Origin of the sequence: Thermomonas sp. (assembly GCF_041919455.1) — a bacterium.
Classification (GTDB): Bacteria; Pseudomonadota; Gammaproteobacteria; order Xanthomonadales; family Xanthomonadaceae; genus Thermomonas.
Genome location: NZ_JAYRTQ010000005.1, coordinates 1 through 203,899 on the forward strand (window position 1 = coordinate 1; position 203,899 = coordinate 203,899).

At 66.3% G+C, this 203,899-nt stretch carries 218 protein-coding genes, 3 tRNA genes and 3 pseudogenes; 122 read left to right on the plus strand and 102 right to left on the minus strand.

Going from position 1 to position 203,899, the window contains the following annotated elements; all coding sequences use genetic code 11:
* Positions 1–237: 237 nt before the first annotated feature.
* From ACE3T8_RS04190 to ACE3T8_RS04200, 3 genes are all read left to right on the plus strand, one after another.
* Positions 238–471: a hypothetical protein gene (locus ACE3T8_RS04190; RefSeq protein WP_374607071.1), complete on the plus strand. Its 234-nt coding sequence runs from the start codon at positions 238–240 to the stop codon at positions 469–471.
* Between the two features lie 146 nt (positions 472–617).
* Positions 618–1,439: a hypothetical protein gene (locus tag ACE3T8_RS04195; protein ID WP_374607072.1), complete on the plus strand. Its 822-nt coding sequence runs from the start codon at positions 618–620 to the stop codon at positions 1,437–1,439.
* Between the two features lie 151 nt (positions 1,440–1,590).
* Positions 1,591–2,511, plus strand: coding sequence for a hypothetical protein (locus ACE3T8_RS04200; protein ID WP_374607074.1), 921 nt, complete (start codon positions 1,591–1,593; stop codon positions 2,509–2,511).
* A 300-nt stretch (positions 2,512–2,811) separates the two neighbouring features.
* Here the strand turns inward: ACE3T8_RS04200 and ACE3T8_RS04205 are convergent, their stop codons facing one another.
* Entirely contained in the window at positions 2,812–3,378 is a 567-nt protein-coding gene (locus tag ACE3T8_RS04205) for a DnrO protein (protein WP_374607075.1), read from the minus strand.
* Between the two features lie 83 nt (positions 3,379–3,461).
* Here ACE3T8_RS04205 and ACE3T8_RS04210 point away from each other — a divergent pair, with 83 nt between their 5' ends.
* Positions 3,462–3,965 (plus strand): VOC family protein, encoded by a 504-nt coding sequence (locus ACE3T8_RS04210; protein WP_374607077.1) that lies wholly within the window; start codon positions 3,462–3,464, stop codon positions 3,963–3,965.
* Positions 3,966–4,083: 118 nt separating this feature from the next.
* On the opposite strand, the gene ACE3T8_RS04215 is transcribed toward ACE3T8_RS04210, so the two are convergent.
* Both ACE3T8_RS04215 and ACE3T8_RS04220 read right to left on the minus strand, forming a co-directional pair.
* The gene (locus ACE3T8_RS04215; protein ID WP_374607079.1) at positions 4,084–4,965 is read right to left on the minus strand and encodes a PhzF family phenazine biosynthesis protein; all 882 of its coding nucleotides are present in this window, start codon (positions 4,963–4,965) and stop codon (positions 4,084–4,086) included.
* Between the two features lie 30 nt (positions 4,966–4,995).
* Entirely contained in the window at positions 4,996–5,856 is an 861-nt protein-coding gene (locus ACE3T8_RS04220; protein ID WP_374607081.1) for a PhzF family phenazine biosynthesis protein, read from the minus strand.
* A gap of 186 nt (positions 5,857–6,042) precedes the next feature.
* Here ACE3T8_RS04220 and ACE3T8_RS04225 point away from each other — a divergent pair, with 186 nt between their 5' ends.
* A complete protein-coding gene (locus ACE3T8_RS04225; RefSeq protein ID WP_374607083.1) occupies positions 6,043–6,273 on the plus strand; it encodes a hypothetical protein in 231 nt (76 codons plus the stop codon).
* A 5-nt stretch (positions 6,274–6,278) separates the two neighbouring features.
* Here the strand turns inward: ACE3T8_RS04225 and ACE3T8_RS04230 are convergent, their stop codons facing one another.
* From ACE3T8_RS04230 to ACE3T8_RS04415, 38 genes are all read right to left on the minus strand, one after another.
* The gene (locus ACE3T8_RS04230) at positions 6,279–6,512 is read right to left on the minus strand and encodes a hypothetical protein (protein ID WP_374607085.1); all 234 of its coding nucleotides are present in this window, start codon (positions 6,510–6,512) and stop codon (positions 6,279–6,281) included.
* A 26-nt stretch (positions 6,513–6,538) separates the two neighbouring features.
* Complete coding sequence (locus ACE3T8_RS04235) at positions 6,539–7,144, minus strand: formyltransferase family protein (RefSeq protein WP_374607087.1); 606 nt, start codon at positions 7,142–7,144, stop codon at positions 6,539–6,541.
* Positions 7,135–8,280: a hypothetical protein gene (locus tag ACE3T8_RS04240; protein ID WP_374607088.1), complete on the minus strand. Its 1,146-nt coding sequence runs from the start codon at positions 8,278–8,280 to the stop codon at positions 7,135–7,137. Before ACE3T8_RS04240 ends, ACE3T8_RS04235 begins: the two co-directional genes overlap by 10 nt.
* On the minus strand, positions 8,277–8,462 hold the full coding sequence (locus ACE3T8_RS04245; protein ID WP_374607090.1) for a hypothetical protein: 186 nt from the start codon (positions 8,460–8,462) through the stop codon (positions 8,277–8,279). Before ACE3T8_RS04245 ends, ACE3T8_RS04240 begins: the two co-directional genes overlap by 4 nt.
* Positions 8,463–8,601: 139 nt before the next feature.
* Positions 8,602–9,360, minus strand: a complete 759-nt coding sequence (locus tag ACE3T8_RS04250; protein WP_374607092.1) for a LamG domain-containing protein — start codon at positions 9,358–9,360, stop codon at positions 8,602–8,604.
* Positions 9,312–10,232 (minus strand): hypothetical protein, encoded by a 921-nt coding sequence (locus ACE3T8_RS04255; RefSeq protein WP_374607094.1) that lies wholly within the window; start codon positions 10,230–10,232, stop codon positions 9,312–9,314. The genes ACE3T8_RS04250 and ACE3T8_RS04255 overlap by 49 nt, the downstream gene beginning before the upstream one ends.
* A 5-nt stretch (positions 10,233–10,237) precedes the next feature.
* The gene (locus tag ACE3T8_RS04260; protein WP_374607096.1) at positions 10,238–10,618 is read right to left on the minus strand and encodes a hypothetical protein; all 381 of its coding nucleotides are present in this window, start codon (positions 10,616–10,618) and stop codon (positions 10,238–10,240) included.
* A gap of 1 nt (position 10,619) precedes the next feature.
* Entirely contained in the window at positions 10,620–15,011 is a 4,392-nt protein-coding gene (locus ACE3T8_RS04265) for a hypothetical protein (RefSeq protein WP_374607098.1), read from the minus strand.
* Complete coding sequence (locus ACE3T8_RS04270) at positions 15,001–15,225, minus strand: hypothetical protein (protein WP_374607100.1); 225 nt, start codon at positions 15,223–15,225, stop codon at positions 15,001–15,003. Before ACE3T8_RS04270 ends, ACE3T8_RS04265 begins: the two co-directional genes overlap by 11 nt.
* A complete protein-coding gene (locus ACE3T8_RS04275) occupies positions 15,222–15,656 on the minus strand; it encodes a hypothetical protein (protein WP_374607101.1) in 435 nt (144 codons plus the stop codon). The genes ACE3T8_RS04270 and ACE3T8_RS04275 overlap by 4 nt, the downstream gene beginning before the upstream one ends.
* Positions 15,647–16,540 carry a hypothetical protein gene (locus ACE3T8_RS04280; protein ID WP_374607102.1) on the minus strand — a complete coding sequence of 298 codons (894 nt, stop codon included), beginning with the start codon at positions 16,538–16,540 and terminating at the stop codon, positions 15,647–15,649. The genes ACE3T8_RS04275 and ACE3T8_RS04280 overlap by 10 nt, the downstream gene beginning before the upstream one ends.
* A complete protein-coding gene (locus ACE3T8_RS04285; RefSeq protein WP_374607104.1) occupies positions 16,533–17,732 on the minus strand; it encodes a hypothetical protein in 1,200 nt (399 codons plus the stop codon). Before ACE3T8_RS04285 ends, ACE3T8_RS04280 begins: the two co-directional genes overlap by 8 nt.
* On the minus strand, positions 17,732–20,521 hold the full coding sequence (locus ACE3T8_RS04290) for a phage tail length tape measure family protein (protein WP_374607105.1): 2,790 nt from the start codon (positions 20,519–20,521) through the stop codon (positions 17,732–17,734). The genes ACE3T8_RS04285 and ACE3T8_RS04290 overlap by 1 nt, the downstream gene beginning before the upstream one ends.
* Before the next feature lie 2 nt (positions 20,522–20,523).
* The gene (locus ACE3T8_RS04295; protein WP_374607106.1) at positions 20,524–20,724 is read right to left on the minus strand and encodes a hypothetical protein; all 201 of its coding nucleotides are present in this window, start codon (positions 20,722–20,724) and stop codon (positions 20,524–20,526) included.
* Complete coding sequence (locus ACE3T8_RS04300; protein ID WP_374607107.1) at positions 20,709–21,248, minus strand: DUF6631 family protein; 540 nt, start codon at positions 21,246–21,248, stop codon at positions 20,709–20,711. The genes ACE3T8_RS04295 and ACE3T8_RS04300 overlap by 16 nt, the downstream gene beginning before the upstream one ends.
* A 4-nt stretch (positions 21,249–21,252) precedes the next feature.
* Positions 21,253–22,002: a hypothetical protein gene (locus tag ACE3T8_RS04305; RefSeq protein WP_374607109.1), complete on the minus strand. Its 750-nt coding sequence runs from the start codon at positions 22,000–22,002 to the stop codon at positions 21,253–21,255.
* Positions 22,003–22,004: 2 nt separating this feature from the next.
* A complete protein-coding gene (locus ACE3T8_RS04310; RefSeq protein ID WP_374607111.1) occupies positions 22,005–22,214 on the minus strand; it encodes a hypothetical protein in 210 nt (69 codons plus the stop codon).
* Positions 22,211–22,687 carry a hypothetical protein gene (locus tag ACE3T8_RS04315; RefSeq protein ID WP_374607113.1) on the minus strand — a complete coding sequence of 159 codons (477 nt, stop codon included), beginning with the start codon at positions 22,685–22,687 and terminating at the stop codon, positions 22,211–22,213. Before ACE3T8_RS04315 ends, ACE3T8_RS04310 begins: the two co-directional genes overlap by 4 nt.
* Entirely contained in the window at positions 22,684–23,211 is a 528-nt protein-coding gene (locus tag ACE3T8_RS04320) for a gp436 family protein (RefSeq protein WP_374607114.1), read from the minus strand. Before ACE3T8_RS04320 ends, ACE3T8_RS04315 begins: the two co-directional genes overlap by 4 nt.
* 21 nt (positions 23,212–23,232) lie before the next feature.
* Positions 23,233–23,619 (minus strand): hypothetical protein, encoded by a 387-nt coding sequence (locus ACE3T8_RS04325; RefSeq protein WP_374607116.1) that lies wholly within the window; start codon positions 23,617–23,619, stop codon positions 23,233–23,235.
* 122 nt (positions 23,620–23,741) lie between these two features.
* Positions 23,742–24,698 (minus strand): hypothetical protein, encoded by a 957-nt coding sequence (locus ACE3T8_RS04330; RefSeq protein WP_374607118.1) that lies wholly within the window; start codon positions 24,696–24,698, stop codon positions 23,742–23,744.
* Positions 24,699–24,775: 77 nt separating this feature from the next.
* Positions 24,776–25,126 (minus strand): capsid cement protein, encoded by a 351-nt coding sequence (locus tag ACE3T8_RS04335; protein WP_374607119.1) that lies wholly within the window; start codon positions 25,124–25,126, stop codon positions 24,776–24,778.
* Positions 25,127–25,245: 119 nt separating this feature from the next.
* Positions 25,246–26,391 carry a hypothetical protein gene (locus ACE3T8_RS04340; RefSeq protein WP_374607121.1) on the minus strand — a complete coding sequence of 382 codons (1,146 nt, stop codon included), beginning with the start codon at positions 26,389–26,391 and terminating at the stop codon, positions 25,246–25,248.
* A gap of 214 nt (positions 26,392–26,605) precedes the next feature.
* A complete protein-coding gene (locus ACE3T8_RS04345; RefSeq protein ID WP_374607122.1) occupies positions 26,606–27,190 on the minus strand; it encodes a phage virion morphogenesis protein in 585 nt (194 codons plus the stop codon).
* A 3-nt stretch (positions 27,191–27,193) separates the two neighbouring features.
* Entirely contained in the window at positions 27,194–28,456 is a 1,263-nt protein-coding gene (locus ACE3T8_RS04350; RefSeq protein WP_374607123.1) for a phage minor head protein, read from the minus strand.
* Between the two features lie 3 nt (positions 28,457–28,459).
* A complete protein-coding gene (locus tag ACE3T8_RS04355; protein ID WP_374607124.1) occupies positions 28,460–29,989 on the minus strand; it encodes a DUF935 domain-containing protein in 1,530 nt (509 codons plus the stop codon).
* Positions 29,986–31,428, minus strand: coding sequence for a terminase large subunit domain-containing protein (locus ACE3T8_RS04360; protein ID WP_374607125.1), 1,443 nt, complete (start codon positions 31,426–31,428; stop codon positions 29,986–29,988). The genes ACE3T8_RS04355 and ACE3T8_RS04360 overlap by 4 nt, the downstream gene beginning before the upstream one ends.
* 1 nt (position 31,429) lies before the next feature.
* The gene (locus tag ACE3T8_RS04365) at positions 31,430–31,969 is read right to left on the minus strand and encodes a DUF3486 family protein (protein ID WP_374607127.1); all 540 of its coding nucleotides are present in this window, start codon (positions 31,967–31,969) and stop codon (positions 31,430–31,432) included.
* 5 nt (positions 31,970–31,974) lie between these two features.
* Positions 31,975–32,271 carry a hypothetical protein gene (locus ACE3T8_RS04370; RefSeq protein WP_374607401.1) on the minus strand — a complete coding sequence of 99 codons (297 nt, stop codon included), beginning with the start codon at positions 32,269–32,271 and terminating at the stop codon, positions 31,975–31,977.
* A 1-nt stretch (position 32,272) separates the two neighbouring features.
* Positions 32,273–32,584 carry a hypothetical protein gene (locus ACE3T8_RS04375; protein ID WP_374607128.1) on the minus strand — a complete coding sequence of 104 codons (312 nt, stop codon included), beginning with the start codon at positions 32,582–32,584 and terminating at the stop codon, positions 32,273–32,275.
* Positions 32,581–33,354, minus strand: a complete 774-nt coding sequence (locus ACE3T8_RS04380) for a hypothetical protein (RefSeq protein ID WP_374607130.1) — start codon at positions 33,352–33,354, stop codon at positions 32,581–32,583. Before ACE3T8_RS04380 ends, ACE3T8_RS04375 begins: the two co-directional genes overlap by 4 nt.
* Positions 33,351–33,563, minus strand: a complete 213-nt coding sequence (locus ACE3T8_RS04385) for a hypothetical protein (RefSeq protein ID WP_374607131.1) — start codon at positions 33,561–33,563, stop codon at positions 33,351–33,353. The genes ACE3T8_RS04380 and ACE3T8_RS04385 overlap by 4 nt, the downstream gene beginning before the upstream one ends.
* A complete protein-coding gene (locus ACE3T8_RS04390) occupies positions 33,563–34,228 on the minus strand; it encodes a transglycosylase SLT domain-containing protein (RefSeq protein WP_374607133.1) in 666 nt (221 codons plus the stop codon). Before ACE3T8_RS04390 ends, ACE3T8_RS04385 begins: the two co-directional genes overlap by 1 nt.
* On the minus strand, positions 34,225–34,374 hold the full coding sequence (locus ACE3T8_RS04395) for a hypothetical protein (RefSeq protein ID WP_374607134.1): 150 nt from the start codon (positions 34,372–34,374) through the stop codon (positions 34,225–34,227). Before ACE3T8_RS04395 ends, ACE3T8_RS04390 begins: the two co-directional genes overlap by 4 nt.
* The gene (locus ACE3T8_RS04400) at positions 34,371–34,706 is read right to left on the minus strand and encodes a hypothetical protein (RefSeq protein ID WP_374607135.1); all 336 of its coding nucleotides are present in this window, start codon (positions 34,704–34,706) and stop codon (positions 34,371–34,373) included. The genes ACE3T8_RS04395 and ACE3T8_RS04400 overlap by 4 nt, the downstream gene beginning before the upstream one ends.
* A gap of 354 nt (positions 34,707–35,060) precedes the next feature.
* Entirely contained in the window at positions 35,061–35,435 is a 375-nt protein-coding gene (locus tag ACE3T8_RS04405) for a hypothetical protein (protein ID WP_374607137.1), read from the minus strand.
* 178 nt (positions 35,436–35,613) lie between these two features.
* Entirely contained in the window at positions 35,614–36,048 is a 435-nt protein-coding gene (locus tag ACE3T8_RS04410; RefSeq protein WP_374607138.1) for a hypothetical protein, read from the minus strand.
* Complete coding sequence (locus ACE3T8_RS04415; protein ID WP_374607139.1) at positions 36,045–36,545, minus strand: helix-turn-helix transcriptional regulator; 501 nt, start codon at positions 36,543–36,545, stop codon at positions 36,045–36,047. The genes ACE3T8_RS04410 and ACE3T8_RS04415 overlap by 4 nt, the downstream gene beginning before the upstream one ends.
* Before the next feature lie 62 nt (positions 36,546–36,607).
* Between ACE3T8_RS04415 and ACE3T8_RS04420 the strand changes: the two genes are divergently transcribed.
* From ACE3T8_RS04420 to ACE3T8_RS04575, 32 genes are all read left to right on the plus strand, one after another.
* A complete protein-coding gene (locus ACE3T8_RS04420; protein ID WP_374607141.1) occupies positions 36,608–36,859 on the plus strand; it encodes a helix-turn-helix domain-containing protein in 252 nt (83 codons plus the stop codon).
* Complete coding sequence (locus tag ACE3T8_RS04425) at positions 36,856–37,044, plus strand: hypothetical protein (RefSeq protein ID WP_374607143.1); 189 nt, start codon at positions 36,856–36,858, stop codon at positions 37,042–37,044. The genes ACE3T8_RS04420 and ACE3T8_RS04425 overlap by 4 nt, the downstream gene beginning before the upstream one ends.
* Positions 37,041–37,334 carry a helix-turn-helix domain-containing protein gene (locus ACE3T8_RS04430; RefSeq protein ID WP_374607145.1) on the plus strand — a complete coding sequence of 98 codons (294 nt, stop codon included), beginning with the start codon at positions 37,041–37,043 and terminating at the stop codon, positions 37,332–37,334. Before ACE3T8_RS04425 ends, ACE3T8_RS04430 begins: the two co-directional genes overlap by 4 nt.
* 14 nt (positions 37,335–37,348) lie before the next feature.
* Positions 37,349–38,290, plus strand: coding sequence for a hypothetical protein (locus tag ACE3T8_RS04435; RefSeq protein ID WP_374607146.1), 942 nt, complete (start codon positions 37,349–37,351; stop codon positions 38,288–38,290).
* A gap of 1 nt (position 38,291) precedes the next feature.
* Positions 38,292–38,594, plus strand: coding sequence for a hypothetical protein (locus ACE3T8_RS04440; protein ID WP_374607148.1), 303 nt, complete (start codon positions 38,292–38,294; stop codon positions 38,592–38,594).
* 1 nt (position 38,595) lies between these two features.
* Positions 38,596–40,407 (plus strand): hypothetical protein, encoded by a 1,812-nt coding sequence (locus ACE3T8_RS04445; RefSeq protein ID WP_374607149.1) that lies wholly within the window; start codon positions 38,596–38,598, stop codon positions 40,405–40,407.
* A complete protein-coding gene (locus tag ACE3T8_RS04450; RefSeq protein ID WP_374607150.1) occupies positions 40,404–40,583 on the plus strand; it encodes a hypothetical protein in 180 nt (59 codons plus the stop codon). The genes ACE3T8_RS04445 and ACE3T8_RS04450 overlap by 4 nt, the downstream gene beginning before the upstream one ends.
* Positions 40,580–41,710, plus strand: coding sequence for an ExeA family protein (locus tag ACE3T8_RS04455; RefSeq protein WP_374607152.1), 1,131 nt, complete (start codon positions 40,580–40,582; stop codon positions 41,708–41,710). Before ACE3T8_RS04450 ends, ACE3T8_RS04455 begins: the two co-directional genes overlap by 4 nt.
* Before the next feature lies 1 nt (position 41,711).
* On the plus strand, positions 41,712–41,915 hold the full coding sequence (locus ACE3T8_RS04460; protein WP_374607153.1) for a hypothetical protein: 204 nt from the start codon (positions 41,712–41,714) through the stop codon (positions 41,913–41,915).
* Complete coding sequence (locus ACE3T8_RS04465) at positions 41,912–42,169, plus strand: hypothetical protein (RefSeq protein WP_374607155.1); 258 nt, start codon at positions 41,912–41,914, stop codon at positions 42,167–42,169. The genes ACE3T8_RS04460 and ACE3T8_RS04465 overlap by 4 nt, the downstream gene beginning before the upstream one ends.
* Entirely contained in the window at positions 42,169–42,402 is a 234-nt protein-coding gene (locus tag ACE3T8_RS04470; protein ID WP_374607157.1) for a hypothetical protein, read from the plus strand. Before ACE3T8_RS04465 ends, ACE3T8_RS04470 begins: the two co-directional genes overlap by 1 nt.
* Positions 42,402–42,803, plus strand: a complete 402-nt coding sequence (locus ACE3T8_RS04475) for a hypothetical protein (protein ID WP_374607158.1) — start codon at positions 42,402–42,404, stop codon at positions 42,801–42,803. Before ACE3T8_RS04470 ends, ACE3T8_RS04475 begins: the two co-directional genes overlap by 1 nt.
* Positions 42,787–43,170 carry a hypothetical protein gene (locus tag ACE3T8_RS04480; protein ID WP_374607160.1) on the plus strand — a complete coding sequence of 128 codons (384 nt, stop codon included), beginning with the start codon at positions 42,787–42,789 and terminating at the stop codon, positions 43,168–43,170. Before ACE3T8_RS04475 ends, ACE3T8_RS04480 begins: the two co-directional genes overlap by 17 nt.
* A gap of 13 nt (positions 43,171–43,183) precedes the next feature.
* Positions 43,184–43,681 carry a hypothetical protein gene (locus ACE3T8_RS04485; RefSeq protein ID WP_374607162.1) on the plus strand — a complete coding sequence of 166 codons (498 nt, stop codon included), beginning with the start codon at positions 43,184–43,186 and terminating at the stop codon, positions 43,679–43,681.
* A 45-nt stretch (positions 43,682–43,726) separates the two neighbouring features.
* Entirely contained in the window at positions 43,727–43,960 is a 234-nt protein-coding gene (locus tag ACE3T8_RS04490; protein WP_374607164.1) for a hypothetical protein, read from the plus strand.
* A 3-nt stretch (positions 43,961–43,963) separates the two neighbouring features.
* Positions 43,964–44,587, plus strand: a complete 624-nt coding sequence (locus ACE3T8_RS04495) for a DUF3164 family protein (RefSeq protein ID WP_374607166.1) — start codon at positions 43,964–43,966, stop codon at positions 44,585–44,587.
* A complete protein-coding gene (locus tag ACE3T8_RS04500) occupies positions 44,587–44,868 on the plus strand; it encodes a hypothetical protein (RefSeq protein WP_374607168.1) in 282 nt (93 codons plus the stop codon). The genes ACE3T8_RS04495 and ACE3T8_RS04500 overlap by 1 nt, the downstream gene beginning before the upstream one ends.
* Positions 44,856–45,287, plus strand: a complete 432-nt coding sequence (locus ACE3T8_RS04505) for a hypothetical protein (RefSeq protein ID WP_374607169.1) — start codon at positions 44,856–44,858, stop codon at positions 45,285–45,287. The genes ACE3T8_RS04500 and ACE3T8_RS04505 overlap by 13 nt, the downstream gene beginning before the upstream one ends.
* Positions 45,284–45,541 carry a hypothetical protein gene (locus ACE3T8_RS04510; protein WP_374607171.1) on the plus strand — a complete coding sequence of 86 codons (258 nt, stop codon included), beginning with the start codon at positions 45,284–45,286 and terminating at the stop codon, positions 45,539–45,541. Before ACE3T8_RS04505 ends, ACE3T8_RS04510 begins: the two co-directional genes overlap by 4 nt.
* A gap of 11 nt (positions 45,542–45,552) precedes the next feature.
* Positions 45,553–45,780, plus strand: coding sequence for a hypothetical protein (locus ACE3T8_RS04515; protein ID WP_374607173.1), 228 nt, complete (start codon positions 45,553–45,555; stop codon positions 45,778–45,780).
* Positions 45,777–46,025 carry a hypothetical protein gene (locus ACE3T8_RS04520; protein ID WP_374607174.1) on the plus strand — a complete coding sequence of 83 codons (249 nt, stop codon included), beginning with the start codon at positions 45,777–45,779 and terminating at the stop codon, positions 46,023–46,025. The genes ACE3T8_RS04515 and ACE3T8_RS04520 overlap by 4 nt, the downstream gene beginning before the upstream one ends.
* A gap of 1 nt (position 46,026) precedes the next feature.
* Positions 46,027–46,932: a recombination-associated protein RdgC gene (locus tag ACE3T8_RS04525; protein ID WP_374607175.1), complete on the plus strand. Its 906-nt coding sequence runs from the start codon at positions 46,027–46,029 to the stop codon at positions 46,930–46,932.
* Positions 46,929–47,234, plus strand: coding sequence for a hypothetical protein (locus ACE3T8_RS04530; protein ID WP_374607177.1), 306 nt, complete (start codon positions 46,929–46,931; stop codon positions 47,232–47,234). Before ACE3T8_RS04525 ends, ACE3T8_RS04530 begins: the two co-directional genes overlap by 4 nt.
* 14 nt (positions 47,235–47,248) lie before the next feature.
* On the plus strand, positions 47,249–47,587 hold the full coding sequence (locus tag ACE3T8_RS04535; protein WP_374607179.1) for a hypothetical protein: 339 nt from the start codon (positions 47,249–47,251) through the stop codon (positions 47,585–47,587).
* Positions 47,584–47,997, plus strand: a complete 414-nt coding sequence (locus ACE3T8_RS04540) for an ASCH domain-containing protein (protein WP_374607181.1) — start codon at positions 47,584–47,586, stop codon at positions 47,995–47,997. The genes ACE3T8_RS04535 and ACE3T8_RS04540 overlap by 4 nt, the downstream gene beginning before the upstream one ends.
* A complete protein-coding gene (locus ACE3T8_RS04545; RefSeq protein ID WP_374607182.1) occupies positions 47,994–48,461 on the plus strand; it encodes a phage protein GemA/Gp16 family protein in 468 nt (155 codons plus the stop codon). The genes ACE3T8_RS04540 and ACE3T8_RS04545 overlap by 4 nt, the downstream gene beginning before the upstream one ends.
* Complete coding sequence (locus ACE3T8_RS04550) at positions 48,458–48,805, plus strand: Mor transcription activator family protein (RefSeq protein ID WP_374607183.1); 348 nt, start codon at positions 48,458–48,460, stop codon at positions 48,803–48,805. Before ACE3T8_RS04545 ends, ACE3T8_RS04550 begins: the two co-directional genes overlap by 4 nt.
* Before the next feature lie 10 nt (positions 48,806–48,815).
* Positions 48,816–49,040 carry a hypothetical protein gene (locus ACE3T8_RS04555; RefSeq protein WP_374607184.1) on the plus strand — a complete coding sequence of 75 codons (225 nt, stop codon included), beginning with the start codon at positions 48,816–48,818 and terminating at the stop codon, positions 49,038–49,040.
* Between the two features lie 171 nt (positions 49,041–49,211).
* Positions 49,212–51,833 carry a bifunctional aspartate kinase/diaminopimelate decarboxylase gene (locus ACE3T8_RS04560; RefSeq protein WP_374607185.1) on the plus strand — a complete coding sequence of 874 codons (2,622 nt, stop codon included), beginning with the start codon at positions 49,212–49,214 and terminating at the stop codon, positions 51,831–51,833.
* Positions 51,830–53,272 (plus strand): UDP-N-acetyl-alpha-D-muramoyl-L-alanyl-L-glutamate epimerase, encoded by a 1,443-nt coding sequence (gene murL / locus ACE3T8_RS04565; RefSeq protein WP_374607187.1) that lies wholly within the window; start codon positions 51,830–51,832, stop codon positions 53,270–53,272. The genes ACE3T8_RS04560 and murL overlap by 4 nt, the downstream gene beginning before the upstream one ends.
* Positions 53,273–53,278: 6 nt before the next feature.
* The gene (gene murD / locus ACE3T8_RS04570; RefSeq protein ID WP_374607189.1) at positions 53,279–54,676 is read left to right on the plus strand and encodes a UDP-N-acetylmuramoyl-L-alanine--D-glutamate ligase; all 1,398 of its coding nucleotides are present in this window, start codon (positions 53,279–53,281) and stop codon (positions 54,674–54,676) included.
* A gap of 100 nt (positions 54,677–54,776) precedes the next feature.
* Positions 54,777–55,577 carry a dienelactone hydrolase family protein gene (locus ACE3T8_RS04575; RefSeq protein ID WP_374607191.1) on the plus strand — a complete coding sequence of 267 codons (801 nt, stop codon included), beginning with the start codon at positions 54,777–54,779 and terminating at the stop codon, positions 55,575–55,577.
* Positions 55,578–55,789: 212 nt separating this feature from the next.
* On the opposite strand, the gene ACE3T8_RS04580 is transcribed toward ACE3T8_RS04575, so the two are convergent.
* The 8 genes from ACE3T8_RS04580 to ACE3T8_RS04615 all read right to left on the minus strand — a co-directional run bounded on the left by ACE3T8_RS04580 (position 55,790) and on the right by ACE3T8_RS04615 (position 68,068).
* Positions 55,790–56,791 (minus strand): polyprenyl synthetase family protein, encoded by a 1,002-nt coding sequence (locus tag ACE3T8_RS04580; protein WP_374607192.1) that lies wholly within the window; start codon positions 56,789–56,791, stop codon positions 55,790–55,792.
* A 74-nt stretch (positions 56,792–56,865) separates the two neighbouring features.
* Entirely contained in the window at positions 56,866–57,978 is a 1,113-nt protein-coding gene (locus ACE3T8_RS04585) for a toxic anion resistance protein (protein ID WP_374607193.1), read from the minus strand.
* Positions 57,975–58,664, minus strand: coding sequence for a hypothetical protein (locus ACE3T8_RS04590; RefSeq protein WP_374607195.1), 690 nt, complete (start codon positions 58,662–58,664; stop codon positions 57,975–57,977). Before ACE3T8_RS04590 ends, ACE3T8_RS04585 begins: the two co-directional genes overlap by 4 nt.
* Positions 58,661–64,000, minus strand: coding sequence for a DNA repair ATPase (locus tag ACE3T8_RS04595; protein WP_374607197.1), 5,340 nt, complete (start codon positions 63,998–64,000; stop codon positions 58,661–58,663). Before ACE3T8_RS04595 ends, ACE3T8_RS04590 begins: the two co-directional genes overlap by 4 nt.
* Before the next feature lie 76 nt (positions 64,001–64,076).
* Positions 64,077–66,080 (minus strand): hypothetical protein, encoded by a 2,004-nt coding sequence (locus ACE3T8_RS04600; protein WP_374607199.1) that lies wholly within the window; start codon positions 66,078–66,080, stop codon positions 64,077–64,079.
* Between the two features lie 30 nt (positions 66,081–66,110).
* A complete protein-coding gene (locus tag ACE3T8_RS04605; RefSeq protein ID WP_374607200.1) occupies positions 66,111–66,752 on the minus strand; it encodes a hypothetical protein in 642 nt (213 codons plus the stop codon).
* Between the two features lie 12 nt (positions 66,753–66,764).
* Positions 66,765–67,442 carry a PspA/IM30 family protein gene (locus ACE3T8_RS04610; protein ID WP_374607202.1) on the minus strand — a complete coding sequence of 226 codons (678 nt, stop codon included), beginning with the start codon at positions 67,440–67,442 and terminating at the stop codon, positions 66,765–66,767.
* On the minus strand, positions 67,442–68,068 hold the full coding sequence (locus ACE3T8_RS04615; protein ID WP_374607203.1) for a DUF2170 family protein: 627 nt from the start codon (positions 68,066–68,068) through the stop codon (positions 67,442–67,444). The genes ACE3T8_RS04610 and ACE3T8_RS04615 overlap by 1 nt, the downstream gene beginning before the upstream one ends.
* Positions 68,069–68,264: 196 nt before the next feature.
* Between ACE3T8_RS04615 and ssb the strand changes: the two genes are divergently transcribed.
* The 5 genes from ssb to rfbD all read left to right on the plus strand — a co-directional run bounded on the left by ssb (position 68,265) and on the right by rfbD (position 72,365).
* The gene (gene ssb, locus ACE3T8_RS04620) at positions 68,265–68,792 is read left to right on the plus strand and encodes a single-stranded DNA-binding protein (protein WP_374607205.1); all 528 of its coding nucleotides are present in this window, start codon (positions 68,265–68,267) and stop codon (positions 68,790–68,792) included.
* 58 nt (positions 68,793–68,850) lie between these two features.
* Complete coding sequence (rfbB, locus tag ACE3T8_RS04625; RefSeq protein ID WP_374607206.1) at positions 68,851–69,909, plus strand: dTDP-glucose 4,6-dehydratase; 1,059 nt, start codon at positions 68,851–68,853, stop codon at positions 69,907–69,909.
* A 124-nt stretch (positions 69,910–70,033) separates the two neighbouring features.
* On the plus strand, positions 70,034–70,918 hold the full coding sequence (gene rfbA / locus ACE3T8_RS04630) for a glucose-1-phosphate thymidylyltransferase RfbA (protein WP_374607207.1): 885 nt from the start codon (positions 70,034–70,036) through the stop codon (positions 70,916–70,918).
* Positions 70,915–71,478 carry a dTDP-4-dehydrorhamnose 3,5-epimerase gene (gene rfbC, locus ACE3T8_RS04635; protein WP_374607208.1) on the plus strand — a complete coding sequence of 188 codons (564 nt, stop codon included), beginning with the start codon at positions 70,915–70,917 and terminating at the stop codon, positions 71,476–71,478. The genes rfbA and rfbC overlap by 4 nt, the downstream gene beginning before the upstream one ends.
* Positions 71,475–72,365, plus strand: coding sequence for a dTDP-4-dehydrorhamnose reductase (gene rfbD / locus ACE3T8_RS04640; protein ID WP_374607210.1), 891 nt, complete (start codon positions 71,475–71,477; stop codon positions 72,363–72,365). The genes rfbC and rfbD overlap by 4 nt, the downstream gene beginning before the upstream one ends.
* A gap of 119 nt (positions 72,366–72,484) precedes the next feature.
* On the opposite strand, the gene ACE3T8_RS04645 is transcribed toward rfbD, so the two are convergent.
* The 8 genes from ACE3T8_RS04645 to ACE3T8_RS04680 form a co-directional block, all read right to left on the minus strand.
* Positions 72,485–73,507: an acyltransferase family protein gene (locus ACE3T8_RS04645; RefSeq protein WP_374607212.1), complete on the minus strand. Its 1,023-nt coding sequence runs from the start codon at positions 73,505–73,507 to the stop codon at positions 72,485–72,487.
* Entirely contained in the window at positions 73,504–74,322 is an 819-nt protein-coding gene (locus ACE3T8_RS04650) for a M15 family metallopeptidase (RefSeq protein ID WP_374607214.1), read from the minus strand. Before ACE3T8_RS04650 ends, ACE3T8_RS04645 begins: the two co-directional genes overlap by 4 nt.
* 31 nt (positions 74,323–74,353) lie before the next feature.
* Positions 74,354–74,902, minus strand: a complete 549-nt coding sequence (locus ACE3T8_RS04655) for a PH domain-containing protein (protein WP_374607215.1) — start codon at positions 74,900–74,902, stop codon at positions 74,354–74,356.
* A 3-nt stretch (positions 74,903–74,905) separates the two neighbouring features.
* Positions 74,906–76,300, minus strand: a complete 1,395-nt coding sequence (locus ACE3T8_RS04660; protein WP_374607217.1) for an alpha/beta fold hydrolase — start codon at positions 76,298–76,300, stop codon at positions 74,906–74,908.
* Between the two features lie 35 nt (positions 76,301–76,335).
* Entirely contained in the window at positions 76,336–76,506 is a 171-nt protein-coding gene (locus ACE3T8_RS04665) for a DUF4177 domain-containing protein (protein ID WP_374607219.1), read from the minus strand.
* On the minus strand, positions 76,503–76,682 hold the full coding sequence (locus ACE3T8_RS04670; RefSeq protein WP_374607220.1) for an Arc family DNA binding domain-containing protein: 180 nt from the start codon (positions 76,680–76,682) through the stop codon (positions 76,503–76,505). Before ACE3T8_RS04670 ends, ACE3T8_RS04665 begins: the two co-directional genes overlap by 4 nt.
* A gap of 13 nt (positions 76,683–76,695) precedes the next feature.
* Positions 76,696–77,571, minus strand: a complete 876-nt coding sequence (locus ACE3T8_RS04675; RefSeq protein WP_374607222.1) for an SPFH domain-containing protein — start codon at positions 77,569–77,571, stop codon at positions 76,696–76,698.
* A 157-nt stretch (positions 77,572–77,728) separates the two neighbouring features.
* Entirely contained in the window at positions 77,729–78,637 is a 909-nt protein-coding gene (locus ACE3T8_RS04680; protein WP_374607223.1) for a hypothetical protein, read from the minus strand.
* Positions 78,638–78,727: 90 nt separating this feature from the next.
* Between ACE3T8_RS04680 and purT the strand changes: the two genes are divergently transcribed.
* Together purT and ACE3T8_RS04690 are read left to right on the plus strand one after the other, a co-directional pair.
* Positions 78,728–79,933, plus strand: a complete 1,206-nt coding sequence (gene purT, locus ACE3T8_RS04685; protein WP_374607225.1) for a formate-dependent phosphoribosylglycinamide formyltransferase — start codon at positions 78,728–78,730, stop codon at positions 79,931–79,933.
* Positions 79,934–79,945: 12 nt separating this feature from the next.
* A complete protein-coding gene (locus ACE3T8_RS04690; protein WP_374607227.1) occupies positions 79,946–80,317 on the plus strand; it encodes a hypothetical protein in 372 nt (123 codons plus the stop codon).
* Between the two features lie 24 nt (positions 80,318–80,341).
* On the opposite strand, the gene ACE3T8_RS04695 is transcribed toward ACE3T8_RS04690, so the two are convergent.
* Together ACE3T8_RS04695 and ACE3T8_RS04700 are read right to left on the minus strand one after the other, a co-directional pair.
* On the minus strand, positions 80,342–81,568 hold the full coding sequence (locus tag ACE3T8_RS04695) for an endonuclease/exonuclease/phosphatase family protein (RefSeq protein ID WP_374607228.1): 1,227 nt from the start codon (positions 81,566–81,568) through the stop codon (positions 80,342–80,344).
* The gene (locus ACE3T8_RS04700) at positions 81,565–82,284 is read right to left on the minus strand and encodes an arginyltransferase (RefSeq protein ID WP_374607229.1); all 720 of its coding nucleotides are present in this window, start codon (positions 82,282–82,284) and stop codon (positions 81,565–81,567) included. Before ACE3T8_RS04700 ends, ACE3T8_RS04695 begins: the two co-directional genes overlap by 4 nt.
* 109 nt (positions 82,285–82,393) lie before the next feature.
* Here ACE3T8_RS04700 and ACE3T8_RS04705 point away from each other — a divergent pair, with 109 nt between their 5' ends.
* Complete coding sequence (locus tag ACE3T8_RS04705; protein ID WP_374607231.1) at positions 82,394–83,122, plus strand: EF-hand domain-containing protein; 729 nt, start codon at positions 82,394–82,396, stop codon at positions 83,120–83,122.
* 56 nt (positions 83,123–83,178) lie between these two features.
* Here the strand turns inward: ACE3T8_RS04705 and ACE3T8_RS04710 are convergent, their stop codons facing one another.
* From ACE3T8_RS04710 to ACE3T8_RS04720, 3 genes are all read right to left on the minus strand, one after another.
* The gene (locus tag ACE3T8_RS04710) at positions 83,179–83,985 is read right to left on the minus strand and encodes a hypothetical protein (RefSeq protein ID WP_374607233.1); all 807 of its coding nucleotides are present in this window, start codon (positions 83,983–83,985) and stop codon (positions 83,179–83,181) included.
* A gap of 1 nt (position 83,986) precedes the next feature.
* On the minus strand, positions 83,987–84,871 hold the full coding sequence (tesB, locus tag ACE3T8_RS04715) for an acyl-CoA thioesterase II (RefSeq protein ID WP_374607235.1): 885 nt from the start codon (positions 84,869–84,871) through the stop codon (positions 83,987–83,989).
* Positions 84,872–85,028: 157 nt separating this feature from the next.
* On the minus strand, positions 85,029–85,640 hold the full coding sequence (locus ACE3T8_RS04720) for an N-acetylmuramoyl-L-alanine amidase (protein WP_374607236.1): 612 nt from the start codon (positions 85,638–85,640) through the stop codon (positions 85,029–85,031).
* Between the two features lie 22 nt (positions 85,641–85,662).
* On the opposite strand from ACE3T8_RS04720, the gene ACE3T8_RS04725 reads away from it, so the two are divergent.
* From ACE3T8_RS04725 to rlmKL, 3 genes are read left to right on the plus strand one after another with little or no spacing between them, the layout of a single operon-like run.
* A complete protein-coding gene (locus ACE3T8_RS04725) occupies positions 85,663–86,157 on the plus strand; it encodes an MOSC domain-containing protein (protein WP_374607238.1) in 495 nt (164 codons plus the stop codon).
* Positions 86,154–86,678: an alpha/beta family hydrolase gene (locus tag ACE3T8_RS04730; RefSeq protein ID WP_374607239.1), complete on the plus strand. Its 525-nt coding sequence runs from the start codon at positions 86,154–86,156 to the stop codon at positions 86,676–86,678. Before ACE3T8_RS04725 ends, ACE3T8_RS04730 begins: the two co-directional genes overlap by 4 nt.
* A gap of 50 nt (positions 86,679–86,728) precedes the next feature.
* The gene (gene rlmKL, locus ACE3T8_RS04735) at positions 86,729–88,858 is read left to right on the plus strand and encodes a bifunctional 23S rRNA (guanine(2069)-N(7))-methyltransferase RlmK/23S rRNA (guanine(2445)-N(2))-methyltransferase RlmL (RefSeq protein WP_374607240.1); all 2,130 of its coding nucleotides are present in this window, start codon (positions 86,729–86,731) and stop codon (positions 88,856–88,858) included.
* Positions 88,859–88,915: 57 nt separating this feature from the next.
* Here rlmKL and aqpZ read toward each other — a convergent pair.
* The 6 genes and pseudogenes from aqpZ to ACE3T8_RS04765 form a co-directional block, all read right to left on the minus strand.
* Positions 88,916–89,628: pseudogene (aqpZ, locus tag ACE3T8_RS04740) on the minus strand (aquaporin Z).
* 93 nt (positions 89,629–89,721) lie between these two features.
* Positions 89,722–90,810: a hypothetical protein gene (locus ACE3T8_RS04745; protein ID WP_374607242.1), complete on the minus strand. Its 1,089-nt coding sequence runs from the start codon at positions 90,808–90,810 to the stop codon at positions 89,722–89,724.
* A gap of 129 nt (positions 90,811–90,939) precedes the next feature.
* Positions 90,940–91,452, minus strand: a complete 513-nt coding sequence (locus ACE3T8_RS04750) for an HNH endonuclease (protein WP_374607402.1) — start codon at positions 91,450–91,452, stop codon at positions 90,940–90,942.
* A 275-nt stretch (positions 91,453–91,727) separates the two neighbouring features.
* Positions 91,728–93,521 carry an acyl-CoA dehydrogenase C-terminal domain-containing protein gene (locus ACE3T8_RS04755; protein ID WP_374607244.1) on the minus strand — a complete coding sequence of 598 codons (1,794 nt, stop codon included), beginning with the start codon at positions 93,519–93,521 and terminating at the stop codon, positions 91,728–91,730.
* Positions 93,522–93,625: 104 nt separating this feature from the next.
* Positions 93,626–94,096 carry a hypothetical protein gene (locus tag ACE3T8_RS04760; protein ID WP_374607246.1) on the minus strand — a complete coding sequence of 157 codons (471 nt, stop codon included), beginning with the start codon at positions 94,094–94,096 and terminating at the stop codon, positions 93,626–93,628.
* Positions 94,097–94,152: 56 nt separating this feature from the next.
* Positions 94,153–94,341, minus strand: a complete 189-nt coding sequence (locus ACE3T8_RS04765; protein WP_374607247.1) for a hypothetical protein — start codon at positions 94,339–94,341, stop codon at positions 94,153–94,155.
* Between the two features lie 301 nt (positions 94,342–94,642).
* Between ACE3T8_RS04765 and ACE3T8_RS04770 the strand changes: the two genes are divergently transcribed.
* The 16 genes from ACE3T8_RS04770 (at position 94,643) to ACE3T8_RS04845 (ending at position 110,191) form a co-directional block, all read left to right on the plus strand.
* Positions 94,643–95,812, plus strand: a complete 1,170-nt coding sequence (locus ACE3T8_RS04770; protein ID WP_374607249.1) for a tyrosine-type recombinase/integrase — start codon at positions 94,643–94,645, stop codon at positions 95,810–95,812.
* Between the two features lie 488 nt (positions 95,813–96,300).
* Positions 96,301–96,741, plus strand: coding sequence for a hypothetical protein (locus ACE3T8_RS04775; protein WP_374607250.1), 441 nt, complete (start codon positions 96,301–96,303; stop codon positions 96,739–96,741).
* Positions 96,738–97,055: a hypothetical protein gene (locus tag ACE3T8_RS04780; protein ID WP_374607251.1), complete on the plus strand. Its 318-nt coding sequence runs from the start codon at positions 96,738–96,740 to the stop codon at positions 97,053–97,055. The genes ACE3T8_RS04775 and ACE3T8_RS04780 overlap by 4 nt, the downstream gene beginning before the upstream one ends.
* On the plus strand, positions 97,052–97,255 hold the full coding sequence (locus ACE3T8_RS04785) for a hypothetical protein (RefSeq protein WP_374607252.1): 204 nt from the start codon (positions 97,052–97,054) through the stop codon (positions 97,253–97,255). The genes ACE3T8_RS04780 and ACE3T8_RS04785 overlap by 4 nt, the downstream gene beginning before the upstream one ends.
* 1 nt (position 97,256) lies before the next feature.
* Positions 97,257–97,685: a hypothetical protein gene (locus tag ACE3T8_RS04790; protein WP_374607253.1), complete on the plus strand. Its 429-nt coding sequence runs from the start codon at positions 97,257–97,259 to the stop codon at positions 97,683–97,685.
* Entirely contained in the window at positions 97,678–98,067 is a 390-nt protein-coding gene (locus ACE3T8_RS04795; RefSeq protein ID WP_374607255.1) for a hypothetical protein, read from the plus strand. The genes ACE3T8_RS04790 and ACE3T8_RS04795 overlap by 8 nt, the downstream gene beginning before the upstream one ends.
* Before the next feature lie 84 nt (positions 98,068–98,151).
* Positions 98,152–98,823 carry a hypothetical protein gene (locus ACE3T8_RS04800; protein ID WP_374607257.1) on the plus strand — a complete coding sequence of 224 codons (672 nt, stop codon included), beginning with the start codon at positions 98,152–98,154 and terminating at the stop codon, positions 98,821–98,823.
* 102 nt (positions 98,824–98,925) lie between these two features.
* A complete protein-coding gene (locus ACE3T8_RS04805; RefSeq protein ID WP_374607259.1) occupies positions 98,926–99,129 on the plus strand; it encodes a hypothetical protein in 204 nt (67 codons plus the stop codon).
* On the plus strand, positions 99,126–99,407 hold the full coding sequence (locus ACE3T8_RS04810) for a hypothetical protein (protein WP_374607261.1): 282 nt from the start codon (positions 99,126–99,128) through the stop codon (positions 99,405–99,407). Before ACE3T8_RS04805 ends, ACE3T8_RS04810 begins: the two co-directional genes overlap by 4 nt.
* Entirely contained in the window at positions 99,404–100,021 is a 618-nt protein-coding gene (locus tag ACE3T8_RS04815; RefSeq protein ID WP_374607263.1) for an HNH endonuclease signature motif containing protein, read from the plus strand. Before ACE3T8_RS04810 ends, ACE3T8_RS04815 begins: the two co-directional genes overlap by 4 nt.
* A gap of 20 nt (positions 100,022–100,041) precedes the next feature.
* Positions 100,042–100,506, plus strand: a complete 465-nt coding sequence (locus ACE3T8_RS04820) for a hypothetical protein (protein ID WP_374607264.1) — start codon at positions 100,042–100,044, stop codon at positions 100,504–100,506.
* A 196-nt stretch (positions 100,507–100,702) separates the two neighbouring features.
* Positions 100,703–101,470: a hypothetical protein gene (locus ACE3T8_RS04825; protein ID WP_374607266.1), complete on the plus strand. Its 768-nt coding sequence runs from the start codon at positions 100,703–100,705 to the stop codon at positions 101,468–101,470.
* A gap of 1,015 nt (positions 101,471–102,485) precedes the next feature.
* Entirely contained in the window at positions 102,486–102,701 is a 216-nt protein-coding gene (locus ACE3T8_RS04830) for an HGGxSTG domain-containing protein (protein WP_374607268.1), read from the plus strand.
* Entirely contained in the window at positions 102,691–103,614 is a 924-nt protein-coding gene (locus ACE3T8_RS04835) for a hypothetical protein (protein WP_374607270.1), read from the plus strand. Before ACE3T8_RS04830 ends, ACE3T8_RS04835 begins: the two co-directional genes overlap by 11 nt.
* Positions 103,614–109,805 (plus strand): LPD38 domain-containing protein, encoded by a 6,192-nt coding sequence (locus ACE3T8_RS04840; protein ID WP_374607271.1) that lies wholly within the window; start codon positions 103,614–103,616, stop codon positions 109,803–109,805. Before ACE3T8_RS04835 ends, ACE3T8_RS04840 begins: the two co-directional genes overlap by 1 nt.
* Before the next feature lie 209 nt (positions 109,806–110,014).
* The gene (locus tag ACE3T8_RS04845) at positions 110,015–110,191 is read left to right on the plus strand and encodes a hypothetical protein (RefSeq protein WP_374607273.1); all 177 of its coding nucleotides are present in this window, start codon (positions 110,015–110,017) and stop codon (positions 110,189–110,191) included.
* A 28-nt stretch (positions 110,192–110,219) separates the two neighbouring features.
* On the opposite strand, the gene ACE3T8_RS04850 is transcribed toward ACE3T8_RS04845, so the two are convergent.
* The 3 genes from ACE3T8_RS04850 to ACE3T8_RS04860 form a co-directional block, all read right to left on the minus strand.
* The gene (locus tag ACE3T8_RS04850) at positions 110,220–110,792 is read right to left on the minus strand and encodes a hypothetical protein (protein ID WP_374607275.1); all 573 of its coding nucleotides are present in this window, start codon (positions 110,790–110,792) and stop codon (positions 110,220–110,222) included.
* Positions 110,793–110,805: 13 nt separating this feature from the next.
* Positions 110,806–111,705, minus strand: a complete 900-nt coding sequence (locus ACE3T8_RS04855; protein WP_374607277.1) for a hypothetical protein — start codon at positions 111,703–111,705, stop codon at positions 110,806–110,808.
* Between the two features lie 75 nt (positions 111,706–111,780).
* Positions 111,781–112,260, minus strand: a complete 480-nt coding sequence (locus tag ACE3T8_RS04860) for a hypothetical protein (protein WP_374607278.1) — start codon at positions 112,258–112,260, stop codon at positions 111,781–111,783.
* Between the two features lie 1,933 nt (positions 112,261–114,193).
* Here ACE3T8_RS04860 and ACE3T8_RS04865 point away from each other — a divergent pair.
* Positions 114,194–115,291, plus strand: a complete 1,098-nt coding sequence (locus ACE3T8_RS04865; RefSeq protein WP_374607280.1) for an inovirus-type Gp2 protein — start codon at positions 114,194–114,196, stop codon at positions 115,289–115,291.
* Between the two features lie 128 nt (positions 115,292–115,419).
* The gene (locus ACE3T8_RS04870) at positions 115,420–116,088 is read left to right on the plus strand and encodes a hypothetical protein (protein ID WP_374607281.1); all 669 of its coding nucleotides are present in this window, start codon (positions 115,420–115,422) and stop codon (positions 116,086–116,088) included.
* Between the two features lie 165 nt (positions 116,089–116,253).
* Here ACE3T8_RS04870 and ACE3T8_RS04875 read toward each other — a convergent pair.
* A tRNA-Phe gene (locus tag ACE3T8_RS04875) sits at positions 116,254–116,329 on the minus strand.
* A gap of 144 nt (positions 116,330–116,473) precedes the next feature.
* Here ACE3T8_RS04875 and ACE3T8_RS04880 point away from each other — a divergent pair.
* Positions 116,474–116,893 carry a DUF6491 family protein gene (locus ACE3T8_RS04880; protein ID WP_374607283.1) on the plus strand — a complete coding sequence of 140 codons (420 nt, stop codon included), beginning with the start codon at positions 116,474–116,476 and terminating at the stop codon, positions 116,891–116,893.
* On the opposite strand, the gene ACE3T8_RS04885 is transcribed toward ACE3T8_RS04880, so the two are convergent.
* The 4 genes from ACE3T8_RS04885 to ftsY are packed head-to-tail and all read right to left on the minus strand — an operon-like array spanning position 116,872 to position 120,645.
* Positions 116,872–117,144 (minus strand): oxidative damage protection protein, encoded by a 273-nt coding sequence (locus tag ACE3T8_RS04885; protein WP_374607285.1) that lies wholly within the window; start codon positions 117,142–117,144, stop codon positions 116,872–116,874. The two genes, ACE3T8_RS04880 and ACE3T8_RS04885, sit on opposite strands and share 22 nt — an antisense overlap.
* A 2-nt stretch (positions 117,145–117,146) precedes the next feature.
* Positions 117,147–118,208 (minus strand): A/G-specific adenine glycosylase, encoded by a 1,062-nt coding sequence (gene mutY / locus ACE3T8_RS04890; protein ID WP_374607287.1) that lies wholly within the window; start codon positions 118,206–118,208, stop codon positions 117,147–117,149.
* A complete protein-coding gene (locus ACE3T8_RS04895) occupies positions 118,208–119,497 on the minus strand; it encodes a hypothetical protein (protein ID WP_374607289.1) in 1,290 nt (429 codons plus the stop codon). The genes mutY and ACE3T8_RS04895 overlap by 1 nt, the downstream gene beginning before the upstream one ends.
* The gene (gene ftsY / locus ACE3T8_RS04900) at positions 119,494–120,645 is read right to left on the minus strand and encodes a signal recognition particle-docking protein FtsY (protein ID WP_374607291.1); all 1,152 of its coding nucleotides are present in this window, start codon (positions 120,643–120,645) and stop codon (positions 119,494–119,496) included. The genes ACE3T8_RS04895 and ftsY overlap by 4 nt, the downstream gene beginning before the upstream one ends.
* Before the next feature lie 94 nt (positions 120,646–120,739).
* Between ftsY and rsmD the strand changes: the two genes are divergently transcribed.
* The 5 genes from rsmD to ggt are packed head-to-tail and all read left to right on the plus strand — an operon-like array spanning position 120,740 to position 124,444.
* Positions 120,740–121,363: a 16S rRNA (guanine(966)-N(2))-methyltransferase RsmD gene (gene rsmD, locus ACE3T8_RS04905; RefSeq protein WP_374607293.1), complete on the plus strand. Its 624-nt coding sequence runs from the start codon at positions 120,740–120,742 to the stop codon at positions 121,361–121,363.
* Entirely contained in the window at positions 121,360–121,860 is a 501-nt protein-coding gene (coaD, locus tag ACE3T8_RS04910) for a pantetheine-phosphate adenylyltransferase (protein ID WP_374607295.1), read from the plus strand. The genes rsmD and coaD overlap by 4 nt, the downstream gene beginning before the upstream one ends.
* 55 nt (positions 121,861–121,915) lie before the next feature.
* The gene (locus ACE3T8_RS04915) at positions 121,916–122,404 is read left to right on the plus strand and encodes a hypothetical protein (protein WP_374607297.1); all 489 of its coding nucleotides are present in this window, start codon (positions 121,916–121,918) and stop codon (positions 122,402–122,404) included.
* Between the two features lie 52 nt (positions 122,405–122,456).
* A complete protein-coding gene (locus tag ACE3T8_RS04920; RefSeq protein ID WP_374607299.1) occupies positions 122,457–122,720 on the plus strand; it encodes a YfhL family 4Fe-4S dicluster ferredoxin in 264 nt (87 codons plus the stop codon).
* Positions 122,717–124,444 carry a gamma-glutamyltransferase gene (gene ggt / locus ACE3T8_RS04925; RefSeq protein WP_374607301.1) on the plus strand — a complete coding sequence of 576 codons (1,728 nt, stop codon included), beginning with the start codon at positions 122,717–122,719 and terminating at the stop codon, positions 124,442–124,444. The genes ACE3T8_RS04920 and ggt overlap by 4 nt, the downstream gene beginning before the upstream one ends.
* A gap of 27 nt (positions 124,445–124,471) precedes the next feature.
* Here ggt and ACE3T8_RS04930 read toward each other — a convergent pair whose 3' ends face one another.
* Entirely contained in the window at positions 124,472–125,152 is a 681-nt protein-coding gene (locus ACE3T8_RS04930; RefSeq protein WP_374607303.1) for a hypothetical protein, read from the minus strand.
* Positions 125,153–125,271: 119 nt separating this feature from the next.
* Between ACE3T8_RS04930 and ACE3T8_RS04935 the strand changes: the two genes are divergently transcribed.
* Both ACE3T8_RS04935 and ACE3T8_RS04940 read left to right on the plus strand, forming a co-directional pair.
* A complete protein-coding gene (locus ACE3T8_RS04935; RefSeq protein ID WP_374607304.1) occupies positions 125,272–126,162 on the plus strand; it encodes an MBL fold metallo-hydrolase in 891 nt (296 codons plus the stop codon).
* Between the two features lie 63 nt (positions 126,163–126,225).
* A complete protein-coding gene (locus ACE3T8_RS04940; protein ID WP_374607306.1) occupies positions 126,226–126,612 on the plus strand; it encodes an MAPEG family protein in 387 nt (128 codons plus the stop codon).
* A 10-nt stretch (positions 126,613–126,622) separates the two neighbouring features.
* Here ACE3T8_RS04940 and upp read toward each other — a convergent pair whose 3' ends face one another.
* Together upp and ACE3T8_RS04950 are read right to left on the minus strand one after the other, a co-directional pair.
* A complete protein-coding gene (upp, locus tag ACE3T8_RS04945) occupies positions 126,623–127,255 on the minus strand; it encodes a uracil phosphoribosyltransferase (RefSeq protein WP_374607308.1) in 633 nt (210 codons plus the stop codon).
* 103 nt (positions 127,256–127,358) lie between these two features.
* Positions 127,359–129,572, minus strand: coding sequence for a TonB-dependent receptor plug domain-containing protein (locus ACE3T8_RS04950; protein WP_374607309.1), 2,214 nt, complete (start codon positions 129,570–129,572; stop codon positions 127,359–127,361).
* Between the two features lie 297 nt (positions 129,573–129,869).
* Between ACE3T8_RS04950 and ACE3T8_RS04955 the strand changes: the two genes are divergently transcribed.
* The 3 genes from ACE3T8_RS04955 to ACE3T8_RS04965 are packed head-to-tail and all read left to right on the plus strand — an operon-like array spanning position 129,870 to position 132,984.
* Positions 129,870–131,006 (plus strand): phytase, encoded by a 1,137-nt coding sequence (locus ACE3T8_RS04955; RefSeq protein ID WP_374607310.1) that lies wholly within the window; start codon positions 129,870–129,872, stop codon positions 131,004–131,006.
* Positions 130,994–132,376, plus strand: a complete 1,383-nt coding sequence (locus ACE3T8_RS04960) for a metallophosphoesterase (protein WP_374607312.1) — start codon at positions 130,994–130,996, stop codon at positions 132,374–132,376. Before ACE3T8_RS04955 ends, ACE3T8_RS04960 begins: the two co-directional genes overlap by 13 nt.
* Complete coding sequence (locus ACE3T8_RS04965) at positions 132,373–132,984, plus strand: inorganic diphosphatase (RefSeq protein ID WP_374607404.1); 612 nt, start codon at positions 132,373–132,375, stop codon at positions 132,982–132,984. Before ACE3T8_RS04960 ends, ACE3T8_RS04965 begins: the two co-directional genes overlap by 4 nt.
* Positions 132,985–133,041: 57 nt before the next feature.
* Here the strand turns inward: ACE3T8_RS04965 and ACE3T8_RS04970 are convergent, their stop codons facing one another.
* Complete coding sequence (locus tag ACE3T8_RS04970) at positions 133,042–134,544, minus strand: aminotransferase class III-fold pyridoxal phosphate-dependent enzyme (protein ID WP_374607314.1); 1,503 nt, start codon at positions 134,542–134,544, stop codon at positions 133,042–133,044.
* A gap of 139 nt (positions 134,545–134,683) precedes the next feature.
* Between ACE3T8_RS04970 and ACE3T8_RS04975 the strand changes: the two genes are divergently transcribed.
* The 6 genes from ACE3T8_RS04975 to secF all read left to right on the plus strand — a co-directional run bounded on the left by ACE3T8_RS04975 (position 134,684) and on the right by secF (position 140,719).
* Positions 134,684–135,115 (plus strand): Lrp/AsnC family transcriptional regulator, encoded by a 432-nt coding sequence (locus ACE3T8_RS04975; RefSeq protein ID WP_374607315.1) that lies wholly within the window; start codon positions 134,684–134,686, stop codon positions 135,113–135,115.
* A 44-nt stretch (positions 135,116–135,159) separates the two neighbouring features.
* Complete coding sequence (queA, locus tag ACE3T8_RS04980) at positions 135,160–136,194, plus strand: tRNA preQ1(34) S-adenosylmethionine ribosyltransferase-isomerase QueA (RefSeq protein WP_374607316.1); 1,035 nt, start codon at positions 135,160–135,162, stop codon at positions 136,192–136,194.
* 74 nt (positions 136,195–136,268) lie between these two features.
* Positions 136,269–137,393, plus strand: coding sequence for a tRNA guanosine(34) transglycosylase Tgt (gene tgt, locus ACE3T8_RS04985; RefSeq protein WP_374607318.1), 1,125 nt, complete (start codon positions 136,269–136,271; stop codon positions 137,391–137,393).
* A gap of 80 nt (positions 137,394–137,473) precedes the next feature.
* On the plus strand, positions 137,474–137,821 hold the full coding sequence (gene yajC / locus ACE3T8_RS04990; protein WP_374607319.1) for a preprotein translocase subunit YajC: 348 nt from the start codon (positions 137,474–137,476) through the stop codon (positions 137,819–137,821).
* A gap of 54 nt (positions 137,822–137,875) precedes the next feature.
* Entirely contained in the window at positions 137,876–139,744 is a 1,869-nt protein-coding gene (gene secD, locus ACE3T8_RS04995; RefSeq protein WP_374607321.1) for a protein translocase subunit SecD, read from the plus strand.
* A 12-nt stretch (positions 139,745–139,756) separates the two neighbouring features.
* Positions 139,757–140,719, plus strand: a complete 963-nt coding sequence (gene secF, locus ACE3T8_RS05000) for a protein translocase subunit SecF (RefSeq protein WP_374607322.1) — start codon at positions 139,757–139,759, stop codon at positions 140,717–140,719.
* Between the two features lie 130 nt (positions 140,720–140,849).
* On the opposite strand, the gene ACE3T8_RS05005 is transcribed toward secF, so the two are convergent.
* Positions 140,850–141,668, minus strand: a complete 819-nt coding sequence (locus tag ACE3T8_RS05005) for an inositol monophosphatase family protein (RefSeq protein WP_374607323.1) — start codon at positions 141,666–141,668, stop codon at positions 140,850–140,852.
* Between the two features lie 107 nt (positions 141,669–141,775).
* Here ACE3T8_RS05005 and ACE3T8_RS05010 point away from each other — a divergent pair, with 107 nt between their 5' ends.
* The 4 genes and pseudogenes from ACE3T8_RS05010 to ACE3T8_RS05025 all read left to right on the plus strand — a co-directional run.
* A complete protein-coding gene (locus ACE3T8_RS05010) occupies positions 141,776–142,603 on the plus strand; it encodes an RNA methyltransferase (RefSeq protein WP_374607325.1) in 828 nt (275 codons plus the stop codon).
* A 42-nt stretch (positions 142,604–142,645) separates the two neighbouring features.
* Positions 142,646–143,602: a phosphate/phosphite/phosphonate ABC transporter substrate-binding protein gene (locus ACE3T8_RS05015; RefSeq protein ID WP_374607326.1), complete on the plus strand. Its 957-nt coding sequence runs from the start codon at positions 142,646–142,648 to the stop codon at positions 143,600–143,602.
* 533 nt (positions 143,603–144,135) lie between these two features.
* Positions 144,136–144,924, plus strand: a pseudogene (locus tag ACE3T8_RS05020) (diguanylate cyclase domain-containing protein); the annotation flags it as partial.
* 69 nt (positions 144,925–144,993) lie between these two features.
* Positions 144,994–145,737, plus strand: a pseudogene (locus tag ACE3T8_RS05025) (putative bifunctional diguanylate cyclase/phosphodiesterase); the annotation flags it as partial.
* A gap of 25 nt (positions 145,738–145,762) precedes the next feature.
* Here ACE3T8_RS05025 and ACE3T8_RS05030 read toward each other — a convergent pair.
* Positions 145,763–146,389, minus strand: coding sequence for an exopolysaccharide biosynthesis protein (locus tag ACE3T8_RS05030; RefSeq protein WP_374607328.1), 627 nt, complete (start codon positions 146,387–146,389; stop codon positions 145,763–145,765).
* Positions 146,382–147,692 carry a hemolysin family protein gene (locus tag ACE3T8_RS05035; RefSeq protein WP_374607329.1) on the minus strand — a complete coding sequence of 437 codons (1,311 nt, stop codon included), beginning with the start codon at positions 147,690–147,692 and terminating at the stop codon, positions 146,382–146,384. The genes ACE3T8_RS05030 and ACE3T8_RS05035 overlap by 8 nt, the downstream gene beginning before the upstream one ends.
* Positions 147,693–147,892: 200 nt before the next feature.
* Between ACE3T8_RS05035 and ACE3T8_RS05040 the strand changes: the two genes are divergently transcribed.
* Together ACE3T8_RS05040 and ACE3T8_RS05045 are read left to right on the plus strand one after the other, a co-directional pair.
* Positions 147,893–148,519, plus strand: coding sequence for a DUF47 domain-containing protein (locus ACE3T8_RS05040; protein WP_374607330.1), 627 nt, complete (start codon positions 147,893–147,895; stop codon positions 148,517–148,519).
* A gap of 12 nt (positions 148,520–148,531) precedes the next feature.
* Entirely contained in the window at positions 148,532–149,653 is a 1,122-nt protein-coding gene (locus tag ACE3T8_RS05045; protein ID WP_374607332.1) for an anion permease, read from the plus strand.
* A gap of 76 nt (positions 149,654–149,729) precedes the next feature.
* On the opposite strand, the gene ACE3T8_RS05050 is transcribed toward ACE3T8_RS05045, so the two are convergent.
* Positions 149,730–150,140 carry a hypothetical protein gene (locus ACE3T8_RS05050; RefSeq protein ID WP_374607334.1) on the minus strand — a complete coding sequence of 137 codons (411 nt, stop codon included), beginning with the start codon at positions 150,138–150,140 and terminating at the stop codon, positions 149,730–149,732.
* Positions 150,141–150,180: 40 nt separating this feature from the next.
* Here ACE3T8_RS05050 and ACE3T8_RS05055 point away from each other — a divergent pair, with 40 nt between their 5' ends.
* The gene (locus ACE3T8_RS05055) at positions 150,181–150,543 is read left to right on the plus strand and encodes an MGMT family protein (RefSeq protein WP_374607336.1); all 363 of its coding nucleotides are present in this window, start codon (positions 150,181–150,183) and stop codon (positions 150,541–150,543) included.
* Positions 150,544–150,588: 45 nt separating this feature from the next.
* A complete protein-coding gene (locus tag ACE3T8_RS05060) occupies positions 150,589–151,266 on the plus strand; it encodes a rhomboid family intramembrane serine protease (protein WP_374607338.1) in 678 nt (225 codons plus the stop codon).
* Positions 151,267–151,347: 81 nt separating this feature from the next.
* On the opposite strand, the gene ACE3T8_RS05065 is transcribed toward ACE3T8_RS05060, so the two are convergent.
* Positions 151,348–153,360 carry a M13 family metallopeptidase gene (locus ACE3T8_RS05065; RefSeq protein WP_374607339.1) on the minus strand — a complete coding sequence of 671 codons (2,013 nt, stop codon included), beginning with the start codon at positions 153,358–153,360 and terminating at the stop codon, positions 151,348–151,350.
* Between the two features lie 87 nt (positions 153,361–153,447).
* Positions 153,448–155,229, minus strand: coding sequence for a peptide MFS transporter (locus ACE3T8_RS05070; RefSeq protein ID WP_374607341.1), 1,782 nt, complete (start codon positions 155,227–155,229; stop codon positions 153,448–153,450).
* A gap of 110 nt (positions 155,230–155,339) precedes the next feature.
* Here ACE3T8_RS05070 and ACE3T8_RS05075 point away from each other — a divergent pair, with 110 nt between their 5' ends.
* The 3 genes from ACE3T8_RS05075 to ACE3T8_RS05085 all read left to right on the plus strand — a co-directional run bounded on the left by ACE3T8_RS05075 (position 155,340) and on the right by ACE3T8_RS05085 (position 160,751).
* Entirely contained in the window at positions 155,340–157,280 is a 1,941-nt protein-coding gene (locus tag ACE3T8_RS05075; protein ID WP_374607343.1) for an OPT family oligopeptide transporter, read from the plus strand.
* A gap of 74 nt (positions 157,281–157,354) precedes the next feature.
* A complete protein-coding gene (locus tag ACE3T8_RS05080) occupies positions 157,355–159,418 on the plus strand; it encodes a prolyl oligopeptidase family serine peptidase (RefSeq protein WP_374607344.1) in 2,064 nt (687 codons plus the stop codon).
* 76 nt (positions 159,419–159,494) lie between these two features.
* The gene (locus ACE3T8_RS05085) at positions 159,495–160,751 is read left to right on the plus strand and encodes a DUF819 domain-containing protein (RefSeq protein WP_374607346.1); all 1,257 of its coding nucleotides are present in this window, start codon (positions 159,495–159,497) and stop codon (positions 160,749–160,751) included.
* Position 160,752: 1 nt separating this feature from the next.
* Here the strand turns inward: ACE3T8_RS05085 and corA are convergent, their stop codons facing one another.
* The 3 genes from corA to ACE3T8_RS05100 all read right to left on the minus strand — a co-directional run bounded on the left by corA (position 160,753) and on the right by ACE3T8_RS05100 (position 164,115).
* Positions 160,753–161,769: a magnesium/cobalt transporter CorA gene (corA, locus tag ACE3T8_RS05090; protein ID WP_374607406.1), complete on the minus strand. Its 1,017-nt coding sequence runs from the start codon at positions 161,767–161,769 to the stop codon at positions 160,753–160,755.
* A 90-nt stretch (positions 161,770–161,859) separates the two neighbouring features.
* Entirely contained in the window at positions 161,860–163,074 is a 1,215-nt protein-coding gene (locus tag ACE3T8_RS05095) for a DUF4105 domain-containing protein (protein WP_374607348.1), read from the minus strand.
* 162 nt (positions 163,075–163,236) lie between these two features.
* The gene (locus ACE3T8_RS05100; protein WP_374607349.1) at positions 163,237–164,115 is read right to left on the minus strand and encodes an HlyC/CorC family transporter; all 879 of its coding nucleotides are present in this window, start codon (positions 164,113–164,115) and stop codon (positions 163,237–163,239) included.
* Between the two features lie 178 nt (positions 164,116–164,293).
* Here ACE3T8_RS05100 and ACE3T8_RS05105 point away from each other — a divergent pair, with 178 nt between their 5' ends.
* Complete coding sequence (locus ACE3T8_RS05105; protein ID WP_374607351.1) at positions 164,294–165,976, plus strand: tetratricopeptide repeat protein; 1,683 nt, start codon at positions 164,294–164,296, stop codon at positions 165,974–165,976.
* An 18-nt stretch (positions 165,977–165,994) separates the two neighbouring features.
* Here the strand turns inward: ACE3T8_RS05105 and ybeY are convergent, their stop codons facing one another.
* Genes ybeY through ACE3T8_RS05120 form a run of 3 tightly spaced genes read right to left on the minus strand, consistent with a single transcriptional unit; the run spans position 165,995 to position 168,394 of the window.
* Entirely contained in the window at positions 165,995–166,477 is a 483-nt protein-coding gene (gene ybeY / locus ACE3T8_RS05110; protein ID WP_374607352.1) for an rRNA maturation RNase YbeY, read from the minus strand.
* Complete coding sequence (locus ACE3T8_RS05115) at positions 166,474–167,367, minus strand: hypothetical protein (RefSeq protein WP_374607354.1); 894 nt, start codon at positions 167,365–167,367, stop codon at positions 166,474–166,476. The genes ybeY and ACE3T8_RS05115 overlap by 4 nt, the downstream gene beginning before the upstream one ends.
* A gap of 31 nt (positions 167,368–167,398) precedes the next feature.
* On the minus strand, positions 167,399–168,394 hold the full coding sequence (locus ACE3T8_RS05120) for a PhoH family protein (RefSeq protein ID WP_374607356.1): 996 nt from the start codon (positions 168,392–168,394) through the stop codon (positions 167,399–167,401).
* A 108-nt stretch (positions 168,395–168,502) separates the two neighbouring features.
* On the opposite strand from ACE3T8_RS05120, the gene ACE3T8_RS05125 reads away from it, so the two are divergent.
* Positions 168,503–170,194 (plus strand): amidohydrolase, encoded by a 1,692-nt coding sequence (locus ACE3T8_RS05125; protein WP_374607358.1) that lies wholly within the window; start codon positions 168,503–168,505, stop codon positions 170,192–170,194.
* Here ACE3T8_RS05125 and ACE3T8_RS05130 read toward each other — a convergent pair.
* Positions 170,177–170,374 carry a hypothetical protein gene (locus tag ACE3T8_RS05130; protein WP_374607359.1) on the minus strand — a complete coding sequence of 66 codons (198 nt, stop codon included), beginning with the start codon at positions 170,372–170,374 and terminating at the stop codon, positions 170,177–170,179. The two genes, ACE3T8_RS05125 and ACE3T8_RS05130, sit on opposite strands and share 18 nt — an antisense overlap.
* 16 nt (positions 170,375–170,390) lie before the next feature.
* The gene (gene miaB, locus ACE3T8_RS05135) at positions 170,391–171,764 is read right to left on the minus strand and encodes a tRNA (N6-isopentenyl adenosine(37)-C2)-methylthiotransferase MiaB (RefSeq protein WP_374607361.1); all 1,374 of its coding nucleotides are present in this window, start codon (positions 171,762–171,764) and stop codon (positions 170,391–170,393) included.
* Between the two features lie 155 nt (positions 171,765–171,919).
* Between miaB and ACE3T8_RS05140 the strand changes: the two genes are divergently transcribed.
* The 6 genes from ACE3T8_RS05140 to ACE3T8_RS05165 all read left to right on the plus strand — a co-directional run bounded on the left by ACE3T8_RS05140 (position 171,920) and on the right by ACE3T8_RS05165 (position 176,870).
* A complete protein-coding gene (locus tag ACE3T8_RS05140; RefSeq protein WP_374607363.1) occupies positions 171,920–172,894 on the plus strand; it encodes a lytic transglycosylase domain-containing protein in 975 nt (324 codons plus the stop codon).
* A 99-nt stretch (positions 172,895–172,993) separates the two neighbouring features.
* Complete coding sequence (gene petA / locus ACE3T8_RS05145) at positions 172,994–173,593, plus strand: ubiquinol-cytochrome c reductase iron-sulfur subunit (RefSeq protein ID WP_374607364.1); 600 nt, start codon at positions 172,994–172,996, stop codon at positions 173,591–173,593.
* A 3-nt stretch (positions 173,594–173,596) separates the two neighbouring features.
* On the plus strand, positions 173,597–174,880 hold the full coding sequence (locus tag ACE3T8_RS05150) for a cytochrome bc complex cytochrome b subunit (protein ID WP_374607366.1): 1,284 nt from the start codon (positions 173,597–173,599) through the stop codon (positions 174,878–174,880).
* The gene (locus ACE3T8_RS05155) at positions 174,873–175,634 is read left to right on the plus strand and encodes a cytochrome c1 (RefSeq protein ID WP_374607367.1); all 762 of its coding nucleotides are present in this window, start codon (positions 174,873–174,875) and stop codon (positions 175,632–175,634) included. Before ACE3T8_RS05150 ends, ACE3T8_RS05155 begins: the two co-directional genes overlap by 8 nt.
* Before the next feature lie 114 nt (positions 175,635–175,748).
* On the plus strand, positions 175,749–176,384 hold the full coding sequence (locus tag ACE3T8_RS05160) for a glutathione S-transferase N-terminal domain-containing protein (RefSeq protein ID WP_187553977.1): 636 nt from the start codon (positions 175,749–175,751) through the stop codon (positions 176,382–176,384).
* A 12-nt stretch (positions 176,385–176,396) separates the two neighbouring features.
* A complete protein-coding gene (locus tag ACE3T8_RS05165; protein WP_374607369.1) occupies positions 176,397–176,870 on the plus strand; it encodes a ClpXP protease specificity-enhancing factor in 474 nt (157 codons plus the stop codon).
* A 199-nt stretch (positions 176,871–177,069) separates the two neighbouring features.
* On the opposite strand, the gene ACE3T8_RS05170 is transcribed toward ACE3T8_RS05165, so the two are convergent.
* Entirely contained in the window at positions 177,070–177,408 is a 339-nt protein-coding gene (locus ACE3T8_RS05170) for a DUF3301 domain-containing protein (RefSeq protein ID WP_374607371.1), read from the minus strand.
* Between the two features lie 60 nt (positions 177,409–177,468).
* Here ACE3T8_RS05170 and ACE3T8_RS05175 point away from each other — a divergent pair, with 60 nt between their 5' ends.
* A complete protein-coding gene (locus ACE3T8_RS05175) occupies positions 177,469–178,233 on the plus strand; it encodes an FHA domain-containing protein (RefSeq protein ID WP_374607372.1) in 765 nt (254 codons plus the stop codon).
* Positions 178,234–178,237: 4 nt separating this feature from the next.
* Here ACE3T8_RS05175 and nadC read toward each other — a convergent pair whose 3' ends face one another.
* Positions 178,238–179,116, minus strand: coding sequence for a carboxylating nicotinate-nucleotide diphosphorylase (gene nadC / locus ACE3T8_RS05180; RefSeq protein ID WP_374607374.1), 879 nt, complete (start codon positions 179,114–179,116; stop codon positions 178,238–178,240).
* Positions 179,113–179,382, minus strand: coding sequence for a Trm112 family protein (locus tag ACE3T8_RS05185; protein ID WP_374607376.1), 270 nt, complete (start codon positions 179,380–179,382; stop codon positions 179,113–179,115). Before ACE3T8_RS05185 ends, nadC begins: the two co-directional genes overlap by 4 nt.
* 83 nt (positions 179,383–179,465) lie before the next feature.
* Here ACE3T8_RS05185 and purE point away from each other — a divergent pair, with 83 nt between their 5' ends.
* Positions 179,466–179,984, plus strand: a complete 519-nt coding sequence (gene purE, locus ACE3T8_RS05190) for a 5-(carboxyamino)imidazole ribonucleotide mutase (protein ID WP_374607378.1) — start codon at positions 179,466–179,468, stop codon at positions 179,982–179,984.
* A 13-nt stretch (positions 179,985–179,997) separates the two neighbouring features.
* A complete protein-coding gene (locus ACE3T8_RS05195; protein ID WP_374607379.1) occupies positions 179,998–181,140 on the plus strand; it encodes a 5-(carboxyamino)imidazole ribonucleotide synthase in 1,143 nt (380 codons plus the stop codon).
* Positions 181,141–181,209: 69 nt separating this feature from the next.
* Here the strand turns inward: ACE3T8_RS05195 and ACE3T8_RS05200 are convergent, their stop codons facing one another.
* Both ACE3T8_RS05200 and sodB read right to left on the minus strand, forming a co-directional pair.
* On the minus strand, positions 181,210–181,638 hold the full coding sequence (locus ACE3T8_RS05200) for a hypothetical protein (protein WP_374607381.1): 429 nt from the start codon (positions 181,636–181,638) through the stop codon (positions 181,210–181,212).
* Between the two features lie 172 nt (positions 181,639–181,810).
* A complete protein-coding gene (gene sodB, locus ACE3T8_RS05205; RefSeq protein ID WP_374607382.1) occupies positions 181,811–182,389 on the minus strand; it encodes a superoxide dismutase [Fe] in 579 nt (192 codons plus the stop codon).
* A gap of 146 nt (positions 182,390–182,535) precedes the next feature.
* Here sodB and grxD point away from each other — a divergent pair, with 146 nt between their 5' ends.
* From grxD to ppnN, 5 genes are all read left to right on the plus strand, one after another.
* A complete protein-coding gene (grxD, locus tag ACE3T8_RS05210; RefSeq protein ID WP_374607384.1) occupies positions 182,536–182,856 on the plus strand; it encodes a Grx4 family monothiol glutaredoxin in 321 nt (106 codons plus the stop codon).
* Complete coding sequence (locus tag ACE3T8_RS05215) at positions 182,853–183,575, plus strand: SDR family NAD(P)-dependent oxidoreductase (protein ID WP_374607386.1); 723 nt, start codon at positions 182,853–182,855, stop codon at positions 183,573–183,575. Before grxD ends, ACE3T8_RS05215 begins: the two co-directional genes overlap by 4 nt.
* A gap of 10 nt (positions 183,576–183,585) precedes the next feature.
* Positions 183,586–184,179, plus strand: a complete 594-nt coding sequence (locus tag ACE3T8_RS05220) for a MarC family protein (RefSeq protein ID WP_374607387.1) — start codon at positions 183,586–183,588, stop codon at positions 184,177–184,179.
* A 217-nt stretch (positions 184,180–184,396) separates the two neighbouring features.
* The gene (locus ACE3T8_RS05225) at positions 184,397–187,831 is read left to right on the plus strand and encodes a carboxypeptidase regulatory-like domain-containing protein (protein ID WP_374607388.1); all 3,435 of its coding nucleotides are present in this window, start codon (positions 184,397–184,399) and stop codon (positions 187,829–187,831) included.
* Between the two features lie 122 nt (positions 187,832–187,953).
* Positions 187,954–189,348 (plus strand): nucleotide 5'-monophosphate nucleosidase PpnN, encoded by a 1,395-nt coding sequence (ppnN, locus tag ACE3T8_RS05230; RefSeq protein ID WP_374607408.1) that lies wholly within the window; start codon positions 187,954–187,956, stop codon positions 189,346–189,348.
* Between the two features lie 6 nt (positions 189,349–189,354).
* Here ppnN and ACE3T8_RS05235 read toward each other — a convergent pair whose 3' ends face one another.
* The gene (locus ACE3T8_RS05235) at positions 189,355–190,347 is read right to left on the minus strand and encodes a sensor histidine kinase (RefSeq protein WP_374607389.1); all 993 of its coding nucleotides are present in this window, start codon (positions 190,345–190,347) and stop codon (positions 189,355–189,357) included.
* A gap of 184 nt (positions 190,348–190,531) precedes the next feature.
* On the opposite strand from ACE3T8_RS05235, the gene ACE3T8_RS05240 reads away from it, so the two are divergent.
* The 6 genes from ACE3T8_RS05240 to ACE3T8_RS05265 are packed head-to-tail and all read left to right on the plus strand — an operon-like array spanning position 190,532 to position 197,018.
* The gene (locus ACE3T8_RS05240) at positions 190,532–191,077 is read left to right on the plus strand and encodes a GspH/FimT family pseudopilin (RefSeq protein WP_374607410.1); all 546 of its coding nucleotides are present in this window, start codon (positions 190,532–190,534) and stop codon (positions 191,075–191,077) included.
* Complete coding sequence (locus ACE3T8_RS05245; protein ID WP_374607391.1) at positions 191,074–191,559, plus strand: type IV pilus modification protein PilV; 486 nt, start codon at positions 191,074–191,076, stop codon at positions 191,557–191,559. Before ACE3T8_RS05240 ends, ACE3T8_RS05245 begins: the two co-directional genes overlap by 4 nt.
* Entirely contained in the window at positions 191,556–192,419 is an 864-nt protein-coding gene (locus tag ACE3T8_RS05250) for a hypothetical protein (RefSeq protein ID WP_374607392.1), read from the plus strand. The genes ACE3T8_RS05245 and ACE3T8_RS05250 overlap by 4 nt, the downstream gene beginning before the upstream one ends.
* Positions 192,416–192,943 carry a PilX N-terminal domain-containing pilus assembly protein gene (locus tag ACE3T8_RS05255; protein ID WP_374607393.1) on the plus strand — a complete coding sequence of 176 codons (528 nt, stop codon included), beginning with the start codon at positions 192,416–192,418 and terminating at the stop codon, positions 192,941–192,943. The genes ACE3T8_RS05250 and ACE3T8_RS05255 overlap by 4 nt, the downstream gene beginning before the upstream one ends.
* A gap of 3 nt (positions 192,944–192,946) precedes the next feature.
* Entirely contained in the window at positions 192,947–196,585 is a 3,639-nt protein-coding gene (locus tag ACE3T8_RS05260; RefSeq protein WP_374607394.1) for a PilC/PilY family type IV pilus protein, read from the plus strand.
* 4 nt (positions 196,586–196,589) lie between these two features.
* Complete coding sequence (locus ACE3T8_RS05265; protein WP_374607395.1) at positions 196,590–197,018, plus strand: type IV pilin protein; 429 nt, start codon at positions 196,590–196,592, stop codon at positions 197,016–197,018.
* A gap of 55 nt (positions 197,019–197,073) precedes the next feature.
* Here the strand turns inward: ACE3T8_RS05265 and ACE3T8_RS05270 are convergent.
* Together ACE3T8_RS05270 and ACE3T8_RS05275 are read right to left on the minus strand one after the other, a co-directional pair.
* Positions 197,074–197,150 (minus strand) — tRNA-Asn (locus ACE3T8_RS05270).
* Positions 197,151–197,259: 109 nt separating this feature from the next.
* Entirely contained in the window at positions 197,260–197,787 is a 528-nt protein-coding gene (locus ACE3T8_RS05275; protein ID WP_374607397.1) for a GspH/FimT family pseudopilin, read from the minus strand.
* 157 nt (positions 197,788–197,944) lie between these two features.
* Between ACE3T8_RS05275 and uvrB the strand changes: the two genes are divergently transcribed.
* The 6 genes from uvrB to ACE3T8_RS05305 form a co-directional block, all read left to right on the plus strand.
* Complete coding sequence (gene uvrB / locus ACE3T8_RS05280; RefSeq protein WP_374607398.1) at positions 197,945–199,987, plus strand: excinuclease ABC subunit UvrB; 2,043 nt, start codon at positions 197,945–197,947, stop codon at positions 199,985–199,987.
* An 87-nt stretch (positions 199,988–200,074) separates the two neighbouring features.
* Positions 200,075–200,608, plus strand: a complete 534-nt coding sequence (locus ACE3T8_RS05285) for a LysM and BON domain-containing protein (RefSeq protein ID WP_374607399.1) — start codon at positions 200,075–200,077, stop codon at positions 200,606–200,608.
* Positions 200,609–200,714: 106 nt separating this feature from the next.
* Positions 200,715–200,789: transfer RNA gene (locus tag ACE3T8_RS05290), tRNA-Val, on the plus strand.
* Between the two features lie 251 nt (positions 200,790–201,040).
* Positions 201,041–202,945: a threonine--tRNA ligase gene (thrS, locus tag ACE3T8_RS05295; protein ID WP_374607400.1), complete on the plus strand. Its 1,905-nt coding sequence runs from the start codon at positions 201,041–201,043 to the stop codon at positions 202,943–202,945.
* Between the two features lie 72 nt (positions 202,946–203,017).
* Positions 203,018–203,557 (plus strand): translation initiation factor IF-3, encoded by a 540-nt coding sequence (gene infC, locus ACE3T8_RS05300; protein ID WP_374607412.1) that lies wholly within the window; start codon positions 203,018–203,020, stop codon positions 203,555–203,557.
* Between the two features lie 255 nt (positions 203,558–203,812).
* Positions 203,813–203,899: 50S ribosomal protein L35 (locus ACE3T8_RS05305; protein WP_374607413.1), on the plus strand; the 87-nt coding region annotated here is incomplete at its 3' end.

Genomic DNA, 203,899 nt, shown 5'->3' on the forward strand with positions numbered 1-203,899 from the left:
TCGCCGATCGGTGCCGTCGCCCTGAACCCCGAGCGCGACTCGGTCGTGACCACGCACGAAAGCGTCAACGATAGTCAGACCATGGCTGCATGACTGAGGCGACAACTACCTTGACGCGCGCCGGAAGCCCGCGGCCACATCCGCTGGCGGCGCCCCGACTTCCAGAACCCGCAAGCCCACGCCGCCCCCGAACAAACCACCCTCGACACCGCCAGTGACTCCGACGAAACCCCCGCGTTGCCGATGGTCGCCACGAAACCCATCGCATGGCCAAAGGACACCGTCGAACAAGTCCGCGCCGTCGCCGACTTGCTCGCCACCAGCCCCGTGCCGCTCTCGCTGGATGAGATCGGTGCGCGGTTCACCGCACGCGGCGCGTGGAAGAAGCGCCTGCCGCAGTTGCTGGAGATGCTGGTCGCGCTGGGGCGGGCGGAGGTGCGGGAGGGCGGGTTGTTCGGGATGGGGCGGTGACGTTGCGGGATACATCACGAAATTTCTTTCGGGATATCAACGGAGTCGTAATCCAGGCGGCGTTGGACCTTCTTGAACCTTCTCGGTGGACGCAACCCGATAGCGTCACACCTTCTTGCAGCCGTGCACCAAAAATGGACTTGATAATGAAAATAGCCGCTATAGCCGTCTTGTCATGTTTAGTCGCATGCGGGCAACAAGATTCAATCTTGGGGCAAAACGTGGACGGGCAATCAGCAACGCCGGAGCCAAAAACCTCCCAGCGAAAAGCAAGCCCAGCGCGACAAGAGGCCGCTCACGAAGAAGCCACTCAGGAAGAAGCCATCCGAAGGATTCTGGAGAGAAACCTTCCTGACGTACCCGAGCGCGAAAGAGAAAAGGTTTACCGGAAGGAAGCCTTCACTGACCGCCCAACGCAACGGGGCGTTCAAATCATGAAAGAGATCGCACTTTTTGCGGCGCGTAACAAGGCTCCGAGTGGCTATGGATCCGAATACGACCGCCTCGACAAAGAAGCGAGTGTGAACTACACAAACAAGGCAATAGAAGCTTCAGAAACTCCTGTAGATATTCAAAACCACAAAGTCTTTGAAAATGAAGCAGAGCGCGAGGCCTATATTGAAAACCTCGTTCGTCGGCGTGAGATCACATATCAACAAAGGGAAGGCCGAACACTGACAAATCATGAAAAACAAGTCGTGCGCAGCTTTACCGAATCCCAGGTTAGCCGCAGGGAAGAAGACTTGAAGAAGTACCAGGAGGAAGCTGCGCAAAACGCGGCTCCTCGCGTTCTTCCCTATACGGATGCTGCAGGGCGGGCGGCATATGTAAAGAAAAAACAAGAGGAACGTCTGGAGAGATTTCAGGCGCTGTCGAGTGGTACACCTGTCAGTGCGGAACAAAAGCAATACCTCTTCAAGATAGCAGAGGCTGACGTACTAGTCGAAGAGGCGCAGGCCAGAAAATAACCCGATGCAAACCCGACAACATGCGTCTCGGAGTGATGACTTCAGACGGCACCCTTGGGCATGAAGTGCGTTAGCGGCACCCAATCACCCGGACGACCTGCATTGAAATCGCACGAATGTTCCTGGCACCTCTCAAACAAGATAAAAAATAATGTCGAAGCCATCCATTCTCATAAGAGCAATTCTCGTCATTGCGCCATTCTTTGTCGTATATCAACTGCCAAACATGATTTCAATTTACAACACTATTGAAATAGCGAAGACGATCGAAAACAACACGTATGTGCGCGCAACCGAGGCAAGCAGGACGCGCACGATAGCGGCGGAGCAGCAAGCATCCGATGCACCCTCGAGCCCTCCCCCCACGCACTCATCAAAAATACATTTCACGCCCCCTTCGCTATTGGTCGGGTTGCTCCTTTTTCCTTCGCTACTTGCCCTGGCCTTTCATTACATTGTCAGCGTCACCCAATGGCGCGGCTTCAACAATGTGGGAAAGTCAGCAATGCTGCTGCACCTCGTGGGGTTGGGAATCAACGTCTGGCCGTTCGTTGTCAATCAAGGCGACTGGAGGGATGCAATTATCCCATCGCTGATAGCATTGATCCTTTGCCCGATTTTGGCATTATGTGCGGCGATAATCATCGAGTCCAAAGGCCGGCCAAATCGAGCACGCCATCCATATTCACCAGGGATCGCGCCAGATTCAAATCAGTCGTCAGCCGCCCTGCCAGCCACGAGATCAGAAGACGCGTCCCCGACAACGACTGCGAGAAGTTCACCGCAAACAAGCTATAAACAAGGCAGCAGATTATGGCTAAATTACGCAATAGGTAGCGCATGGCTATTCTGGCTGTCCTATCGAGCTTTCACCCTGGAAAATAATCGCCAGTGCGAGATCTTCGGCTGGGATTCTCCTCGCAGCAGTCGATTTATCCTGGACTATATTGGCTCCATGCTTACGGGAATCTGCGAAGGCGGACATTCAAGTGCTTTAGGCGCATTCACGTTATTGCTTGCAGTGATCTTTCTAAGGGCCTCGATCAAAAAACGAAACAAGATATACGCCTGACAAGCATCACCCGGCTGCGAAGGACAAGGCTGCGGGCGGTGAATTCCGCATGCAGCCGAAACGTGGTCCGTCCTTCCTCTGGTCGACGACATGAAGAGTTGACTGCGACGCGACCCAGCCCCCACATGACACCGCCAATCTAATTCGAGCGCGCTATCGAGTAGCTGCTGTTCCTTGCTGGTCATGTCACGTTCGCGACAAGCGACTTCCCTGAAGCGCTCGCCCCCCCCCAAACCACCAGACACTCGCCTCCGCCGACTCGAGTCGTGCGCGCGGCGTGGGTCATCGGCACCGTGCTTGCTACCTCTCCGTTGCGGTATCGGCCTGCCAGGTCGCGTCTTCGAACATGCGCGGATACAACGCAACGGCATCACGCATCGATGCGACTGGCGAAGTGTCGTCCGGCTTGTCCCTGAGCGCGGCCGCACCGGTCAGCAAGGTCGCCAACAGGCCGTGCAGCGCGGCGTCCGGCGCGGCCGGCAGCTTGCAGTTGGCGATCATGTCATTGGCGGCAACCAGCACCTGTTGTGCAGCGGCCGTGGTCTGCGCGGCATCCAGATGCCGGTGCTCGGCATGTTCGAGCGCGCTTATCGCCTGGTGCATGCGGCGCATGCCGTCGCGCAGCGGCGCGTCGCTGGCCCATGGGGTGGCGGGCAGTGCGGCGGCGGCTGCATGCGCGGCGTGTGCGTGCGGCGTCGGTGCCGTGCGAGCGTCGACAGGGGCGACGCTGGCTTGGGCTGTGACGGGTGCCGCGGCTGCGGAGTGATTGGCAGGCGCGTGGCGCTCGCTGCATCCGGCGGCAGCCAGGGCGATACACAGCGCGAGCAGGGTCATCGGACGCGGGAAATGTCGGGTGGATATGGCCATGCGGGTCTCCGGCAGGCGCCCGGCATCGGGCGACGGTCCATGCTAATGGCGCATGAGGACGGCAGACCTGACACAGGTCAACGATGCGCGCGTGCGGCGTCATTGCCGGACAACCGATCTCCGCTCTGCCCAGCTTGCGCATGCCGCAGAATGCGCCGACATGTTCCAGGCAGGAGACGACGATGGCGAAGGTGACGGGGATCGGCGGGGTGTGCTTCAAGAGCACGGGGAAGGGCGCGGCGTTGGGCGCGTGGTATCGCGATCACCTGGGGTTGGAGTTGTCGGATTTCGGCGGGGCGGTACTGAAATGGCCGGACGACAAAGCGGATGACGGCGGGCTGACCGTCTGGTGCGTGGCCGACGCCGACAGCACCTGGTTCAGCCCCAGCCAGGCCTCGATGATGGTGAATTACCGCGTCGACGATCTGGATGAGTTGCTGGCGCAATTGCGCGCGGCCGATGTGGCGATCGTCAAGGGTCCCGAGTCGCACGAAAACGGCAATTTCGCCTGGATCATGGATCCCGAAGGCAACAAGGTGGAGCTGTGGCAGCCGATGGCATGGGCACCGAACAACAAGGGCGATTGAGCGGTATCACGCTTTTGTGGGAGGGGCTTCAGCCCCGATGCTCTTCGGTGAGTACTTCAGGCCCGACAGATCCAGGCATCGGGCTGAAGCCCCTGCCACAAAGCTGGCGCGCGAGTGGCTACTCCGGCCAGTCCAGCGACCCGGTCACCACCGCCACCGCGCGGCCCCCCGACCAGACATCGCCATCGGCATCGATGCTGAGTTCGATGATGGCGTCATGGCCGACCTCGCGGCCCTGGCTGACGCGATAGAACCCGCCTGGAAGATCCGGCAGTGCACCGCGCTCGGCCAGCCATGCGGCCAGTGTCGCGTTGGCCGCGCCGGAGGCGGCGTCCTCGAATTGCGTGGGCGCGCCGACGAAGGCGCGCACGGCGTAGTGATAAACCGGGTCGTCGCTGCGCGCGTAGACGAACAGGCCCATGCTCTCGGTGGCGCTGGCCAGTGCGATGATCGCCTCCCAGTTGGGGGTGGCGCTGCGCAATGCGGTTTCGCTGGCCAGTTCGGCCAGCCACCAGCGGCGGCCGCCGTCCATCAGCACCGGTGGCAGGCGGCCGAGTTCCAGCCCGGAGAGTGCATCGCGCAGGCGCGGATCGTCGGGCGTGGCGATCTCCTGCACGCGGGCACGCGGAGTGCGCACGGCGACGGTGCGCTCCGCGCCCTCACCGGTGACTTTCAGCGGCAACTTGCCGGCGATCCCGTCCTGCACGACGAACCCATCATGTGGTGCGATCAGTCCGGCATCGAGCAGCGCATGTGCGGTGCCCACGCTGGGATGGCCGGCGAACGGCACTTCGCGGCGCGGGCTGAAGATGCGGATGCGGTGGGTGGCGTCGTCGGACACGGCGGAAAACACGAAGGTGGTTTCCGGCAGCCGTGTCCATTTGGCGATCGCCTGCATCGCGGCATCGTCCAGGCCCTCGGCATCCAGCACCACGGCCAGCGGATTGCCGGCGCCGGGGCGCGAGGCGAACACATCGAGTTGCACGTAGCGACGGGGCATGGCGGCGTAGTCAAGCGGGGGCCGCGCAGCTTACCAATCCAGCGTGCCGGCGATGACCTGCTGCACCTGGCCGCCGATCCAGACCTCGCCGCCTTCGTCCACGCGTACATGCACGCGCCCGTCGCGGCCGAGTTCGCGCCCCTGGCTGGCGATGTAGCGGCCATCAATGCCGGGCAGACGGCCTTGCGCATGCAGCAGCGCGCCGACCAGCGCATTGGCGCTGCCGGTGACCGGGTCTTCCGGCACATTGACCGCATCGCCGGGGCAGAACGCGCGCACGGCCACGTGGTGATCGGTGTCCGCTTCCAGCGCGAAGAGTGCGACGCCGGTAGAGTGCGTCGCGTTGGTCCATGCGGCGATCGCGCCGAAGTCTGGCTTGAAGCCATGGAGCACGTCGGCCGATGCCGCTTCGATCATCCACCACGAGGGGCCGTTGTTCCAGAGTGCTGCGGCTTGTCCGGGTATCGCAATCGCTTCCATGCCGGCCAGTGGCGCGTGATCCTGCAGCAAGCGCGCACGCGGGCTGCGCACGGCGACGCGCGGGTGGGTGTGGTCGCCAGTGATCTCGACCGGCAGCAGGCCTGCCTCGCACTGCTGGACCAGCCTTCCGTCGCGCGGGGTGGCCAGGCCGTGCACCACCGCTGTCCACGCCGCGCCCACGCTGGGATGGCCGGCAAAAGGCAGTTCGCTGCCAGGGGTGAAGATGCGGATCCGGTAGTCGGCGCCGGCATCGGGCGGCAGGAAGAAGATCGTCTCCGACAGGTTCAGCCACGCTGCGAGCGACTGCATCGCCGCGGTGTCCATGTCGCCGGCATCGAACACCACGCCCAGCGGGTTGCCGGTGCCGACGCGCGCCGCGAAAACATCGAGTTGCAGATAACGACGTGGCATGGCGGACGCGGCTCACGGACAGGGGAGGCCGGCTAGAATGCACCACCTGTAGCGGCGCGCGATAAATCGCCCCTCGTGGTGAGATAAATCGGCACGTAGGCATTTTGCGCAGCACGCAATGAAATTGCGGGAGCCGCAATGGTACCGCGCTCAGTCCGTGCGACGCCGGCGTCGCATGATCCGGCCATGACCACCAACGCGACCTCCCGATCGCCGGCCTCAAAGCCGGCAACCCTGACCGCCAAGGCCTCGGCGATTCGCCGCCAGATCGATGCTGCGGACAAGACGGACACCGGCGGCAACTGGCGCCGCCGGGTGGCCAAGGCCCGGCTGCTGTACCGCCTGCGTGACCAAGAGGCCTCGATTCGTCGCCGGCGCCCACAGCCGCTCGACCTCGACTTCGATCTGCCGTTCTAGCCCGGCTACCGCACTCTCCGCGGCGCCTTGGGCAGCCCACGCTGCACCGAGACCCACCGCTCGATCCAGCGCTTGCCCTGCGCCCTGCTGCCAGCGGTGGCGGTGTGCGTCTTGTCCCGCCACATGATCAGCGTGGTCCAGCGCCCCTCGCACTCGCGCACCACGCCGATGCACCCGTAGTTCCAGTACAGGTGCGAGGCGTCGACGCCGTCCATCCATCTGCAGGACCGTTGGAGCATCCGGCATTGTCGCCACCGGCCTCTCCTCAGGTGAGACCGGCCTTGGCCAGCGAGGGACGCTCGAACGCCGGCTCCCAAGTGGCCAGCGCCTCGTCCTGAGGCACCCTGACGATCCGGCCTGCGGCCACGTCTGCCACCACGCTGGCCAGCAAGCGGATGCCCATTGGCCCGAGGTCACGCCGCCACAACTCGCCGGCATCGTCGCCGGCGCGGACATGGCACCACTCCTGCGCCGCGATCGGCCCGCCATCGGCGCGGTCGGTCATCCAGTAGACCGTGCCGCCCGCCACCTGGTCGCGCATGTGGATCGTCCAGCGCACCGCATCGCGACCGCGATGCCTGGGCAACAGGCTGGGGTGGTAGCCGATTGCGCCGTGGCGGGCGCGCTGACGAGCGCCGGCCGTGATGAAGCTGTGTGAATGGGCCGCCACAATCAATTCTGTGCCGGGTGGCACCCATGAGGCCGCCAGAACGCGCCCAGGATCGCCCACCGGAACACCGGCGGCCACCGCCGCGCGGTACAGCCGGTCGCCCGCCGGCGACGCAACAGAGGCCACGTCGTGGCCGTTGGCCAGCAACATCGCCAGCACCTCGGCACCCAGCCATTGCTGGCCGACCAGCATCACGCGCATGCCGCGCCCTCCCCGAGGTAGCGGAAGCCCTGCACGGCGCGGAAGTGTCCGCCGTAGCCGGCGCCGGTGAAGGCCATGCAGCCCTTTGCCGCCGACTTGGCCAGCGTCGCCTTGCTCTTCGCCCGGTTGTCGCCCACCAGGTTGCCGCTGACCTGCGTCCACCTCGGGTCGCGCCTGAGCGCCGCACACAGGCCGGGGTGGCTCGTGTGGAAGAGCGTCGGACCCTTAAGGCCATACCGGTTGCCACCCGTGCGCCAGCGCTCGCAGACAGCCTGCAGGAAGCGCAGGCCGATGCCCGCGCCCTGCCACTCGGGCATGACCACCAAGCGGCACGCACGCGCCTCCACGAAGCCTGGGCGCGTACCGACGGCTAGGTGCGCCACGCGCTGGCCAGCGACCGTTGCCACGTAGTACGTCGCGGCGATCATCGACGGCAACTTCAGATAGTGATGCGGCTCAAACGCCGGCCATTCATGCCGGTCGGTTTCCCAGAGGTCGAACGCGATCGGCGGGCGCCGCCGAAGACGCCTCCCGGCTTGCGCCCGCTCGAAGGTGCCGGTAGCCGTGTCGAAGATCCAGTCGGGTTCGATCCAGTCCAGCACGTCGTAGTGGCAACTGAGCAGCACCGCTTGGCCAGTACCCCGTCGCCATGCCTTGGCGAAGGCCATCGCGCCGATCTGGGCGATCTGTCGATCGACGACGCTGCTGAACTCGTCGACCACGGCGCGCTGCGGTCGTTCCGCGATCAGCCTGGCCAGGTCGGCGCGGAAGCGCTCGCCATTCGACAGCACGCCGTACGGACGCAACCAGGTGGGCACCGATCCAAGGCCCACCGCAGACAGTGCGGCCGGCACCACGTCGAAGGATTCGCCAGGTGCGATCGCGTCGACCACCGGCGCGTCCTTTGGCCAGCGCGGCTGCCACATGGCACGCGGCCCAAACACCTGGCGTCCGATGCTGGTCTTGCCGGATCCGGAAGGCCCGACGACGACGCCCACGCGCCAGTCGGGATCGTCGATGGCCAGCTCGGCCGAGAGGCGGAAGTTGGCGCCGCTTTCGCAGTTGAACAGCGACTTCACGCGGGCGGCGCGGTAGCTGTTGAAATCGCTGCAGGTGTGGTCGACCTCGATCTTCATACGGTCACCACACGCAGTTGCTTGAAGCCGGCTCGCTGCAGGCGGGCATAGGCACGTGCCTGCGCTTGCTCGTTGTCACAGATCACCACGATGCCGTACTGCTGGCGGTATTTGTAGCCGTTCCGCTCCGGCGCCTTCTTGGCCGCGCCTCGTTGCGCTGCCGCTGTTGCTTTGTTTGCCACGTTCTCAGCTCCTGCGATGGGTATCGCCGAGGATCGCTGCGCTCTCGGGAGCGGCAGGGCCTCGGCTAATTCCACGCGGAGTAGCGCGTGCGTTGCGGCGCCGTCACAGCACTTGCCGGTGCTGCGGCGGCGCCCTGTTTTAGCTGTCCGGGAATGGCTCGACCGGCGTGTAGTTGCCGACGTACCGGGCCACGCCAACGGTCAGGCGGAACTCATCGATCTTTCCATTCAACGGGTAGGCTGCGCCCGAACTCGGCGTACCACCCAGCCTGAGAACGGCGTTTCCGTTGTAGAAGGTCCCTGCGACCGCTTGTGTGCTGCCCTGCTGTACCCCGTCAACATAGAAGCGCAGGTTCGCGCCGTTGCGCTCGACAGTGAGCTTGTATTTTGTCGCGGTCGATGGCGTCCAGTTAACGAACACATTGGTCGACGCGCTTCCATTGGTGGAATAGGTGAAATAAAGCCGGTACGTTCCTGCACTGTTGAACAGGTAGAAAAAATACGACAGGTCTGAAGGCGTGAGGTACTTCGACACCAACGCCATCGCCCCGGACGCAGCGGGCAGAGAAGCAAACCGCACGTCGATCTCGATCGTGAAGTCGCCGGACCCAAGCTCGAAGTCAGCGTGATCCGGCGTAGAGAAGTGATCGGCGGTCCCATCCAGTAGGCCGGAGCCGGACCCGGTCAGTGGCGAGCTTGTACTGACCACGGCATCGGCGCCTGCCGTCCAGGTCTTGCCCTTAACGTCAACGGGAAAGATCGTGCCGTTGGCGTCGTCAAAGTGGATCAGCGAGCGCACGCTAGAGAAGTAAGGGTCGGTGGCGCCGCCGCTGTCATCGAGAAACAGGATCACGAGAGCGTCCTGGTGTACTTGATGGTGACCGTCATCTTCGAGCATGACGAATTGCTGGACACGGTCAGCACGATGTCATCGCCGGCCGAGAACACATTGGCGCTGGAGTGCGCTTGAGACTGCTCCGAAGAAGACACGCTGTTTGCCGTGCCCCCTAGCGCAGTGGTGTTGATCTTCGCTGTGAGCGTGCACGTGCCGCTTGCGCTCACCGTGGTGACTTCGGTGATAGTGCCTCCATGCGGCGCTTTCACCACGATGCGGTAGTCGCCGTTAGCCGGCGCCACGAACAGGCCTGAGATGCACTCGGTCGTCTGCGTGGTCGACGCGCCGACACCTATTGCGCCTTGCTCGATCGTGACGAGCATCGGGTCGTTGTCGGCGAAGCTTCCGCCGTTGACCAGAATCGTCGCGGTGAGCTTGGCGTAACCGCTGGCGTCGTTAACGCCGGTGATCAGCCAGATCTGCCAGATGTCCACGTCCTGCGGGTGCTGCAGATAGAGGAAGCCCCCGGCGGTGAGCGCAGGCCACAAGCCGGTGAGCGCCGCGCCATCGGTGGATTCGTCGTCCAGGAACAGCACGGTGGCGCTGCCCTGCGTCGCATGGTTCCAGCGCAGATTGCCAACGCCGGGGTCGGCATCGGTGGTGGCTGCTATGTCGGCAATGAACCTGACCCCGATCGAGAATCCGGGCGGCGCCAACCCCGCGATCGCGTCAGCGACAAACGCTTTCACCGCCTTCTGCGATGGCGCCACGTCGTCACTGTCGGCGGCGAGGGTATCGTCGGGGTCTAGCAGCATGCCGCCCAGCAGCGAGAGCGCCGCCTGCTTGCTGACGCCGCCCTGCTCAATCTCGATCAGGTCGGTGGGCCCCAGCGCCGTAGCGGTGACCGGAATTGCGCTAATGATGAGGTCGGCCATGATGCTTATCCTGTCGTTTTGCGGACATCGCCGCTGGTGGTGACGCGACGATCTGCAGTGGTGGTGATGCGTGTTTCCGGGGAGACCACTGCGCCACCAACCACCTGCCATTCCAGGAGGTAGTGCTCCCAGCTCTCCAGGCTGTCGCGCCAGCTGTAGACCTTGGCCTGCACCCAGCCGTCGGCCGGTGGGTTGAAGGTGCTGGTGGGCGGCACGGTGACGGTGTGCACGGTGGCCGCGCTCCACGCGTCACCCGGGTCGGCACGCCAGCGCCATTCGATCTTGGTCTCCTGGCCATCCTCGAGGCCCGTGTTCGCGGCGAAGTGATCGACCGGCACGTCGGCTTGCACAATCCGGTTGCGATTGGCCCAGGTCAGCGTGGGCATGTCAGTAGCTCCAATCCGCAAAGGCGACCGGCACCGGCGGCGACGCGTACAGGTCGAAGATGGCCTCGAACGGTGTGTACCCGGCCGGAAAATAAGTGCCAGCGGGCAAGCCCGGGACGGTGATCCACTCGTGCCAGTCGCTCCAGATGCCGTTGCGATTCTCGCGAATGAACACGATCACGGCGCTCGCAGGGACGTCGATGCCGAAGGACGCCTGGGCCAGCGGCGAGTTGCCCATGCCCGCCTCGCGGGTACCGAAGCCGACCGGCAGTGAGGCTTCACCGCCGCCGCCCCAGCTCCAGAACAGCTTGTGCTCGCGCGCGCCACCAAAGGCAGCGGTGACGTTGCGCCATCCGATCGAGTCGCCACCCTGGCCAAGCGGGCCGGTGTGGCCGGCCTTTGCAAGCCCCATGAGGTGCTGGCCGCTGCGGTCTTCGCTCGTGAACTGCACCCGCCACTGTCCGGACGCTTTGCCCGCGTCGGCCAGGATCACGCCGGCCTCGGTGCTGAAGGAAGAACCTGCCCGCGTCAGGGCATTGAGCCGCAACGCATCGGAGGTGATGTACGACGTGTTCGAGTTGATGTCCCACGCGACCGGCCGCGGTGATGGCAGCACGTTGGGAATGCCGTCGAAGCCCGACGTGGTCGGCACCAGCCAGCTCTCGTTGCCCAAGTTGCCGTGGATCACCGCGCCCTTGTTGGACGAGTACCAGCCCAGCCGATATTTGCAGCCAGGCGGCAACGCAAGGGCGCCGTACGTCACCACGGCGCCGCTCTCGTCCAGCACCTCGTAGGTTCCCGCATCGGCATCGAACTCCAGCGAACGGGTCAGGTCTCCGGCGTCGATCTGGATCTCGCGGTACGCCACCACGTCGCCCGGGCCGTAGATCGTGTGGTCCGTCATGCAGAAAACGCGGAACCAGGTGTGCCCCGCGGGACCGCTGCCGCTGACGGTGATTTCCTGCTTGCGTTGGCCAGTGTCGAACCCGGCGCGCGATAGCAGCCCGCCGTAGGCCCACACCTTCGCGCGGCTCCACGGCCGGCCAATGCTGTAGTCGTGCCCAAGACCATAGGCGAGGTCGCGCCACAGCCAGTCGTAGCCCGAAAACGTTGGCGCTGGGGCGATGGTCACGCTGCCGGTGAAGTGCCCGCCGTGCGGCTCCGCATCCGACAGCGTGGTCAAGACCCAAATGTCGGCATCGGCAGTGCCGGCCGTGGTCGGAACGCCGAACGCCATCAGCGCGGATGATCCGTTGACCTGGTTGTATGCGCCCACGCCAGGGCACACGGTGCCGATCACCTTGCCGAGCGACCCACCCTTGAACACACCGGTGTCGCGGCCGTCGCCGATGTGGAAATACGGCTCACCGACGAACCCACCAGGCAGGTCGCCCTGTTCCTGCCAGGTGTCGTAGTAGTCCGGGTCCGTCTTCGGGTCGCCGGTGTTCGGCGTGCTGCCGCCGGGCGGTGGCGGCGGGGTTCCTCCGCCGCCGCTGCCGCCGCCCGTGCCACCACCGCCGCCACCGCCGCCGCCACCGCCGCCGACTGTCGCGGTGCCGACTGCGAACACGGAGACGCCGTCGATCTTGAGATCGCCAGGCGCATATGGGCGATCGATTCGCTGGTTGCAGGTCACGTCCATCGAAGTCGCGCTGGCGATTGCCTGCTGCTGGCTGTAGCTGTTGCTGAGCAGCTTCACGTCGAGCGCTTCGCCGGCGATGTGCTGGGTGCGATCGAACGCGGCGGTGGACTGGTAGAAGAAGATCCGGCTGCCTGGCGCGTGCTCCGGCCTGGGAATCGTGTCGCCGCAGCCGCGGCCGAGGTCCAGCGTGTTGGCATCGAGGTCGATCGCGTCGACGCGCACCAGCTCGCCATCCCACCAGCCAACATCGCCGACCTGGACGCTGGCCATGCGGCTGGGATTGGTGAAGCCGATGCCCTCCTGCAGCCCAGGCAGTACCAGGCCCGCGGACGTGCAGCTCGGGCAGAACTGACCATCGCCCACGTCATCAAAGGCGCCGCCGTCCGGCGCCACCATCATGGTGAAGTCGCGCATGCGCCCAGGATCCACCGCCGCGCCCAGCACGTAACCCGCGTCCGCCGGCAGCGCGGCGAAGTCGGCCGCCGGCATGCTGGCCACCACGTCGATGTACGGCGCCTCGAAGGCGATCTGGTCCTCGATCGTCACCGGTGTGGTTGGCGGGCTGGTGTCCTCGCCCAGCTCGACCACGTACTCGGTGGTGGGCAGGCTGTAGATGTCCTGCGTGAGCTTGAGCTGGAAGGCGCCGGACTTCAGCGACCCGCTGGTGGGAATGTCGCCCACGATGCAGACCATGCTCGCAATGTCGCGCCTAGGCAGCTGCAGATCCACGTACTGGTTCTTGCGCAGGCGATATACGCCCGGATTGCAGTCGAGCTCGAACGTGCGCGTGGGCGTGATGCGTGCGAGCAGCTCGCGCGTCGCGATCTCGAGCGCGATGCGCCCGATCGGCACCTCCGGGTAGTCAAAGGTCTGGTGGATCTCGCCGAACTGGGCGATCAGCCCCATCGCCCGCACCGGCGGCGTGATGATGGTCTCCTTGCGCTCCGGGTCGAAGTATTTCACCGAAACACTGTTGACCACGTTGTCCAACGTGCTGCTGGTTTCTTTGAACTTGAGCACATGGTCATCGTTGATGACCTGCAGGGTTTCCGGGTCATAGACACCGTTGGCGATGTCCAGGTACCACTTGCCGTCGTCCAGGCTTTTGGTGAAGCTGCAGCCGGCCACCTTCTCGATGCGCTTGATGTACTCGCGCGGACTTTCGTCTTTGGAGTTGCGCGTGGTGCACAACCCGAAGCCGCGGCTGTAGAACCAGTCGGCCGCAATCGTCAGGTGGTCCAGATTCACGCTGCTGCGCGGCTGCCGGCCCGAGTGCTGTTGCGTATGCCGCTCCAGGATCATGTGGGCGGGGTTCTTGGCAAGCCGCCCATAGACCGCGGGTGTTCCGGGTTCGTAGGGCGCAATGCAAAAGATCGAGGCTGGATCGAATGCCGCTACATGATCGACCACGAACCAGGCGACGCGGTCGTCGGTGTAGAGAAGCTTCGTGCCTTCAGCGTCGGTGACCGCACAAACAAGCCGGCCATCCCGTGCGTCATAGCCGCAGCTACCCTGGTAATTCTGGCCGGTCTGAATCGGATAGCCCAGGTCGACCTTGACGAAGGATTCGCAGTTGTCCGTCGATCGCAGAATCGCACCGGTCAGACCCACGGTCCCACGCACGAAGGCCACCCATTCCTCGCCCACCAGATGCTTCAGCTCGGCCACGTAGCCCGGCTCGAGCGAGAGCGGCATCAATGCATCGGATTTGGTTTGGAAGCCGTCGTCGGAATAGTGGATGACCGGCAAGCCATCTTCCTCTCCGCAGATCGCAACACGGGACAGCTGCCCGCCGCCTCCATACATGTTTCCCGTTCCAGGAAGCGTCATCCCTTCCGAGAACGCCTCTCCGCCATCGGTGGAATAGAAGAACTGCCGCGAGCTGTTGCTGCTGAAACGGACTACATAATCTTCGTTGCCGAAGATCATGATCGTGGTGCCACTCTTTTCGGTGTAGCCAACCGTGACGTTGTCGCTGTAGCTATAACCCGCGATCCCGCGCGCAACAAACGCGCGGCCGTTGATCACGCAAACGACGGGGTTGAGGATGCCTGAGACTGCCCCCGCTGCCGGGCCAGTCACCCACGAGCCGGGTGTGGTCCAGGGCGCGTGCCGTGTGCTGCCGCCTGCGTTGATGGAGACCAGGCGCGTGCCGACCAGCACCGTCACGTCCGCGGTGTAAAACCCCGCCGCGAATGTCGTAGGGTCCGTCCAGTCGGCGCCGTCAGGCGACACGGCAAGCAGCGGCGCACCGCCCATCTTGAATGCCCAGCGATAAGTTCCCGCGCCGGGCGTGCCGGGTGAGAATTCGCCCTCGATCGGTACCGGGCATGTCTCCGGATACCAGGGATCGTCGTTGTCCCAGCCTTTGTTGTAGCGCTCGCCTCGGTAGCTGCACTTCTGCGCCCACGGGTTGTTGGCGCCCCAGATACCGCCTTCCCAGGCCGCGGTCATGAAGCCGCGATACGCGGCCGTGCGCGGGCCGAAGGTGGTCGTGCAGTACGCGTTGGGTAGCTGGCCAGCTTCGCCGAACATCAGCCGCAGGGTGCCTTGCACGCCGCCCTGGTCCTTGTCGCCGCCCCAGAGCTTCGGCGCGGACAGCGCCAGGGCGGTGTTGCCGGTGATGCGGCCCTTCCAGATGACCTTGTCCGCGCCGCGGAACTCGAGGAACGTGTCCCACGGACCCATGCCCAGCATGTGCAGCCAAGCCAGGCGATAGTTCCAGCCGGTGGTTTGCGAACTACCGCCCATTGCCTGCCGCCTCCGTGCGCGCGATGTCGAGCAGCTCCAGCGCGAAGTAGTCGCCGATGCGGAGCGCGTCTTCTCCGGCGTAGCCTTCCCGCGCGAATCGCATCAGGTCGATGTTGTGCAACGCTGCCCACCCGCGAAGACCAGGCGTGCACGTCTGCTTGCCACGGCCACGCAAGGCCCGCGCGTGGCGCATATGGATGCGGGGCTCGGTCACTTCTTGCCCCCGCTCTTGATCGGTTCCTTGCCCACGACCTTGTGCTGCAGCACGAACTCGCCTTCGCCTTCGATCCACACGTCGCCGTCGATCTCCAGCACGTGCGCGCCGTCCTCGACGTTGGGCGTTTCCTGCTGCTTGGCTTGCGGGGTCTCGGGCTTCGGCGTGAGCGCGTAGACCGCGATGGCGGCGACGATGGCGATGATCAGCTGCACCACCCACACGTAGGCCTTGACCGGCTCAGCGGGGTCTTGCGGTGCAAGCGCGCCGATGGTGCCGCGGATCATCTGGTCCAGCGCGAAAATCGACAGCAGCACTTGCACGCCAATACGCGCCCAGGTGCCTTCGTCGGAGTCCATCCACCAGTAACGCGCACGCCAGTACCAGACGTAGGCGCGGTGCCGCGCACGCGCGCGCAGGTTCAGCCCCATGACATCGACTCCCCGCCGTCGTAGGGGCTCTTGACCGGCTTGTAGACGCAGCCGCCGAAGTGGTTCTGCGGGTCATCACGACGCGCGGCGCAGGCGTCCCAGGTGCCGGGACATGTGGGCAGCGTGGCGACTTCCACTGCCGCGGCCAGGCCAAGGCCGCCGTAGAGCAGCGTGACGGCCGCGCCGTCGACCTTGGTGATGGTGCGGCGCTCGATGATCTCGATGTCGCCGTTGTGCGCGGTGATGGTGCGCGGCCAACGGAACTCGCCCTGCAGCAGCGGGAACTCCGGCGCGGCGAATTCCGGCACGGTCACGGTCAGGCCGTCGATTGCTGTGATGGTGCCCGGCACCTCGAAGTCCGCCGCAACCAGGTTGCAGCCGCGCAGGCCGGTGCTATACGGCACTTTCCAGCAGGCGCGCTGGTTGCGCGGGCCTTGCGCCTTCGCTTCGCCGATCGCGGTGCTGGGGATACAGGTCAGCTCCAGTTGCACGTCGGTGAACTCGGGCTGCGCCACGTACCCGCTCCAGCGCAGCTTCGGCGGGTCGCTGTCGCCGTACATCCACTCCAGGCACATCACCTGCACCGCATCGCTGGGAATGTAGGGGTGCCACAGGTCGCCGAAGTCTTGCGTGCTGGGAATGTCGGCCGGGCTGGCGTTCGGGTCGCGCAGGTAAGCGACACGGATCTTCAGCTTGTCCTTGGCCGGCTCATTGGTCTGGCGGATGTCGTCGCACTCGATCGCAGCCGCGCGGTAGGTCGCGCCGCCGGGCGGGTCCAGGTCGCGGTCCGCCTGGGCGAACCACCACACCGCGCCCTGCAGCTGGAAGCGGAACAGCCGCACCGGTCGGCCGCCGAAGCGGGACTTCTGCAGGGGGTCAAACATCCGGCACCACCGCCTGCCAGCCCAGCGTCGATCGAGCCGTGCCGTCCTGGTCCGTGATGTGCTCGATCTCCACGCTGTCGCTGGCCAGCGTGGCCAGGGCGAGGAAGCCGATCGAGCGGATCCGCTCCGGTGCGATCGCGCCATCGTCGAGCGAGGCGCTCAGGGTGAGGGTTTCGGTGTCGCCGGCTTCCACCGCGTTGGTGATGCGGCGATACAGCACCGCGCCGTCGTCCAGTCCGATGCGCAGATCCTTGCGGTTGTGCCGGTCCTTGCCGAACAAGGTATAGCCGGCCCACTCGATCGACATCGAGGTCGAGCCGCCGGTGATCGACGCCACCGGCTTGAGGTCGGCCGTGAAGCTGGGCAGCCACATCGGCACGCGGCGGCCGTCCAGGGTGTAGAGCAGCGAGCGGAACCAGGTGTGCTGGGCGCGATTGAACAGCTTCCAGTGCGTTGTCTGCATGCGCAGCGCCTGGTCGGCCAGGTCGTATTCGAACTTCCGCGTGCCGGTGTAGGCCACCGACTGCAGGAGCCGCTGGTAGTTGCTGGCGGGGTCTTCGGATTCGTCCGGCCACACGTCCAGCACCGGGTGCGTCAGGTACAGGGTCGGGTCGACCAGCGCCGGCCAGTCACATGGCTCGTCGATGTCGAACACCAGGCGGCGGCGGCTGGTGTCCAGCGACTTCATGCGTTCCTCGGCGCCCGGCTGCAGGCGCGCGCGACGCAGCGGGTACAGGCGGTCGCCGGGGCCGAAAGCCACCGTGGTGGCGCTGGCCAGCACCAGGTGATCGGCAGCGATGGTCTCAACTTCGAGCAGTTGCCAGCGGTTGACGCTGCTGTAGAGCAGCACGTTGCCGCCCTGGACGAAATCGAAGCCGGCGGTTGCGCAGGGCACCTCGTCCGCGCCGATCTCGATCGCGGCGGTGAGCCACTGCACGTCGCCCCAGATCGGCAACTGCCAGGAGCCGCGGTGGCCGGCCAGCAGCATGTCCAGCACGCGGCGTTCCTTGCCGGTGCTCAGCACCTCGAACGAGAGTTCCCGCGCCGGGCCGATGCGCACGCTGCGATGCTGGCTCACGGCGGTGGCGCTGGCGCGCATGACGTCGGTTTCCCACGCCAGGCTTTCCTGCACGGCCGACTGCCAACACGGCGTGACCGGCCAGATGCGCGGCCCGTTTTCCTCGAAGGCCATCAGCCAAGTCCCCACGCCATGCGGATGGCTTGGCCGTTCTCGATGACTTCCGCGACCATCTGCTTGCGCGCGGCCGGGCTCTTGGCCATCGCCGCGCCGAGCTGCTCGGCGTCCTGGTACAGGTACAGCGCCATGTCGTTGTTGAGGTTGACCGGCGAGGCGCTTGGCGTGCCAAAGCGCGCGCGCGGCTCGACCGCTTCGGTGATTGCGCCGCCATCGGCGTATGCGCCTACCTGCGCCCAGTCGTACAGCGCCGGCATGCCGCGCTCGTTGAAGTCATCCAGGAAGGCGCGCGCGCCGGGCTGGGTGGCCGAGGCCGCGCGGATCATGTGCTCGTCGACGGACGCCATGATCGGGATCGAGTCGCTGGTGCGGGTGCCCGGGCCGACGATGCGGCCGCCGGTGGCGTAGCCGGCGGGGCTGTAGTTCGCGCCGGCAAGGATCGATGCGATCTGCGCGCCCTGCGCGATGGCGGCGGCGATCAGCGGCAAGTTCTGCGGGAAGCCGGCCTCGCTGGCCTTGGCGATGTTGGTGGCCATCGACACAGCGGCCTGCGCGATCGCAAAGCCTTTGCTGATGGCGAACATGACGCGGTAGGCCTTTGACTGCTCGCCGGCGGCGCTGCGTGCGATCGAGGCCATCGAATCGAAGATCGATTGCGTGGCGTTGACCTGCATTTGGCGCTGGGCGGCCTGCATCGCGGCCAGTTCCTCGAAGTGCGCCGCTGTTGCTTGCTTCTCGAAGGTGTCCCAGTAAGCGGTCTGCGACGCGTTGGCTTCCCGCCCGGCCTTCGCGATCGCCAACTGCTGGTCATACCAGTCCTGCAGACGCTGGTTGTAGGCGTCGAACTGCGACTGATCGCCAAGCAAGCCGGTCAGATCGTCTTGCCCTTCGTATGGCGAGCGGAACTCGGGCGGCTTGGTGGCGGCTTGCTCGAAGATGCGCTTCAGCGCTGCGTCGTAACCGCCGGCGATCGGCAATCCCGCGGCCAGCGTCTCGTTCAGCACCTTGATCTTTGCGGTGATGTCTTCGACCGTGGCGTCGACCGGTGTTTGCAGCTCCTGTCGCAGCTGCTCGTATTGGCGCTTGGTCTTTTCCAGCTCCTGTTGGCGCTCGCGCTCGGCCTCTTTCTCCGCCTGCAGTGCGTCGAGGATCTTCGCCTTCTCGATCAGTTGTTGCTTGCTGGCAGCACTGGACTTCTGGAACGCACCATTCTCGATCTCGTAGCGGGTCTGCGCCTCGCGGCTGACCTGGCGTTCTCCATCTTCCAACTCGCCCAGCAGCGCAATCTGCTTCTCCAGATTTGCCAGCTCGCGATCCGCGGCCTCCTGATCCTGCTCAGCCTCGGTCTTGCCAGGCTTCCGGGTTCGGCCCTTCGGCGCTGCGCGGTCGGCGTACTTTGCGGCGATCGCCGCCTCGAGCTTTTCGCGCGATCCATCGGTGAGGCGGGAATCAGTGGGGTTTGCGGTCGCGATGGCCGTGTATTCGCGGGCCAGCTTGTTCAACTCGCGCTGCTTGGCCGCGCGCTTGTCCACGGTTTCCAGCTGGCGCTCGATCGACTCGCGCGCCTTGACGGCTTCGCCCTGCTGGCGCTGGTTGTCGGCGGCGGCCCTTGCGCTTTTCTTTTCGGCCTCTGCCTGCCGCTCCAGCAGCTTGATCTCGGCTTCATAGCGCGCCGGGTTGAACGGGAACCCACGGGCCGCAGCACGCGCCTGCGCATCCCCAAGCGCCTGCCGTGCGGCCTGCAGCTTGTATTCCGTATCGGTTCGGCCCAGGTCTTTCAGGCCATTCCAGATGCCGGCGATGGTGGTGCCCAGGGACTTCCACGTGCGCTCCAGGAAGCCAGCGCGCTCCTCGGCTTCGCGGACGCGCTGCTCGTGCACGCTGGCGAACGCCTCGACTGCCGCGCGCGCAGCGTCCTCGGCCCGGCCCTGTTCTTCCAGGGCACGCACGTGGTCGTAGACCTCCAGGGTGAGGAATCGGTATTGCTCGTTAAGTTTCAGCAGCGATGCGCTGGGCGCTTCGGCCAGCGAAATCACCTTCTCGGTGGTCGCCTCGATGCTCTCGCCGGTCAGCTTGGCCAAATTGACGGCGGCCTCTGCGGCGAGTTCCAGCGAATCGCCTGTGAGCTTGCCGGACTGCGCCAGTTGCAGCATCGCCGTATTGGCATCGCCGAACTCGCCCGTGGCTTCGCCCACGTCGTTGGCCAGGTCGCCCACTTGCCCGGCTGTCAGGCCGGCGCTGTTGCCGGTCGAGATCAGGCCGCGCTCGAACGCGCGCGACTCCTGGTAGCCCTGGAACATCGCCACGCCGATCGCGCCGAAGACCGCGGCGGCACCACCCACGGCAAGCACCGTCGGCGATAGCGCGCCCAGCAAGGCGCGCGATGCCGCCCCCACGCCGCCGAAGCTGTCCTTGAGCTGGCCGCCTTGCTGGATGGCGACCAGGTACGCGGGTTGCCCGCTGATCAGGCTGGTGACGATGTCCGTGATCTGCGCCGGCAACTGGCGCTGCGCTGCACGCAGTTCGCCTGCGGTGAGCGCGGCGCGCTTCTGGACATCGGCGGTCTTTTGCGTCGCCGTGGCAAGCGCGCCTTGCGCGGTTGCAGCGGCCTTGGCAGCGGTGCTGTTCTTGCCCGCAGCAGTGGATGCGGCATTCAGACCTTGCGCCGCGTTCTGTCCCGCGCCCTTGACGCCGTCGAGCGAAGTGTCCAGCGCATTGAGGTCCTTGACCGCACCATCGAGATCAGCCGCGATGCGGAGCGCGACGTCCAGGGTGCGGGTGGCCAAGGTCAATCCTCCAGTGCTTTGGCCTGCTTCTTGGCGGCCGAACCGCCCACAAAGGCGGCGTTGTTGTCGTGCAAGCGTCCTCGGCGCTTGCGTCGCTCACGGGCTTCTTCTTCGCGGTAGAACAGGTGCAGCTGGCGCTGGGTGTAGCGGCCGATGTCGTCCGGCGTTTTGCCGTAGCCGGCGGCGATCAGCGTGGCGTACACCCGAGCCCAGTTGACGGCCACTCGCTTGCCGGCGGCGGACCCAGCTCCGCCAGCCGCATTTCCTGGAACCGGCGGATAAAAAAAGGGCCGTTGACCGACCACCACGCGGCCATCAATGCCGCGCCTTCCACATCGTTGAGCGCGCCGACCCACTGCGCGTTCTTGACCTGGGCCTCGACGAACTGGTGCGCGTTGTCGGCATCGGCGGCGGGCGTGATCGCCCAGGCAATCAGCCATTGCAGGGTCAGGCCGTGCTCGATGAAGGTGGCCTGCACCACATGCGCCGGCGGCGGGCCGCCGTTGCCCTGGCCGAACACCGCGTACATCGCTTGCAAGAATTCCTTGCAAGCGCTTTGCACGCGCATACCCTCGACCCAGCCGTACTCCCGAACGGTGACCGTGCGGTCCTTGATCGTGATGACGCCGTTCGGGTGCAGCACCGCCAGCTCGCTGGCAGCCGCCGCCTGCCGCGGTTTCGCGGCAGGCGACTTCGGGTTGTTGCGCTTGCGGGGCTGCTGCGGCATCGGATCAGCCTTCCTGGATCAGGATCAACCGACCGAACGGCCCGAACTTCGGGTCGATCTGGCGCACCGGGTCCATCTTGGCGATGAAGCTGAGCGCCAGGTCGCCGAAGCTCGCCTGGATGTAGCCGAAGTTCTCGGCCGGATTCATCGTCAGGTTGTAGAGCTCGCCGCGGCACTTGGTGCTGGTGCCGTCCACGGTGTTCAGGCCCGCAAACAGGATGTAGTAGTCCTGGTTGTCGCTGGTGAACGCGGTCACCAGGCTCTGCGCGGCGTAGTCGTAGTCGGCAGTGACACCGGTCTTGGTGGTCAGGAAGGTGACCACACCGAGCGTTTCGTCCACCGTGTAGTCGGTGTCCTCGATCAAGGCCACGGCGGCGCCGGTCTCCATCGCGAGGTCGCTGACCGCGGCATACGCCAGCGGCCACACATCGCCGGCGGCCACATCGCCGATCGGTTCGCCGGTGACGCTGCCGGACACCACCTCCACGCGCTCGCCGTCCAGCGCCAGGGCGGCGTTGTCGGTGCAGAGCTGGCCCAGCGTCAGGTTGCCGGTCATGCCCTTCTTGGTGTTCATGGTGGCGGCGACCGTGCGCTGGCCGCTCCAGCTTTCCTGCTTCTCCTCGCGTTCAACCTTCTGCGCGGTTTCCAGCAGGCTGGAGTCGAACACCCAGCGCGCCAGGCCACGGCTGCCGTTGGGATTGCGCGGGCCGATGAAGACGCGGCCCTGCATTGAGAAATATTCGGCGCGATCCATGATCAGGCGTCCTTCTTGGTCTTGGCCGTGGTGGCCGCGGTGGCGTCAGCGGCGATGAATTCCCGCTTCTGCAGGAACTCCCGCTGCCTGGCGGTGACCTCGATCTCGTCGCCCTGCTTGCGCTCGCGACCGTCGTGGGTGTGGCCGTCCTTGAGCAGCGTCACCTTGGTGCGCTGCGCGGTGGTCGGCTCGGCGTTCTGTTCCTTGCTCACGGGGTGATCTCCGGTGTGATGAAGTGGTGGGTGAGATAGCGGTCGGCCCACACGGCGACGCCCGCGCTGTAGTCCTCCAGGTCGCCGCCTTCGAGCTGCAGCTGCGCGCCTGCGCCGGGCGGTGTCCAGCCCAGCAGGTGGTTGCGAACGGCACCGACCTGGTCGCGCAGCTCGTCGCGCAGCTCGTCGCTTTCCAGCCCGCGGTGGTTGCGGAACGCCAGCACCACGCCGATGCCGACGAACATCTGCTGCGACAACTTGTGCTGCTGGCCCGGCATGCTCACGCCGGTCTTGGTCTGCATCCCGCGCTCGGTGGCCAACATCACGTAGGCGCAGGGCACGGGGAAATCGTTGATGCTCTTGAGCTGCGCATATGCGCCGCGGCCTTCCACCTGGCGCAGCCCGCCGGTCTTGATCGCGCGCTCGCGCAGCCTGGTAATCACCGGGCCAACGTCGAAGGGCTTGGCGCTCACAGCCCGAAGTCCTTGAGCGTGTCGGTGGTGAACACGCGCGCGGGGCCACAGTGCTGCGGCATGCCGCTGCTCGGCGCGGGCAGCGGGTCATCCGCGCCCAGGCTGAACTCGCCATCGCGCAGCATCGCCAGGAAGCGCAGCGCCTCCTTGTAGTCGCGCACCACCGGGTCGGTGGCTTCCTGCGTGTTGACGCGGTCCTTGTGCAGCAGGTAGCGCGCGATCCAGCGGCACCAGGTCACCACGATGCCGGGCACCGGGCTGAGCGGCACGGTGTACGGCGTGGGCTTGCGCATGACCAGGTAACCGTCGATCAGTTCGCTGGCCGCCTGCAGGGCGTTGTTGACCACCACCAGCGCCGCTTCGGCCGCTTCGATCTCGTCCGCGTCCATGCCCACCGTGCTGGTGCCGCGCAGGACCGCATCCATCGCCTCATCCGAGGGGATGGGCATGCGTTCCGGCGTGGCCGCCTGCGCCAGCTCACGGGTGAGCTTGGCGTCGGCGAGAAGGGTGGGCGTGCAGTACATGGTCGCGTGGTGGCCTACGGCTTACTGCGCGATCGACGGGTTGCTGCCGGCGGCGGCACCATTGCCGCCGCCGGTCTGGTCCGCAACTTCATCGTCGTCGGCATGGGTGTCGGGAACCTCGGCGGGCTCGTCGCCCAGCACGCCGGCTTCCTGGTATTCGCGCGCCTCGGCGGCGCTCATCTCGATCCACACAGGCGCGCCATCGGGGCCGGTCGGCTTGACGGTGGCACCGTTCAACCAGAACGGCTGCAACACCTGGTAGAGCGAGGTTTCCGGCGCGGACTGGATCTGCGCCTGCACGGCGCTGGCGCTGCGCACGACGGTGCGCGCTGCCTTCTTCGCCGCATGCTTCGCGGCGGGCTTGGCGGCAGACTTGCTCGCTTTGGAGTTCGCGGTGGCCTTGGCCATGTTCGGTTCCTCGGTGGGTATGCGGAAAAGCGGGGCCGTCTCTCCGGCTGTCACGTCTGGATTCACCGACGTCCGCTAGACCAGGCCATCGCCTTTGGTCACTCGCCCCACGAGGAGTTCGATCAGGCCGGGGCCGCGCCGGCGTCCTGGATCAGGTAGCCGGCGACCATGCCGGTGAGCTGCGGCGTGCGGTTGTTGTTGACCGGGTGGATCCACGACTGGCGGTTCTCGTCGCGATACGCCTGGCGCACGTTGGGCTGGCCACGCAGGCTGTACGTGTAGCCGTAGCTCGGGCGCGCGGCGCTGCGGCGGTTGCTGCCGCTCGGCGGTGCCACGTAGGCCAGGATCACGTCGTGGCCCCAGATATCGCCCAGGTCATCGTCCGCGCCTTCGGCCACCACTGCCTCGCCGATGACGATGTTCGGGATCTCCCACAACGCCTTGAGCATCTCGACGGTGAGGGTGTCCTTCTGCAGGTTCTGCACGTGCGCCTGCATCTTGGTGTTGGCCTTGAGCGCGGCGAACGCGGACGCGGAGATCGCGGCGGTGTTCGGGCGCACGCCGATGGTCGCGCGGATGGCTTCCTTGCCCACCTCGATCACGGCGGTCGGGTCGCCGTTGGCACCGCGCCAGCGAGCCGCACCGACCAGGGCCACCTTGTGGTCGCTGTCGTAGTTGCTCGCGTTGCGGGCGATATCGGCGCACTCGCATTCGTGCTCGATCTCGAACACGTCCAGCACCAGGTCGACGGAATCCATCGACATGTCGATGCCAGGACCGGCAGCCGCTTCCTGGCCAACCTCGTCCGGCACCACCGCTTCCAGCGCGGCATCGACGATGGCGTAGTTGCCGGCCTCGTAGCCGAACTGGACACGCTTGGTGGATTCGCCCGGCGCGCGCTTGGTGTTGTAGCGGCGGAAGCCTTCCTTGCCGAAGGCCATCACCTTGCCGGCGCGGGTGGGCACTTCGACGCGCGGGAACAGCGCGCTGCCGATGTTGCCAGGGCGGACGTACCCGATGGCGTGGGTAGTCAGGACCGGATCGACGATGCGCGCCTGACCGGGAGTCATCTGAGTCATGTGATTTCTCGCTGTGAAGTTGAGTTGGTGCGGCGACTGCCGCGGTCAGAACGCGGTGAAGCTCAGGGGTGGAGCGCTTACGCGCCGGCCGGTGCGTTCGGGATCAGCAGCACCTCGACGCGGTCGCCGTCGGCGGTGGCGGCCTGCAGGGCCTGCGCAACGGCGATGCCCGTGCTGTGCACGACCAGCTTTCCGTTGGCGCCGACTTCCAGGTAATCGCCGTCGTCGAAGGCGCCGCCTGCGGTGGCGATGGTGGTGCCGAGCACATCGACCGGGACGCGGTCGCCGATCTCGCCGGAGGTGTTGGTCACGCCGAACGAATTGCCATCGGCAGTGGCGTAGTTGCCGTCGCGGCCGACAACGCGTTCCGCGGCAAGCGCGACGGCCGCAAAGACCGCGAGGGTGAGGATGGAAGTCTTCTGGGTCATGGTCGTTCGCTCCTGGCGCGGGTGTGTAATGGGACTGGTGGTGCGTTGAATCAGTTGGCCGGTCACCGCGCCTTTGGCGCCTTACCCGGCATATCGACCTACGGGTGCAACCGAACCTGTCAGCCGCCGACGGCTTTCACCGCGGCCATGTACTCGGTGCCCGGGTGCTGGCGCTGGTACGCGATGGCCTTGCTGTGCAGCTCCATGCGGCCGGCGTCGGCTGCGGTGCCTTCCGGCAGCGCGAAGTCCGCCGTCTGCACGGTGCCGTCGATGTGGCCGCCAGACTTCTCGGCGAAGTCGACGCGCTTGGGCAGATCGTTGAGGAAAGTGCGCAGCAGTTGCGGTGCGTCGTGGTCGGCGGCTGCCTGGCCTTCGCCCTCGGAGAAGTTGAGCGTGGTGCCGACCGGGAACGCCAGCAGCAGCTCGGCAACGCCGGCCTTCTGGCGTGGCAGCACCTTGCCGGCCTGCACCAGGCCTTCGGCGAACTCGGTGGCATCGGCACGGCGCGCGGCATCCTCGCGATCCTTGAGCGCCTTCTCGCGCTGCTCGATCTCGGTGGCGCGGGTGTCGAGCTGGCGCTGCTGCTCGGCGAATTCGGCGGTGTTCTTCGGGTCCATCGGGATCTCCAGGGAGTTGTCGGCCGCCGCGAACGCGGCAGCCAGTGAGTCGTCGTCGGCCGCGGCCTCGGCGATGCCGTCGATGCACCATTGCGGGATCAGCTGCTCGGCCTTCTCCGCGCCATCGGTCTCGATGGTCTTGTCGCGCAGGCCTTGGAACAGCCGCTTCATGTAGTAACCCAGGCTGTTCACGCGGCGGCCGATCGGCATCGAAAATTCGATCGCGCCGTCGCCCTCCGCAAATTCCGGTCGCTGCAGGCCTTTCACGCCCGGCGCTTGTGCGCCAAGGAAGCCGACGTGGCGCAGGTAGTGATGGCCAGGCTTCGGATTGCCCGGCGTGTCCGGCAGGTAGATCGATGCGCTGATGGTCGAGAAGCGCTGGGCGTTGACCATCTCCGCGAACTGCGGCTCCACCGCAGTGGGCTCGGCGTAGAGGTTGCCGGCGTCGAAACGCAGCGCGCCGGTCCAGCCGTAGGCGGGATCGTCGGTCTTGGGGTGGCCGACAACGAGCGGCGCACGCGAGAGCTGCGGGTCGTAGCTGGCGGCAAGGTCGGCCACGTCGGCTTCGCTGAAGCTGTACGAATTGCCGTCAGCGGCGACGTGCTTACCAGCGCGGAAGATGTGCAGAGCGGCGGCGGGCTTGTTCATGGCCCGCACTTTGGTCACGTGCCCATCACCTGTCTCGGAACCGGCGTTCCGACTGCCACGCGCCCGCGCGCGAGAGAATCACCGCGACCGTCGCCGAACCTCGGGCCGATTCCGGGGCATGGACCGCGTCAGACGCGTGTCAGACACGATCCGGCCCCGCTGGAGGTGTCGTCGCCGCGGGTGAGGCCCACAGGGGCCTTAGATCGCCGCACGTTCAATTGCCCTCGAATGCATCGCCGAGGTGGTCGGCCGCGATGTCGAGCAGCGCCTTCTCGTCGTCCTGCGACACACCCAGCCACGGGCGCGCCGGCAGGGTCACGGTGTACTGCTTCACCGTGGCCCACTTCTCGTGGTCGACGCTCGCGCTGCCGGCCCTGGCGAACACCTTCATGCCGTTGGGGCGGTTCTTGCCGAACGCCAGCTTGCGTGAGTGCGCCGCGTGCGTGCTGGTGCCACCGAACTGGTGGCGCGCGCCGTAGGGCGCATTGGTACCCAGCAGCAGACCATCGGGATCGACCTGGTAACTCAGCTGGTCGCCCAGCATGTGGAAGTCGAACTTCAGGATCGGCACACCCGGGCGCTTCTTGTCCTTCCAGCGCTTGTATCCCGGCGAGAGCGGCCGCCACTTGTTGCCGTCCGGATCGATCTGCCTGGCACCGCGGTCGCGCGTGCTGCGCATCAGCGTCTCGCCGATCTGCCCCAGCATCAACGCACGCCCGTCGCCCTGCAGTTTCAGGATCGCGCGCTTGAGCGCCGGACTGGCGGTGTCCTTGGTGATCTCGACGCGTGCACCGGCCATCGTTTACTCCAGGCTGCCGCGAAGTAAAGGGAACCGCTCCAGCGTTGCCACGTTGTCGATCACCGACGCACCGCGCACCTCGGGCAGCGCGCCGGTCACGCCCACACGCGTCACCACCAGCAGCGCGCCGTCGGTGCCCAGGTAGAGCAGCTCGCCGCGCTGCGCGTCCCATAGCACCGCAAGCGGCGCACGCAGGTACGAGGGCAGCTGGGCGAGCAACGCCGGCGTCGGCCCGCTGGCCAGCATCTGCAGGACCTCGGCCTCACGCACCGCGATCGCGGCGGTGGCAGGGGTGATGCCGCGGCCGCCCATCGCGCGCAGCAGCACGTCGTCGAACATGCCGACCATGTACTGCGACGCCTGGGCGGTGCCCGCGATCGCATTCGCCTGGAACTCCGCGTAGCCGGCCTGCAGCGCGTCCTGCGCGCGCTTCAGCGCGAACACTTCCCGCAGCATGGACTCGGCCGGCGCGGCCGGCAGACGCGTGCTCTTGCGCAATGCATCCTGCGCGGACTGCTCCAGCGTGCGCTGCATCGCCGGCGGTGTGCGCGGTGCCTTGCCGCGCGCCGGTGGCCACGAGTCCAGGCTGCTGCCCGGCGCATAGGCGAAGCCGGGGTCGATGCCCTCGACCGTGCGCACCAGGCGCGGGCCGCTGGCGCTGCGCTGCCCCACCATCACGTCAACCCACTTCAGGTCGGGCGACGGATCCGCGCCGGTCTTGCCCAGTCGCTTCATGTCGCGATCGCTGAGGAGCTGGGTGTAGCACTGGCAGCCCCAGCCGTTCATGGGGTGGATGACCTTCCATGCCGGATCGTCGATATGCAGGACCATGCCGTCCCAGCTCTGATGCACTGGGCGTGGGTGCATCACCGCGTCGCTGTGCTTGTACTGCTTCCACGGCATGACCTTCTTGAGCGCCTGCTCCTGGTGCCACCGCCCGGCGTTGTAGGACTGCCGCAGGTTGGTCTCGTAGATCACGCGGCTGCGCCAGTTGCGCCCGCCCGTGTAGTCCCAGCCATGCTTGGCCACGATGGTGTCGAAGCGCTTGCGGAACGCCTCCAGCGTCTCGCCGTCTTCCACCGCGCCGCGCACCGCATCGCGGAAGTCGGCGACCAGCTCGATGCGGTTGGCGCCGGCGACCATGAAGGCGTTGTCGTGCTGCGACCCCCACACGTCGACCCAGCTTTCGGTCAGGACGTTGCGCTTGTTGCGCAGGAACGCGATCTGCTGCTGGAACGGCAACGAGCCGGGCGCGACCTTGGCCACGGCTCAGTCCCGGATCAGGTCGTAGCGGCCGGTCAGGTGCGCCACGGTCATCGCCTGGGCGAACGTGGTGGCGTAGTCGTCCAGGCCCATGTCCGGCGCGAGCGCCAGCAACCGCTGTTCCAGCTCGGCGAAGTCGGCCGCGCCATCGACCGCGGCGCGCACCTTGGTCACCCAGGCATCGCCGGCGGGCTTGAGCTTGGCATCGAGCTGGGCCGCGATCTTGCCGGTGGCATCGGCGCGGCCTTGCGCGAACTGCACGCCATGACGCGCCAGCAACTGCACCGCAGCGCGGCCGACCTCGGCGAACTCCGCGCCGGCGATCGCGCTCGGCGTGCCGGCCTGCAGCGGGCCCAGCGCAGGCGGTGCCTGCTTTTCTTCCCACTGGCCGCCGTACTTTTCTTCGATGTAGGCCAGCTTCGGCTTGAAGCCCATCTCACTGATGGTCTTGTCGCGTTCCGCGCTGGCGGTCAGGTCTTCTTCTTCCTCGACCACGCGCCACACGCGCGGCAGCGCGGCATCGGGGAAGTTCCACGCCATCAGCTGCGGCACCACCTGGCGATTGAAGCTCTCGTTCACCAGGTCGGAATCCGCCTTGATGATGTCGTCCTTGACCTCGCCCTGTTCGTCTTCGTTGCCCAGCTTGCCGGGCGTGCCCTGCGTGGTCGCGGTCTGGCCCAGCGTCGCCTTCTGGATGGCGGCGTTCATCACGTCGTGCAGGGTCTTGTAGTCCGCCGTGCCGCTGCGCGCGGCCTCGATCAGGTCGAGCTCCATGCCGGTCGGGATGATGACGCCGCTGTCCTGGTGCAATGCGCGGGTCGCGGCCAGCAGGGCTTGCTTCTCCGCGGCGGTGGCGTCCGCACCGTATTTGCCCACGCCGGTGGGCATCCCGAATTTTTCCAGGAACACCAGCCAGAACTTGATGCCGGTGCGCTTGAACAGCACCGGCCAATACAGCCAGTGCGCCAAGCCAAGGCCATAGGGTTCGTCGTCGTGGTCGGCGCCGCAGCAGAAGTCCCAGAAGTACGGCCGCTCGCAAGGCACGCCCTCGAACATGCTGGACATGGTGAGCATGCGCAGATCGCCGTCCTTGCCGTAGCGGAAGCGGCGGCGGTTGCGGACCTTGATCGCCTTGATGCCGATCTTGCCCTCGTCGACCTGGTAGACCAGCTCGGCCACGGCATAGCCGTAGAACACACCGAACAGCATCTTCTGGGTCACGTTGTCCCAATTGAGCTTCTGCAGCTGCTTCTGCAGCCACTCGGCCGCCTCGATGTCGCGCGGGGTATCGCCGCCGGCGTCGACGCGCCATTCGCACTTCACCACCGCCGACTGGCGCTGGTTGAAGGTCGCCTTGACCTCGCTGTCGGACATCACCTGCTCGTAGATGATCAGGTCGCCGCCGCGGTTGCGCAGCACGCTGTCGAACGGCTGCATCAGCGGGCCGGTGAAGCCGCGGGTGATGTCGACGCCGTCGCGCGTGGTGGCGATCTCCCGGTTGAGTTCGGGCGCCTTGGTGGTCAGTTCATTGCTCACGGAATGTAGCCCTCGAAATCATTGCCACCACCGACTCCACCGAAGCCGTCGTTGTTGAAGTCGCCCAGCGCGCCGCTGGCCATTGCCCGGCGACCGGTGGACTGGAACTCGATCGGCGCGGCCGGCGTACTGGCGGCTTCCACCGCCAGCGCCAGCGCCCAGAAATGGTCGGCGTGGCCGTCCGGCGTGCGCTCCGCAGTGAATCGGATGTTGCCGGCGGCAGTGGTCTGCTTGGTCACGCTGCGCAGATCCGCGCGGATCGCCGGCTGGTACGGGATACGCAAGGTGCGGTCCTGCATCTTGCTGCGCACCGGATAGGCCATCGCCTCCTTGACCTTGGGCGTGAACGTGACCAGCTCGATGCGGCTTTCGCCGAAGCGGCGCACGGCGTCATCGCCCCAGCCGATGCCCAGGCCGGTGTAGTCCTGCGCGGTGCGCCGGCAGCGCTGGATCCACGGCCAGATGATCCGCTCCTGCTCGTGCTTGGGCATGTTGTGCAGCGCTTCCACGTGGCGCGTGTACAGCACGTCGCCCAGGCGCTCCAGCACCCACAGCACGGTGCGGTCGTGCTTGCGGCCGATGTCCACGCCCATGTACAGGTCGCGGCCTTCCAACGCCTGCCAGTCCACGCCGCCGCCGTACTCGCAGCTGGCGATCAGGTCGTATTCCAGGAAGGCCACGTCGTCGTCGGCGGGGCGGCACATGTATTCCTGCTGGAACGATTCCTCATCCGCGCAGCCGGAGCGCACGAAGTCGAAGTACGCGGCCTCGTCCATGTCCTGGCGCTCGTCGTCGGCCGGCAGCTTCTGCTGGAGCTTGTAGAGCAGCCCTTGGTCCAGCGCGTCCTGCAGCGTGACGGTGTGCAGACTGATCCTCTTCGGGTTGCCGTTTTCCTTGATCTCCCGCACCAGCTGGTTGAAGAAGTTGTGGCTGCCGCGGTGGGTGCTGATCAGCTCCAGCGCGCCGCCCCAGGTGATGCCGGGATAGGCGATGGACCACAGCTTGCGCGGATCCGGGTGCAGCGCGAATTCGTCCAGCACGCGGCCGCCGCGCTTGCCCGCCTGCGCATCGGGGTTGCTGGACATGCTGTGGATGCGTCGGCCGTTGGCGAACTGCAGGACGTAGGCCGTCTGGCGCTGTTCCTTGTCGATGACCTGTTCGCCCAGGTCCTCGGCGGCCATGTGCACCACGTCGGCAAAGAGCTTGCAGTCCTCGACGAACAAGCGCGCCTGCAGATCATCTCGGCTGCTGACCCACTGGTCGTTCTTCGCGCCCTGCAGGCTGGTGCGGCGCACGCAGGCATAGGCACTGGTCCACGACCAGCCGATCTGGCGCGACTTCTCGCCCAGCTTCAGCCGGCTGTTGTCGTTGATCCAGCGCGACTGGAACGGCAGGAAGACCGCATTCGGGTCTGCAGGGATGCAGCGGGCGTTGCCCATCTCACACCACGCCCTGCAGCCGGCGATCGATGGCCGCCATCGTTTCTTCGGAGACGCCGGCGCCGGTGGCGAGCTTGCGCACTTCCTCGCGGGCCGATTCCAGCTTGCCGCGCACTTCCTGCGCCCACTTGTTCCGCGTCACGCTGGCGCGGGTGAGCGTTGCGATGTTCTTGGCGGCCTTGCCCAGCAAATCGATCTTGGCCGCGGGGTCGGTTTCTTCCTCCGCCTCCTGCAGGGCGAGCAAGCTCTCGAAGATCTCCGTCTGCACCAGGCTGATGATCGCGTTGCTGCGATCGTCGGCGTCGTCAGGCGCGGCGGCGGTGATCAGGCGGGCGGCTTCGGTGCTGGTCTTGATGGCGGCCAGGCGGCGTTCCAGGCTCTTGCCATACACACCAACGGCCGACTTGCCGATGGTGTAGCCCTTGCCCGCCAGCCAGGCGGCCAGCGACACGTAGCCGCCGAAACCGTTGGCGACGATCTTGGCTTCCAGCTCGCGGCGGGTCTCCTCGTCCAGCGTGTCGATCTTGCTCGGCGGCGGCATGGCGCTTACCAGTACTTCGGCGGCCGGGCGATGCCCGGCAGGCAATCGATGTTGTACTCGACCATGTCCACGCCGTAGCGCTCCAGCTCGGCACGCCAGGGGCCGGACGGCGACCGCTCGATCTCGATCAGCTTGCGGTCCTCCAGGTAGCTCAGTTCGCGGCGAACCTCCAGGGCGGTCACATCCGGGTAGACGCCCTGCGCCGTGCCACACAGCACGACCTCCACCGCCCCGTAGGGCCGCGCATGGTTGAGCGCCAACAGCAGGATCCACCGCAACTGCTCGCGGCGCTGCTTCTCCATATCAATCACGTGATGCCCCCTGGATCTGAACCACTTTGACTTCGCTGGCAATGGCGTCCAGCTTCGCCTCGATGACGGTCTGGCCACGCACCCAGTCTTCGCGCCTGACGTAATGCACCGGCAGGTCCGCCAGGTGCCGCAGGAAGTCGCGCTCGAGGTCGCGCCAGCGCTGGCTGTCACCGCGGATTTGCTCCAGTGCGCCGTCGACGTGACGGGCGTGTTGCCAGAGCAACAGCTTGCCCAGCGCGGTGAAGGCCGCGGCCAGGGTGAGCGCCAGGGTGATGAGCTGCCAAAGCTCGAACTCGATCTTCATGCTCCACCGCCCACGTCGCTGGGACTGAGACGCGCCACAGCCGCCGCTTTCAGGGCACCTGTTGCGGGCACTTCTCCGCTTTGAGCCCCATGTCCTTGACCGCGCTGCAATACCAGCCCCAGGCCGTGGCCTGCCACTCGTCCATCGCCGCGGTGAGTGAAGCCTTGCCGGTCCGGCAATCGCGATACAGCGCGGTCACCTGGTCGTGGTTGGCCAGCAGCGCCAGCGGGGCGCTGCTGGTTGCCGGTGGCAGCGCGGGGCACGGTGCGCGCAGGCTTGGCTGGACGTTCGGCGGGGGCGGCGGCGGGGGCGCGTTGACCTTCGGCGTCTCGCCCCTGGTTGCTCCGGTTCCAGTGCTGCAGGAAGTCGTCGCCAAGACGCACATCACGCAGATCAGGGCGAGCAGCAACCAGCGCTTCCAGTGACTGTCGCTGCAGGGTGTCGAACTGGCGGTTGGCTTCACGGTCTTGCTCCAGCTGTGCGGCAATGGCGTCCATGCGCTCATTTGCCTGTTGGTAGGCCAGCGCCTGGTCCACGCCGTGCTGGCGTAGCTTCTGCGCGGTGTCCTTGAGTTCCGCGATGAACTTGCGGTCGGCCTCGCGATCGATCTTGAGTTGCTTGGCCTCGGCGATGGCGGCCGTGCCCTTGTTCCAGCGGTGCACGACGTAGCCCGAAAGCCCCGCGCTCAGCGCGATGGCGATCAGCACCGCGATGCCGATGGCAGGCAACAGCCCGGCTGCGGACGCGGCGGCGTAGCGGGCGCGGATCATGCGACCCACCGCACGAACACCACCACCAGCCAGATGACCGCAACGACGATACCGATGGCACCGGCCGGCAACAGCCAGCAAAGCAGCGTCCAGTCCAGGTGGAATTTGGTGGAGGGTGCCGGCTGCATCACGCCCGCCAGCAGAACCACCCAACCGATCACGCCAGCGACGATGCTGGCCAGCAACAACATCAACGGCCAGAACCACATCAGCACACCGCCTTGCCGGACCAGCCGGCTTTCAGGTAGGCGGGCTCAAGCGTGAGCATGATGACCCGCGGGTAGTGGGTGTTTTCCTTGTGCGCCCAGGTGGCGCGAAGGCGCACACGGGCCACCTCGTGCCAGTCGTTGGCATCACCGCCAGCGCGCTGCGTGGCCAGGCGTTCCTTGGTGAGCCAGCCCTCGCCGCCGTTGTAGCCGCGCAGCGCGAAGGCCCGGCGCGAGCACTCCGACATGGCGCGGGCGTGGCGGTAGGGCTTCACCCGCTCATGCAGCCAGGCCATGTAACAGGCCTGCGCGCGGAGCGCCCATTGCGGATCCCACACATCCGGCGCACCCACCGCCGGGCACACCGAGGGCAACCACTTGGCGGTGGCGGGCGTGAACTGCGTCAGGCCCTGCGCATACGGACTTTGCGCGGTCGCGCGCCAGGCGCTTTCCTGGTGCACCTGCGCCGCCAGCATGGCGACGTATTCGCTGCCGTGGATGCCGTAGTTGCGCGTGGCCTCCCGCTCGATCGCCAGGCGATAGGTCACTGCCACCTGCGGAATGCGCGTTTGCGCTCGTGCCGTCTGAGGGAACAGGCAGCCGACGAACAACGCCAGCAGCACCAGCCCCAGCAGAAAGCTGCTGGCATTGATCAGCCAGCGCTTCACGAGGCCACCACCGATGCGGCCGCAGGCGCCGGCGCGCGATCGCGCGTGCAGCTGTAGAGCATCGCGCCGATGATGGCGAGCGCGATCACGGTTTCGCAGACCTGCTTCACGATCTTCGCGCGGTCGCTTGGCTTCGGCTCGCTCACGGCACGAACGCCAGGGCGACGATGCAGGCGCAGATGATCCAGCCGCAGACCTTCCAGTCCGTGCCGATGGTGATGCCCGAAGGCTCCGGCGGCATGGGGTGGATCTGGCGCATGCCCCAGTGCACGACGATGCCCAGCAGGCCGCCCATCAGCACCTTGCCCATGCCGAACACGGCGGGCAGCGCCTTGATCGGCGCTTCGAACATCACGACCACGAAGCACACCAACCACAGCGACCACAGCGGCCAGAGCTTCACCAGCCAGCCGTCCTTGGAGATCGCCGCGGCAAACACGCCGCGGAAGTACTGCTTGAGGAATTGGACGTCGAACATGGCGCGCTCCGATTGAGAGATCGGACGACGGCGACCCGAGGAGACCGCCGCCGTCCGAGGACCAACCGGGTCTAGCACCGGTTGACGGGGCGACTTTCCTCGCGTGACCGGGGCGCGTCTCGGAACGCGCGTTCCGAGCGTTACGCGCGCGCGCGTGAAACCGTGCGCGCCTGTCCAGCAGGAACGCCGCTATGGGAATTCGTCGGAGTGTGTTGGCCCACGCGATTGCGGTGGGCTTGGCGTTCGAGGCCGATCAGCGTCAGAACGAGGCTTTCGACTGGAAGGCGCAGGACGCGGCATTCAGCGCCGCTAACGCCCTGAATGTGGAGCAGCTGGACCGCGCGCGCGAAGCGCTTAGTTCGGCCTTGTCTGCAGGGGATGCGCCCGACGAAGCTGCTGCGCGACTATCTCAAGCGCTTGGCGGGACGGTGCCGCCGCTTCATTGACCTGCCACGTTGATCGGCTGAAGGTGGAGCCAGGCATTCGCAGCTTGCCCATGAAGTCCACCAACAATGCAGAGGCGGTGTCTTGTGCCGCCTCACTCGCAGCGCCCCAGCCCGCTACTTTCCCCGCGGAAAGGTCCAACAGGAATGCGACCGCTTCTGGCTCCGCATGCGCATCCATCCTGACGGGGCGCCCGGTGCTAACCAGCCAGGGCATCGCGCGGAAAAGTTCGAAGAACAGGCCAAAGGCGGTCTCGGCATCAACTGAGCGGCGGGTGTCGGTCATCGGTTAGCCCGGTGTCACCGCCAGCCGCGTCGCCGATCCAAGACCAACCCGGCAACCAGTGACGCCGAGGCGCACAGTACGAAACCACCCGCCTCTGGCATCGCGCCGAGGATTGCGTAAACCATGCCGACCACGAAAGCTGCCGTGGCAAGCGCGTATAGGAACCAAACCATTGGGGCTATGGGCTGGTCGGGCGCGCGTCCAATTCCGCGCCCAGGTCCGCAATAGCGGCCTCGAACGCCTCACCCGCACGCCTGTGCTCGTCCTGAGCAAAGGGGTTGCCCAGCGCCTGCAGGTAGTTGAGCCACTTCGCATACATCGCAGTTAGCTGCGGCCTTGAATCTGGCGCTTGCTCAAGAGTGGACCGATACAGGGGCTTAACCTTTTCCCGCATTTCAGCCTCGCATTTCAGGCCCACTTCGCCGGCTTGTTGAATTCGCTTCGCGCTGGCATTCGCGGGCACTTCGAGAGCCGCGAGCTGGCCATCAATTGAGCACTTGGCAGCATCCGCGCGCAGCTCTGTGATCAAGCGGGCCTCCGGCGAATCGGAGGCGGAATCCCCAGCGTGGGTGAGCCCCGGCATCAAGAGAATCACGAACAGCAGCTTATTCATTTCGTCCCCTTATTCGGCGCGAGCCGCGCGGCGAGGCCACGTATCTGGCTTTGATCTTCCGGCGCGCAGCTCAGGTAGTCATCGAGCAGCTGTTGCGTCTCTTCATCCGCATCATAGGCAGACACGAGGGTCTCGAAGAAGGCTGTCTGTAGCCTGCCGAACTCCGCTTTGTCACCCGTCACCAATGCCGCCATCTCGGTCGCGGCCTTGATCGCATTTAGACGGCCACGAAGCTTCTTTGTAGTGCCTGTGACGATGTAATCGACATCTAGTCCGAGCCCCGCCCATGCCGCGAGTGCGGCGGCGTCAGGCGTTCTTTCTCCTGCTTCGTATCGGATGAGCGTTGTGCGCCCGATACCCAGCCTCTTCGCGAAGTCGACCTGACTCATATCCGCGCGCACTTGGCGGATTCGCTCACCCATCTGACGGTGGTGCTCTGGAATTGCCACTGAAAATGTCCCCGAACGGGTATTGACAGCGTTCCCATTCGGGAACATGATTAGCCCAAGTCGTCACGCGACGGCTCAGCTAACAAATCAGACCGGAGAGGGTAACAGGCATGCACCCCGAAGAAATCAAGGCTGCGATGCGGATCGCGGGGACTACCCCGGCGATGCTGGCTGACGCGCTGGATGTGTCGAAGGCGACCGTTAGCACGGTCATCCACGGCCGCGCCGAATCAGCCCGCGTCAAAGCCAGCATCTCCAAACTCATCGGCAAGCCGGTCTCGGTCATCTGGCCGGGTGCGGCGCGCAAGTCCCTTCAGCGCCCCAAGGGCAGCGTGAAGCCGCGCGCAAGGGCGCACGCGTGAGCACCTTCAAGCCCACTCGCGCTGAACTGCGCCGCATCCAATACCTGGCGCACGAGTGCGAGACCGACGCGCGAGCCACGCAGCAGCAGCCTGGCCGCCGGTGGTACGGCATGCATCGTCCTGCCCAGCGTTCTGCAGAGGCCTTCGCGCTGTCGGCCCGCGTTGCCGCGAGGGCCGGCGCATGAGCAAGCAATCCATCACCGCCCGCCTGCTGTTCGGCCTGGCCGGCCACAGCTACCGCGGCCTGCGCCTGCAGCAGATCGCCGACGGCATCGGCGAGTCCCCCAGCACCGCGCTCCGCAACCTCGAACGCATGGCCGAAGACGGCCTGGCCGAGAAATCCCCGCATGACGACAAGGCATGGCGCCTGTCCCCGCGCCTGGTGCAGGTCGCCACGGCGCATGCCCAGGAGGTGCTGCGCGAGCAGCGCGAACTGGACGAATTCAACCAGCGGTTCACCCGCAACCCCAACTAACCCGAGGAATCACGATGGCGAAGAAAGAAACACGCGGTGCCAAGCCGCTGGCACCGGTCACCCTGCAGGGCGACGTGATGGACGGCGAGGCGCTGGCGGAGCGCAGCCAGCAGCTGGCGACCGCCGCAGAAGTCAAAGCGGCCTACGGCGCCGACCGTGACCTGATCAATCAACTGCTTGGGCAGGCTCAGATGGCCCAAGCGTTCGGGAAATTTGCTGACGTGTCAGCAGTCTCGAAGATCGCAAGCGTCAAGGAATCGGGGATTTACAAGGGTTTGGCCGGCATGTTGGGTGCTGACGGTCAGCAATTGGCGGGAACCTGGGCGGAGTTTTGCGGCCTCCTCGGTCGATCCCACCAGCAAGTGGATGAGGACATCCGGAACTTGCGGGCGCTTGGCTCCGAAGCGCTGGAAGCGATGGGCCGCATGGGCATCGGCTATCGCGAGCTGCGCCAGTACCGTCAGCTCTCCGCCGACGACCAGACCGCGCTGGCCGAAGTGGCCAAAACCGGCGACAAGGAAGCCGTCCTGGACCTGGCCGAGGAACTGATCTCCCGGCAGCGCAACGAGAACGAAAAGCTCGCCGGGCAGCTGGAGAAGAAGGTCGCCGAGTACGACTCGCTGTCCGAACGCCAGGCCAAGCTTACCGAAGACCTGGACAAGGCCAAGGCCAAGGCCGCGCTGCTGCCGCGCATGAAGGCAGACAAGAAGGCCGACCACATGCTGGCCGAACTGGAAACCGCGTTTGCCGAGGCCCGCACCGCGCTGCGCAATGTGGCGCAGGGCGCAGCCCGGTTCCTGGAATACGCAGCTGATAACGGCCTGGACTTCGACGAGGACGTGTCCGCTCGCACTGTCGAGCTGGACAACATGCTGCTGGCCCTGGTGATGGATCTGCGCCTGCGCGGCATCAACCAGCCGCACGAGAACGCGCTGGTGGTGTTGGGGGGCGCCTGACATGTCCGATGCCGCCGACCTTGAGGAGATGGAGAAGGCATTCATTGCCCTGGGTATGCGGGCGATGCATGGCGCGTTCTTCCTGACCGTTGAATCGCAACCGGAGAGTCCAGACGCGCGCTTGCTGATCAGCAACTGCGACGAGGAAGTGCTTCTGGCGCGAAAGAACACTGCGGGGCGTTTCGAAGCACTGATGCGCCAGGGTTACACCTTGGCGGAGACCTTTGGCCACATGTTTGCCGAGGGCTGGCTCAACGACATCACCGATCGCCCCGCCCGTGGTTTCCGTAAGGACGAGCACTGACATGTCGGCCGATCCGCGCATCGTTGAAGCAGCGGGCGAGTGGTACCGCGCTGAGCACAACACCAAGACGGAGATTGTGCTGCGGCTCGCCAGCGAACTTGGCGTGAGCTACAGCACCGCATACCGGCGGATCGGCGAGGTCGCGCCCAAGCGTCCGCGCAAGCGGCGCAGCGATGCCGGCAGCTGTGCGATGACGGAGCGCGAGGCCGAACTTATCTGGGCAATGGTGCGCGAGACCACTCGCCAGACCGGCACGGGTGCCATGACCGTGATGGACGCGGTGAATACGCTGCGCGCCAACGGCCACATCGAAGCCGCGCGGATCGACAAGGCCACGGGCGAGTGGAAGCCCTACAGCGAGTCCGTGATCCGCAAGGCGCTCCGCGGATTCGGCTACAGCCTGGACGTGATGACAGCGCCGAGCCCGACCACGCGGTTGTCCAGTCCGCACCCCAACTGGTGCTGGCAGATCGACGCCTCCGTGAGCCGCCAGTTCTACCTGGCCGACAGCAGCGCGGAGGTGATGGACAAGGCCGTGTACTACCGCGGCAAGCCGGGCAATTTCACCAAGATCGCCGAGCGTCGGATCTGGCGCTACTGCGTGACCGACCACTGCAGCGGCTGCATCGAGGTGTTCTACGTGCAGGGCGCGGAAAGCGGTGCGAATGTCATTGCCAGCCTGATCCATGCCATGACACGCCGCACCGGCGGCACCATGCACGGCGTACCGCGCTTCCTGATGACCGACCCTGGCAGCGGCATGATCGCAGCGCCGGTGAAGAACTTCCTGGCTGCCTTGGGCGTTGAGCACCTGCCGCATGCGCAGGGCGCGGCCAACGTGACCGGTCAGGTCGAGAACGCGCACTACCTGGTGGAGCGGCACTTCGAGGCGTTGCTGAAGCTGCAGACGCCCGTGACCAGCATCGCCGAAATCAATGCACTGGCTCAGCAGTGGGCGCGCGCGTTCAACGCGACCCAACCGCACTCGCGCCACGGCATGACCCGCCGCGACGGCTGGCTGCGCATCACGCCTGAGCAGCTCGTGCTGGCACCGGAAATCGAGGTGCTGAAGCAGCTCCCAAACAGCACCCCGCAGAAATGCAAGGTGCGGAACTGGATGGTGCGCTACGGCGGCGCGACCTACGACCTCCGCGGATTCCCTGGCGGGTTGGGCAATGGCCAGGAAGTGCTGGTTGTGCGCAACGCGCTGGATGCCGACAAGGCGAGCGTGCGCGTGCTGCTGAAAGACGCGGACGGGAACGTCTCGCACTTCATCGCACCGCGCGAGAGCTACAAGGACGAGACGTGGGGCTTCCCCACCTATGCGGCCGAAATCGGCACCGAGTTCAAGAGCGCGCCCGAAAGCCCCGCCGACGCCCGCAACAAGGCACTGGAACGCTTGGCGATGGACGTAGCCACCGACCAGGACGCCAAGGCGGCACGCAAAGCCAAGCGCGTGTCGTTCGGCGGTGCCATCGACCCGATGAAGCACATCCGCGACGTGAATGCCGCCATCCCGGAAGCGCTGCCGCGCGCAGGCACGCAGTCGCAGGTGGAAGCGCCCGCGATTGCCGAGCGGCAGATTGCACCGGAGCCCATCCGCGCCGAGCTGCCCGCGCTCAACCACGTCGAAGCCGCGATGCGCCTCAAGCCGCTGGTGGAACGCGCAGGCGCGCAGTGGGACGGGAGCATGTACGCGCGCACCGAGCAGCGCTGGCCCGACGGCCTGCCGATCGATGAGGTCGAAGCCTGGGCCGAAGTGCTGGCCACGCCTGAGCGCGGCGGCCTGCGGATCGTGGGAGGTGCGGCATGAAACCGCCCGTTGACCTGCTGGAGCTGTACGGCAACGACCTGGCGGAATTGATCAGGGGCGCGGACATGCTGCTCGCTTCTGCGCCGCCCCACATGACGCCTCGGAACGCGAAAGAGCGCGAGGCCTACAAGCGCATTCGCGCGGCTCTCGCCCGCCTCAAAGGCGGTGCGGCATGACCCTGCAGCTCAAACCCATCATGGCCTCGGCGCGCATCAAGCAGGAAGCGCTAGCCGACGCCGCCGGCATCAGCCGGCCCGCGCTGAGCGGCCTGATCAACCACGGCGCGTTGCCGCGCCGCTACGACCGCGCCTCTGTCGAGGCCTGCATCACCAAGCACCTGCGCTTGCACGGCGTTGCCAACGCCGACGACTGGAAGCGCCCGATCGCCGTACCGCCCCAGGACAAACCCGAGGAGACCCTGGCCATGTTGTTGCGCAAAGTGAACCTGACGCCGCAAGCGAAGCGGCATTTCAACCTGGCCGGCAATCCGTTTGCCGATCCCACCACCGCGGAGGACGTGTTCCTCAGCCAGGACATCCGCTACGTGCGCGAGACCATGTACCAGGTGGCCCGCAACGGCGGCTTCATGGCCGTGATCGGCGAGAGCGGCGCGGGCAAGTCCACGCTGCGCGAGGAGCTGCAGGACCGCATCCGGCGCGAGGAACAGTCGGTGCTGGTGATCGAACCCTACGTGCTGGGCATGGAGGGTTCCGACACCATCGGCAAGACCCTGCGCGCGCAGCATATCGCCGAGGCGATCATGGCCACGGTCGACCCGCAGGCCAAGACCAAGAGCAGCCCGGAAGCGCGCTTCCGCCAGGTGCACGAGACGCTGCGCAACAGCAGCCGCGCCGGCCAGAGCCACGTGCTGGTGATCGAGGAAGCGCACAGCCTGCCGCTTGCCACGCTCAAGCACCTGAAGCGCTTCCGCGAACTCAAGGACGGGCTGCGCCCGCTGCTGTCGATCATCCTGATCGGCCAGCCGGAACTCGCCATCAAATTGAGCGAGCACAACCCGGAAGTGCGCGAGGTCGTGCAGCGCATCGAGATCGTCACGTTGCCGCCGCTGGGCCCGCACCTGGGCGACTACCTGGCGCACCGCTTCAAGCGCATCGGCATGCCGGTGGACAAGGTGCTGGCCAGCGGGGCGCTGGAAGCACTGCGCACGCGCCTGGCAGGCCCGCGCGGTGATGTCTCCCTGCTGTACCCGCTGGCCGTGCACAACGCGCTTGCGGCCGCCATGAACCGCGCCGCCGACCTGGGCGTGCCGCTGGTGAATGCCGACCTGGTCAAGGGAGGCTGACATGCGCGCACAAACCATCCTGTGGTCGACCTTCCTGCTGCTGGTCGCGGTGGTGTCTGGCGTGCTGGTGGGCCGGCAGCTGTACGCCGGCGCGCTGCCCAGCATGCTGGTCTGGCTGTTGAACTGGTGCATCTGCGTGGCGCTGCTGATCGGCATCAACCAGCGCGTGCAGCGCGAAGGTGCCTGGTGCGAGGCCCGCCGATGAGCGCCTCCACCTTCGCGGAGCGCTGCACGCAGCCGCAGCGCGATTTCATCCGCACGCTGCTTGAACGCGCGGAGCTGTCAATCGACCGCTTCAGCTATTCGCACCGCCCGGTGTTCAAGGCCGCGCGCCTGCCGGAGCCAGCGTTCGGTGAATCCGTCGACCTGTCCCTGCGCAACATGGACAAGGCCGAAGCCTCCCGCCTGATCGATGCGCTCAAGCAGCACGTGGGCGTCGACGACGAGGACGACGACTGATGGCCGCGCAGCCGCGCCTTGCGGTGGGGCAAACCCACTGGCCATCGGAGCGTGTATTCGTGCTGCTCACGCCCACAGGCGCGATTGCGCGCGAGGGGGGGGTGCCAATGTTTTTCACGGATCAGAACGCCGCGCTGGACGCACTCAAGCCCGGCTACTTCATCGCCGCCATCGACGTGTTTCGCGTCGTGGTGATCGCGGCGATGGCACCCACCACCGGGAGTCCTGACTGATGCAACTGGCCCTGCTCCCGCGCGAGATCACACCTGAAACCGTCACCGAGGCGCTGGAAAAGCGCGTCGGTGCAGTGAACGGCGCGAGCGTGCGCGAGCTGGCCAGCGAAGTGCTGGGCCGCCCTGCAACGGCCAACGACGAGCGCCGCCTGCGCCTGGTGGTGGTGCAACTGCGCCGCGCCGGCTACCCGCTCTGCGCAACGCCGGACGAGGGCTACCACAAGGCCGCCAACGCGGCCGATCTGCAACGCACCTGCGTGCACCTGGTGCACCGGCTTGAAACCACCTCTGAGTGTGTTGCCGCGATGTTGCGCATCGCCGCGCCCGAGCTCTACGGCCAATTCGGCCTGCCGATTCCCGCCGCCAAACCCGAGGACACCACCGATGAACACGGCGACTGATACCCACAACGTCCTGCGCACGCGCGCGATCGCGGACGCGCTGGCCACCGCCCGCGAGACGATCCGCAACCTGGAACAGCAGGGCATCACCGTGTTCGCGGTGAGCGCTACCGGCCGCCAGCCGACGCTGTTCGTCGACCGCATGCCGGAAGGCGTTGCGAGCGTGATCAAGCGCCACAGCCCAACCGCCGCTGGTCGCGAAGTGATCCGCGCTGCACCGTTCCAGGGCTGCCAGCTGGAAACGATGCGCGAGGAAATGGATAACCGCGTGAATCACGCATTCGCGCTTGCGCGTGGGGCGGTGATCGCGGATCGGGTTGTCAGCGAAATCTTCGCGCCGCGCCTGCAGGCGGTGCCCCGTGACTGAGCCGCGCAACCGCATGCTGTCGCACCCCGGCGAGGCCAAGTTACGCAAGGCCTACGGGATGCTGTCCAGCTGGACCACCAAGGGCCTGCAGAACCGATTGCTGGAAGAGGACATCGGCGTGTCGTCGGTGAACGCGGCCAACAACCTGATCGATGCCGGCATGAACGCTGGCCTGCTGGAACGCACGGGCACGCACGGCAATTACATCTTCCGCCTCAACACCGACTGGCAGCGGCCCGAGTGGTCGCGCCCGGCCAATGGCTACGAACCGCGCACCCCGTTCGCACCGCGCACGCGTGAGCCCGTGCAGGCGCAGGAACGGCCGCTTCTGCCGCCATCCGGCACCTATGCCGGCCCAGCGTTCGGCAACGGCCCGCTTGCGCCACACATCGGCCTGCGTTGCGCCGTGCGCGGCCTGGACAACGACGGCGAACTGCTGCCGTGCATTGGCGGCGCGATCGTCGATGGCCTGAATTCGCAGTTCCACCAAATGTTCGGGCGATTGGAGTAGTCCATGCGCCGGAACGGACGGCCACGTCAGGACCGCTTGCGCGCCATGCGCTTCGCGCTGTGGGCGCAGAACGTCGCGCCGCACCTGCTGACCGTCAAGCAAGTCAGCGGCCTGCTGGACCTGAGCGAATGCTCCGCGCGCCTCTGGCTGCGCGACTACCAGCTGGCCGCCTCGCCGATGTTCGTGCACGGCATTCCGCCGTTTCTCACACCGCATTCCGAGACCCCTTTCACCGCACCGGCGGCAATCGGTACGGCGCACACGACCAGCAGGAGTTAGACCATGCAGCACACCACCCATGAAATCCCCGCCGGCTACCGCCAGGACGCCCGCGGCCACCTGATCCCTGAAGAGCAGATCAAGCCCATCGACCTGGCACGCGACCAGCTGGTGCTGGACATCGTCGGACGCGCCAGCACGCTCGCCACCCAGCTGCAGACGTTCAAGCGCAGCGCCTTCGACGACATCGAAGCCCTGGTCTCGCTCAGCGCCGAGCAGTACGGCGTGAACATGGGCGGCAAGAAGGGCAACGTGCAGCTGGTCAGTTTCGACGGCCGCTACAAGGTGCTGCGCGCCATCGCCGACCGCATCACCTTCGACGAGCGTCTGCAGGCCGCCAAGGTGCTGATCGACGAGTGCCTCAACGACTGGACCGACAAGGGGCCGGGCGAGCTGCGCGTGATCGTGCAGGACGCCTTCGACGTGGACAAGGCCGGCAACATCAACGTCGGCAAGATCCTGAGCCTGCGCCGCCACAAGATCGACGATCCGCGCTGGAAGCGCGCGATGGATGCCATCAGCGACGCGGTCCAGGTCATCGGCACCACGCCTTACCTGCGCGTGTACGAGCGCGTGGGCAACAGCGACAAGTACCAGCTGCTCAACCTCGACGTGGCGGGTGCGTGATGGCCGCCGTCAAACCCCGCGCGTACCCGGCGAAGGGCGCCGCCGGCAACCGCAAGCAAGAGGCGTTGCCGGGCACGCTGGAAGTGTTGGTGACCAATGATGCCGACGGCTTCCACGCCTCTGCGCGCAAGAAGGTCGCCAGCGGGCATTCGTCGTCCTGGGCGGTGCGCCGGCTGGCCGGGCTGCTGGGCTACAGCAAGCACGCCGACGTGGTCTACATCGGCCCGCGCGATGGGCAGATGGTGTTCCGGATCGTGGAGGTGATGCCGTGCACGCAATAACCCCGAGCGCGGGCCATCCGCGTGAGCCGGACTGCGATGCCGGCACCATCGCCGACTGCGAAGCGCGCTTCACCGGCCCCAACTTCGGCATGCATCCGGTCAACGCGGCCAACCGCGAGCGCAGCATGCGCACGCTCAATCTGGCGACGGTGATCGCCTGCGATGTGGTCTCCGACGTGATCGCCAACAACGCGGTGTCGATCAAGGTCGACGGCTACTACTGGTTCGACATCAACCGGCCGGCACTGGCGGAACCGGACATGGGTGGCTTCTGGACCACAGAGGAAATCGCGGAGTGCAAGCAGCGCATCGATCGCGCAGTGCAGTACATCGAGCTGCGCGAACCGGATGCCTTCCCGTCGCGCTTCATCCGCCACCCCGACCAACCGCACCTGGTGCGCTTCGAGGCCAAGCCATGACCCTGTCCGAGCTGTACGGCAAGCCGCCCGGCGTGAGCGACGATCAAGCCCGCCGCACCATCGAGTTCTGCTGCCCGGTCGCCGTCGAGGACGGCACCGAGTGGTACGACATGGAAGCCGTCGCCAACCTCAACCTGGACGACGTGATCGCGGCCTTCCGCTGGCTGGAAGAGCGCGGCGAAGCCACGATCGGCTTTCGCGTGGTGCGCGATCTCAACCGCCCGAATCTGATTCGGTTCGAGGTGCGGCCGTGAAAGAGAAAGACGTGCAACGACTGATCGCGCTCGCGGTCTACACCGTCATTTTCCTGATCCTTGTTGCGATCTCCGTGATCACCAGCAGCGCCGGCTGCTGGGCGCGGTGGGAAGACAGCGGCATGCGCAGCAAGTGGGGGCCAATCGCCGGGTGCCGCGTGCAGCGCGCTGACGGCAAGTGGATTCCCAGCGAGAACCTCCGCGATATGGACCTGCAATCGCGCGAGGTGCGGCCGTGAATGCCGGTGAAGTGCTCGCGTTCGTCCTGCTCAGCATCCTGCTTGGCATGGCGGGCGGGATTCTCAAGATGGCAGTCGATGGCTCGAACGCACCACGCCTGGTCGCATTCGGCGCGCTCGGTGGCCTGATTGCCTCTTCGATGATGGGGCTCCAGTTCATCGGGTTGATCGACATCGTGCTTCTCGTGCTGTGCGGCTTCCTGGCGGCCGATGTGTTCGAGGCGATGACAGTGGAGCGCCGCTGACATGTTCTTCCGCGCCCTGACCATGTTCCGCTTCCCGTCAACGATGGACCTCACCGACCTGGACGCATGCCTGAGCGAATGCGCGCTCAAATCCGTCGGGCCGCTGGAGCTGCACAGCGTCGGCTTCGTGCCGCCGTTCGGCCACCACGGCGATGCGATGTCGCACTGGTGCGGGCAAGCCATCTGGCTGACCGTGGGCATGGAGGAACGACTGTTGCCGGCAGCCGTGGTCAACAAGGCGCTGGATGACCGTCTGCAGGCCATCAAGGAGCGCGAGGGCCGCATGCCTGGCGGCCGCGCGCGCAGGCGCTTGAAGGATGACCTGATCAGTGAGTTGCTGCCGCGTTCGCACGTGCGCGCCACCCGCGTGGATGCGCTACTGGACACGCACCACAACGTGATCGCCGTGGACACCAGCAGCCGACGCACCGCGGAGATGGTGGTGAGCGAGATCCGCCGCGCCTTGGGCAGCTTCCCCGCACTGGCGCTCAATGCCGAGGTCGCGCCGCGCGCCATCCTGACCGGCTGGGTTGCCGGCGAAGCGCGCCCGCAAGGCCTGGAACTGGCCGAGGACTGCACGCTCCAAGACCCCACCGACACCGGCGCGAAGGTGAAGGTCTACCGCGTCGACCTGGGCAGCGACGAGATCGAGAAACACCTGGAAACCGGCCGCCAGATCACCTGCCTGTCGCTGGTGCTGCACGACAGCGTGGCCTTCGACATCGACGAGCGCCTGATCGTGCGCAAGTTCAAGCTGCTGGACGGCGCGATCGACCGGCTGGAAAGCACCGAGCGCAGCGACATCGCCGCCGAGCTGGACGCCCGCTTCGCGCTGATGGCCGGCGAATTCGGCCGGCTGTTCGACGTGCTGGAAGCGGCGTTCAAGATCAGCAGGGCGGACGCGTGATGGTCGATAAAGCGCACAGCGACAGCCTCGCCAGCATGCTCGAAGGCGAGTGGAAGCCGATTCGTCACCTGACCTTTGCCCAAGGCGTCGCGGCCGCTTCCATCCTGCGTGCGTACCTCGTCGACGAACCGCTGCGGGCATTGGAGGCCGCGACGCGCCTGGTGCAATCCCACCCATCGGCGGACGTCGCAGATTGCTTCTGCGATGGCATCGCAATGGCGCTGAGCCTGAGGCCCGAAGAGCGGCCAGGGGCACTCGTGCGGATGCACTCGAATTGCCAGTTTGCAGCCGGGGCATCGTGATGGATCGGACAGCCATGAAAGCGCCTAGCGTCACCGAGCAGATGAAGGCCGAGGAAGGCACCGAGCGCGTGCAGCGCGCGATGGCCGCGCAGGACTACGATCCTGCCGCGCCGCGGTGCGCCACCTGCGTCTATTTCAAGCACGAGCCGCTGGTCCGGCTGGTCGAGCGCACGCTGGACAGCCGCCACGGCAAGAAGACCCGCAAGGTCATGGTCCGGCTGCGTCCGCACCCCACCCGCAACCCGATGGTCGACCGCTGCACCTTCGGCAACTTCCTGGTGAAGCCGGCCGGCGTCTGCAACGAATGGCACAGCCGCAGCGGCGAGCGCATCGCGCTGGAGACCGCGCCATGAAGGCGCTCAGCATCCTGCAGCCTTGGGCGTGGCTGATCGCAAACGGCCACAAGGACATCGAGAACCGCTGCTGGCGGACGCATTTTCGCGGCCAGTTCCTGGTGCATGCCGGAAAGCGCTGGGGTACTGAACAACGCGAGGATCTGGCGCGCGTCCGAGCTGCCTTCCCGCACATCCCATTGCCGGAGTCGTTCGACCTTGGCGGCCTTGTTGGGCAAGCCCGCATCGTTGATTGCGTGGATGACCACACGAGCCCGTGGTTCGTGGGTGAGTTCGGTTTCGTCATCGCCGATGCGTCTCCGCTGCCGTTCACCCCATGCCGCGGGATGCTGAATTTCTTCACGCCGGCACTGGCCAGGCACCAGATGCCTTGCCTGATGGGGCCATACCTTTCGAGGCACGGACCATGACCCGCGCCGCCACCAACGCCGCCAAGACCCGCAAGCGCGTCCTGGGCGCCATCCACATCGCGGCCAAGCAGCTCGGCTTGGACGAGGAGACTTATCGCAGCCTGATCGCGCGCGTGAGCGCCGAGCACGGCGCCGAGCAGACCTCGTGCGCCACCTGCACGCCGGCCCAACTGAACGCCGTTGCCAACGAGCTGCGGCGGATCAGCGGGAAGCCAGCTCACGCCGCGCAGAATGCGCAAAAGTGGGCCGGCAAGCCGAAGGGCGACCTGTCGCCGCAGCTGGCCAAGATCGAGGCGCTGCTGGCCGATGCGGGCCGGGAATGGGCCTACGCCCACGGCCTGACGAAAAAGCTTTGCAAAGGCGTCGCCCGCGTCGAGTGGTGCAACCAGGACCAGCTCGCCAAGGTGATCGCCGCGCTCCAGATCGACGCCGACCGACGCGCCCGGAGGGCCGCCACCGAGTGAGCCGCTACGCCAACCGCCACGAGTTCTTCGCCTCGGTCGACGAGGTAGTCCAGCGCCTGCTGGAAGAGAACGGCATCGACGCCGCGCTGTGCGAACAGTGCGGCGCCGCCGTGGCGGATGGCATTGCGGCCGAGTGGGCGTCGCAGGAGATCTACGTGCCGCAGGACGCCAGCTACAAGCTGAGCAAGCGCGAGGCCGAGGCGCTCCGCCAGATCCGGGAGGGCACACCGAAGGACCAGGTGCGCCGCAACTTCAACATGTCCCGGCAGGGCTTTGCGCGCCTGCTGAAGCGCGCCCACGCCCGCGATCGCCACCTCGATCAGGGTAAGCTGTTCGAGGCCTGAGGAGGGCGCTATGGAACTGGTCAGCTCGAACGAGGCATGGCAGGCCGCCATCAACCAGATGAAGGCCCAGCACGGATATCCGCCGCGTAAGGCGAGGGTCGGGATCGACTACGCAAAAGAGTTGTTCCGGCTGGTCTCCCCACAGACCAAGGCCACCGAGGCCGAGTTCCTGGCCGCGATCGAAAAGGGTGGCGTGAGGTTCAACGAGGTCGAGCTGCAGGCAGGCTGGGTTTGATTGCACCAGCCGCAACTTCATTGCACTGAGAGCCGCCGACTTCCGACTTCTTCCGGGTTCTTCCGGCAAGATATCTCAGTGAAAGCCCCTGAATATCTCAATCACAGACAACCACCCACGTGGCGCGGGTCTTCCCTCCTTCATCCCCTCTCTCACATCCCCCCAAGGCCCATGTCCATTCCTCCCGCGTCCAACGATCACTGGCTGGTGCTGAAGTTCGGTGGCACGTCGGTGTCGAAACGCGAGCGCTGGGACACCATCGGGCGGTTGGCGGCGGAGCGCGCGGCTAACGAACACGCCCGCGTGCTGGTGGTGGTGTCGGCGCTGTCTGGCGTCACCAACGAGCTGACCGCGATCGCCAACGGCGACGATGTGTCGGGCCGTGTCGCGGCGCTGATCGAACGCCATCGCGCGTTCTGCGCGGACGAACTCGGGATCGATGCCGATGCCGCGCTCGGCGAACGCCTGCGTGCGCTGGAAGCCCTTCGCGATGATCCGCGTTCGGCCACCCGCACGCTGGACTGGCAGGCCGAGGTGCTGGGGCAGGGCGAGTTGCTCTCGTCCACGCTCGGTGCGGCCTACCTGCGCGAACAGGGCCTGGACTTCGGCTGGTGCGATGCGCGCGACTGGCTGGACGCGCTGCCGCCGCAGCCCAACCAGACCGACTGGTCGCAGCGGCTGTCGGTGAACTGCCAATGGCAGGCCGACGCCGCATGGCGCGAACGCTTCACCGCCCAGCCCGCGCGGCTGTTGCTGACCCAGGGTTTCATCTCGCGCCACCAGGACGGCGGCACCGCGATCCTCGGGCGTGGTGGCTCGGATACGTCGGCGTCGTATTTCGGTGCCTTGCTCGGCGCGCGGCGCGTCGAGATCTGGACCGACGTGCCCGGCATGTTCAGCGCCAATCCGCGCGAGGTGCCCGACGCGCGGCTGCTGACCCGCCTCGATTATTACGAGGCGCAGGAAATCGCCACCACCGGCGCCAAGGTGCTGCATCCGCGTTCGATCAAGCCCTGCCGCGACGGCGGCGTGCCGCTGTGCATCCTCGATACCGGCCGCCCGCACCTGCCGGGCACGCGCATCGACGGCAGCGCGGCGGCGGTGGCCGGGGTCAAGGCGATCAGCCGGCGCAACGGCATCGTGCTGGTATCGATGGAAGGCATCGGCATGTGGCAGCAGGTCGGCTTCCTGGCCGACGTGTTCGGCCTGTTCAAGAAGCACGGCCTGTCGGTCGACCTGATCGGTTCCGCGGAGACCAACGTCACGGTGTCGCTGGATCCGTCCGAGAACCTGGTCAGCACCGACGTGCTCTCGGCGTTGTCGGCCGACCTGTCGAAGGTGTGCAAGGTCAAGGTCATCGTGCCCTGCGCGGCGATCACCCTGGTCGGCCGCGGCATGCGCTCGCTGCTGCACAAGCTGTCCGAGGTCTGGGCGATGTTCGGACGAGAACGCGTGCACCTGATCTCGCAATCGTCGAACGACTTGAACCTGACCTTCGTGGTCGATGAAGCCGCTGCCGACGGCATGCTGCCCAAGCTGCATGCTGCGCTGATCGACAGTGGCGCGATGCCGGTCTACGAGGCCGACGTCTTCGGCCCGCGCTGGCGCGAAATCAACGGTGCCGTTCGCCCGCGCCCCACGCCTTGGTGGCATTCGCCGCGCGAGCGCCAGCGCTTGCTCGAACTGGCCGAAGCCGGCACCCCGCGCTACGTCTACCACCTGCCGACGGTGCGCGAACGGGCGCGCCAGTTGAAGGCGATCGCCGCGGTCGACCAGCGCTACTACGCGATCAAGGCGAACTCGCATCCCGGGATCCTGCGCACGCTGGCGGAGGAAGGTTTCGGCCTGGAGTGCGTGTCGCTGGGCGAGTTGCAACGGGTGTTCGCGGCGGTGCCCGGGTTCGATCCTGCACGCGTGTTGTTCACTCCGAATTTTGCGCCGATCAGCGAGTACGAGGCGGCGTTTTCGCTGGGCGTCAATGTCACCGTCGACAACGTGGAACTGCTGCGCCAGTGGCCGGAGATCTTCCGCGGCCGCACGCTGTGGTTGCGCATCGACCTGGGCCACGGCGATGGCCACCATGCCAAGGTCAACACCGGCGGCAAGGAGGCGAAGTTCGGCGTGTCGACCCAGCGCGTCGAGGAATTCATCGATGTCGCGCGCTCGCTTGGCGTGCGCATCACCGGCCTGCATGCGCACCTGGGCAGCGGCATCGAAACCACCGCGCACTGGAAACTGGTGGTCGATGAGTTGGCCGGCTTCGCCCGGCGCATCGGCAGCATCGAGGTGCTGGACATCGGCGGTGGCCTGCCGATCGCCTACAGCGCCGACGACGAACCGTTCGACCTCGATGCCTGGGCCGAGGGACTCGCGCAGATCAAGGCGGTGCATCCGGCGTTCCGGTTGGCGATCGAGCCGGGTCGTTTCCTGGTCGCGGAATCCGGCGTGGTGCTGACGCGCGCCACCCAGGTGGTCGAGAAGGACGGCGTGCGTCGCGTTGGCCTGGATGCCGGCATGAACGTACTGATTCGCCCGGCGCTTTACGACGCCTGGCACGACATCGTGAACCTGGCGCGGCTGGACCAGGACTTCGATACCGACTTCGACGTGGTCGGCCCGATCTGCGAATCCAGCGATATCTTCGGCAACCGGGTGAAGCTGCCGGCCGCAACCGCGCCGGGCGATGCGATGGTGATCGCCGATGCCGGCGCCTACGGTTTCAGCATGGCCAATACCTACAACCTGCGCGCGCTGCCCGCAGAGGACCTGCTCGATGAAGGTGTGTCTGAATGACTGACTGGGTGTTCGATCGCGACGCGATCCGCGCGTTCCGCTTCGTGCGATGCGGCTTCGATGCCGCCACCGGCGTGGCGCGGCTGGTCTACGCCTTCGACGACGGCCCGGAGCTGGTCGAGACGGTGACGTTGCCGGGTGCGCCGTTCGCACTGGACGATGCACAGGCGGCCGCGGCGACACGCGCATTGCAATTGCTGCACTTGATCGCGGGCGTGAGCTACTACAAAGCGGCGATCCCGCAAGAAATCCGCATCGACGGTTACGACATCGATGCCGCGACCGCGGCGTTGCTGGAAACGGTGTACCTCAACGGGCTGGGCGAGTTTGCGTATCGCAATGGGTTGAGCCTGCAGGGGCGGATCAAGTTCCCTGTAGCCCGGGTAAGCGAAGCGCACCCGGGGAATCAGGTTGCCGGAACCCCGGATGCGGCCGTTGGCCTTATCCGGGCTACAGAAGCGGCGGCAAAGCCGCTTGGCCTGCGCGTACACGCGCTGGTCGCGATCGGTGGCGGCAAGGATTCGCTGGTCAGCATCGAGGCGCTGCGTGCCGAAGGGGTGGCGCAGACCGTCACCTGGATCGGCGGTTCGCAGTTGATCGCGGCCTGCGCGGCGCACACCGGGTTGCCGACGCTCAACATCGGCCGCCAGTTGGCCACGCAGTTGTTCGACTTCAATCGCCAGGGCGCGTGGAACGGGCATATCCCGGTGACCGCGGTGAACTCCGCGATCATGGCCTTCGCCGCCATCGTGATCGGCGTGGACCAGGTGGTGTTCTCCAACGAACGCTCGGCCAGCTACGGCTCGCTGATCGTGTCCGAGGACGGCACCGCCACCAGTGAAGTCAACCACCAGTGGTCGAAGGGCTGGGCGTTCGAATCCGCATTCGGCGACCACCTGCAATCGCATGTGGCAGCAGACCTGCAGTACTACTCGCTGCTGCGCCCGCTCAGCGAGCTCGCGGTGGCCCGTCAGTTCGCGAAGACCGACCGTTACGACGCGCATTTCTCCAGCTGCAATCGCAACTTCCACATCCTCGGCGAACGGCCCACCAGCCGCTGGTGCGGGGTCTGCCCGAAGTGCCATTTCGTGTTCCTCGCGCTGGCGCCGTTCGTGCCGAAGTTGCGCCTGGTCGGCATCGTCGGCCGCAACCTGCTGGATGATCCGGCGCAGACCGGCGGCTTCGATGCGCTGCTGGAATACCAGGACCACAAGCCATTCGAATGCGTCGGCGAAGGCCGCGAGTCGCGCGCGGCGATGGCTGCGCTCGCGCAGCGCCCCGAGTGGCGGGAAGACGCATTGGTTGCCCGTTTCGCCAACGAAATCGCGCCGCAGCTGCAGGCCGAAGACCTGCGCATCGAGCCGCTGCTGGTGCTGGACGAGGAACAGCGGATTCCCGCGGCGTTGTGGGAGCGGTTGCGTGCGCGCTTCGCCGCCTGAGCGCGCATGAAGATCGCCGACCTCGCCGGCAAGCGGGTCGCCCTGTGGGGCTGGGGGCGCGAGGGTCGCGCGGCTTACACCGCGTTGCGCGCCCGGCTGCCTGGTCAATCGCTGGCCCTGTTCTGCAGCGAAGCCGAAGCCGCCGATGCAGTGGCATCGAACGATCCATTGCTCGTCATCGAACACGCAGCGACCGGCGAACGCCTCGGTACGTTCCACATGGTGGTGAAGTCGCCCGGCATCAGCCCGAACACGCCGGACGCGCTGGAGGCCGCGTCGCACGGCACGCGCTTCATCGGCGGCACCGCGTTGTGGTTCGGCGAGCGCGCCGATGCCCACGGCGATATCGCCAACGCCATTTGCGTCACAGGCACCAAGGGCAAGAGCACCACGTCATCGCTGCTGGCGCACCTGCTGCGCGCCGGCGGCCTGCGCACGGCGCTGGCCGGCAACATCGGCCTGCCGTTGCTGGAACTGCTGGATGACCGGGCCGACGCTTGGGCCATCGAGTTGTCCAGCTACCAGACCCGGGACGTGGCTGCGTCCGGTGCGCGCCCGCGCATCGCCATCGTCACCAACCTGCATCCCGAGCACCTGGACTGGCACGGCAGCGAGGCGCGCTACATCGCCGACAAGCTGGCGCTGGTGACCGAAGCGCGCCCGCACATCGCCGTGCTCAATGCCGCCGATCGTCGCCTGGCCGCACTGTCGTTGCCTGATTCGGAAATCCACTGGTACGGCGATGCGCGCGGCTGGCATTTGCGCGATGACGCGCTGTATCGCGCCGATGCCTTGGTGATGGACACCACATCGCTGCCGCTGCCGGGCTGGCACAACCGCAGCAACCTGTGCGCGGTGCTCACCGCGCTGGAAGCATTCGGCCTGGATGCGGCTGCGCTGGCAGCGCATGCGGCGACGTTCCAGCCTTTGCCCAATCGCCTGCAGCCGATCGGCACGCGCGACGGCATCCTCTACGTCAACGATTCGATCAGCACCACGCCGATGGCCACGCTGGCCGCGCTGGCGTTGTACCGCGATCGCCCGGTCGCGTTGCTGGTGGGTGGGCACGACCGTGGGCTGCCATGGGACGACTTCGCGGAGGCGATGCGCACGCAGGCACCGCGCACGATCGTGACGATGGGGCAGAACGGCCCGCGCATTCGCGCGTTGCTGGAGCCGGTTGCGAAGCAGGCGGATTTTGCGCTGTCGTCGGCCAGCGATCTTTCCGATGCGATGGTGCAGGCGCGTGGTGCGCTGGCCGACGACGGGGTGCTGCTGTTGTCGCCGGGCGCGCCGAGTTTCGGCATGTACCGCGACTACGTGGCGCGCGGTCGCCACTTCGCCGAACTCGCCGGCTTCGATCCGGAGATGATTTCCGGGATCTCGGGGATGGGGATCGCCTGAGCGCGACCGGGTTCGAAGATTCGCGGATCGGCCCCAGGAAGTTCACGCATGTTGAATCCGGTCGGGTTAGCGTATGCGGACTTCCCCCGGAGTTGCCGCCATGCGCCGTTCCCTGCTGGTCCTCGGATTGTTGCTCGCCACTGCCCCCGCGCTAGCCGCCATGCAGGCGAAACCGATCGAATGGAAGGTCGGCAAGGAGCGTTTCAGCGGTTACGTGGTCTACGACGATGCCTCGAAGGACAAGCGCCCCGGCCTGGTGATGGTGCCGAACTGGATGGGCGTGACCAAGGACTCGGTCGAACGCGCGAAGGCCATTGCCGGAGACGATTACGTGATCCTGATCGCCGACGTATACGGCAAGGGCAACCGGCCGAAGAATGCGAAGCAGGCCGGCGCACTCGCGGGAAGCTTGCGCGGCGACGACCGTACGCGCCTGCGCGCACGCATGCAGGGCGCGCTGGCCACGCTCAAGGCCCAGGCGGCGAAGGTGCCGCTGGATGCGGACAGGATCGGGGCATTCGGTTTCTGCTTCGGCGGTTCCGCGGTGCTGGAGCTCGCGCGCGCCGGAGGCGAGCTGGCCGGCGTGGTCAGCCTGCATGGTGGGCTGGCACCGGGCGTCAAGTCCGCGACCGCCGCAGAAGTGAAAGCACCGGTACTCGTGCTCAATGGTGCCGACGACAAGGCGGTGAGCGACGCCGACATCCTCGCGTTCGAACAGGAAATGGACGGGGCCGGCGCGGACTGGCAGTTCGTCGACTTCAGCGGCGCGGTGCATTGCTTCGCCGAGCCGAGTGCCGGCAACGATCCGTCCACCAATTGCGCTTACGACGAACGCGCGGCCAAGCGCGCCTATCGGATGATGGACGACTTCTTCGAAGAGCGTTTCGACACTGCGGATTGATCGCCGGCCAGTAGCGTGTCGTCGGAAATAGTGCGTTGATGGTTCCCGGGTGCGCTGAGCTTACCCGGGCTACGAAATGCTTGCTGTTGTAGCCCGGATAAGGCCGAAGGCCGCATCCGGGGAATTGCTTACCCGGGCTACGAAAGGCGGCATGACCCGCGGCTTTTGTAGCCCGGATAAGGCCGAAGGCCGCATCCGGGGAATTGCGCGACTCAGTGGTCGCGGCTGACCGAGTAGTGCGCCAGCCCGCGCAGGGCGGCGACATGGTCGTTGTCACTCAAACCGGACAGTGCGGCTTCCGCGTCGCGTGCATACCGCAGCGCGCAGTCGCGGCTGTAGTCCAGGCTGCCGCAGGCGTGGATCGCGGCCATGACCTGCGGCAGCGCGCCGGTATCGCCCTGCTGGATCGCCGCGCGCAACACGGCTTGCGTTGCGGCGTCGCTGTGCTGCATCGCGTGGATGAGCGGCACGGTGGCCTTGCCTTCAGCCAGGTCGTCGCCCAGGTTCTTGCCCAGCGTTTCCGCGTCGGAGGCGTAGTCGAGCACGTCGTCGGCGATCTGGAAGGCGTAGCCCAGCGCCATGCCGTAGCGATGCATGGCATCGCACGTCGCGGCATCGGCACCGGCCAACAACGCGCCCAGTCGCGTCGCAGCGGCGAACAGCACCGCGGTCTTGCGTTCGATCACCCGCAGGTAGGCGGCCTCATTGGTGTCGGGGTTGCGCACGTGCAGCAGTTGCAGCACCTCGCCCTCGGCGATGGTGTTGGTGGTGTTGGCCAGGAGTTGCTGCACGTCCATGCGTTCCAGTTCCACCATCAGCTGGAAGCTGCGCGAATACAGGAAGTCGCCGACCAGCACGCTGGCCGCATTGCCCCACACCGCATTCGCGGTCTTGCGGCCGCGGCGCAGGTCGGACTCGTCGACCACGTCGTCGTGCAGCAGGGTGGAGGTGTGGATGAACTCCACCACCGCCGCCAGCTGGTGGACGTCGGTACTGCGATGACCGAGCGCGCCGGCCGTGAGCAGCAGCAGCATCGGCCGCAGCCGCTTGCCGCCGGCGCCGATGATGTACTCGGCCACCTGGTTGATCAGCACCACGTCCGAAGCCAGCCGCTGGCGGATCAACGCATCCATCGCCGCCATCTCCGGGGCGGCCAGGGCCTGGATCGCGGGCAGGGCGAGTCGACGTGGGGTTTGCGCGGCGGTGTCGTGCATGGGCGGTCGCTTCAGCGGATGCCGAATTATAAGCCGCAGCCGCCGTGGCCGGCCCCGGTCGCCGCGTGGCGGGCTTATCCCGGCAGCAGGGCGGCTTCCGAGGCGGTCTGCGACATGCGCTTCTGCACCTCGTCGCGCATCTGCGCCAGTTCGCCGCCGATCTGCTGGCGCTTGGCCATGCCCTCGCGATGGATCTCGCGCACTTCCTCGACGGTCTGGATCAGCTTGTCGTGGACGTGGCGCAGGGTCTCGATGTCGATCACCGAGCGCTGGTTGGCCTTGGCCGTGCCCACCGACGTGGCATGCACCAGGTCGGCGTTCTTGCGCATCAGTTCGTTGCTGGCATCGTCGATCGCGTTGGCCAGGTCGACCGCGTTGCGCTGGTCGGCCAGCGACAGCTGGATCGCGAACTGGTTTCGCCACATCGGGATGGTGATGTCGCGAACCGCGCTGAATTTCTCGATGAGCTGGATCGCGTTGGCCTGGATCAGCCGGATCATCGGCAGGGTCTGGTCGGCGGCGTGCTGCAGCACCTGCAGGTCTGAGACGCGCTTGTCGAGCAGGCGCAGCGCGGTGTCCAGTTCGGCGCGCTGGATCCGGCTCTGCGGATCGTCCTGTCCGGCGAGTGCGGACAGGTCCTGCTGCAGTTCGGCGATGCGCACCCGGCCGGCGGCCACGTGGATACCCAGTGCGTGGCGTTCCTCAAGCACGATGCCGTGCATCTGGTCGTATTCGCGCACGCGCTGCTGCTGGGTGGCCTGGGTCTGGCCGACGTCGCGCATCAGCTGGTCGATCTGGCTGTTGGTCGAGCTGTACTTCTGCACCAGGTCGTCGCGCGTGGCCTTCAGCTTGTCGATCAGCGGGCCCAGGATCGGCAGCTTGGAGCGCTCGCCGAATGAGTCCAGGTTGAGGCTGCGCGCGATGCGCACCACTTCGCCGAGCTTCTCCCCGGAGTTGTCGAGGTCCGCATTGCGCACCTTGTCGAGCAACTGGGTGGAGAAGCTGCTGGTCTTGCCTGCCGCTTCGCGGCCGTAGCCATGCAGGTTGCCGGGCGTGATGTCCTGCAACGCCCGCGAGGTTTCCTGGATCTTGCCGATGTCGGCGCTGGTCAGGCCCAGGTCGAGCAACGCTTTCTCGTCCAGCGCGGCCGGCAGCAGGGACGTGGATTCGGGGTTGTGCGTGGTCATGGCGACTCCTGGGCGGCTGCGTGCGTTGGGGTTGCGGTTGGCGATTGCGTGAGGCCGGTGATGCCGGATTCGATCGATGCCACCAGCGTGGCGGCATCGCGCATCCGTGCTGCATCGTCCCGTCCTGCCAATGCAGCGCGATGCTGGACCAGCAGGCCTTCGACCTGCGGCAGCATGTGCTGATAACGGGCCGACAGTGCCTGCCCATTCTGCACCAGCACGCCGAGCTGGGTGGCAGTGAGCGTGCAGCCGAGGCGGCTGGATTCGAGCAGGCGCAGGCGCGTGTGATGGGTGGATGGATCCGATGTGGTGGAAGCAAGGCCGGCGATGGCCGCATCGAATCCAGCGGCCAGCCCGGACAGGCGATCGCGCAACGAAGCAAGCGTGTGGTTGTGGCGTTCGAGTGCCTCGCCACGCTGGCGCGCCTGCAACACCAGCAGCGCGAGTTGCTCGCGCAGGGCGGTGGACTGCGCCTGCAGTTCGATGTCCCGGCCGAGCAGGCGGCCGAAGAAACCCACGCTTTTCCGCAAGGCACCCGCATCGGTCGACAACAGCACGGTGCGCAGGTCGCGCAGGGTCGCCTGGATGTCGTGCGCGGGCGACTGCAACGAAGCCGCCTCAGCCTGTGCGCGGCGCGCGGCATCGAGCAGGCTGGCGTCGTCGCGTGGAGTCTCCAGCGCGCTCATGACCCGTCGGTTTCGCCAGGCGGCTTCGCCCCGTCCGCTTTCCTCGCGTCCTCGGCCGCCTTGAACTTCAGCGCGCTGATGGTCCTCTCGAACGCACGTTCCTCTGGCGTGCGGATGCGCGGCATGACCCGCTCAGCCGCATCGCGCGGCGCCGCGTTCGGCATGCCGCCGGCCTTCAGCGCCTCGACCAGTTCCAGCAGCGCCGAATGCAGGTGGTCCTGCCGCGCCAGGGTGCGCTCCAGGCCGTCGAGCAGCGGCTGGTGGGCGCTGCGCAGCAGGTCGCCGACGGGTGGCGCGGACGCTGCAACTGCGGCAGTGCTGGCCGTCGGCGTGGCGATGCGCGCCAGTGCGTCCAGCAACTCGCTCCAGGGCGGCGGTTGTGGTGAGACGGGCGCGGGTTCATCGCGCAGGCCCTGCAGGCCACCGGCGATGTCGGCCAGCTGCGCGACCATGCGCCCGCCGACATCGGCATCGTCCGCGCCCATCGCCTTGTTGCGCAGGAAGTCGGCCTTGATCTGCGCCCAGCGCGCCTGCTGGTCCGGCGTCATCCGGTCAAGCAGTTCGCCGAGCTTGAGCAGGTTTTCCTCGGCACCTTGGGTGAGCAGTTGCGACTCGCCGAGGTAATGGTCGGCGATGACCTGGCGGAGCTCGGCATCGTTCATCACCGGCGAGATCTTTTCCGCCAGCTTGTTCATGTTGCGGTAGCTGCCCTGCAGCTTGAACGGTGGTTCCACGCGGTACTTGTCCGCCTGCGCGGCGCTGGCGATGTATTGCATGTTGACCTTGAACACCACTTCGCGGACCTGCAGCATCTTCTGCAGCACACCGACGATCTCGTTGATCTCGGCGCCGCTGTAGGCATGCGTCAGTGCATTGGTGGAGACCTCGCGGCCGCGCGCCTTGTCGACCAGCAGGTAGAGGTCGGCGAGATCGCGCGTGGCCAGCGGCGCGAGCACCGCATTGGAGGTAAGGCTGTTCTCGATGTAGCTGAGCAGGAACGTGTCTTCCATGCCGCCGAGCACGTCGCCCAAGTTGTAGATGTCGGCGCGGTTGGCCAGCATGTCCGGGATCTTGAAGGCCTCGCCGGACTCGGTGTACGGGTTGCCGGCCATCACCACCGCGAACTTGCGTCCGCGCAGGTCGTAGGTGCGGGTGTTGCCGCGCCACACGCCTTCGATGCGACGGGTGCCGTCGCACAGCGAGATGAACTTCTGCAGGAATTCCGGATGGGTGTGCTGGATGTCGTCGACATACAGCATCACGTTGTTGCCCATCTCCAGCGCGAGATTCAACTTCTCCAATTCCTGGCGCGAGGTCGCGTCCGGCGCCTGCGCCGGGTCCAGTGAGCGCACCTGGTGGCCCAGCGACGGCCCGTTGATCTTCATGAAGACCAGGCCCAGCCGGTGCGCCACGTATTCCATCAGCGTGGTCTTGCCGTAGCCGGGCGGGGAGATCAGCATCAGCAGGCCCATCAGGTCGCTGCGCTTGTCTTCCCCGACCGTGCCCATCTGCTTGGCGAGGTTGTCGCCGATCACGCGCAGGTAGACGTCGTTGATCAGCTTGTTGCGCACGAAGCTGGTCAGTGGCCGCGCCTTGAATTCCGACAGGCGCATCGTCTCGCGCTCGCGCTGCACGATGCGCGCGCGCACCTCCTGGTAGCGGCGGAATGCCGGGAGGAAGGTCGCCTGGTGCTGGCGCAGGCGCGATTGCAGGTCGTCGATGGCCAGGTGCAAGGTGCCGTCGACGATGCGCGCATGCTGCCCGAGCAGGCCGCTCGCATCCGCCATCAGGCGAACGTCAACGATGCGGTGCGGCAGCTTCGGGCCGTGCAGGTGCAGCGCCGCCGCTTCATGCGCGTAGGCGGCGAGGGCCGCATGTTCCGGACGTGCGACCAGTGCCTGCAGCCACTGCAGCAGCAACGACCATTGCGCGCCCGGACGATCCTGCAGGCGTTCCAGCGCCTGCTTGAACAAATCTTCGCTGCCGCTGGCGGCCAGTTGCACGCGCAGCGCATCGAGCAGGTTCGCCGCGTAGCGCGTAAACGGCAGTTGGTCGGATTCCACGGTGATCGCGGCGATCAGGAACGTGGCGGCTTCGGCCTGGAGTCCATCTGCCAGTGGCAAGGCCTGTTCGGCGCGGAACTGTGCGACGGCGTCGGCGAGTTCATTCGCCAACGCGGTCGTCGCGGTCGCGTCCTGCAGGTGGCTGCGCACCGCCTTCGCATTGCGGATGCGTTCCAGCCAGCCGGTTTCAGGCGTGGCTTGGGCGTGCTGCCAGAACGCGGCGGCCAATGCGCGTGCATCGGCGGCATGCACCAGCGGACCCGCCGGGCGATAGAGTGGCACCACCGCGCGCAGGATCAACGCGGCATCGTGGTCGTGGATGCCTTTCTCGTAGCCGTCACGATAGCGCGCGGAGGCGAATTCGCGCACGCGCGTCGCCAACGCGTCGGGATCGCCAACAAGGCGTTCCAGGGTGTCGATATCGAGGCCGTCACGGCCGGCCAGCGCGGCATCGAGCAGTTGCCCGGCCAGGTATTCGCCGCGATACAGGTCCGGTGATTCGGATTCAAGCGTGACCTGCCAGAACGCACGCAACGCGGCGAGTTCCGGGTCGTGCAGCGGCGCCATGTAGTCGGTGCCGGTGAGGTGCACGGCCATGTCCTCGCCGCGCGGCAGCAGGGTCAGGTCGAGTGGCTGGGTGTTGACGCTGAAGCGGTGGCGCGGGCCCAGCTTGATGACGTTGCCGCCTTCCTCGAACAGGTCGCTGCGGTCGCGCAGCCCGCGCACGGCCTGGTCGCGCGCGGCCTTGATCCGCGATTCGATGTCGTCGGCCTTGACCGAGTCCTTCAGCGTGCGCAGGCGCTCGGCCAGCTCGCGCAGCTTCATCACCAGCGCATCGCCGGCAAAGAACGCATTGAGCTCGTCGGGATTGGTGAAGCGCTCGGTGCGTCGGCCAAGACCGTCGAAGATGCGATTGGCGGCATCGAGCACCGACCGCGCCTTGCGCTGGCGCTCGTCCATCAGCGCCTGGCGATGGGTCTCGAAGGTTTCCAGCAGTTCCTCGCGCTTGCCGAGGATGTCGCCGAGGAATTGTTCGTGCTCGCCGAACTGGCCCTCCAGTTCCTCCAGCTGCACCATCAGCCGCGAGAGCTGTTCGTCAGCGCGTTCCGGCGTGGTCGCCATGTCCAGCGCGCTGGCGACCGCCTGTGCGAACAGCGAGAACTGCGCACCGAACTGCGCCACCGCCTCGGCGGAGCCCAGGGTCTTGCGCTTCTGCTCGGCGCGCGCGCGCGCCTGGTTCAACCTAGCGTACAGGGCGGAGATCGCATCGACCACGCGGGTGCGCTGGGTGGCGTCGTCGACCTTCAGGCTGGCCATCAGCTCGGACAGGCGGTCGAGGTCGGCCGACATCGCCTGCATGCCGGCGAGTTGCTCGCCGAGCTGGGTGGCGGTCTGCGCTTTCTGCGCCTGTTCGTCCAGCGCCTGCAACGCCTGCTGCAGCGGCAGCAGGGCCTTGTCGCCGGCCAGGAAGTTGCCGGTCGCCACGCCCACGCGCTCGCTGGCCTGCTGCAGCTCGACACCCATCGCGTCGATCGCGGCGGTATCGATGTAGCGGTAATCGCGAATCGTCAGCAGGTGGCCGCGCTGCGCGGTGATCTCCGCCAGCGCATCGACGAAGGTCTGGATGCCGGTCCAGCCGTCGGGCTGCAGGCGACCGAGCAGGGCGCGCTGGGTCGCGCGCGCGCGGGTCATCGCAGCTTCCGACTGGCGCCGGACGTCCTGCACCTTGGCGAATTCGTCGAGCACCGATTCGCCGGTCGCGGCGATCTCATGGAGCAGGGTGGACAGGCCGCCGCATTGCGCGTCGTCGATCCAGTGGTGGATGTCGAACAGGCGCCGTGTGTTGTGCGCCAGCAGTTCGTAGCGCGCGGCGGAGACATCCTCGCGCTCGATGTCGCGGCCGAGGTCGAGCAGGTTGGACACTGCGCGCACCAGTTCGGCATTGCCGATCCGGCCCATGAAGCTGGTGCCCGGCGGACGGGCCGCCACGTATTCGTCGGAGGCGAACGGGGTCTGCCAGACCTGCATCTGGTGGACGCGGGTCGGGTCGTCGCTCTCGGCGTGGAAGAGCACCATGCGGCCGTCGTGCAGGCGTGCGTAACCGTGCGCGAGCACCGGCGGCTGCAGCCGGCGCTGGATCATGTTGTAGACCAGCAGCGCGGACAGGCCGGAGTCGCGCTCGTAGAACACATAGAGCACGTCCTCGCCGTTCGGCGAGCGGATCATCCGCTTGTACTGCATGCCCTGCACGGCGGCGTCGAAGGCCTTGTGCTCGCCGTTCTGCAGGTAATAGCCGCCGGGAAAAATGATGCCGTGGTCTTCCGGCAACTGGATGCAGGCCTGGACGATCGCGTCCTGGCGCACCGCCTTGCCGGTCAATGTGTTGTAGACCAGCCCGCGCCAGGTGGTCTCGCGGTAGGGCAGCACCTTCAGCAGGATCAGCGCACCGACCCTGGCGAAATGGATCTGCGCATCGTCGAGCGATTGCGTTTCGTCCTCGACCGATTCGCTGTAGATGCCGGCGCCGGTCTCGGTGTTGTTCTCGACCTTGAGGGTGAGGTCGCCGCCGGTGGTCTCGACGAACAGGGTGTCGAGGATGTTGAGGTGCGGGAAGCGCCCGCTGACTTCCAGCGACTTGGTGGCGCGGATCCATTCGAAGTCGAACGGTGGCGGCAGCGCGATGTCGCGTTCGCCGCGCGCGTCGATGTAGCCGACCTCCCCGCTGCTGGCGATCGACCAGCGGAACACGCGCACGTCGTTCGCGTTGAGGCCGATCTGGAACGCGGCCAGCAGCTTGCCGTCGCGCACGATCAGCTGCAGCAGCCGCGCGTCCTTGTAGTACGCATAGAGTTCGGTGAAGTCGCGGATGAAGCCGGCATCGCCGAGGAAGCTGCCCGCGTGGTCGACCGGGGTGACGTCGTAGCCATCGCCGACCTCGACCAGGCGGTACAGGCCGAACACGTCGGACACGCTGGTAGTCGACTTCAGGCCCATGAAGACGTTGAAGCCGAACAGCAGCATGTCGCCGACCTGGACGATGTCGCGGCCCACGCAGTTGTGCTCGCTGCGGATGCGCAAGCGGCCGACCAGCTCCATCTTGCTGTCGCCGAATTCCTGCAGGCGCTGCGCATTGATGCCTTGCGCGATCGCCTGCAGTTTCTGGCCCTGCTCGCCCAGCCGGCGCCGCAGCACTTCGTACGCGCCGCCCTGCGCGACCGCCTGGTCGACCAGCGAGTCGCCGCCCGTCGCCTGCTTGTCCGTGCCGTCCGTCATCCCTGCATCCTTTCCATGGCGTCGTGTGCCAGCGCTTCAATGCGGGCAATCGCGCCAATGCATGCCCGCAACCGCGTCACGCGTTGTCTGCGTCGTTGGCCAGCGCCGGACGCAGTTCCACCCCGGCGACCTTGGACAGCAACTGCTGCAGGATGGGGCTGTGCTGCGCCAGGCCCTCCATCGCCTTGCCCAGCGACACGCCCTTGGTCAGCGCATCGAACACGCCGCCGTCGCCGCCGATCAGTTCGATGTTGGCACCGCGCAGCGCTTCGCCCAGTACCTCGGCATTCTCCTTCGACACCTGGCGGCCGGCCTCGATCGATGCCAGTGCCTGCTTCAGCCCGGTCTCCAGCGCCATCCGGAATTCCTCGTGGCTGCGCGACTCGAGGCTCATCTTGTCCATCGCGTCGAACTTGGACGTCAGGCCCTCGGCTTCCGCGGCCATGCGCTTGCCGATCGAGGTCGCCTCTGCATCGCCCATCGCCTGCGTGGCATCGGCCTGGGCGCGGCCCATCTGCGCCTTGTTCTCCGCCTCGGCACGGCCCATCTGCGCCTTGCCGTCCGCTTCCGCGGCCAGCCGTTCGGCCAGCACCTTGGCGTCCGCGCTGCCCTGCTTGTAGTTGGCCTGCGCCTTGGCCTCGATCACCCGCGCCTCGGCCACGCCGACCTTCTCCACCGCCGCCGCATTCGCTTCGCGCACCTGCGCGTCCGCCAGGCCAGGCGCGGCGCGTTCGGCGCGCACGCCATCGGCCAGCATCTTCTTGGCTTCGGCCTGCTTGTTGGCGGCCAGCAATTCGGCATCGGCCAGCGTGGTCATCTCGACCGCGCGGTGCTTCGCCGCGGTTTCCGCCGCCTCGGCGGCCTTCACTTCCTTGACCAGGACTTCCTGCGCGTCGGCTTCCGCCTGCAGGATGGTGACCTGCTTGGCGCGGTCGGCCTCCGCCACCTCGCGGGTTTCCTTGATCTTCTCCTGGGCGATGGCGACGGTCTGGTCGATGACCGTGCGCTCGCGGACGATGTTGGCGACCTCCATGCGGCCGTTCTCGACCGCCTTGTCGCGCTCGACGCCCTGCAACTGCACTTCGCGATCGGTGGTGACCTTCTCCAGTTGCTTGGCGCGCTCGACGCGCTCCTGCTCGATGGTCACCGCGCGCTGGCGGTTCTGCTCGGCCACTTCGACCTGGCGCAGCTGTTCCTGCTCGCGGATCTTGATCAGTTCGTCGGACTGCAGGCGTGCGTTCTCGGAGATCAATCGCTGCTCTTCGCGCACGCGCGCGGTCTCGGCTTCCTCGCGGGCCTGCACGGATTCGATCTCACGCTTCTGGCGGGCTTCCGCCTCGGCCTGCTGACGCTCGAGCGCGAGCAGCGCTTCACGGGCGCTGACGTTCTTCTGGGTGATCTGCAGCTTCTCGTCCTGCTCCAGTTCGTTGGTCTTGACGTTCTGCAGCGCGGTCAGTTCGGTGATCTTGCGGATGCCTTCGGCATCCAGGATGTTGTTGTGATCGAGCAGGTTCTTGGGCGTCTGCTCGAGGTAGTCGATGGCCACGTCCTCCAGCACGTAGCCATTGAGGTCGTTGCCGATGACCTTGACGATCTCGTCGCGGAATTCCTGGCGCTTCTCGAACAGGTCGGTGAACTCGAACTTCTTGCCGACCGTCTTCAGCGCCTCGGAGAACTTGGCGTTGAACAGTTCATCCACCGCGTTCTTGTCGGAGGCGCGGTCCGCGCCGATCGCCTTGGCCACGCGCAGCACGTCGGCCTGGGTTTCGTTGACGCGCAGGTAGAACGCCACGGTGATGTCGGCGCGCATGTTGTCCTTGCAGATCAGGCCTTCCTTGCCGCGGCGATCCACCTGCAGGGTGATCAGGCTGATCTTCATCAATTCGGCGCGGTAGAGGACCGGCACGATCAGCGCACCGGTGAAGTGCACCTTCGGCTGCGAGCTCATGTCGTTGACGATCAGGGCGGTGCCCTGGTCGACCTTCTTGTAGAAAGCCTTGAACAGGCCCATCAGGCCGAAAATGAACACCAGCAGGACGCCGAGGCCGACGAGGAAGGGTGCGATTTGAGCGAAGGTCATGGAAAGCTCCAGTGGCGTGCTTGATGGTGCCTAGTGCGCGTTGAACTGCGATTCGGAAATGACGAGATAGGTATTGGCGTTGGCGTCGTGCTCCAGCAGGACCACGCGGTCGCCGCGGACGAAGCGTTCCGGCGGCACAACCCGCACTTGCAGGATCAGGCCGGCACCGCCATCGGCGAATTCGGCGCGGCCTTGGTTGGCGTCGACCTCGGGCGATATCACCGTGCCGGCGCGGCCGAGGAGGCTGGGCGCGACCGGCGGACGCAGCTTGACCAGCAGCTTGCGCACCGGCCGCAGCAACAGCGAGGTGACGAACACGCCGGGCACCAGGGCGCCGACCAGGGTGGCGATGCCGCCGAGCAGGCGCAGCGGCGCCGGCAGGTGTTGCAGCACCAGCAGGTGCACGAAGTACGTGGCCATCCAGCCGAAGAACGACAGCACGGTGAGCACGATCATGATCGGCACGCCGCCCAGCCCGAGGCGGGCCAGCAGGCCGGCGCTGTCGGTGGCATGGTGGCTGTCGCCGCCGCCATCGCCACTCAACAGGCCGTCGATCGCGTCGATGTCGACCAGTCCCGTTGCGGCCAGCAACCAGTAGACGACGCAGAACGCCAGCAGGATGCTGTAGGGCAGCGTGGGGAAGGTCAGCGCGGTGTGCAGGAATTCGGTCATGCGGCGTCCGGGTCAGCGCTTGGCGGTCGAGGGCGAAGGGGCTTTCGGCTTGATGCGTCTGGCGATGCGTTCCAGGACCTGGTCGGCCGCATCGCCCGCCGCCTCCTTCGGGGAAACGGGCGTGGCACGGGAATCCGGCCCGCCCGTGGCCTTGCGCTGGCGTGCGCGTTGCGCCGGTGCCAGCGCCGGTTCCGGATGCGCGGTCTCCGTGGATCGGCGCCGCGCCACGCTGGCCTGCGCCTGTTGCAGGCTGGCGCTTGCGCGCAGCGTATCGACCTGGTGTTTCAAACGGCGCAGCTGGTGTTCGCCCTGTTCGAGCACGTGCGCCAGTTCGGTTTCCCTGGCCTGCAGGGATTCCGCACGCTCGCGCTCCTCGTCCCGGTGGGACTGCAACGCCACGATCCGCTCCGCGGCCTCGCGCGCCTGGGTGCGCTTGCGCGTGTGCAGCGCCTGCTCGGCCTCTGCGGTGAGCGCGGCGATGCGCGTGCGCAGGTCCTGCTCGTGTTGCTCGCCGACGATGCGGGCGGCCTTGGTACTGGCGATGTCGGCGCGCACCCGATGCAGGGTGTCATCGAGGTCGCGGATGTCCTGGTCCAGCTGGCGCTCGACCTTGTCGCCGAACAGCGCATCGGAGACGCCGGCGACGTCCTCGCCCAGCCTCGCCAGCCATTGTCCGAGCAGGCCCGACATCACGCCGCCGATTCCGCGGGCAGCAGGTAGCCGGCGAAGGCGTCGGTGGCGCCCAGCACGTTTTCCGCCAGGGTCTCGATTTCGAACATCAGGCTGGCCAGCCGCGAATGCGCGTCGAGCGCGCCGAACATGATGTAGCCGGGGACGCCGGCGACGGCCTGCACGGCAATGGTGGAGAGCGGCAGCAGCTTCTGCGTGCGCAGCACGTGCAGGTTGAACAGGGCGGGGTCGGCGACCATCGCCACCGGCCACAGGTAGGCCTCGACGATGATCTGCCCGCCGACTGCGGCGACGAACAGCGACAGGTCGCCATGTTCGCGGAGGACCAGGTGCAGGCTCGGCTCCGCGCCCTCGATGGTCTCGATGCCGATCAGCCCGTCGCGGACCGCGCTGGTCTCGCCCAGTGCATGGCGGATCGTGGCGATGGTCCAGCCGGCCTCGGCGTGCATGGGTGCTGCCGAGTCGCGCTCGGGGTCGCGCATGGACTTTTCGATGGCGGCCAGCTCCGCTGCGTACTCGGGGCGGATCCACACGTCCTTCTTGACCAGGCCTTGCTCGCGCAGCCGCTCCCGATACCTGCGCTGGTGCTCGGTGGAGGTCTTCGGGGTGGCTTGACCATCTTTCATGTAATTGAATCTATTTCTTACATGAAAGATCGTCAAGCGGTTTCTGGCGAGGATCCCGCCAGCTCCGTCGTGGAGGCCTGCCGGGTGTGCGTGGATTTCCTACCTAGTCCCACGGCGCCGCCCGACTGCGCCGGGGCCGGCCGCTATACTCCACTGTCAGTCGTCCGATCCGGACGAAACCGAGTCGAGGAAGAACATGGCACGCGGCGTGAACAAGGTGATCCTGGTCGGCAACCTGGGCAACGACCCCGAGGTGAAGTACACGCAGGGCGGCATGGCGATCACCAAGGTCAGCCTGGCCACCAGTTCGGTCCGCAAGGACAAGGACGGCAACCAGCAGGAAAAGACAGAGTGGCATCGGGTGACCTTCTTCGGCAAGCTCGGCGAGATCGCCGGCGAGTACCTGAAGAAGGGCTCGCAGGTCTACGTCGAAGGACGGATCACCTACAGCGAGACGACCGGCGACGACGGCCAGAAGCGCTACTTCACCGACATCGTGGCAGACGAGATGCAGATGCTCGGCGGCCGTGAAGGCGGTGCCGCGGGTGGTGGCGGTGGCGCGCCGCGCGAAGGCGGCTTCCAGCGCAGTGGCGGGGGAGGCGGCGGCAGCTACGGCAGCGGCGGCGATCGCCAGCAGCGCGCACCGGCCCAGCGTCGCGATCCCGCGCCGGCCAAGCCGGCCAACTTCGACGACGTGCCGTTCGACGACGACATCCCGTTCTGATGTGCCGCGGCCTGCCTGGCGGGCCTCCTCATCGCCCAACGCAGGGAAGCTGACAAGCATGACGACGTGGCTCGTGACCGGCGGCGCCGGTTTCATCGGCGGCAATTTCGTATTGGCTGCCGTGCGCGATGGCATCAAGGTGGTGAACCTGGATGCGCTGACGTATGCGGGCAACCGCGACACCCTGGCCTCGCTGGACGGCGACGACAATCACGTCTTCGTGCATGGCGACATCGGTGACCGTGCCCTGGTCGCACGGCTGCTGGCCGAATATCGCCCCGACGCGGTGGTGAATTTCGCCGCGGAAAGCCATGTCGATCGTTCCATCGATGGCCCGGCGGCATTCATCCAGACCAACGTGGTCGGCACCCTGGCCTTGCTGGAAGCCGTGCGCGACCACTGGAAATCGCTGGAAGGCGAGGCGAAGGGGGCATTCCGCTTCCTGCATGTGTCCACCGACGAGGTCTATGGCTCGCTAGGCGAAACCGGCGCCTTCAGCGAGACCACGCCGTACGCGCCCAATTCGCCGTACTCCGCGTCGAAGGCCGCGTCCGATCATCTGGTCCGCGCCTTCCATCACACCTACGGCCTACCCACGCTCACCACCAACTGCAGCAACAATTACGGGCCGTACCACTTCCCGGAGAAGCTCATCCCGCTGGTGATCGCCAAGGCGCTGGCCGGCGAACCGTTGCCCGTCTATGGCGACGGCAAGCAGGTGCGCGACTGGCTGTTCGTCGCCGACCACTGCCGGGCGATCCGCACAGTGCTGGCGAACGGTCGGGTGGGTGAGACCTACAACGTCGGCGGCAATGCCGAGAAGCAGAACATCGAGGTCGTGCACGCGATCTGCGCGCTGCTCGACCAGCGCCGCCCGCGCGAGGACGGACAGCCGCGCGCATCGCAGGTGACGTACGTCGCCGATCGCCCGGGCCACGACCGCCGCTACGCGATCGATGCCTCGAAACTGCGCGGCGAGCTGGGTTGGGCGCCGGAATACACCTTCGAGCGCGGCATCGCCGAAACCGTGGACTGGTATCTCGCCCACCAGGACTGGGTCCGGCGCGTGCTCGACGGCTCGTATCGGCTGGAACGCATCGGGCGAGGCGGCGCGTGACAGCGGACGCCACCAAGGCGTCTGCCGTACCGCCGAGCGCCCTGCCGTGGATGGCCGGGCAGGGTTGTCGCGAGGCGAATTTGCCACGCCATGGATGGCAACGAATCAATGCGGAGTCGCACTGATGCAACGCAAGGGCATCATCCTGGCCGGTGGTTCCGGCACGCGGCTGTATCCGATCACCAAGGCGGTCAGCAAGCAGCTGCTGCCGGTGTTCGACAAGCCGATGATCTATTACCCGCTCAGCGTGTTGATGCTGGCCGGCATCCGCGAGGTGCTGGTCATCAACACCCCGCATGAGCAGGCCCTGTTCCAACACCTGTTGGGCGACGGCTCGCAGTGGGGGATGACGATCGAGTACGCCGCGCAACCCAGCCCGGACGGCTTGGCGCAGGCGTTCCTGATCGGCCGCGAGTTCCTCGCCGGCGGCCCCAGTTGCCTGGTGCTGGGCGACAACATCTTCCACGGCCACGGCCTGACCGAGCTGTTGAAGCGGGCCGATGCACGCGCCGATGGCGCGACCGTGTTCGGCTACTGGGTGCGCGATCCGGAGCGTTACGGTGTGGCCGAATTCGATGCGGCCGGCAAGGTCGTCGGGCTCGAAGAAAAGCCCGCGCAGCCCAAGTCGAGCTATGCGGTCACCGGCCTGTATTTCTACGACGGCCGTGCCAGCGATTTCGCGGCGGGCCTGACGCCTTCGCCGCGCGGCGAATTGGAGATCACCGACCTCAATCGCTGCTATCTCGACGATGGCTCGCTGCAACTGGAAAAGATGGGCCGCGGCTACGCCTGGCTCGACACCGGCACGCACGAGTCGCTGGTCGAGGCCTCGACCTTCATCGAGACCATCGAGAAGCGCCAGGGCCTGCGGGTGAGCTGCCCGGAGGAAATCGCCTACTTCAACGGCTGGATCGATGCCGACCAGTTGCGCGAACTCGCACGGCCGCTGGCCAAGAACGGCTATGGCCAGTACCTGCTCGGCCTGCTCGAACACGGGCGCGTCGAATGAAGGTGATCAAGACCAGGCTGCCGGGCTGCGTGGTGATCGAACCGGCGGTGTTCGGCGACGAACGCGGCTTCTTCTACGAAGGCTGGAATGCCGCACGCTTCGCCGAGCATGGCTTGCCCACGCAGTTCGTCCAGCACAACGTCTCGCGCTCGCAGCGTGGCGTGCTGCGCGGCCTGCATTACCAGTGGCCCGACAGCGTGCAGGGCAAGCTGGTCAGCGTGCTCGAAGGCGAGGTCTACGACGTCGCCGTCGACATCCGCCAGGGCTCGCCCACGTTCGGGCAGCACGCGGCGGCACTCCTGAGCGCGGACAACAAGCGTCATTTCTGGATCCCGGAAGGATTCGCGCACGGCTTCCTCACGCTCAGCGAGAGCGCCGTGTTCACCTATCTCTGCACTGCGCCCTACGACCGCGCCAGCGACAACTCGCTGCGCTGGGACGACCCGCAACTCGCCATCGACTGGCCACTGGCGGAGGCATCGCTGTCGCCCAAGGATGCGGTTGCGCCCCTGCTTGCGGACCTCGCGGCGGAGCGCCTGCCGGTCTACATCGCACCGTGAAACTGCTGTTGCTCGGCGGCAATGGCCAGGTCGGTCGCGAACTGCGGCGCAGCCTGGCGCCGCTCGGCGAACTCGTCGTCGCCACCCGCGACGGCAAGGATGCGGATGTCGCTGCTGATTTCGATGCACCGGCATCACTCGCCGCCGTGATCGCGCAGGTCGCGCCGGACGTGGTGGTGAATGCCGCCGCCTACACCGCCGTCGACAAGGCCGAGGGCGACATCGAAGCCGCGTTCCGCGCCAATGCCGAAGCGCCTGCGGCCATCGCCGACGCATGCGCCGCGAGCGGTGCGCTGCTGGTGCATTACTCGACCGACTACGTGTTCGATGGCGGGGCATCGCAGCCGTATCGCGAGGACGACGCCACCGCTCCGCTCGGCGTGTACGGCGCCAGCAAGCTGGCAGGCGAGGACGCGATCCGCGCCAGCGGCGCGCGCCACGTGATCCTGCGCACGGCCTGGGTGTATGCCTCGCATGGCAGGAATTTCCTGTTGACGATGCTGCGGCTGGCGAATGAGCGCGACGAACTGCGCGTGGTCGCCGACCAGGTCGGTGCGCCGACGTCCGCCGCGTGGATCGCCGATGCGACCGCGGACCTCATTCTTCATGGCGTGACCGAGGCCGGCACCTGGCACCTGGTCGCCGCGGGGCAAACCAGTTGGCATGGGTTCGCCAGCGCGATCATGGAGGACGCGCATGCGCTCGGGTTGCTCGCGCGCATGCCGAGGGTGGTGCCGATCGCGACCGCGGAATTCCCGACGCCGGCCAAGCGGCCCGCTTACTCGGTGCTGGACACGACGCAGCTGCGTGAGGATTTCGGCATCGTGCCGCCGGCGTGGCGTGAGGGTTTGCGCGCGACCTTGCGGGGACTCGTCAGGTCCGCGTAGCGGAAATGGGGTCAGAGTGAAGTTTTGCGACCGGCATTCGCGAACGATGCTGACGACATCGACGCAAAATTCACTCTGACCCCATTTCCGGGATGCCCATGTGCTGCGCCCGCAAAACTCTACTCTGACCCCATTTTTCGCTTCCAACGAAGCGCCGGCTGCTCGATCGCGAACCACGACGCCGCCGCCAACGTACCGGCCAGCAACGTCGCCCACAGCACGTTGTGCATCGGCCCACCCGGCGAAAACTGCTGCACCAGTTGCGCCGCCGGCCAGCCGTACAGATACAGGCCGTAGGACAGGTCGTTGCGACGGATCAGCGGCAGCGTCGGCACGAAGGCCAGCCACAGCGTGCCGTAGCAGGCGATGGCGAAGTAGGGCAGGTGGAACCACGGCGTGCCGCGCGCAAGCAAGGCGATGCCCAGCAACGCGACCAACGGCCAGGCGCCCAGGCGGATGCGTTCGCGATGCAGCCAGCACAGGGTGCCGGTGATGAAGAAGGCCGTGCACCAGACATAATTCGCCAGCCATTCGGGCAGCGGGTTGCGCCACGCGGCGAAGGCATACGCCGCGGCCATCGCGATTGCCCACAACGGCGTGTAGCGACGCGCGGTGAGGACGCCGAGCAGGCTGGCCACCAGCAAGGCCAGGTAGAGCCGCGCCTCGATCGGCAGTGTCCACAGCGAGCCGTTCACCGCCTGCTGCGGCAGCGCCTGAAACACGCCGGGCAGCGTGTACCGGCTCGCCCACAGCGAACTGTTCGCCCACAGGTAGTCCCACGTCATCGGATCGCGCCAGTAGTCGTCCGCGGTGGTCAGCAGCGGCCCGAGCACGAACACGCTGAGCGCCACGCACACCACCAGCGCCGGCAGGATCCGCAGCGCGCGTGAGGCCAGGTAGCTGCGCACATCGTTGCGGGCGAGGCTCGCCGCGATCAGGAACCCGCTGATGAAGAAGAACACGTCCACCGCCACGCCGCCGGCGAACTTGAACCGGGTGAGGTGCGTGACGAGGTCGCCTCCCGCGCTGCCGGTGATCGCCCACGCATGGCCGTAGATCACCAGCCACGCCGCGAACAGGCGGATCAGGTTGAAGTTGTTGCGGCCGCTGCTCCAGGCATCGGCGAGGGCGATCGACCTCATGCCGAGGCGAATCGCCAATGCCAGGGCTCATGCACGATCCCGTGCGGGTTGCCGCGCGGATAGCTCATGGCGAACCCGTGGCCGCCGGCATGCGCCTGCAGCCATTCGAATGCGGGTGTTGCCTCGAACGATTCTTCGGCAGGCGGTTCGCCGGGCGTGCCGATGTCGAGCGCACAACCGCCGTGGTGCTCGGAATAGCCGGGGGCGGCATTCACGGCCAGGATGTCGTCGATCGACAGGCCACGCGCAAGCTTGCGGTCGAAGATGCCCAGTTGGTAATCGTGGCTGCGGTAGCCGGAGATCGCGTCCAGCAGGACGTCGTCGCGCGCCGCCGCATCGTGCATGCGCAACCACGCGCGGGCGGCATCGATGCGCAGCCACAGCGCGCGCCGGTAGCGATCGAACCCGGCGAACGCGAGCCAGTCGGGTTCGGCGACGAGCGCCAGGCCGGTGCGTGCCTCGTAGGCGTCGGCATCGATGCCGAGCGCGTCCAGTCGTTCCTGCAGGCGGTGCAACGGAAGTTCGCCGACGTGGTCGATGCCGTTGCGCGTACCCAGCGGCGATGCCTCGAGCGCGTCAAGTGCGGCGTCCAGCCCCGGCTCGCGTTGCAATCCCGGCAGCAGCGGCAGCAGACCTTCGGAAAGATCGGCTGCCAGGTAGGCGCCATCGCGCTTGCGCCGCAACACATGCCGCGCACGCGACAGCGCCCGTGCATCGTGGTTGCTGCGCGCGCGCAGAAGACCGCCGGGCCAGAGTTCGATGTCCGGCGTGTTGAGCAGGACGGCCTTCAGCGGAACGGGGGGCGTGCGTGGCATCCGCGAAGCATAGGCCGTGACTGCCCCGGCGTCAGCCGCGCGAGGCCTTGAGCGCGTCCAGGAGTGCCTGCGGCTGCTCCAGGCTGAGCAGCATCTGATCCTTGCCGTCGCGCAGCGGCAGCCACAGCACGCGGTGGCGATCGGTGAGCAGGCAGAAGGCCCTGCCGAATTTCTCGCGCAGGCGGAAGCGGCCGGCGTGGAAGCCCGGCATCGACATGCCGCCCGTCTTGACGACCGGGCGCAGTTCGGTGCGTTCGGCGAGGTCGACGACGCGGGCGCGCTCCAGGTCCAGTTGCGCGACGGCGACGCGTTGGCGGAACAGGGCGGCGCGTACCTCCAGCACGCCGTCGTGCAGTTCGACCACGCGGCGTTTCATCGCGGCCAGGAGCATCGCGAAGACCAACGGCACGATCACCAGCACCGGGACGATCCCGGCCGTCCGCAGCTGCTCGCCGGAGAGATGCATGCCGACGACGATTCCCAGCGGCAGCAGCACGCCCATTCCGGCCAGCCACAGCCATGCATATGCAGGCGGCGGGGTGACCGCGAACGAACGTGATGCCGGTGGCGCAGGCTTCATGGCTCAGCGCGCCTTGATCCACGCGGCCACGTCGTCGATGAGCGTTGCATCGACGTGGTTGGGCTGCTGGTATTCGGCCAGGGTGCCATCGCCTTCGCCGGGCATGGCGAGGTGGTTGAGCGTCTCGTAGAGCTTGAAGCTGACCTTCGGGTCGGCATGGAACGCACCGCGCCAGCCCTGCCAGTCGGCATCGACCACCTGGATGTCGCGCGCACCCTGCAGCACCAGCATCGGCAAGCCGACCGACTTCGCTTCGGCGACCGGATCCACGCTGTCGATGCTGCGCCAGTAACCCGCCGGCAGGCCCATCACGGTCTTCGTCGCGGGGTCGGTCGCGGCATCGCGGGTGATGCGCACCTGCTGGATGATCGCGGTGATTGCGTCGCGTTCGGCGTCGCTGGTCTTGCCATCGTCGAGCACGGCGAGGCGGCGGTTCTGTTCGATGACGATGTCGAGCAGCGACCGCGCCGGTGCGGCCAGCAGCACCAGCCCGGCGACGTGGCCGGAGACCGCGGCGATCCGCGGCGCCATCATCCCGCCCTGGCTGTGGCCGAGCACGAACACGCGCTTCGGGTCGATGCCGTCGATGCCGCGCAGGGTGGCCACCGCCTGCACCGCGTCGTTGGTGGTTTCCTCGTCCACGCCGAACATGCCGCTGGCAAAGTCCTGGGGACGCGCCTTGGAGCGCTTCTCGTAGCGCAGCACGGCGATGCCCTGCGCGGCCAGGCCGCGGGCGATGTCGAGGAAGGGCTTGTTCGGGCCGATGGTTTCGTCGCGGTCGTGCGGACCGGAGCCGTGCACCAGCACCACGGCGGGGAACGAACCATCGCCTTTCGGCAGCGCCAGCGTGGCGGGCAGGGCGCGGTCGTCGCCGCCGACCATGACCTCGCGCTCGCTGAAGCTCGCATCCTCGGCCACCGGGGGCGCGGAAGCCGGCGCCGCCGCGGCCTGCGCGGGCTGGATCATGAAGCCAACGATCTTGCCGCCGCCTTCAATGGCGAATTTCGCCATCAGTTCGGCCTTCTCGAAATGCAACGGCACCTGGACCAGCGTGCTGCCTGCCTGTTCCATCGTTTGCGCGTCGCCGCGGCCGGTCGCCTTGCCGACCTGCGCCGGCAGCGATTCCCATACCGCCTTCAGCTTGTCTGCAGGCACGGCCTTGGCCATGTCGGCATCGAACATCGCCTCGACCTGGGCGTATTCGCCGGCATCCATGTGGTCGAGCGCGCGGATGGCGATGGCCTTGCCATCGACCGCCTGTGCACGCGCCGGCAGCGACATCGCGAGGCCTGCGCCCAGGGCGAGCAGCAACAGCGAGGCGATGGCGATGCGGCCGACCAACTGGCGACCGCGTGCCGGGCCGTAACGGCGTTCGATCATGTGGACGATGTGCAGCATGTGGTTCTCCCCGGATGTGCGTGGATCGTCGGCGCTCAGGCCGGCTTCTTGAGGTAGAGGACGGTCGAGGCGGCGACCTGGGTCACCGAGACCAGTTCCCAGCCCAGTTGCCCGAGCGGTGCGATCAGTTCCTCGATCTTCTTGGGCTTCAGCCCCATCCACTGGGTGATCTCGACCACCTTGTAGTGCCAGCGCGTGCTCGTCATGAGGCGTCTTCCTTCTTCGATGGCGTAGTGGGCAGCCGCCCGGCCTTGCGCAGCGCATCGCGCAGCACGTATTCGATCTGCGCGTTGAGGCTGCGGAGTTCGTCGTCGGCCCAGCGCTGCGCCGCCGCCAGGACGTCGGCGTTGATGCGCAGCGGATAGGCCTTCTTCTCGCTCACGGTCGTGCCGGGCTCAGTACAGCGAGCCGGTGTTGACGATCGGCTGGGTGCTGCGCTCGCCGCAGAGCACGACCAGCAGGTTGCTGACCATCTGCGCCTTGCGCTCCTCGTCCAGTTGCACGACGCCGTTCTTCTGCAACTCGGCCAGGGCCATCTCGACCATGCCCACCGCGCCGGCGACGATCCGCGTGCGCGCGGCGATGATCGCGTTGGCCTGCTGGCGCTGCAGCATCGCTTGGGCGATTTCCGGTGCGTAGGCGAGGTGGCTGATGCGTGCGTCCAGCACTTCGATGCCGGCATCGGCCAGGCGTTCCTGCAGTTCCTGCTTCAGGTGCGCGCCGACTTCATTGGCGTGGCTGCGCAGGGCGAGTTGGCCGTCCTCGTGCTGGTCGTAGGGATAGCTGGTGGCCATCGCGCGCAGGGCGGACTCGGCCTGGATGTGCACGAAGCTCTCGTAGTCGTCGACGTTGTAGACCGCCTCCGATGCGTCCACCACCTGCCACACGATCACCGATGCGATCTCGATCGGGCTGCCGTCCAGCTCGTTGACCTTGAGCTTGCCGCTCTCGAAGTTGCGGATGCGTTGGCTGATCTTCTTCTTGCCGAAGAACGGGTTGTTCCAGCGCAGGCCGTTTTCCTTGACCGTGCCGACGTACTTGCCGAACAGGCTGATCACCGCGGCCTGGTTGGGCTGCACCGTGTACAGGCCGATCAGGCTGAGGAAGGCGATCGTGCCCAGCAGGACCCCGGAGAGGATCTTGACCGGGGACGGCTCGCCGCCGCCCGCGCCCACGCCGGTCAGGAACAGCCACGCGGCGACGGCGGATGCGGCCAGGACGCCCAGCAGGAACGGAATGCCGGGAAGGGAGTGGATGGGGTTTTCTTTCATGGCGGCGTCTCGTCATGGCAGCCCGGAATGGGCGCTTGAGTGAATTGATATCAAATTGATATCAATCATTCTACTGTGGGCCGACGAACGGCTTGGCATGCTGACCGAGGCAGTCAGGCGCGCTTGACTGCCTCCGTCCCCATTTCGCCTGCGTCGATCAGCCCTGCGGGCTGAGATAAAACAGCGGTGCCGGCTTGAACTCGCCGCTGGCGTACAGGCCGGCGCCACCGGTGCTCCAGGCCAGCGCTTCGGCCTGCGGGATCAGCGGTACGTCATGCGCTTCCGGCGCGCGCGCGACCGCCGCGCCCCAGTCTTCGCCGGGCGTGCGCCGGTAGAACAGCACGCTGCCGTAGGTCAGCACGGCCAGGGTGAGGCCGTCCGGCGAGAGGTCTGCGGCGGTCACCTGCGGGAACAGCCTGGCCAGTTTCGGGTCGTTGCGATGCAGTTCCGCGCTGGCCTGCGGTACCCCGGCCAGGCGACCGATGCGGCGCGCCTCGCGCACGCCACGCGACTTCGCCAACGGCAGCGCGAACAGGTCCGGCGGGCTGCGCTTCTTCGAGACCAGCAGCACCTGCCCGGCGGCGGCATCGACCGCGACCGCCTCGCAGTCGCGTGGGCCGTCCGCCCAGCGCGCACGGATCGACCATGCCGGCTTGAGTTCGCCACCGGCCAGGGTCACCGGTTCCTCGATAACGTGCAGCACGATGTCCTTGCGCTTGCCGCCGTTGTCGCCGGTATCGGCGACCAGCAGGTAGTGCTTGCCATCCAGGCTGAAGCTGGCCAGGTCTTCCCAGTCGATGTTGCGCGCGCCGCGCACGTCGTAGCGGGCAAGCAACCGGCCGCGGCGGTTGATCGCGAAGATCTCCGCGGGATTGCCGCCGTCGTTGATCACCCACAGCACGTCTTCATGCACGTGCGATGCCGCCAGGCCGCTGATCTCGCCCAACATCCCGCTGGTGATCACGCCCGCGAGGCGTGCGAACGGCAGCGACGGCGGTGCGCACGCGACCACGCACGCCAGCAGCGCGGCGAGCAGCGACAGCCGCGGGAGTGGGCGGATCGACATGCGTCGAGGATCGCATGTCGGTGCGCGCGGGCGACAGTGTCCGATGGTCGGCTTCGCTAGAATTGGCGCTTCCCACGATCGGACTTCCGCATGACACGCATCGGCACGCCGCTGTCCCCGCACGCCACCCGCGTGCTCCTGCTGGGCTCGGGTGAACTGGGCAAGGAAGTGGCGATCGAGCTGCAACGCTTCGGCGTGGAGGTCATCGCCGCGGATCGCTACGCCAACGCACCGGCGATGCAGGTCGCGCATCGCAGCCATGTGCTGGACATGCTGGATGGCGCCGCGATCCGCGCGCTGGTCGCACTCGAACAACCGCATCTGGTGGTGCCGGAAATCGAGGCGATCAGCACGCAGACCCTGGTCGAACTGGAAGCCGAAGGCGCCGCGCGCGTCATCCCGACGGCACGCGCCGCGCGGCTGACGATGGACCGCGAGGGCATCCGCCGGCTGGCCTCGGAAACGCTGGGGCTGGCGACCTCGCCGTACCGGTTCGTCGACACGGCCGAGGACTATCGGGACGCTGTGACCGCGCTGGGCATTCCCTGCGTGGTCAAGCCGGTGATGTCGTCGTCGGGCAAGGGCCAGTCGCTGGTGCGATCCGAGGCCGACATCGACGCCGCCTGGGACTACGCGCAGACCGGTGGCCGCGCGGGTGCCGGTCGCTGCATCGTCGAGGGCTTCATCGATTTCGACTACGAGATCACCCTGCTCACCGTGCGCCATGCCGGCGGCACCGATTTCTGTGCGCCGATCGGGCACCTGCAGCGCGACGGCGACTACCGCGAGAGCTGGCAGCCGCAGCCGATGTCAGCGCTGGCGTTGCAACGCTCGCGGGACATCGCCCGCGCGATCACCGATGACCTGGGTGGCTGGGGCCTGTTCGGCGTCGAATTGTTCATCAAGGGCAACGAGGTCTGGTTCAGCGAGGTCAGCCCGCGTCCGCACGACACCGGCCTGGTCACCCTGGTATCGCAGGAACTCAGCGAATTCGCCCTGCATGCGCGCGCGATCCTGGGCCTGCCGATCCATGCCGACGCCGATGGCACGATCCGCCAGTCGGGGCCGTCCGCGTCCTGCGCGGTGCTCGCGCACGGGCATGGCGTACCGGTGTTCGAAGGCGTGGATGCCGCGCTGGCGCATCCCGACGTGCAATTGCGGCTGTTCGGAAAGCCGAAGGTGGAAGGGCATCGCCGCGTGGCAGTGACCCTGGCGCGCGCCGACGACATCGATGCCGCCCGCGCGCTGGCCCGCGATGCCGCGGCGGCGTTGACGGTCGATTTGCGGGCTGGGTGAGAGACTGCAGGCATGAACGAATCCGCCGGATATGCCGTGTTTTTCTTCCCGCCCGCGCTCGAAGCGTTGGGCGATGCAATCAAGCCCTACCTGCAGGACGGCCCCGCCGGCCCGCATGTGCCCTGCCGCGAAGTCGACACCGGTGGCGCCTTCATCGAGATGACCCTGGAAGGTCGCACCGTCGACGGCCGGGCGATCGCGCTGGAACTGATGGTGCCGGGGAACATGGTGCGGATGATCGTGTCCGCGCACAGCGACGAGGAATTCGGCTTCCACAACCGCAATCGCGCGCCGGTCCTGCTGGAGCCCGGCCTGGGGATCATGCCGCAGGCAGACGCGAAACCCGGCGCCGATGCCGCGCCCACGCCGTCACCGGCGGGCTGACCGCAGCCGCGCGGTCCAGCGCACTCAGCGCAGGTCGACCCAGACCAGTTGATGGTCGCTGCCGTCGGCGATCGCCGCATCCGCATCGCCCGGCGCCGGCCAGAACACGCCGCTGCCGGCAAGCGCGAAGCCGCTCGACGGCAACACGTAGTCCAGCCGCAATGCACCGACACGCGGGCCGAAGTCGCCGGTGACGTGGGCCGGTGATCCGCGCCGCAGGATGCCGGCAGCCGCGTAGTCGCGCGCCTTGGCTTCGCCACCGGCGCTGCGCGGCGTGGCCATGCGCAGCACCCGCGGATGTTCGAGCAGTTCCAGGATGGCGTCGTGGTGGCCATCGCCATCGACCGGATCGTTGTTGAGGTCGCCGGCGATCACGAAGCGCACATCGGCGGCGAGCCCACCGCAACGGCCGGCGTCATCGCACAACCACGGTTTCGCCCCGGGCGAGATGTACTCGCGCCACAGCCGGATCTCGTCGGCGTTGCGCTTGCCGTTGCGATCCTCGGGGCCGTCGAAGGTCGGCGGCGTGGGGTGCGATGCGAGCAGGTGCAGGGTGCCCACTGGCGTTTCGATCGGCACGTCCCAGTGCGATTTCGACGACAGCCTGAGTTGTTCCCACACCGCATCGGCATGGAACGGTTTGCCGGTGGCGGGATCCATCGGCCGCCGAGCGCCCGGCATGTCGCGCCATTTCAGCAACTGGAAGGTGCGCACGGCGGCCGCGTCGATCGGGAAGCGCGACAGCACCAGCATGCCGTACTGGCCGGGATGCAGGCCGTAGCCCCAGGCATCGTTGCCGCGCTCGCGACCGATCCCGCCGGTCTCGCCATTGCCGTCCAGATCGAGGCCGCTGGGCACGCCGGTGTTGACCGGCGCGAGATAGCGATGCGGGTAATGCAGCGGCGCGCCGCCGCCGGCCTGCGCGACCTCGAGGTAGTCGCGCTGGAACAGGTCGGCGGCGCGCTGCGCGGCGTCGTAGTCGAACTCGTTGAGCAGGACGATGTCGGGGCGGACCTTCTGCAGCACCGCGGCGATCTTGCGCGCCTGCGCATTGCCCAGTTGCAGGCGGGCGACCAGGCCACCCGCGTCTTCGTCGTACAGCGAGGCGTTGTAGGTGGCCACGCGCAGCGTGGCGATCGGCGTCGATGCCATCGCGTCCCCGTCCGTGGAGTGATGCGTGGTGGCTGCGCAGGCGACCAGCAGTGTTGCGGTGCAGGCCGCCAGCCACGATGAGGCGATACGCGCGCTCACGCCTGCAGGCGCCGCCAGCCGCGGCCGTTGAAGCCTTCCAGCGGCTGGAAGCGGCGCTTGTAATCCATCTTCGGATGCCCGGCGATCCAGTAGCCCAGGTACAGGTGGCTGCGCCCGTCGCGGCGCGCCCATTCGACCTGTCGCAACACGCCCAGCGTGCCGAGCCCGCGCGTGGCGTGGTCGGGATCGTAGAAGGTATAGACCGCGGACAGCGCATCGGCAGCGAGGTCGGTGACTGCCACCGCGAGCAGGGCGTGCGTCCGGTGTTCGCGCAACTCGAGGAAGCGGCCCTCGTTCCACGAACCGATCAGGAACTGGTCGAATTCGTGCGCGCCGTGGTCGTCCATGCCGCCGCCGGCATGCCGGCTGGCCAGGTATTTGCGGTACAGCGCCAGGTGCTCGTCGCTGCGGACCGGCGCCACGATGCGTGCGTCGACATCGGCATTGCGCGCCAGGCAACGGCGCTGGCTGCGATCCGGGGTGAAGGCGTCGACCGGGATGCGCACCGCCACGCAGGCTTGGCAGCCGCTGCAACTGGGCCGGTAGACGATGTCGCCGGAGCGGCGGAAGCCCCAGTCCAGCGCCATCGGGTAGGCCTGCGCCAGGCGCGGATCGCGCGGATCCAGGACCAGGTCGCGGGCCTCGCGGTCGTCCCAGTAGCCGCAGGGGTGGGCACCGGTGTGGAACATGCGCAGGTTGTCGGCGTCGGTGCCCATGCCGGCAGGATAGCGCCCTCGTTCAGCTGCGCGCTGCCCTCGCTGTCAACCGCCACGCACCCGCCGCGTTTTCCCTGCAAGCCCGGCGCGTGCCGGTTGGAGATGAACGATGAAGAAGTTGCACATCCTGGCCCTGGCGGTCGCCGCTGCGCTGGCGTCCACCTTCGCGGTCGCGCAGACCGCCGCACCCGCCAGCGGCGTGAAGGCCGCACAGCGGATCGACGCCAATGGCGATGGCGTGATCGACCGCGCCGAGGCCGCCAAGGCGCCGAGACTGGCGGCGAAGTTCGACCAGCTGGACGCCAACAAGGACGGCAAGCTCAGCGCCGGCGAACGCCCGCAGCGCATGCACGGCAAGCGCGGCGGGGGCCGCGGCGGCGACCGCCTGCAGGCGCTGGACACCGACAAGGACGGCCGCATCAGCCGCACCGAGGCGAATGCCGGCAACGCCGGGTTCGCCGCGCGCTTCACCGAGATGGACGCGAACAAGGACGGCTACCTGGACCGCAGCGACCGGGAACTGCGCATGACTCGTGAACGTGCGGCGTTCTTCGCCGGCGCGGATGCGAACAGGGACGGCAGGCTCAGCCGCGACGAGTTCGCGGTGGAGCAGGGTGCGCGTGGTGCCGAGCGTCGCGCGCAGTTCGCGCAGCGCGCCGAGGCCGCCGGGAAGACGCCCAGGGTGCGTCCGGTCTCGACCGAGGCCGAGCAGTTGCAGCGCGCCGGCAAGGCCTTCGACCGCATGGACGCGAACAAGGACGGCACGCTGACCAGGGCCGAGTTCGATGCGGCCAGGTCGTTGCGCGGTGGCGATCGGAGCCATTCGCGCAAGCACTGACACCGATCCGGTGGTTGCAACGACGCCCGGCATGCCGGGCGTCGTCGTGCCTGCGCTCAGCGTGCGTCGAGGATCCGCCAGGCGGTGCCGTCGCGTTCGACGTCGAGGACGCGCGCGGCCTCATCGTCCAGTTGCACCGTGACCTTGCCGGTGCCGCTGCCGTCGGTCATGTACTCGCCTACCGCGATGCGCAGCGCGGAACCAGCGGGGCACGCGGAACCGGCGAACAGCGCGGTCTTGCCGGCATCCCGCGATTGCAGCAAGGCGGCTGCCGGATCGGCACCGTCGACCGTGATGCAGGCCTGCGCCGGTTTGCGCGTGGCCAGGGCGTCATCGACCAGCCGCCTGGCCAGCGCGGTGGGCATGTCGACGCGATAGGCCTCGAGCTCTTCGGCCGACTGCGGAACGATGTCTGCGGGCGGCGGAGCCGGCTTGGCCGCCACTGCCGTGGACGCGGTGGGCGGTGCCTTGGGTTGGCCGTAGAGCATCACCCCGATCACCGCCAGGATCGCCACCAGCAAGCCCAGCTTGATGTACATCTTGCGCTTGGCCTTCGCGTGCGGATCCGGCACTGCATCCTTCAGCGCGGACAGCGGCAGGTAGCTGGACGTACCGTCGCGCGAGCTGTCCAGCAGGCCGGCGTCGCGCAGCAACTGGCGCGCGCGCGGTTGTTCGTCGGCATTGACGATCCACACGGCCGGCTGCGGCGCGGCTTCTTCCTGGTCGCGGTAGCTGAAGCTGCTGCGGCGGTTGCCGCGGTAGGAGCGATCGTTGGTGATCCGCACCTCGATGCCCTGCTCGCGCAACAGACCGGCGACCGATTCCACGTTTTCCAGTCGTGGGCTGGTGAAGACCTGGCGCATCTCAGCCCGCCGCCTGTGGTGGCACGACGCGGATCAGGCCTTCCTGCGCGGTGCTGGCCACCAGCCGGCCGGCGCGGTCGAAGATCTGCCCGCGTGCAAGCCCGCGCGAACCCTGTGCGCTCGGGCTGTCGATGCTGTAGAGCAGCCAGTCGTCGGCACGGAAATCGCGGTGGAACCACAGGCCGTGGTCGAGCGAGGCCATCTGCACGTCCGGCTGGTAGTAGCTGATGCCGTGCGGGAAGGTCGCGGTGCCGAGCAGGTGGAAATCGCTGGCATAGGCCAGCAAGGCGCGATGCAGTTCCGGTGCATCGCCGACCGGCTCGGACAGGCGGAACCAGACCTGCTGGTAGGGCGGGCGCTTGGGCGGATTCAGTTCGTCGCGCGGGTAGACGTGACGGAACTCGAATGGTCCCATCCGCGACAGCCAGCGCTGGACCTTGGTCGGCAGCGCTTCCAGCACATCGGTGGCGAGCGCCGGTGCGGGCTGGATATCCTCGGGCTTGGGCACTTCCGGCATCGTCAGCTGGTGTTCCGCCCCGTCTTCCGCGACCTGGAACGAGGCCGCGCAGAAGAAGATCACCTTGCCGTGCTGGATGGCGGTGACCCGGCGCACGGAGAACGTGCCGCCGTCGCGCGTGCGGTCGACGTCGTAGACGATCGGGTGCTCGATGTCGCCTGCACGCAGGAAGTAAGCATGCAGCGAATGCGCGGCGCGCGCGCCGGTGGCGGGATCGATGGTCGCCTGCGCGGCCGACAGCGCCTGTCCAAGCACCTGCCCGCCGAACACGTAGCGGGTGCCGATGTCGCGGCTCTGGCCGCGGAACAGGTTGTCTTCCAGCCGCTCCAGCGAGAGCAGTTCGATCAGTTCGGAGACGGGGGAGGTCATGCGTGAATTATAGAGTGGTGGCCAAAGGCCAGGCGGTTCCATCGCTCGACGGCGCCTACCGCGGTGGTGAGCGAGGAATTCGAGCGGCACAGCCGCGAGCTCGCGAACGCCTGCCGGCATGCAAGCCGGCAGGCAGGGCTGCGCGGCTCGAATGCCGCTACGCGAATCGCCCGACGGTCTCGCCGTCGATGCCGGAATGATCGCTGGTCATGGCGAAGCGTTGAAGCGGTACGGCCTGCAACACCTCATTCCACGGAAACAGCGGCCCCGGATCGCGCTTGCGTCGCACTTTCACCGCCGGATCGTCGCTGGCCTCGACCTCGTCCAGGTCCAGGTCCTCGTGGCCGGCGATCTGCACCAGCGACGGGATGCGCGCCTGCAGGTCGGCAAGCAGGGCGACCAGCGATTCGACTTGAGCCTCGGTGTAGGGCTCGTCCATCGCCTGCCGGCGTGAATCCAGCCAGTCCGGGAAGCGGCCGATGTTGACCAGTTCGATGCCGATGCTGCGCGGGTTCCAGCCACGGGTGTGGTGGGCGACGCGTTGCGGCGTCACGTATTCGACGATGCCGCCGTCGCGGTCGATGTAGTAGTGGCCGCTGTTGCCGGTGCCGCTGGCGGGATACAGGATCCGCTCGCCGTACTCGCGCGCGGTGGCCAGGTCCGGCAGCTCGGTGCAGTGGATCACCACGGTGTCGATGGCCGCCGATTCGCGTGCTGCCAGTGCGTCGGCATAGGGCAGCAGGTGACGGCGAATCGGCGGGGCAGGCATCGGCCGATGCTAGCATTCGCGCATGAAGCAGCCGCCCCCCGATTCCGAACTCGGCCGCCTGTTCGCGCAGTTCCCGCGCGCGGGGCGGGTGGACTGGATCGGCCTGCGCCCGGCGCGTGACGTGGCGATGCTTCCCGTTGAGGTGGCAGAAGCGACGGCAGGCAAGGGATTGTCCGGCGACCGCTACGCGAGCGGCAGCGGCAAGCGCGGGATCACCCTGATCCAGGCCGAGCACCTGCCGGTCATCGCCGCGTTGTCCGGGCATGCGGAGATCGCACCGGCCAGCTTGCGCCGCAACGTGCTGGTGTCGGGGATTCCGCTGGTCGCCCTGAAGGGTCGGCGCTTCCGCATCGGCCAGCTGCTGCTGGAAGGCACCGACGATTGCGATCCGTGTTCACGCATGGAAGACGCGCTCGGTCCGGGCGGTTACAACGCGATGCGCGGGATGGGCGGGCTGTGCGCGCGCATCCTCGAAGGCGGCAGCCTGCGCGTGGGCGATGCGGTGGTTGCCGAATGATCGGGCATTGCATCCTCTCCCACGGCTTCGAGAGCGGCCCGGACGCGACCAAGGTGACCGCGCTGGCGGATGCGGCCGAGCGCCTGGGTTGGACCCATGAACGCCCCGATTTCACCGACCTGGATGCCCGGCGCGAGGTCAGCGAGCTCGGCGATGTGCCCGCGCGCCTGCAGCGCCTGCTCGCGCTTGCGCAGGCCGCGGCCGCGCGTGGCCCGCTGGTGCTGGCCGGCTCCAGCCTGGGTGCGTGGATCTCCGGGCAGGTGTCCCTGCAGGTGCCTGCAGCGGGCCTGTTCCTGATGGCGCCACCGATCGCGATGGGGCGTGCGCCCGCGCTGCAGGCCGCCACGGTGCCGACATCGATCATCCATGGGTGGCACGACGAACTGATTCCCGCGGCGCAGGTGGTCGACTGGGCCGCCACGCGCAATGCGCGCCTGCTGCTGGTCGACGACTCGCATCGCCTGTCCGACCATGTGCAAGCAAGTGCGGACGCGTTCGCCCAATTGCTCGCAACGCTTTGATCTCGTTCCGGCGCATGCCGGGACGGCCGCAACACACCGATGAGGTCGCTTTGAAATTCTTCGCATCCTGCGGCAAGGGCCTGGAATACCTGCTGGCCGACGAACTGGTCGCGCTGGGTTGCGTCCGCGCCACTGCCGCGATCGCAGGCGCGAATGTCGAAGGCAGCCTGCTGGACGCGCAGCGCGCGGTGCTGTGGTCGCGCCTGGCCAGTCGCGTGGCCTGGCCGATCGCCGAGTTCGACTGCCCCGACGAGCATGCGCTGTACGCGGGTGCTGCAGCGGTGGACTGGACCGAACATCTCGGTCCGGGGCACAGCATCGCCATCGATGCGCATGTGTCCGGTGATGCGATCACCCACGCACGTTATGCGGCACAGCGGGTGAAGGACGCGATCGTCGACACCCTGCGCGCGAAGACGGGCGCGCGTCCCGATGTCGATGTCGAATCGCCCGATGTGCGCATCAGCCTGGTCGTCCGCAAGGGCCGTGCGATCTTGTCGATCGACCTCGGCGGCGGGCCGATGCACCGGCGCGGCTGGCGCAAGTTGCAGGGCGAGGCGCCGTTGAAGGAAAACGTGGCGGCCGCGGTCCTGATGCGCGGTGGCTGGCCGCAGGCGTATGCCGAAAGCGGCGACCTGCTCGATCCGATGTGCGGCAGCGGCACCCTGTTGATCGAAGGCGCACTGATGGCGGCCGACGTGGCACCCGGCCTGCAGCGGCATGGCGATGCGTTGCCGACGCGCTGGCTGGGTTTCGATGTCGACGGGTGGCGTGGCCTGTGCGTGGAGGCGCTGGAACGCGAAGCGCGCGGGCGGGCGTCGCTGCGTCCGTGCATCCACGGCAGCGACCTTGATCCGCATGCGATCCGCGCCGCCCGCGAGAACGCGCGCACCGCCGGCGTGGAAACCGCGATTGCGTTCCGCGAATGCGACATCGCCAACCTGCCTGCGATGGAAAACCCGCGCGGCGTGGTGGTCTGCAATCCGCCGTACGACGCCCGCCTGGCTGCGGATCCGGCGCTTTACCGCACGCTCGGCGAAGCCCTGAAGCGCAGCGCGCCGGCGTGGCGGGCCAGCCTGCTGTGCGGCGATTTCGAACTGGCGCGCGCCACCGGCCTGCGTGCGCAGAAGCGCTACCAGGTCTTCAACGGCCCGATCGAGTGCAGCCTGATCACCTGCGAGCCGATCGCGCCGCCGGTGCGCGAGGGCGCGGAGAAGCGCGAACTCGCCGAAGGCGCGCAGATGGTCGCCAACCGGCTGCGCAAGAATCTGGACAAGCTGAAGCGCTGGCGGCAGCAGGAACAGGTCAGCTGCTTCCGCGCCTACGATGCCGACATCCCCGAGTACGCCTGCGCGGTCGACGTGTACACCTCGACTGCGGGCGACACCTGGCTGCACGTGCAGGAATACGCGGCACCCGACGACATCCCCGAAGCGACCACGCGCAAGCGCCTGAACGACCTGCTGTCCGGCGTGCGTGACGTCTTTGGCGTGCCGAAGGAGCGGGTCGCGGTGAAGACCCGCAGCACCGGCAAGGGTGGTTCCAAATACGGGCGCTTCGATCACCGTGGCGAATTCCTGCAGGTCGAGGAAGGCGCCGCGACCTTGCAGGTGAACCTGTTCGACTACCTCGATACCGGCCTGTTCCTCGACCACCGCCCGCTGCGCGCGCGGATGGCGCTGGAGGCGCGCGGCAAGCATTTCCTCAACCTGTTCTGCTACACCGGTGCGGCCACCGTGCAGGCCGCGGTCCAGGGTGCGCACGAGACCACCAGCGTCGACCTGTCGGCGACCTACCTGGAATGGCTGGCCGACAACCTGCGCGGCAATGGCATCGGCGGCACCCGCCACCGCATCGCCCAGGCAGACGCACTGAGGTGGCTGGAGGCGGACCGCGGCAGCTACGACGTGGTGTTCTGCGACCCGCCGACGTTCTCCAACTCCAAGCGCGCCGACGACTTCGACGTGCAGCGCGACCACGTGCGCCTGCTGCGTGCGGGCGTGGCGCGGCTGGCGCCGGGCGGCGTGCTGTATTTCTCCAACAATTTCCGCCGCTTCAAGCTCGATGAAGCCGCGATCGGCGAGTTCGCCCGCGTCGAGGACATCAGCGCCTCGACCATCCCGCCGGACTTCGCCCGCAATGCGCGCATCCATCGCGCATGGCGGATCACCGCGGCCTGAGCGCAACGAAGAAGGGCCGCATCGCTGCGGCCCTTCGCACATCAGGACGGGCGCGGATCAGTCCTTGCCCAGCCACTTGTAGACCACGCCGCCCAGCACGCCGCCGATGATCGGCGCAGCCCAGAACAGCCACAGCTGCGAGAGCGGAGTACCGCCCACCAGCAGCGCCACGCCGGTCGAACGCGCCGGGTTCACCGAGGTATTGGTGACCGGGATGCTGATCAGGTGGATCAGGGTCAGGCCCAGGCCGATCGCGATGGGTGCGAAGCCCGGTGCCGCGTTCTTGTGGGTCGCGCCGAGGATGATCACCAGGAACATCGCGGTCATCACGACTTCGCACAGGAACGCCGCGGTCATGCTGTAGCCGCCGGGGGAGAACGCGTTGAAGCCGTTGGTGGCGAACGCGCCCGCGGCGTTGTTGTCGATGGCGAAGCCGGCCGCGCCGCTGGCGATCTGGAACAGATCCATGCCGCCAGGATCGCGCCGAGGGTCTGGGCGACGATGTAGGGCAGCAGGTCCTTCGCGGAGAACCGCCCGCCCACAGGCCGAAGCTCACCGCCGGATTGAAGTGCGCGCCGGAGTGTGGCCCAGCGCATAGGCGCCGGTCAGCACGGTCGGGCCGAACGCCAGCGACACGCCGAGCAAGCCGATTCCCAGGGGATTGCCGTCGCCGCCGAAGTACGCCGCCAGCACGGCGCTGCCGCAGCCGCCCCCAGCACCAGCCAGAACGTGCCGATGCACTCGGCACCGAGTCGCTTGATCATCGCGATCTCCCCAGCGAGACGCGCGCGCCAGTCGCGCGCGCCTTCACGTCAGCCGAAGCGCGGTCGGCAGGCGTGGGAAATGCGTTAAAGCCGGCGCGGTCAGCGGCCGCGCATGCGCCCGAACAGGCCTCCAGACGGCTTGTTGGCGGGAGTGTCCGGTTCCGGCGGTGCGTCGCGGGTCGACTCGGCATAGCCGGTCGCGAGGTTGGCATTGACGAAATCGGCGACGTCTTCCTTCGCCACGCCGCTGGCCTCGGCGACCTCGGCCACGGTCGCCGGGCCTTTCATCATCGCGGTGGCGATGCGGAAGTGCTTGGGGTATTCGCGTTCGGTCTGCGGCCACTTCAGCAGGCGGTACTTGCCGTCCGGATCGAGCCCCGGGAGCAGCGCGCCATGGCCGGCCAGCAGCCCGCCCAGCCATTGCAGGCGGGACAGCGGTTGCGCGGCACCGATCGCCGCGGCTTCGGATTCCCATGCCGTGGCATCCGGGGTGGCGAAATCCTCGAGCAGCAAGGTGCCGTCGAAATAGCCGACAAGGGGCTTGAGCGTGGCCGGGCCATGCCATGCCTTCGCCCGTGGATCGATCAGGATCGCGGGGGCATCGCCGCGCTGCAGGCGGACGCGACGTTCCAGTCCACCGGCCATCAACCATTGCGCCAGGCCACGATCCGGCGGCAACTGGAACACCGGTTCGGGTTCGCGGATCGGTTCCGGGACGGGTTCGGGTTCCGGCGCGGGGATCGCTGCCGGCTCGGGTTCCGGCGCCGCGATCGATTGCGGCGGCGCGGCCTCGACCTTCGGTGCTTCCGCTTCGGTCTTCGGGGCAGGCGCGGCGACCGGTGCCGCTGCAGCAGCGGCCTTCGCGGCGGCGGCCTCGACCGGTGCGTCCACCGCGATTTCGCTGAGCAACACAGTGAAATCGTCGGCACTGATCGGGCGCGGCAGGCGGTGATCGGTCTGGTTGCGATCCACGGACGTCAGGCCGATGACCTTGCGGCCCGCGGCATGCAGGCGCAGCCAGCTCATCGGTCCGTAGAGGCTGTCCATGTCGATGACGACGTAATCGGCTTCGTCGCCTTCGACGAGTGTCCACAGGTTGCCGGTTTCCGCATTGGCGGCCTTGAAGGCGGCCTGCACCTCGGCTTTGGTCTTGCTGTCCATGCCGGTGGTGCCCAGGGTCAGTGCCATGGCGGTGATCCGCTGCCGAAAGCATGGAGTGTTTGCCATGTGTGCAGGCGGCGTCAACGGATGCATGGTCCGGTCGCCGTATTGCGGCGGCATCGCCGCCGGCGCATCCCGATTCAGGTGGGCAGCGCCTCAGCCGAAGCGCGTCGACTTCTTCGGCAGCTGCGATTTCAGGAACGCCATCTGGTCGGCCAAGATGTTGCGGTTGGACAGGATCAGGTGCTCGATCCAGCTTGGCCGGTATGGCACCGCCAGCAGCGGCATCCCCGCCTGCTGTGGCGTCCGGTTGCCCTTGCGCGAATTGCAGTGGTAGCAGGCGGTGACCACGTTTTCCCAGATGTCGCGCCCGCCCTTGGAGACCGGCTGAACATGGTCGCGGGTGAGGGTCGAGCGCGGGTAGGCGTTGCCGCAGTAGAGGCAGAGTTGCTGGTCGCGGGCGAACAGCGCCGGGTTGGTCAGCGCCGGGGTGGGATCCAGCGCATGCGGGCGCGCGTGCCCGCGCGCGGCAATGATCGGGTGCAGGTGCATGACGCTGCGCTCCCCGCTGGCGCGATTGATGCCGCCATGCACTTCCAGGCAGGGCTCACCCAGGGTCCAGGCCACCGCGCCGCGTGCGTAAAGGCAGGTCGCGTCCTGCCAGCTCATCCAGTCCAGCGCACGGCCATGCGCATCCAGCGCCAGCAGGCGCAGGCCGGCGAAGGGCGATGCGCCTGCACTGTTGAGGAATTCGGGGGAAAGCGGCCCATCCGCATGACCTGTCGCGGATCGGGTTCCGGCATGGACCGGGCGTAGCGTTGCGCTAGCGGTTCCCATGGGGAAACCAGCTTATACGCCTCCGGTGACGATTTGGGTACAGTCCTGGCCGGTACCGACGACGCTTGCCATCGCGCCCGACATCGGCCGGGCGCGATGGGGATCCTTCACTCCGCGCCGAAGGCGTCGGCCGGCATCGCCATCAGGGGTGCCGCGCCGCTTTCGATCGCCGCCTTGTGCGCCAGCGTGCGCGGTAGCAGCCGCGCGAAGTAGAAGCGGGCGGTGTCGCGCTTGGCGTCCTTGAACGCCTGCGGACGATCGGAGGCATCGGCAGCGGCCACGCTGCGCGCCCACCAGTAGGCCAGCACGATGTAACCGGAATAGAAGAGGTAGTCGGTGCTGGCGGCGCCGAGTTCTTCCGGATTGCTTGCCGCACGCTGCAGCACGTCGATGGTCAGTTTGCCCCACTCGGCGGATTTCGCGCGCAGGGGAGCGATGAATTCCGCCAGTGCCTCGTCGCCTTCTTGCTGCTTCGCGAAGGCTTCCACTTCGGCCAGGAACAACTTCAGGCCCGCACCCTGGGTGGCGGCAGTCTTGCGGCCGATCAGGTCCAGCGACTGGATGCCGGTGGTGCCTTCGTACAAGGTCGTAATGCGCGCATCGCGTGCCAGCTGTTCGATGCCGTGTTCGGCGATGTAGCCGTGGCCGCCGAAGCACTGCACCGCGTTGTAGGTGTTCTCGATGCTCCATTCGGTCAGGCAGGCCTTGGAGATCGGGGTCAGGAAGCCGGCCAGGATGTCCGCACGTTCGCGCTCGGCGGGATCGTCCGACTTCTCGGCGATGTCGAGCTGCGAATAGGCATGCAGGCTGAGCAGGCGGCCGCCTTCGACCAGCGCCTTCTGCGACAGCAGCATGCGGCGCACGTCGGGGTGGACGATGATCGGATCGGCCGGCTTGTCGGGCAGCTTCGCGCCGGACAGCGAACGCGACTGCAGGCGCTCGCGGGCGTAACGCAACGCATTCTGGTAGGCGCGCTCCGACAGGCCCAGGCCCTGCACGCCAACGCCGAGCCGCGCGGAATTCATCATCACGAACATCGCCTGCAGGCCCTTGTGCGGCTGGCCGACCAGGTAGCCTTCCGCACCATCGAAATTCATCACGCAGGTGGCGGAGCCGTGGATGCCCATCTTGTGTTCGATCGCGCCGCAGCGGAGTGAATTGCGTTCGCCGACGCTGCCGTCGCGGCCGACCTTGAACTTCGGTACCACGAACAGCGAGATGCCCTTGGCGCCGGCGGGCGCGTCGGGCAGCTTGGCCAGCACCAGGTGGACGATGTTCGGTACCAGGTCATGCTCGCCGGCGGTGATGAAGATCTTGGTGCCGGTGACCGAGTACTTGCCGTCGTCGATCGGTTCCGCGCGGGTCTTGAGCAGGCCCAGGTCGGTGCCGCAATGCGGCTCGGTCAGGCACATCGTGCCGGTCCAGGTGCCGGCCACCAAGGGTTCCAGGAACACCTTCTTCTGCCAGTCCTCGCCGTAGGTCTCCAGCGCCTTGACCGCGCCGTGCGACAGCATCGGGAAATTGCCCCATGCGAGGTTGGCGGCATCGACCATCTCGGTCAGGACCGCGCCGACCACCGCCGGCATGCCCTGGCCGCCGTGCTCGGGCGCATTGGTCAGGCCGGTCCAGCCGCCTTCCACGAACTGGTCGAAGGCCTGCTTGAAGCCGGGCGGTGCGGTGACGTCACCGGTCGCCTTGTCGTAGCTGCAGCCGATCTCGTCGCCGACCTTGTTGAGCGGTGCCAGCACGGCTTCGGAGAAGCGCGCGGCTTCGTCGAGGACGGCGTCGACCAGTTCGCGGTTGGCGTCGACGTGGCCGAGGCGGGCGAACAGCGCTTCCGCGCCGAGGACGTCGTAAAGGGCGAAGCGCAAATCGTCCAGCGGGGCCTTGTAGGTGCTCATGCGGCGTTACCAGTCGTGACGGACCGCCGGTCGGCCCGTGGAAACGCAAGCATACTACGGCGTATGGTTTGCCGGAATCCTCCCGGAAAACGCGCTCCGCATCCTCAGCGCAGTACGCCTGGCAGGCCGGGCACTGGCGCCAGCGCGCTCTTGCGCTCGATCTTGTAACTGCGCGGCTTGCCGTCTTCCGGGCCGGCTTCCACCGTGCCCCCCAGCGTGTAATTCAAGCCCTGGCCATCGGCGAGGGCATTGGCCAGCCGCGCGCGGCCCGCTGGCAGCGGGGTCAGCGTGGCGGTGAACACATCGGCCGATTCCGGGCCGATGCTGATGCCCGGCTGCGCCTGCAGTTTCGCCGCCGCGCCGTTGTCGAAGGCGATATCCAGGTTGGCGTCGCTGAAACGCATCGGCACGCTGCTGAAATTGTCCAGCCGCACCACCACGTCCCAGCGGCCATCGGCGCGCACGCTCAGCTGCTGGATGCCGGCTGCAGGCTCGGAAACCCGCTTCACCGGCCCGCCGCCGCAGGAGGCAAGCGCAAGGACGGCGGTGGCGATCAGTGCGTGGCGGAGCTTCATGGCGGTTCCTTCGGCGGTTTGCCCGAGGATAGCCGCAATCCCGACCGCCTTACGCGTCAGTAACCGGCCTCGACATTGGCGACCGGCAATTCGCGGATATAGATGTCCTTGGCCGCGATGAAGGCTTCCGCGTAGCGGTAGGCCTCGCGCCCCAGCTCGATCCGCGCGGCCTCGCTGACCAAATCGACGCGGTTGGCGGACACCAGTTCGGCGAACAACCTCAGGGCGATGTCGTGGATGTCCATGCGGGTTTCCTCGGGCGATGGCGGCGACCATACACCGCGCCTGCGCGCGGCGCGATATCGGGGATCATCGAAGCTCCTGAAAGCGAAAACCCCGCGCGAGGCGGGGTTTGCGGCATCGTCTTCCGGAGTGGTGGCCGGGGAGGGAATCGAACCCCCGACACGGGGGGATATGTGGGGTTCGCTGGTGTTCGGCTACGTCCGGATACCTCGGAAAATCAAGCATTCGTAGTCCGCTACGGTTCGCTTGCGTTCGCTGTAGTCTTTCCGTACTGTGTCCGTACGGAAATCGCAGACTGAATCGATGCCACGTTTCCAGATCGACAAAACCACCGTGCGTAACAAGCTTCCTCAACGCAGGGAGCCTTACTGGGGTGCGCCTGTTGAACGGGGGCTCTTTGTCGGGTTTCGGAGGCTTGCGATTGGCGGCAACTGGATCGCCCGTTTCAGAACCGCGGACGGCAAGCAGGCGTACCAGTCCCTGGGGGCGGTCACGGCCGAGAACGACTACGAGAGGGCCAAACAGGAAGCCCGGCGTTGGCGTAAGGGCTTGGAGGCTGGAATCCGACAGTCAGATGTCGTCACCGTGGCTGACGCTTGCCGGTTCTATGTCACCGAGCTTCAGCGAGAGAAGCGAGACAACACGGCCAAGGCTGCCCAGCAGACCCTCGCCAGGACCGTACTGGGCGACTCCCTCGGCGATATCAAGCTCGACCAGCTACGGGAACGCCATTTGGTCGAATGGCGCGAGCGCCTGGAGTCGGGAGAGTTCACGCCCAGCCCAGTAAAGGGGGGCAAGGCGGTCAAGGCTTTGTCTCCGCCGGTCTTCAAGCGAACCCTCTCCACCCTCAAGGCAGCCCTCAATCTGGCCGTGCGCAAGCGCTACGTGAGCCCGGATCGGGCCATCGAGTGGAAGGAGATCAAGCCCGAAAAGGACGCTGATGGGCGTCGGGATCTGTATCTGGATCGAAACCAGCGTAGGGCGCTTCTGGAAGCCGCCGACGAGCCTACTAGGGCCCTTATGGAATGCATCGCCCTGACCGGCTGCCGGCCCGGCGACCCCGCAGCAGCGCTCAGGAAGCATTACGACGCCAAGACTGGGTCTGTCACGTTCATCACCAAGGGTCGGAACCGCACCATCCCTGTGTCTCCGACGGCCAAAGCGCTGTTGGACAAGATGGCAAAAGGCAAGCTGCCAATGGCATACCTGTTCACTCAGGCGGACGGGTCACCGTGGGATTCGAGGACTTGGTACGACCACGTGCGCGCCGCAGTTGAAAAAGCGGGGCTACCGCGTGAGACCGTTCTCTACAACCTGCGCCACTCATGGATAACTGACGCGATCATTGGCGGCATGGACTTGTTGACCGTAGCAAAGCTAACGGGCACGTCCTTGGCGATGATCGAAAAGCATTACGGACACCTCGTACAAGGAGCCGCAAGAGACAAGCTGGCGAAGTTAGATTTCGTCTAGCGTCAAATCCCCGAAGGGGATAAGCGGCGCGACCGGGGATTGCAGTCCCCGGCCACGCCTTCCACAACCGTTGTAGGAGCAACAGTCATGGCATCGCAGATTGTAGATGAGGGCGGCTCACGCCCGGAAATCAGCACCAACTCCCCCCGAGACACTCGACCGTCAACCCTCGCAGAAGCGTTGGGTGCGCTGAGTTACGTCCAGCGAAGCTGGGCGGCAACCCGTCTGCCTTTCCCCTCCGAATGGATCGGCTTGCGCCACAAGCTTGAAAGCGCAGAAGAAGCTGTCAGCGCGTTATGGGGCTTGCATCTCCTACTCCGGAGGCATCATTTCGCCCGCCAAGTCGCGGAAGACAGCGCGGTTGAGTACGTTGGCCTCAATGACTCCGATGCGGAATCCCTCGGGTCGGCTATCGGCTTCCTCGCGAAGTCTGCGTCGAATGCGCTAGAGACTGTCCGTGTAGTGGTCTCCACGAAGGAGGGCGCGTAATGGCCGCCCTCCGAATGCAATTCCCGATGTACCCCCGTCAATGCGACCGGTGCGACGCCGAGGGCCAAGTGTTCCGCTGCGAGTTCGACAATGCCGCCGGCTCATTCGTGCGCTGCCTGTGTGGCGCTTGTTCGGACAAGCTTCGGAAGATGAGCAAGGCTCGCCGCTGGCAGGCCAACATCCGCGCCATGGTTCGGCATGCGTCCCGCTACTCGCCTGCTTTCGGCGAGTTCGTTGCGCAGTGGTACGGCGTGAAGACAAAGCCCCGCAAGCGCTCCATCGGTGAAGTCATCGCGGACGCCTACGAGCTGGCAGGCAAGGACATGGCCGTGGTCGAAGGCTTCCTGCGCGCCCATCGTGTCAGCGGCCTGGACATGGACTTGGACAGCCTGAGAGCGGCTGAGGACGCGACTCTGCGCGCAATGTGGGGTGGCAAATGACTGCGCCCGCCGGCTCTGTCGCGGAGAGCTATGTGCAGAGCATCCTCCAAGTCGTGGAGCTGCTGGATAACGGCGAGACGGTCGAAAGCCTGACCCGACGCGCAGAGTCGCTTCCGATCGAACAAAGGGGGCCGTTCCTCGGAGTACTCGACATTGCGGCCATCCTTGCCCAATGCGTGTCAAACGCCGCGCCGTTGGATTCCCCGGTCTTGCCCTTGGTGAGCCGGCCTGCCTACCGGAAAGGAACCGCGCGCAAGCCGATACCGTGGAACAAATGCCTCTGGCAGCCGACGCCAGAAGGAACGCAGCCATGACCGCCATCATCATCCCGTTCCCCGTGAGGCCGTCGTCCGATCCTGACTATGACCTCTGCCGGCAGAGCGTCATGGAAGATCATCCCGAATGGGACGCAGCCAAGGTGCACCGCGTGGCCCTGCTGGCGGTGCACATCGAGCGTTCTGGCCTGCTGGACAAGTATTTCAGCGAAGCTGCGCGTAACACGGGGGTCACCTGACATGGCCGCCACTGTTATCCGCTTGCCCGTGGCGATGAAACGCGGGCGCAAGGTCACGAAGGGGCCAAGCGCATCGATCACAGTGCTGTATTACGCGCCGTTGTTGCTGCCAAAGGGAATCCTTCCGGCAGGTGGCCGCGAGGAATCCATGGCGGTTCTACTGGAGCGAATCCGGGCGCGAAATATCGAAGAACAGGCGCAGGCGTTGGCGTGGATCGACCTAAGCGGGAACGTGTCCAGGTGGCCGGAGTCCGCCACCTTCCGCACCGAGCGCCAGGTGCAGCGCTTGAAAGAAGGGTTCAACGAAGATGACGAGGACGAGCTGTATGAAATGGCCCGTGAAGCTCGCGAGCAGACAAGGGAAGCGATCCAGCACAGGCGCGCTGAAATTGTTGCACAAGCACATGCCAACGGAGGCGACCATGGCTAAGTATCCCGGCAAGCCGCTGGACGCCGACGTAGACCGGTCGGACATGGAGGGCCAGCCTCGCGCCTACTTTGATGCGTTGGACTGGCCTGCCCGCTTTCCTGAGCTATGGAGGCGCACACTCTGGCGAAATGGCGGTGACGATGCTGGCGCACGCTTGCACCTCGCCGACATTTTCTACGGGCTGCATGGCGACGTTCCCGAGGCCGAGCGGTGGGCGCCGACCGAGGACGACAGGGCGCGATATAGGTCGATCATCCGAAGCTGTCTCGCGGCTCACAACTGGGACGTGCGCAAGTTCGTTCGCGGCATGTACCGCCACGGATCCACGAAGCGCAAAGCGCATTACCACTGGCGTGGGTTCTGCGAGGTTGCGGAGCGTTAGGCTAGGCCAATTGTGGTGACAGACGGGCGGCGTCTTGCCGCCCGTGGCTTTGTGTTCGGTATCGCTGGGGGGGCGAATTTGGTCATGGCAATACCTAAATTCTCTGCTGATGAAGAACGCGAGCTGCGCCTCGTCGGTGCATCGAGTGCGCAGATCAGTCGGCTCCAGTCGGCGCTACCTTTTATCCAAAAGGTCATCGCCAGAAAGGCTGGTCGCCGGGAAACATTGAAGGTTCTGGAGAACGTTGAGACGCAGGCGCAGGAGTTGAGCCGAAGCCTTAGCGAGCTGCTTTCCAGTCCGGCACCAGAACACCAGTTCGCGCATGGACTAATCGAATCTCGCTACTGGACACAGCCGGAGCGGCAGTTGGATAGCGGGCCTACGTCCGCTCACCACATGCTGGAAAGGCTCACGGCATTGGTGGCCGCTGCTCAAGCGGCGCGTGATGACGTTCCTCGCACCCAAACGCGCCAGACAGCGGCCAATCCCCAAGGGGTGCGCTTGGTCGAATCGGCGCTTTTCGCGGGTTGGATGGACGATCATCGTCTTGCCAGCAGCGGCGCAATGCTTCCGTTACCCGACAAGTGGCGAGCTAGCCGAACTGGCGACGAGTTCCGGAGAGTTGTCAGCGCTTGTTACAGGACAATCGGCGGGAATGAAGATCCGCTGCGCGCGATCAATGCGTACCTAAGCTCACGCAAAGCCCAGCAAGACCGGCTCTTGGCCGCCCTCGATGAGGCGCTAAATCAGGCGTAACGACAGGGGGTAAATCAGACCCCCCTGCTGAGATGCTGGCGCGATTCCGCGTCCGCATCCTTCGCCCCGAAGCCCGCCCAACGCGGGCACAGCGGGGCACTAATGAACGCATCCGAACTCCGGGACTTTGGCCCTTTCGTGCAGGAGTGCGCGAAGCGAGGGATTAAGAAAACCCGCGCTTACGCGCTGGCGAGTAGCGGGCTGCTGGAAACCGACTATGTGGGCAAGACCCGCATTGTGTACTTGGACAGCCTCCTTTCACTGCCGCAGCGGCTGAAGGCTGAGGGTCGCAAGGAGGCAGCGTGACTGGCCTCCCGACGCAAGAGCAGAACGACATTTACGACTGGTTGACCGCCAGCAATCCGCGCTATCGACACGCCAGCAAGCTCAACCCTGAAACGCTAGAGCTTGATGGCCTGTATGTCGGTGACGGCGAGACCAAGCAGGTCTACAGCATCGAGCTGCACAAGTTGCCTGCGCTTTGCCTGATGGCGAACGGCCCGGATTGGCACAACGTCCCGCAACTCCGCCGCCTCGAAGCCCACTGGCTTGCCACCGCCGCAGGCCTGGAGGGGCGCGCATGACTCTCCAGAACGAGCCAGGGAAGGGCAGCCCACTCGAATCGCCGCTCGCATGTCGGGTCGACACCCGACTGGCTCCTGGCGTTGGCCTCAGCCGCCCCATTTCGTTGCCTGCAGGCATCTTTGTCCACGTTGTTGATCGCCTCGCTGTTGATACTGAGACCGGCACCATTTACGGCCACAGCGGCGCGAAGGTTGGTCACGCAGACCGTCGTGGGTATGTACGGATCTGGATCTCTCGGCGCGACTATCGATATGCACATCGAATCGTTGCCGAGGCTTGCCACGGCCAAATTCCAGCCGGGCATCAAGTTGACCATCTCAACGGCATCAAGAGCGACAACCGCCCGACGAATCTAGAGATCGTCACGCCTCTTGAGAACACCTCTCGCGCCATCCGAAACGGGCAGACGCCAGTTGGATCTAGGTGCGTCAAAGCGAAGCTCACGGAAGCCGACGTGATCGAGATTCGCGGATCACATGAGCCGGGCAGCGTCTTGGCCAAGCGCTTCGGTGTCTGCAAGGAGACGGCCAACAAGGCGCGTCGCGGCGCTGTGTGGAAGCACGTGGACGCACCGCCAAGGATCACACGCCCTGGCCGCCGAGCCGCGAACTAGGACGCCGGGGGGCGGACAACATGTCGAAACCATTCCACGCGACTGACAAGCGCAGGAAGCACACCGGCCGTGGCGGCGGTCATACCTTCCTGAGCCTGCCGCACTACGTCATTACCTCGCCGCAGTGGCGGGCGCTTTCGGGCAATGCGATCAAGTTCATTGTTGAGCTTGCTGCCGAGTTCGATGGCAGCAACAACGGCGACCTATCACTGACCCGCTGCATGGCGTTGAAGCGGGGCTGGCGAAGCGGCGAGACACGCGATCAGGCGGCGGAGGAGGCTGAGGCGGCGGGCTTCATCGTGCAAACCCGCCACGGCCACAAGGGTGTCTGCAACCTCTACGCGATCACGTGGAAGCCGATTGACGATGTGGGCAAAGGCACGGAGCTGGCACCCGAAAGGGTCGCTAGTTGTCTTTGGAAGCAGCGCGACCCCATGCCCAGAAACTGGCGCAGGGTTGCCCAGAATCTGGCTAAGGCGTCGTGATTTTGAACGCCAACCTGCCCAGAAACTGGCCTAAATCGGCCCCATTTGGCGCTTGCCCATGCCCAGAATCTGGCCTCCCTTATACATATCTACCAAGGCAAGGCCTTGGGCTGTTGCTCTACAGCTCCACTGCAATAGATCTACAGCCTCTGCTGGCGGGCGGCTCTCGATGACTCGCCCCCTGACGGAGCAAGTCGTGCGCGACATCGCCTCGGCGTACGGGTACACCGCCAACCAAGGCCGGCGGACGCGGGCAGAGAAGCTGTACGACGGCGCAGGCCTCGTCATCTGTAAGCCGACTGAGACACTCGCCCGTGCAGGCAAAGCCATCGCCACCGGAAGCGATGGACGCCCCAAGGATCCGCAGTTGTGGGATTGGTGGGGCACGCTGTCGGATGCTGACCGGCAACGCCTGATCGAGTGGGACAGCGGCCAGTTCGGGCAGCGTGGTCGAGCAGTTCCCTACCGGGTGCGCCAGTTCAAGCGCTGGACGCGCGCCGCTGGTGTCGAGCATGCGCCGAACGTAGGCCCGAGGCCCGGCCCGCTATTGGCCTTGTCGATGGCGCGGGCAGCGGGGATGCCATCGCTGCTGGAGGAGTGGTTGCTATGCGTCGCGCTGCAGGACGCGAGTCGTTGGCGGCTGGTGGCACTGTCCATGGAAACCGTCGGGCACGAAGCCTGGGCGGCCGAGGAGGCGGGATACGCCATCGTCTACGGCAACCAAGGCCGGCTGCGCGACCGAGCGAAGCGCTACGGCGTGCGTGCTGCTGTGTACGCGGAAAAGGTTGGTGAGGCCCGCGAAGTGCTGCTGCGCTGGCTCGACAAGGCGGCGGAGTGGTTGCTGGAAAGCGTGTCCGCACGGGACGGGGACAGCATGCGGACAATCTACGGACAAGGTCGGGACGGAATGCAGTCCGACCAGTCCGACGGCAATCCGACAGTTCCGACACAAGCCGCCGCCTAGTTTCCGTAAGCATCGCCCGTGCGCGCGGGCGCGTATCAGTTCGGCGGGCGTTGGTAACGCTGGCTGCGTTACCCGTGCGTTTCTCGGGTCATCGCGCGCCTGTAGGAGTTCGGCGAAACCCAATCGAAACCCAATGGGTTAGGGCTGGGTTTGGTTTGGGTTTCCTTCCGCCATTGCCATCGCCTTTCCCATCACCAACCCGTCCGCTTGGTGTGGCCTTTGGTGATCGCAAAGTGAGATGAAGTGCGATGAATCCACGGTGGATCACGGTGAACAACGGTCGCAATGCGAACGCAATGCGACCGCATAGCAAGTGCTAGCAATTGATCGCACTCGCGGGCGGGACTGCAGGCGATGCAGGAGCGGAGAAAACCTGCAGGTGCAGCAGGTGCACCCGTGCAGCAGGCGCACCCGTGCATTTCCCTCCACCTTCCCTGAGACCGATGCCCGCAGCATGCTCGCAGCATGCCGGCCCCGTGCTAGCAGCATGCTCCGAGTTTTCGCAGAACTACGCGCGTGCGAATGAGTCCGGCCCAGCGAGCGGCGGCCATGCAGGCAGTTGTCCTACATAAGGGGGATGACTGGAGCGGATGGGAAGCGGTACGAAAACGGGAGGCTGCGTTTAGCGACCGGCTCACTGCGGTTTTGCAGCAGTGGTGGGCGATGGCGGGAACACGAATCGTGCACGAAACGTGGTCGAAGCGTGCCGGATGAGAATAAACAAACGGGCGATATTGGAGCCGGCATGCGGGAATCCGAAACGACGACGAGAAGGCGTAACAGGTAGGAAGGCCCGCCCCCCGGCGTCCAACCTCCGCTGACCCCCAGCAATGGGGGCGGCGGTCTTACCGCCTCAGACGCCAGGAGGGGACATGTCACAACCCATTTCAGAGCGTTCCGCGCATGTGCGTATGACTCCGGATCAGGGAGTTTGGCGACCAGTACGCGCAGGCGCGTATGACTTCGGTCGTGCAGGGGGTTTTGTCACACCAAGTGCGCAGGCGCGCGTGCGCGTATGACTTCGGTGCGAGTCCAGTGCGGCGCGACACGGCATCGGGATGGCCAGCCCTGCCAAGCCAAGTCCGAGCCGGGCAAGCGCCGCTGTCGCTTCCACGGCGGGCGTAGTACCGGCCCACGGACACCAGAAGGCAAGGCGCGCTCCCTTGCGAACCTTCGGCAGTTTCGCTGCCTCCCTGCTAACCCTCTGAATCGAGGCTGCCATGCCCACTGAACTTTTCACCGCCGGCTCCAAGATCGGCGGCACCATCCTTGGCGATCCTGAGCGCGAGCGGCAGGTCTACGACAATGCGTTTGGCAGCCGCGTTTCCCGCGAAAGGTCGCTGGCAGAGGCGAGGCTCGCTCAGGCCCGGCATCTCGCAAACTCAGCTCGAACCGTGGACATGGTGCGCAAAGGCCTGGGCGTTTCCGAGGAGCGGGCCGTTCTGTTTCACAACATCCTCGGATCCATGGATGAGGGTGACCTGCGGCCACTTGGCGCGACGTTGGGCGACCTCCAAGCGCGTGATTTTCGACAGATGGCAGTGGACGCGCTGACCCCCGAAATGGGCGCAGGGAATGCCGCGCTGGCGGCCCTTGATGGCAAGCCCCTGAAGTGGACGGCAGTGGATGGCGGGCATGTCGTGCGGCCATATGCTCCGCTTGGCTCCCCGACGCCTACTGATCTGACCACAGCACGCATCGAGCAGCTCGACGCCCAGCGGGATCGTGCCCGCCGCCCGCCGGCAGCCGTGCAGCAGATGGAATGGCAGGTGGACGCCATCCAAGACGAAATTGGCCGGAACCTGACAGGTCAGGAATTGGCCGACCTGAAGGCGAACAAGCTCAATCTCAGGATCGGCGCGGACGGTAAGACGCTGCCGCCCCTCGGTCGGGAGGTGGTGGCGCTTCCTCCGCTGGGGCGGACCACAGTCGCCGCTGCGAGCGAGCTGCCTCCGCTCGGTTCTGGCGCGAACGATTCCCCAGGTAACACGCGCAGCGCTTACCGCGCCGAGCGCACCAAGGAAGACGGGTTGCAGGCACTAGCGGATGCGCGCCGCGCCATCGCGACCGGTCGCATTTCGAAAGACAAGGCCCGGCAGCGCTTGGTGGATGCCGGTTTCGTGAACGTCGCGGGGCGTCTCTGATGCCCGGACTGTTCGATGATGTTCTGGCTCCTGAGAAACCGGCGCATTCGACTCAGCCAGCGGGGTTGTTCGATGACGTGCTGGCGGACGTGCCGGACTTCAGGAATGTTCGCATCGGCTTTGCTAGCAGCGAAGAGCTAGGCGGCACTACTGCCGATGTAGCTGCTGATGACAAGCCGAAGAAAGGTGGGCCCGGATTTGGTTCCATCTTCATGGAGGGGATCAAGCGCGGCGCGGCATCGACCGTTGCGAGCGCCTTGCACACGGGCGCGGATTTCGTGGACAAAACCGTCGGGGAGGTGAACCCGTTCCGCCTGCTGTATCGACAGGGATTGCTCACAGGCACGCCCGAAGCCATCCAGGACGTTACGGATCCGCTGCACACCCGACGAGTAGCAGATGAGAACTTGGCAATCGAGGGAACTATCAACGCGGATAGGCAGCTCGCAGCCGAAGCCATAGGAGGCAGGCCAACACTCGCGCAAGTAATCGATGATCCATCTGGGGCCGCTGCACAATACGGAAAGCATTTGGTGAACACCGGTGCTGAGTCGGTTTTCCCCATGGCGTTGGCACTCGCGACGAGGAACCCTCAGGTCGCGTCTGCGGTGATGGGAGGTACGACAGGCGCGCAGACCTATACCGACCTACTCGGGGAAGGTGTTACGCGACCTGAAGCGGCTAGGGCCGCCGTTTTGACGGGCTTGATCGAGTCGGCGGGCGAATCTCTCGCCCTGCCCGCAGTCATGGGGCAACGTGGCGCAGGCTCGCTGGTGCGAGCTGCAGCGCTGGAGGGGGCGCAGGAAGCGCCGGTTCAAGTCGGGCAGCAGCAAGTGTCTGATGTGGCACTTGGCCGGGAAACCCCGATCCTTGAGCAGATGGCGCAAGCCCTCGACGCGGCGCTCGTCGGCGCTGGGATGGGTGGTGCTGGTCACGTCGCCAGCAACCCACGCGCGTTCTTGCCTGGCGGGAAGGAGTCGCCAGCGGCTCCGCCTTCAGCCAACGATGAGCTCGGCGGTCCCACTGTTCGCCCCTTGGGTTCCTTGGATGAAGCGCCACTGGGGGAGCTGGGCGGACTCGCGCCCCTTGGCAGCCGCTCTGTCCCGCGAATCGCGCCGGCACAGGTTGGCACCGAGAAGGTGATTGCCTCGGAGGACGGCAAGCTGGTCGGCACGGATTTGCCCCCACTGGGTGCTGCCACTGCGCCACCTAGCGCTGCCCCGTTGTTTGCTGATGTGCTTGGCGACCCCTCGCCTGCGGCTACTCGTCGCACCGCGGCGGAGCTCGCGCCTCTGGGACAGGTGCCGCCGGAAGATACGGCAGACCTAGACCGACTGCTGGCGCAGCGGCGCGCGGAGTTGGCATCGAGCGCTGCTCAGGACGTGTTGGGCGGAAGCGCGCAGCCTCGTCCGATTTCGGCCCCTGCCGATGTCGTTTCTAAAGTAGAAACAAGTAGAAACGACTCCGACGCACGTTGGCGGAAGCCCGAAGCTGCAGGGTTCGCGGAGGGTAATGCTGAGGCTGCTGCGGCTACGTCGGCCCCGGTACAGTTGCCTCAGGCGCAGCAAGAAGGCGAGCAGGACGCCATCCGGACTGGCCTGCGTGACGCAGTGGCGAAGGCCGTGGGCAGGTCGAGCGTGGGCATCGCATACCTTCGTGGCACCGCTGGCCTGCAGTCCGTCGCAAAGCCGGAATATGCGCAGCGATTGGAGGCCCAACGCGCGGCTCGGGACAGCAGCATCGGGACAGCAGGCATCTACGTGCCGGCGTCGGAGTCACTCGACGGGAAGCCGCGAGTGGTGGTGTTCACGGATGCGGTCACGGATCCGAAGGAAGCGGCATTTGTGGCAGCGCATGAGGTCGCCGGTCATCACGGCCTGCGCGCGTGGCTGGGGGACGACCTGAATAGCGCGATGGAGATGGCGCTCCAGAATCCGACCGTCCTGGGCCTGTCTGATGCAATCGCGCGCTCCCGGCAGATGAAGGGCGGGCGCTCGCTGGCAGCAGAGGAAGCGCTGGCGGAACTGGCCGCCGCCACCCGCACGGGGGACTGGGCACGCATCGAAAACACCTACGGAGTCGCTGTCCCGGCAGGCGTCCGCAGCGTCGTTCGTGCAGCGATCGACAATTTCCTCCGCCGGCTGAAGATGCTGGCGAACAAGGCGTTTGGCTCGGAAGCTGCGGGCTTCAGCGATGGGCAGGTGCGGCAACTACTGGAGAACGCCTGGAGGGCCGCCCGCCAGCCAACCGCGCGTGATCCTCGCGTCGCGGACGCCACAACCACGCCGGATTCAACCACCCCGGCTGGTGACAACTACGCGCGCGAGGGGCAATCGACCGCCAAGCCTCAACCGCCGCTGGAACAGGTCGCATTCCACGGCACCCCGCACAAGGTCGACCGTTTCTCTCTGCAGAAGGTCGGCACGGGCGAAGGCGCGCAGGCTTACGGCTGGGGCATGTACTTTGCCGGGCGCAAGGAAGTGGCAGAGCACTACCGCACCGGTCTTTCGGAGCGCGAGTTCATTAGCCACGCTCGTGACGCTTACGACGAGTACACGTCGCCGGACGAGGCGGTCGAGTCCTTGCGCAACATCGAAGGACTCAGCGAGCCGCAGCGGGATCTGATTGACGCCCTACAGGCGGACGACTGGCTCGGGTTCGACTACCCGCACCAAGCGATCAGCGAAGCGCTACGCCGCCCGGAACGTTGGGAGCTGTCGCCCGAGACTCAAGCCGCGCTGCGTCGCATTGGCGGTCTGTACTCGGTCGACCTGCCCGAGGATTCCGACTTGCTCGACTGGGACAAGCCGCTATCCCAGCAGCCGGAGAAGGTGAAACAGGCGCTGGCCTCCCTTGGGCTGAACACCAGCGAGGACAACCCGGGCGGAGAGTTCGCGGGCCAGTCCATGAGCTTTGCGCCCCGTACCGGTAGAGACGCATACACCGAGCTGGCGCGCCGCTTCGATCCGACATTCCGCCCAGGCCATTCGGAGGCGAAGGGCCCGCGTGCGGCATCGGAGGCGCTGCTGGCGGCTGGTGTGCCCGGCCTGCGCTACCTCGATGGCGCGAGCCGCAAGACTGGCGAAGGGACGGCGAACTACGTCATCTGGAGCGAAGGCGAGGTTTCAGAGCCTCAGAGCGCCTTGGAGTCCACCAAGATCGTGCAGGCGGAGGCGAGCGCGGATGCGCGCCGTAATGCCGCAGCGGTTGGCCTCAACGTCGCGCGTGGCGCTGCTGGCTGGAACTACGACACATCCCGCTGGGAAGGCCGGCGCGGCGCTATGAAGCGCATGCGTAGCGACTTGCAGGACAAGATGCTGGCGTGGCGCGACGTGCAAGGGCAGCTAGAGGCGACCGGCACCATCGTGGACGACGCGGCGAACGTCTACCGCATGGAAACCCTGATGCATGGGCGGGTGTCCGAGGGGCTAGACCGCATCGAGTCCGATCAGGTGGAGCCGCTCATTGCTGCGATGAAGGCGGCGGGCGTACAGGCCGATACGTTGGAGACGTACCTCTACGCGCTGTACGCGAAGGATCGGAATGCGTCGGTGGCGGCTCGCAATCCTGCCATGCCGGACGGCGGCTCAGGCATGACCGATGCCGAGGCGGATTCGATTCTGGCCACGGCCGACCGGGCGAAGCTCGATCCCTTGGTGTCCCGTGTCCGGCGCATGGTGAAGGCGACGCGGCATCGCCTGCTGTCCCATGGCCTTATCACCCAGGACCTGTTTGACGCGATGGAGCGCGAACCCAACTACGTGCCGTTGCGAGGCAAGAGCGATTCCGCGAACGAGGGCGATGGGCTTGGTGGCCTGCGCGGTCGCGGTGTCGATTCGCGCGGCAGTCTCGTCAAAGACGCACTGGGGCGTGGCGAGGGCAACAAGGCGCAAAACATCCTTGCGGAGATCCTCGGCGACGCTCAGCGATCCGTGATCCTCGCGGAGAAGGCGCGCGTCGGCCGGTCCGTCATGCGCTTGGTGCTGGCGAACCCGAACCCCTCGCTGTGGGAAGTTGAGCCGGTGCAGACGGAGCGTGCGCTCAATGCTGCCGGCGAGGTTTACGACAAGATCGTCAATGATTGGCACGACCCTAGCATCGTCGCGGTGCGTCACAAGGGCGAGTTGTACCGCGTCAAGTTCAGCCAACCCGAGCTGGCAAAGGCGCTCAACCTGATTGGCACCGAGAAGATCGGGGCGTTCGTGCGAGCTGCTGGTGCGATCAACCGGTATTTCTCGGCGGTCCTGACCAAGTACAACCCCGCGTTCGTACCGGTGAACGCAACCCGCGACGCGGTGTTTGGCCTGACAGGGTTGGCCGTCGAACATGGGGAGGCAGCCGCGCTGGATGCCGCGCTTCACTACCCCCAAGCGGCTCGCGCTGCATGGCGCTATGCCCGGGGCAAGCAAGGCAGCGGGCAGTGGGACGCCTCCGCGAAAGAGTTCGCACAAGCCGGCGGACGCACAGGCTACGTCAACATGCCGTCCATCGAGGAAATGCAGTCTCGCTTTGCTGGCAAGTTCGGGCGCATGTCGGACTCGCGGGCGATGGCGGCGGCCAAGGCCATCGGCGATCTCGTTGGCGATTTGAACGACGGCATCGAGAACGCGCTACGGCTGTCGGCGTTCGTGACCTTGCGCAAGCGCGGCATGCCTGCAGAGCGAGCGGCCGAGTACGCCAAGAACTTCACCGTCAATTTCAATCGAAAGGGCTACGTCGGGAGCCAGCTAAATGCGTGGTTCCTGTTCTATAACGCGGCGATGCAGGGCAGCCATCGCGCTTTGCGCCTGATGAAGAACCCGAAGACGTACGGCTATCTCGGAGCGCTCGCGGCCATGCAGTCCATTGCAACGCTCGCAGCGCTCGGGATGGAAGACGAGGACGGGGAGCCGATGTGGAACAAGGTTCCCGACCACGTGAAGCGCCGCAACCTGGTCATCGTCACGCCTGACCGTGGGGTCATTACGATCCCGATGCCGTACGGCTTCAATGTGTTCCCTTACCTCGCGGGGCGCATGACGGGCGCGATTCTCGACAAGGAGGGCGCAGGCACCAAGCCAGAAGATCGCGCCGGAGCTGTGGCGGCAGACGTGATGTCAGCAGCAGTCGAGGGTATGTTCCCAATCCCTGTCGGCGACGGGGCGCTTGGCATGCTGCCTACCGTTTTCCGCATCCCCGCCAACGTGCAGGTCAACCGCAACGACTTCGGGCGTCCGATCCACCGGGACAGCTTTGGACGGTCGGATGTGCCGCTCGCCACCATCGGCAGGCCCGACACCATGGAGGCCTTCAAGCTGGGGGCCGAGGGCCTCAACCGCATTGGTGGTGGCGACGACTACACGCCGCCTGCCATCGACGCGCTCAACGTCGCGCCTGAGGATCTGGAATACCTGCTTAAGGAGCTGACGGGTGGGGCAGGGCAGTTTGTGGTCGACGTAGCCACGCTGGGCGGAAAGCTTGCCGAGGATCGCGCCTTGAACGAACAGGCGAAGCGCGACTTGGGCGGCATGGACGTAGGCCCGAAGGTTTCGACCATCAAGCCCTCCGATGTGCCCATCTCCAAGCGCTTCTTTACCAAGGTAGACGAGCAGGCTGCGCAACTATCCTTGTTTTACAACCGCCGGGCGGTCATCGAGCGCGCCCGCCGCCGCGTGCTGGATACCTTGGACGAAAAGGGCGACGCCGAGGCGGTCAAGCTGCTGGCAAGCCTGCCGGAGTTGAAGGGAGCTCGGCTGGCGCGGGGTAACGCGGCAACAGAGGCGCGCGACGCTGTGCAGTCGGCGTACGAGAACGGCGGGTTTGAGGCAGCAGAGATGGAGCGGACGAAGCACTCGGTTCTGTCCGGCGTGACGCTCAGCGAGGCCGGCGGGAAGCTCCGCATGGGTGGGTTCAAGAAAGCGCAGGAGGCCGGCAAGGGCAAGGGCGCTGCAGGGGCCAAGCTAGAGATCGCGGGCAAGCGTGCGCCTGACCAGCCGCCCGGCTCGGTCTTTGAGGCATACAAGCGCGCCGAGAAGGCCATGGACGACTTCCGCGAAGAGACCGAGGCGGCCTATCGCCAAGAACCGGCGAGATTCATCCCTACCGATGCCACGCGCCTCAGGAATGCCAGGCTGAGGACGGCGGGCCACGTCAGGGCCGCAGCGCAGGACGCCTTTACGACGGCGTGGACGCGGGACGTGGTGGGCGAATAGCTCGCCAGAGGAATACGAGCGGCGCGACCAGCAGGAGCGCACCTATAGCCACCCCGGCGGCTAGGCCGAGGATGGCGGCGGCAAGGGTGCCGATCAGGACGGCGGCGAGGCCAAGCAATAGCCGCATGGGCCAAGGGTAGCAGCCGGGGTCGTGGGCATCACGCCAGTAACCTGCGAGGATTAGCTGGCCAACCTATCCGGATGCTGCCATGACGCTGACTCAGTGGGGTTTCGCCATCTTCGGGTCCCTCGTGACGGCGGTCATCGCCGGTGAGTTCGGGAGCAAGGAGCGCACGGCTGATGGAAGGCCCCGCTTTAACCCTGTCTGCGCGGTAGTGGTGTTCGTTTCAACCATGGGCACCGCTTACCTCGCGGCCATTAGCTAGGCCCGCTAAGCCGGTCCCGCAGGCTCAGTCACAGAGCCCTGAGAATCTTCACTATCGGCAAGAAATGGTCGTCCATCCAGTCTCCGTTGATCCGGGCGCGCAAGCCGTCCTGCAGCTCCATAACCACACGAGGTTCAATATTGAGGCATGCGGTCGTGCCTGCCTTTGCGACGCGCGTTGCAGTCACACGCTTTTGCTTACCGTCCAAGCGAACCGAGTAGGTGGCGCAATCCGGGTTGTCGTTGGTGTAGGTGATGCCGTCGGCAGTGAATTTCACGTCCTCAAATACATCAATGTTCGTATGGACAATGCGACCGGAACCGAACGCATTGGTCGAAGCCTCAATGCAGCGAGGGGTAGGCGCCATCTCGCAGCGGATCGCTATCGAGTTCGGAATGATCGGAGACCCGCCGTCGCTTCGTACCCACTGGCCTTCTGCAGTTGCATAGCCGGCGTCAGGGATCCAAAAGAAATTGAGACCCGAGCCTGCCATCGGCTCGTTTGAGGCAACAACCGCTACTTCGCGCGCCCCCTCAAATGCAATCGCCATTGCAAAGAATGCCGGGATCCACCAATTGCGCTTCCGCTTCGTCGGTTCCATGTCCGCTCCCCTGTCAACCGCTGGGTAGCGATTCGAGGAAAATGGAGAACAGCTTCCTGTCCGAAGCGGACTCGATCAGCGATTCAAGTTGGGAAAGATTCTCCCTCGATGCGAAAGTGCCAAGCAGATCAACGGTCTGCTGAAGCTGTTCGATCCGCGAGTCAAGTCCACCGGTCACCTTGTCTAGGTGGCGGGCATCTTTGTCGCTCAGAGACTCGACATCCTGGCTCTGAAGCTTGCGGAGAGCAGGTTCGAGCTCTTGGAATGTTGTTCTCAGGGCGGAGGAAGCGGAAATGGCACCAACGCCACTCAAACGACCAGCCGTCTCCGTTAGGTAGTAAGGGGTTCCGGGGCGCGCGTTACCTGTTTCCAAAGCGAGTTCTTGTTCCTGCTTTGTGGCCTTGCGAGTCCTAGATATTGCGCCATCGCCACTGCGGCGCATGCCTCTGATGGCATCAACGACAACGCGCGGCATTGATCCGGAATCTCCCCCAAGGTGGCGGATCGGTGTGTAGAACTGACCAGCTCGGGCCTTGATCGTGTCAATTCGGGTAATGACATCGGGAAGCCTGGACTTCAGGACCTCCAAGCGCTCGCGGCGTTCCTTGGCGCGAAAGTCTCGATCAAACGCCTTCTGCAAGTTAGTGAATGTGACCGAGAAGTTGTTCTTTCCGCAGACGCTTCCAAGGTTGGTCACTTGCCCAGCCGTAGTAGTGACTAGGTAGCCGTTTGAATGCGGTTGTCTGCAACTTTTCAGGCCGCACGGTTGCCTGCTGTCGAAGGCGTAAACGCCAATGATCTCTTTCAGGTGCACGGTTTTTGGGTCGAGGTCGCGGGTGAATCCAGGCGTTTCGTACAAATCCTCCCAAGACTTCAGCCTGACGAGGCCACGCTCGACGGTAATAGTGATCATTCGGACGCCTGGGTTGAGTTGAACCGCTTGCCGCAGCAGAGTGTGTGGCGATCTAAAAGTACCCCTGCCGAAAGCTTATTTCACGCATTCCGGTACAGACCAGACAAGCGCAGGAGCGCTCTGAAGCCCGACGCATTTTGCAATGGTTAGGCGATGCTTTCCGTTTGTATGGACGTAGTATTTTCCGCCGCACTCGATGACATGGGGCAGATCGTTGGTTGTCGCATCGCAAGCGTTGAGGTAGTTGCGAAACGCTTCGGGCCTGTAGCGGTCAAAAAAGTACTGCTTGTGGAGGGAAAAGAGCAGCCCAATCCAGTCGCTGACATCATCGTCACGATTGACGCCGTGCAGGTCTCTGAGATCGATGTTTTTGAAACATGCGGGCGTACCTTCTGTGGGTTCGCAGCCGACGCGGGAGAACTCCATGCTCTCAATTTCAATCCGTCGCTCTTCGCTGATCCCAAGCTTTTCTAGGCGTTCTGTGCCTGAATACTTCCTTCTTGGCACAGAGGTCACGTCGGCCAGAAGTTCCTTGATCTTTGCGTGCGGAGTCATAGAAGGCGTCTCGCCGGATAGCTCTTCTAGTGTTGGCTATCGCATTGCCTGCCGCAAGTCGACCAGATCATCGGGGAACGAAAAGCAGGCGTGGCCTAAGAGCGAGGCCTGAGCAGCGCCCCGCAGGCCGGCAGATGTGAGCCTCTGTCTCCGCATGTACGCCGAGGCTCTGCAGCGTCCTCAGAACCTGAGGCGCGTCTCCGGTTTTGAGAGGGCGGTGTCGCACCCTCAAAGTCATGCTACCCGACGGGTTTCACTGGCGACCGCACTTCAACGGCCACGCTCTGTGGTTGGGTGATCACATGGTGGCGACCTATTCGGCCCAACCCGGCGCGCCATACGCGCTGGCCTATTTCCACTGCGGCAAAATCAACTATGGCGGCCGGACGTTCGCGCCTGAGGTGGTTCGCGCCTATATGGAGGGCTGGGCGCGAAGGTGGAATGCGGAGCTGCGAGAAGAATACAGATGCTAGGTTGCACTCTTTGCCTCTGCCGGGGGTGCCGAAACTACGTTTTGTCGGACACGAACTCGAAGTCAGTGGCGAACTTCTGCATCACTTCCTCGGCTGATACGCCATCTCCGAACGTCATGCTTGCAGCGTGCCTGCCTGCTCCAGCATGGATCCCTTCACGGTACCTCTTGAGTCCGTGACCTTGGCATTTTCTGACCGCGGCAAACATGTCGGCTGGCGAATCAAACGACAGTACGACGCGCGATTCGTCGTCTTGGCTGATTCTCACAATTGGCTTTGTCATGCGCCGAGCATATCAGGGTATGCGAGGGCTAAAGGGTGGAGGGCGGCACGGACGTAACGAGAAATCGAAGCATCCAGGCGGCCTCAACGTCACCAGCAGCGGTAGCGGTCTTCAAGGCGGCGAGCAGGGCGTCGATAGACATTGGGAGGCTCCTTGGGTTGGTGACCAGAGAGTGCCGCGACCGCCGTACCACCGCAGTCGGGGCAATCCCCGCCTGAGGGTAGGGGAATCCCTACCAGCGGCAGACGAACCGACCGAATCTCAGACCTACAACACGGAAAGGAGAGCCCTTGCTCTCCGTGCCATTGGCACGCCCTTTAACCATGGAGGTATCCGTGCTGAAACCCCCGACCACGACCCCGTTTCCGCTTGAACACTTGGCGGCATTCGCTATCGTCTTCCTGCTTGGGCTGGCTTACCACCAGCGAGGCAAGAACCCCTTCGACTAGGCAGGCAGGGTAGGGCCCGGCTTAGGCCGGGCCCTTATGCCGCCGGCAAGGTGCAGGCCCGCCAATTGCCTACGACACACACGAGGTGGGGGCGCTATGCCCGGAAGCTAAGCGGTGCAACAAATGGGATCTAAGTTGACCGCAGCGGCTGGGTGGCCGGCTGACTGGTACGTGCAAAAAATAGTTGCGCAAACTCACCCACGCTCGCGTTTTTTTGTGTATGTTCGACGCCCGGTCGCTACACAAGAGGAGGGAGATGACCGCGATCCCAAGTAGGCAGGCGACATATCGGCCATGCGAAATGCCGCATCGGCTCGGCATCGGAAAGACCAAGTTTCACGAACTCGTGAAATCACCTGGATTCCCCAAGCCCAGTATCCTCGGCCCACGCGCTAAAGTTTGGACCGACGATCAAGTTGAAGAGTTGCTGCGAGTGCTGCGGTCCGAAGAGCACTAACCGCAACCATCGAGACACCCATTTGCCCCGCCGGATTCGCCGGGCAAACCCATTGATGACCCCCGCTCCCAATCACTAAAAGGTCGGCAGCTTTCGGGTTCATATTCCTTGTCATATCTAGCTGGATTGCTTGAGACGACGAGTGACGCGCTAGCTAACACCTAGCCCACAGATGTTGAAGCCGCGATGCAACAAAGCATCTGCGCACCCATCCGTTCTTTTTCAATCAGCAGCACGGGCCGCTCAGGCAGCCCGTGCTTTGGAGAAATTTATGCGCAAGAAGAAGCCCTCCATCGAGGGCGAGTGGACCAATGAAAAGAGGTTCTTCTGGACTGGCCAACACCACCGCATCGATCACGATGTCCAAATTCCGAAGATCGTCCTCGGCATCGATGGGTTGATGGAAGACATTACCAACGCGAAGGGTCGGCAGTTTTACATGGGCAAGGGGCCGCGAGGCCACACCATGATCCGGATGAAGAAGGTGGCGGAAGACTTGGCTAACCGGGCGAGCGGGCTGAATCCCCACATCGTCCGCCGCTATGCCACTAGGCATAAGTTCTCACCGTTCTTCGAGGTGTGGGAGCGGGTCTGGTATGAAGCGACCACGCTAACGGAGGTTGCTCGTCGCCATGACAGTTTGGACGCGCTGAACGCATGGTTCGATAAGCTGCGTGCGGAACTGCAGGGCAGCCAGTTCCGCAAGGCTGTTCGGAATCAGCGCCGCGTTGCTCAGAAGAACGCGGACGGCCTGCGCGCTCACATCAATCAGTTGTTCCGGAATGACTCGCGACTGATGGTGATGCGGATCGACTTCGGGTATCGCCACGAGCCGGAGTTCGATGTGGTGAAGTGGGTTCCTCCCTCCGACAAGAGCGTCAAAGCCGACTTTGAACGTCTCAAGCGCTTCATCAAGGCCGAGATCCCGCACTGGCGTAGCGTCATTTGGAAGGTGGAGTTTGGCGCGGTCAAAGGCCACCACATTCATGTGATGGTGATCTGTGACGGTCACGAGGTCCGTGAAGGCATTACCTGGGCCAAGGTGATCGGTGAGAAGTGGGAGGAAATCACGCGCGGTGCTGGATCTTACTGGAATTGCAACGCGCACCAAGCGCTGTTCGAGAAGATGGGTCGCCGCGGTATCGGCTTGATCGACTACACCGATCACGCTCGCCGGGATGACCTCATGCGTGTCGCCATGTATGTGGCAAAGGCTGACTCGTACGCTCGCTTTCAGTCTCCTGACATCGGTCGCACCTTTGGGAAGTCGGTCTGCAAGCGGAAGAGCGAGAAGAAGGGCAGGCCCCGCAAGTACGTGGACCCGGTTGACGGCGTGGAGGAGATTATCGAGCCGGTGAAGGTGGCCTAGCGTCTAGTGATTGATGGTGCATGAGGGCGGGGCGCATACAACGCCTCGCCCTTTTTCATTGCGCGCCGCTTTCTTTCGTCATCGAGTACATGTCATAAGGTCGCACCCAAAACCATGCGCGCCTTGCAATGCACGATCACCGGGCGGGCCAGCCCTTCGAAGTATTTCTGGCCAATAGGCGCGCTGACCTGAGAAAGATTGCGTCGCGGACGCGGGGAGAGTTCTCTAGCGACGACCTCGCTGCGGAAGCCTGGCTGCTGGCTATCGAGATCGGGCAGAAGCGCGGCTGGCCCTTCAACTTCCTCGACGAAGACGATCAGGACACCCTGTTCGCTTGGCTGCACAACCGATTTGTCAGGTACGCGGAGAAGGCGGTGCGCTACGCAGTCCGGCTCGACCGTGACTGGGATAGCGAGGACAGCGAGCAGACCGGCTCCGCCCTGGCGAGACTGCTAACGGCCCCCTTGGACACGGATCCACAAATCCGGCAGCAAGCGATCGACGAGCAGGTGGATCTGGTCGATGCGGTCATGCGCAGCTACTCCGAGGCCACCGCCTACGTGTTGTTGCTGATTCGGGTGGACTGGCACCTTGAAGACTTGGCCGATCTACTGCTAATCGGCTGCGGCACGCTCAAGCTCCGATTGAGAGCCTCCGGTCTACGTGCGCGGATCCAGCCCTCGCTGTTCGACGGGGTGGCTCGGATCGACCGTGATTTCGACCCATGGCGGAAGCGTCGCGCCCTACGTCGTGGCTTCGGGCAGGTACCCGCCGCACAAGGAGCGCTGTGGTGCTGAGGGCACGCCGACTTGACGTGTAGCGCGTCCGACTACCGACTTCTCGGTTAGTCGATAGCACCGCCCGAAGCATGCGGGCTCAGGCTCCAGATTCCGTACAGGCGTCCGTACAACGAAGAAGGGCACCCTAAAGGTGCCCTAAGTCGTTGATTCGTCAACCGACGGTGGTGGCCGGGGAGGGAATCGAACCCCCGACACGGGGATTTTCAATCCCCTGCTCTACCAACTGAGCTACCCGGCCAGTGCTGCCGGTCGAACGAGCCGCGCATGATACGTGCCGCGGCGGTTCGCGGCAACCCGAGCAAGCGCTGAACGGCTGCGGGCAGGTAAAGCGCGGGTTGGGCGTGGCGGGTGGATGATCCGGTCAGTCCACCGGAGCATCGCCATGAAAACCTTGCTGGTTCCACTGCTCGCTGTTGCATCCCTGAGTGCCTGCGCCACCAACCGCATGAGCGACACCGACCGTCTGGCGCTTTACCAGGCGCATGCCGGCGAGCCGGTCAAGCAGATCCGCAACACCAACGCGATGGGCTGGGACCGGGTCGACGACCAGCACATCGTGCTCAACATGCGGCCCACCGAGAGCTGGCTGCTGACCGTATCCGGGCCTTGCCTGGACTGGGGCAGGGGGTCGCCGGTGCTGCGCCTGAGTTCCACCGGGCCGTACGTGATGGCCAAGTTCGACCGCATCCTGACCGAAGGTTCACCGGCCAGCTGCCGGATCGAGGAAATCCGCCCGATCGACGTCAAGGCGATGCGTGCCGCGCAGGACGCGGCGACCGCTCAGGCCTCCGCGGGGACGTAACCCGCGGGTTTTTCTGCGCCGCCACCAAACAGGAACTTCAGCATTTCGCCTTCCAGGAAGGCGCGGTGCTGGGGATTCAACGGTGACAGCCGGTTCTCGTTGATCAGCATGGTCTGGTGGGCTAGCCAGCGCTGCCAGGCCGGCTTGCCGATGCCGGCGAACACGCGCTTGCCGGCTTCCCCGGGCCACGGGGCGAAGTCGAGGCCGTCGGCTTCGACGTGGTCCATTTCGCAGAACACCTTGCGCGCCATCGTCATTCCTTCTCGTCGGGAGCCTGCAGCAATCGCCGCACCGGCGCGGGCAGGCCGATCCCGGCCAGTTCCGCACGCGTTGTCCAGCGCAGGTCGTCATTATCGCCGACCGCATCGCGCGGTCGAACGCCCTTGAGGCGATGCGGGTGGATGCGCAGCCGGTAGTGGCTGAACCCGTGGGCGATGGGATCGCCCGCCTGCGCGGCATCGAAATCGCCATGCGCGTGGATGTCGAACCAGGTGCGTGCAGCGACAAGGTCGGTGTGTTCCGGCAGCGACCAGAGCGCGGCCCACACGCCAGTCGGTGGCCGACGTTGCAACAGCACGCGTTGTTCGCTGTCTTCGATCAACAGCATGTGCGCGATGCGTTCCGGCAGCGGCTTGCCGGGCTTGGGCGAAGGCAGTTCGCCGACGCGCCCTTCGCGCAACGCGATGCAATGTTCCTGCAACGGGCAGATCGCACAGGCCGGATCGGACCGCGTGCACAGGGTTGCGCCGAAATCCATCTGCGCCTGGGTGTAGTCGGCGAGGCGTGCGGCGGGCAAAAGGGTTTCGGCGATGCCCCAAAGCTGCTTTTCCACCTTCGGCAAGCCCGGCCAGCCGTCGATGCCGGACAACCGGCACAGCACGCGCTTGACGTTGCCGTCCAGGATCGGCGCGTCATCGCCCCAGGCCTGCGAAAGGATCGCGCCGGCGGTGCTGCGGCCGATGCCGGGCAGTGCGATCAGTGCGTCGAGGTCGCGCGGCAGGTCGCCGTCGTGCAGTTCGACGCAGCGCTTGGCCGCCGCATGCAGGTTGCGTGCGCGTGCGTAGTAGCCGAGGCCCGACCACAACGCGAGCACATCGTCCTGCGGCGCATGCGCCAGCGAGGGCAGGTCGGGCAGGGCATCGATGAAGCGCTGGAAGTACGGGATGACCACGGAGACCTGGGTCTGCTGCAGCATGATTTCGCTCAGCCACACCCGGTAGGGCGTGCGCGGATGCTGCCACGGCAGGTCGTGGCGGCCATGGCGGTCGAACCAGGCCAGCAGGCGCGGTGCGAATCCCGTTTCGATGGCCAGCATCAGTCGGCCTGCGGCGGGATGCCGGGATCGTCCAATTCGATGTCCACGCCTTCCAGCACGGCGCCCGCGATCTCGATGCGCGGCGTGGACAGCGCGCCTTGCAGCGGCGGCAATGGCGTGCCGGTGGCGATGTCGTCCAGCCACGCCAGCACCGCGGGCAGGCGGAAGCGCGCGTCGAAGCGGGTGGCGTCGCGGTGCAGTTCGAGCGCGGCGATGTCGGCGAAATCGATGCTGCCCTTGTAGTCCAGTGCGAACGGCATCGGCGAGCTCGAAGACGACAACGGCGCGGGCAATGTCGGCCAGGCCTGCGGCCATGCGGCGATACGGCCGTCCAGGTGCAGCACCAGTCGGCGACCGACCGAAACGGAACCGCGCGCGCTGGCGTCCGGGATCGCGCCGTCGCCATCCAGGAACACCTGGACAGGCACGAATCGCCAGGTCGCGCTGTTGAAGGCCATCGGTCCGTGCAGGCCAAGCCGGAACGGCATATCGGTGGACGCGGAGCGGTAACGTGCGGCAATGCCGAGCCGTGCCGGCTTCATCAGTGCGGAATCCTTGCCGAGCCGCAGCGGGCCGGCCAGGAACACCCGTGCGGGTACTCGCCAGTCGGCGTTCGCGATGGTCAGTGAGCCGATGCCGGCGACGCCGGTCGGCGCGCCGGCCAGCAAGCGCCGCGGATGCGCGATGGCGATCGCCAGATCGGCCGGGATCGACATCGGCGTGGCGACATAGCGGCCACGCACGCGGGCGCGCAACAACTGTTCCGGATGCAGCGAAGGCACGTCGATGGACAGGCCTTCGATCCGCCAGTCGTCGTTGTCGATGCGGCCGCGGACAATCCGCAGGCCGTCAACCAGGGTCGGGATGCGGGTTTCCGCGCTGGGTGGACGCGTGGCCAGCCAGCGCTGCAGGGCAGGCAGGTCGAGCACGGGTGCGTCGAGTTCCACCCGCTGTACGGTCAGGTCCGCGCCGCGCGTGCGCAGGGTGCGCCACGGCAGCGAGACGAACACGCGCTCCGCGCGCAGCAAGGCCTTGGCATCGCCCGGTCGTTGCGCCACCACGTCGTGCAGCACCAGTTGCGGGGTGCCGCGCAGGCGGTAGTCGATGGCGCTGGCGCTGATCTCCAGGCCCAGGCTGTTGCCGAGCTGCTTCAGCAGGAACCCGCCCGCGCGCTGCGGTTGCAGCAGCCATCCGGCGACCAGCAACAAGACCAGCAGGATGGCGGCGAGGATCGCGGCCAGCCGCAGCAGGCGCTTGCCGATGCGGCGCGGCGGCGCGGCTTCGCTCACCCGGTGAGCGACTCGGGCAGCAGGGCGTCGACGAAGGCCTCGGCGTCGAACACGCGCAGGTCCTCGGGGCGCTCGCCGATGCCGGCATAGCGGATCGGGATGCCGAATTCGCGGGCCAGCGCGAACACCACGCCGCCCTTGGCGGTGCCGTCCAGCTTGGTCACCACCAGGCCGGTCACCTGCACCTTCTTGCTGAATTCGCGCACCTGGTTGATCGCGTTCTGGCCGGTGGTGCCGTCGATCACCATCAGCACTTCATGCGGCGCTTCCGGATCCAGCTTGCCCAGCACGCGGCGGACCTTGGCGAGTTCTTCCATCAGCCCGCCCTGGGTGTGCAGGCGGCCGGCGGTGTCGGCGATCAGCACGTCCACGCCACGCGACTTCGCCGCCTGCAGCGCGTCGAACGCGACCGAGGCCGCATCGGCATTCTGTCCCTGCGCGACCACCGCCACGCCGTTGCGTTCGCCCCATGCCTGCAACTGCGCCACTGCTGCAGCACGGAAGGTGTCGCCGGCGGCCAGCATCAGGCCCAGGCCCTCGTCCTTGTAGCGACGCGCCAGCTTGCCGATGGTGGTGGTCTTGCCGGCGCCGTTGATGCCCACGGTCAGGATCACGAACGGCTTCTTCGATGCATCGATGCGCAGCGGCTGGACCACCGGCGCCAGCATCGCCACCAGTTCGCCGCGCAGCGCCTTGAGCAACGCCTGCGCATCGGCGAATTCGCGCGCCTTCATCCGCTTGCGCATCGATTCGACCAGTTGGGTGCTGGCGGTCACGCCGACATCGGCGGTAAGCAGGGCGGTTTCGATCTCGTCGAGGAGGTCGTCGTCCAGCTTCGGGTTGCGCCCGAACAGCTCGGTGATGTCGCGGGTCAGGATGCTGGTGATGCGCTGGCGCCAGCCGGGCTTGCCGGCGGCAGCCGGCGCGGGCAGGGCCGCGTCTTCCGGGGCAGCGACCGAAGGTTCGGCGGCCGGCGCGGGCGCTACCGGGTCGCGCGCTGGTGCGGCAACCGGTTCGACAGCCGTCGACGGGGCCGGAGCGGATGGCGCCGCCTGGGTGCTGTCGGGAAAGGCGGCCGCCAGGTCCTCGGTGGAGAGGCGGCGCGACGTATCGGCCTCGGGTTTGTTGCGACGGAACCAGCTGACCATGCGGGGGATGGGTGCCTGCGGGGCGCCTGGCACGGTGCCGCAGGCGATGAGCGAGAATGGCCGGCATGGTATCACCCGCCCCCAGCCCGGCCCGATGAACGGGCGTCGCAGTCCGCCGCGCCCGGCATCGACCGGGAGCGTGCGCATCATCGGCGGTCGTTGGCGCGGCACGCGCCTGCCGGTGGCCGACAGCCCGGGCCTGCGCCCGAGTGCCGATCGCGTGCGCGAGACCCTGTTCAACTGGCTGCAGCCTGTCTTGCCGGGTGCGCGGGTGCTGGATCTGTTCGCGGGCACCGGTGTGCTGGGGCTGGAAGCGGTCTCGCGTGGGGCGGCATCGGCGATGCTGGTCGAAGTCGAGCCGCAGTTGGCGCGTGGACTGCAGGCCGAAGTCGCGCGCCTCGGCGCGTCCGGCGACGTCACGGTGCACCAGGGCGATGCCTTGGCATGGCTGCGTGGGCAGCCGGCGCAGGGCTTCGACATCGCCTTCGTCGATCCACCCTTCGCCGCCGGCCTGTGGGAGCCGGTGCTGGCGGCATTGCCGGTGCTGCTGGCGACGGATGCGTGGCTGTACGTGGAGTCGCCGTCGGACCATGCGCCGGCGATCCCGCCGGAATGGGCACTGCATCGGGAAAACCGCACCCGCGACGTGCGCTATGCCTTGTACCGCCGGGTTACACTCGCCGGCATCGACACCAGCAGCGATCCCCAGACGACATGAGCGTGGCCAAGCGCACCGCGGTCTATCCGGGTACCTTCGATCCGATCACCAACGGGCACGTGGACCTGGTCCAGCGCGCGGCGCCGCTGTTCGAGACCCTGATCGTCGGCGTCGCCGCCAGTCCGTCCAAGGGGCCGGCCCTGCCGCTCGAGATGCGGGTGGAGCTGGCGCGGGAAGCGCTGGCGGATTGCCCGAACGTGCAGGTGCGCGGCTTCGATTCCCTGCTGGCGCACTTCGTCAGCGAGATCGGCGCGGGGGTCCTGCTGCGCGGCCTGCGCGCGGTCTCCGACTTCGAATACGAATTCCAGATGGCGAGCATGAACCGCCACCTGATCCCGGAGGTGGAAACGCTGTTCCTCACCCCGGCCGAGCAATACGGCTTCATCTCGTCGTCGCTGGTGCGCGAGATCTCGCGCCTTGGCGGCGACGTGTCCGGCTTCGTGCCCGCGGCGGTTGCCGTCGCGCTCGAGGCGCAATGGCGCAAGCGGTCGGGATGAACCCGCGCGCCACCACCTCCGTCTCCACCCACTTCGCCGTACCAGGGGAAACTCCATGAACACCATCACCCGCCTGCTTGCCGTCGCCTGCCTCGCCCTGTCGTTCGCCGCGTGCAAGAAGGAAGAGGCACCCAAGGCAGAAGTCGCCGCGCCGCTGTCCGCCCCGACCACCGACGACGTGACCGCCTGGCGCGCCTACGTGAACGACGTGGCCACCCGCAACATGGAGGGGATCACCAACAGCCCGTTCGTGTACTTCCTGCCGGGCGAGAAGAGCGAAGGCTTCGGCGGCCTGTACGAGCGCCTGCTGGAGAAGCTGGAGCAGGATCTGGGCCGCGGGATCCTGGAAGGCAACATGCTGGTGTTCGCCTCGCCGGCGCAGGACAAGACCACCGAGATGGTCGAGACCGCATTCAAGGCGGTGCCGCCGGGCAGCATGAAGGGCGTCAAGGTCGTCTTCGTCGGCAGTCCGATCCTGAGCGAGCGGGTCAGGACCGCGGTCGAGCCGGCTGGCGTGAACTACGTGTTCGTCGAAGCCAAGTAAGCGGGACAGGGATGCATGCAACCCTCTCCCGTCCGCGGGAGAGGGAGCAAACATGTCGCTCAAGATCAACGAACTCTGCGTCAACTGCGACGTCTGCGAGCCGGTCTGCCCGAACAAGGCGATCAGCATGGGCCCGGACATCTACGTGATCGACCCGGCCCTGTGCACCGAGTGCGTGGGCCACTTCGACGAAGCCCAGTGCGTGGCGGTGTGCCCGGTCGAGTGCATCGACCCCGACCCGGCGCATCCGGAAACCAACGAGCAGTTGCTGGCCAAGCTGGCCGGCCTGCAATTGCATGGAGGCAAGGCGGCATGAAGCGTCGGTTCCCGATCCTGTTGTTCCCGATCCTGTTGCTGTCGCCGCTGCTGGCCTTCGCCCAGCAGTCCGGCGATCCGGCGAAGCCGCCCGGCGCGGTGATCGCCTCGGCGCATGCGCTGGCCACCGATGCCGGTTTCGAGACGCTTGCGCGCGGCGGCAATGCCTTCGACGCCGCGGTCGCCGTGTCCGCGGTGCTGTCGGTGGTCGAGCCGATCAGTTCCGGACTGGGCGGTGGCGGCTTCTTCCTGTTGCACGATGCGAAGACCGGCAAGGACGTGTTCGTGGATGCGCGCGAGACCGCGCCGGCCGCGGCCACCCCGCAGGCCTACCTCTTCAAGGACGGCCAGCTGGATCGCGACCGCGCGCAGAACGGGCCGTGGTCGGCGGGCATCCCCGGCCTGCCGGCGGCATTGGTGCATGTGGCCGGGCGCCACGGCCGCCTGCCGCTTGCCCAGTCGCTGGTGCCGGCGATCCGCATCGCCAGGCAGGGCTTCCCGGTCTACGGTCGCCTGGCCCGCGGTTACGCGGAGCGCCGCGACGTGATGGAACGCTATCCCGGCACCCGCGAGGTGTTCCTGCGCAATGGCCAGCCGCCGAAGGAAGGCGACCTGTTCCGCCAGCCCGAATTGGCGGCCACCCTGGAGCGCCTGGCCACGGGTGGTTTCGACGGGTTTTATCGAGGTATCACGGCCAAGCGACTGCTTGCAGGCGTCAAGGCGGCCGGCGGCAAGTGGACGGCGGACGAACTTGCCGGTTACCGGGTGAAGGAACGCGAGCCCCTGCGTTTCGCGTACGACGGTTGGGACATCGTGACCGCGCCGCCACCGTCCTCCGGCGGGATCGCGCTGGCCGAGATGCTGCAGATCCTGGAGCCGTGGGACCTGGCGAAGATGCCGCAGGCCGAGCGCGTCCACCTGGTGACCGAGGCCATGCGCCGCGCCTACCGTGACCGCACGTTCTACCTGGGTGATCCCGACTTCGTGAAGATCCCGGTCGGGACGCTGATGGACCCGGCCTATGCGGCCGGCCTGCGCGCCACCATCCATCCCGCCAAGGCCACGCCCAGCGACCTGCTCTCCGGCGCGGCGACGCTGCTGGAAGACGAGGAGACCACCCACTTCTCGATCATCGACGCCGACGGCAACCGCGCCGCGGTGACCCAGACGGTGAACCTGCTGTTCGGCTCCGGCCTGGTGCCGGCCGGCACCGGCGTGCTGCTCAACAACGAGATGGACGACTTCGCGTTGAAGCCGGGCACACCGAATGCGTTCGGGGTGATGGGCTACGACGCCAACGCGCCCGAGCCGGGCAAGCGCATGCTCAGCTCGATGACGCCGACGTTCCTGTCGAATGCAGACAAGGTGGCGGTGATCGGCACGCCCGGCGGCAGCCGCATCATCACCATGGTCCTGCTCGGCATCCTCGGCTATGCCGACGGGCTGGACGCGCCGCAGGTCGCGGCGTTGCCTCGTTACCACCACCAATGGATGCCGGACGCGCTCGGCATCGAACGCGATGCGTTGCCGGCCGACGTGGTCGCCGCGCTGCGCGCGATGGGCCACGTGGTCGTGGTCCCCGGCGAGGACAACCAGGGCCGGCGTTCCAGCGATGCCTGGGGCAACATGAACACCGTGTTGTGGGACAGGCGCGACAACACGCTCAGCGGCGGCAGCGATCCGCGGACGAATACCGGCAAGGCGCGGGTGGTCGCATCGCCCTGATCGCGGCCGGATGGTCGCGATGGGCGCTCACGGTGTCGGGGGCTTGGTCGGCTCGCGGATGGTTTCAGGATTGCCGACGTTGACCGTCCCATCCAGCCCCTTGATCGGACGCAGGATGGTCTCCCGGGCGGCTTCATCGAGCGCATCCAGCACGTTGCCGCCGCGCGCAGGCTTCACCCCGGCGATCCATTTTTCGATCGCCGGGTCGCGCAGCAACTCGCGCCGCAGCAGCGCGGTTTCGCGGTCGTAGCGTTCCTTGGCGCGGACAAGCGCCACCCGGTCTGCGTACCTGGGCTTCATCCGGTTCCACAGCACGTCGGCGGCGGAACGCGTTTCTGGCGAGGCCGCCATCCACGCACCGGCGAGAACCTCGTGTTGCAACTGATCGCCAGCACGTTCGGCCGACAGTGCCAGCCACGCCAGCCCGAGCGCTTCGTCCTTCGGCAAGCCTTCCCCACGCATCAGCAGCAGGCCGAGGTTGAACATCGCCCGCTTGTCGCCCCAGCCGGCGGATTCCTCGTACATCGCGCGGGCCTTGCCGATGTGCCCGGCCTGCAGCGCCTTGTTCGCCGCGCAGAAGTAGTAATCCCCGGGCAGGTAGCGCTCCGCGCCTACGGCGCAGGCGATGCGCCCGATATCGCCGAAGTGGTCCGGTCGGGGCTGTGCCTGGCTGGCCTGTGCCACGACCAGCGCGCAGATGCAGGACAATAGACGGCTCAGGATCCGTGCGCCCACTTCTCCTCCGCAAGAACGTGACCAGCGCATCCTGTACTACTCCTGCGCCAACGGCCTTGCAAGCCGTCCCGCGCCAAACAGGGACGAACGACATGAAGCTCTGGTCGATCCTCGGCAACTCGCAGAAACTCGATGGCGGCGCGATGTTCGGCAACGCACCGCGTGCGCTGTGGGAGCGCTGGACCGCGGTGGATGCCGCCAACCGCATCGACCTGGCCTGCCGTGCCTTGCTGGCCAGCCCGATCGAGGGCAAGACCGTGCTGTTCGAGGCCGGCATCGGCGCGTTCTTCGCCCCTGCACTGCGTGAGCGCTACGGCGTGGTCGAGGCCAACCACGTACTGCTGGACTCGCTGGCCGAGGCCGGCTTCCGCCACCAGGACATCGACGTGGTGGTGCTGTCGCACCTGCACTTCGACCATGCCGGCGGCCTGCTTGCCGCGTGGGAAGACGGGCAGCCCCCGCGCCTGCTGTTCCCGAACGCCACCTTCGTGGTCGGCAAGGCGCATTGGGAACGCGCGGTGCAGCCGCATCCGCGCGACCGCGCCAGCTTCATCCCGGAGTTGCCCGGGCTGCTGGAAGCCAGTGGCCGGCTGGAGCTGGTCGATGGCGACTGGTCGCAGGCGCTCGGCCGCAGCGTGCGCTTCCACCACAGCGACGGCCACACGCCGGGCCTGCTGCTGGCGGAGATCGTCGGTCCCGAGACCGTCGATGGGCAGCCGCATGGCGGCGTGGTGTTCTGCGCCGACCTGATCCCCGGGCGGCCGTGGGTGCACGTGCCGATCACGATGGGCTACGACCGCAACGCGGAACTGCTGATCGACGAGAAGCGCGCTTTCCTGGAAGACATGCTGGCGCGCAACGTGCACCTGTTCTTTACCCACGATCCCGGTTGCGCACTGGCCCAGGTGACCCGCGACGACAAGGGCAAGTTCGGCACCGCCCACGAACATGCGGAGCTGCGCGCACGCGCGATCGCCGCCTGAGGCGCTGGCATTCCGCGACGCGGGCGTGCATCGTGCGCGCTCCGCCTGATGCGAATTCCGCCGATGCCCAAGATCACCCTGCTGTTCGCGTCGCTGCACGTGTTGCTGATGCTGGTCTTGCTCGCGCCGATCCCGCGTTACCGGAGTTCGCGCAAGATCGGCCTGGGCGACGGCGGCGACAAGGTGCTGACGCGGATGATCCGCACCCACGGGAATTTCATCGAGCACGCGCCGTTCGCGTTGCTGGTGCTGGCCCTGCTGGAATTGTGCGGGCTCGCTCCTGCGTGGGTCTGGGGCTTCGGTAGCGCCCTGCTGCTCGGCCGGGTGCTGCATGCGCTTGGTTTGTCGCGCAGCGGCGGCTATTCCTTCGGTCGTTTCACCGGCACCGTGCTGACGTGGCTGGTGTTCCTGGCGATGGCGCTTGCCGGCCTCTGGCTCGCCCTGCGCTGAACCTGCGCGATCAATCCACCGGCGTGCCGAACAACCGGTCGCCGGCATCGCCCAGCCCGGGCAGGATGTAGGCATCCTGGTTCAGGCGTTCGTCGACGGCGGCCACGTAGACCTCGATGTCAGGATGTGCGGCCTCTAGCGTCCGTAGCCCTTCCGGCGCGGCGACCAGGAACAGGCATTTGACCTGCCTGCAGCCCGCCGCCTTGAGCATGTCGATGGCGGCCAGCGCGCTGCCGCCGGTGGCCAGCATCGGATCGATCAGGATCGCGGTGCGCTCGCCCATGTTGTCGGCCAGGCGCTCGTAATAGGTTTCCGGCTGGTGGGTGGCCTCGTTGCGGCGCAGGCCGATCACGCTGACCGCGGCGGCCGGCAGCATCGCCTGCACGCCGGGCAGGAATCCCAAGCCGGCGCGCAGGATCGGCACCAGGGTCACCTTCTCGGCGCGCACGTGCGCTACGTCCAGCGGCCCGGCCCAGGTCGGCACGCTGCGGGTTTCCACCGGCATCTCGCGGGTGGCCTCGTAGGCGAGCATCGCGGCGATCTCGCTGGCCAGCTGGCGGAACAGCACCGGGTCGGTGCCGACATCGCGCAGCTTGCCGAGTTTGTGCTGGACCAGGGGGTGGCGGACTTCGACGATCTTCATGCAGGTGCTCCGTGTGCAGCGCGAGTGTGCCGCAAGTCGCGCCTGCCGGAAACGCGAAGGCCGGCGCATGGCCGGCCTTCGCGACGGATCGAAGCGGTATTCGTCAGAACGCCCAGCGCGCGACCAGCTGGTAACTGGGGCCGGCTTCCTCGGTCTCCAGTTCGTACTCGTCGTAGTCGCGATCGACCTGGTCGGCGAGGTTGTCGAACTTGTGGACGAACTCGTCCTTCGATGCATCCAGCAGGTTGGCCGCGCTCAACCGCAGCGACAGCGTCTTGCCGACGCGCTTTTCGACGAAGACCTCCAGGTCCGCGCCGTAACGCACCGTCACTTCCTCGGCGACGATCCGGCTGAAGGCGTCGCCCTGCTTGCGGTAGGTCGCGCCGAACGAGGCCTGCAACGCGGGCAGGTCGTGGATGAAGCCGACGTTGTAGACGCTGCGCGCCTGGTCGTTGAAGCGGCGGCTGCCGATGAAATCATCGACCTTGCTGTTGAGCCAGGAATAGTTGAGGAACACGCCAGTGTCGGGCAGGCCGAGCGCGGTCAGCGGTGTGGACAGGTCGAACTCCACGCCGTAGACCTTGCCGTCGCCGATATTGGCCGAAGTGAACACGTAGCTTTCCGGTTCGAACTCGAAATCGGCTTCGCTCGCGCCGGGGTTCTCTTCCAGGAATTCCTCGAGGTCGTCCTCGTAGCTGTCCTGCGCGTCCTCGCTCCACTCGCCGGTATTGACCAGCTCGATCAGGTTCTTGACGTCGCGGTAGAACACGTTGACGCCGACCACGCCGCTCTTGCCCAGCCGGCGTTCGAAGCCCAGGTCGAGGCCGTTGGCGCGCTCCGGTTCCAGCAGCGGGTTGCCGATGTAGTCGTTGTCGCCGTACTCGCCATCCAGCAGCGCCGGCACCACTTCGTTGAAATTCGGCCGCTTCACGCTTTTGGCCAGCGAGAAGTTGATGCGCGTAGTGTCGTCCAGGTCCCACTTCAGGTGCAGCGACGGCAACAGGCTGTTGTAGTCGCGGTTGGCCGAGCCTTCGGTTTCGCCGTCCTCGCGGTAACGGATGTCGGACTTGGTGGTCTCGTAGCGCAGGCCGGCTTCCCACGCGAGCGCGCCGCGCTTGCCGGACACCATCACGTACGGATCCACGCGGGTTTCCTCGATCAGCGAGCCGATGCTGCCGTCGAGCTCATAGACCACCGGGTCGCCTTCGTTGTCGGCTTCCCACGCGAAGTTTGTGTAGGTGATATCGCGCTTCTTGCGACGATAGTCCACGCCGAACTCGAGTTCGGTGCTGGCGGCGACCAGACGTTCGTGCGCGATCTTGAAGCTGGTCTCCCCGTCCCTGGCATCGACCGAGGAGGCTTCGGCCTCGGACTTGTCCCACTCGCCGTTGACGTATTCGTGCTTCTCCTCGCTTTCGGCGCTGTCGTCCTCGAAGCGCGCATAGTCAAGGTCGATGGCTGTTGTGCCGCCGGCCATGGCGAACTTGTACTCGGCGGCGATGCCCCAGTTCTTCTGGGCGATTGGATTGAGTCCGGGCACGTTGGACTCGATCACGTCGCCATCGTCGTATTCGACTTCATGCGAGACCTCGGTGACATCGCGGTCGGTCTTGACGTAGAAGCCGTCGATACCGAACTCCCCTGTGTCGCCGATATCGGTGGAGAAGGAAACATTGGCCGAGTAGTCGCGGCCATCCTTTACCTCGTTCTGGTCTTCCCAACTCACCAGTTCGTCCATCGACGGATCGGCGTAGCGATCGGAACGCTTGATCTTGGCGCGGTAGCGATCCTGGACATTGATGCCGGCAAGGATGCGACCGCCGAGGAAATCGCCGCTGGTGACGGCGCCCAGGCTCGGATTGATCTCGCCGTCGAACGCGCGGGTGGCACCGATACGCACGTAGCTACCGTCGAATACATACGCATCGCGCAGGACGATGTTGATGGTGCCGGCCATCGCGTCGCCGCTGCGGTTGGCGCTGTTGCTGCGCAGGATCTCGACGTGGTCGACCATCTCCGCGGGGATGCGGTCGACCCAGAACGAGCGGTCGTCGCCCGCGCCCGGCACCTTCTTGCCGTTGATCAGCACCTGGGTGTAGCCGGCGGCCATGCCGCGCATCATTGCGCCGTCGAACTCCATGATGTCCGAGCCCACGAACGCCACGCCCGGCACGCGCTTGAGCATGTCGCCCACGGTATTCGGCTCGAAGCGCTGGAAGTACTCCAGGTCATATGTCAGTACCGGTTCGATGGCGTCGGTGCGGTCGCGATAGGTGATCTCGCCTTGCACAACGATGCGGTCGAACTCTACGGGCACCGGTTTCGAGTCCCGGCCGTCATCGGGGACCTGGGTTTGAGCAAAGGCGTGCCCTGCCGGCAGCAGTGCAACGCAGAAAATCGCTCGTGAGATGCTGGCGGCGAGCGCGGTACGTTTCATTGAATGGAATCCCGTTGCGAAAATGAACGCGACTTTGTAAGTACCCGGGATGGCCGAACGATGACAGCGGGATGCGATCTGCATGACACAGCGCGTGCGCATGCCAGTGACACGAAAGCGTCATGCATGGCACGTAGAACATCGCGGTTCCCAATCGACCATCTCCGGAGCTGCACGATGTCGCCACGCCTCGCCCTGCTTGCCCTGCCGTTGCTGCTCGCGGCCTGTGCGACTGCGCCCAAGGGCGCGACCAATGCGGCGGCGGATCGCGAGCCCGACGAGTACGAAGCCGACGACGTGTTGTTGCGCAACCATGACGTGCCGCATGTGGTGGTCGCCGAGGCCTTCGTCACCGCATCGACGCCCGACGACAACATCGATTCGCCGGCCAGCTGGCTGCAGGACGGCAAGCTGATGCTGGTCGCCAGCGCCAAGGCCACCGACCAGTTGGTCGTGTACGACGGCGACACCGGCAAGCGCCTGCGCACCGTCGGTGGCAGCGGCAAGGCCCTGGGCAAGCTCTCGCGCCCGAACGGCATCGCCACCATCGACGATCGTTTGCTGTTCGTGGTCGAGCGCGACAACCATCGCGTGCAATTGTTCCAACTGCCGGATTTCAAGCCGCTGCTCACGTTCGGCGAGGATGCCTTGCAGAAGCCCTATGGCCTGTGGGTGCGACGCAAGGGCGCGGGTTACGAAGTGCTGGTCAGCGATGCCTACATGGCCGGCGAAGATGCCAAGGGCGACGATATCGTCCCGCCGCTGGCGCAACTCGATCGCCGTTTCCGTCGCTATGAGGTGGTGCAGGCCGACGGCAAATGGAGCGTGCAGGCCGCTGGCGCATTCGGCGATGTCAGCGCTGCTGGCGCGATCCGGGTGCCGGAGTCGCTGTTCGGCGACGAAGCCAACAACCGCCTGCTGATCGCCGAGGAAGATGTGCCCACCGGGACCCGCCTGCGCGAGTACGACCTGCAGGGTCGCTACCTGGGGCGCGATGTCGGCAATGGCCAGTACGTCGCCCAGGCCGAGGGCATCGCGCTGATGCGCTGCGCCGATGGCAGCGGCTGGTGGGTGGCCAGCGACCAGTTCGCCGACCGCACCGTGTTCCATCTGTTCGAGCGTCGGAGCCTGCAGCACGCCGGTTCGTTCGCCGGCAAGGTGACCGGCCTCACCGATGGCGTGTGGCTGGACGAACGCGGCGATGCACGCTTCCCGCAGGGCGTGTTCTATGCGTCGCACCTCGACCTGGGCGTGGCCGCATTCGACTGGCGCGATATCGCGACTGCGCTGAAGCTGCCTGCATGCCCGCGTTGAACTGGAGTGCGCGGCCCGCGGTCGTGCTGGCGGTGCTGCTGTGCCTGCCGTTGGCGGCGCAGGACGCGTTGCGCAAGCACGAACCGAACACGCGGGTGCCGGCGGGAGTGGTGCGTTTCGCGCCGAGCGTGTTCCCCGATCGCATCGTCGCATCGCCCGCGCAGGATGCCTCGCGCGGGTTCTCGGTCGCCTGGCGCACCGAGGCGAGCGTCGATGCGCCATTGCTGCAGGTCGTGGTGGCCGGCGATTCGCCGGACATGGGGGCGCCGCGACAGCTGACATCGATCACCCGCGCACTGCGCACCGAGAATGGCCTGGCGCATCACCATCGCGCCGATGTCGTCGGCCTGCAGCCTGACACGCTCTATGCCTGGCGCGTGCAGGGCGGCGGCACCTGGAGCGCATGGCACCACACCCGCACGGCGGCCCCCGCGGACGTGCCGCTGACCCTGCTGTACTTCGGCGATACCCAGAACAAGAACACCAGCCTGACCACGCGTGTCGTGCGCGAGGCGATGCGACACGCGCCGGACGCGCGGCTCGCCCTGTTCGCAGGCGACCTGGTCAGTGGTGGCGATGGCGAGGACGACAACGAGTGGGGCGAGTGGTTCGAGGCCAACGAATCGCTGCCGACCTCAATGCTGGTCGCACCGGCGATCGGCAACCACGAATATTTCGAGGAATTCGAGGACACGCCGCAAGAGCGGCGCGTGCTTGGCGCGCATTGGCCGCTCGCATTCGCGTTGCCCGGCAACGGCGTGACTGAAGCGGCATCGACCACCTACTGGTTCGACGTGCAGGGCGTACGCGTGGCCGTGATCGATGGCACTTCGGCGCTGGACCTGGGTACCGCGCGCTCGCAAGCGCGCTGGCTGGATGGCGTGCTGGCATCCAACCCGCACCGCTGGAGCATCGTGCTGACCCACCAACCGTTCTTCTCGCCGCGCGACGGCCGCGACAATGCCTTGCTGCGCGAACACCTGCTGCCGGTCATTCGCAAGCATCGTGTCGACCTGGTGCTGCAGGGCCACGACCATGTCTATGGCCGTCGCCTGCATGACCAGAAGCCGACACCGGTCTTCGTGGTCTCGGTGGCGGGCGCGAAGCAGTATCGGTTGTCGGAGGAAGCGCGCAAGACGATGCGGCCGGTGGCCGAGGACACCCAGTTGTTCCAGATCGTGCGCACCGATGGCGTGCGCCTGCGCTACGAGGCGCGCACCGCCACAGGTCGCCTCTACGATGCCTTCGAATTGATCGACGGCGGTGCTGCCGGCAAGCGCCTGCGCGACGTGGAGGAAGGGCGCATCCCGGAGCGCGCCTGCATGCGCGTGGAAACCTTGAAGGGACGGAGCGACCGATGCTGGGAATGACCAGGCCCGTGTTGTTGGGCGTGATGTTGCTGGCGTGCATCGGCACGGCGGTCGCAGGCGAACCGGGCGTGCGCCATCCCTTCCATGCCGCACAGGCGAAGGACGCGCCGGAAAGCGTGGTGCTGGCGGTGGAGATTCCCGCGGGCAGCATCATCAAGTACGAGATCAACGAGGACGGCCTGGTCTTCGTCGACCGCTTCCAGTCGATGCCGGTGGCGTATCCGGCCAACTACGGCTCGCTGCCGCGCACCCTGGCCGGCGACGGCGATCCGCTGGACGCGCTGGTGTTGACCCGCGAACCGCTGCATCCCGGGGTGCTGATCCGCTTCCGCCCGCTGGGGGTGTTGCGGATGGCGGACGCTGGTGAGGCCGACCAGAAGATCATCGGGGTGCCGACCGACAAGGTCGATCCGACCTATGCCGGCATCCGCGACCTCGCCGACCTGCCGCAGGCCGAGCGTGACCGTATCGAGGCGTTCTTCCGCGTGTACAAGGACCTGCCGAAGGGCCGCAATCCGGTGCGCCTGTCCGGTTACGGCGATGCCGCCGAGGCCAGGGCGCTGATCCGTGAGGCGATGCAGCGCTTCGAACGCGGAGCCGACCGCTAGGCCAGGCACGAAAAAGGCGGGCCAGGCCCGCCTCGTTCGCGCGTCGCGGGGTATGTCTCAGGCAGCCGCGGCGTGTTCCACGCTGGCCTGGCGCGGGCCTTCCAGCAGGGCGCGCTTGACCGTGGCGACCACCAGCTTCAATTCCTCATCGCTGACCGCGAAATGCGGGGTGAAGCGCAACGAGTTCTCGCCGCCATGGATCACGCCGATGCCGTGTTCGCGCATCCATTCCTCGGTCGAGCCGGCGCCGTAACCCTTGTAGCCGGGCGCGAGTTCGCAGGAGAACAGCAGGCCGGTGCCCTGCACCTTGGTGATGCGGCCGTCGAGTTCGCTCTTCAGCGCCTCGAGCATGGCCAGCGCCTGCTTGCCGCGCTGCTGGATGTTCGTGCGCAGGGCAGGGGTGAGCTGCGCCAGCACCGCGCATGCCACGTCGAGCGCGCGCGGGTTGGCGGTCATGGTGTTGCCGTACAGGCCGCGCTTGTAGATCGCCGCGGATTCGGCGGTGACGGCCAGCACCGACAACGGGTACTGAGCCGCGTTGAGCGCCTTCGAATAAGTTTCCAGGTCCGGCGCATCGACGCTTTCGAAGCCCGGGTAGTCGACGATCGACAGGTAGCCGGTCGCGCGCAGGCCGGCCTGGATCGAGTCCACCAGCAGCATTGCGCCATGCGCGCGGGTCAGCGAGCGGGCGAGCTCGTAGAACGCGACCGGCACGCTGCGGCCAGGATCGCCTTCGCCCATCACCGGCTCCAGGAACATCGCCTCGATGAACCAGCCGTTGGCGTCGGCATCGGCGAAGAGCTTGCGCAGGGCGTCCATGTCGTACGCCGGCACGGTCAGCACCGAGGTCTCGTCTCGGTAGCTGGCCAGGTGCTGCACGTAGGCCTTGCGGCTGGAATCCGAGTACAGCGCCGGGCGTTCGGTGCGGCCATGGAAGGCGCCCTTGACCACCAGCCGCTTGATCGTCTTGCCGGCGTGGCGCGCGCCCGGGTCGGTCATCGTCTTGGCATTGGCGTCGACGATGCGCGAGGCCAGCGACACCGATTCCGAACCGGAGTTCAGGCACAGGAAGGCGCTGTAGGGACACGCGCCACGGGTCTGGCCGATCTCCGCCTTCATCGCCTGCGCGAAGCGCAACTGCGACACGTGCGGGGTCATGATGTTGGCCATCGCCTGCGGCTTGGCCATCGCTTCGATCACCGCGGCCGGCGCATGGCCCAGGCCGAGCATGCCGTAGCCGCCGGTGTCGTAAATCACCGCGCCCTTCAGGGTCACGATCCACGGGCCGCGCGCGGCCAGGGCGACGTAGGGATTGGCGGCGTCTTCGGCGTAGAAATTGACGAAGCCGGATTGCACCTCGCGCACCTGTGCGTTCTCGTCCAGGTCCAGCAACTCCGGGAAGTCGGCGCGCACACGCTGGTACTCGCTGGCGGCGGCGGTGATCGCCTCGGCCAGGCTGGCGTCGCGGGCGGCGAACTCGAGCACAGTGGCGTCGTCGAGGCCGTGGGTACGGACCTGGCCGTGCGATCGGAGCGGGGCGAGGGTGTCGAGCAGGGTCATGGCGGGTTCTCCAGCGGATGCGCGTCCGCGGCCGGGCAGTGTGCAAACCGTCATTATCGCGGGATCGGCGCCGCTCGAAAGGGCGGAATCGTCCAGTTCGACGGCAATATCCGGCGGATCGACGGTATGATCCGGCGATATGCGCATTTCCAAGGCCGACGATCTCCTGCTTTCCCTGTTGCGCGAGGACGCCCGCGCCTCCACCGCCGAGATCGCGCGGCGGCTGGGCCTGTCGCGGACCACGGTGCAGAACCGGATCACCCGGCTGGAGCAGGAGGGCGTGATCCGCGGCTATACGGTACGGGTCGATGACGAACTGGAGCGCAGCCGCATCCGCGCGCACATCCTCATCATGTTGCGGCCGAAGCAGATGGCGATGGTGGTGAAGGCGCTGCAGGCGATGCACGAAGTGCGCGAACTGCATTCGGTCAGCGGCGGCCACGACCTGGTGGCGTTCGCGGTGGCCGGCAACGTCGGCGAGATGGACGTGCTCACCGACCGCATCGGCGCCATCGATGGCGTGGATCGCACCACCACCTCGATCATCCTGTCGACCAAGTTCGAGCGGTAGTCGCGGCTCGCCTACAATGCGCGCCCCTTGATGCCTGCAGCCCCGTGAAGAAGTCCGATTTCCACTACGAACTGCCCGAAGCGCTGATCGCGCAGGCGCCGCTGGCCGAGCGCTCCGCCAGCCGCCTGCTGCTGGTGCCGCCGGGCGATGCCGCGTTCGCGGACCTCGGGGTGCGTGACCTGCCGTCGCTGCTGCAGCCGGGCGACCTGCTGGTGTTCAACGACACCCGCGTGATCCCGGCGCGACTGTTCGGCACCAAGGCCACCGGTGGTCGCGTCGAACTGCTGATCGAGCGCCTGCTGCCCGGCAACGAGGCACGCGCGCAACTCGGGTTCAGCAAGCCGCCGAAACCCGGCAGCCGCATCGCGCTGGACGCGGGCGGCGAAGCGGAGGTGCTGGAGCGCGAGGACAGCTTCTGGCGCCTGCGTTTCCACGTCGGCGAATCGCTGGAACAGTGGTTGCAGCATGCCGGTCGCCTGCCGCTGCCGCCCTACATCCAGCGCGAGCCCGGTGCGGACGATGCCGAGCGCTACCAGACCGTGTTCGCCCGCGAGATCGGCGCGGTCGCCGCGCCCACCGCCGGCCTGCATTTCGACGACGCGCTGCTGGAGACGCTGCGCGAACGTGGCGTGCAGTTCGGTCATGTCACCCTGCACGTGGGTGCCGGTACCTTCCAGCCGATGCGGGTCGACGACATCCGCGACCATCGCATGCACAGCGAATGGCTGAACGTCGGTGCGGAACTGGTGCAACAGGTGCGCCGCACGCGCGCCGCGGGTGGACGCGTCATCGCGGTCGGGACCACCGTGCTGCGTGCGCTGGAGAGCGCACTGGTCGATGGCGAGCTGCAACCCTTCGCCGGCGAGACCAACATCTTCATCTTCCCCGGCTACCGCATTCGCAGCATCGATGCGCTGCTCACCAATTTCCACCTGCCGGAAAGCACGCTGCTGATGCTGGTCTCCGCCTTCGCCGGCAAGCAGCGCGTGTTCGCCGCCTACGAGCACGCGGTGCGCGAGCGGTACCGCTTCTTCAGCTATGGCGATGCGATGTTGTTGTTCCCGGAGGTGTCCGCATGAGCCGCGATACAGGCGTGACGGGCAGGAGTGCCCGGACGGCGCGCCCTGCGATCCGGAATGCAGGTGCGCGCGCGATGAGCCGCATGAATTTCGAGCTGCTCGGCACCGATGGCGCGGCGCGGCGCGGCCGCATCACCTTCCCGCGCGGGACCATCGAGACGCCGGCGTTCATGCCGGTCGGCACCTACGGCACGGTCAAGGGCGTGTTGCCCGACCAGGTCCGCGACCTGGGCGCGCAGATCATCCTGGGCAACACCTTCCACCTGTTCCTGAGGCCCGGCCTGGAGGTCATCGAAGCCCATGGCGGCCTGCACGGCTTCGCCCGCTGGGACGGCCCGATCCTCACCGATTCCGGCGGGTTCCAGGTGTTCTCGCTGGCCAACCGCCGCAAGATCACCGAGGCCGGGGTGACCTTCGCCGCGCCCACCGACGGCAGCAAGGTCTTCCTCGGCCCCGAGGAATCCATGCACATCCAGAAAGTGCTGGGCAGCGACATCGTCATGATCTTCGACGAGTGCCCGCCGGTGACGGTGGATGGCGCGCCGGTGGACAAGCGCGTGGTCGAACGCTCGATGGAACTGTCGCTGCGCTGGGCCGAGCGTTCGAAGATCGCGCACGCGGGCAACGACGCTGCATTGTTCGGCATCGTCCAGGGCGGCGTGCACCACGACCTGCGTTCGCGCTCGGCGGAAGGCCTGCAGCAGATCGGCTTCGATGGCTATGCCATCGGCGGCCTGGCGGTGGGCGAGACCGAGGCCGAGCGCAACGCGATGCTCGAGCACACCGCGCCGCAGCTGCCGACGGATCGCCCGCGCTACCTGATGGGCGTGGGGCGGCCGGAGGACCTGGTGGAGGCGGTGGCGCGCGGGGTGGACATGTTCGACTGCGTGATGCCGACCCGGAACGCCCGCAACGGGCACTTCTTCACCGATACCGGCGTGGTGCGCGTGCGCAACTCGCAGTACGAGCGCGACCTGCGGCCGATCGAGGAGGGCTGCGATTGCGTGGCCTGCGCCGGCGGCTATACCCGCGCCTACCTGCGCCACCTGGACCGCTGCAACGAGATGCTCGGCCCGATCCTGGGCACCCTGCACAACCTGCGCCACTACCAGCGGCTGATGGCGCGGATGCGCGAGGCGATCGGGCAGGGAACCTTTGCAGCGTTCCGGGAGTCCTTCTACGCGGCCCGCCGGCCCTGAAAGGCCGCCTGCCGGCCCTCGTGGCATAATTCCCGGCTGGCCTCGGCCAACCCATCCGCTTCGCCTACACGGATTCCCGCATGAACCCGCTCGATTTCCTGATTCCCGTTGCCCATGCCCAAGCGGCCGGCGCTCCCGCCGCCTCGCCCATGGGCGGGCTGCAGACCTTCCTGTTCCCGATCATCCTGATCGTGATCATGTATTTCCTGATGATCCGCCCGCAGATGAAGCGGCAGAAGGAGCACCGCGCCATGCTGGACAAGCTGGCCAAGGGCGACGAAGTGATCACCAGTGGCGGCATCGCCGGCACCGTGGCCGCGATCGGCGAGAGCTTCGTGACCGTCGAGGTCGCCAATGGCGTGCAGCTGCGCGTGCAGCGCGCCGCCATCGCCAACGTGCTGCCCAAGGGCACGCTGAAGTCGGCCTGATCTTTTCCTGAAGCAACAAGCGCCGGCCCTGATGGCCGTGCGCGGGGTGTCGTGATGCTCGAATATTCCCGCTGGAAATACCTTGTCATCGTGCTGGTGCTGGCGTTCAGCGTGCTCTACGCGCTGCCCAACGTGTACCCGCAGGATCCGGCCGTGCAGGTCACCGCCAACCGCGGTTCGCAGGTCGACGCGGCCCTGAAGACCCGGGTCGAGGCCGCGTTGAAGAAGCAGGGCGTGCCGTTCATGGCCAGCGAAATCGGCAGCGACGGCAACCTGCTGGTGCGCACGACCACCGACGACATCCAGACCCGTGCCGCGCAGGCGATCCGCGACGAAGTGGGCACCGGCTACGTGGTCGCGCTCAACCAGGCCTCCACTGTCCCGGCCTGGCTGCGGGCGATCGGCGCCAAGCCGATGTTCCTGGGCCTGGATCTGCGGGGCGGCGTGTACTTCCTCATGCAGGTCGATCGCGAGGCCGCGCTGGCCAAGCGCTTCGAGTCGACGGCCGAGGACATGCGCGTGCTCCTGCGCGAGAACCGCATCCGCTACAGCTCGGTCGAGCCGGCCGCCGGCAATGCCGTGGTCGCGACGCTGAGCCCGGGCCAGGACCTGTCCAAGGTGCGCGCCTTGCTGGCCCGCGACATGCCGACCTACCAGATCGAGACCACGGCGGATCGCATCAGCGTGCGCATCCCCCAGGCCGAGCTGGACAAGATGCTGACCGACGCGGTCCAGCAGAACATCGGCACGCTGAGCAATCGCATCAACGAGCTGGGCGTGGCCGAGCCGATCATCCAGCGGCAAGGCGCAGACCGCATCGCGGTGCAGCTGCCCGGCGTGCAGGACACCGCCCAGGCCAAGCGCATCCTGGGCGCGACCGCGACCCTGGAATACCGCGGTGTGGTGGACGGCAACGCGATCGAGGCGCGCGACACCGGCAACGTGCCGCCAGACGCGCGCATCTACTACGGCAAGGACATCGGTTCGGATGGCAAGCCGCTGCCCGTGCTCCTGAACAAGCGCATCATCACCTCCGGCGAGCAGTTGCAGAATGCGACCTCGTTCTTCGACTCGCAGACCGGAACCCCGGCGGTGAGCGTGCGCCTGAACAGCGTCGGCGGCCAGCGCATGTTCGAGTACTCCAGCGCGCACGTCGGCAAGCGCATGGCGGTGGTCTACATCGAGCGCGTGCCCGAGGTGAAGATCATCGACGGCAAGGAAGTGCGCACGACGCGCACCAACGAGCAGGTGATCTCGGTCGCCACCATCCAGAGCACGCTCGGCCGCGACTTCCAGACCACCGGCCTGGAAAGCATGAAGGAAGGCGCCGACCTGGCCCTGCTGCTGCGCGCCGGCGCGCTGGCGGCGCCGATGGACTTCGTCGACGAACGCACCATCGGTCCCAGCCTGGGCAAGGAAAACATCCAGCGCGGCCTCACCGCGGTGGCGTTCTCCTTCATCTTCGCCCTGCTGTTCTTCCTGGTGTACTACCGGATGTTCGGCCTGATCACCTGCATGGCGCTGTTGATGAACCTGCTGATGGTGTTCGCGCTGATGTCCCTGCTCGGCGCCACCATGAGCCTGCCCGGCCTGGCCGGCATCGCGCTGACGGTGGGCATGTCGGTTGACGCCAACGTGCTGATCAACGAACGCATCCGCGAGGAGTTGCGGCTGGGCCTGCCGCCGCAGAAGGCGATCGCCGAAGGCTACGAGCGCGCCTCCGGCACCATCCTGGACGCCAATGTCACCGCGTTCCTGGCCGGCTTGGCGATGTTCGCCTTCGGCTCCGGTCCGCTGAAGGGCTTCGGCATGACCACCATGCTCGGCATCGCGACCTCCGCCTACACCGCGGTGTCGGTGTCGCGCGGCATCGCCACGCTGATCTACGGCGGCCGCAAGAAGCTCAAGTCCGTGGCCATCTGAGGGGCCCGACCAATGAAACCATTCAACGTTTTCCCGTACGACAGCAACATCGACTTCATGCGCATGCGCTGGGTGTCGCTGACCGTCGCCCTGCTGCTGATGGTGGTGGCGCTGGGCGCGATGGGCACCCGCGGCTTCAACTTCGCCCTGGACTTCACCGGCGGCATCGGCGTGGAACTGCGCTACGACAAGGCACCGGACGTCGAGCAGGTGCGCGAGCAGCTCGCCGCCGCCGGCTTCCACGGCGCGCAGGTGCAGAACTTCGGTTCCGGTGATGACCTGCTGGTGCGCCTGCAGGCGGACGGCAAGCAGGCGGGCGGCACCACCAATGTTGCCAGCATCGGCGATGCGGTGGCCAAGGCGGCCTCGCTGGCCGGCAATCCTGCCGAGAAGCGCAGCAGCGCGGTGATCACCGCGCAGGTCGGCAAGGACCTGGCGATCGATGGCATCTATGCCGTTCTGTTCGTGCTGATCGGCTTCCTGGGCTACATCTCGCTGCGCTTCGAGAAGAAGTTCGCGGTGGCGGCGATCATCACCACCCTGCACGACGTGCTGATCTGCGTGGGCTGGTTCGCGCTGAGCGGGCACGAGTTCGACCTCAACGTGCTGGCCGGCATCCTGTCGGTGATGGGCTTCTCGATCAACGACACGATCGTGGTCTTCGACCGCGTCCGCGAGAACTTCCGCGGCATGCGCGCCGATCCGGTGACGATCCTCAACAAGTCAGTGAACCAGACCCTGTCGCGCACGGTGATCACTTCGTTCGTGGCCTTCCTGAGCATGCTCTCGCTGTACATCTACGGCGGCGATTCGCTGCGCGGGATGGCAGAGGCGATGATCATCGGCATCATCATCGGTACCCTGTCGTCGATCTTCGTGGCCTGCCCGCTGCTCACCATGGGCTGGCTGAAGGTCAGCAAGCAGGACCTGTTGCCGAAGGCGCGCGACGAAGAGGCCCTGGCGCGCCGCCCGTGACCATCCCGGTAGGGGCAGGCCCCCGCCTGCCCTGTTTTTGAATGCAGGGCAGGCACGGTGGCCTGCCCCTACGGGATCAACGAAAAGGCCGCGCACCGCGCGGCCTTTTCGTTGGCGCGAACCGCCGGTCTCAGTTGAAGACGGCGGCGTACCCGGACTGGACGATCGCCTTCTGCAAGTCTGCGCTGAGCTTCTGGTTGCCGGCGACCAGATGGCGGCCGTGGACCCCGCGGCTGTCCATCGGCCCGGTGGCGGCGCCGCGGAAGTCGCAGACGCGACCGCCGGCCTCGCGCACCAGCAGCACGCCGGCGGCGATATCCCAGGGCTTCACCCCGGCCTCGAAATAACCATCGCTGCGCCCACATGCGACGTAGGCCAGGTCGAGCGCGGCGGAACCGGTGCGACGGATGTCCTCGGCGCTGCGCAGCAGTTCGCGCACGCATTCCAGGTGGGCGGGCGCGCGTTCGCGCTCGCGCGGCGGGAAGCCGGTGATCAGCAGCGCACCGGCCACGTCCTTGCGCTCGCTGACGCGGATGCGCTTGTCGTTGAGCACCGCGCCGCTGCCGCGGCTGGCGGTGAACAGCTCGTTGCGCAGCGGGTCGAAGATCACGCCATGCTGCGGCTCGCCGTTCTCGACCAGGGCGATCGACACGCACCAGTGCGGAAAACCGTGCAGGAAGTTGCTGGTGCCGTCGAGCGGGTCGATCACGAACACCGCGTTGCCCTTGCCCTGCGCACCGCCTTCCTCGCCCAGGAACGCGGCATCCGGGTAAGCCTTGCGCAATTCCTTGATCACGGCCTTCTCGGCCTGTTCGTCGACCTCGCTGGCGTAGTCCATGCGGTCCTTCTCGACCACGTTGATCGCGTCGAGCTTGTGCATGCTGCGCAGGAGCACCCCGCCGGCCGAGCGGGCCGCCTTGACCATGACATTGACCACGGGTTTCTGCATGGTGAAGCGCCTCGAAGGGGAATGAGGAAGGCTCGCGGGGAGCGGGGCAACGGCGAAAAAGAGCGAACCCGGCGCGTCGGCCGGGGCGCGGAGTTTACCATTGCCGCATGAGTGATCCATCCAATTCCGCCACGGGCGACGAGACCGCGCCCGCGCATCCCGCCGCATCGCAGCTGCGCATCGTCCTGGTCGGCACCCAGCACCCGGGCAACATCGGTTCCGCCGCGCGGGCGATGAAGACCATGGGCCTGTCGAAGCTGGTCCTGGTGGCGCCGGAGAAAGCCCCGGACCGAGATACCCACGCGATGGCCGCCGGCGCCGACGACCTCATCGAGGCCGCTCTGGTCTTCGCCACCCTGGCCGAGGCGGTGGCCGATTGCCGGTGGGTATTGGGCTGCACCGCGCGCAGTCGGCGCATCCAGCTCGAGCAGATGCACCCGCGCGATGCCGCCGGGCGGGCGGTGCTGGCCGCGGCCGGCGGGCCGGTGGCGCTGGTGTTCGGCCGCGAGCGCACCGGCCTGGACAACGAGGAACTGCAGCTCTGCCATGCCGCGGTGCACATCCCGTCAGACCCGGCGTTCAGCTCGCTCAACCTGGCCGCCGCGGTGCAGGTGCTGAGCTACGAACTGCGCTGCGCGCTGCTGGGCGATGCCGGCAACGCCGAGGGGGCCGGCGGGCGCGCCCTGCCGCCGGGTGAAGACGTGGCCAGCCACGCCGAACTGGAGGGACTGTTCGGCCAGCTGGCGGAGGCCCTGGACCAGATCGATTTCCACAAGGGCCGCGCGCCGGCGTCGGCGATGCGCAAGCTGCGCCGGCTGTATCTGCGGGCGAACCTGGACAGTGCGGAGGTGCGCCTGCTGCGCGGCGTGCTGGCGGATACCCAACGGATGGCATGGCTGGCCGGACAGGGTTCCAGCGACGGCAAAATCGAGTAGGCTCGCCAAGGCAAACAGGGGATCCGCCACGTGCCGCCAACGATGCGCCGCTTGCTGCCACGCCTGGCCGGCCTGCTCTGCACGTTGCTGGTTTTCGCCCCGGTTACCCAGGCGCAGACGCGTGCCGCCGCGGCTACACCGGCAAGCGGCGAGAGCGATGCCAGCGTGCTGGTCCTCGGCCGGGTCAGCGACGACCCGAAGGCGCATTACGACCAGCTCAAGCCGCTGCTCGATTACGTGGTGCCGCGGATGGCCTCCGTCGGCATCCGCAGCGGCCGCATCCTGATGGCCAAGGACCTGCAGCAGATGGCCAGTTACCTGCGCCGTGGCCGGGTCGACTGGGTCAACGAGACCGCCGGCAATGCCGCCCTGCTGGAACGCCGCGGGGTGGCGAAATCCTTCCTGGTCACCGAGCGCGAGGGCGCGACCCGCTATCACAGCGTGTTTTTCGTCCGCCGCGACAGCCCGGTGCGTTCGCTCAAGGACCTGGCCGGTCGCAGCGTCGCCTTCCAGAACCCGTATTCGACCAGCGCGTATTACCTGCCGGCGGCGCAGTTGCTCGACCAGGGCATGACCCTGGAACTGCTGCTGTCGCCGATGGACAAGCCGGCCCCGGACACCGTCAGTTACCTGTTCGCCCGGACCGAGCTCAACATCACCACCTGGGTGCACAAGCGCCTGGTCGATGCCGGCGTGTTCAGCAACCTCGACTGGTCCAACCCGCGGCGGATGCCGCCTTCGTTCATGCAGGATTTCCGCATCGTCGGCCGCAGCGACGAAGTCCCGCGTGCGCTGATGCTCGCCCGCCACGGCATGGATCCGAAGGTCGAGGCGCGCCTGCGCGAGGTGCTGATGGAGGCCTCGACCGACCCCGACGCCGGCGAGGTGCTGCGGCGTTTCATCGACACCTCCCGCTTCGTGCCAATCACCGACGAGGACCGGCGCGCGCTGGATCGACTCGGCGACGGCGTGCAGCGCGTGCGCATGGAGGTCGAGTGAGGCGGCCGGGACTCAGCCTGCAGTCGCGCTTCTACGCGGCGATCCTGGCGTTGCTGGCGATCGTGGTGCTGGTGATGGTCCTGCTGTGGCAGCGCCAGCAGGACAGCCAGCACGAAGTGAGCGAGGTCACCCGCCACGCCATGCACGGCCTGCTGTCGGAGCAGGTGCGGATCGATGGCGAAGCCGAAGTCCGCCAGCTGGCCGATGCGCTGGCCAATCCGCTGTACTACTTCGACCTGGATGCGGTCGGTGCGCTGGCGCGTGCGGCCTTGCGCGAGGCCGACGTCGACTACGTGCTGGTCTACGACGCGCAGGGCCGGATCCTGCACGACGGCTCCGGCGACATCGCCGCGTTCGGCCAGCCGATGAACGACCCGCTGGCGAAGCAGGTGATTGCCGCCACCGGACCGCATGCGCTGACCCAGGGGCAACTGCTGGACGTGTCGCGGCCGGTGATGATCGGCGACGAACGGCTGGGCGGCGTGCGCATCGGCTATTCGCTGGCCGGGATGGCCCGCGACGAGGCCCAGGCGATGGATGCGCTGCGTGGCCGGATCGACGAAGTCGGCCGGCGCAGCCTGCTCTGGCTGTTGCTGTTGAGCGCGGCGCTGGCGGTGATCGCGGTCGTGGCGGCGGCGGTGGTGCAGCGCCTGCTGGTGCAGCCGATCCAGGTGTTGGGCGATGCCGCGCGGCAGATCGAGGCCGGCAACTTCTCGTCGCCGGTACCGGCCAGCAACCGCCAGGACGAACTCGGCGACCTGATCCGCACCTTCGGCCGCATGCGCGAGAGCGTGGCCCGGCACGATCGCGACATCCGCCGCGTCGCCTACAGCGATGCACTCACCGGCCTGTCCAACCGGCTGGCCTTCCGCGAGTCGCTGGACCAGCGCCTGCGCGCGCTGCAGGGCGCGGGACGCCAGCTGGCGCTGGTGTTCGCCGACCTCGACGACTTCAAGCGGGTCAACGACACCCTGGGCCACGAGGCCGGCGACGAAGTGCTGCTGCAGGTGGCGACCCGGATCGACCGCGCGGCGCACGCGATCCGCGGTGCCGATGCGATGGTCGCGCGCTTCGGCGGCGACGAATTCGTGGTCCTGCTGCAGGCCGCCGACAACGAGCCCGAGGGCGACGTGCGGACGATGGTGACGCGGCTGGCGGAAACGCTGGTGCGCGAACTCGGCGAGCCGATGCTGCTGCACGGGCGGCAGGTCTTCCTGGGGTCCTCGGTGGGCGTGGCGCTGTTCCCGGACGATGCCGCCAGTGCGTCGCTGCTGATGAAGAACGGCGACATCGCGATGTACCAGGCGAAGGTGGCCGGCAAGAACTGCTACCGCTTCTACAGCCGGACCATGGACCAGGCGGTGGAGCGCCGGGTGCGCCTGGAGCACGACCTGCGCGGCGCGTGGGGTCGCGGCGAGCTGAGCCTGGCCTACCAGCCGATCTTCCGCACCCGCGACCGGGTGCTGGTCGGCGCGGAGGCCCTGCTGCGCTGGCAGCATCCGGAAGACGGGGCGATCGCGCCGTCGGTGTTCATCGAGGTGGCCGAGCAGAGCGGGCTGATCGAGGCGATCGGCCCCGAGGCACTGCGCAGCGCCTGCGCCGAGGCGGCCGGCTGGCCGACCCCGCGCGGCGCGGGGGAGCCACCGTTCGTCTCCGTCAATGTCTCGCCGCGGCAGTTGCGCAGCGGCGACCTGGTCCAGCAGGTGGCCGGCGCACTGGTCGAGAGCGGGATGGCACCCGAACGCCTGCACGTGGAGCTCACCGAGACCGCGGTGATCAGCGACGAGGCCAATGCCACCGCCTTGCTGGCGCGCCTGCGCGAGGTCGGCGTGCGCGTCTGGCTGGACGATTTCGGGACCGGTTATTCCAGCCTCAGCCACCTGCGTCGCGTGCAGGTCGATGGCCTGAAGATCGACCGCAGTTTCATCACCGACTTGCTGCGCGATCCGGACGACCTGGCGCTGACCAGCGCGATCATCGCGATGGCGCATTCGATGGGGATTACCGTCGTCGCCGAGGGCGTCGAGCGCCAGGGTCAGTTCGACCTGCTGCGCGAGCGCGATTGCGACCTCGCCCAGGGTTACTGGCTGGGGCATCCGATGAGCGCGCTGGAATTCGCCCGCCTGCTCGACTGACCGCAGGCGGCAAGGCCGGCACGCTTCAGAAGGTCGTTTCGACCCAGGCCTGCAAGGCGGTGATCAGCCCGCCCGAAAGTGCACCGGTCGTCACCAGCGCCACGATGCCAAGGCCCCATGCGGCCAGCATCAGCGCGCCGTCGCGTTCCAGCAGGGCCAGCGCATACAGCAGGATCAGCCCGCCGAACACGTAATTGGTCAGCGGGATCGGCAGCGCCAGCAGCAGGCCCAGCAGCAACAGCAGCAGGCCGGTGAAGGCGGTCGCCAACGGATGGTCCAGCACCGCAGTGAGCCGTGGGCGGACGATGCGCTCCAGCCGCGCCAGCCACGGGTCGACCATGCGCTCGAAGCGCGCCAGCGCCTGCCGTTTCGGTCCGCGCCGCGCGATGAAACCGGGAAGCCACGGATGCACCATCCCGACCAGCAGCTGCGCGGCGACCAGCATGATCAACGGGCCGCTGAGCGCGCCGCCGATCGGGATCGGGATGAAAGCGGGCAGGGCGGCCACGAACAGCAGCATGCCGAACGCGCGCCGGCCGAGGCCGTCCAGCAGGTCGTCGAAGTCGAGCGATTGCGCGGGGTCGCCGTCGAGCAGGGCGTCCAGGATCGCGCGCGTGCCGGCTTCGCGCGGGCGCGTGCCCGGTTCAGGCATCGACGGTGTCCGCCGCGGCGTCGGGCATGCGCTGCAGCAGCAGCTTGTCGATCCGCGGGCCGTCCAGGTCGACCACTTCGATGCGCCACTGGCCGAGCTGGAAATACTCGCCGACGTGCGGGATCCGCCCGAAGTGGGCGATGGTCAGCCCGGCGGTGGTGTTGTAGCCATGCTCGTCTGCATCGGCCAGGCGTTCGCCGGTGAGTTCGCGCAGTTCGTCGATGTGCAGGCCGCCGTCGACCAGCAGCGAGCCGTCCTGGCGTTCGACCACCAGCGCCTCGTCGCCATCGGCTTCGCCGGCCTGCAGGCGGCCGAGCACGGCATCCATGATGTCGGTGATGGTGACGATGCCCTGGATATCGCCGTATTCGTCGACCACCAGCGCCATCGACAGCTGCTCTTCGCGCAGGATCTCCAGCAGCTTCATCGCATGGGTCGATTCCGACACGAACACAGGCGCGCGCAGGTCGCGGAACAGGGCCGGTTCGTCCTTGCCCAGTTCGTCCAGCAGGGTCTTCACTTCCAGCACGCCGGCCACGTCGCTGTCGTCGCCCCGGTAGACCGGATAGCGCGAGAATTCGTGTTCCTGCATCGCCGCCAGGTTCTCGGCCAGCGGGGCGGCGGCGTCGAGCCAGGCGATCCGGGTGCGCGGCGTCATCAGGCTGTCCGCCGTGCGGTCGCCCAGGCGCATCACCCGGTTGAGCATGTTGCGTTCGTCGAGGTCGATCACGCCCTGCTCGTGGCCTTCGCTCACCAGCAGGTGGATCTCCTCCTCGGTCACCTGGGAGCTGTCGGTGCGGTCGACCCGCAGCAGCTTGAGCAGGCCGCGCACGGTGGCGCTGAGCAGCCACACCGCCGGGCTGGCGATGCGCGACAACGTATGCATCGGCAGGGCGACGATCCCGGCCAGCCGTTCCGGGGCCAGCAGGGCGAGCCGCTTGGGCAGGAGTTCGCCCAGCACGATGCTCAGGTAGGTGATCAGGCCGACCGCGAGCACGGTGCCGATGGTGCCGGCGTACTTGCCGACGGCGGGGATGTGCTCGGCCAGCCAGACCCCGATCGCCGCGCCGATGGCGTCGCCGCCGAACATGCCGGTGAGGATGCCGATGGTGGTGATGCCGACCTGCACGGTCGACAGGAAGCGCTCGGGGTGCTCGGCCAGTTCCAGTGCCTTGCGCGCGCCGCGGCTGTCCTCGGCACGCTGCTTCAGTCGCGCCTTGCGCGAGGTCACCACCGACATCTCCGACAGCGCGAAGAATGCGTTGAGCAGGATCAGGAACAGGACGACCAGCAACTCAACCATGGGCAGCCCCGGGCCTGGCGGCGACGCATGCCGGCCCCGTGGCGCCTGGACAGGCACGGCGGGTCATCGGCGGCGGGCGTGGGGGAGTGTCGTCCATGGGATGCGCCGGGGCGCGCCGGCATCATAACAGGGCACCCCCTGCGCACGACTGTCACCGAGCGGTCATAATTCCGCCCATTCGCCCCAGCGCAGGCTCCACCATGTTCTCCCTGCAGACGATTTTCGGTTCCGGCAAGCAGTTCTACCTCCTGCTGGACGAAGCGGCCTCGGCCGCCTACGACAGCGCCAAGGCGCTGCACGTGATGATGAAGGCCACCGACCGCCAGCCGGCGCTGGACGCCTTCAAGCTTGCCCGCCAGCGCGAGCGTACCGCCTCGGACAAGATCGGCCAGGCGCTGGTCGACAGCTTCATCACCCCGATCGAGCGCGAGGACATCGAGGCGCTGGGTTCGGCGCTGTACAAGATCCCCAAGCAGATCGAGAAGTTCGCCGATCGCTATGCGCTGGCCACCCAGCACCTGGAGCAGATCGACTTCGCCCCGCGTGCGGCGATGCTGGAGCAGGCCGCGGGCGTGGTGGTGGAGATGGTCCACGAGCTGGAACGGCTGGACATCGACCGCATGACCGCGCTCAACGACAAGCTGCGCTCGATCGAGAACGAAGCCGACCGGCTGATGCTGGAGCTGTACCGGGAAATCTACTCCGGCAAGCTGGACAGCCTGCAGATGTTCCTGCTCAAGGAGTTCTTCGAGATCCTGGAGAAGGCCATCGACCGCTGCCGCGAGGCCGGCGTGGTCGCCTACCAGATCGTGCTCAAGAACAGCTGACGGGCCGCCGCGATGTTGACCCTCGTGCTGGTGGTGATCGTTGCCGCGTTGGTGTTCGAATTCATCAACGGCTTCCACGACACCGCCAACTCCATCGCCACCGTGGTGGCGACGAAAGTGCTGACCCCGGGCCAGGCGATCATGCTGGCCGCCACCACCAACCTGATCGGTGCCTTCATGGGCACCGCGGTGGCCAAGACCATCGCCTCCGGCCTGGTCGATACCGACGTGGTCAACGTGACCTCGCAGGTGCTGATCTGCACGTTGCTGGGCGCGATCATCTGGAACCTGATCACCTGGTGGCGCGGCCTGCCGTCGTCGTCCTCGCATGCGCTGATCGGCGGCCTCTGCGGCGCCGCCTTCGCGGCGTCGCAGAACGATTGGGCCTCGCTGATCTGGTCGAAGGCCGGCGACGGCGACTGGACCAGCAACAAGGGCCTGCTGTGGAAGGTCGTGGTGCCGATGGTGACCTCGCCGCTGGCCGGTTTCCTGCTGGGCGTGGCCATCATCACCCTGCTGTACCTGGTCATCGCCTCGCTGATGAAGGCCGGGAGGCCGTTGTCCAGGCTGGCGAAGCCGCGCTGGGTCAATGCCTTCTTCGGCAAGGCGCAGCTGGTCTCCGCGGCGTACATGGGCTTCGCCCACGGCCGCCAGGATGCGCAGAAGACGATGGGCATCATCGCGCTGTCGATCTTCGGCGCGCAGGCCGCGGGCACGCTGGACAACCTGCCGGCATGGTTGTCGTTCCTGCATCCGGACGGCGGCAAGGACGACATCGACAGCTGGGTGATCGCGACCTGCGCGCTGGTGATGGCCGCGGGTACCGCCGCGGGCGGCTGGCGGATCATCAAGACCCTGGGCCACAAGATGGTGAAGCTGCAGACCATCGACGGCTTCGCCGCGGAAACCGCGTCGGCCACGATCCTGGTGACCGCCGCGCACTTCGGCATGCCGGTGTCCACCACCCACAGCATCTCCACCGCGATCATGGGCGTGGGTTTCGCCAAGAACCCGCGCAAGCTCAAGCTGGGCGTTATCGAGCGGATCGTGTGGGCGTGGATCCTCACCATTCCGGCGGCGGGCGGCATCGCCTACGGCCTGTGGCGACTGATCGACGCGATCGGCTGGGCCTGATCCGGTCCTGCATCCCACAACGAAAAAGCCGGCCACTGGCCGGCTTTTCCATGCGCGCGATACGCCAAGCTACCCGCTAGAGCAGGTCGCCGTTCGCCGACATCCTGCGTTCCATGTCGTCGCCGGTGCCGCCGATCTCCAGCACCAGGCGGTCGATCTCCGCTGCGTCAACACAGTCATAGGGGCGGTTTTCGCAGAGTTGCAGGTAGGGCACGCCATCGAGCTCGCCGATGGCCAGGTAGCCCACCCGGTTTTCCCAGTTGAAGACCAGCGCGCGGCGCGCGTCGACGCCGGTGATCGGCGCGATCGCCGTGCTCACCCGCAGGTAGTTGCGGCCGTCGTCGTCCTGCAGTTCGGACAGGAAGATCGCCTGGTGGCGGCGGCCTTGCGACAACGACAGCTCGACGCAGGCCAGGAAGGGATCCTGCAGGGTCAGCTTGTAGCCGGAGGAGACCAGGTGGCTGCGGATCTGTTCGAAGTTGTCCATCGCGGTTCGATATCGGGGGGATGTGGCTATGCTAACCCGGATGCCGGACAAGCCCGCCCGAAACCCGCCCGCTGCGGATCCACCCGCGGCGGATCGCATCCTTGCCGCGATCCGCGCGGTGCCGCGCGGATCGGTGGCGGGTTACGGCCATATCGCCAGCCGTGCCGGCCTGCCGGGGCGGGCGCGGCTGGTCGCGCGGGTGCTTGGCCAGAACGACGATCCCGCGCTGCCCTGGCACCGGATCCTGCGTTCGGACGGACGCATTGCGTTCCCTGCAGGCTCGCCCGGCTTCGACGAACAGGCCCGGCGCCTGCGTGCGGAAGGTGTGGAGGTGCGCAATGGGCGCGTGCGCATCCCCGAATCGGACGACTCGCTGGATGCGGCGGTCTGGCGACCGCGCTGAACGGGCGCGTATGATGCGTTGCAACGAAATTCGGAACGCGCACGGATGCCGTTCAACCTGCCGCGCATCACCAAGATCCTGCTGATCGCCAACATCGTGGGGTTCGCCCTGCAGTGGCTGCTCGGCGACGCTCGGATGCAGGTGTTCGAGCTGTGGCCGCTCGGCGACAGCCTGTACGACCCGACTGGATCGGTACCATCGTTCATGCCGTGGCAGTTGCTGACCTACGGGTTCCTGCACGACCCGTCCAGCATCTTCCACTTGGCTTTCAACATGCTGGCGCTGGTGATGTTCGGCGCGCCGCTGGAATACACCTGGGGCGAACGTCGCTTCCTGACGTATTACCTGGTCTGCGTGTTCGGCGCTGGCCTGTGCCAGTTGCTGGTTGCTTCGATGGCGGTGTCGCAGGGCGAACTTGCCTATCCCACGGTTGGCGCATCCGGTGGCGTGTTCGGCCTGTTGCTGGCCTACGGGATGCTGTTCCCCAACCAGCGGGTGATGCTGCTGTTCCCGCCGATCCCGATGAAGGCGCGCACCTTGGTCATCCTCTACGGCGTATTCGAGTTGTCCTTGGGGCTGACCGGCCTGCAGCCGGGCGTTGCGCACTTTGCCCATCTCGGCGGCATGCTGTTCGGCTGGTTGCTGATCCGCTATTGGCGCGGGCAGCCGCCGTTCGGCGGACGGCGGAAGCCACCGCCGCCGCGGATGCGCATCGTCAAGTAAGAAGGTCGATTCGCCATGAAAAACGCCACGTGTCCACGTGGCGTTTTGCGTTCGCGGGTGTCGCTGCGCGACGCACGCGGATCAGTGGAAGATGCTGATCCGCGCCTCAGGCTTCGCTTGCATCGGCGTGCCCACCTTGCAGGCGAAGGCGGTTCCGAACGCGCCCTGCTGCATGATCGGCGCATTGGTCCGCCACTGGCCCGGTGCACGCACGTCCTGCAACGAACGACGCTGCGCTTCCTCGGCGGTGACCTGCTGCGCCCAGACCTGCGCCCAGCCGGTATAGAACGCCTTGTCCGCTGTAGCGCCGCCCTTCGGTTCCGCTGCGACGAAGGCGGCGCGCGCCAGTTCCAGGCCGGCCAGGTCGGCCACGTTCTCGTCGCGGGTGAGCCGGCCATTGACCTTGATCGCCGGCAGTTGCGGATAGACGAGGCCGTCGTACAACGCGACCACGCGTTGCGCGGTGGCATCCCACGCCGCGGCCTCGGCGCCGGTCCACCAGTCGCGCACGTTGCCGTCGGCATCGACCATGCGGCCGCGGCCGTCCACGGCATGGCTGAGTTCGTGCCCCACCAGCGCGCCGAACGCACCGTACTGGCCACCCAGCGGCATCGCCGGGTCGAACACCGGTGCCTGCAGCATCGCCGCGGTCACGATCAGCCGGTTGTGGGCCAGGTCGTAGGCCAACGCGGGTTGCTGCGGCAGCACGTCCCAGCGACGTTCCGCGTTGCCGCGGCCGATCCGCTTCATTTCCTCGCGATGCCGCCAGGTCGAGGCGATCAGCATGTTGCTGCCGAAGCTGCCGCGGCCCATCGGTTGCACGGTGTAGTCGAGGTCGCGTTTCGGCGTGCCGATCTCGATCTTCAGCTTGCCGATCTTCCTTCGTGCTTCCTGTTTCGCCGCGTCGCCCAGCCAGGTGCTGTTGTCGACGTTGCGCTGCAAGGCATCGCGGACCTGGGTGGCGACGGCGAGCGCCTGCTGGCGGGTCGCGTCGGGCAGGTAGCGCGCGGCGTATTCGCGGCCCAGCATCGGCCCGGCGGCCAGGTTGATCGCATCGAGGACCTGCTGCCAGCGCGGCGCGGGTTCGGTTTGCCCGAGCAGGATCTTGCCGCGGAAATCGAACGCCGCATCGCGCCACGGCTTGGCCAGGTAGGGCGCCATCGCATCGCCCACGCGCCAGCGCAGGTAGGTCTTCCACTGCGCGGGCTTGAGGCTGCCGACCAGCGCGTCGAGCTGGGCGAACATCGCCGGGTTGGCCATCGACACGGTGTCGTCGCTGACACCCTGCGCCTTCAGGAAGGCATCGAGCTGCAGGTTGCGGTACTGCTTGCCCAGGTCGGCGGTGGCGACCGGCGCGAAGTTGGTCTTCGGGTCGCGCAGTTCGACCAGCGGGCGCGCGCTGGCGGCGATGCGCTTCTCGAGGTCCAGCACCAGCGCAGTCTCGCGCTCCAGGTCCTTGGCGGCGACGCCGGTGAGCACGAGGATCTTGCGGATGTAGTCGGCATAGCGCGCCACCAGCGCCTGGGTGTCGGCGTCGGTGCGCGCGTAATACGCGGGATCGGGCAGGCCCAGGCCGCCCTGGCTGAAGTAGCCAAGATGACGATCGAGTGCGCGCAGGTCGAGGTCGGCGCTGAAGTTGAACAGCGCCGGGATGCCGACCTGGTGCAACGCGGCGATCGCCGGGGCGACATCCTTCGGCTTGCGGATGCCGTCGATGCGTTGCAGCAGCGGCGCGACCGGATTGGCGCCATCGCGTTCCACCGCGGCCTCGTCCAGGCCGCTGGCCCAGAAATCGCCCAGCAGTTTCTGCACGTTGCCCTGCGGCGCTTGCATCGCGGCATCGAGCAACTCGCGCTGTTGTTGCTGCGCACGCGCCGTGAGCTGCCCGAGCGCGGAAATCGCGCCGGACGGCGGCATCGGATTCGCGGCCAGCCAGGGCTTGTTGGCTTCGGCATGGAAATCCGCGCAGGCCACGGCGACCGCAGGTGCCTTCTTCTTTGCGGCCGGTTTCTTCGCGGCGAGGCTGTCGGGCGCGGCACTGCCGGCGGCGAGGGCGACGATCAGGGCGAAGGCGAGCGGGCGCGTGGTCGGCATGCAGCAGGTCTCGGATCGAACGGGTGCCCGAGTGTAACAGCGGGCCTGTAAGCGACTGCTGATCGCAGAGCCGCTCGTCGCGCCGCGTTACTTGACCCCGTGCATCCCGCGATTCAGCCACGGCAAGGCGAGTGCGGCCAACGCGGTGCAGGCCAGCCCGCCCAGCGCCAGGCTCCAGAAATAATCGCCGTAGGTCGATGCCGCATGCGTCCATGCCGAGGTGTGCTCGGCGATCGCGCCCGGATCCTCGATCGATGCCAGCGTGCCCAGTTTGGCCGCGAGCAACTCCGAGAATGCGGTGGCCAGGAACCAGGTGCCCATCATCAGGCTGGCGACGCGCGGTACCGACAGTTGCGTGACCGCGGACAGGCCGACCGGATACAGGCAGATCTCGCCTACCTGCAGCACCGCATACGCCAGCACCAGCCACCACACGCTGGCGAACGTGCCGGCATCGCCCGCGCCCTGCGCGGCGAAGTAAAGGGGTAGGAACGACAGCGCGCCGAACAGCAGGCCCAGCACGCTCTTCAGCGGTTTGCCCGGATTGCGGCCGCGCCGGTCCAGCCAGCTCCACAACCACGAGAACAGCGGCGCGAACGACAGGATGAAGATGCCTGAAACGAAGGTCAGCGAACCCGCCGTCTGCGGTTGCAGCACCACCATCCCGACCACCATCAGCAGCGTGACAGCGGCCGCGGCCAGGAAGATGGCGGTGGGCAGGCGTGAGTCGGGACGACGCGACTGCCAGCGCATCGCCAGCATGAACGCCGCCGGCAGCAGCAAGGTGCAGGCGACGAAGTACGCGAACGGCAAGCCCTCCGCCATGACCAGCGAGGGGAAGAAATCCTTGGTCAGCAGGCGGTCGGTGAATACGACCCACGAACCATAGGTCTGTTCGTACAGCGTGTAGAACAGCAGTGCGATGAAAATCAGCGCCATCAGGGTGAGCATCTGGCCGCGTTCGCGCGGCGTGCAGTCGCGCAGGATGAAGCGGGTGAACCACGCCAGCACGACCGCGAGCACGGCCAGCATCAGCAACTGCGCCAGGGTGAGGTCGACGCCGACGGACAGGGTGAAGGCATCGTTGCCGGTCGCCCACATCAAGCCCGCGATCGGCAGCAGGCCGAGCAGGGTGGCGAGGTAGATCGCCCATTCCCGTGGCATGCCGGCGACACGTTCGCGCAGGCGTTCGGGCGATGGCGGCTCGGCCAGGCCCTGCAGGTATCGTTGCCCCCACAGGAACATCACCAGCCCGGCCAGCATGCCGACGCCGGCGGCACCGAAGCCGTACTTCCAGCCATAGGTTTCGCCGAGCACGCCGCAGACGAGCGAAGCGAGCATCGCGCCGAGGTTGATGCCCGCATAGAACAGCGAAAAGCCGGAATCGCGGCGCGGGTCGCCGTCGGCATACAGCTTGCCGACGATCACCGAGATGTTGGGCTTGAGGAAACCCACGCCCATGATGATCAGCGCCAGCGAGCCGTAGAACACCAGCAGCGCCGCATCGTCGCGGACCACGGTGTCGCCGACCTTGCGCGCCTGCTCGCCTTCCACCGCCATGCCCAAGTGGCCCAGCACCAGCAGCACGCCGCCGAACACCACCGCCTTGCGCATCCCCAGCCAGCGATCCGCAAGCAACCCGCCCAGCACCGGCAGGCAATACACCAGTCCGCCGTACGCACCCAGCAGGTTCAGCCCGCCGGTGTCGCTGAACAGGTGGTACTTGGTGAGGTAGAGCAGCAGCAGCGCCTTCATCCCGTAGAACGAGAAGCGCTCCCACATCTCGGTGAAGAAGCAGATGTAGACGCCCTTGGGATGGCCGAGGAAGTCGTCGTGCGCGGCGCGTCCGGCAAGGATCGTTGCGTTCATCGATGGCGTCCGCGCAGGTTCGGCGGAGCATAGCAAGCGGCTATCCGCACTGGACTTGGCACGGCCCAGCCGCTAGGTTTCGTCGATTGCATGCCTTGGGAGAGGGGTCGATGTCGAATTCAGGTTCGGGAACGCCGCAGTTGACGTTCCGCGCGGTGATCCTTGCGGTGGTACTGGCGATGGTGCTGTCCGCCGCGAATGCGTACCTGGGCCTGTTCGCCGGCCTGACCATCGCCACCGCGATCCCCGCGGCGGTGGTGTCGATGGGCGTGCTGCGCCTGCTCGGCGGCGGCACCATCCTGGAGAACAACATCGTCCAGACCGGCGCGTCCGCCGGTTCCTCGATCGCCGCCGGCGTGATCTTCACGATCCCCGCGCTGATCATCCTGGGCTACTGGCAGGACTTCAAATATTCCTGGGTGCTGGCGATCGCCGGCCTCGGCGGCCTGCTCGGCGTGCTGTTCTCGGTGCCGCTGCGGCGCTCGATGATCGTCGAGGATCCGCTGCCGTTCCCGGAAGGCAAGGCCGCCGCGGAAGTGCTGAAGGCCGGTGAAAATCCCGGCCCGGGCCTGAAGATCCTCGGCATCTCGGCGTCGATCGGCGCACTGGTCAAGCTGGCCGCGGAAAGCGGCTTCCGGATGATCCCGGACAACGCGGCGGGCGCCGGTTTCTTCGGCAAGTACCTGGGTTACATGGGCACCGGCCTGTCGCCTGCGCTGCTTGGCGTGGGCTACATCGTCGGCCTCAACATCGGGATCGTGGTCGTGTCCGGCAGCGTCTTCGCCTACAACCTGGCGATCCCGTTCTACCACGCGTTCCTCTTGAACGCAGATCCGGAAGTCGCGGCCAAGGTGGTCGGCAAGACCGCGGCCGAAGCGGCCGCGATCATCCGCGGCGATCGCATCCGCTACCTCGGCGTCGGCACCATGCTGGTCGGCGGCATCTGGACCCTGTTCTCGCTGCGCAAGTCGCTGCTGTCGGGCGTGAAGAGCGGCATTGCGGCGGCGCGCAAGGGCGCCGATGCGAACCTGCCGGAGACCGAGCGCGACCTGCCGATGAAGTGGATGCTGATCGCGCTTCTGCTGTTCGTGCTGCCGCTGCTCGGCCTGTACCAGGCGATCGTGCAGAACTGGGGCGTGAGCATCCCGATGACGATCATCATGATCGTCGCCGGCTTCCTGTTCGTCTCGGTGTCGGCCTACCTCGCCGGTCTGGTCGGTTCGTCGAACAACCCGGTCTCCGGCATCACCATCGCCACCATCCTGTTCGCCTCGGTGGTGTTGATGCTGTTGCTCGGCAGCGACTCCAAGATCGGCGCGGTCGCGGCGATCATGATCGGCGCGGTGGTGTGCTGCGCGGCGGCGGTCGGCGGCGACAACCTGCAGGACCTCAAGGCCGGCTACATCGTCGGCGCCACGCCCTGGAAGCAGCAGCTGATGCTCGGCATCGGCGCGTTCTCCTGCGCGCTGATCATGGCGCCGGTGCTGAACCTGCTGGCCCAGGCCTATGGCATCGGCGATCCGACCAGGCCAGGTTCGCTGCAGGCCCCGCAGGCCACGTTGATGGCATCCGTGGCGCAGGGCCTGTTCGGCGGCAAGCTGCCCTGGAACATGATCATCGCCGGCGGCGTGATCGGCGCGATCGTCATCGCCATCGACGGTTGGCTGAAGTCGCGCAACTCGACCTTCCGCGTGCCGGTGCTGGCCGCGGCCATCGGCATCTACCTGCCGCTGGAACTGATGGTGCCGATCTTCCTGGGCGGCCTGCTTGCCCATTTCGTCGAGAAGCGCCACGGCATCGTCGGTACCCATGACGAAGCGCTGCGTGACCGCGTGCATCGCCCGGGCGTGCTGTTCGCCGCCGGCCTGATCACCGGCGAGGCGCTGATGGGCATCGCCATCGCGATCCCGATCGTGATGACCGAGCGCGCCGACGTGCTCGCGCTGCCGGAGCAGTTCCACTTCGGTCAATTCGTCGGCCTGGTCGTGCTGGCCATCGTCGGTTGGCTGATCTACCGCACCGGCGCCAAGGCCAATCCGCACGCCGCCTGATTCCATTCCCGACGCCCGCGACCGCCGCGGGCGCTTCTTTTCCAAGTACGCCTTTCGCAACACGGAACATCGCCATGAATCTTCGCCACGCCATCCTCCCGCTCGCCCTTGCGCTCTCGCTGCCCGCCGTCGCCGACGCTGCGCGCGGTTTCGAAGTGCGCGACATGGCCTACATGGACCGCCATTCCTCGCCGACGCTGTCGCCTGACGGGCGCGTGCTGGTGTTCGCCAAGCGCGTGGTCGACAAGGCCACCCACAAGTCCAGCACCTCGCTGTGGACGCGCAACCTGCTGACCCGCGACATGCGCCCGCCGTCGCGTCTTACGCCGGAAGGCTGGAACGTCAATTCGCCATCGTTCTCGGCGGACGGCAAGACCGTCTACTTCATGAGCGGCAAGTCGGGGTCGATGCAGCTCTATTCGCTGCCGATCGCTGGCGGCGAGCCGACGCGACTGACCGACTACGCGCTGGATGTCGATGCCTACAAGCTGTCGCCCGATGGCACGCAGGTGGCGCTGGCATTCGCGGTGTTCCCGGACTGCAAGGCAGACCTCGATTGCACGAAGAAAAAGCTCGACGAGGCCGACGCGCTGAAGACCACCGGCAAGGTGTTCGACCGCATGTTCATCCGCCACTGGGACACCTGGAACGACGGCCGCCTCAACCGCGTGTTCGCGGCGAAGCTCGGTGGTGCAGGCATGCTGACGACGGCCACGTTGCTGAGCGGCGACATCGCCGGCGACATCCCGTCCAAGCCGTTCGGCGATCTCTCCGATTTCGCCTGGTCGCCGGATGGCAAGCAGGTCGCGATGAGCGTGCGCCAGGCCAACCGCGAGGAGCCGTGGAGCACCAACTTCGACCTCTGGCTGGTCAATGCCGATGGCAGCGGCGCGCGCAACCTCACCGCGAAGAATCCCGCCTGGGATGCCGGCCCGGTGTTCAGTGCAGACGGCAGGACGTTGTACTACCGCGCGATGGCGCGCCCGGGTTTCGAGGCCGATCGTTTCGCGCTGATGGCGATGGATCTTGCAACGGGCACGACGAAGGAAATCGCATCGAAGTGGGATGCCTCCGCCGATGGCATCACCCTGTCCGCCGACGGCAAGTGGATCTACACCACGGCCGGCGAGTTGGGCCGGCATCCGCTGTTCCGCGTCTCGCTGGCCAACGGCGAAGTGGAAAGCGTGGTGAAGGACGGCAGCGTGTCGTCGTTCGACTTGGCCGGCTCGACGCTGGCGATCTCGCGCAATTCGATGAAGAGCGGCGACGTGATCTACACCAGCAGCGCTGATGGAAAAGCACCTCTGCGCGCGATCACCCCGAGCGCCGGCGAGATGCTGCCGGACGTGGCCTGGGGCGAATACGAGCAGTTCAACTTCATTGGCTGGAACAACGAGACCGTGCACGGTTACGTGGTCAAGCCGTGGAACTACGTAGCCGGCAAGAAATACCCTGTTGCCTTCCTGATCCACGGCGGCCCGCAGGGCAGCTTCGGCGATGGCTGGAGCTATCGCTGGAACCCGCAAACCTATGCGGGCCAGGGCTACGCGGTGGTGATGATCGACTTCCATGGCAGCACCGGCTACGGGCAGAAGTTCACCGATTCGATCAGCGGCCACTGGGGCGACCGCCCGCTGGAAGACCTGCAGAAGGGCTGGGCCGCGGCGCAGGAGAAGTACGCCTTCCTCGACGGCGACAAGGCCTGCGCGCTCGGCGCGAGCTACGGCGGCTTCATGGTCAACTGGATCGCCGGCAACTGGCAGCAACCGTGGAAGTGCCTGGTCTCGCACGACGGCGTGTTCGACCAGCGCGCGATGGGCTATGCGACCGAGGAATTGTGGTTCACCGAGTGGGAACAGGGCGGTACTCCGTACGATGTGCCGAAGAATTACGAGCAGTTCAATCCGGTCAACCACGTCAAGGAGTGGTCGGTGCCGATGCTGGTGATCCACGGTCAGCTCGACTACCGGATTCCGGCGGAGCAGGGCATCGCCGTGTTCACCGCCCTGCAGCGTCGCGGCATCGAATCGAAGTTCCTGTATTTCCCGGACGAGAACCACTGGGTGCTGAAGCCGCAGAACAGCGTGCAGTGGCACGACACGGTCAACGGCTGGTTGAAGCAGCACATCGGCCAGTGATCTCGTTCCAGCGGTGGAGGGGCGCTAGCCCCGACCGGCCGCGCATCGGGGCTGAGCCCCTTCCACAAGGACACGCATGACCGAAGCCGCCAGCAGCACCGCCCTGATCACCAACGATGCCGCCGTCCTCGGGCTGCTGGCGATCATCCTCGGGTTCGTGTTCTGGGGCGCCTCGCGCGAACGCGGCGTCTGGAAGAAGTTCTACGCAGTGGTGCCGGCGATCCTGCCCTGCTACCTGTTGCCGGCGATCGCCAACAGTTTCGGGTTGATCGATGGTGCGGGGTCGGGGCTGTACCCGATGGCGCGCGACTACCTGCTGCCGGCCTCGCTGGTGCTGTTCTGCGTATCGATGGACATCGGCGGCATCGCCAAGCTGGGGCCGAAGGCGCTGGTGATGTTCCTCACCGGCACGGTCGGGGTCATGCTCGGCGCGCTGGTGTCGTTCACGGTGATGGGCATGGTGCACCCGGAGACCGTCGCGGGCGAGACTTGGCGCGGGATGACCACGCTCACTGGCAGCTGGATCGGCGGCGGTGCCAACCAGGCGGCGATGAAGGAAGTGTTCGACGTCGACGCCACCCTGTTCGGGCAGTTCGCCGCGGTCGACGTGATCGTGGGCTACGTGTGGATGGCAACCCTGCTGTTCATGGCTTCGCGCGCGGAGGCATGGGATCGCTGGCTCAAGGCGGATACCTCCGCCATCGAAACGCTGAAACAGCGCATGGCCTCTTACCAGGCGCAACACGCGCGGATCGCCTCGACCACCGACTTGGTGCTGATCTTCGCCGTGGCGATCGGTGCAACCGGCCTCGCGCATTTCCTCGCCGATCCGCTGGTCGCATGGATCAAGTCGATGCCGGCGGAATGGCGTTTGCAGGACTACAGCCTGGATTCGCGCTTCTTCTGGCTGGTGGTAATCGCCACGACGATCGGCGTGGTCGCCAGCCTCACCCGCGCACGCGAGCTCGAGGGTGCGGGTGCATCGAAGATCGGCACGGTGTTCCTGTACGTGCTGATCGCCACCATCGGCATGCAGATGGACCTGAAGGCACTGGCCGACAAGCCGTTCCTGTTGCTGCTGGGGCTGATCTGGATCTCGGTGCACGCCGGCCTGATGCTGCTGGTCGCGCGGCTGATCCGCGCGCCGCTGTTCTTCATGGCGGTGGGCTCGCAGGCCAATATCGGCGCCGCGGCCAGTGCGCCGGTGGTGGCCAGCGCCTTCCATCCGGCGTTGGCACCGGTGGGCGTGCTGCTGGCCGTGCTGGGTTATGTGCTGGGCACGTATTGCGCCTACCTGACCGGATTGATGCTGCAGGCGATCGCGGGCGGCTGATTCAGAGCCAGCCGACCTTGCGCAGGTAGCGGTACAGGCCGGTGCAGAACAGCGCCACGCCACCGATCAGGATCCAGTAGCTGTAGCGCCCGTGCAGCTCGGGCATGTGCTCGAAGTTCATGCCGTACCAGCTGGCGATCAGCGTGGGTGCGGCCAGCAGGCCGGCCCAGCCGGCCAGGCGCTTGACGATCTCGCCCTGTGCCACCGTCACCAGCGACAGGTTCACGTTCATCGCCGCGGTGACCATCTCGCGCAGGGTGTCGATGGTGTCGCCGACCCGCGCGGCATGGTCGAGCACGTCGCGGAAATACGGCTTCACTTCATCCGGAATGGCCAGCCCGGGGTTGCGCATCAGCTGCGACAGGATGTCCTGCATCGGCGCCACCGCCATGCGCATCTGGGTCAGTTCCTTGCGCAGTTCGTACAGGCGACGGGTAGTGCCGCGCCGGTAGCTTTCCGCGAACACGTCGTGTTCCAGTGCGTCCAGCTCCTGCTCGAAGTCGGAGACGATCGGCTGGTAGTTGTCGACGATGAAATCCAGCACTGCATGCAAGGCGGCGCTCGGTCCTTGCGCCAGCATGTCCGGTTCGCGCTCCAGCCGCTGGCGCACCGAGGCGAAGCTCAAGGACGCGCCATGCCGCACGGTGACCAGGAAGCGCGGGCCGACGAACAGGTGGGTCTCGCCGAAGCGCACATGGCCATCGACGCGCTGCGCGGTGTGCGCAGCGATGAACAGCGAATTGCCGTAACTCTCCAGCTTGGGGCGCTGGTGCGCGTTCTGGGCATCCTCGATGGCGAGGTCGTGCAGGCCGAATTCCTCCTGCAACTTGTCCAGCAGCGCGTCCTCCGGCTCGTACAGGCCGACCCAGACGAAGCTGCCATCGTCGACCGCCAGCACGTCGCTGATGGCATCCAGGTGGATGTCGCGGCGGCGGCCCGTGCGGTCGTACGCGGCGCAGTTGACGACGCAGGCGGGCTGGTCGGCGAGGTGGTCCGGATTCATCGCGGCATCGTGCATGGCAGCGTCCTCGCCATCAAGCCGCAGGCGATATTGATGGCCGTTCGTGGTGAGCCCGTCGAACCACAACGGCCACGTCAGGAATTCCATTCATGGTTCGACAGGCTCACCACGAACGGAATCCGTCGCGCCGAATACCCAGGCAAGCGCGGCGTGGACCGGCAGCAGCAAGGCGATCCAGTGGCCGTTGCGTTGCGGTAGCACCTGCAGCCACAACGGCACGCAGGCCAGGGCCGCAAGCGCTGCGACCACGATGAGCACTGCGCGGAAACGCGACGAGGGCATGCGACCACGCAGCAACGCCCATGCGCCGGGCAACAGCACGAGGCAAAGCGGGTTGAGCAACAGCAGGTTGCGATTGGCCCACAGTGCGTGATGCGCGGTGAATGCCCAGCCCAGTGCCAGCACCAGTCCAAGCAATCCGCAGGCCAGCCAGTATCCGGCCGCGACGCCTGCAAGCAGGCGCGGAGTACGGCGCGCCGTCGTCAGGATGGCGAGGCCCAGCGCCACGCCCACGAGCAACCAGGGCCACAGGCGCGGCGCAACGCCCATCGGTTCCGCTGCCTGCCGCTGCGGCAGCAGTTCGATGTCCTCTGTCACCAGCGGGCGGCCATCGGCGCGTTTCGCTTCGCCCAGGTCGTCGGCCAGGCGTCGCGGCAGGAAGGCCTGCTGCCAGCGGGTCAACGGGCGGTCGGCGAACGGTCCCAGGCCCAGGTCGAAGCCGACCCGCATCCACGGGGCCGGCGAGGCCAGCCGCACCGATTCGCCGCGATAGGTGTCGCCACTGGAACGCACCTCGAGCTGCCGCCGCAACTGACCGCCAAGCGCGCGGTCGATGGCGTCGCGCACGCGGGTGGCGCAGTTGTCGGTGTAGTAGTCGTAGCGGTAGCGCGCGTTCTCGGGCCTGGCGTTCTCCGCCAGCGCGGCGGCCAGCGCCTGCGCCTGCGCGGGGTCGAGGTCCAGCCATTGCAGGCGCGCGCCGCGACCGACCTCGCGGTAGTAGCGGAGGTCCTCTTCCAGCGGCAACGCGACCAGCATGTATTCCATCTCGCCGCGCACGAAGCGGCCGATGAAGCCGTCCTCGGCCAGGTCGAAGAAGCCGAAGTTGTAGCTGGTCGGCCCGCCGGGCGCGCCGTCGTCGACCACGATGGCGTCGTGGCCGAAGCGCTCCCAGAAGATGTCACCGGGCCCCATGGTGACTACGCCGATGCGGGGTGCGGCTTGTGCATCGGCGGTGGCGGGTTGCGCGTGCGCGCCGCCCATGAAGAGAGCGAGCAACAGGAAGAACCCGAACAATCTGGCCATGCGCATGGTCCGGCTCGTCATTCCCGCGAAGGCGGGCCGCTTCTGACAGACGACTGTCTGTCCAATCCAGCGACTTTGATTTTCGGTTTGTTCAAAGCCGGAGCATGAAGTCACTGGATTCCCGCCTTCGCGGGAATGACAACAATGCCCTGGCGGATCGCGTCAGTGGTCCGCATGCACCGCCACGTGCAGGGCGAGCAGGCGACGCGCGTCGGCCCGCGCGACCGTGAAGCGGAAGCGACCCAGCGCGAGTTCCTCGCCGGCTTCCGGCAAGTGGCCGATGGCATCGGTGACCAGGCCGCCGATCGTGTCGTACTCGTCGTCGTCGAAATCGGCGCCGAAGCGCTGGTTGAAATCGGCGATCGGGGTCAGCGCATCGACCACGAACTGGCCGTCGTCCTGCGCCGCGATGAGTTGTGATGCGTCCTCGGCGTCGTCGTGCTCGTCGTCGATGTCGCCCACGATCTGTTCCAGCACGTCCTCGATGGTCACCAGCCCGGCCACGCCGCCGTATTCGTCGATGACGATCGCCATGTGGTTGCGCGACTGGCGGAACTCGCGCAGCAGCACGTTGAGTTTCTTCGATTCCGGGATCAGCACCGCCGGGCGCAGCAACTCGCGGATGGTGCCGGGCCCGTTGTCGGCGACCACGCCGCGCAGCAGGTCCTTGGCCAGCAAGATGCCCAGGATCTCGTCCTTGTCCTCGCCATGCACCGGAAAGCGCGAATGGCCGGATTCGACCACCTGTTTCATCAGCTCCAAAAACTTTCCGTCGGCCGGCAGCGCGACCATCTGCGCGCGGGAGACCATCACGTCGCCGACCGTGAGGTCGGCCACCGCGATGGCGCCTTCCATCATCCGCAGGGTGTCGGCGGCGATCAGGCCGTCGGCCTGCACGTCGCGCAGCAGCTCGACCAGATCCTCGCGGGTAGTGGGCTCGCCCGAGAGGGCGGCGCTGATGCGGTCCAGCCAGGAGCGGCGTGGTTTGTCGCCGCTGCGTTCAGCGGAATCGGCGTCTTGCCGACTGTCGTCCTCGGACATGGTGCGCGGGGTTGCCTGTGGGTGTACCCGGCGAGTCTAGCGAATCGGCGCGGCATGGCGGTGAATCGGGCGCGCTGGGCCGGCGGCATAGGCTGCCGGTCCGGTTGCGTGCCCTTGGGCCATTGCGGACACTGGCGGCGGGGAGCCAGCATCGCGCCGGCCATGCACGAGGTGCAGCTTGGCAAGAGACGATGGCCTGTTGATCAAGCCGGAACCGCGCAAGCCGTGGGTCAAAGTGGCGGTTGCCGCAGGTGTGCTGGCCGTCCTGGCAGGCGGGTATGTCGCCTTCGGACTCTCCGGGAAGCCGACACCCGGGGCGGCCGTTCCGGCTGCGTCATCCGCGCCGGTCGCCGCGACCGCCGACCAACTGCCCGCCATCATCATCGCCGTGCTGCCATTGGCGGCCGAAGCGGGCGATGCCGCCACGCCCGCCGTCTCCGAGGATTCGTCCCAGCAACTGGTGGATGCGCTCAAGGGCGGAAACGATGCGGGGCAAGTCTTCAACGACGGCCTGTCCGCGCAACTCGTCGGCGCGCTTGCGCAATTCGAAGGCGTGGCGGTCACCAACCCGGAATCGTCCTTCCAGCAACGCGATCCGAACGCATTGCCGGCGACGCTCGGCAAGACGCTCGGGGCCACCCACTTGCTGCGCGGCACCGCCAGCCGCAAGGGCGACACGCTGCGGATCGATGCCGCCCTGGTCAGCGCGGCCGATGGCAGCACCGTCTGGTTCAACCGCTACCAGCGCCCGTACGCCGAGTTGTTCAAGGTCCAGGACGAAATGGCCGCCGCGATCGGCGCAGCATTGAAGGTCAAGCGCCTGCCGGCGCCGCAGGGCGCGCAGGACGAACGGCCGCCGGGCGGCAAGCTGGCGGCCTACGAGGCGTTGCTGGCGGGCGATGCCGCGCTCGGGCGCGGCGATGCGGAAGGGGTTTCCGCGGCGATTGCCGAATACGAACGCGCGATCGGCCTCGATGCCGCTTACGGACATGCGCATGCGCGACTGGCGCTGGCGCGCATCGAGCTGGCCACGCGCTTCCCGACCGAAGCGGGCGATGTCCGCGAAGCCGGCGAGAAGGCCCGCCGCGAGGCCGCCACCGCGCTTCGCCTGACCCCCGACAGTGCCGAAGCGCATGCCGCCAATGCGGCGTGGCTGGGCAGCATCGCGCTGGACCAGGCCGGTGCACTCGCGGAGACTGAACGCGCGCTGGCGCTCAGCCCACGGGATGCCTCGCTGCTGCATTCCCTCGCGATCCGGCAGACCGCGTTCGGTCGGTTGGAGGACGCGGCCGCGACCCTGCGCCGTGCGTTGCGACTGAATCCGTTGTCGGCGGGGATGCTGTACAACCTCGGCGGCATCTACCTGGGCATGAACGATTACGCCGAAGCGGAGCACGTCCTTGGCCAGGCGCTGGCGCTGCGGCCGGATATTTCCGTGGTGCGCGCGTTCCAGGCGCTCGCGATCTTCCAGCAGAACCGCGCCCCCGAGGCGATCGCCATTGCGCAGCAGGAACCGGATCCGTTGTGGAAGGCGTATGCGCTGGCGATGGCCTATTGGGCGAACGGCGATCGCGCCCGCTCGGATGCCGAGTTGCAGGTGTTGATCCGCGACAACCCCGAGGGCGCCGCCACCCAGATCGCCGGCCTGTATGCGCAGCGCGACGACGAAGCGGCGATGTTCAAGTGGCTGCAGGTCGCCCGCGATGCCGGCGATCCCGGGATCGTGGAGATCCGCTACATGCCGTTCGTGTCGCGCTATGCGGAAGACCCGCGCTTCATCGCCTTGCTGCGCGAACTCGACCTGGTGCAGGACACGGCGAAGGCGCCGGTGCCCAAGCCTGCGGGCGGCAACACGCCCTGATCGCAGGTGGCGCCGGGCTCAGGATTCCCGGTACGGATCCGGCAAGCCGATGCCGGCCAGGATCTGGCGCTCCAGCTGTTCCATCGCCTCGGCCTCACGCGCGTCCTCGTGGTCCCAGCCGAGCAAATGCAGCGCACCGTGCACGGTCAGGTGGGCGTAATGCGCCCGCAGCGGCTTGCCCTGTTCCCGTGCTTCCCGCGCGATCACGGGCGAGCACAGCACCAGGTCGCCGAGCAAGGGCAGCTTGACGCCCTTCGGCAGGCCTTCCGGCAATTCCGCCGGAAAGCTGAGCACGTTGGTGGCGTAATCCTTGCCGCGGTAATGGTAGTTGAGCGAGCGGCCTTCCTTCTCGTCGACGATGCGGATCGCCAGGTCGGCCTCGCGGATGCGCCCGGCCAGTGCCGCCGCCACCCACCGGCGGAAACTCGTGGCCGCGGGAATGCCGGCGCGCGGCGCGGCGTAGCCCACGGCGACATCGAGGCGGGTCGGGCCCTTGGTCATTCGGACTTCCATTCGCTGGGGCTGAAGTCGATGCGCACCACGCGCGCGCCCTTCGATTTTTCGTCGAGCTTGGCGCCGGCCGCGTCCTTGAAGCAGTTCTCGCCCTGGATCTCCGCCGCGCGACGGACCAGGACCGCGGCCATCTCATCAGGCTTGGCGTCGGGGTCGATGACGATGTTCGCGTTCGCGCAACCACCCACGTTCGCCACCTCGATCGCCGGTACCAGGGTGCGCGCGGCAAGGTCGGTCAGCGCATCGAACGCAGCCTGGTCGATGCGCTCGCGCGCAGCCGATGCCCGCACCTTGAAGAAATAAAGCTGCCGATGGAACAGGTAGCCGTTCGAGGCCATCGGGAATCCCCCGTTGACCATCGTGTTGTGCATGCGCAAGCGCTTGCCGACCGTTTGCGTCGAGGCGATCGCCTCCCGCAAGGCTGTATCCAGCTCGGCGTCGGAAGCGGCAGCCCGCTTGGCGGGCTCGGGTGCGTCAAGTGGGAAATCCTCGTCCGAGAGGAATTGCAGGTCGCGCACATGGCCGGCCTGCTGTGCATGTTCCAGGCTGCCGCGGAAATCGACCATGCCCGAGGCGATCGCTTCCGCCTGCGGCGCGCGCCCGGATGGATAGACGAACACGTCGAACCGGGTTTCCTGGTGATCCTTGAGGGCGTAGCGGAAACCGGCGCCGGCGTACTTGTTCTTGTCGTCGTAACTGTTGGCTTCCAGCACGAAGTCGCCGATCCGCTCCGGGGCGATCAGGTAGCTGGTTTCGATGAGCGGGCGTTCCGCCTTGTCCGCGGCAGCGGGCGCATCCGCCTTTCCGGCATGCGCCGGCAAGGCGAACCCCAGCGCCAGTGCGGTGGCGATGAACCTGCGTGGGGGAATCCGGTGCATGGCGTGTCCGCGCGCTGCGTCAGGCGGCAGTCTACGCCGCACCGCTGGCCGCATCGCGGGCGTCGCGGGCCTCGTAGGCATTGACGATTCGCGCCACCAGCGGATGCCGGACCACGTCGCGGGCCTCGAAGAAGGTGAAGCTCACGCCATCCACGCCGCGCAGCACCTCGGTGGCATCGCGCAGGCCGGACTTCACGTGCCTGGGCAGGTCGGTCTGGGTCATGTCGCCGGTGATCACCGCCGTGCTGCCGAAGCCCAGCCGGGTCAGGAACATCTTCATCTGCTCGATGGTGGTGTTCTGTGCCTCGTCCAGGATCACGAAGGCGTCATTGAGCGTGCGCCCGCGCATGTAAGCGAGCGGGGCGATCTCGATGACGTTCTTCTCCAGCAGTCGCGCGACTTTCTCCACGCCGAGCATCTCGTAGAGCGCGTCGTACAGCGGGCGCAGGTAGGGATCGACTTTCTGGGTGAGGTCGCCGGGCAGGAAGCCGAGCTTCTCGCCGGCTTCCACCGCCGGGCGCACCAGGATCACCCGCTGCACCCGCGACTGGTTGAGCGCGTCGACCGCCATCGCCACGGCGAGGAAGGTCTTGCCGGTGCCGGCCGGTCCCACGCCGAAATTGATGTCGTGGCTGGCGATGGCCTGCAGGTACTTGCGCTGGTTGTCGCCGCGCCCGCGCAGGGTGCCGCGCTTGACCCGCACCGCGATCTCCTGCGACGCGTGCGCGTTGCCCGATGCGGCAGGCGTGTCCTCGTCGCCATCGGCGAACGCGCCCAGCCGCAGGTGGATGGCGTGTTCGTCCAGTGCCTCGCCGGCGGCATCGTCGTACAACTGGCGCAGCAGGCGCTCGGCGCGCGCGACGACGTCGGCATCGCGGCCGTCGACGCGGAACACGTTGCCGCGGTTTGAGATCTCCACGCCCAGTCGCAATTCGAGCAGGCGCAGGTGGGCATCGAACGGGCCGGTCATGTTGGCCAGGCGTTCGATGTCGTCGGGTTCGAGGGTGAAGTCGCGTCGGTTCTGCATGCCGCAAAGGGTAACGCGCCATTCGTGATGGTGCCGCAACGCGGCTTGCCTGCCGCCGGCACTTGCGCCACTGTCCACCCTCCGTGAGGCAAGGGGATGGCGATGGGCATGGGGATGCGCAAGCTTGCATGGGTGGTGCCGGCGATGCTGCTGGTGTCGGGGCAGACGCTTGCCGATGATCGGGTGACCCTGGTCAGCGCCGCGCGCATCCACACGATGGACGTCGCCAAGCCGACCGCATCGGCGATGGCCTACGACAAGGGCGGGCGCATCCTCGCGGTCGGCGATATCGAGGCGTTGGCGAAACGGTTCCCGCAGGCGCGTCGCAAGGACCTGGGCCAGGCAACGTTGATCCCCGGCCTGATCGACGCGCATGCGCATGTCGGTGGCCTCGGGCTCGCGATGCTCAGCGCGGACCTGGTCGGGACTCGCGACAAGGCCGAGATCCTGCAGCGCCTGCGCGCGCATGCGAAGACGCTCAAGCCCGGCGAATGGCTCATTGGCGGCGGCTGGGACCAGAATGACTGGCCGGAGAAAACCTTCCCGGGCGCGGCCGACCTCGATGCCGCGTTCCCGGATCGCCCGGTGTGGCTGTCGCGGGTGGACGGCCATGCCGGCTGGGCCAACAGCGCGGCGATGCGCGCGGTGCGGCGCAGCCTGGCCGGCGCGTGGCAACCCGATGGTGGTCGCATCGACCGCAATGCCGCCGGCGAGCCGACCGGCCTGTTCATCGACAACGCCATGCTCCTGCTCGAGCAGGCGCGTCCGCCGATGTCGGAAACCACCGCCGAACATGCCTTGCGCATCGCGATGCGCAGTGCGGCCGCGCAGGGCCTGACCGGCGTGCACGATGCCGGCATCAGCCTGGCCGAACTGCGCCGCTTCCAGCGCCTGGCCGATCGTGGGCAATTGCCGCTGCGGATCACCGCGATGGCCGATGGCGACAGCGATGCGCTGGAATCGCTGTGCCGGGACGGGCTGTACCGGCACCGTTCGGGTCGCCTGCAGATGCGTGCGGTGAAGCTGTATGCCGATGGCGCGTTGGGCAGTCGCGGCGCGGCGATGCTGGAGGACTACAGCGACGATCACGGCAATCGCGGGCTCATGGTGATGTCGCCGGCGCAACTGGCCACGGCGGTGGCGAAGGCCAAGCGCTGCGGCGTGCAGGCCGCGACGCACGCAATCGGCGATCGCGGCAATCGCGAGACGCTGGATCTCTATGCGAAGGCGCTCGCTGCCGACGCCGCCGGCGACCATCGCTGGCGCATCGAGCATGCGCAGGTGCTGGCGCCGCAGGACCTGCCGCGGCTGGCCGGCCTCCACGTCATCGCCTCGATGCAGCCGACCCACGCCACCAGCGACATGCCCTGGGCGCAGGACCGCGTGGGCCCGGAGCGCATCGTCGGCGCCTACGCCTGGCGGCAATTGCGCGACAGCGGGGCGCGCCTCGCGTTGGGTTCGGATTTCCCGGTGGAGCGCGTGGATCCGCGGCTGGGCCTGGCGTCCGCGGTGACGCGCGCCGATGCCGACGGCCTGCCGGTGGGCGGCTGGTATCCGAACGAGAAGCTGACGGCCTATGAAGCCTTGCGCGGCTTCACCCTGGATGCCGCCTATGCCGGTTTCGCCGAGGCCGAGGTCGGCAGCCTGCAAGCCGGCAAGCGTGCCGATTTCGTGGTGCTGGCCGAGGATCCGCTGGCGGTGCCCGGTGCCGAACTCAGGGCGCTGACCGTGCTCGCGACCTATGTCGACGGCAAGCCGGTGTACGAAGTGACGGGCAACGGCTCAGCGGCTGCGCCATAAGGCCGCCAGCCCGATCGCGGCCATCGCGATCGAGCCGGCCAGCCACAACATCGCATCGAGCGCGTGCATGGAGCCGCCATCGCGCCCGGTCTTCATCCACCAGCGCATGAAACCCAGCGCGGCGATGCCGAGGAACCACAGGCCCAGCGCGTGACGCGACCACCATCCGCGCCGCGTCATGGCGCGACGCGTTCCATCAGGCGGCGTCGACGGTCGCCACCCGGCCGCGCAGCGAATTGCTCAGCGCCTCGGTGATGACGACATCGACGAACTGGCCGACCAGCCTCGGATGGCCGGCGAAATTCACCGAGCGCATGTTCTCGGTCTTGCCGGTCAGCTCGTTCGGATCCTTCTTCGACGGACCTTCCACCAGCACGGTCTGCACGTTGCCGACCATCGCCCGCGAGATTTCCAGCGCGTGCGCATTGATGTGCTGCTGCAGGCGCTCCAGCCGCGCGTGTTTCTCGGCATCGGACACGTCGTCCTGCAGGTCGGCGGCCGGGGTTCCGGGGCGCCGCGAATAGATGAAGCTGAAGCTCTGGTCGAAGCCGACGTCCTCGATCAGTTTCATGGTCTTGTCGAAGTCGGCGTCGGTCTCGCCGGGGAAACCGACGATGAAGTCCGAGCTGATCGAGATGCCGGGCCGCACCGCGCGCAGCTTGCGGATCTTCTGCTTGAACTCGATCGCGGTGTAGCCGCGCTTCATCGCCGCCAGGATGCGGTCGCTGCCGGCCTGCACCGGCAGGTGCAGGTAGTTGGCCAGCTTGGGCACGTCGCGATAGGCCTCCACCAGCGAATCGCTGAACTCCAGCGGGTGCGAGGTGGTGAAGCGGATCCGGCCGATGCCGTCGATCTCGGCAATAGTGCGGATCAGCAGGCCCAGGTCGGCGATGTCGCCATCACCGTAGGGGCCGCGGTACGCATTGACGTTCTGGCCGAGCAGGTTGACCTCGCGCACGCCCTGCGCGGCCAGCTGGGCGACTTCGACCAGGACGTCCTCGAACGGGCGGCTGACTTCCTCGCCGCGGGTGTAGGGCACCACGCAGAAGCTGCAGTACTTGCTGCAGCCTTCCATGATCGACACGAACGCCGAGGGGCCATCGGCGCGCGGCTCCGGCATGCGGTCGAACTTCTCGATCTCCGGGAAGCTGATGTCGACCTGCGGCTGGCCGGAGCTGCGGCGCTCGCGGATCAGGTCGGGCAGGCGGTGCAGGGTCTGCGGGCCAAAGACGAGGTCCACGTAGGGGGCGCGCTTGACGATGGCCGCGCCTTCCTGGCTTGCCACGCAGCCGCCCACGCCGATCAGCACCTTTTCGCCGTTCTTGTTCAGCGATTTCCAGCGGCCGATCCGGCTGAAGACCTTTTCCTGGGCTTTTTCGCGGATCGAGCAAGTATTGACCAGGATAACGTCGGCTTCTTCGGCGATTGCGGTCAGTTCCATGCCGTCGGTCGCGGCCAGCACGTCGGCCATGCGCGCCGAGTCGTACTCGTTCATCTGGCAGCCGTGGGTCTCGATGAACAGTTTCTTGCGGGCGGGCGCGTCCGCGACCTGCGGTTCGGGCTGGCTCATGTCGGTCTCCGGGGCGCGGCGGTTAATCCGGGCCGGGTTGGGGGCGCGAGCTTAGCAAACGCCCCGCATGCCGCCATTGGCCGCGCGTCGCAAGCGCTCGCGTTCAGGAAAATCAAGGACTTGTCATCGCAATTTGAAGGGGCGAGACTGCGCGCATGAAGGGTTTGGCCGCTGTCCTGTTCTCGACCTTGCTGCTGGCCGCGCCTGCGCTGGCGGGCAATGTCTATCGCTGCGAAGGCAGCGACGGCGTCACCACCTACGCCAACAAGCGGGTCGCCGGCGCCAGTTGCAAGCTGGTCGGCAGCTACAAGGCCCAACGCGCGCCGAAGCCCAGGGTCGCCGCTGCGCCTTCAGGGATCGCATCCTCGTCCCGCCGCAGCGAGTCCCCGCCGCCCGGAGGTGTGCCACCGGCCACGATGGCAGCCTCGCAACCCGCTCGTTCTTCGATGCCCGTCGCCGCGGAAACCCGGATTCCGGTCGCACATGCGTCGCCGGCATCCTCGACGCCGGCCGGGCCGCGTCGTGTGCACGGACAGGTCTACTCGTACATGAAGGACGGCGTGCGCACCTACAGCAGCGCCCGTCCGCGCGGCATGTCGCTGGCCTCGGTACGAACCATCAAATACAGCTACATGGAGACCTGTTACGCCTGCGGGACCAGGCCCGGGGTGAACTTCCGCACGTTGCGCCTGAACACCACGGCCTACCAGGCCGAGATCGCCGCCGCGGCGCGCGAACACGGCGTCGACGAGTCCATCGTCCGCGCCATCATCCATGCGGAATCCGCGTTCAACCCGAATGCGCTGTCGCGTGTCGGCGCGCAGGGCCTGATGCAACTGATGCCGGGCACCGCGCGCGAGGTCGGCGTCAGCGACGCATTCGATCCCGTGCAGAACATCGGCGGCGGCGTGCGCTACCTGGCGATGCTGCTGAAGCGCTTCAACGGCAACCTGACCCTGGCCGCGGCAGGCTACAACGCCGGACCGGGCGCGGTGGCCAAGTACGGCGGCGTGCCGCCCTACAGCGAGACCCGCCGCTACGTGGAACGGGTCGGGTTGCTGGCCGACCGCTACCGCGGCCTGGCGAATCCCGTCGCCGCGCCGGCGCAGGGCGGATTGTCGGCTCGTTAAGCGTTCCGTTACACTTCCCCGTCTTTTGCGGCCGGCCAGCGTGCGCCAGCGCGTCGCCAGGCGCCGCAGCCGTGTATTTGCTTATTTTCGGAGTGCGGGATGACCAACCAAGAGGTCAACACCGGCCGGCGCAGGTTCCTGACCGCGACCACGGCAGGGGTCGGTGCGGTCGGGGCGGGGTTCGCCGCGGTGCCTTTCATCAAGTCGTGGAGCCCCAGCGCCCGCGCCCGTTTCGCCGGTGCGCCGGTGAGCCAGGACCTCAGCGCCCTGGCCGACGGCCAGCAACTGGTGATCAACTGGCGCGGCCAGCCGATCTTCATCGCCAAGCGCTCCAAGGCGATGCTGGACACCATGAAGTCGCTGGATTCGCTGCTCGCGGATCCGGGTTCGGCGAATGCCGACCAGCAGCCGAAGTACGCGCAGAACGCCTCGCGTTCGATCAAGCCGGAGATCTCCGTGCTGGTCGGCGTGTGCACCCACCTGGGTTGCGCGCCGGAACACCTGCCGGAAGTGAAGCCGCAGCCGTTCGATCCCGACTGGAAGGGCGGCTACTTCTGCCCCTGCCACAAGTCGCGCTACGACCTTGCCGGTCGCGTGTACAAGGCGCAGCCGGCGCCGGCCAACCTGCCGGTGCCGCCGTACTTCTTCGAGAACGACAGCACCGTGGTCATCGGCGTTGATCCGCAGGGAGCCGCGTAAGCCATGGCGAACATCCTTACCCGCACCGCGACCACCGCCGCCAACGGCGTGATGGACTGGGTCAACCAGCGCGCGCCCGGCATGATGCCGTTCTACCGCAAGCACATGTCGGAGTACTACGCGCCGAAGAACTTCAACATCTGGTACATCTTCGGGATCCTGGCCAGCGTGGTGCTGGTCAACCAGATCGTCACCGGCATCTTCCTGACGATGCACTTCAAGCCGAGCGCGGCGGAGGCCTTCGCCTCGGTCGAATACATCATGCGCGACGTGGAGTGGGGCTGGCTGATCCGCTACATGCACAGCACCGGCGCGTCGCTGTTCTTCGTGGTGGTCTACCTGCACATGTTCCGCGGCCTGATGTACGGCTCGTACAAGAAGCCGCGCGAACTCGTCTGGCTGCTGGGCATGCTGATCTACCTGGTGCTGATGGCCGAAGCCTTCCTCGGCTACGTGCTGCCGTGGGGCCAGATGTCCTACTGGGGCGCCAAGGTGATCATCTCGCTGTTCGGCGCGTTCCCGGTGATCGGCACCGGCCTGACCGAATGGATCATGGGCGACTACAACCCGGGCGACGCCACCCTCAACCGCTTCTTCGCCCTGCACGTGATCGCGCTGCCGCTGGTGCTGTTGCTGCTGGTGGTGCTGCACATCTTCGCGCTGCATGAGGTGGGGTCCAACAACCCGGACGGCATCGAGATCAAGAAGGGCCCGAAGGGCAACCGCTGGTCGCCGACCGCGCCCGCCGACGGCGTGCCGTTCCACCCGTACTTCACGGTGAAGGACACGTTCTACGTCTGCTGCTTCCTGGTCATCGCGGCGTTTATCATCTTCTTCGCGCCCGCGTTCGGCGGCTGGTTCCTGGAGCACGACAACTTCACCGAGGCAAACGCCCTGGTGACTCCGGCCCACATCAAGCCGGTGTGGTACTACACGCCGTATTACGCGATGTTGCGCGTGGTGCCCTCGTTCTTCGGCATCAAGCTGTGGGGCGTGCTGGTGATGTTCGGCGCGATCGCCGTGCTCTTCCTGGTGCCGTGGCTCGACAAGTCGCCGGTGAAGTCCTACCGCTACCGCGGCTGGCTGAGCTGGGGGATGCTGCTGATGTTCGCGGTCAGCTTCCTGTGGCTGGGCAAGATCGGCGCGGGTCCGGGCACGGATCCGACCGAAACCATCATCGGCCGCGTGCTGACCTTCCTCTACTTCGCCTTCTTCATCACCATGCCGGTGTGGACGAAGCTCGACAAGACCAAGCCGGTGCCGGAACGGGTGACGATGCATGACTAACATGCTTTCCAAGACGCGGGCGCTTGCCTCCCGCCTGGCGGTGTTCGCCGCCGGTCTCCTGCTGTCGGCGGTGGCGCTCGCCGCCGGCGGTGGCAACGTGCAGCAGGCCGGTACCGACCTGAACGACAAGGCCTCGCTGCAGCGCGGTGCCGGGCTGTACATGAACTACTGCAGCGGCTGCCATTCGCTGAAGTACCTGCGCTATGCCCGCATCGGCGAAGACCTCGGCCTGTCCGAGGAAGACGTCCAGGCCAACCTGAACTTCAACGGCGGCAAGATCGGCGACCACGTGATTTCGCCGATGACCGCGGCGATGGGCGTGGCCGCGTTCGGCAAGGCACCGCCGGACCTGAGCGTGATCTCGCGCGTGCGCGGCAGCGACTGGATCTACACCTACCTGAAGTCGTTCTACCTGGACGAGTCGCGTCCGGTCGGCTGGAACAACAAGTTGTTCGCCAACGCCTCGATGCCGAACCCGCTGTGGGAACTGCAGGGCCTGCAGCAGCCGGTGTACGGCAAGAAGACCGCGACGGGCGAGATGCCGGTCGAGGGCTTCACCATCAGCCAGGCCGGCTCGCAGGATGCGCAGCAGTTCGACCAGAGCGTGCGCGACATCACCGCGTTCCTGGAGTACGCCGGCGAGCCCGCCGCGTTGAAGCGCGAGAGCCTCGGCGTGTGGGTGATCCTGTTCCTGGTGTTCCTGGCGTTCCTCGCCTGGTTGCTGAAGAACGAATACTGGCAGGACGTCCACTGACACGACGGCGGCGGGCGCGACGAACAGGGTAGAGAAGTACGCTTTGCGGCCGGCCGCATCGTGCGGGCGGCGCAGGTGCGACCGGCGTGGCCGGGAGCAGGAGTGGTCCTGATGATGGCTGTGAGTCCGCGGATGCGTAACGCCCTGACCTTGTTCTCCTCGGTCGACGATGTCCTCTGCCACCGCGTCCGCCTGGTGCTGGCGGCGAAGGGCGTCACCTACGACTTCGTGTCGGTCGATCCGCAGAACCCGCCGGAAGACCTGATCGACCTCAATCCGTACCACTCGGTGCCGACCCTGGTCGAGCGCGACCTGGTGCTGTACGCGGCCAGCGTGGTCAGCGAATACCTGGACGAGCGCTATCCGCATCCGCCGCTGATGCCGGTCGACCCGCTCTCGCGCGCGCGCCTGCGCCTGGCCATGCTGCGGATCGAGCACGACTGGGTGCCGCAGGTGCAGGCGATCCGGATGGGCAACAAGCAGCAGGTCGAGGCCGCACGCAAGCGCCTGAAGGAACTGCTGACCGCTTCGGTGCCATTGTTCAAGGCCAGCAAGTTCTTCCTCAACCAGGAAATGAGCCTGGCCGATTGCGCGATGGCCCCGATCATCTGGCGCCTGCAGTCGTTGGGGATCCCGTTGCCGAAGGACGGCAAGGCGATCGAGGACTACGGCAACCGGATCTTCCGCAACCCCGGCTTCCTGCGCAGCCTGACCGAGCAGGAAAAGGCCCTGCGCGATCTCCCGTTGTGACGGTGAATTGAGATGGGCGATCCCGCCCCGCCCGCGATGTCCAGCCAGCGCCCGTACCTGTTGCGTGCGCTGTACGAGTGGATCGCCGACAACGGCATGACCCCGCACGTGCTGGTGGATGCGCGCATGCCCGGCGTGCGCGTGCCGGCGCATGCGGTAAAGGACGGACGGATCGTGCTCAACATCGCCGAACGCGCGGTGGCCAAGCTCGAACTGGGCAACGACGCGATCCGCTTTACCGCGCGCTTTGCCGGGGTCAGCCAGGCCGTGATGGTGCCGCTCGATGCAGTGATCGCCATCTATTCGCGCGAAACCGGCCAGGGCATGGCGATGCCGGACGAGCCGCGCCCGGCCGCTTCGCAGTCGAGCGAGCCTGAGGTGGTCGAGCAGGCCGATGACGTCCCGTCACCCGGCGACGCGCCCGATGCACCGGACACGCCACCGGAACCGCCCAAGCGCGGTGGACACCTGCGCATCGTGAAATGACGCAGGGGCAGGCCCGCATGCCTGCCCAATCAAGAGGATTCGTAGGGGCAGGCCCCTGTGCCTGCCCGGTCGGGATGGTTTCGTAGGGGCAGGCCCCTGTGCCTGCCCTGCTCTGGTCGGAAGAGCGGGCAACCACGGGGGGTTGCCCCTACGCAACGACGGGTTACCTGATGCAACCACAGAGGGTTGCCCCCTGTGATCAATCGACCGCGAAGCTCCGCACCACCGCCTGCGCGGCGCGGCTGGGGCCGCTGAAGCCGACCAGCTTGTCGCCGAGCAGGACGATCCGGCCGATGTGCCGGTCCTGGCCATCCTCGGAATAGTCGAAGCGGAAGCTGCGCTCCAGGCCGAGCCAGCCATCGTCCTTGCGGCGCAGGCGCATCCCGGTCGCGTGCATCGACTGGTCCAGCCATTGCACGCCCGCGGCCTGGCAGGCATCGCGGCCGATGATGGCGGCGCGTTCCGCCGCCGCGCGCGCCGCGGAGAACGTGAAGAAGGCGATGACGCCCACAATCATTAAAATCAGCAAGGTCGGCATTCGCCCAATGTGGTGGTGCCGCGACCTCAGCGCAAGCATGGACAGGGGGAACGCGCGCAAATGGCAATGAAGCTGGTATTCCAGGGCGGTGAACATCCGCAATTTCCGCTGCCCGAGGGCAGTTCCAGCATCGGCTCGGCGCTCGAGGCCGATGTCCCGCTGGGCAACGATGGGATCGAACCCCTCCACTGCGAGCTGCTGGTCGGTGCGCACGGGGTGAGGCTGCGGGTCATCCCGGGGGCACGCGTGCTGGTCAATGACCGCCCGGTGGACGGCGTGATCGCACTGCGCGGCGACGACGTGCTGCGGATTGCCGACGTGAAGATCCGCTTGGTCGATGCCGTCGACGAGTTGCCACGCGCGGCCGCCAGCCACGGCAGCGTCGAACGCGGCGAACTCAACGCCACGATGGTGCGCCCGGTCATCCCGAAGTTCGCCCTGCGCGCCGTGTCGGGCAGCATGTTCGGCCGCAGCGTCCCCTTGCAGGCCAGCTTGACGATCGGGCGCGCGGAAGATGCCGGCCTGCGGATTCCGCTCGACAGCATTTCCCGTCAACACGCCCGCCTGACGCCCGCCGGCAATGAAGTGCTGGTCGAAGACCTGGGTTCCGCCAATGGCACCTGGATCAACGGCAAGCGGATCACCCGCGCCAGTGCCGCGCACGGCGACGAGATCAGCTTCGACAAGGAACGCTTCCAGTTGCTGGTGCCCGGGCAACCGGCGATTGTCCCGAAGCGTTCCAGGCGGGCGGGCAACACGCGTTGGCCATGGCTGCTGGCGGCGCTTGCCGCGGGCGCGGCGTTGGCGGCCTGGTTGATCCTGTAGCGGATCAACCGCCCGGTGGTGGGCCCAGCTTCAGCGAGAAGTCGATCGCGTGGACATGCTTGGTCAGTCCACCGATCGAGATGCAGTCCACGCCGTCTTCGGCGATGCCGCGCAGCGTGGTCATGTCGACGCCGCCGGAGACTTCCAGCGGGATCCGCCCCGCGTAGGGCGCACCCTTGGCGATGCGCACCGCTTCGCGGCGCGTGTCGGCGTCGAAATCGTCGATGAGGATGCGGGTGCAGCCGGTGTCGAGTGCGTCGCGCAATTGCGCCACGGTTTCCACCTCGACGATCAGCGGCAGTTCCGGGTGCAGCGCGCGCGCGCGGGCGATGGCCGCGGCCACCGAGCCGAACGCGCGGATGTGGTTTTCCTTCAGCATCACCGCGTCGTAAAGGGCGATCCGATGGTTGCTGCCGCCACCGACGCGCACTGCGTATTTCTGCGCCAGGCGCAGGCCGGGGATGGTCTTGCGGGTGTCGAGGATCTTCGTGCCGGTGCCGCGCACGGCATCGACATGGTGGGCGGTGGTGGTGGCGGTGCCGCTCAGCGTCTGCAGGAAATTGAGCGAGGCGCGTTCGGCGCTCACCAGCGCGCGATTGTGGCCTTGCAGGATCGCGATGACGGTGCCCTTGGCAACGTGGTCGCCCTCCTGGCAACGCCAGTCGATGCGCACGTCGCGATCCAGGGCGCGGTGCACGGCGTCGAACCAGGGCCGTCCGGCGACCACGCAGTCTTCCTTGCACAAGAGGTACGCGCTGTCTGCAGCGTCTTCCAGCAGCGACGCAGTGGCATCGCCGGGGCCGATGTCTTCGGCCAGCGCCGCTCCGACATTGGCCGCGATGACATCGGCAGGCGGCGGGGCGAAGCGGTTGCCGGCGTTCATGCCTTGGGGAAATCGGCGACCTGCGCGGTGGCGATGCCTTCCTCGGCCAGCAGGACCGGGATGCCGTCGTCGATGCGGTAGACCGTCTTGCGGTCGCGGGTCACCAGCGCCTCGCGCAGCGGGGATGCCTGCACGCTCTCATCGTTGAGGTGCACGCCGCCGTTGGCGATCGCGCGATTGAGTGCTTCCAGGCCCGAGGCTTCCAGCATGGCCAGGGGCATGCGGGTGGCGGGGCAGGCCAGGATGTCGAGCAGCTTGCGGTCCATGCGGTTCCGGGCGACGCGCGCCGATGACGGGTGGGATCGCTAGAATACCGGTTTGGATCAGGCGCCACGGCGCAGGCATCGCGATGACAGGCACTGCGGACGCACCCGATCAAGGCAAGCCACTCGTCGGCATCGTGATGGGCTCGCGCTCCGACTGGGAGACGATGCAGCACGCGGCACTGCGGCTGGAAGCGCTCGGCGTGGCGCACGAAGTGCGCGTGGTCTCGGCGCATCGCACGCCCGACGTGCTGTTCGACTACGCCGCCAGCGCGAAGTCGCGCGGCCTGCGCGCGATCATCGCCGGCGCCGGCGGGGCGGCGCACCTGCCGGGCATGCTGGCCGCCAAGACCGCGGTGCCGGTGCTGGGCGTGCCGGTGCAGAGCAAGGCGCTCAACGGCATGGACTCGCTGCTGTCGATCGTGCAGATGCCCGCAGGCATCCCGGTGGCGACATTCGCCATCGGCAATGCCGGCGCGGCCAACGCGGCGCTGTTCGCGGCGGCGATGCTGGCATCGGAATATCCGGTGGTCGGCGATGCGCTGGAAGCGTTCCGCGCGCAGCAGACCGACGACGTCGCCCGCAACGACGATCCACGCAAGTAAGGCGCGCGCAGCGATGAAGACGGTCGGCATCCTCGGCGGCGGGCAATTGGCGCGGATGATGGCGCTGTCCGCCGCGCCGCTGGGCTTGCGCTTCCTGGTCCTCGATACCGCCGCCGACGCCTGCGCCGGCCAGTTCGCGCCGATGGTGGTCGGCGACTACACCGACGAAGCCGCGCTGGCCGAATTCGCGTCGAAGATCGATGTGGCCACCTTCGATTTCGAGAACGTGCCCGCGGAATCCGCGCAATGGCTGGCCGGTCGCGTGCCGGTGTTCCCCAGCCCTCGTGCGTTGGCGGTGGCGCAGGATCGCCTCGCCGAGAAAACCCTGTTCCGCGAGCTCGGCATCCCGGTGCCGGACTTCGCGGACATCGATTCGCGGGCCGCGCTCGATGCGGCCGTGGTAACGCTGGGCACGCCCTGCATCCTCAAGACGCGTCGCCTGGGCTACGACGGCAAGGGCCAGTTCCGGATCAAGTCGCCGGCGGATGTCGATGCCGCATGGGATGCGCTGGGCGCGCAAGCCGGCACGGTCGGCCTGATCCTGGAGGGTTTCGTCGCCTTCCAGCGCGAATTGAGCGTGGTCGCCGTGCGCGGCCAGGACGGCGAATTCCGCGCCTGGCCGCTGACCGAGAACTGGCATGTCGATGGCGTGCTCTCGGCGAGCCTGGCACCGGCAGCGGTCGATGCTGCGATGCAGGCGACGGCGTTGTCGCATGCGCGCAAGCTTGCGGATGCGCTGGACTACGTGGGCGTGTTCGCGCTGGAGCTGTTCTGCCGCGACGGCGAATTGCTCGCGAACGAACTGGCGCCGCGTGTGCACAACTCCGGCCACTGGACCATCGAAGGCAGCGAGACGTCGCAGTTCCAGAACCACTTGCGCGCGGTGCTCGGCCTGCCCCTGGGCGATACGCGGATGCTCGGCGTGGCCTGCATGCTCAACTGGATCGGCGCGATGCCGGATGCCGCGCCGGTCCTGCGCGAGGCCAGCGGTCACTGGCACGACTACGGCAAGCAGCCGCGCACCGGGCGCAAGGTCGGGCATGCCACGCTGCGCGCGGAGAGCGTCGTGGAACTCGCCGATGCATTGCAGCGCGTCGGCGCTGTGCTGGGTCGCGATGCGCAGGTTGCGCCGGTGATCGCGCGCTTGCGCGGATAGCGCAAACGGGATTGGGTGAAGAAGACAACGGCCGGAGATCTGGCCGTTGTCGTGTTCCGATACTGCGCTTCAGCGGCAACGGCCGTAGCGGTTCGGCGAGGCGCCAGGACCACCTTTCCAGCCCGGTGGGTTTTCCCAATTGGTGCCGCGACCACCGCGCGGGCCCGGCGGGTTGTTGTCGAGATCCAGCCAGCAACGTCGCGCCTGGTTCCACAACCCGTGGCTCGGATGCCAGTAGCCGTAGTCGCGGCTGAAGTAGTAACCGTCCCGCGCGACCTGGAATTCGTAACGCTTTCCGCCATGCCGGTACCAGCGGCGATCCGGCGAGGCGCCGGGGCCGCCCTTCCACCCGGGCGGGTTTTCCCAGTTGGTGCCGCGTCCGCCGGCCGGGCCGGGCGGGTTGTGGTCGCGGTCGCGGCGTTGCGCGGCATCGGCCGTCGTCGCGGCACCGAGGGCGAGGGCGAACAGGCTGGCGGTCATCCAGTGGCGCATGCTCATGTCGGAACTCCTTTTCGGGATGGGAACCACGTCTCCGGAAAGGCATCAGCATGTGCATCGTTGACGACGGTGACCGCCATGTTCATGTCGCGCACAGGAAATTCCCGTGGCCTGGTAACGCAAAACGGCCGGGTTTCCCCGGCCGTCATGCAATGCGCTGCCTTGAAATGGCTTACTTCATGTTGCTGGCAACGAAGTCCCAGTTCACCAGGTTCCAGAACGCGTCCAGGTACTTCGGGCGGGCATTGCGGTAATCGATGTAGTAGGCGTGTTCCCACACGTCGCAAGTGAGCAGCGGGGTGTCCTCGCCGGTCAGCGGAGTCGCGGCGTTCGACGTGCTGGCCAGCGCCAGCGAACCGTCCTTGCGCTGCACCAGCCAGCCCCAGCCGGAGCCGAAGGTCTTGATCGAGGTATCGGTGAACTGTTCCTTGAACCTGGCGAAGTCGCCGAACGCGGCGTTGATCGCATCGGCCAGCTTTCCGGTGGGCTCACCGCCGCCGGCCGGCTTCAGGCAGTTCCAGTAGAAGGTGTGGTTCCAGATCTGTGCGGCGTTGTTGAACATCCCGCCCTGCGACTTGCGGATGATCTCCTCCAGCGGCATGTCGGCGAACTCGGTGCCCTCGATCATCTTGTTGAGGTTGTCGACGTAGGTCTTGTGGTGCTTGCCGTAGTGGAAGTCGATGGTTTCGCCGGAAATGTGCGGTTCCAGCGCGGTGCGGTCGTAGGGCAGGGCTGGCAGTTCGATGGCCATGGGCGGGCTCCTGTCGGAAGTGGCGGGGGTGCGGCCGGGGCCGCGCGAAGACTTACAATGTGCGAGTCGCTGAACACGCATTCTATCCCCACCGCCCGTGGCCAGGCCGTCAAGCCGCGGCGGGCGAACGCTGCAGGAGTTGCACCATGTCCGTCGAAGACCGCATCCGGGCCGAGATCGAAGGCCACCCCATCGTGCTCTTCATGAAGGGCACGCCGCAGTTCCCGATGTGCGGGTTTTCCAGTCGCGCGGTACAGGCGCTGAAGGCCGCCGGTGCCGGCCAGTTGCACACCGTCAACGTGCTGGAGGAGCCGGAGATCCGTGCCAACCTGCCGCGCTACTCCGACTGGCCGACCTTCCCGCAGTTGTTCATCGGCGGCGAATTGATCGGCGGTTGCGACATCACCGTCGAGCTGTCCGAATCCGGCGAGCTCGCCCGCATCGTCGCGGACGCGCACAAGGCGTGAGCAACGGTTCCTCGCTCCAGGGGCGCGTGATCCTGGTGGCTGGCGCGGCCGGCGGCCTCGGCTCGGCCGCGTCCGTGGCCTGCGCGCAAGCCGGCGCGACCGTGGTGCTGCTGGGGCGCAAGGTCGCGCCGCTCAATCGCGTCTACGACGCGGCGAACGCCGTCGGCCCCGAGCCGCTGCTCTACCCACTCGACCTGGTCGGGGCCACGCCGGACGACTACGCCGAACTGGCGCAGCGCATCGAGGCCGAGCTTGGCCGCCTCGACGGGATCCTGCATTGTGCCGCCGAGTTCAAGGGGCTGACCCCGCTGCTGCACACCGATCCAGCCGACTTCGCCCGCGCCATCCATGTCGACCTGACTGCGCGCTGGTGGCTGACCCAGGCGTGTCTGCCGCTGCTGGCGAAGGCCGATGCCGGTGCAGTGGTGTTCGCGCTGGATGATCCGCTGCGCACCGACGGCGCATTCTGGGGCGGCTATGGCCTGGCCCAGTCGGCACAGGCCAGCCTGGTGTCCATGCTGCAGGCCGAACTGGGCGAACACGGGCCGCGCATCAGCGGCTTGCGACCCGGGCCGATGCGCACCGCGCTGCGCGGCAAGGCCTATCAGCCGAATGCCGATGCGGAGGCTCGCGCCCCGACCGACTACGCCGCGGCCTGCGTCGACCTGCTGTCGTCCATCGGTTCGGCTGCGCGCGGCCGGATCGTCGACGCCGCCTGACCACGCACGCATGACCATCGCCTCGGCCGCGCTGCTGCTGTTCCTGATCCTGGATCCGCTGGGCAACATCCCGGTGTTCCTGGGCTTGCTCAAGGACCTGCCGCCGGCACGCCAGCGCAGGATGCTGGCCCGCGAGCTGCTGATCGCGCTAGGCGTGCTGATGCTGTTCCTGTGGGGCGGCCAGTACGCCCTGGACGTCATGCACCTGCGCCAGGAGTCTGTGTCCATCGCAGGGGGCATCGTCCTGTTCCTGATTGGCCTGCGGATGATCTTCCCGCCGGCGGACGGGATCATGGGGGAGTTGCCCGACGGCGAGCCCTTCATCGTGCCGATCGCCATCCCGATGATCGCCGGGCCTTCCGGGATGGCGGCGGTCATGCTGCTCGGCAGCCAGGAACCTGGCCGCATGGGTGACTGGATGCTGGCGCTGACCATCGCCTGGGCGGCGACGGCGGTGATCCTGTTCTCCGCCACGTATCTGAAGAAGTGGCTGGGGACGCGGGTGTTGACCGCGATCGAGCGACTGATGGGCATGGTCATCGTGGCCATTTCGGTGCAGATGCTGATGGACGGGATCTCGACCTATCTGGGCGCCGGAATCTGAACAGGGGCGGCCACTTACGGGTTTTGCCGGGCGTCCCACGGCTGTCATCTGGCGGTCATGAATTCCGCCTACCGTGTTAAACTTTGGTGAACCCATCCGGCTTCGCATGGTGCAGGGGTTCCGAATTCGCCGACAACCGTCGCCAGACGGACGCGTCGGCATGTGCCGTCCTTCGTCCGTCGTTCCCAATTCTTTTTCGCTCACTGAGGTTACTGATATGACTCACCCGAACCGCGTCCGGCTTTCGAAGCTGTCGCTGGGCCTGATGGTCGCGCTCGCCGCGGCTCCTGTATTCGCGCAGAGCACGTCCGCCGGCGTTGGCGGCCAGGTGGTCGGTGCCGACGGCCAGCCGGTCGCGGGCGCCGAAGTCACCATCACCCACGTCGAGTCGGGCACGGTCAGCCGTGCCACCACCGATGCGGCCGGCCGCTACTCCGCGCGCGGCCTGCGCGTGGGCGGCCCGTACACGATTACCATCAACAAGGCGGGCGCCGGTAGCGATACCGAAGAAAACGTGTTTCTGGCACTGAACCAGGTCGGCACCGTCAACGGCCAGCTGAACAACGACGTCGCCACCCTTGGCACAGTCGTCGCCGTCGGCACCGCCGGATCCTATGTTTTCGGTTCGGAGAACAAGGGCGTCGGCACCAACATCGGCGGTCGTGCACTGGAAACCGCGGTCAGCGGCAACCGGTCGATCGACGATATCGCCCGCCTGGATCCGCGCGTCAACATCACCGAGCAGAGCGAAGGCTCGATCTCGGTTTCGGGCCAGAACAATCGCTACAACAACATCAGCGTCGACGGCCTGTCGGTCACCGATCCCTTTGGCCTCCAGGCCGGCGGCTTGGCCTTCACCGGCTCGCCCATCTCCCCGGATTCCATCTCGGCCTACGACATCAAGATTAGTGACTACGACGTGTCTTCCGATTCCGTCGGCGCCAACATCAACGCGGTCACCAAGTCGGGCACCAACGAGTTCCACGGCTCGGTGTATTACGCGTTCAGTAACGCCAGCAGCATGGTGGGCGAATTCAACGGCAACGAATACACCGGTTTCGACAAGAACGAGACGCTCGGCGCCACCTTCGGCGGCCCGATCCTCAAGGACAAGCTGTTCTTCTTCCTGTCGCATGAGAAGCAGGAAGTCAGCGGCCTGGCAGGCGTCGGCACCGACGCCGTCAGCTCGGGCAAGCTCACCCAGACGCAGGTGGACGCGGTCGCCGATGCGTTCAGCACCATCGGCATCGACCCGGGCACCGATACCGCGGCGGGCTTGGAGAATACCCGCACCGTTGCCAAGCTCGACTGGAACATCAGCGACAACCATCGCGCCAGCTTCACCTACCAGCGTACCAAGGAGGAGAGGCCGCAGCCGTATAGCTCGTACGCCCGCGACTACAGCGTCATCCTGCCAAGCAACTGGTACAACTCGGCGAGCAAGACCGACAACTACTCGATGCAGTTGTTCAGCGACTGGACCGAGAACTTCAGCACCGAGTTGAAGATCGGCTACCAGGAGTTCGGTGCCGTGAATGGCGCGGCGAAGAACCAGCCCGAGGTCTACGCCTGCTTCAGCGCCACCGTGTGCCCCAACAATCCCACCCAGATCTCTTCCAGCGTGCCGTGGGTGATCGCGGGTGAAGATCGTTTCCGCCACTACAACACGATCGATAGCAAGCGTTTCACCGGCACCCTCTCGGGCACTTGGTACGCCGGCGACCACGTCGTGAAGGGCGGCCTCGATTTCATCAGCAATGAAGTCGGCAATGCGTTCGGCCAGCTGCTGAATGGTTCCTATGGCTTCTACGACAAGAATGGCAACGGCACCCCGGTCGACGAAATCCTGGCCAAGAACTACGGCACGTTCGTCAAGAACGTGATCCCCAATGGCGTTGACCTGGCGACCTTCGCTGGCACCTGGAAGTACACCCAGCTCAGCCCGTTCCTGCAGGACACCTGGCAGGCCACCGACAACCTGTCGCTGATGTTCGGTGTGCGCGTGAACATCCCGAAGGCAGACCGTTCGCCGCCGGTGGCGGGTTACCAGCTGGCCGGGCAGACCCTGCCGAATGGCCAGTACAACCCGGCCAATCCGATCCAGCCCGGCGTGTGGGAGCATTACTTCGGCTATCCGTCCGACACCACCCTCAGCTCCAAGAACAAGGTGATCGAGCCGCGCGTTGCGTTCAACTACAGCTTCAACAGCGACCGCCAGATGCAGCTGCGCGGTGGTCTGGGCCTGTTCCAGAGCGTGCCGCCCTACGTGTGGCTGACCAATCCGTACACCAACAACGGCGCGGTCTCGTCCAAGCAGTACACCAGCACCAATCCGGTCGCCGACCCGTTCAGTGCCGACCCGTACAACCAGCCTGGCGTGCAGTCCTCCGCGCTTCCGGCCGGCGTCTGCGTACGCGGCGCGAACTGCCAGATCGACGTGCTCGATCCTGACTTCAAGCTGCCGACCGCGTGGAAGTTCAGCCTGGGCTTCGATGCCGAACTGCCGTGGGGCCTCACCGGTACCGTGGAGTACCAGAAGATCAAGCACAAGGACGCGATTGCGTACATCCTGCCGAACGTGGGAACGCCGAACGGTGTCCTGCCGGATGGTCGGCTTTCGTACTGGCGGACGTACCCTAACGGGAACTGCAGCTCAACCTCCTCGGGCAGGACCACTGTCTCACCATGTGTCGGCAGCGGGAGCAATAACGGCTCCTACCCGGAGATCTTCTACCGCTCCACCCTGCTGACCAACACCGACAAGGGCGGCTCCGATTCGCTGACGTTCTCCCTGAGCAAGGCGATGTCGAACGGCTTCAGCGGCAACTTCAGCATCACCCAGACCCGCAGCACCGAAGTCAACCCGGGCACCAGCTCGCAGGCGTACTCGAACTACAACTACGTCGCGCGCACCAACCCGAACGAGATCGTCGAAGCCCCGTCACGCTACGACATCCCGCTTTCGGTGAAGACCTCGCTGACCTGGGAGCGCGCGTTCTTCGGAGACAACAAGACCACCGTGTCCCTGTTCTACAACGGCCGCAGCGGGCAGCCGTACAGCTGGGTGTTCGGCGGATCCGACGTTAATGGCGATGCAGTCGCAACTAGCGTGGATCTCGCCTACATCCCTCTGGCAAATGATCCGCGAGTGACGTATATCTCGGGCTACACGTCCACCACGGTCGGCAACACCACCACCCTCGTCGGAAACCCCGCTTCTGCTGGAGAGATTGGTGCGTTCCACGCCTTCATCGGCAACGATGCCTACCTGACGTCCCGCCGCGGCCAGATCGCCGAGCGCGGCTCTTCCCGCCAGCCGTGGGTGAACCAGCTCGACCTGGGCGTGCAGCAGGAGTTGCCGGGCTTCTTCAACGGCGACAAGTTCGTCATCCGCATGGACGTGTACAACTTCGCCAATCTGCTCAACAAGGATTGGGGCGTCCAGGAAGGTCTGGGCTTCTTCGCCACCCGTCGCCTCGTCAATGTTGCCGACGTGGTTGGCACCTGCCCGACCGACTGCAAGTACGTGTACGACCTGGGTACTCCGACAGCGCCGACTCGCCAGGAGTTCGGCACCTACGACACCTACACCAACCCCTTCCGTGTGATTTCGCGCTGGCAGGCGTTGTTGACGGTCAAGTACATCTTCTGATCCACGCAACATGCGACACCGAAACGGCCGGGGCAACCCGGCCGTTTTCGTTTCTAGCCGGCAGGTGCGCCATGCCACGCGCGCTGCGCTAAAGTGCCCGGTCTATGAATGACATCACCCAGATGCCGCAGGGCGCGGCCGTACAAATCCCCGTTTCCACCCTCCCCACGGTCGATGCACAGATCTACCCGAAGGGCGGCCTCGACATCCTCTCCCGCGAGGAGGTGGCGCGCCTGCGCGACGCCTCCGGCGGCATGCACGACCTGCTGCGCCGCTGCGCGCTGGCGGTGCTGACCAGCGGCAGCGCGTCCGATGATCCGCGCGCCGCGCAGGAGCTGTATCCCGACTTCGACATCCAGGTGCACCAGCAGGATCGGGGCATGCGCATCGACCTGCGCAACGCCCCAGCGATGGCCTTCGTCGATGGCCAGATCATCCGCGGCGTGGCCGAATTGCTGTTCGCGGTGGTCCGCGACCTGGCCTACACCGCGATCGAGCTGGGCCCGGAGTTCCAGGCCGACCTGGAGACCACCGCCGGCATCACCGATGCCGTGTTCCGCCTGCTGCGCAATGCGCGCGTGCTGCATCCCGCCGATCCGAACCTGGTGGTCTGCTGGGGCGGCCACTCGATCGGCCGCGAGGAATACGTCTACACCAAGCAGGTCGGCTACGAGCTGGGCCTGCGCGGCCTGGACATCTGCACCGGCTGTGGCCCGGGCGCGATGAAGGGGCCGATGAAGGGCGCCACCATCGCCCATGCCAAGCAGCGTCGCCGCCGCACCCGCTACATCGGCATCACCGAGCCGGGGATCATCGCGGCGGAATCGCCGAACCCGATCGTCAACCACCTGGTGATCATGCCGGACATCGAGAAGCGCCTCGAGGCCTTCGTCCGCATGGCCCACGGCATCATCGTGTTCCCGGGTGGCGTGGGCACTGCAGAAGAGATCCTGTACCTGCTCGGCATCCTGCTGCGCGAGGAAAACGCGGGCCGTCGCTTCCCGCTGATCCTGACCGGGCCGACCGGTGCAGCGCCGTACTTCGAACAGATCGACAGGTTCATCCGCCTGACCCTGGGCGACGCCGCCGCCGAGCTCTACGAAATCGTGGTCGCCGACCCGGCCACTGTCGCGCAGCACATGGCCTCCGGGATCCGCAAGGTGCGCGAGCAGCGCGTGGCGCAGAAGGACTCGTTCTTCTTCAACTGGGCGATGCACGTGCCGTTGGCCTTCCAGCAGCCGTTCGCACCTACCCACGAGGCCATGGCTGCGCTCGACCTGCACCACGGCCGCAAGCCGCACGAACTGGCGGCCGACCTGCGCCGTGCGTTCTCCGGCATCGTCGCCGGCAACGTCAAGGAAGACGGGTTGCGCCGCATCGAGGCCTACGGACCATTCGAGATCCATGGCGACCCGGACATCATGCAGGCACTCGACGCGCTGCTGCGCGCGTTCGTCGAGCAGCGGCGGATGAAGATCGCCGGCGACTACAAGCCCTGTTACCGCGTGGTCACCTGACGGGCATCACTGGGCGGCGGGCTCGTCCGGCATCCGCAACACTGCCACGTGCCTGCCGTCGACCATGCGCGTTTCGACATCGCCGCGTCCGCCGCTGAGTGCACGGACCCGTTCGCGCGCGGAATTGAGGCCGATGCGGTGACCTTCGGAGGCGCGGCTGCCATCCGCAGGCATGTCGTTGTCGACCTGGATGCGGATCCAGCCATCGGCGCGCGCGAGCTGGATGCCGATGTCGCCGCCACCGGGCAGGCGCTCGATGCCGTGCCGGATGGCGTTTTCCGCCAGCGGCTGCAGCGAAAGGGCAGGGATGGTGGCATCCGGCAGCACCTCTGGCAGTGACCAGTTCACGCGCAATCTTGGTCCGAAGCGCAGCGATTCGATTTCCAGATAGCGACGGGTCAGCTCCACTTCCTTGGCCAGGGGAATCAGTTCGGGGCCGCGCAACGCGGCCCGGAACAGGTCGGCCAGGTCCAGCAACACACGCTCCGCTTCGTCCGGTCGGGCATGCACCAGCGCTGCGCTGGTATTGAGCGTGTTGAACAGGAAATGCGGACGGATGCGCGCGCGCAGGGATTCCAGTTCCAGTTGCTTGGTGCGTACCGCGAGCTGCCGGGCGCGCCAGTAGTTCTGGTAGATCAGCAGGGCCAGCAGGCCCACCACGAAAGAAAGAGCAAGCATTCGCAGCACGAACGATGTCCTGCCCACCCCCAGGTCCATCTCCATGCCCAGCAGGCTCCAGGCTGCGGATGCGATTAGCAAGGTAATCGCCAGCAATAGCCCCAAACAGACCCAGGCAAGCCACATGGCGGGGGTTCTGGACAAAGCCCGGCGCAGCAGGAAGAGCGCACACAGCGTGCCCAACGCGACCCATTGGATGCCCAGGGAGGCCAATCCAAAGGCGACCAGCCGCCCGCTTGACTGTCCCGGAGCCAAGGCGAGGATGAAGGCCAAAGCCTCACCGGCGAGAACCGCCGCGATCAGGGCGGGAGGCCGGAACAAGGCATCAAGCGGCTGGGCTGGCGGTACTGGCAACGGACGATCCTGTCTTCAGCCGGCAGAGGGACTGCGCAGGATACGCGCCGGATCATCCGCTCGTGCCGGCAAATGGGCCGCCCATCGGGGATGAGTGGCCTTTGCCAACCCCACGCAGCTAAGGTCTGCAATGGAAAAAAGCGGGGAAGTCATGTCACCACGTCATGTCATATCTCGGAAGCCTAGTCGGCATCATGGTTTCACGATGATCGAGCTGATGGTCACCGTGTCCATCATCGGTATCATCGCGGTCATCGCCCTTCCCGCCATGCAACAGCTGATTAATGCTAGCCGGCTGAGGGGCGCCGGGGAGCAGTTGGCTGCCGCGATGCAAGTGGCGCGATCGGAAGCGGTACGGAGAAATTCAGCGGTGAGGGTTTGCGCGACGGATGGTTCGGCGACGCCCACCACCGCGTGCCAATCCAGCGCTACCTGGGCAAGCTGGGCGATCCTGGACCTCAGCAAGAACGTTGCGGCTGATCGGGTTGTGCGAAACGAAACAGCATCGAGTCCCGTTCTCCTATCTGGACCGGCAGCTGGTATCCGTTTCCTGCCTTCGGGTTTAATCGATACCCAGCAGACCGTCACTGCCTGCATTCCAACCACCGAGCCCTCGGACAACCAACGTGTGCTGACCATCATGATCAGCGGAGTGGTGACGACCACCTCGGTGGACGGGGGCGGAGCATGTCCATGAAGTCGTCGTTCCAAATGAATCGCCCCGCGCGCTCGCGCGGCAGGCACTTGGCCTCTTCCGCATCGATGCGGGGCGTGGGATTGCTCGAAGTACTAATTTCAGTCCTGGTCCTGAGTATCGGATTGCTGGGCATTGCCGCGATGCAATCGGTGGCGTTACGAGGGGGGCAAGGCTCCTTGGAGAGCAGTCAGGCGGTGATGCAGGCGACGTCGATCATCGAGGCGATGCGGGCCAACCGACCAGCCGTGGCCGCGTACAACATGCCGGCCATGCAATGCACGGTGCCAGCGGGTGGCACGCTGGCGCAGAACGATATCCGTGATTGGATTACCTCACTGCAAGCCACGATGGGTGGCGGCAATACAACATGCGCACAGATCACTGCTGCAGGTGGCGATGTGTATCGAATCGTCGTGCAATGGGATGACCAGCGCGCAGGTGACGACGCAACCCGCCAGATGGTGACGGAGACACGCATATGAACCAGGCTGCGCGGGGGAAGGTAGGGGTCGGTGGTTTCGGCCTGATCGAGTTGATGATCGCACTTGTGCTCGGCCTGCTGGTCATCGGCGCGGCATTTGCTGTGTTCCAGTCCAACCAATCAACATTTCGGGCTAACGAAGGCTTGAACCGCATCCAGGAGAGCGCGCGGGTGGTGTTCGAGTTGTTGTCCCGCGATTTGCGTGCAGCGGGCGGAAGTGCATGCTCGAACCAGTCTTTTGTCGAGTCTGTACCGGGCAGCGAACCGAAAACTGCCTTGTTCCGCGACACGCCGGTGTCCGGGGACGGCTCGCAACTGACCGTTTCATCGGGCGATGACACTGCGTATCGCGTGACAGGATCCACGTCGAGTTCGGTCACTTTGGATCCTGCCCAGATTGCCGATGCCCGAGACGCATTCAAGAAAGATGATTGGTTGATCTTGTGCAACATGCACAAGACGTTTGTCGTGCAGGCGAGTGCCGTTAGCGCCACCACGCTCAGTTTCGCGTCATTGCCGGATGGCTATGACCCGGCCAATCCCGACTTCTCCCCGCCGGCCGCAGTGAGCGTGGCGCGACTGCGCAGCAATCGTTGGTTCGTTGCGCCGAATGCCCGTGGGGGTAATTCCCTCTTCGTGTCGCGGCTGGGCGGGGCTGGTGAAGAAGTGGCAGATGGTGTGCAAGACATGGCGGTCACTTACCTGGAGTCCGGTGGTAACACCTATACCAATGCACCCGCCAGCTGGAACAACGTGGCCGCCGTTCGCATCAACCTGGTATTGGCGGGTCGGGACGTGGACGGTAACGCGTTGACCCGTACTACATCGAACGTGATCAGCCTTCGGAGTCGCGCCTTATGAGTCTGTATCTCGGGTCCAGGCCGCAGCGCGGCTTCTCGCTGCTGGTCGTGCTTATTCTCTTGATTGTGATGTCGATATTGGGCGTTGCGATTATCCGCAGCTCCGCCATGCAAGAAAGAATGAGCGCCAACATGCGGGATCGAAGCTTGGCCATGCAGGCGGCGGAATCTGCGCTCCGGTTCGCTCAGAATCAGGTGCTGGGTGCGACTGCGGCGGCTTGGGACACGAGGATTCCGACCGCGGCTGACTGCGTTGCGGGGATGAGCATCTGTCCTGCAGGTTCGCTAGCGGTGTGGAGTCCAGCCCCCGCAATTACAACCGGTAGTGTCACGACCAACTCCGAGTACTGGATCGAGTATCTCGGCCTTGGGCCAGGCTACAAAGGCAGCTGTGACACCGTGCCGCCTTCACTGGATTGCCGCAGCCCCATGTTCAGAATCACAGCGCGCAGCCAATCCAGTGGTAGGGCAGACGTCATGCTGCAATCCGTCATCGTCAGCCGAATCCCGGTTCCTGGGGCTTAAAACATGAAAACGAACGTCAGTCATCCACTTCTTGGCATGCGTGACAAGCGCGTGGCGCGCCCTTGGTGGGTTGCGCCTGCCGCATGCCTGGCGACCGTGCTGGCCCTGCCCGTTAATGCCGGGATCGTGGTGCCAACAGAGCCCTTGACCACGGGCGCGCGGGTACCGCCGAACGTGTTGTTTGTGCTCGACAACTCGGGTTCGATGAGTGAAACAAGGCTGCCGGACTCGATTCCAAACGTGTCCACGATCAATATCAAGAACCAGACGTTCATCCGCAACAAGATCTACTACAACCCCTACAAGGTCTATCTGCCGTGGGTGGATTCCACGGGCGCTACCATGAACGGCGGTCGGAATTACAATGACGCCTATTCGGGCACAGACCGTATTCCGCCGTTCGATAACTCCACGACGAATCTGCAGACGTCGACACAGAGCTATTACGTTCCCAAGGACCCGGTTGATACCGCCGCCCACGGCAACGTTTCCGGATATTACCGTTATCAGATACTGACCAGCGGCGCCGTGCAGCGCTCCGAGTGGGATGCAAGTCGTTCGGAAGCGGTTGTGGCCCCGGGCTATCCGGTTGGCGGCTTGTCCGGCACCGGCACCACCACCATGTACCCTTTGCCGATTGTCACATTGCCGGCCAATGTAGTGAACATGGTGGTCGTTGCAACAGGTGCAGGCAACGCCAACTTGTATATCCGGCACAACGCTGCACCGGACACGGTTACCTTCACCGACTCAAGAGTTACCAGCAGCGCTACGAAAACGATTCCCCGCAACAATCCCGGAGCGGGCGACTGGCACATCGCGTTGGCGGGGCGCTCTGCTGCGGGCTTCTCAGGGGTCACCGTCACCGTGACTTACCAAGTCAATAGTGACGGCTGCACGGGGGGTGGCTGGGTCAACTGCACCAATGCAACACCTACCGGCCGTAGCGATGCCGATGAGCGAACCAATTTCGCGACCTGGTATTCCTATCACCGTACGCGTTACAAGGTCGCCAAAGCCGGCGCCGGACGTGCCTTTGCGGAACTGGGCAGCAACTATCGCCTGGGCTATCGCAATATCTGGAACAACATGCCGATAACCGGGACTGCCGGTGGGGTCAACTGGGCAACGCATCCGATCACGCGCAACAAGCCCATTCCCGTGACCCGCAATGGCGGGTTGTTCGACGATCCCAATGGCGTTGCGGGGGCAGACAATAATCGCTCGGCCTGGTACCAGCGCCTTTATGCGGAAACAGGAAGCAGCGCCACGCCATTGCGCAAGGCACTGTGGGATGCTGGAAATTATTTTGCATCGGACACCACTGCAGACGGGCCTTGGGGTCCTGGTGATGTCAAGGATCAGTACATCTGCCGGCAGAGCTTCACCATCCTGACAACGGATGGTTACCGCAACGACGACAGTAGTAACTCGTCGACTTACGATTACACGGGGGCCGGAAAAACGGTTGGTGAGCAGGACGACGCTGCAGGCAGCTTGATCACTTCGCCTACAGGGGAGACTTATACCTATTCTCCCCAACGGCCGTTTCGGGCGCCCCAGGCGAATACGCTCGCCGATATCGCCATGTACTTCTGGAAGACCGATTTGCGCACTGACTTGGACAACAAGGTTCCCAAGTCGGCTGACGACCCTGCGTTCTGGCAGCATATGACGACCTTTTCCGTGTCGATCGGTGCAGAAGGTACGCTCAATCCAGCGACTGACCTCCCGGCAATCACCAGCGGCGCGCTGAATTGGCCTGTCTCCGAGAATCTTCAACCCAATTCCATTGACGATCTCTGGCACGCTGCGGTGAATGGCCATGGCAGTTTCGTGCTGGCCAACGATCCGGATGCATTCACGCAGGCGCTGCGGGATGCTCTGGCTTCGATTACGGAGCGCACCAGCTCTTATTCGAACGTGGCGTCGAACTCCGTGTCACTGGATACGGACTCTCAAGTATTCAACGCTAGTTATGTGTCGGGCGCCTGGACGGGAAGCCTCTCGGCGAGAGATGTCAGCGCATCCGGTGTGTCACCTACTGTCAGCTGGAATGCAACCATCGGCAGCAGCCGCACGATCATCACGTCTGACGGAACAACAGGCGCTGTGTTCCCAACCAGCGATCAATTGATCGCCCTGGCCCGCGGTGGCGGTGTTTCCAACTATCCCGTCACCGGCACGGAGAATGCCGACTATATCAAGGGAGATCAAACCAAAGAGGGCGGATATGCGCCGCGTCTCCGCGAACGAGTGAGTCTGTTGGGAGATATCATTGGTTCGTCCCCCGCCTACGTCGAAGACACGAACACCATTTATGTCGGTGCAAACGACGGCATGCTACATGCATTCAATGCGAAAGACGGTAAAGAGGTGTTTGCGTACATTCCCAACATCATCAACTGGGGGTGGCTGTCGACCTTGAGCCGTGGCGACTACGCGCATCGCTACTTCGTCGATGGTCCCATCGTGGTTAGCAACAAGACACTCACCCCTGGAAAGAATGTGCTTGTAGGCACTTTGGGGAGGGGCGGTAAGGGTCTCTATTCGCTGGACGTCACCAATCCCGGCAGCTTTGGAGCGGGAAATGTCAAATGGGAGCGTGCTGAGACGCCAGACAGCAACATGGGCCTAGTGGTGGGCAAGCCGATCATCGCCAAAGTTCGCAATGGAACGCCCAAGCCGGCAGTAGTCATTGGCAATGGCGTCAATAGTGCCAATGAGCGAGCTGTGCTGATCGTCATGGATCTGGAGACGGGGGCGGTCATACGGGAGATCGATACCGGCGCTGGCTCCGCCACGTTGCCGAATGCGTTGTCGACGCCGACGGGGGTCTACTCCATCGATGGCAAGACATTGGCTTACGTGTATGCAGGCGACCTGCTCGGTAATGTTTGGAAGTTCGACTTGACTAGCAACACGCCCGGGGCTTGGTCGGTCACTAAACTGTTTACCGCGACCAATGCCGGTGGTGACGCGCAGCCAATCACTTCAGGTATCGCGGTCGCGCTCGAACCTAGCACCAACAAGCGCTGGATATTCTTCGGCACTGGGCGGTACATGACGGTCGAGGACGCCGATCCTGCCAACAATACGTCCCAGTCCATGTATGGTTTCGTTGATGATGGAAGCACGATTACTCGTGCCGGCCTGGCTGAGAGGAAGATCGAAGTGACCGGTGAAGCGGTCAGCGGCTTCCAGGTCCGTGGTTTTCAGAAGAAGGAAGCGCTGCCAAGCGGTGCCAAGGGCTGGTTTATAGATTTGCCTGGTGCTGGCGAGCGCATTGTCCAAGACGCGCAGGTCGTTTCGACCTTCCTTCTTACGGCAAGCATGATGCCGGCGGGTGAAGCCTGTGAGGCAGATGGCTCTGGCTTCATCAATGCGCTGGATGCGTTCACGGGAACCAGTGCTGGCGGTTCCTATTTCGACCTCGATGGCGATGGCCAGAGTGCCAATGACCAGACATCTGATGGGCGTCCGGTCGGATCCATCAACATTGAAGTCGGTATGCCCACATTGCCCAATCTCTTGCGCGGCTTGATCGTGGTGGGCGGAACGGGCGGTGGCGGCGTAAGGTCGGCTACCACACTTCGGCCACAGTTTGACCGCGTGTCGTGGCGCGAAATTCGGGTGGATTGATGAAATGAGTAATTATCGGATGAGCGATGTGCGATCGAATCGTGCTTCCCAGGGAGGCTTCACGTTGATCGAGTTGATGATAGTGGTCGTTATCATCGGCATTCTTGCGTCGATTGCCCTCCCTGCTTACAACGACCACATGCGCAAGACGCGCCGGGCGGCTGGCGCGGCTTGTGCGTTGACGATGGCTCAGCAGATGGAGCGCTACTACACCACGGCAATGACCTACGTGGGTGCCCCGAACTCTGCGACCTTGAGTGCGAGATGTGAGCCGGAGACATTGCAGTACTACACGATGGGCACCGCCGGTCTCGACGTGAGGAGTTACAACATCACCGCAGCCCCTACAGGCCAGCAATCGGGCGATTCATGCGGGACGCTCAGCGTCAACCAGTCAGGTGCAAAGTATCCTGCCACAGCGGGTTGCTGGTAACTAGCGCACGCGGCCAACAACAAAAAACCCGCCTTTCGGCGGGTTTTTCTTGTTCTGGCGCCCGAAGTTGGACTCGAACCAACGACCCCCTGATTAACAGTCAAGTGCTCTAACCGGCTGAGCTATTCGGGCGGGGAGCGCATTGTAGACGGCCCCAACGTGGCGGGCAAGCTGGAACTGACCTCAGGGTGGAAGGGTGCTTGCGACCCCGAACGCAATGTGACGATTGGCCGGACCCGGATCAGGCAGGACATGCGGCTGCCACTCTTGGCCGCTCGCTGCGTGGCCGGCCCATGTTGTTCACGATCACCTGGCCCAGCAGTTCGCCGGACTTGTTGCAGATCGAGACGGTCAGATTGGTGCCGGCACTGCGCCCGTCCGGCAGGTAGCGCAACTGTTGACGGCCGGTGGTGCTGACCACGCGCAGGTGGCGGCTGGTGGGCTCGAGGTCGATGCGCATGATTTCGTCGCTGCCGTCCGGCTTGCGGTTGCCGTCCTCGTCCAGGAACAGCATCCAGCCCGTGCTCCAGTCGGTACTGGCTTCGCAATGCACGCCATCGGATGAGGGGCAAAGGACGGCGCGCTGGTTGCGGCTGATCGCGGCCACCCGTGCCAATGCCATATGCGACATCAGCGAGGTGATGGCAGCCGATGCGCGCTGGCGCTCGATGAAGCCCGCGAAGGACGGCGCGGCGATGCCGGCCAGGATGGCGACGACGGACATCGTGGTGGCCAGTTCGATCAGGGTGAAGCCGGCACTGCGACGCATGACTGGACTCCCGGTGGAATGGGATCAGGCTAGGTTCCGTGCTTCCCAGGCGGGATCGGGCGACGCCACCGACGTGCGTAGGACATTTCCGCAGCGCAGTCGCAGGCCGTGCACGCGGGCGGCGTAGACTCAACGGTTGGCCTTTGCGAACTCCCCCATGACCGAGCCGTCCGATCTCGACCTTTCCATCGCCTCGGAAGGGTTCAAACTTGTCTCGCCCTACCAGCCAGCCGGTGACCAGCCACAGGCCATCGAAAAGTTGGTGGCCGGGTTCCAGAACGGCGTTGCGAAACAGGTACTGCTCGGCGTGACCGGCTCCGGCAAGACCTACACCATCGCCAATATGATCCAGGCGGTGCAGAAGCCGACCCTCGTGATGGCGCCGAACAAGACCCTGGCCGCGCAGCTGTATGGCGAATTCAAGGCGTTCTTCCCGCGCAATTCGGTCGAGTACTTCGTCAGCTATTACGACTACTACCAACCCGAGGCTTACGTTCCGTCCAGCGATACCTACATCGAGAAGGACAGCTCGATCAACGACCACATCGAGCAGATGCGGCTGGCGGCGACCAAGGCCTTGCTGTCGCGGCGCGATACGATCGTGGTGGCTTCCGTTTCCGCCATCTACGGCCTCGGTGCACCGGCCGACTACCTGTCGATGCGACTGATCCTGTCGCGCGGCGAGCGCATCGACCAGCGCGAACTGCTGCGCCACCTGACCACGTTGCAGTACACCCGCAATGAGCTGGTACTGGATCGCGGCACGTTCCGCGTGCGCGGCGAGACCATCGATGTCTTCCCGGCGGAATCCGACCTGGAAGCATTGCGCATCGAACTGTTCGATGGGGAAGTCGAGCAGCTGTCGATGTTCGATCCGCTGACCGGCGAGATCTTCCGCAAGATCCCGCGGTTCACCGTGTATCCGAAGACGCATTATGCCACCCCGCGCGAGCGCACCATTTCCGCGGTGGAGACGATCAAGGCCGAGTTGCGCGAGCGCCAGGAGCAGTTGTACGCGGAGAACAAGCTGGTCGAAGTGCAGCGGCTCAGCCAGCGCACCCAGTTCGACCTGGAAATGATGGCCGAGGTCGGCTACTGCAACGGCATCGAAAATTATTCGCGGCATCTGACCGGTGCCGCGCCGGGCGATCCGCCACCGACGCTGTTCGATTATCTCCCACCCGATGCACTGCTGGTGGTCGACGAATCGCACGTGACCATTCCGCAGATCGGCGCGATGTACAAGGGCGACCGCGCGCGCAAGGAAACGCTGGTGGACTTCGGGTTCCGGCTGCCGTCGGCGCTGGACAACCGCCCATTGCGTTTCGAGGAATGGGAAGCCCGCGCGCCGCGCAGCGTGTACGTGTCGGCGACGCCCGGGCCGTACGAATTGCGCGAGGCCGGCGACGAGATCATCGAGCTGGTCGTCCGCCCGACCGGCCTGGTCGATCCACCGGTGGAGATCCGACCGGTGGCGACGCAGGTAGACGACGTGTTGTCGGAGATCCGCGAGCGTGTGTCGTGGGGCGATCGGGTGCTGATCACCACGCTCACAAAACGCATGGCCGAAAATCTCACGGAATACCTGTCGGAGCACGACATCAAGGTGCGCTACCTGCATTCCGACGTGGACACGGTGGAGCGCGTGGAGATCATCCGCGACCTGCGCCTGGGCCTGTTCGACGTGCTGGTGGGCATCAACCTCTTGCGCGAAGGCCTGGACATGCCCGAGGTCTCGTTGGTCGCGATCCTCGATGCCGACAAGGAAGGCTTCCTGCGCAGCACCGGCTCGCTGATCCAGACCATCGGCCGCGCCGCGCGCAACCTGCGCGGCAAGGCGATCCTGTATGCCGATCGCATCACCAACTCGATGCAGAAGGCGCTGGACGAAACCGACCGCCGACGTGCCAGGCAGGTGGCGCACAACCTCGAGCACGGGATTACCCCGCAATCCGTGCAGCGTGCGGTGATGGATGTGATGGAGGGTGCGCGCTTCGAGCCGGGCGAACTGAAGGGCCGCGGCAAGGCGAAGCGCGTTGCCGAGCCCGAACTGGACTACCAGCGGCTCAATCCCGCGCAGCAGGCGGCGAAGCTCAAGGCGCTGGAGCAGCAGATGCACCAGCACGCCCGCGACCTGGAGTTCGAAGCCGCCGCCCGCGTCCGCGACCAGATCCGGCGCCTGCGCGAGGCGATGCTCTAGTGCCTCTGCGGCGTCGGCGGGCTTAATGAGTTCATCACGGGTCAACTGCCATGCTGGCCACTGGTCCCCCCGAACAAGGAGCAACCGATGGGTATGTTTGATTTCATGAAGGATGCCGGCGAGAAGATCTTCAAGCCGGGCGAAGCCAAGCGCGAAGCGGCGATCAAGTCGCACATGGGCAGCTACGGCGGCGATTACTCGAATATCGACGTTGAGGTCGACGGCAACACGGCGCGCCTGACGGGCAGCGTCGGCAACCAGGCCGCTCGCGAAAAGGCCGTGCTGATCGCCGGCAACATCGACGGCATCGAGCGCGTTGACGATCGCATGACCGTGACCGGCGCGAGCCCGAGCTTCTCGAACGTCAGCGGCGGCGTTGCCACCACCAAGGCCACCCCGGCGGCCGGCATTGGCTCCAGCGCGGCGCATGCCTCGCAGGGCGGCCAGACGGCCTCGACCTTCTACACCGTGGAGAAGGGCGATACCCTGTCGAAGATCGCCAAGCAGCGCTACGGCGATGCCAACAAGTACCAGCAGATCTTCGAGGCCAACAAGCCGATGCTGTCCGACCCGGACAAGATCTATCCGGGCCAGGTGCTGCGGATCCCGGCGCAGTCCTGATCCAGGCTCGGCGAACGCCCCGGACGCCCCGCCACGTGCGGGGCGTTTCTTTTGGGCGGGCCATTGAGCGGAGGCCGCGAAGTCCGGTAGAATGCGCGTCCCTTCGGGGCGGTTAGCTCAGCGGTAGAGCACTACCTTGACATGGTAGGGGTCACAGGTTCGAACCCTGTACCGCCCACCAGAATGTCCCGAACGGCTGGAGCGATCCGGCCGTTCGGCTTTTCTGGCCCGCGTTTCGATGTCGTTCCACTCCGGAGACAGGTGGCCCGCGGCAACGCCGGCCGAGCGTGCGACATGAGCACTACCATCGCCCACCGCTGAACCGCACGTCGCATTCGCGTCCACTCGGGTGGGCGTGTCGAAGGGCGCTGCGGCGCCTTTTTCGTTCCAGTTCGCCAGCGGCAGTTGGCCACGTCTCCCAGGGACATCACCATGATCAACATCACCCTCCCGGACGGCTCCCAGCGCCAGTTCGACGCCCCCGTTTCCGTCATGCAGGTCGCGCAGTCGATCGGCGCGGGCCTGGCCAAGGCCACCGTGGCCGGCGAGATCGACGGCCGCCTGGTCGATGCCAGCGATGTCATCGACCACGATGCCGGCCTGCGCATCATCACGCCGAAAGACCAGGAAGGCGTCGAGATCATCCGCCACAGCTGCGCGCACCTGGTCGGCCACGCGGTGAAGCAGTTGTACCCGGACGCGAAGATGGTGATCGGCCCGGTCATCGACGAGGGCTTCTACTACGACATCCACTCGGAGCGCCCGTTCACCCCCGACGACATGGCGGCGATCGAGCAACGCATGCGCGAGCTGATCGCGCAGGACTACGACGTGGTCAAGAAGATGACGCCGCGCGCCGAGGTCATCGAGGAATTCGCCCGCCGCGGCGAGGAATACAAGCTGCGCCTGATCGACGACATGAGCGCCGACGTGACCGCGATGGGCCTGTACTTCCACCAGGAATACGTGGACATGTGCCGCGGCCCGCACGTGCCGAACACGCGCTTCCTCAAGGCGTTCAAGCTGACCCGCATCTCGGGCGCGTACTGGCGCGGCGATTCCAGGAACGAGCAACTGCAGCGCATCTACGGCACCGCGTGGGCGGACGAGAAGCAGCTGAAGGCCTACATCCAGCGCATCGAGGAAGCCGAGAAGCGCGACCACCGCCGGATCGGCAAGCAGCAGGACCTCTTCCACCTGCAGGAAGAAGCGCCGGGCCTGGTGTTCTGGCACCCGAAGGGCTGGAGCATCTGGCAGGTGGTCGAGCAATACATGCGTCGCGTGTACCGCGACACTGGCTACGGCGAAGTGCGCTGCCCGCAGATCCTCGACGTCGAGCTGTGGAAGCGTTCCGGCCACTGGGACAACTACAAGGACAACATGTTCTTCACCGAGTCCGAGAAGCGGACCTATGCGGTGAAGCCGATGAACTGCCCGGGCCACGTGCAGGTGTTCAACCAGGGCCTGCACAGCTACCGCGACCTGCCGATCCGTTACGGCGAGTTCGGCAGTTGCCATCGCAACGAGCCGTCCGGCGCGCTGCACGGCATCCTCCGCGTGCGCGGCTTCACCCAGGACGACGGCCACGTGTTCTGCACCGAGTCGCAGATCGAGTCCGAGGTCCGCGACTTCCACGAGCAGGCGCTGAAGGTCTACGCGGACTTCGGCTTCGAGGAGATCCAGATCAAGATCGCCCTGCGGCCGGAATCCCGCCTGGGCGACGACGCCACCTGGGACAAGGCCGAGGACGCCCTGCGCAGCGCGCTGCGCGCTTCTGGCGTGGAATGGCAGGAACTGCCGGGCGAGGGCGCGTTCTACGGCCCGAAGATCGAGTACCACCTCAAGGATGCCATCGGCCGTACCTGGCAGCTGGGCACGATGCAGGTCGATTTCATGATGCCGGGGCGCCTGGGCGCCGAATACGTGGACGAAACCAGCCAGAAGCGCCATCCGGTCATGCTGCACCGGGCCATCGTGGGCTCGATGGAGCGCTTCATCGGCATCCTGATCGAGCACCACGCCGGGCACTTCCCGGCCTGGCTGGCACCGGTGCAGGCGGTGGTCATGAACATCACCGACGCCCAGGCCGACGCCGTCGCCGAGGCCCGGAAAAGCCTTGCGAATCAAGGCTTCCGGGTGGTTTCCGATTTGCGCAACGAAAAGATCGGCTATAAGATTCGCGAGCACACGCTGCAGCGCGTGCCGTACCTGCTCGTGGTCGGGGACCGCGAGAAGGAAAACGGACTGCTTTCGGTGCGGACGCGGGGTGGGGAAGACCTCGGCAGCATGTCGGTCGACGACTTCGCCGCGCGCTTGCGCCAGGAACAGGCCGGCTGACCCCAGCCGCCTGTCCACAGCCGGCCACGATTCCGGAATCGTGGCCGTTCCGGCATCTCGCGATGCCACTCCATTGGAGATCGCAACATCAGTACCACCGACACGAAGCAGAACCGCAGGAACCAGGAAATCCGCGTCCCGCGCGTCCGGGTCATCGGCAGCGACGGCGAGATGATCGGCGTGCTTTCGCGCGACGAAGCCCTGCGCATGGCCGAGGAAGAGGAACTCGACCTCGTCGAGATCCAGCCCAACGCGGATCCGCCGGTCTGCAAGATCATGGACTTCGGCAAGTTCAAGTTCGAACTGCAGAAGAAGGCCAACGAGGCCAAGAAGAAGACCAAGCAGGTCGAGATCAAGGAAGTGAAGTTCCGTCCGGTCACGGACGAGGGCGACTACCAGATCAAGTTGCGCAAGATGCGCGAGTTCCTGCTCGAGGGCGACAAGATCAAGGTCAACATCCGCTTCCGTGGCCGCGAGATGAGCCACCAGGAACTGGGCCGCGAGATGGCCGCGCGGATCGAGACCGACCTCGGCGAGGACATCGTCATCGAATCGCGCCCGCGCCTGGAAGGCCGGCAGATGGTGATGATGATCGCGCCGAAGAAGAAGTGAGATCGCGCAAGGGTCTGATTTCGCAAGGAAAGATTGCAAACCCGGTATCGGCCCGCCATAATGCGCGGCCCGGTTCGCCGGGTTTGTTGTTCAGTGGCACCCAGGACCCGCCTTGATTCCAGTGGAATCAAAGGCTTATCACCGGCTCAGGCAGGATGGAAAGCGTGATTTTTGGGCTTCGAGGCGAGCGATAGCGAGCCTCAAAGTACAAACATTGCCGCCTCGACCAGTCAGCAGATTTCGCAAGGATTCCCAATGCCCAAGATCAAGACCAATCGGGCGGCGGCCAAGCGCTTCCGGAAGACCGCTTCCGGCAAGTACAAGTGCGGCCACGCCAACAAG

Excerpts from the sequence above, each read along its gene's own strand:
- ACE3T8_RS04935 (WP_374607304.1), top strand. The coding sequence starts at position 125,272 with ATGAAGCTCTGGTCGATCCTCGGCAACTCGCAGAAACTCGATGGCGGC.
- ACE3T8_RS05005 (WP_374607323.1), bottom strand. The coding sequence starts at position 141,668 with ATGCAGAAACCCGTGGTCAATGTCATGGTCAAGGCGGCCCGCTCGGCC.
- ACE3T8_RS04305 (WP_374607109.1), bottom strand. The coding sequence starts at position 22,002 with ATGGATCGCGCCGAATATTTCTCAATGCAGGGCCGCGTCTTCATCGGC.
- ACE3T8_RS04920 (WP_374607299.1), top strand. The coding sequence starts at position 122,457 with ATGTCGCTCAAGATCAACGAACTCTGCGTCAACTGCGACGTCTGCGAG.
- ACE3T8_RS04580 (WP_374607192.1), bottom strand. The coding sequence starts at position 56,791 with ATGCACGACACCGCCGCGCAAACCCCACGTCGACTCGCCCTGCCCGCG.
- ACE3T8_RS05165 (WP_374607369.1), top strand. The coding sequence starts at position 176,397 with ATGGGCGATCCCGCCCCGCCCGCGATGTCCAGCCAGCGCCCGTACCTG.
- ACE3T8_RS04525 (WP_374607175.1), top strand. The coding sequence starts at position 46,027 with ATGTTCTTCCGCGCCCTGACCATGTTCCGCTTCCCGTCAACGATGGAC.
- secD (WP_374607321.1), top strand. The coding sequence starts at position 137,876 with ATGCTCGAATATTCCCGCTGGAAATACCTTGTCATCGTGCTGGTGCTG.
- ACE3T8_RS04370 (WP_374607401.1), bottom strand. The coding sequence starts at position 32,271 with ATGGAGAAGCAGCGCCGCGAGCAGTTGCGGTGGATCCTGCTGTTGGCG.
- ACE3T8_RS05120 (WP_374607356.1), bottom strand. The coding sequence starts at position 168,394 with ATGCAGAACCGACGCGACTTCACCCTCGAACCCGACGACATCGAACGC.
- ACE3T8_RS05265 (WP_374607395.1), top strand. The coding sequence starts at position 196,590 with ATGAGTAATTATCGGATGAGCGATGTGCGATCGAATCGTGCTTCCCAG.
- rsmD (WP_374607293.1), top strand. The coding sequence starts at position 120,740 with ATGAACGGGCGTCGCAGTCCGCCGCGCCCGGCATCGACCGGGAGCGTG.
- ACE3T8_RS04680 (WP_374607223.1), bottom strand. The coding sequence starts at position 78,637 with ATGTCGATCCGCCCACTCCCGCGGCTGTCGCTGCTCGCCGCGCTGCTG.
- ACE3T8_RS04955 (WP_374607310.1), top strand. The coding sequence starts at position 129,870 with ATGTCGCCACGCCTCGCCCTGCTTGCCCTGCCGTTGCTGCTCGCGGCC.
- ACE3T8_RS04885 (WP_374607285.1), bottom strand. The coding sequence starts at position 117,144 with ATGGCGCGCAAGGTGTTCTGCGAAATGGACCACGTCGAAGCCGACGGC.
- ACE3T8_RS05070 (WP_374607341.1), bottom strand. The coding sequence starts at position 155,229 with ATGAACGCAACGATCCTTGCCGGACGCGCCGCGCACGACGACTTCCTC.
- ACE3T8_RS04770 (WP_374607249.1), top strand. The coding sequence starts at position 94,643 with ATGCCACGTTTCCAGATCGACAAAACCACCGTGCGTAACAAGCTTCCT.
- ACE3T8_RS05045 (WP_374607332.1), top strand. The coding sequence starts at position 148,532 with ATGTTGACCCTCGTGCTGGTGGTGATCGTTGCCGCGTTGGTGTTCGAA.
- ACE3T8_RS05285 (WP_374607399.1), top strand. The coding sequence starts at position 200,075 with ATGGGTATGTTTGATTTCATGAAGGATGCCGGCGAGAAGATCTTCAAG.
- ACE3T8_RS04880 (WP_374607283.1), top strand. The coding sequence starts at position 116,474 with ATGAAAACCTTGCTGGTTCCACTGCTCGCTGTTGCATCCCTGAGTGCC.
- ACE3T8_RS04790 (WP_374607253.1), top strand. The coding sequence starts at position 97,257 with ATGGCCGCCACTGTTATCCGCTTGCCCGTGGCGATGAAACGCGGGCGC.
- ACE3T8_RS05085 (WP_374607346.1), top strand. The coding sequence starts at position 159,495 with ATGACCGAAGCCGCCAGCAGCACCGCCCTGATCACCAACGATGCCGCC.
- ACE3T8_RS04860 (WP_374607278.1), bottom strand. The coding sequence starts at position 112,260 with ATGACTCCGCACGCAAAGATCAAGGAACTTCTGGCCGACGTGACCTCT.
- ACE3T8_RS04830 (WP_374607268.1), top strand. The coding sequence starts at position 102,486 with ATGACTTCGGTGCGAGTCCAGTGCGGCGCGACACGGCATCGGGATGGC.
- ACE3T8_RS05115 (WP_374607354.1), bottom strand. The coding sequence starts at position 167,367 with ATGCACCGGATTCCCCCACGCAGGTTCATCGCCACCGCACTGGCGCTG.
- ACE3T8_RS04500 (WP_374607168.1), top strand. The coding sequence starts at position 44,587 with ATGGCCGCCGTCAAACCCCGCGCGTACCCGGCGAAGGGCGCCGCCGGC.
- ACE3T8_RS04855 (WP_374607277.1), bottom strand. The coding sequence starts at position 111,705 with ATGATCACTATTACCGTCGAGCGTGGCCTCGTCAGGCTGAAGTCTTGG.
- ACE3T8_RS05185 (WP_374607376.1), bottom strand. The coding sequence starts at position 179,382 with ATGGACCGCAAGCTGCTCGACATCCTGGCCTGCCCCGCCACCCGCATG.
- ggt (WP_374607301.1), top strand. The coding sequence starts at position 122,717 with ATGAAGCGTCGGTTCCCGATCCTGTTGTTCCCGATCCTGTTGCTGTCG.
- ACE3T8_RS04690 (WP_374607227.1), top strand. The coding sequence starts at position 79,946 with ATGAACGAATCCGCCGGATATGCCGTGTTTTTCTTCCCGCCCGCGCTC.
- tesB (WP_374607235.1), bottom strand. The coding sequence starts at position 84,871 with ATGACCTCCCCCGTCTCCGAACTGATCGAACTGCTCTCGCTGGAGCGG.
- sodB (WP_374607382.1), bottom strand. The coding sequence starts at position 182,389 with ATGGCCATCGAACTGCCAGCCCTGCCCTACGACCGCACCGCGCTGGAA.
- ACE3T8_RS04365 (WP_374607127.1), bottom strand. The coding sequence starts at position 31,969 with ATGCCGCCGCCGAGCAAGATCGACACGCTGGACGAGGAGACCCGCCGC.
- ACE3T8_RS04475 (WP_374607158.1), top strand. The coding sequence starts at position 42,402 with ATGCAACTGGCCCTGCTCCCGCGCGAGATCACACCTGAAACCGTCACC.
- ACE3T8_RS05200 (WP_374607381.1), bottom strand. The coding sequence starts at position 181,638 with ATGAGCATGCGCCACTGGATGACCGCCAGCCTGTTCGCCCTCGCCCTC.
- secF (WP_374607322.1), top strand. The coding sequence starts at position 139,757 with ATGAAACCATTCAACGTTTTCCCGTACGACAGCAACATCGACTTCATG.
- ACE3T8_RS04265 (WP_374607098.1), bottom strand. The coding sequence starts at position 15,011 with ATGGGCGGTAGTTCGCAAACCACCGGCTGGAACTATCGCCTGGCTTGG.
- ACE3T8_RS04750 (WP_374607402.1), bottom strand. The coding sequence starts at position 91,452 with ATGAGCTGGCAGGACGCGACCTGCCTTTACGCACGCGGCGCGGTGGCC.
- ACE3T8_RS04400 (WP_374607135.1), bottom strand. The coding sequence starts at position 34,706 with ATGTTCGACGTCCAATTCCTCAAGCAGTACTTCCGCGGCGTGTTTGCC.
- ACE3T8_RS04250 (WP_374607092.1), bottom strand. The coding sequence starts at position 9,360 with ATGCTCGAAGATGACGGTCACCATCAAGTACACCAGGACGCTCTCGTG.
- ACE3T8_RS04765 (WP_374607247.1), bottom strand. The coding sequence starts at position 94,341 with ATGGACATCCACGACATCGCCCTGAGGTTGTTCGCCGAACTGGTGTCC.
- ACE3T8_RS05060 (WP_374607338.1), top strand. The coding sequence starts at position 150,589 with ATGCCGTTCAACCTGCCGCGCATCACCAAGATCCTGCTGATCGCCAAC.
- ACE3T8_RS04820 (WP_374607264.1), top strand. The coding sequence starts at position 100,042 with ATGTCGAAACCATTCCACGCGACTGACAAGCGCAGGAAGCACACCGGC.
- ACE3T8_RS04870 (WP_374607281.1), top strand. The coding sequence starts at position 115,420 with ATGCACGATCACCGGGCGGGCCAGCCCTTCGAAGTATTTCTGGCCAAT.
- ACE3T8_RS04200 (WP_374607074.1), top strand. The coding sequence starts at position 1,591 with ATGTCGAAGCCATCCATTCTCATAAGAGCAATTCTCGTCATTGCGCCA.
- ACE3T8_RS04600 (WP_374607199.1), bottom strand. The coding sequence starts at position 66,080 with ATGACCTTCGCTCAAATCGCACCCTTCCTCGTCGGCCTCGGCGTCCTG.
- ACE3T8_RS04255 (WP_374607094.1), bottom strand. The coding sequence starts at position 10,232 with ATGGCCGACCTCATCATTAGCGCAATTCCGGTCACCGCTACGGCGCTG.
- murD (WP_374607189.1), top strand. The coding sequence starts at position 53,279 with ATGAAGATCGCCGACCTCGCCGGCAAGCGGGTCGCCCTGTGGGGCTGG.
- ACE3T8_RS04445 (WP_374607149.1), top strand. The coding sequence starts at position 38,596 with ATGTCGGCCGATCCGCGCATCGTTGAAGCAGCGGGCGAGTGGTACCGC.
- ACE3T8_RS04745 (WP_374607242.1), bottom strand. The coding sequence starts at position 90,810 with ATGGCACTGACCCTGGGCACCACCGGCATGGACAGCAAGACCAAAGCC.
- corA (WP_374607406.1), bottom strand. The coding sequence starts at position 161,769 with ATGCACGATGCCGCGATGAATCCGGACCACCTCGCCGACCAGCCCGCC.
- ACE3T8_RS04280 (WP_374607102.1), bottom strand. The coding sequence starts at position 16,540 with ATGTTTGACCCCCTGCAGAAGTCCCGCTTCGGCGGCCGACCGGTGCGG.
- ACE3T8_RS05035 (WP_374607329.1), bottom strand. The coding sequence starts at position 147,692 with ATGGTTGAGTTGCTGGTCGTCCTGTTCCTGATCCTGCTCAACGCATTC.
- ACE3T8_RS04615 (WP_374607203.1), bottom strand. The coding sequence starts at position 68,068 with ATGAAAGATGGTCAAGCCACCCCGAAGACCTCCACCGAGCACCAGCGC.
- ACE3T8_RS04360 (WP_374607125.1), bottom strand. The coding sequence starts at position 31,428 with ATGGGCAACGCCCGCTGCATCCCTGCAGACCCGAATGCGGTCTTCCTG.
- ACE3T8_RS05040 (WP_374607330.1), top strand. The coding sequence starts at position 147,893 with ATGTTCTCCCTGCAGACGATTTTCGGTTCCGGCAAGCAGTTCTACCTC.
- ACE3T8_RS05175 (WP_374607372.1), top strand. The coding sequence starts at position 177,469 with ATGGCAATGAAGCTGGTATTCCAGGGCGGTGAACATCCGCAATTTCCG.
- murL (WP_374607187.1), top strand. The coding sequence starts at position 51,830 with ATGACTGACTGGGTGTTCGATCGCGACGCGATCCGCGCGTTCCGCTTC.
- ACE3T8_RS04430 (WP_374607145.1), top strand. The coding sequence starts at position 37,041 with ATGAGCAAGCAATCCATCACCGCCCGCCTGCTGTTCGGCCTGGCCGGC.
- ACE3T8_RS05155 (WP_374607367.1), top strand. The coding sequence starts at position 174,873 with ATGACTAACATGCTTTCCAAGACGCGGGCGCTTGCCTCCCGCCTGGCG.
- ACE3T8_RS04655 (WP_374607215.1), bottom strand. The coding sequence starts at position 74,902 with ATGAAGCCTGCGCCACCGGCATCACGTTCGTTCGCGGTCACCCCGCCG.
- ACE3T8_RS05055 (WP_374607336.1), top strand. The coding sequence starts at position 150,181 with ATGCCGGACAAGCCCGCCCGAAACCCGCCCGCTGCGGATCCACCCGCG.
- ACE3T8_RS04535 (WP_374607179.1), top strand. The coding sequence starts at position 47,249 with ATGAAAGCGCCTAGCGTCACCGAGCAGATGAAGGCCGAGGAAGGCACC.
- ACE3T8_RS05075 (WP_374607343.1), top strand. The coding sequence starts at position 155,340 with ATGTCGAATTCAGGTTCGGGAACGCCGCAGTTGACGTTCCGCGCGGTG.
- ACE3T8_RS04195 (WP_374607072.1), top strand. The coding sequence starts at position 618 with ATGAAAATAGCCGCTATAGCCGTCTTGTCATGTTTAGTCGCATGCGGG.
- ACE3T8_RS04260 (WP_374607096.1), bottom strand. The coding sequence starts at position 10,618 with ATGCCCACGCTGACCTGGGCCAATCGCAACCGGATTGTGCAAGCCGAC.
- ACE3T8_RS05125 (WP_374607358.1), top strand. The coding sequence starts at position 168,503 with ATGGGGATGCGCAAGCTTGCATGGGTGGTGCCGGCGATGCTGCTGGTG.
- nadC (WP_374607374.1), bottom strand. The coding sequence starts at position 179,116 with ATGAACGCCGGCAACCGCTTCGCCCCGCCGCCTGCCGATGTCATCGCG.
- ACE3T8_RS04340 (WP_374607121.1), bottom strand. The coding sequence starts at position 26,391 with ATGAACAAGCCCGCCGCCGCTCTGCACATCTTCCGCGCTGGTAAGCAC.
- ACE3T8_RS04605 (WP_374607200.1), bottom strand. The coding sequence starts at position 66,752 with ATGACCGAATTCCTGCACACCGCGCTGACCTTCCCCACGCTGCCCTAC.
- ACE3T8_RS05100 (WP_374607349.1), bottom strand. The coding sequence starts at position 164,115 with ATGTCCGAGGACGACAGTCGGCAAGACGCCGATTCCGCTGAACGCAGC.
- ACE3T8_RS05260 (WP_374607394.1), top strand. The coding sequence starts at position 192,947 with ATGAAAACGAACGTCAGTCATCCACTTCTTGGCATGCGTGACAAGCGC.
- ACE3T8_RS04940 (WP_374607306.1), top strand. The coding sequence starts at position 126,226 with ATGCCCAAGATCACCCTGCTGTTCGCGTCGCTGCACGTGTTGCTGATG.
- purT (WP_374607225.1), top strand. The coding sequence starts at position 78,728 with ATGACACGCATCGGCACGCCGCTGTCCCCGCACGCCACCCGCGTGCTC.
- ACE3T8_RS04760 (WP_374607246.1), bottom strand. The coding sequence starts at position 94,096 with ATGAAGCTCCGCCACGCACTGATCGCCACCGCCGTCCTTGCGCTTGCC.
- ACE3T8_RS04415 (WP_374607139.1), bottom strand. The coding sequence starts at position 36,545 with ATGTTCCCGAATGGGAACGCTGTCAATACCCGTTCGGGGACATTTTCA.
- ACE3T8_RS04785 (WP_374607252.1), top strand. The coding sequence starts at position 97,052 with ATGACCGCCATCATCATCCCGTTCCCCGTGAGGCCGTCGTCCGATCCT.
- ACE3T8_RS04210 (WP_374607077.1), top strand. The coding sequence starts at position 3,462 with ATGCGCGCGTGCGGCGTCATTGCCGGACAACCGATCTCCGCTCTGCCC.
- ACE3T8_RS04455 (WP_374607152.1), top strand. The coding sequence starts at position 40,580 with ATGACCCTGCAGCTCAAACCCATCATGGCCTCGGCGCGCATCAAGCAG.
- ACE3T8_RS04960 (WP_374607312.1), top strand. The coding sequence starts at position 130,994 with ATGCCCGCGTTGAACTGGAGTGCGCGGCCCGCGGTCGTGCTGGCGGTG.
- ACE3T8_RS05015 (WP_374607326.1), top strand. The coding sequence starts at position 142,646 with ATGCGCCGCTTGCTGCCACGCCTGGCCGGCCTGCTCTGCACGTTGCTG.
- ACE3T8_RS05220 (WP_374607387.1), top strand. The coding sequence starts at position 183,586 with ATGACCATCGCCTCGGCCGCGCTGCTGCTGTTCCTGATCCTGGATCCG.
- ACE3T8_RS05080 (WP_374607344.1), top strand. The coding sequence starts at position 157,355 with ATGAATCTTCGCCACGCCATCCTCCCGCTCGCCCTTGCGCTCTCGCTG.
- ACE3T8_RS04650 (WP_374607214.1), bottom strand. The coding sequence starts at position 74,322 with ATGCCACGCACGCCCCCCGTTCCGCTGAAGGCCGTCCTGCTCAACACG.
- ACE3T8_RS04720 (WP_374607236.1), bottom strand. The coding sequence starts at position 85,640 with ATGCCTGCCCCGCCGATTCGCCGTCACCTGCTGCCCTATGCCGACGCA.
- ACE3T8_RS04590 (WP_374607195.1), bottom strand. The coding sequence starts at position 58,664 with ATGAGCGCGCTGGAGACTCCACGCGACGACGCCAGCCTGCTCGATGCC.
- ACE3T8_RS04975 (WP_374607315.1), top strand. The coding sequence starts at position 134,684 with ATGCGCATTTCCAAGGCCGACGATCTCCTGCTTTCCCTGTTGCGCGAG.
- ACE3T8_RS04385 (WP_374607131.1), bottom strand. The coding sequence starts at position 33,563 with ATGTGGTTCTGGCCGTTGATGTTGTTGCTGGCCAGCATCGTCGCTGGC.
- ACE3T8_RS04330 (WP_374607118.1), bottom strand. The coding sequence starts at position 24,698 with ATGACTCAGATGACTCCCGGTCAGGCGCGCATCGTCGATCCGGTCCTG.
- ACE3T8_RS04730 (WP_374607239.1), top strand. The coding sequence starts at position 86,154 with ATGATCGGGCATTGCATCCTCTCCCACGGCTTCGAGAGCGGCCCGGAC.
- ACE3T8_RS05255 (WP_374607393.1), top strand. The coding sequence starts at position 192,416 with ATGAGTCTGTATCTCGGGTCCAGGCCGCAGCGCGGCTTCTCGCTGCTG.
- rfbC (WP_374607208.1), top strand. The coding sequence starts at position 70,915 with ATGAAGGTGATCAAGACCAGGCTGCCGGGCTGCGTGGTGATCGAACCG.
- ACE3T8_RS05140 (WP_374607363.1), top strand. The coding sequence starts at position 171,920 with ATGAAGGGTTTGGCCGCTGTCCTGTTCTCGACCTTGCTGCTGGCCGCG.
- thrS (WP_374607400.1), top strand. The coding sequence starts at position 201,041 with ATGATCAACATCACCCTCCCGGACGGCTCCCAGCGCCAGTTCGACGCC.
- ACE3T8_RS04345 (WP_374607122.1), bottom strand. The coding sequence starts at position 27,190 with ATGGCCGGTGCACGCGTCGAGATCACCAAGGACACCGCCAGTCCGGCG.
- ACE3T8_RS04240 (WP_374607088.1), bottom strand. The coding sequence starts at position 8,280 with ATGAAGATCGAGGTCGACCACACCTGCAGCGATTTCAACAGCTACCGC.
- ACE3T8_RS04405 (WP_374607137.1), bottom strand. The coding sequence starts at position 35,435 with ATGACCGACACCCGCCGCTCAGTTGATGCCGAGACCGCCTTTGGCCTG.
- ACE3T8_RS04465 (WP_374607155.1), top strand. The coding sequence starts at position 41,912 with ATGAGCGCCTCCACCTTCGCGGAGCGCTGCACGCAGCCGCAGCGCGAT.
- ACE3T8_RS04705 (WP_374607231.1), top strand. The coding sequence starts at position 82,394 with ATGAAGAAGTTGCACATCCTGGCCCTGGCGGTCGCCGCTGCGCTGGCG.
- ACE3T8_RS04575 (WP_374607191.1), top strand. The coding sequence starts at position 54,777 with ATGCGCCGTTCCCTGCTGGTCCTCGGATTGTTGCTCGCCACTGCCCCC.
- ACE3T8_RS04225 (WP_374607083.1), top strand. The coding sequence starts at position 6,043 with ATGACCACCAACGCGACCTCCCGATCGCCGGCCTCAAAGCCGGCAACC.
- yajC (WP_374607319.1), top strand. The coding sequence starts at position 137,474 with ATGAACCCGCTCGATTTCCTGATTCCCGTTGCCCATGCCCAAGCGGCC.
- ACE3T8_RS05065 (WP_374607339.1), bottom strand. The coding sequence starts at position 153,360 with ATGCCGACCACGCGCCCGCTCGCCTTCGCCCTGATCGTCGCCCTCGCC.
- ACE3T8_RS04780 (WP_374607251.1), top strand. The coding sequence starts at position 96,738 with ATGACTGCGCCCGCCGGCTCTGTCGCGGAGAGCTATGTGCAGAGCATC.
- ACE3T8_RS04555 (WP_374607184.1), top strand. The coding sequence starts at position 48,816 with ATGGAACTGGTCAGCTCGAACGAGGCATGGCAGGCCGCCATCAACCAG.
- ACE3T8_RS04560 (WP_374607185.1), top strand. The coding sequence starts at position 49,212 with ATGTCCATTCCTCCCGCGTCCAACGATCACTGGCTGGTGCTGAAGTTC.
- rfbA (WP_374607207.1), top strand. The coding sequence starts at position 70,034 with ATGCAACGCAAGGGCATCATCCTGGCCGGTGGTTCCGGCACGCGGCTG.
- ACE3T8_RS04835 (WP_374607270.1), top strand. The coding sequence starts at position 102,691 with ATGCCCACTGAACTTTTCACCGCCGGCTCCAAGATCGGCGGCACCATC.
- ACE3T8_RS04480 (WP_374607160.1), top strand. The coding sequence starts at position 42,787 with ATGAACACGGCGACTGATACCCACAACGTCCTGCGCACGCGCGCGATC.
- ACE3T8_RS04865 (WP_374607280.1), top strand. The coding sequence starts at position 114,194 with ATGCGCAAGAAGAAGCCCTCCATCGAGGGCGAGTGGACCAATGAAAAG.
- ACE3T8_RS04490 (WP_374607164.1), top strand. The coding sequence starts at position 43,727 with ATGCGCTTCGCGCTGTGGGCGCAGAACGTCGCGCCGCACCTGCTGACC.
- grxD (WP_374607384.1), top strand. The coding sequence starts at position 182,536 with ATGTCCGTCGAAGACCGCATCCGGGCCGAGATCGAAGGCCACCCCATC.
- ACE3T8_RS04755 (WP_374607244.1), bottom strand. The coding sequence starts at position 93,521 with ATGAGCACCTACAAGGCCCCGCTGGACGATTTGCGCTTCGCCCTTTAC.
- ACE3T8_RS04205 (WP_374607075.1), bottom strand. The coding sequence starts at position 3,378 with ATGGCCATATCCACCCGACATTTCCCGCGTCCGATGACCCTGCTCGCG.
- ACE3T8_RS05050 (WP_374607334.1), bottom strand. The coding sequence starts at position 150,140 with ATGGACAACTTCGAACAGATCCGCAGCCACCTGGTCTCCTCCGGCTAC.
- ACE3T8_RS04700 (WP_374607229.1), bottom strand. The coding sequence starts at position 82,284 with ATGGGCACCGACGCCGACAACCTGCGCATGTTCCACACCGGTGCCCAC.
- ACE3T8_RS04460 (WP_374607153.1), top strand. The coding sequence starts at position 41,712 with ATGCGCGCACAAACCATCCTGTGGTCGACCTTCCTGCTGCTGGTCGCG.
- ACE3T8_RS05095 (WP_374607348.1), bottom strand. The coding sequence starts at position 163,074 with ATGGCCAGATTGTTCGGGTTCTTCCTGTTGCTCGCTCTCTTCATGGGC.
- ftsY (WP_374607291.1), bottom strand. The coding sequence starts at position 120,645 with ATGGTCAGCTGGTTCCGTCGCAACAAACCCGAGGCCGATACGTCGCGC.
- ACE3T8_RS05240 (WP_374607410.1), top strand. The coding sequence starts at position 190,532 with ATGTCACCACGTCATGTCATATCTCGGAAGCCTAGTCGGCATCATGGT.
- ACE3T8_RS04775 (WP_374607250.1), top strand. The coding sequence starts at position 96,301 with ATGGCCGCCCTCCGAATGCAATTCCCGATGTACCCCCGTCAATGCGAC.
- ACE3T8_RS05160 (WP_187553977.1), top strand. The coding sequence starts at position 175,749 with ATGGCTGTGAGTCCGCGGATGCGTAACGCCCTGACCTTGTTCTCCTCG.
- ACE3T8_RS04660 (WP_374607217.1), bottom strand. The coding sequence starts at position 76,300 with ATGCTGCACATCGTCCACATGATCGAACGCCGTTACGGCCCGGCACGC.
- tgt (WP_374607318.1), top strand. The coding sequence starts at position 136,269 with ATGAGCCGCATGAATTTCGAGCTGCTCGGCACCGATGGCGCGGCGCGG.
- ACE3T8_RS05275 (WP_374607397.1), bottom strand. The coding sequence starts at position 197,787 with ATGCGTCGCAGTGCCGGCTTCACCCTGATCGAACTGGCCACCACGATG.
- ACE3T8_RS04300 (WP_374607107.1), bottom strand. The coding sequence starts at position 21,248 with ATGCCGCAGCAGCCCCGCAAGCGCAACAACCCGAAGTCGCCTGCCGCG.
- ACE3T8_RS04450 (WP_374607150.1), top strand. The coding sequence starts at position 40,404 with ATGAAACCGCCCGTTGACCTGCTGGAGCTGTACGGCAACGACCTGGCG.
- ACE3T8_RS04485 (WP_374607162.1), top strand. The coding sequence starts at position 43,184 with ATGCTGTCGCACCCCGGCGAGGCCAAGTTACGCAAGGCCTACGGGATG.
- ACE3T8_RS04320 (WP_374607114.1), bottom strand. The coding sequence starts at position 23,211 with ATGTACTGCACGCCCACCCTTCTCGCCGACGCCAAGCTCACCCGTGAG.
- ACE3T8_RS04850 (WP_374607275.1), bottom strand. The coding sequence starts at position 110,792 with ATGGAACCGACGAAGCGGAAGCGCAATTGGTGGATCCCGGCATTCTTT.
- miaB (WP_374607361.1), bottom strand. The coding sequence starts at position 171,764 with ATGAGCCAGCCCGAACCGCAGGTCGCGGACGCGCCCGCCCGCAAGAAA.
- ACE3T8_RS04470 (WP_374607157.1), top strand. The coding sequence starts at position 42,169 with ATGGCCGCGCAGCCGCGCCTTGCGGTGGGGCAAACCCACTGGCCATCG.
- ACE3T8_RS04665 (WP_374607219.1), bottom strand. The coding sequence starts at position 76,506 with ATGACGAGCACGCGCTGGCACTACAAGGTGGTCGAGATCACCCAGTGG.
- ACE3T8_RS05170 (WP_374607371.1), bottom strand. The coding sequence starts at position 177,408 with ATGCCGACCTTGCTGATTTTAATGATTGTGGGCGTCATCGCCTTCTTC.
- ACE3T8_RS04215 (WP_374607079.1), bottom strand. The coding sequence starts at position 4,965 with ATGCCCCGTCGCTACGTGCAACTCGATGTGTTCGCCTCGCGCCCCGGC.
- ACE3T8_RS04410 (WP_374607138.1), bottom strand. The coding sequence starts at position 36,048 with ATGAATAAGCTGCTGTTCGTGATTCTCTTGATGCCGGGGCTCACCCAC.
- ACE3T8_RS04335 (WP_374607119.1), bottom strand. The coding sequence starts at position 25,126 with ATGACCCAGAAGACTTCCATCCTCACCCTCGCGGTCTTTGCGGCCGTC.
- ACE3T8_RS04800 (WP_374607257.1), top strand. The coding sequence starts at position 98,152 with ATGGCAATACCTAAATTCTCTGCTGATGAAGAACGCGAGCTGCGCCTC.
- ACE3T8_RS04795 (WP_374607255.1), top strand. The coding sequence starts at position 97,678 with ATGGCTAAGTATCCCGGCAAGCCGCTGGACGCCGACGTAGACCGGTCG.
- ACE3T8_RS04840 (WP_374607271.1), top strand. The coding sequence starts at position 103,614 with ATGCCCGGACTGTTCGATGATGTTCTGGCTCCTGAGAAACCGGCGCAT.
- ACE3T8_RS04545 (WP_374607182.1), top strand. The coding sequence starts at position 47,994 with ATGACCCGCGCCGCCACCAACGCCGCCAAGACCCGCAAGCGCGTCCTG.
- ACE3T8_RS05245 (WP_374607391.1), top strand. The coding sequence starts at position 191,074 with ATGAAGTCGTCGTTCCAAATGAATCGCCCCGCGCGCTCGCGCGGCAGG.
- ppnN (WP_374607408.1), top strand. The coding sequence starts at position 187,954 with ATGCCGCAGGGCGCGGCCGTACAAATCCCCGTTTCCACCCTCCCCACG.
- ACE3T8_RS04325 (WP_374607116.1), bottom strand. The coding sequence starts at position 23,619 with ATGGCCAAGGCCACCGCGAACTCCAAAGCGAGCAAGTCTGCCGCCAAG.
- ACE3T8_RS04275 (WP_374607101.1), bottom strand. The coding sequence starts at position 15,656 with ATGGGGCTGAACCTGCGCGCGCGTGCGCGGCACCGCGCCTACGTCTGG.
- ACE3T8_RS04375 (WP_374607128.1), bottom strand. The coding sequence starts at position 32,584 with ATGAAGATCGAGTTCGAGCTTTGGCAGCTCATCACCCTGGCGCTCACC.
- ACE3T8_RS04380 (WP_374607130.1), bottom strand. The coding sequence starts at position 33,354 with ATGATCCGCGCCCGCTACGCCGCCGCGTCCGCAGCCGGGCTGTTGCCT.
- ACE3T8_RS04285 (WP_374607104.1), bottom strand. The coding sequence starts at position 17,732 with ATGGCCTTCGAGGAAAACGGGCCGCGCATCTGGCCGGTCACGCCGTGT.
- ACE3T8_RS05150 (WP_374607366.1), top strand. The coding sequence starts at position 173,597 with ATGGCGAACATCCTTACCCGCACCGCGACCACCGCCGCCAACGGCGTG.
- ACE3T8_RS04440 (WP_374607148.1), top strand. The coding sequence starts at position 38,292 with ATGTCCGATGCCGCCGACCTTGAGGAGATGGAGAAGGCATTCATTGCC.
- ACE3T8_RS04805 (WP_374607259.1), top strand. The coding sequence starts at position 98,926 with ATGAACGCATCCGAACTCCGGGACTTTGGCCCTTTCGTGCAGGAGTGC.
- ACE3T8_RS05010 (WP_374607325.1), top strand. The coding sequence starts at position 141,776 with ATGAGTGATCCATCCAATTCCGCCACGGGCGACGAGACCGCGCCCGCG.
- ACE3T8_RS04220 (WP_374607081.1), bottom strand. The coding sequence starts at position 5,856 with ATGCCACGTCGTTATCTGCAACTCGATGTTTTCGCGGCGCGCGTCGGC.
- ACE3T8_RS05250 (WP_374607392.1), top strand. The coding sequence starts at position 191,556 with ATGAACCAGGCTGCGCGGGGGAAGGTAGGGGTCGGTGGTTTCGGCCTG.
- ACE3T8_RS05030 (WP_374607328.1), bottom strand. The coding sequence starts at position 146,389 with ATGCCTGAACCGGGCACGCGCCCGCGCGAAGCCGGCACGCGCGCGATC.
- ACE3T8_RS04235 (WP_374607087.1), bottom strand. The coding sequence starts at position 7,144 with ATGCGCGTGATGCTGGTCGGCCAGCAATGGCTGGGTGCCGAGGTGCTG.
- ACE3T8_RS04495 (WP_374607166.1), top strand. The coding sequence starts at position 43,964 with ATGCAGCACACCACCCATGAAATCCCCGCCGGCTACCGCCAGGACGCC.
- ACE3T8_RS04815 (WP_374607263.1), top strand. The coding sequence starts at position 99,404 with ATGACTCTCCAGAACGAGCCAGGGAAGGGCAGCCCACTCGAATCGCCG.
- ACE3T8_RS04610 (WP_374607202.1), bottom strand. The coding sequence starts at position 67,442 with ATGTCGGGCCTGCTCGGACAATGGCTGGCGAGGCTGGGCGAGGACGTC.
- ACE3T8_RS04420 (WP_374607141.1), top strand. The coding sequence starts at position 36,608 with ATGCACCCCGAAGAAATCAAGGCTGCGATGCGGATCGCGGGGACTACC.
- ACE3T8_RS04540 (WP_374607181.1), top strand. The coding sequence starts at position 47,584 with ATGAAGGCGCTCAGCATCCTGCAGCCTTGGGCGTGGCTGATCGCAAAC.
- upp (WP_374607308.1), bottom strand. The coding sequence starts at position 127,255 with ATGAAGATCGTCGAAGTCCGCCACCCCCTGGTCCAGCACAAACTCGGC.
- ACE3T8_RS04675 (WP_374607222.1), bottom strand. The coding sequence starts at position 77,571 with ATGAAAGAAAACCCCATCCACTCCCTTCCCGGCATTCCGTTCCTGCTG.
- ACE3T8_RS04725 (WP_374607238.1), top strand. The coding sequence starts at position 85,663 with ATGAAGCAGCCGCCCCCCGATTCCGAACTCGGCCGCCTGTTCGCGCAG.
- mutY (WP_374607287.1), bottom strand. The coding sequence starts at position 118,208 with ATGCTGGCCATCGAAACGGGATTCGCACCGCGCCTGCTGGCCTGGTTC.
- ACE3T8_RS04915 (WP_374607297.1), top strand. The coding sequence starts at position 121,916 with ATGAACACCATCACCCGCCTGCTTGCCGTCGCCTGCCTCGCCCTGTCG.
- ACE3T8_RS04965 (WP_374607404.1), top strand. The coding sequence starts at position 132,373 with ATGACCAGGCCCGTGTTGTTGGGCGTGATGTTGCTGGCGTGCATCGGC.
- ybeY (WP_374607352.1), bottom strand. The coding sequence starts at position 166,477 with ATGACCAAGGGCCCGACCCGCCTCGATGTCGCCGTGGGCTACGCCGCG.
- ACE3T8_RS04585 (WP_374607193.1), bottom strand. The coding sequence starts at position 57,978 with ATGACCACGCACAACCCCGAATCCACGTCCCTGCTGCCGGCCGCGCTG.
- purE (WP_374607378.1), top strand. The coding sequence starts at position 179,466 with ATGACAGGCACTGCGGACGCACCCGATCAAGGCAAGCCACTCGTCGGC.
- ACE3T8_RS04595 (WP_374607197.1), bottom strand. The coding sequence starts at position 64,000 with ATGACGGACGGCACGGACAAGCAGGCGACGGGCGGCGACTCGCTGGTC.
- rfbB (WP_374607206.1), top strand. The coding sequence starts at position 68,851 with ATGACGACGTGGCTCGTGACCGGCGGCGCCGGTTTCATCGGCGGCAAT.
- ssb (WP_374607205.1), top strand. The coding sequence starts at position 68,265 with ATGGCACGCGGCGTGAACAAGGTGATCCTGGTCGGCAACCTGGGCAAC.
- coaD (WP_374607295.1), top strand. The coding sequence starts at position 121,360 with ATGAGCGTGGCCAAGCGCACCGCGGTCTATCCGGGTACCTTCGATCCG.
- ACE3T8_RS04510 (WP_374607171.1), top strand. The coding sequence starts at position 45,284 with ATGACCCTGTCCGAGCTGTACGGCAAGCCGCCCGGCGTGAGCGACGAT.
- ACE3T8_RS05130 (WP_374607359.1), bottom strand. The coding sequence starts at position 170,374 with ATGACGCGGCGCGGATGGTGGTCGCGTCACGCGCTGGGCCTGTGGTTC.
- uvrB (WP_374607398.1), top strand. The coding sequence starts at position 197,945 with ATGACCGAGCCGTCCGATCTCGACCTTTCCATCGCCTCGGAAGGGTTC.
- petA (WP_374607364.1), top strand. The coding sequence starts at position 172,994 with ATGACCAACCAAGAGGTCAACACCGGCCGGCGCAGGTTCCTGACCGCG.
- ACE3T8_RS04710 (WP_374607233.1), bottom strand. The coding sequence starts at position 83,985 with ATGCGCCAGGTCTTCACCAGCCCACGACTGGAAAACGTGGAATCGGTC.
- ACE3T8_RS04645 (WP_374607212.1), bottom strand. The coding sequence starts at position 73,507 with ATGAGGTCGATCGCCCTCGCCGATGCCTGGAGCAGCGGCCGCAACAAC.
- ACE3T8_RS05195 (WP_374607379.1), top strand. The coding sequence starts at position 179,998 with ATGAAGACGGTCGGCATCCTCGGCGGCGGGCAATTGGCGCGGATGATG.
- ACE3T8_RS04435 (WP_374607146.1), top strand. The coding sequence starts at position 37,349 with ATGGCGAAGAAAGAAACACGCGGTGCCAAGCCGCTGGCACCGGTCACC.
- ACE3T8_RS04230 (WP_374607085.1), bottom strand. The coding sequence starts at position 6,512 with ATGCTCCAACGGTCCTGCAGATGGATGGACGGCGTCGACGCCTCGCAC.
- ACE3T8_RS04845 (WP_374607273.1), top strand. The coding sequence starts at position 110,015 with ATGACGCTGACTCAGTGGGGTTTCGCCATCTTCGGGTCCCTCGTGACG.
- ACE3T8_RS05225 (WP_374607388.1), top strand. The coding sequence starts at position 184,397 with ATGACTCACCCGAACCGCGTCCGGCTTTCGAAGCTGTCGCTGGGCCTG.
- ACE3T8_RS04970 (WP_374607314.1), bottom strand. The coding sequence starts at position 134,544 with ATGACCCTGCTCGACACCCTCGCCCCGCTCCGATCGCACGGCCAGGTC.